This window comes from Catenulispora sp. EB89, assembly GCF_041261445.1.
Taxonomy (GTDB): Bacteria; Actinomycetota; Actinomycetes; order Streptomycetales; family Catenulisporaceae; genus Catenulispora.
The window spans coordinates 115,064-298,169 of the sequence record NZ_JBGCCU010000013.1 but is presented as its reverse complement, the minus strand read 5'-3'; the positions used below and the strand labels follow the sequence as shown (position 1 = coordinate 298,169).

Below are 183,106 nucleotides of genomic sequence, written 5' to 3'. Positions count from 1 at the left end.
GCCGACGCCGCACCCGCTCATGCCGCGCCTCGCCGCCGACGCCGCGCAGCCCCGACCGCCGACGCCGCGCCGCCCGCGCCGCGCCACCCGCACCACTCATGCCGCGCCGCTCGTGCCGCACCGCACCACTCATGCCGCGCCGCTCGTGCCGCACCGCGCCGCTCGTGCCGCGCCGCGCCGCTCGTGCCGCGCCGCGCCGCTCGTGCCGCGCCGTGCTGCTCATGCCGCGCCGCTCATGCCGCGCCGCACCGCTCACCCCCGAGCCTCGGCGTCCAGCACCGTCCGAATCAGCGCCGCGCGACTCGACACCCCCAGCTTCCGATAGATCTGCCCGAGGTGGGCGTCGACTGTCCGCCTGCTCAGGAACAGCCGCTCGGCGATCTGCACGCTCGTGACTCCCGTGCTCGCCAGCGCCGCGATCTCGCGCTCGCGCGTGGTGAGTGCCGCGAGGGCGTCGGTTGCCTCGCGCTGGACGCTGCGCTCGGCGGCCTTCTCGGCGAGCCGGGTCCGCTGCTTCGTTGTCTCGTCGACCAGTAGTGTCGCCTCGCACTGCTCGGCCAGGGTCGTCGCGCGGTCGAGCCAGTCCCGGGCCTGCCGGTGGTGTCCGAGTGCCGCCGCGAGGGTGGCCGCCTCCGACAGGGTGCGGCAGACCTCGATGCGCTCGCCGCTTGCGGCGAAGCCGTCGATGGCCTGTTGGGCGCTGGCGAGGGCGGCTTTGAGGTCGTCGCGCAGCCACTGGGCCCGCATGCGTGCGCGGGAGGCGAAGGCGCGGGTGCTCGCCGAGGGGAGTTGTTCGAGGGAGGCCTCGGCCAGTGCGGCCCAGCGGTCGGCTGCCAGTGGGTCCTTCTCGCGCAGTGCTATTTCGGACAGGGTGTCGCAGGAGCGCGTTCGGCGGGCGGCTATCAGGTTGGGGAGGTCCGGGCCGCCTGCCGCCTCCAGTAGGAGTCGGCCGGCGCGGGGCGCGTCTCCTGAGAACAGGACGATCTCGGCCCGGCGGCAGCGGACCACGACCGCCCATACCGTCGTGCGGGTCTCGGTCCACGCCGCGGCCCGGTCGGCCCAGGCCAGGGCCTGCCGCTGCGCGTCGTCCTCGTTCGTCCACACCAGGGCCGAGGCGCGGATGATCGCCAGGATCGCCTTGGTCGCCGGGTTCTCGGCGTTCTCGACGTACAGGTCCGCCTCGTCGAGGGTGGCCAGGGCCCGTTTCACGCTGCCGGCTCGGGCCTGGGTGTCCGCCAGCGTCTTCAGGATCATCGGCAGGATGTACGTCTGCCCGCTGCTCCGCGACAGTGCCGCGCCGCGGATCAGGTGGCGCTCGCCGTCGGCCAGCCGGGACAGCATCGTCTCGCTGAAACCGAGTTGGTAGACGGCCTCCAGGTTCCGTAGCAGCGCGGCGTCGGAGGCGGCGTCGACGAGTTCGGCGGCTTGCGTGATCGCCACTTCGGCCGCGTCGAGTTCGTCCGAGGACAGCAGCGCCAGCGCCGCCTGGGCACGTGCCAGGGCCTCGCCGACGATGTCGTGGACGCCGTGCGCCAGGGTGGCGGCGGCCTCGGCATGATGCCGGGCCCGCACGTAGTCGGCCTGGTCCAGGGCGTTGTCGGCCTGCATGCTGTGCAGCGCGGCGGCGGCCGAGTCGTCGTCCGGTACGGACGCCAGGCCCGAGCGCAGGATCGCGGCGGATTCCGACAGCTGCCCGAGTTGGCGTTCGAGGCGGCCGGCGACGGCCACCGCGGTCACGTCGCCGGTCGGGTTGCCGACGATCGCGGGCAGTGTGTGCAGCAGGCTGCGGCCTTGGGACGCCTGTCCGGTCAACAGTTGTGCGCGGGCTAGAAGGACCTGCGCCTCGCGCTGCTCCGGAGAGTTCTCCTGGAGCTGGGGGAGCGCCGCTTGCAGGTACCGTGCCGCGTCGGCGGGAGCCGTGTGGATGGTCAGGCGCGCCGCGGCCAGCAGCGTGGCCGTGTGTTCCGGGCGGCTGGGGTCGGCCGCGCGGGTCAGGTGGTAGGCACGCCGGGCGATCGGCGCGGCCTGGCCGGCCAGCACGCTTTCGGCGCGCAGGTGGATGGTGATGCGCGAGCCGGGGTCGATCCGTCGGTACACGACTTCGCTCACGGCCGGATGGCGGATGGCGAACCGTGCGATCGTGCCGGTCGGCCGCACGATGTCCAGCCGGGTCAGCGAGTCCAGCGCGTCCAGGGCCTCGGTGGCCGACAGCCCGGCGACCGCCGCGATCAGCTGCGGATGGGCCGGTTCGCCGAGCACGGCCAGGGTCTGCAATGTGGTCAGCGCGGTGTGGTCCAGCTCGGCGAGTTCGCCGACGACCGCGCGGGCGGCGTCCGCGTGCGGGTCGCCGTCGGCGCTCAGGATCCTGAGGTACTGCGGGTTGCCGCCGGACGCCTCGTGGACGGCGGCGAGGTTCGGCAGGTCGCCGACGAGCGCTCGCGCCTCGTCCCGGGAGAGCGGGCCGAGTTCCCACACGTCGAGCAGGTCCGCGGCCACGGCGCGGGATATGGCGGCCGCCACCGCGGGGGCGAGCTGGCGGCGGCGGTAGGCCAGCAGCAACAGCATCGGGGCGTCGGTCGCCGCCCGGATGAGGCGTTCCAGGGCCGGCAGGTCGTCGGAGGCTATGCGGTGCAGCTCGTCCGCGACGGCGACGATGGGGCTGCCCGACGGCGTGCCGGACTCGCCGGGCGTACCGCCCGCACCGCTCGGGCCGCTCGCACGGCCCGGGCCGCCCGGGCCGCTCGGGCCGCCTGCACCGCTCGCCCCGCCCGGGCCACTCGCCCCGCACGCACCCACGGCCGCGATGACGTCCCCGAAAGCCGGCCCCACCACCTGGATCCCGACCGCCCGGGCCCGCGCCGCCAGGTGCGTGACCAGCATGCTCTTCCCGATCCCCGGCTCCCCGGCCACGGCGATCGCCCGCCCCCGCCCCGCCTGCAGCCGCATCAGGGCACTGTCCAGCGCACTGACTTCGGCGGCCCGGCCGATCACCTGCCGTGGGCGGTCGGCGGCGCCGCGTTCTGGGGCTGTCGCCATGTTGCCTCCTGGAGCGATCCGCGGCGAATCCATACCAGCGATCCGTCGGTCACCATATGTCAGCAGTCTTAGTGAAACGGCTGGCTCGGGAGTCGGGTTCACCAGCATGTGACCCATATAGTCCGGGGCCCGCCGGGGACGATATCAGTGCCCTTCGCATAACTACCTACACCCGGGCTACGGTGATGTCCCGTATTTGTACCGATGCGCTGTCGGCCAATAACGCATTCACTTGGTGTGCGCGGTCGAGGCCACCTCAGGCGACGGCCCGGTGTACTACTCAGAATCAGCCACTGGATGTGCTCCATACCCCCACACCACGCTCGGTGCCTGAGAGGGCGGATTGTCACCATCAGCCCTCTGAAGTCCGTCGGTGCCCGCCTGTCCGGACCCGAGGAGTCTGACATGCCCGTGTATGAAGACGCCGACACATCCACATTCGCCGCGCCGACGACCTTCGTGGCGGCCGGGTGATCATGACTGCCGCCACCGACGCCGCGCAGGCCCGGTGGTTCCGCGACCAGAACCGGCGCGCGGGCGGGATCAGGCTGTTCTGCCTGCCGCCGGCAGGGGCCGGCGCCTCCACCTTCCGCGGCTGGCCGGAGCTGATCGGGCCCGGGATCCAGGTGACCGCGATCCAGCTCCCGGGCCGTGAGGACCGCATCCGGGAGCCCGCGTACGACCGCCTGGACGGGCTGCTCGACGAGCTCGTGCCGGTGCTGGCCGGTGCCCTGGACGGGCCGTACGCGTTGTTCGGGCACAGCATGGGCGCCCTGATCGCCTACGAGGCGGCGCGCCGCCTGGTCGCCCTGGGCGCCCCGCCTCCGGTCCACCTGTTCGCCTCGGCCCACGGCGCACCGCACGCGCCGTACCGGCGCAGCTATGTCAGCAGCCTGCCGGAGCCGGAGTTCAAGCGTGCCATGTTGTCCCTGAACGGGATCCCGAAGGCGGCGGTCCAGGAAGCGGCGTTCCTCAGCCTGCTGTTACCGACCCTGCGGGCCGACTTCCAGCTGTGCGAGACCTACGAATACGCCGACAGCGCCCCGCTGCCGTGCCGGCTGACCGCTCTGGTCGGCGCCGACGACGACGTCCCCCCGATGGACCTGGCGCTGTGGCGGGAGCTGAACACCGGGCCGTTCCGGATCCGGGTGATCGACGGCGACGTCACGTTCGTCGTGAAGCACCGGCGGCAGGTCGCCGAGGTGGTCCGGGCGGGGCTGGCGGGCGAGTTCTGACGGGTTGCTTCTGACCGGCGGCTTCCGGCGGCTTCTGACGGCTTCTGACGGCGCGGGCCGTCCGTATCGGCCCCTTGCCGTTCCGAACACGAACGCCGCATTATGGGGGCGGGCCCGCCGACGCCAGTGTCGGACGGCCCGAGGGGACCGGCGCACCGACGAGTTCGAGCGGACCGCTACCCGGCAGCCCACACCAAGGATGTGCCGATGTCCTCCGTTCCACAGCAATCCGGCGTGCTCGCTCCCAGGCTCGACCTCGGCGGCACGACCCCGTACGACGACTACATCCGGGCCTCCGTCCTGTCCGGCCTCCAGCAGACCCGCACCGAGGACCCCGGCGAGATGGCGTTCATCGTCACCAGCCAGGTCATGGAGCTCTGGTTCACGCTCCTGGTCCACGAGTGGCAGACCGCCTCGGCGGCCCTGCGCGACGACGACGTCCCCACCGCACTGGCGGCGCTGCGCCGCAGCCTGGACGAACTGGCGGCGCTGAACGCCTCCTGGCAACCCCTGTCCCAGCTCACCCCGACGCAGTTCAACGCCTACCGTCCGGCGCTCGGCGACGGCTCGGGCTTCCAGTCCGCGATGTACCGGCGCCTGGAGTTCCTGCTCGGCGAGCGATCGTCCTCGATGCTGGTCCCGCACACCGGCACCCCGCAGATGCACGCCGAACTCCAGAAGGCGCTGCACGAGCCGAGCCTCTACGACGAGGTCCTGCACCTCCTGCACCGCCGCGGCCACCCGATCCCGCAGGCGGTGCTGGACCGCGACCTCACCCGCCGCTACGAGGGCGACCAGGCCGTCGAGCAGGTCTGGGCCGAGATCTACGCCGCGCCCGACCGCGAGCCGGACCTGGTGCACCTCGGCGAAGCGCTCACCGACGTCGCCGAGGCGATGTGGCGCTGGCGCGGCGACCACCTGATGGCGACCCGGCGGGCCATGGGGGCCAAGGTCGGGACCGGCGGCTCGGCCGGCGTCGCGTGGCTGGCCAAGCGCGCTGAGACGCTGGTCTTCCCCGAGTTGTGGACGGCCCGCAGCAGGGTGTGAGCTTGCGCGCTGTTGGGGCGCATGCCGCGATTCACGGCCGGAAGCGCAGCGTGAGCACGAGCCCGCCCTCGTCGCGAGGGCGGGCGGTCAGCTCCGCGCTGTGGGCCACGGCGATCGAGCGTGCGATCGACAGGCCCAGGCCGTGCCCGGTGGCCGCGGTGCGGTCGGGGCCGTGTCGCCGGAACGGCTCGAACAGGTCGGGGATCTTCTCGGACGACACCTGCGGGCCGGTGTTGGTGACGGTCAGCGTCGAGTCGGCGGCGTCGAGGCGGACGTCGACCCGGCCGCCGGGGTGGTTGTACTGGACCGCGTTCCGCGTCAGGTTCGTCAGCAGCTGGCGCAGCAGCACCGGGTCGCCGTGCACGACCGGCGGCGGGGAGACGTCCGCGTCGACCTTGGCGCACACATCGACCTCGACGTGCACGTCGTTCGTCGTCGCCAGCGGCGCCAGATCGCCCGCCACGACCCGGGCCACCGCCGCGAGGTCCACCGGCTCGGTCGTCTCCAGCCCGCGATCGCTGCGCGCCAGCAGCAACAGGGCATTGATAAGCCGCTCCGCCTCGTGGTTGGCGGCGAGCATGTCGTCGCGCACCTCGGCGAGCTCGTCGGGCAGCGGATCGGCGAACCCCACCTGGAGGCACGTGCGCTGGACCGTGAGCGGCGTCTTGAGTTCGTGCGAGGCGTTGGCGACGAAGCGGCGCTGGCTCTCGAAGGCCTTCTCCAGCCGGTCGAGCATGGTGTCGAAGGTGTCGGCGAGCCGATGCAGCTCGTCGTCGGGCCCGGTGAGCGACAGCCGCCGGTCCAGGTTCTGCTCGCTCATCTGCCGCGCCGCCGCCGTGATCGTGGCGACCGGACGCAGCGCCCGGCCGGCCATCCGCCAGCCGAGCAGCCCGGCGACCACCGCCATCACCACGAGGCCGATCCCCGACCAGAACACCATCTCGCGCAGGGCGGTGTCCTGGACGGCTCGCACGGTCTGGTCGATCTTCTGGATCAGCGCCGCGCTGGTGGTCCCCGGCGGCGTCGCGTGGCTCGGCTGGGCCAGCCCGCCGGGAGAGGTGGGGGAGAACGGCGCCGTGCCGTAGTCCGGCGCGTTGACGTAGGTGATCTCCATCCCCTGGACGTGTTGCACCGTGCCATGCCGCGCCAACACCACGACGAACGTGAGCAGGGCGCTCCCGACCAGCAGGAAGAGCCCGGCGAAGGACGTGGCCAGGCGCACGCGGAAGGGCATGCGGCTGATCAGGGTTCGAGGGTTGAGGGGCACCTTGAAGCGCACCTTGAAGTGCATCTTGAAGCGCTCGTCGCGGCGCACGGCTCGGGGACTCGGAAGACTCAATCGCACAGCCGATAGCCACCCTGCCGATCAGCGACGATCACACCGGGATCGCCGAGCTTCCCCCGCAGCCGACTGACGGTGACCCGCACCGCACCGGTCCGCGGATCGAGGTACTCGTCCCAGACCGTCCGCACCAGTTCGTCATGCTGCACAGCGGCCCCGCGCGCCGCCAACAGCAGCCGCAGCACCGCGAACTCCTTCGGCGTCAGCTCCAGCTGCCGCCCCTCCACCGACACTTCGTGCCGCGTGTCGTCCAGGGTGATGCTTCCGGACCGCAGCACCGTGGCCGCCGGCCGATGCGCGCGGCGGCTCAACGCCCGCACCCGCGCGACCAGCTCGCCGAAGTCGAACGGCTTGGCCAGATAGTCGTCCGCGCCGAGCGTGGTGAGGCCGTAGACCTTGTCGGACAGCGTGCCGGCCGCGGTCAGCATCAGGATCTGTGGCGGGTCGCTCAGCTCGCGCAGCCGCCGGCACACCTCGTCGCCGCTGAGCACCGGCAGGTCGCGGTCCAGGATCAGCACGTCGTACGCGGTCAGCAGGCACATCCGCTCGGCCTCGTCGCCGGCGAGCGCGATGTCCACGGCCATCGCCTCGCGGCGCAGCCCGGTGGCGATCGTGCGCGCCAGGACGCGGTGGTCCTCGGCCACCAGGACTCTCATGGCTCCATAGAACCATGATCATGATGACAGCCGGATAAGAATGTCATGGCGCGTTCGGCCAGGTAGAGGCGCTACGAGGCACTATGCGGCGCCACGAGGTCGGAACAGCGCCGATTCTTATGTCCCTGTAACAGGTTTACTCAGCCGTACGCGGCGCGCTGCTTGCATCAGCCCATGAACTTCGTCAAGCGAGCCGGCATGAGCCTGGTCGTCAGAGCCTCCAGGACCGTCGCCCTGCTGGCGATCTTCGCCGTCATCTGCACCCTGCTCCTCGGCGGCTTCCTGTTGCGCAGCGGTGCCGCTCGGCAGGAGGCGGCCGCGCAGCGCGACATCGGCGTCGACGTGACCGTCCGCAAGCCCGCCGGATTCACGCCGGAGCTGGCCGACCGGCTCGGCGCGTCCGAAGTCGTGCACCGCTACAACCCGGAGGACGCCGTCCAGGCCGGCGCGCGCAACATCACGCCGCTGAACTCCGGGCCCCTTCCCGTCAACGGCATCCGGGACCTGGGCCTGCTCCTCCCCTTCTCCTACGGATCGATGAAGATCCTCCAGGGGCAGGGAATCCGCCCCGAGGACGCAGGCCGCGACGTCGCAGTGATCGAACATCGCCTGGCCGACAAGGACCACCTGGCGATCGGCGGCACCGTTCAGCTGCGTTCCGCGGACGGCACGCGCACGGTGCCGGTCACCGTCGTCGGCGTCTTCCAGGACCCCACGCCGGACCCGGTGGTGCCGTCGCCGAAGCAGGAACTGCCCGGCAACGCGGTGTACGTGCCGCTGGCCACCGCGCAGAAGCTCAGCGCCGCACCGTTGACCGTGACCGAGGCGGTCTACCGGATCGGCTCGCCCGACCAGGCCGAGCAGCTGAACGCGGACGCCGGCCGACTGTTGGGCGCCGGCACCTTCAGCATGCAGGTCAACGACAAGGCCTACCGCGACCAGGTTCGCCCGATCCAGCGCGTCGGCGCCTTCGCGGGTCTCATCGTCTGGGTGATCGCGGTGGCCGGGGCGCTGGTCCTCGGCCTGATCGTCATGCTCCAGATCCGCGAGCGGCGCGCCGAACTCGGGGTGCTGCTGTCGATGGGCGAGAAGAAGTGGAAGCTCATCGGCCAGCACGTCGTGGAGATGACGGCCGTCGTGCTGCCCGCCGTGGCGCTCGCCGCGCTGGCCGGCGTGCTCGCCGGGCCGTCCGTGGGGAAGGCGCTGCTCGATCAGCACACCGGTAGCGCCGGGTCCTCGGTGCGGGTCGAGCCGGCCGCCGTCGCCGAGGTCGCCGCGCTGGGCCTCGGCATCTGCCTGGTCTCCACCGTCATCCCGGGCATCGGGATCCTCCGCCTGCATCCCCGTTCCATCCTCACCGACATCGAATAGCGAACATCGAACTGCGAACCGGGAGAACCGACGTCCCATGAACTTCGTCAAACGTGCCGCGCTCAGCCTGTGGGCCCGCAAGAGCCGCACGCTGATCACCCTGGCCACCTTCCTCGCCATCTCCGTGATGGTGCTGGCCGGCGTCCTGATCGACCACGCCACGGCCCGGGCCGAGCAGGGCGTGAAGCGCTCCGTGGGGGCCGAGGTCGACCTCGCCATGGACCTGAGCAAGCTGGGCTCCGGCGGCGGATCCCTTCAGGCGCCCCAGATCGACGCGGCGACCGTCGACAAGATCGGTACTCTGCCCCAGGTACAGAAGTACACCTACTCGACGTCGGATCGCGCGTTCCTGGCCGGTGGCGCGACCTTGGCCGACGGCGGGCCTCCGGCTCCCATGGGACCCGGCGGGACCGTCTATCAGGCCGTCCTGAACAGCTCCGTGCTGTCTGACTTCCGCAGCGGCATGTTCACGCTCTTGTCCGGTGCGCACATCACGCCCGCCGACAAGGACAAGAAGCAGGTCCTGATCGAGGAGCGGCTCGCGGCGAAGAACCATCTCAAGGTCGGCGACAAGCTCACGCTGACCGGCAACGACGAGAAGACCACGGCCACGTTCACCGTCGGCGGGATCTACCGCGATCCGCGCGCGGCGAGTGAGACAGACCCCGACTACTTCATCAGCTGGGCGAACATGATCTACGGGACGTTCGGCGGCCTCGCCGCGCTCGACGCCGGGAGCGGCGGGCCGCCGCAGGTGAGCACGGCGACCTTCATCCTGAACGACGCTGACACGCAGAACGCGTTCGAGAACTCGGCCAAGCAGGTCGCCGGCTCCGCTCTCGACGTCTTCAAGCTGGACGTCAATTCCAAGGCCATCCAGCAGATGACGGGCCCGCTGGGCAGCATCCGGACGACCGCGACGCTGGCCATGTGGCTGATGGGCATCGCCGGGGCGGCGGTGCTGGCGCTGGTCGCGAACCTCGCCGTCAAGCAGCGCCGCAAGGAGTACGGCGTGCTGCTGGCGATGGGGGAGAAGAAGACCAAGCTCATCTGGCAGCAGGTGCTGGAGATCGCCGCGGTCGCGCTCCTCGCCGTCGGTCTCAGTGCCCTGATCGCGCCGAGTCTGACGCAGCGTGCGGGCCAGTGGCTGCTGGGCCGCGACGCGTCCCAGGCGAAGCAGAAGATCGACGCGTGGAAGCCGCCGCCGCCCGGCAGCACCGGGCTCGGCGAGGGCATCGACCCGAACGCCAGACCGGTCCAGAACGCCGATCCCATCGACAAGATCACGGTGGCCCTCGACCCGGCGGACCTCATCGCGGTCGGCGGCGTCGGGCTGGGGATCGGGCTGCTGGCCACCGCGATCCCGGCGGCCTCCGTCCTGCGCCTCAGTCCCCGCACCATCCTCACGAAGGGCAAGTGAAACCGCCATGACCGAAACCGCTGTGAGCGCCGTCAGCACCCCGACGCCGGTCCTGCGCCTGGTGGGCGTCAGCCACACCTACGCCGACCAGCGCCGCCGGAGCGCGGTCCTGAACGGGATCAGCTACTCCTTCGAGCGTGGCACGTTCTACACGATCCTGGGGCCGTCCGGCAGCGGCAAGACGACGCTGCTCAGCCTGGCCAGCGGCCTGGACACGCCGACCAAGGGCACCATCAGCTTCGACGGCCGGGATCTGTTGGAACTCGGTCTGGGCCGCTACCGCAACCGGCACGCCGCCACCGTGTTCCAGCAGTACAACCTGCTCACGTACATGACCGCGCTGCAGAACGTCACCGCCGCCATGGAGATCACCGGCGTGAAGCCCGCCTCGGGCAGTCGCCGGTCCCGGGCGCTGGAGCTGTTGGAGCGCATCGGGCTGGACAAGGCGACGGCCACGCGCAACGTCCTGCGGCTGTCCGGCGGCCAGCAACAGCGGGTCGCCATCGCCCGGGCGCTGGCCTGTGACGTCGACATCCTCTTCGCGGACGAGCCCACCGGAAACCTCGACGAGGACACCGCTCAGGGCATCATCGACACCTTCCGCGAGCTGGCCCACGAGCAGGGCAAGTGCGTGGTCGTGGTGACGCACTCGCAGCACCTCGCGGGGCAGTCCGACCGGATCCTGGTGCTGCGCAAGGGCAAGCTCTCGGAGCAGGCGAAGGCCCGATGAGCCGCCGACGGCGCCGGACGTGGCGACGGACGGTGACGTCAACGTTTTACGACCGTGACTGGCTAGCATGGCTGAGGGGTCAGTGATCAGAGGAAGGACCTATCAGGTGGAAACGCGAGTCCTGGGCCGCACCGGCCGGCAGGTCGGAGTCATCGGTCTCGGCGCCTGGCAGCTGGGCGCGGACTGGGGTGAGGTGGCCGAGGACGACGCGCTGGCCACGCTCGCCGCGGCGGTGGACGGCGGGGTGTCCTTCCTGGACACCGCCGACGTCTACGGCGACGGCCGCAGCGAGCAGCTGATCGGCACGTTCCTCAGGACGCGGTCGGGCGAGGACATCACGGTCGCCACGAAGATGGGGCGCCGGGTGCCGCAGGTGCCGGAGGCCTACACGCTGGAGAACTTCCGTGCCTGGAACGACCGGTCCCGGAAGAACCTCGGCGTCGACACCCTCGACCTGGTGCAGCTGCACTGCCCGCCGACGGCCGTGTACTCCAGCGACGAGGTCTTCGACGCGCTGGACACGCTGGTCGCGGAGAAGCGGATCGCCGCGTACGGCGTGAGCGTCGAGACGCGCGCGGAGGCGCTGACGGCGATCGCGCGGCCGGGCGTGGCGAGCGTGCAGATCATCCTGAACATGCTGCGGCTGGGGCCGCTCGCGGACGTGCTGCCCGCCGCGCGGGAGGCCGGTGTGGGCATCATCGCCCGCGTGCCGCTGGCGAGCGGGCTGCTGTCCGGGAAGTACGACGAGCACACCACGTTCGCCGAGAACGACCACCGGAACTACAACCGGCACGGCGAGGCCTTCGACGTCGGGGAGACGTTCTCAGGGGTCGACTTCGCGACCGGGCTGGAGGCGGTGCGGCGGCTGGCTCCGCTGGTGCCGGCGGGGGTCGCGATGGCGCAGTTCGCGCTGCGGTGGATCGTGGACCAGCCGGGGGTGAGCGTGGTCATTCCGGGCGCTCGCAATCCGAAGCAGGCGGCTGGGAACGCTGCCGCAGCGGAGCTGGCACCGTTGACGGAGACGCAGCTCGCGGCGGTGCAGGAGGTCTACGACGAGCTGATCGCGCCGCAGGTCGGGCAGCGGTGGTGAGCTGAGGAGAGCTTGGGTTCAGCGGCGTCGGTAGTGGTGGCTGGTCGGGCCACCACTACCGACGCTCGTCTTTTCAGCCGCTTGTCACCCGCTTCTCACCCGCCGAGCGAGCTCACCATGTTCATGATGGTCTCGATCTGCGCGCCGCCGTGGATCGGGTAGTTGGTCGCGCCGAGGTAGCCCCACCAGTCCCAGCATCCGTAGGGGTTGGTCGCGCCGGTGGTGGCCTGCGGGTAGAGGACGATCATGGTGTTCGTGTCGGCGTACTGGTCGAGATTCGCTCGGTCGACGAAGGCGGTGCCGACGGTGTCGTAGCCCTGATCGCAGCCGTGCAGGGCGACCAGGAGGCGGCAGGCGGAGCTGGCGGTGCACGACTTGGGGACGTAGGCGAAGCCGGATCCCGACATGTCCAAGGCTGAGGCCGAACCGCCGATGGCGTAGGCGTTCTGGTCGAAGCGGGTCAGGGTTCCGGTCAGCGGGCCGGTGTTCTCGGCGTGGACGGGACCGAGCAGGGCGGTCAGGAGGTCGTGCTCGGGATCGGTGCCGCAGTTGTTCAGGTACGGGGAGGCGGTGGCTCCGCACGCTTCGGTGCCGTAGGGCGTCACCCAGGCGTGGCCGGCGCCGTTGCCGGTGACGGAGGTGACGTGCGCGCCGAAGTCGGACCAGAAGGCCGCGCCGTCTCGGCTCACCGACGCGGCGATAGCAGTGTCCTGCGAGCCGTGGTACACCCACACCGGGAGCCCGGAAAGGTTCTCGATCGGGTCGATCCACCCGTAGGCGGACCACAGCGAGGCATCGGACTCCAGCGCACCGAGGTAGTCCGGGTAGGTGTTGGCCGCGCAGCCGTACAGCGCCTCGGCGGCGTTGTTCTGCGCGCAGTAGTAGGGCCCGGCGCCGAAGACCGCGGTGCCGCGAATCCGGCTGGAGTAGGCCACCTGCAACTGTCCGGCCATGTAGCCGCCGGCGGAGATCCCGGCGACGTAGACCCCTGAGATCTGGTAGCCGCTCAGGCTGCCGGCCGTCGGGCTCACGGTGTAGGGCCCGCCGCTCGCCGAGGCCTCGGTACCCGGCACGGCCATCGCCGCGAAGAGTGTCAGGGCGCACATCGCGGCCCAGCGCCCGGTGCGTCGCAGGCTGCGCAGTCGTCGCATCGCTGGCTCCCCTTTGCCTTGCCTCGCCGATGTTTCGGGGAACGTAGCTCAGGCGGGGAGGGTCGGCTATGTGAGTGGGCGCCATAACGCCGTCGGTTGGTGTGGGGCGAGGTCCTGTCCGTCAAGGTGTTCCCGGGTAGAGGTGATGACAGCGGGTTGGCGGGGCCGGGGCTTGTGTGACCGCGCGGAAGGGACTCGATCATGGACGAGGAGCAGGACCTGCGTCGTGCTGCGGAGGCCGGGGACGCAATCGCGATGGTGAACCTCGGCCGAGCGCTGGAGTTGCGCAGTGATCCGGAAGAGGCGGAACGGTGGTACCGGCGGGTCGTCGACGATGCGGGGGCGTATCCCGTGGCGCGGGCTCATGCGGCGCACCGGATCGCGGGGTTTGCGGAGCAGCGTGGGGATGTCGGGGAAACGGATGCGTGGCTGCGGCAGACCGTCGGGATTATCACAGAAGCCGATTACGATCCGACGTTGCCAAGGCTTTTGAGCAGTGCACTGATAAAGCTTGCGGAGATGAACGCCGATGCCGGCAATGCGGAGTACGCCGAGCAGTTGTACCGAGCGGCCGCAGAGAGCACTGAAGAGGCCGATGCCTATCATGCGTTAGGCAAGTTCCTCAGAGGGCGTGGCGATTCCACCGAGGCGACGGGCTGGTACCGCAAAGGCGCCGAGAAGGGCCACATGAACTCCATGCTGGAGTTGACGGACCTGGCCTTCGAACGGGGAGATGAGGCCGAGGTGCGGTATTGGACTATGGAGTCCTTCAGCGCATCCGGCGCGATGAAGTACAAGCCGGAAGAGGACTCGGATCCCGATGTGCTGGAGGACCACGCCTGCCGTCTGACTTCTCTTTATGAGATCAGCGGACACCGCCCGACCCTCGACGAGGCGCTTGTTCAGTTTCGCGCCAGCCTCGCTCTCACCCCCGAAGGCGATCCCACCCACGCTGGTCGCCTGGCCAACCTGGGTAGCGCGTTGCACACGCTGTTCGAGCGCACCGGGGAGTGGGACGTGTTGGTCGAGTCAGTGTCCCTTGGGCGCGCCGCGGTGGCGACCGCGCTCGAGGATGATCCCGACCGTGCCATGTATCTGGGCAACCTCGGACTCGAGCTGCGTGAGATGTTCAATCGCACCGGGCAGCTGGAGTGGCTGGTAGAGGCGGTGAAGGTCGGGCGTGCGGCGGTCGCTACTTCTAGGGACGACGCAGGCCGCGCCGCAGACCAACTCAACCTCGCGGTCTCGCTGTGTGCACTGTTCGCCCGAACCGGTCGGCAGGAGGCCTTGCTCGAAGCCATCGAGTTCGCGCGGGCCGCGGTGGCCGCCACCAACGATGACCACAGGCGCGGCACAGTCTTGAGCACCCTCGGAACCGCCTTGCTGCTGCGCTATCAGAACAGCGGGGATGAAGCGGTGCTGGCCGAGGCGACGGAGGTGGCACGCCAGGCCGTGGCAGCCACCCCCTCAGGGCATACGGAGCTGTCCAAGTATCTCAGTGCTCTTGGACTGGTGTTGCGGACAACGTTCCAGCACACCGGTCAGCTCGCTGCGCTGGTCGAAGCCGTGGAGGTGGAGCGCCGCGCGCTGGATGCCCTGCCTGAGGGAAGTCCCAACCGCGCGGGCCACCACAACGAACTCGGAATCAACCTGATGCTGTTGGCCGAGCGCACCAACGACATCGACACACTGGTCGAAGCGGTGAACCGGGCCCGTGCCGCTGCGGGTGACGCGTCGGCCGACGACTCTTCGCGGGCAATCTATCTGAGCAACCTCGGGAACGTGCTCAGAGAAGTGTTCGATCGCAGTGATCGCCTCGAATACCTGGTTGAGGCGGTGTCGGTGACTCGTGCGGCCGTGGAGGCCACTCCGGTGGACGATCCAGATCGTGCCGTGGCAGCAAGCAACCTGGGAGGCAAGCTTCGTCTTCTGGCCGAGCGCACCAACCGGCAGGATGCGGCGTCCGAAGCCGTCGAGATCGCCCGTGAGGCCGTGAACGCCACGCCGGCCGGGCATCCGGCCCGCTCCCGTCGTCTGAACCTGCTCGGTGAGGCGCTGGAAGTCTTGTCCGAGCTCCGAGGACAGCCTCATCCGTCGGCAGAGGCCCGACGCGCCTTCCGCGAGGCCGCGGCGCACGAGGCCGGCGAGACCTCGTCGCGCATCATCGCGTTCCGCCACCTCGCGCGGTCGGCCGCCCGCGTCGGGGATGCGCAGGACGGTCTGGCCTGCATTGAAGCAGCCATCGAACTCGTCGACCTGCTCGCGCCGGCGCGGCTGGCCCGCGCGGACCGCGAACACCACCTCGGCGAGGTGTCGGAGCTGGCGAGCGAGGCCGCGGCCGCCGCGCTCGACGCCGGACGGCCGGAGCGTGCGGTCGAACTCCTTGAGCGCACGCGCGGAGTGCTCGCCGCCGACTCCCTCGGGCTGCGCGGCGACGATCTGACCCGCTTGCGCGAGCAGTATCCCGAGCTGGCCGATCGGCTCGATCAGACGCGCCAGCGCATCGATGCGCTCGACCGGCTCCAGTCGGCGTCCGAGATGAATGCTGGCGCGAGCGGTCCTCCCGTGTCCGTCACCGAATCCGACCGGCAGCTGGCCGCGCAACGGACCGAGGCGCACGGCGCCTGGCAGTCGCTGCTGGACGCGATCCGCGCGCTGCCCGGGTTCGCCGAATTCTTCCGCGCCCCGACCATCGCCACCCTGGTCCGGCACGCGCACGCCGGCCCCGTCGTCTACGTCAGCGTCAGCACCACCCGCGCCGACGCGCTGATCCTCACCGAGGGCCCCGATCCGGTCGTGGTGGTGCCGCTGCCCGGGGTCACCCGCGACGCGGTCAGCGAGCGTCTTGTGCGGCTGACGCAGGCGGGCGGCGTCATCGCGGTCCGCGACCTCGCACCGGCCTCGGGGCCGGTAGATGTGCAGGGCGAGATCCTGGCGGTCCTGGCGTGGCTCTGGGACGCGGTCGCCCTGCCGGTGCTGGCGCGCCTGGGCTACACCGAACCGCCTGCTGATGGTGCGGACCTACCGCGGGTCTGGTGGTGTCCCGTCGGCGCGATGACGTTCCTGCCGCTGCACGCCGCAGGCCGGCACGTCACGACTCGTCACGTCACGACCGGCAGCGCCGACGGACCGGCAGCGGCCCCGTCCGCCGTCCTCGACCTCGTGGTGTCGTCGTACACATCGACCGTGCGCGCCTTGCCACGCAAGGGGGATCCGCAGCCGCGGACCGCCCCGTCGAGCACCTTGGTCGTCTCGGTTCCGGACCTCCCCGGCGCGGAGCTGCCCGGGGTGGTGGCGGAGACCGACGCCATCAGGGCTCTGGCTCCGCAGGCGCGCGTTCTGCGACAGCCGACGCGCGAAGGCGTCCTGGACGCCTTGCCCAGCCACCGCATCGTGCACTTCGCCTGCCACGGCTACTTCGACGCCGCCAGCCCCGCTCGCAGCAGCCTGATCCTGACCGACCACGAGACCGCGCCGCTCACCCTCGCCGACATCCGCGACCTGCGCATCGACGCGGAGCTGGCCTACCTCTCCGCCTGCGACACCGCGACCTCCACATGGCGGCTGGCCAACGAGTCGCTGCACATCACCGGGGCCTTCCACCTGGCCGGCTACCGCAACGTCGTCGGCACCCTCTGGCCCATCGACGACGGCACCGCTTCCTGGATCGCGGCGGACTTCTACCGCCACCTCACCGACGGCGGCACGATCCCGCCCGACACCGCACGGATCGCGCAAGCCCTGCATCACGCGGTCAATCAGGTGCGCGCGCGGTGTCCCGACGTGCCGAGCCTGTGGGCCGCGTACACCCATACCGGCGCCTGAATCACTCGACCTCGGCAAGGATCGCGGCGAGCGTCTTCACCGCCGAATCAGCATCCTGTCCCTCGGCGTGCACGGTCACCGTGCCGCCGATGGTGGCGCCCAGGCTCATCACGGCCAGGACGCCGGTGGGGTTGACCGACTTGCCGCCGTACTCGATGCGGATGGTGCTGGCGAACTTCGCCGCCTCCTGGGCCAGGCGGCCGGCGGGGCGGGCGTGCAGGGTCGCGGGGAGGGTCACCGCTGCCGACGCGCCTTGGGGGTGCTCGGGCTCCGCAGCTGCGTCAGCTGCGGCTGCGGGCGCTGCCGCGGGCTCGAAGCTCTCCACCTTCATGATCCCGCGCGCCTGTCGCGCCGCCTCGGCGACCGCCGACAGGTCGGCACCGGCTGCGGCCGTGACAGCGGCTGCTACCGCGCCCTCCACGAACGGGGCGTCCACCAGCAGGACGTCGGTGCGCGGGTGGTCCTCCAGCACCGCCAGCGTGGTGAGGACCGAGCTGCCCAGGTCCGGCAGCACGATCACGCCCGCTCCGCGGTCGGCCTCGGCGATGGCGGCCACGATCCGGTCGTAGCTGGTGCCGAGTCCGCCGTCCTCGGTGCCCCCGGCCACCGCCACCGGGACCCGGTCCGAGCCGATCTGGGCCAGCAGGTCGCGCAGGCCCGAGGCCAGTTCGGCGCTGTGCGAAACGAGTACGATGCCGATGGACTGGTTCATAAACAGTGATGCTAAATCTCGGAACGCTATTCAGCAATACTGAATTCACCTCCGAACGTTGGCAAGACCGAAGGCGAGGATCGGCACATGGTGCAGTCGGTGCAGCGTGCGGTGCGCGTCCTGCGGGAGCTCGCCGCCGGCGGCCCGCGCCTGGGCGTGACCGAGCTGGCCGAGCGGGTCGGCGTCGCCAAGCCCACCGTGCACGCGCTGCTCCGCACGCTGGAGGGCGAGGGCCTGGTGGTCCAGGACTCCGAGACCGGCCGCTACCAGCTCGGCCCCGGCCTGTTGCTGCTGGGCAACGCCTACCTGGACACGCAGGAGTTGCGTGCGCGGTCGCTGAGTTGGGCCGACACGCTGGCCACCCGAGCAGATGAGGCCGTGTGGGTGACGGTGCTGACCGGGGACCACGTCTTCGTCGTGCACCACGCGTTCCGGCCCGAAGGCGTCGTGCAGATCCTCGAAGTGGGCGCCAGCATCCCCTGGAGCACCTGCGCGCTGGGCAAGGTCACCGTCGCGTTCCTGCCGCCGGACCAGCGCAAGGCCCTGCTGGACGGTGAGCTGCCGGCGCTGACCGGCTCCAGCATCACCGATCCGGACGTGCTGTCCCGGCAGCTCGACGAGGTCGGGCGGACCGGTCACGCGCTGGAGAACCAGGAATCCGCGCTCGGCGACGCCGGGATCGCCGCGCCGGTCTTCGACCGCAACGGCGTGGCCGGGGCGATCGGGATCGTCGGCCCGGTCGAGCGGGTCCTGGACGACAGTGCGCGGCAGGACCACATCGTCGCCGTTCGGGAGATCGCGCGGCAGATCTCGCGGGAGCTCGGCGCCGGCCGCGGGAGCGCCCGGGTCGCCCGGCCCTGATCAGGCCGCACGGTGCCGGGACCGGCCGCGCGCGACGTCTTGACAGCACAGACCGCGCGCGTTAGCTTCCGAACATCGTTCAGTGATGACGAACACAAGTCGGCCATGTGAATTTCCGCTCGCGACGAGATTCGGGTCTTCGCCAGAGCGGAATTACTCGCAGGTATGGCGCGCGGTCGCCCTCCGCTTCGTCCGTCGCAGTGCCTTCTGAAGGAGTCCCGGCATGAAGAAGCTGATCAACAGCCCAGATACCGTCCTCAGCGACGCGCTCGCCGGGATCGCGGCAGCCCACCCCGCACTGATCGTCGACCCCCAGGCCCGCATCATCACCCGCGCCGGCGGGCCTTCGGTCGGCCGGGTCGCGCTCATCTCCGGCGGCGGCTCCGGACACGAACCCCTGCACGGCGGCTTCGTCGGCACCGGAATGCTGCACGCCGCCTGCCCCGGGGAAGTGTTCACCTCGCCGGTCCCGGACCAGATGGTCGCGGCCGCGCAGGCCGTGGACGGCGGCGCCGGCGTGGTGTTCATCGTGAAGAACTACACCGGCGACGTGCTGAACTTCGAGATGGCCGCGGACCTCGTCGGCGACGACGGCATCGAGGTGGCCACCGTCCTGGTCGACGACGACGTCGCGGTCAAGGACTCCACCTGGACCGCCGGCCGGCGCGGGACCGGCGCGACGGTGTTCGTCGAGAAGATCGCCGGGGCGATCGCCGAACAGGGCGCCGACCTGGCGGAGGTCGCCGAGGTCGGACGGCGGGTGAACGCCGCCTCGCGCAGCTTCGCCGTCGCGCTGACCGCCTGCACCCCGCCGGCCGCCGGCAAGCCCGGCTTCGACCTGGCCGAGGACGAGATGGAGGTCGGCGTCGGCATCCACGGCGAGCCCGGCCGCAGCCGCGAGAAGCTGGAGCCGGCCTCGGCGATCGTGGACCGGTGCCTGGACGCCGTCTTCGCCGACCAGCCGCTGGCCGCCGGCGACGAGACCATCGTCATGGTCAACGGCCTCGGCGGCACGCCGCTGATCGAGCTGTACATCGCCTACGCCGAGGTCGCGAAGTACTTCGCCGAGCGCGGCGTGCGCATCGCGCGCAATCTGGTCGGGAACTACATAACCAGCCTGGAGATGGCAGGCGTTTCTGTGACGGTGTGCAAGGCCGACGAACAGATGCTTGCCTTGTGGGACGCACCGGTGAACACCCCGGCGCTGCGCTGGGGCGCCTGAGCGCCATCCACGGACCAACGAAGGAGTCGACCGGTGGACATCCACCAGACCAGGACCTGGGTCCAGGCCATAGCCGCGGCGATGGACCGGAACAAGGACCACCTGACACAGCTGGACTCGGCCATCGGCGACGCCGACCACGGCGTGAACATGCAGCGCGGCTTCACCGCCGTCCGGGCCGCCCTGGACGGCCTGCAGGCGGCCAGCGTTGGCGAAGTGCTCGTCAAGACCGGGACCACGCTGATCTCCAGCGTCGGCGGCGCCGCCGGACCGCTCTACGGCACGTTCTTCCGCGCCACCGGCAAGGCGCTGACCGGGCCGACCGCCGACGCCGAGCAGCTGGCCGCGGCCTTCGACGCGGGACTCGCGGGCGTGCAGAAGCTCGGTGCCGCGGTGCCCGGCGACAAGACCATGGTCGACGCCCTGGTGCCGGCGCTGGCCGCGTTCGGCGAGTCGGCGCGCGCCGGGGAGGGCGAGGCCGTCGCGGCGGAGAAGGCCGCGGTCGCCGCCGAGACCGGCGCCCAGGACACCACGCCCTTGCAGGCCCGCAAGGGCCGCGCCTCCTATCTCGGCGCGCGCAGCATCGGGCACCAGGATCCCGGCGCGACGTCCACCGCGCTCGTCTTCCGGGCCCTGGCGGAGGTGCTGAAGTCGTGACCCGGGCGAGGTTCGTCGGGCAGTCGGCGTCCTCCGGCACGGCTCTGGGTCTGCTGCACCACACGGAGCTGCCGCCGGCCGTCGTTTCGGCGCCGCGCCCTCCGGGTCAGGATCCTGTCGCCGAGGTCACCGACGCGTTCGACGCCGTCGCCGAGGAGCTGGCCGAACTCTCGCGGACGCTCCGGGACTCCGGGCAGACCGACCTGGCCGACATCGTCGAGGTCGACGGGTACATCGCGCAGGACCTGGAGTTGCGCGGCGCGGCGTTGCAGCACGCGCGCGCCGAGCAGTCTCCCGCGCAGGCCGTCGTCCAAGCCGTCGACGAGTACGCCGCGCTGCTCGCCGCCCTGGACGACCCGACGCTGGCCGAACGCGCCGCCGACGTGCGCCAGGTCGGCCGCCGCGTGCTGGCGCACCTGGCCGGCGTCACGTCCGCCGCGCCCGACGGCCCGGTGGTGCTGGTCGCGCACGAGCTCGGCGCCGCGGACCTGCTGGAGCACGGCGACCTGGTCGTCGCCGCCGTCTCCGTGATCGGCGGCCCCAACTCCCACGCCTCGATCATCGCGCGCTCGCTGGGGATCCCGCTGATCCTCAGCGTCAGCCCGGCGGTGCTGGACCAGCCCGACGGCGCCGAGGTGTTGATCGACACGGACCGCTCGACGATCACGGTGGATCCCGATCCGGCGGAGCGGGAGGCGGCCTTCGCGGTGATCGACGCCGTGCACCGGCGTCGCGAGATCCTGGCCGCCGAGCGGGACCTCCCGTCGCAGACCCTTGACGGGCATCCGGTCGCGCTGCGGGCCAACGTCGCCAGTTCCGTCGAGGCCAAGGCGGCGAACGCCGCGCACGCCGACGGCGTGGGCCTGCTGCGTACCGAGATGCCGTTCCTGGACGCGCGGAAGTGGCCGACGGAGGATCAGCATGCTGCGGTCCTGACCCCGGTCCTGGGCAAGCTGGCCGGACAGCCGGTGACCGTGCGCACGCTGGACTTCGCGGACGACAAGTTCCCGCCGTTCCTCGCCGACCAGGCCGTCGACGGACACCTGGGCCGCGGCCTGCCGCACATGCTCGCCGACCCGCTGGCGTTCACGCATCAGTTCCGGGCCATCCTCCGGGCCGGAGCGGCCTGCGACCTGCGCATCATGATTCCGATGGTGGCCACGGTCGAGGAATTGGCGGCGTGCGCGCAGATCCTCGACGCGGTCGCGGCCGATGTCGGAGCGGCGCCGCCGCCGATCGGCGCGATGATCGAGCTGCCCGAGGCGGTCGACCTCGCGGACGCGCTGGCCGAGCAGGCGGCGTTCTTCTCCATCGGAAGCAACGACCTGACCAGCCAGATCCTGCGGCTGGACCGGCGTGACCCGGCGGTGTCGCCGGTGCTGGCGGCTCATCCCAAGGTGCTGCAGGCCATCGCGCGCACCGTGCAGGCCGCGCATCGGCGCGGCCTGAAGGTCTCCGTGTGCGGCGATGCCGGGGCCCATCCGCTCGTCATCCCGTTGCTGATCGGTCTGGGCGTCGACGTGCTGTCGGTCGCTCCCGCCGCGCTGGACGAGACGCGGGTGCGGATCCGTCGTCTGGACGCGCGGGTGTGCGCCGAGGTCGCTGCCGAGGCGCTGGCCTGCGAGACGCTGGAGAGCGTGCAGGGCATCGTGCGCCGGCGGTGCTGGCCGGCCATGCCCTGACGCCGGAACGATCGAGCGGCAGCACTGGCGGCACCGGCAGCACGGCAGCACCGGCAGCACTATCGAGCAGCACACGGGAGGACTACTGATGGCGTCGAAGCACCCTGATCCCGATCTCGCGCGGACCGCGGCCTTCGGGCTCGGCCTGGCGGCGGTCGGACGCCCGGGGTACATCAACCTGGGCCGCGGCGAGGACCTGCCCGCCGACCGCACGGTCGAGGCGATGCGCTCCCGCGCGCACGAGGTGCTGGACGCGGCCTACGCGGCCGGGATCCGCTATTTCGACGCCGCTCGCTCCTACGGCCGGGCCGAGGAGTTCCTGGCCGAATGGCTGCGTCTGCACCCTGATATCGACGACGTCGCCGTCGGCAGCAAGTGGGGCTACACCTACACCGCCGACTGGCGGGTCGACGCTCCGGTGCACGAGGTCAAGGACCACAGCATCGCGGTGTTCACCCGGCAGATCGGCGAGACGCGGGCCCTGTTGGGGGACCGGCTGAACTTGTACCAGATCCACTCGCTCACGCCGGAGAGCCCGGCCCTGACCGATCAGGGGCTGCACCGCAGGCTGGCCGCGCTGGCCGCTCAGGGCGTGCGGATCGGGGTGTCGACGAGCGGGCCGCAGCAGGCCGACGCCATTCGCGCGGCGCTGGGGATCACGGTCGGCGGCAGTCGGCTGTTCGAGTCCGTGCAGTCCACCTACAACCTGCTGGAGACCTCCGCCGGCCCGGCTCTGGCCGAGGCCCACGAGGCCGGCTGGACCGTCATCATCAAGGAGGCGCTGGCGAACGGCCGCCTCACCGACGCCCACCTGGCCGAGCAGGACCAGGACGACTCGGTGGCGTCCGAGATCGCGGCGAAGGCGGGTGTCGGCGTCGATGCGGTGGCGCTGGCCGCGGTCGCGGCTGAGCCGTGGGTCGACATCGTGTTGTCGGGTGCCGCGACCGTGGCGCAGTTGGCGAGCAACGTGGCTGCGGCGCAGGTCCGGTTGGAGACCGACCAACGCGAGCAGCTGGCCGCGTTGGCCATGCCCGCGCAGGAGTACTGGACGCAGCGGTCCCGGATGGCTTGGGCGTAGGCGCGATCAGGTCACCAGGGCTGCGGCACGTCGTCCTCCGGCGTGCTGGTGCCGAGGAGCTTCGCCTTGGCGATGCCGAACTCCTCGGCGGTCAGCATGCCTTGCGTGTGCAGGGCGGCCAATTTCTGGAGCTGTTCTACGAGCCCTGATGTGTCCGGTGCCGCCGGAGCCCAGTCGTCCGGCGGCGCTGACGCCGGTGCGGGCATCTGTACGGCGTCCACGGCGGCGCGTGCCGTGACCAGCAAGTCCCGGAACGCCGCCGCGTCCTGCTTCGTGCATCCGTTGACCGTGAACGGGTCTTTGCCCTTGCGGGGCGTCCCGCCGCCGGCGACCACCACGGTCACCGCGGCGAGGACCATCCCGTTCTTCACGTTCACCCCCGCGACCGCGCCGAGCGGGATCTGGGCCTCGCCTCGGCCCGCGTTCGAAAGCCAGGTGTGCGTGATCGTCACGTTCCGGCCGTCGAAGGTGATCGAGCCGTCCGAGCCCTCGATGCGCGTCGAGCCCGGCGGCAGCGGATCCTTCTTGCCCATGATGTTCCCCCTCCACCTCTGGTGGTGGGGACGTTACAGGGTCTTGCGCTCCGCGGCCGAGCGTCGGGCCAGTTCCAGCACTTCGAGCGCGGCCAGCGAGTCGCGGGGGTCGACCGGGGCCGGTGCGCCGTCGCGCAGCGCTGAGACGACGCCGGCGTAGAAGGCCGGGTAGTCGCCGGGCAGCGACGGGTACCGGTGCGCCTCCTCGGTCGTGCCGAGCAGGCCCCACTCGTCCTCCGCCGGTTCGCCCCAGCCGGGGCCGGGGCGCTCGCCGGCGCGCAGTGCCGCCTCCTGGGGGTCCAGGCCCTGGACGGTGTAAGCGCTCTGATCCCCGAGGATGCGCAGGCGCGGGCCGGGCTGGGCGCACACGGCGCTCATCCACAGGTGCGAGTGGACGCCGTTCTCGTGGGTCAGGGCGATGAAGGCGTCGTCGTCGACGGCCGCGCCGGCGCGGCGGGTGTCGACCTCGGCGTAGACGTGTGCGGCCGGGCCGAACAGGTGCAGCGCCTGGTCGACCAGGTGGCTGCCGAGGTCGTTGAGGACGCCGCCGGCCTTGGCCGGGTCCGCGGACTCACGCCAGCCGGTGGCGACCTGCGGGCGCCAGCGCTCGAAGCGCGACTCGTAGCGGTGGACGGTGCCCAGCTTGCCGTCCGCGATCAGGTGCTTCGCGGTGCGGAAATCGCTGTCCCAGCGCCGGTTCTGGAAGACGGTCAGCATCAGGCCGCGCGCCTCGGCGAGCTCGATCAGGGCGCGGGCCTCGGCGGCGGTGGGAGCCAGCGGCTTGTCGACGACGACCGGCAGGCCGGCGTCCAGCGCGGCGCGGGCGGAGGGGCTGTGCGTGTCGTTGGGGGAGGCGACGACGACCAGGTCGAGCTTCGAAGGATCGGCGAGGAGTTCGTCGACACTGGCGACGGCCTGCGCCTCCGGGAAGTCGCGGCTCAGCTGCTCGCGCCGTTCGGGATTGGCGGTTACTGCGTACTGCAGCGTCAGGCCGGGCGTGGTGGCGATGAGGGGGGCGTGGAAGGCGCGCCCGGCCAGGCCGTAGCCGATCAGGCCGACGCGCAGGGGAGTCTCGGCAGCGCTCATGGGGTGAGTTAAGCAACACTGTTGGCAAAGTGCAAAACGGGGTCGCACAATGGGACGCATGGACAGACGGCAGGCCGGGACCAACCTCGCGGGGTTGCGCGATCACAACACCGCGCTGGTGCTGCGCCTACTGCGCGCTGCTGCCGCCCGGGAGGAAGACGAAGGCCTGACCGGCAGCAGCCGCGTCCAACTCGCCGCCGAGACCGGCCTCACGCCCCAGGCGATCAGCAAGATCACCGCTCGGCTGCTGGACGAGGGCATGATCGTGGAGACCGGCCGCGCCGAGTCCACCGGCGGCAAACCGCGCACGTTGCTGGCCGTGCGTCCCGAGGCCGCGTACACCGTCGGCGTCGAGCTGGACCGCCGGCACAGCACGATCCTGCTCGTGGACCTGGCCGGACAGCGGCGGCGACGGGAGTCCCTGATGTTCGGCCTGGCGAGCGGGAAACCCGAGCGGGTGGCCGCCGGACTCGCCGAGCGGGTGCAGGACCTCATCCGCGCGGCTCCGGGCGGCGGGCGCGTGCTCGGCGTCGGCATCGGTTGTCGCGGGCCGCTGGACTACGAAACCGGGGTGTTGCACCGTCCCGCCGGACTGCCCGGCTGGGACGGGTATCCGTTGTGCGACGTCATCACCGGGTTGCTGGATCTGCCGGCCGCGGCGTCGCCGACGGTGCTGCTCGACAAGGACACCAACACCGCCGCGCTGGCCGCACCCGCTCCCGGGCCGGCCAACACCGCATATCTGCACCTCGCCGACGGACTCGGCGCCGGATTGCAGTTGAACGGCGCCATCTACCGGGGGACGCGGACCAACGCCGGGGAGTTCGGGCACCAGGTGATCCAGCCCTACGGTCCGGTCTGCACCTGCGGCGCCCGCGGTTGCCTGGAGGCGTTGTGTCTGGCCGCACTCGCCGACGGCGATCCGGACACCGCCGCGCGCTGGCTCGGTCTCGGTGCGGCGAACCTCGTCCGGTTGCTCGACATCGACCGGATTCTCCTTGGCGGGCACCAGATTTTTGCCGCGCCGGAGGTCTATCTGAAGGCGGTCGCCGAGCAGATCGCCGAACATCTGCCTGATCCCGCGTGGCAGGGCGTGCAGGTGGCGCTGACTCCCGCCGGGGCCGACGCGGTCGCGGTCGGCGCCGCGCGGCTCGCGCTGGACACGGCTCTGGAGGCGCCGGCAAACTGATCAGCCCCCTGTCACGGTGACAGGAGGCTGATGCGGGTGAAGCCGTGGTGGTGAACGGCCGCGAAGCCGGCGTGCGCGCCGCGGTCCGAGTCCTCAGCGGACCACCTCGAAGACGTTCTTCTGGATGCCGTTGCTGTAGACCTCGCTGTCGACCAGCTTCAGCTTCTGGGCGTTCTTGTCGGTGCTGCTGAACAGGCGCTGGCCGGCGCCGAGCAGCAGCGGGAAGACCAGCAGGTTGTACTGGTCGATCAGACCGGCGTCGGACAGCGCGTGGTTGAGCTCGACGCTGCCGTGGACGATGATCGGGCCGCCCTCGGTCTGCTTCAGCGCGGCGACCTCGTCGAGCGAGCGCAGGATGGTGGTCGGGCCCCAGTCGTCGACCAGGTCGTCCTCGGTCAGGGTGGTCGAGACGACGTACTTCGGCAGGTCCTTGTAGTGCGCGAAATCGCTCATGCCCGGCCACACCGGGCTGAAGAGCTCGTAGCTGTTCCGGCCCATGAGGATCGCGGTGGACTCCATCTGCTCGGAGCCCTTCATGGCGTAGGCCTCGGGGACGAAGTCGACCTGCTTGAAGGTCCAGCCGGCGTTCCGGTAGTCGCTTTGGCCGCCGGGGTCCTCCACGACGCCGTCGAGGGAGATGAAGGCGGTGCTGATCAGGGTACGCATGTCAGGCTCCTTGGATAGTGTCGGACAGCCACTGCTGCCAGGTCTTCTCGGCTTCGGCCGGATCGCCGGCCGGGGCGAACAGGTGGTGGAACATCACGGCCACGCCCGAGCCGTGGTGGAAGGTGTAGAGCCCGTCGGCGCTGCGGAGCGCGAAGCGCTCGCTGTCGGCCCAGACGACTTCGCCGTCGAGGACCGGGTCGCCGTCCGGGCCGCCGTGCGCCCGGGCCCCGGCGGTGATCGGGACGGTCAGCGAGAGCGCGTCGGCGAGCCGCGCCTGAACCTGCTCGGGCGTGCGGTCGGCGGCCGGCGCCATGCCGAAGACCGGGGCCGCGATACGGCCGGGGAAGTGCGCCAGGTACTCGTGCAGGGTGTGGAGGTGGAAGGGCCAGCCGCTGCGCAGGGCGTCGTACTCGTCCTGCCAGTCGTCGCCGAGCAGGCCGCTGTGCACGACGCGCAGCACGGTGCTGCCGCCTTCCCGGCCCTCGATCAGGTACTCGAAGGCCATGAACCGGCCGTCGGCGCCGGGGGAGGTGCGCAGGGCCAGGCGGCTGCCGGGGTCGTAGGCGGTGACCACGGACTCCTCGCGGTGGCCGCCGGTGTCCATCGAGGCGGTGCCGCCTTCGCGGGCCTCGATCTCGTTGCGGCCCATGAACCAGGAGTCGACTCCCGGTCCGGTGGCGATCGCCTCCCAGACCTGCTCGGGGGTGGCCGGCAGGGTGGTTTCGAGGGCGATCTCGAAGGGGTGGGTCATCGCGGATCCTCCTGTCCTGCTTCAGGTCCTGCTTCAGAGTCGGGTAGTTGCGGGTTCTCGGCAGCCGGCTGTGGTCCGTGCGGGGTGGCGTCGGCGCTGCCTTCGGGGTCGTCCGGTCCGTCGGGCCGGGCCGTCGGGATCGGATGCAGTCCGACGACCAGGCGGTGATCCCGGCCGTGCGGGGCGTGCTCGTCGTGGTAGCGGCTGACGAGGCTGGTCACGGCCTGCGTCAGCTCCTCGGCGAACGCCGCGCGGTCGGCCGCTGAGGCGAAGCGCACCTGCGCGTCCACCGCGAACGTGGCGACCGGCTTCCCGGCCCGCGCCGAGCCGGTGAGCAGCGTGCCGACCTCCTGGATCAGGCGCGAGCCCAACGCCAGCAGCCAGCGTGCGGACAGCCGGTCCGGCGCCCGGTCGGGATCCGGGCTGACGGCGGCCAGCGTCACCGGGGAGATGACGTACGAGGCCGCGGTGGCGCCGTACACGCGCTCGGTGACGTTGCCCTTGCGGCGCTCTTCGACGAGCTCGACCAGGCCGTGTCGTTCGAGCTCCTTGAGGTGGTAGTTGATCTTCTGCCGGGGCAGTCCCAGCCGGCCCGCCAGCATGGCGGCCGACCCCGGCTCGGCCAGGGCGGCCAGGATCCGGGACCGGATCGGGTCCAGGGAGGCCTCGGCTGCGGCGGGTTCCTCGATAACGGCTACGTCGAGCATGGGTCCAGCATGTAGCCGACAAGAGTTTTTGTCAAGACAAGAAAAGTTGTCGGTGGGGATCGAGAAGCCTGTCGGCGGTACCGTGCTGCCATGCCCTTCACGATGAGCAACGGCGTCCGGCTGGCTTATGACGAAGCGGGCTCCGGCCCGGCGGTGGTGCTGACCCACGGCGGCCTGGGCGATCGCCGCATGTGGGACCACCAGTTCCAGGCGCTGGCCGAGCGCTGCCGCGTGGTGCGCTACGACATGCGCGGGCTCGGCGAGTCGGACGACGCGGCCGGCGAATTCGCACGCTGCGACGACCTGCTCGGCCTGCTGGACGCGCTCGGCATCGAGCAGGCCGTGCTCGTCGGTAACTCGATCGGCGGCGCGCACTCGATCGAGGCCGCGTTGTCGGCGCCCGAGCGCGTGCGCGGGCTGGCGCTGATCTGCTCGGGGCTCACCGAGTACGACTGGCCGGCGGAGATGACCTCGGAGATCGGGCACCTCATCACGCAGGCTGTCCCGGCCGAGCGCATGGCGCGGTACTGGGAGCGCACCGCCGACCGCGTCGACCCGGCCGACGTCGCGGCGGTCGCCGAGGTGAACGTCCGGTACATGGTCGCCGGGCCCAAGCGCGATCTGGAGGATGTCGCCCCGGAAGTCAGGGCACTGGCACTGGAGATGTGCGGCAACAACTTCCTGCGCGAGTGGAGCGTCCCCTTGTACCAGGAGCGCTTTCTGCAGCCGCCGATCATCGACCGGCTGCGCGACATCGCGGTGCCGACCCTGATCGTGAACGGGATCCACGACCCCTCGGCCATCCAGGAGATCGCCGATCTGCTGGCGCTGCGGGTCCCCGGCGCCGAGCGCATCGACCTGGACGCGGGGCACCTGCCGCCGATCGAGCGGCCCGAGGAGACGACGCGCGCGCTGCTGGAGTTCGTCACGCGGCTTTCGTAGATGGAGCGCATCATCGGTACGCTCCAGATGCAGATCACGTCGTGTGCCGGGAGGTCGGATGAGCATGCCCGACACGGCCGTGCTGTGGCCGCTGGTCGGGCGTGAGCTGGAACTGGCTTCCTTCGACGCGGTCTGGGCCGCGCGGCGCTGTCAGGGCGTGGTGATCCACGGGCCGGCCGGGATCGGGAAGACGCGGCTGGCGCGGGAGTGCCTGCCGCGGGCGGTGCGGGCCGGGTTCGAGGCCGGGCAGGCCACCGCCTCGGTGCCGGCGGCCGCGGTGCCGCTCGGGGCCATCGCGCATCTGATTCCGCCGGGGCTGGATCTGGTGGATCCGGTGCGGGGTTTCGCGGCGGTGGCCCGGGCGTTGTCGGGGCCGGGCGGCCGGCGCCGGTGGGTGCTGCTCGTCGACGATCTGCAGTGGCTCGACGCGGCCTCGGCGGTGTTGCTGCGGCAGCTGATGGACGCCGGGGTCGTGCGGCTGATCGGTACGGTGCGCAGCGGCGAGCCGGTCGGCGACGCGGTCGGGGCGCTGTGCGGCGGCGACGCCGTCCACCGCGTCGACCTGGAGCCGTTCGACGTCCGGGCCACCGAGCAGGCGTTGCAGGCCGCACTCGGCGGGCCGGTGGTGCGGCGTACGGTCGAGGACCTGCACGAGGCCTCCGGCGGCAACATCCTCTTCCTCCGGGAGCTGGTGCTCGGCGCGCTCGCCGCCGGGACGCTGGCCCACGACGGCGAGATCTGGGAGCAGAGCGGCCGGCTCGCCGCCGGCACGCGCCGGCTGTCGGAGATGATCGACGCACGGCTGTCCGCCGCCCCGGACCGCGCACGGCCCGCGCTGGAGCTGCTGGCGCTGTGCGAACCGGTGCCGCTCGCCGACGTCCTCGCCACCACCGATCTCGACACGCTCACCGCGCTGGAGGAATCCGGGCTGGTGCGCGTCATCGCCTGCCGTCGCCGGACGACCGTCGCGCTCGCGCATCCCCTGTACGGCGAGGCGCTGCGGCGCCGCATCCCCTCGCTCCGCCGCACCAAACTGCTCCTGGACCAGGTCGACCGCACCAAGGCGGCCGGCGCGCGGCGTGCCGACGACACCCGGCGGATGGCCGCCTGGCAGCTGGCCGCCACCGGCACCGCCGATCCGGCGCTGCTCGTCGAAGCCGCCGCGCTGGCCCGCTACGCCCACGACTACGCGCAGGCGAAGACCCTGCTGGAAGCGCTGCCCGAGGACGATCAGACCACTGCGACACGGCTGGCGCTCGGCGAGGCGCTGTTCGAACTCGGCGCCCCGGTCGGCGCCGAAGCCGTGCTGGCAGCGGCCGACGCCGGGGCACGCGGGGACCAGGAGAAGCTGTCCGTCGCGGTGGTCCGCTCCTGGAACCTCTTCTGGGGCGCGGGGCGGACGCCGGAAGCGCTCGCGCTGATCGCCGACGCCGACGCGGGCCTGGCCGGCGCGGAGGGTCGCAGGATGCTGCGGTACCACGCGGCGTCGATCCGGATCTCCGACGGCGACCCCTCGGCGCTCGGGCTGCTCGACGACATGGGAGACGAGGCCGGGGACGCCCCCGACCCGACCGGCTGGCTGACGGCGGCGATGATGAAGTCGATGGCGCTGACCATGCGCGGGCGTGCGACGGACGGCGTCGCATGGGCCGAGCAGGCCTACCGGGCCCATCTGGCCATCGCCGATCGGGCGCTGTACCCGCACCCGGCGGCGCAGCTCATATCGCTGTCCGTGGTGCTGCGGGACGCCGGGCGCTTCACCGAGGCGCGGGCGAACGGGGAGCGGGCCCACGCCGAGCTCGCGACGTCGGCCACGCAGCTGACGCGGACGTGGATCGCGTTCAGCCGCGGGCAGGTCGAGCTGTCGTGCGGACACCCGGCCAGCGCGCGGCGCTGGTTCGCCGAGGCGGTGCGGCGGGCGCGGTCGCAGGGGCAGATCAGGCCCCTGAACCCGGGGCTCAACGGGCTGGCGATCGCGGCGGCGCAGCTGGGCGACGTCGCCGCCGCCGAGCAGGCCGTCGACCGTGCGCGGCAGTATCCGCCGTTCGGACTGAACGCGGAGTTCGGCGCTTTGGCCGAGGCCTGGTTGCGGGTCGCGCGCGGGGACCTGGGCGGTGCGCGCGAAGTGCTTCGCGAGGGGGCGGAGCGGTCGCGGGCCGCCGGGCACGTCAGCATGGAGGTGTGGCTGCTGACGGATCTGGTCCGGATCGGCGGCGCGTCGGCTGCTCTCGGGCGGCTGGCCGAGGTGGCCGAGACGGCGCAGGGGGACCTGGTGCCGGCGGTGCTGGATCTGGCGCGGGCGCTCGCGGAGGACGATCCGGAGCGGTTGTCGGCTGTGGCGCAGACGATGGCGGGCATGGGGGCCGATCTGTACGCGGCCGAGGCGGCGAGTGCCGCGGCTGCGGCGTTCCGCCGGGTCGGGCGGCCGCGGCGGGCTCCGGTGGCGGCGCGGCTGGCGGCGGAGCTGGCGGCGTTGTGCGAAGGGGTGCGGACGCCGCTGGCGGTGGCGGAGGCGGCGGCGCCTTTGACCGCGCGGCAGCGGGACATCGCGGCGCTGGCTGCGGCGGGGGTGGCGAGTAAGGACATTGCGGCGCGGTTGCAGCTGTCGGTGCGGACGGTGGAGAACCATCTGCAGAACGCGTATTCGCGGCTGGGCGTGACGACGCGGGCCGAGTTGGCTGACGCGCTGGGTGTTTAGGGCGTGTAGGGCTTGCGCTTTGTTGAGTACTGATTACTCAAGTGTGGTGATCGGCGCGGTGGTCGAGTGGGTCCGAAGGAGGTGACCTTTATGGCCACGAAGAAGGACATCGTCTGGAGCTGACGACGCGCGTGGCGTCCGTCTTCGCTGGGCCGCGGTGCTTCTCGGCGCGCCGCGGCCCAGCTTTTCCGTGTGCTCAGTAGCCCGGCTGCTGCGGGTATTGCTGGTAGGACTGTTGTTGCTGCTGCTGTTGCTGCTGGACGGCGAGGATCGCGGCGACCTGCTGGGCCTGCTTCGTCGGCATCATGGTCGCGACCATCGAGCCGTCGGCGAAGTGGAGTTCGGCACGCGGGGTGCGGCCGTGGAGCGCGGCGTCCTTGGTGCCTTCGGTGCGCACGCCCGCGATGGCGGTGCGCGGCACGGCGTGGACCAGGCGCATCGAGCTGCCGCCGGCGCGTCCGGCGCGGAAGACGAGGTAACGCCGGTCGGTGAGAACGCCCCAGGAACCCGGACCATAGTCCTCGCGGGTGGCGCGCGCGTACCGGATGAACCAGCCGGCCGTGCTGTCCCACCCGCCGAGGAAGACAGGGCCGGCGAGCTTGCGGTTGAGGGCCTCGGTGCCCTTCTCAGCCAGGCGCTCATTCATCGCGTCGAGCGGGTTGAGGGCCCACTTCAGACCCTTGTTGATCTTCTTGTCGACCCGGTTGACGCCGCCGAGCACCCGGTGCTGGCCCTCGATGGCGATCATCAGCTCGCGCGGGGTTTCGGGGATGGTGTCGTCGAGCTTGAGGATGAAGCCGTAGTAGACGGTCTCACCGGGCTCGAGGAACGGCGCCGCGCCCTCGACGAGGCGGTCGCGGGGCGGGACCAGGTTCGGCGGGGGCGGGAAGCTGGCGGTCGGGAGCTGGGGCTGGGGGATGTAGGCGGGTGGCGCCTGGTAAGGGGCGGGCTGCTGCTGCCAGGCCGGGTTCGGGGCGGCGGGAGGTGCTTGCGGCGCGGGTTGCTGCCAGGCGTTCGGCGAGGCGGGAGGCGCCGGGTACCGCGGCGCGGGTGCGGCGGGAGGTGCCGGATATTGCGGTGTGGCGGCGGGCTGCTGCCAGGCCGGGTTCGGGGCGGCGGGAGGTGCTTGCGGCGCAGGCTGCTGCCAGGCGCTTGGCGCGGCGGGCGGTGCCGGATACTGCCCGGCGGCTGGCTGTTGCCAGGGGTTCGGTGCGGCTGGCGGTGCCGGGTACTGCGGCGCGGGTTGTTGCCAGGCGTTCGGAGCAGCGGGAGGCGCCGGATATTGCGGTGCGGCAGGCTGCTGCCAGGCGTTTGGCGCGGCAGGAGGCGCAGGATATTGCGGTGCGGGCGGCGTCGGCGGATAAGGCTGCTGATTCCCCTGCTGATTCCCGGCCTGGTACTGGTTCACCGGATGCGCGGGATAGGGCGGCGCCTCGTTCTGCGGCTGCCACTGCGGTGCGGGTGCGGGCTGGCCGTACTGCGGCTCGGGTTGGTTCATGCGTCCCCCATGGCTACGGATACCGGTGGCCGGCTCGTGCCCGCGCGAGTGTCGGCCTGCTGTCGGTGTTGCGTGCCAAGGGTAGAGCGCGTCGCTGGGGACCGGTCACTCGCTCTGACCGAATGCCCTGATCTCCTCGATCTGCTCCCGTGTCAGGTGCGTCGGGGTCTCGCCGCGTTCGAGCTTCGCGGCCTGTACTCGGCGCCGGATGTCTTCGACGATCTCGGGGTTGGCCAGCGTCGTGGTGTCGCCGACGTCTGTGAAGTTGGAGATCGCCGCCAGGACGTAGCGTGCGATCCTGCCTGAGCGACTCATCGGCAGGGCGGCGACGATCCACACGCGGCTGATCTCGCGTTCGATTGCGCGGGCGTCGCTTCCGGGGCTCAGTACCACGTACACCTCGGCCGAGCGTCCGCGAAGTGCGTCGTGCACTGGCACGGCCGCAGCCTCCGCGACCCCGGCCACCGCCAGCGCCGCCGACTCCAGTTGGTCGGGCTCCTCGGGTTGTTCGGGGGAGGCGGCGCTCGTCGCAGGGTCCTTCTTCGTCCACGCGCGCACGCGCACCCGTGCGCGCGGCGCGGGACGGACCGCCCCCGCGGCCCGTCCCGGGGTCCGCAGTCCGCGCCCGGCCGCGCGACCGCTCATCGCGGCCAGGTGGGCAGCACCGTCTTGCCGTGTGTGGCGTTCACCACCGCGGCGGACGACGCGTACCAGGCGACCGCCGCCGTGACGATGCCGAACCAGCCGCCGACCTTGGTCATCGCGTCCGGTGCCGGGTCGTTCATGAACGCGCCGATCGCCAGGAACAGGAAGGTGAGGGTCAGCAGCACGAACACGCCGAGCACCGCGAGGTTCGTCTTCAGTGCCGCGAGCGTCATGTACGCGGTGAAGATGCACCATGCCAGCAGGTACAGCCCGATCGCCTGGTGGATGTCGCCGGCGTTGGCGGGTGTCAGCTTGACCAGCGCCCAGTAACTGAGCCAGAACGCGCCGAAGGAGGCGAACGCGGTCGCACCGAAGGTGTTGCCGCGCTTGAACTCCCACATGCCGGCCAGAAGCTGTGCGGTACCGCCGTAGAACAGCGCCAGCGCCAGGACGACGTTGACCGCGCCGCTCTCCTTGATGATGTTCGCGTTCACGAAACTGAGCACGAACGTGGTCATGGCGAAGCCGGCGAGTCCGAGAGGGGCAGGATCGGCGACGCTGAAACCGGAGGACGCCGGGGGTGTCGGCGTCGGTGGTGTCGGGGGCGCCGCCCGGCCAGTGGAGGTCGTCTCGCTCATTTCGCGACTCCTTCCCGCGGAGGAAAGGGCAGACATTTCCGCTCACATCAGGATAGAACGGTTGCGCAAGAAAGAGTAGAGCGGAGCGCCGTCGCAGGGGCTGGAGAGGCTGATATGGCACTGAGCCACGACCGAGTGGCCGAACGGTCCAGGAAGCACATGGCGAAAGTTAGTACCTCTCACTCTTCCTATTGACTCTCACGCTCATGGTGTTATAGCTTCTAACTACAGCGACATCAGCTAACTGACGTGCTGACGCAGCCGCCGACCGAGGGAGCCACGCCATGACCGCCGCCGAAACGATCGCCGACACCATCGCCGAGACCGCTGCTGATGCCGGTGCTGACAGCAGCCGCACCCGCCGCCGTCCCGCCCGCCTGCGCACCGCGCTGCTCGCCCTCCCGCTGGCCGCCACCGCACTGCTCGGCGGCCTGGCGGCGCCAGCCGAGGCCGCGGCAGCCCAGAGCGCGGCAGCCCAGAGCGCGACAGCCCAGGCCGCGACAGCCCAGAGCGCCACAGCCCAAACCGCCACCACGCAGCGCCCCCTGACCTGCCAAGGCCAGGGCATCGACCCGACCGCCCAGCTGCACTACCAGACCCAGATCTTCATCAAGGCGCCGCTGAGCACCGTCTGGCGCGTCCACACCGACGTCGCGGCGTGGCCGCAGTGGCAGCGCGCGGTCAGCAGCATGAAGCCCCTGACCCGCGGCCCGCTGCACCCGGGCTCCCAGTTCCGTTGGACCACGCCGGCCCCGGCCACCGCCTCCACGCCCGCCACGACGCTGGTCGTCACCTCCACGGTGCAGAACGTCCGGCCGGGCCAGTGCATCCGGTGGATGGGCCCGGCGATCGGCGACGGGCTGCGCATCGACCGCGGCACGCACGTCTGGAACTTCATCAAGGTCCCCGGCGGCGTGATCGTGCGGACCGAGGAGAGCTGGACCGGCGCGCAGATCGAGGCCGATCCGGCTACCGCGATCCGTTACCTGGCGCCGGGCCTGGACGAGTGGCTGGCCGACCTCAAGGCCCGCGCTGAGGCCCAGACCTGCGAGCACTGAACGCCAGAGGCCGCCGAAGCCGAGTCGGGCCCCGGGGGACCCCCCGCGGCCGCCACCGGCGGCGAGAAGACACCCCGACCCCCCCCCGCGCGGCGGGCCCCCCGCCCCCGCGCGGGCGCCCCCGGGGGCGGCCCCCCGCCGCCGGGGGGGGCCCGGGCCGCCGGCGGGGGGGTGCACCCCCCCCACAGCCCCGGGCCCCCCCCACCCCCCGCGGCCGCCTCGCCGGGGGCGGCCGGCGGCCCCCCCCCGCGCCCCGACTCGGCATTCTTCATCAAGCGCCTACAGCAACTCGGGCTGCTCCCACGCCTCGCCCAGCACGTGCTCGGCTAGGAACGCCCGCACCGTCTCGTACCAGAGCTTTGATTCCTGCGGCCGCATGATCCAGTGGTTCTCGTCGGGGAAGTACAGCAGCTTCGCCTCCTTGCCCCGCCGCTGCAGGTCCTGCCACTGCCACAGCGCGTTCGCCACCGGCACCCGGTAGTCGTTGTTGCCGTGGGTGATCAGGATCGGCGAGCTGACGTTGTCCGCGTACAGATGCGGCGACCAGCGCAGGCTGTGCTCCGGCCGCAGCATGACGTCGCCGTACGCCTGCCGGAAGAACCACGGGACGTCGGAGACCGTGCGCAGCTGCGCGTTCCAGACGCCGGCGTGCGAGATCAGGGCCTTGAAACGGTCGGTCTGCGTCGCGATCCAGTTCGTCAGGTAGCCGCCGAACGAGGCGCCCATGGCCGCCGTGCGCGTGCCGTCGATGTCCGGCCGCTCCAGGACCGCGTCGGTGGCGGCCATGATGTCGTGGAACGGGTTTCCGCTGCCCTCGCCCTTGCCGCGGTTGATGAAGGCCTGGCCGTAGCCGGTGGACAGCGAGTAGTCCGGCAGCAGGACGGCGTAGCCGCGCTGCACCATCACCCACGGATTGGCCCGCCAGCTCCATGAGTTGCTGCTCATCAGCGGGCCGCCGTGGATCCACACGATCAGCGGCGACGGGCCGTCGGCGTGGTCCGGCAGGACCAGGCGGGAGTGGATGACGGTGCCGTCCTCGGCGGTCGCCGTCACCTCCTCGACCCGGCCCGGCACCTGCACGGTGTCCCCGGGTGCCGACAGCGGGAACGGCTGCTGGTCCACGGCGGACGTGTCCAGGCGGACCGGGCGCGGGGTGGCGTCGGTGGCGCTGCGGATCGCGAACAGGGTGCGGCCGTCCGGGGTGACGCGCAGGCTGCCGTACGCGGCACGGTCGCCGGTGAGCCGGGTGACCTCGCCGGTCGCCACGTCCACCTTGAACACCGGCGAGCGGCCCAGTTGGTCCGCGGTGAAGTAGAGGGCTGATGAGTCCGGCGCCCACAGCAGGCCCTGCGGCCACAGGTCCAGGTCCTCGGTGAGCGGCTTGCCCGCGTCGGCGGTGCCGGAGACCCCCGCGATCCCCGCGATCCCCGCGACCCCTGTGCCCTCCACGATGCCCTCGGCGCCCCCGACCAGCGGCTTGAGGTAGATGGTCGGCTTGCCGGTCGCGTCGAAGGTGTCGGCCGGCGCGCGCAGGTACGCGACGGTGGCGCCGTCCGGGGAGATGGCCGGGTTGCTGTGTTCGTGCCCTGCGTCGCCCGCGAACACCGTCGTCGTCGAGGTGGCGACGTCGAGCAGCCGGAGTTCGGCGACGTGCTCGCCGGCCGGGAGCGTCGCCAGGATGCCGTAGACGATCTTCGATCCGTCGGCGGTCACCGCGAACGAGTCCACGACCGGCCCGAGGTCCCCGGTCACGGCGCGGAGCTCCACTCTTCCGTCCGGGCCGGGGGCGTCGGCGACGAAGAACCGGGTGCCGTCCGGGCCCAGCTGCGAGTCCCACTCCCGGATCCGCGCCGCGGTGTGCAGGATCGCGGTGACGTTCGCGTCCTTGCGGGCCTTGCGGCGGGCCGCGTCGTCGGCGAGGTCCTTGGCCTCCGGCATGACCCGCGCGGTGAGCACGATGCGCCCGGTCTCCCGCGCGACCGCGACACCGCCGATTCCGGCCGGCGGTGCGGCCAGCAGCCGGGCCTCGCCGCCGCGCGCCGGGAGTAGCCACAGGCCTTGGCCGTCGCCGGAGTCGTCGCCGTCCTTCGCGTCCGGGTCGGCGCGTTTGGCGGCGAACAGGAGCGAGCCGTCGGGGAGGAAGGCCGGGGACGACTCGCCGGCCGCCGAGCGGGTGAGGCGGAACGGGGCGCCGCCGTCGCGGTCGACGTCCCAGATCGAGGAGACGTACTTCTTGCCGTCCGGGGAAAGGTTCTGCACACCGACCACGAGCCGGTTGCCGTCCGGGGCCAGCGCCAGGCCGCTGACCCGGGGGATCTCGATGAACTTCGCGAGGTTTTCGAAGGGGTTCTCGTCGTCGGCCCTCTGCGTGGCTTCGGGTTCCGGGGTGTGCTCAGTCATTCCCGTCACAGTAGTTCGGTAAGGGGGTCTGGGCATTCGGCATTGTTACTCTGCGGCGCATGAGACCTACCGCGCTGCTGCGTGCGAGTGAAGACGGCGACACCGAGCTGGTGCGCAGACTGCTGCGGGAACACGCGGACATCGATGTCGACATGCGGCATCGCGGATCGGGGAGGACCCCGCTCCTCGAAGCGATCGTCGGCGGGCATCCCGACACGGTCGCGGTGCTGATCGCCGCGCGCGCCGACGTCGGAGTGCGGGACACGGCCGTGGGGTACACGGCGTTGGCCTGGGCTGCGTACAACGACCTCGGGTCGGTGGTGCGGCTGCTGGTCGAGCACGGTGCCGGGCTGGACGACCGGAGCGGCTCGTACGAAGAGACGCCGCTCATGGTCGCCGCGCGGGAGGGGCACGTGGCGACCGTCCGGGTGCTGCTGGAGCTTGGCGCGCAGGTTGATCTCGTGGACAGCCTCGGCATGACCGCGCTTTCGACGCGGCGCCTGGGGAACAACGGCGAGATCGAGTCGGAGGAAGTCCGCGCTTTGTTGCTCGCAGCCGGTGCGACGACCGCCGCTCCGATTGCGGAACCTCTGGTGTTGCCCTGGCCGGCCGTTGTTCCGGGCGAGCCCGGGTATGCCGATCCTGTCGCTGTCGTCCGGGGCTTCATCGTCGAGCTGGGGCAGTGGGAGCGGGACGCGCTCGCCGAGAACACCGCGGATGCCGTGGCGGTATCTCGCACCCTGGCTCAGCTGTTCCAGCAGCGCGACGAGCTCGCGGCGATCTACCTCACCGACCGGGTTCGGACCTACCGGTCCCACGCGATCGGCACGCCGCTCGACTTCGACGAGCGCGAGACCCTGCACACGGTCGAGTATCCGAAGCCTGCGAAATGTGAACTGCTTGTTCGCGATCCCGTCGATCATCCGCTGCGTTCGGAGCGGATCTACACCGCCGTCAAGAAGCGCGGCGAATGGCGGCTCGACTCGGTGAAGAGCCGTCCGCTGGGAACCGCCACGTGGGGGCGGCGGCTGCTCTGAGGCGGTCGCGGCGGCTGCGGCGTGGCGGCGCCGTCGCTTGGCGATCGCGCGGTGAACTGCTTGTTTCCAGGTCTGTACACCGGTATTACCGATTGGTAACTTACTCCGAGTCAGGTCTGTGACCCACTTCACCCGCCAAGGAGTGCCATGCGCAGAAGACCAGTCAGGCGTTTCGCCGCCGCCACCGCCGTGGTGGCCCTCGCCGCGGCCGGGATCGGTACCGCCACGGCCACGGCGTCCTCGGCCGCCGCGTCCGACCCGTTCTACAGCTACAGCGGTTCGGCGCCGTTGGCGTCGTACGCTCCGGGCACCGTCCTGGACACGCGGACGTTGCAGTACCACGTGGTCGGCATCCCGACGCCGGTCACCGCGATCCAGATCCTGTTCCGCACCACCGACGCGCAGGGCCGGCCGAGCGCCGGGGTGACGTCGGTGATCCGGAGCATCACCGGGGACAGCGGCAAAGCCGTGTCGTACCAGTCGTTCTACGACTCGCTGAACCCCGCGGACAGTCCGTCGCGGGCCATCGCCGGCGACCTGACGCTCGGCGGGGTCATCCCCAACGCCGAGGCGCTGTTCGTCGCGCCGCTGGTGCTCCAGGGCTACAACGTCGTCATCCCGGACACCGAGGGCCAGACCGCCGACTTCGCCGCCGGACCGGAGTACGGCACCACGACGCTGGACTCGATCCGCGCGGCCGAGAGCAGCGCGGCCGGGACCGGGATGAACGGGAGCACCAAGTTCGGGCTGGAGGGCTACTCCGGCGGCGCCATCGCGACCGGCTGGGCCGCTGCGCTCGCTCCGTCCTACGCGCCCGAGGTCAACCAGAACCTGGTCGGGTTCGCGGAGGGCGGCCTGCTGGTCGACCCGGCACACAACCTGAAGTACGTCGCGGGCTCGCTGGTGTGGTCCGGCGTCATCCCGATGGCGATCATCGGCGTCGCGCGCTCGTACGGGATCGACTTCAGCAAGTACCTGACGCCGTACGGGATGCAGGTCTACAACCAGCTGCAGCAGGGCTCGATCGTGAACGCGCTCGGACGCTACCCGGGGCTGACCTGGCAGCAGATGGCCAAGCCGCAGTACGCGAACCCGGACTCGGTGCCGGAGTTCGTGGCCGCGGTGAACAAGATCAACCTCGGCTCCGTCGGCACCCCGACCATCCCGGGCTACATCGCGCAGGGCGACGGCGGCGTGCTGGAGGGCACGTTCTCGAACCCGCAGGGCATCGGCACCGGCGACGGCGTGATGGTCGCCGGCGACGTGCGGGCGCTGGCGCGCCAGTACTGCGCGACCGGCGACGGCTCGATCAAGTACGACCAGTTCGACCTGCTGAGCCACACCGGCACGGCCGTGCCGTGGGCGCCGCTGGCGCTGGGGTGGCTGGACGACCGCTTCGCGGGCCGGACGGCGCCTTCGGACTGCGGGTGGATCGGCGCGGGGAACTCGTTGACGCCGGAGCAGACGGTCCCGGCTTCTTGAGCGGTGGCGGACTGTCGGTGAGGTTGCGTTCCGCGAGCTGGTGAGTTCGCGGGACGCAACCGCTCAAGCAGCGCAAGCGCCCCTCAGGAACCGCCCTGATTCAGCCCCGCCAAATACTGGTTGTAAGCGGTCAGCTCGGCGTCGTTGTCCCGGTCCGCAGCCCGGTCCTGCCGCACCGCCGCCCGCGTGTCGGCCCGCCGCCACTGCATGAACAGCACCAGCAGCACCAGCACGCTCGGGATCTCCGAGAACGCCCACGCGATCGCGCCCGCCGCGTGTTCGTCGGACAGCGGCGTGCCGGACCAGGTGGCCGGGTGGTGGGTGAACACCGTCGTGGTCAGCGAGCTCTCCATCATCACCGCGATGCCGAAGAACGCGTGGAACGGCATGCCGCCGAACAGCTCCAGGATGCCCAGCACCGGGTTCGGCCGGCGCGGGCCGGGGTCGACGCCGAGGATCGGGTAGAAGAACAGCAGTCCGACGCCGAGGAAGTGGACCAGCATCAGGTCGTGGGTCCACCAGGTGCTCATCAGCGTCGTGAACAGCGATGTGAAGTAGAGGCCGTAGAGGCTTCCGACGAACAGCGGCAGCGTGAACCACGGTGCCGTGATCACCTTCGCCGCGCGCGAGTGCAGGACGTGCACCAGCACCTCGCGGGCGCCGAGGCGGCCGTGGGGGGCGGCGGGCAGGGTGCGCAGGGCGAGCGTGATCGGGGCTCCGAGCAGGAGCAGGACCGGGCTCACCATCGACAGCACCATGTGCTGCACCATGTGGATGCTCATCAGCTGCATGCCGTAGCCGCCGATGCCGGTCGCCGTCACCTCGATGATGGTGGCGATGCCGAGCAGGAACGCCACTGTGCGGCCCGGCGGCCAGCGGTCGCCGCGCCGGTGCAGGCGCCACACCCCGAGCACGTACAGCAACCCCAGCAGCAGGCACGCGGCGGGCAGCACCGGGATCGGCTGCGGATGCCACGCCAGCAGTCTGCTCAGCGTGACCGGAGCCTCGGGCATCCAGCCGGGGCCGCTCATCCCGTCGCCCATGGGCGTGCTCCTTGTGCTCCTCGTGACTGGCCGGTGACCGGGGAGTGGCGGCGGTTCGGTCGTCGGCGGCCCGGTTCGGCCCCATGGTCCCACACCCCGGATCGATCTCTGCGGGCGGTGTTGTCCAGGGCTGCGGCGGTTGTCACAGAAGCACGCCATAAAAGGGCACTGTTCCGCCTCGCCGCGCCGGTTCGGCCGGCGCCCGGCGGGGCACTGGAGACGGTGTGGGGATCCGGTGCGATGATGTGTGCGCCATGGAGCTCCGGAGTCTCGCCCCGAACGCGCGGGCCGTCGTTTTCGCGACGGTCTGCACCTTTTTGGCGGTGGCGGCACACCGGTTGATGTCGGCGACGGGCATCCCGTTCGCCGCCGAGGCTTTCGGCGCGGTGGCGGTGTTCTGCTTCGCACGGATCGCCGCGGCGGTCGGGGAGCGCGGGCTGGCCTCGATCGGGCTGCTGGTCGGCGGCTCGCAGATCGGGCTGCACCTGCTGTTCCAGGCGGTGCAGGACTCGGCCGGTCACGCGGCGTCGGTGGCGGCGATGACGTCGGTGACGTCGGTGGCGGCGCCGGGATCGATGCCCGGCGTGGGTGATATGCCGGGAATGGTTGACGCGGTTTCGCGCGTATCGGCACACGGATCGATGCCCGGCATGACTTCCGGGATGACGTCCGGCATGACCTCCGGCATGACGATCGCCCACATCCTTGCCGCCGCGGTCACCGCCTGGTGGCTCCGTCGCGGTGAGGCCGCGCTGTTCGCGGTCGTCGAAGATGCCCGTGCGGTCGTGGGCGCGTCGTGGCGGATGGTGGCGTGCTGGCTGCTCGGGACGCGGCCGGTTCCCTCGGCGCCGCGAGCGATGCGGGCTGTCGGCCTCGACGTCCGACGTCCGGCCGTGGCGCGGGCGTTGCAGTTCACGGTGATCAGGAGAGGCCCGCCGACGGCGGTCTGTCAGTAGCCCTCACTCGCACGAGCGGGTGATATCGGCGTGCCGCGACGGCCCGCCGACGTTCTGACCTTCCTTTCCCGTCATCACCTGGAGACCTCACCATGTCCAAGCTCCTTCGCGGATCGGCGCTGGCCGGCGCCGTCCTCACCGTGCTGGCGATCGCCGGCCCGGCCTCCGCGCACGTCACCATCGGCCCCAACACCTCCCCCAAGGGCGGCAGCGACGTCGAGCTGACCTTCCGCGTCCCCAACGAGGAGGCGCAGGCGAACACCACGCAGGTCGAGGTCGACTTCCCGACCGACAAGCCGATCACCGGCGTGCTGCCCGAGCCGACGCCGGGCTGGACCGTCAAGGTCGACAACCTCACCCTGACCACCCCGATCAAGACCGACGACGGCACCGTCACCCAGGTCGTGCAGCGGATCACCTGGAGCGGCGGCCAGCTCGCCCCGGGGCAGTACCAGGGCTTCCGGGTGATGCTCGGCAGCCTGCCGGACAACGCGGACAGCCTGACGTTCAAGGCCCTGCAGACCTACTCCAACGGCGACGTCGTCCGCTGGATCGACGTCCAGCAGCCCGGCCAGCCCGAGCCCGACCACCCGGCGCCGGTGCTGACCCTGACCGCGGCCGTGCCCGACGGGGGCTCGTCGGCGCCGTCCTCGCCGAGTTCGCAGACGACCGCGAGCGCCACGGTGTCCGCGCCGTCGTCCTCGACCGGCACGACCACGACCGCCGCCGCCAAGACCAGCGACTCCACGGCCCGCGGCTTGGGCATCGCCGGCATCGTGGTCGGGGTGCTGGGCCTGGGGGCGGGCGCGTTCGGGATCAGCGCGGCTCGGCGTAAGGGAGCCGGGACGACCGAATGATGCGTCGTCTCGCGTATGTGGCCGCGTTGGTCCTCACGGTGCTCGTCGCCGTGGCGCCCAACGCGTCCGCGCACGCCACCGTGGTGTCGACGTCTCCGGGGGACGGACAGGTGGTCGCCGCCGCGCCGGGCACGGTTTCGGTGCGCTTCGACGAGGCGGTCCAGATGCAGTTCGGGGCGCTGCGGGTGTTCTCGCCGTCCGGGGCCCGCGTGGACGAGGGCAGCCCGACGCATCCGGCGGGGCAGTCGGACACCGTCGAGGTGGCGCTGAGCTCGAACCTGGGCCGGGGCACCTACACCGTGGCCTGGCACGTGATCTCGGCGGACTCGCATCCGGTGTCCGGCGCGTTCACGTTCAGCGTCGGGGCCTCCTCGGCGACCTCGGTGTCCCAGGACACGCTGAACGCCGCCGGGAGCAGGACGGTCGGCGTCCTGTACGGCATCGCCCGAGGCGTCGCCTTCGGCGGCTTCGCGCTGGTGGTCGGGGCGACCGGGTTCCTGCTCTGCTGCTGGCCTGCGGGAGCCGGCTCGCGGCGGGTCCAGACCATGATCGGCGCGGGCTGGGCGGCCCTGGTGGTCGCCACCGTCGCCGTGCTCGGGTTGCAGGGTCCTTATGACGGCGGGTTCGGGCTGGGCCGGGTCTTCGACACGGCCGTGCTGCGGACCACCATCGGGACCCGGCTCGGCACGGCGCTGGCGGTCCGGCTGGTGCTGCTCGGCGCGGTCGGCACCGCTTTGGCGACGCTGCTGCCCAAGATCGAGCAGGCGTCGGTCAGGGTGCGGATCGCGGCTGCCGCCGTCGGCGCGGCCTTGGCGGCCGGGCTGGCCGCGACGTGGGCCGCAGCGGATCACGCCGGCGTCGGCTCGCAGGTCGCGCTGGCGCTGCCGCTCGACATCCTGCACGTGACGGCGATGGGGATCTGGCTCGGTGGTCTGGTCGTGGTGGTCACCGCGCTGCTGCGTCCGGGAGGTTCGGGCGGTCCCGACGTCGCCGTGATGGCCGGGGCCGTGCGGCGGTTCTCGGCCATCGCGCTGTGCTGCATCGGGGTGCTGGTCGCCACCGGCACGTATCAGGCGTGGCGCCAGGTCGGGACGTTGGGAGCGCTGACCGGCACGGTTTACGGCAGGCTGCTGCTGATCAAGCTGCTTGGCGTCGGATTGCTGATCGCCCTGGGCTACCTGGCCCGGGTGTGGATCGCGCACTACCTGGCCGGCGCGGCGCGTCCCGATGAGGTGGCGATCCGCCAGCTGCGTCGCTCGACCGGTCTGGAGGTCGTGCTCGCCGCCGGGGTGCTGGGCATCACGGCGATGCTGGTGAACGCTCCGCCGGCCCGCACCGCGTTCGAGGCGCCGGTCTCGACGACCGTCGCCTTCGACACCGGCGGGACCAACGGCAAGGGCAGCGTGCAGATTTTCGTCTCGCCGGCGAAGGCGGGCACCGATCTCGTGCACATCGAGGTGGTCAATCCGGCCGGGGAACCGGAGGTCGTACCGGAGCTGACGGCGACCATGTCGCTGCCCGCGCGGCAGCTCGGGCCGTTGCCGTTGGGGCTGAGCGGCGGCGGGACGTCGCACTACTACGGGAACGCGACGATTCCGCTGGCGGGGAAGTGGCAGTTGGCGGTGACGGTGCGGACCAGCGATATCGACGAGACGACGGTGACGGTTCCGGTCACCATCCGCTGAGATCGCTGAAACGCCGAGTGCTCGGCGGCGGTGGCCGGGTGTCAGCTTCCTGCGACGCCCACCATCGCCGCCATCGCCACGGTCATCAGCAGCGCGCCGAGATGCGGCACCGTGACCAGCATCTGTGGGGCCCAGGCGGTGGTGCCGGTGCCAGTGCCGGTGCCAGCACCGACGGTGGCGCCGTGCCGGTGGCGCGCGTCGATCAGCCGTCGGCCGTGCACGAGCGCGCACGCCGCGAGCACCGCCGCGACGCCGAGCGGGACCCACGCCGGCGGATGCGTGGGGTCGGCGAGCATGTAGGCCATCGCGCCCAAACCGGCGGCGATCGCCGCGTTCTGGCAGCGGTGCTGCGCGGCGCTCCGCCGAAGCGTGAGTGTGGTGCGGCCGAGGTAGGCGACGGCCAGGACGGCGTAGCCCGCGGCGGCGGCGTGCAACGTCCCGACCGAGACCCCCGGGAACACCATGAGCGTCATGCCGACACCCATCACCGCGTGTCCGGCGTCCGTCGGCCGATCCGCGTCGGGCAGCCGCGTCGGCGACAGCAGGCGCAGTAGGTGCACGACCGTCGCGCTCCAGAACAGGGCGATCTCGGCCAGCGCCAGCAACGCCGACCCGCCACCGGTGCCCGAGCCCATGTCCATACCCGGCATCCCCCACCGCCGCCTTCCACGCGCGCCGCAGAAATGACGGTTCCCATTCGACCGCCGACCGCCGACAACCCCTGGCCCGAGACTTCGCCACCCAGAGCCTTCCCGGGCGGCGCCGGGATAGTCCCTGGCGAATGCGGCGAAAACGGTGAATGCGTCGCGATCGGCGGGCAAAGCGGGGGCATTGCCGAGCATGGCAGGGCCCGGAACGTCCGACTTGACGATCCGGGCCCGCTTTTTGCGCGCAGCCGCCCTATCCGGTCGTGATCATGCGCGTTCAGCTCTTGCCGTCGACCCGCGCGGCGATCTTGGTGGCCAGGTCCACGAACCAGGCCTTGTCCGCCTGGGTGAAGGCGTGCTGGTTCTGAGCCGAGGCAGACACGTCCACTCGCATGATGTCGTCGCCGAACCGGATGAAGATCGTCACGCGGTCCTGGCCGTACCAGTTCTCGATGAACGCGTCGTCGCCGGTCCCGGCGGGCACCGGCGACATGGTGTCGAGGCTGAAGCGGTAGGCGGCCGTGTCGCAGCCGCCGGTGCCGTGCTGGCGCAGGTCGTCCATCCAGTGCGGGCCTGAGCCGGCGGCCATGATGTCCACCGAGGCGGTCGCGTCGGCCTGGATGCCGCTGGGTGTGGTTCCGGTGAAGCTGTCGATCGGCTGCTTGGTGGCCACGGTGTGCTGTTCGTAGACGCAGCCGTTCTCCACCGTCAGCGCGGCGGTCGAGCCGTGGGATCCCGCCGGGTCGGCCTTCCAGCCCGGGCCGAAGCTGAACGGCTGGAGCGGGGTGTTCGACGGGGCGGTGACCGGCTCCGGTGTCAGGGGCGGCGTCAGGCCGGCGTCGGAGAGCGCGGCCACCAGCTTGTCGGGGGCGACCGGGTTCCCTGAGAGGAGGCGCCGGGGATCGGGCTGGGGCGGCGCCATCGGCTCTCCGGCGGTCGGCACCTGCGGGATGTCGGCGTAGTTGTGCCACTCCAGCACCACTTCGCCGCCGGTGCCGGGGAACCTGCGGGCGACGTCGGTGACGACGTAGGGGCCGTAGGACTTGGTCGCACTGAGCAGGGTGGATCCGTCGGGCAGCGTTGATTTCGTGCACGGGCCCCACTGGGCCGTGTCCATCCAGCCGTTGGCCGAGGTCTTGACGGGGTGGAGCAGATCCGTGTTGGTGTCGCCGTCCGTGATGCAGGTCGCCTTGCCCACCGGGTTTTCGCCGGCGGCGTCCACATACGACACGAGCAGTGTGCCGGTCGGGGCCGTCGCCTTGGCGGACTGCAGTGCCGACGCCGGCAACCCGCTCTCCGTCCACAGGACGGTGGCGTTCAGGCTGGCCATGTCCTGCGCCATCGGGTCGGTGTCCGGCACCAGCCGGACGCGGTCGCCGATCGGCGCCGTCCTGGCGATGTGTCCGAGGGCGGGATCCAGCGTGCTCAGCAGCCGCATGGTGTCGCGCGCCGTCGTGGTCGAGACCGCGATGTAGTAGTTGTTGAAGAAGCCGCCGGCGTTGCCCTTGCCGTCCTTGGTGGAGAAGCCGCTGAAGTCCGCGTAGTCGAGGACCTTGGCAGGGTCCGCGACCGCCTTCGCGGCCACGGTCTTCGTCGGGGGCGCGACGCTGGTGCCGGGAGCCGGCTCGGGCGCCTTGCGGTCCACGCCGCCGGCCACGCCGATCCCGACGGCGGCCACCACGGCGGCGGTGGCGAGCACGCTGCCGGACGCCGCCAGGGCCCTGACGCGGTTCCGGCGCTGTCCGGTGCGCATCATCTCGGCGTGGTCGGCGATCCAGGCCGGCTCCTCGCCCTGCCGCGAACGCTCGAACAGCTCGCGGGCCCATTCCTGGTCGGTGTTCATGAGCACCCCTTGATCGCTGTGACGTCGTCGAAGACCGGGGAGTCGGAGGTTCTGAGATCACCGACCACCGCGCGCAGCGCCGCCAAGCCGCGTGCGGTCTGGCTCTTCACCGTGCCGGTGGAGCAGCCGAGCACGCGGGCCGTCTCCTCGACGTCCAGGTCTTCCCAGTAGCGCAGCACCAGCACGGCCCGCTGGCCCGGCGAGATCCGCCGCAGCGCACCGACCAGCAGGTCGCGGTCGTCCGACGGGACGGCGGAGACGTCCGGGACGTCCGGCGGGGCGGAGGTCGGCCACTCCCGGCGGAACCAGCCGCGCCGTTTCTCGTCGATGCAGGTGTGAAGCAGGGTCTTGCGGAGGTAGGCGTCCAGGTTGTCGCCGCGGTTGACCTTGCCCCACGCGCAGTAGAGCTTGACGAACGTCGTCTGGACCAGGTCCTCGGCCTGGTGCCAGTCGCCGCACATCAGGTATGCCGTGCGTCTGAGCGCGTGCGAGCGCCCGGCCACCAGCTCGCCGAACTCCTTCTCGTCGGGTCCGCGCATCCGTCCGCCCCTCATCCCGTTGGTGTGCTGCGGGTCGTGCCGTGGTCGTGCTGTGGTGGTGCCGTGTTCTGACCAACCACTCCACGGATTCCGGGGCTGTCCGGTTGTCGCCGGGGCCGAAGATCTTCTATCGGCGGCGCAGATACTCGTCGATCACCGCTTGCACGGCTTCGCGGGCCCGGTCGTAGCTGACGCCGCGGTCCGCGAGCAGTTGCGCGGCGGGGTCGTTGGGCGTGTGGGCGAGGGCGAGCAGGAGGTGTTCGGTGCCGATGTAGTTGTGGTTCAGCTTCAGGGCCTGGACGAGCGCGGTCTCCAGGAGTCGGCGTGCCGGAGCGCCGAGGGGGGTCGAGACCAGGCGCGGGGGTGCGGCCGCAGGCGTTCCTTCCAGGGCATGGCGAATTCCGCCTGTGTCGACCTCCAGCCGCTCCAACGCTTGGACCGCCAGGGTGTCGTCATCGTCGAGCATCGCGAGCAGCACGTGTCCGGGTTCGACGACGCCGCTCCCGAGCCGGGCGGCGTGCTGTTCGGCGCGGACGAGGACGGCCCGGGTGCGGTCGGTGAGGCGGTCCAGGGCGCCGGTCGCGATGAGGTCGCCGACGGTCAGCTGGAAGCGCGCCGGGGCGTACCGCTGCTGTGCCGCCTGTCGGCTGATGCCCAGGTGGCCGCCGATGTCGGCCCAGGAGTTCCCGCGCGCGCGGGCCTGCTCGACGTAGTAGCCGACCAGGCGGGCGCCGAGGGCGGCGAGCTCGTCGGCGATCTCCTCGGCGGCGGCGAGGCGGGGCAGGTCGCCGGGCTCGCTGTCGGCAGCGGTGCGGGCGTCCAGCTCGGCGATCAGGGAGGAGAGGTCGGGCAGCTCGGGCACCCGGCCTATTCTTGCAGTCAACCGTTTGCTTGACGAGTCGGCAAGTGTCAACTAAAACATTGACACATGAACGTGACGCATTTGGCCGAAGCCCTCGACGTCCTCGTCCCGGAGATCCTCACGCTGTGCAAGGCCCCTGGCATGTCCATCGCCCTCGGGATGGACGGCGAGGTCGTCTGGGCGAAGGGGTACGGGTACGCCGACCTGGCCACCGGCCGTCCGATGACGCCCACGACCGTCGGCCCGACCGGGTCCGACGCGAAGCCGTACACCGCGACCGCGGTCCTGCAACTCGTCGACCAAGGTTTGATCGGCCTGGACGATCCGGTCAACGACCACCTCGGCGGGCTGCGCGTCACCAACCCGCACGGGCAGCGCGAGATAACCCTGCGGGATCTGCTGACCCACCGCAGCGGGCTCGGCTCGGATCTCGGGTTCTGCGACCTGGTGCCGCCGATGGCGTTGGGGGACCTGCTTGCGAAGATCCTCGCCGAGGGGCGGACCGATGCCTACCAGGGCAGTCTGCTGCCGTTGTGGGTGACGCCGGTTGGCACGCACTACCAGTACAGCAATGTCGGGATCGGGCTGGTCGGGTACCTGGTCGAGCGGCTGAACCCGGAGGGCGTCTCGTTCTCCGAGTGGGTGCGGCGGCATCTGTTCACGCCGCTGGGCATGACCTCGACCTGCTTCCCGCCGGCCCAGCACGCTGAGCACGTGCCTGCTGACTTGCTCGCTCGGCGCTCGACCGGGTACGCCACGCTCGACGGCTTCCAGTTCCGGCTGCCGCAGATCCATGCCGGCGTCTATCCGGCGGGGACCGCGTTGACGACGCCGTCCGATCACGCGCGGTTCTTGCTGGCGATGGCCGGTGGGGGCCGGCTTGGCGACGTCAGGATCCTGAGGCCGGAGACCGCGATCGCGATGGTGAGTCCGCAGGCTGGTCGTGGTCCTGATCCTGACAGCGCGGTCGGGTTCGTGTGGAACGTCTTCCAGCACGGGAGTCCTGGCTATCACGTCGGTCATGGCGGTGAGTACATGTGGGGATGGAACCAGGTCTCGCGGTTCTGGCCGGAGCGGCGGATCGCGGTGACGGCTTCGGTCAACCAGTGGGATCTCGGCGATCAGGGGTCGTCGGAGCGCCCGAGTCATCTGGCCGGGCGGTTGATGTTGGGGGCGGTCAGCGCGTGGGTGGAGGGTGCGGATCCTCGGCCGCTGCGTGGTACTGCCGCTGCGCGGAGCTATGTCGCCGGGCTGCTCGTCGGCGATCGGCTCACGACGCGGATCGGTGTCCGTGTCGCGCCGGCGGACCTTGATGTCCGGGCTGTTGCTGAGGGCGTCATCGTCTCCGAGGGCACGCCGTGGGATCCGGAGGCGTTCGGCGCGGCGGTGCGGGACGTGGCCGCGACCGACGGGACGATCTCCGGGTTGCTGAAGCTGACCCGGCGGCAGATGCCGAGACATCATCTGGACTTGGTGCAGCGGCAACTCGGCGTTCCGTTCCTGGGGAGCGCCGCTGCGGGTAAATAGGCTGATAGACGCGTGATGACGAGGTTCGAAGGTGCGCCCGGCTAGGCTCGGGTGTCACTGGCGAACGGAAGCGGGGCCCGATGGACAGTCTTGCCACGAGGATCGGCGATCTCGTCGAGGGCGGTGTCGGGCGGCGGGTGTTCCCCGGCGCGGTGTGGGCCGTCGGCGGCCCGGACGGGGTGCTGGCGCAGGGGGCGGCGGGGCTGCTGGACCCGGCGGACCCGGCGCGGCCGATGCGGGCGGACACGTTGTTCGACCTGGCGAGCCTGACGAAGGTGATCGCGGGGTGGGCGGCCGTCGGGACGCTCTGGGAGAACGAGCAGATCGACCTCGACGACCCGCTGGCCAAGCACCTGCCGGACGCGGCCGGGTTCCCGCTCGGAGCCGTCACGATCCGCCAGTTCCTGACGCACACCTCCGGCGTCCCGCTGCGCGCGAACCTGCGCGCGTCCTACGGCACGGACCCGGAGGCGGTGCGCCTCGGCGTGCTGCGCGAGGCGATGCGCCGCCCGGCCGGCGAGGCCGTGGAATACACGGACCGGTCGGCACTGATCCTGGGATTCCTGGTCGAGCAGCTGACGGACCGGCGCCTGGACGAGGTCGCCCGCGACGCGGTGTGGACACCGCTCGGCATGTCGGCGACGCGCTACGGCCCGCTCCCGGACAAGCTGGTTCAGCAGTGCGCACCGACGGAGTTCGACGAGGAGGCCGGCGCGCACGTCCGCGGCTCGGTACACGACTTCTCAGGGCGACTGCTCGGAGTGTGCGGCATTTCAGGGACCTTCTCGGACGCCACGGATCTGGGCCGCTTCCTGCAGTACCTGCTCAACCCCGGGGCATCCGCTGGCCCGGTCGGCTTCGGCCCCCGCTGGACCCGCGAATCGCTCCGCCTGCACACCGGCACCCTGGACCCGGCACGCGGCCTGTTCTGGCAGCCCTCCCCGAAGACCGCGACCGGCGAGGAGGACGTCTGGCTGCACTACGGCTTCACCGGCACCGGGATGTGGGTCTCGCGGGAGCGCCAGCGCTGGGCGGTGCTGCTGACGAACAAGGTGTTCTACAGCCGCGATCGCGGGACGATCGCCGAGGTGCGGAACGAGTTCCGGCGGCTGGTGTTCAGCGGGAGCTGAAGGGATGCTCGCGCGGCCAGCAAGCCAGCAAGCCAGCAAGCCAGCAAGCCAGCAAGCCAGCAAGCCAGCAAGCCAGCAAGCCAGCAAGCCAGCAAGCCAGCAAGCCAGCAAGCCCGCAAGCCAGCGGCAGCTAGCAGCAGTTCCTGGCCAGACGACCGAAGCTCAAGCAGCCCTGCCCCGCCCCGCACCTCACAAAGCCGTCGCCCCCGGCACCACCAGCCCGGTCTCGTAGGCCGTCACCACCAGCTGCGCCCGGTCCCGCGCCCCGAGCTTGGTCAGCAGCCTGCTGACGTGCGTCTTCGCGGTCAGCGGCGAGAGGTGCAGAGTGGCGGCGATCTCGTCGTTGGACAGGCCGGTGCCGACCAGGGTCAGGACCTCGCGTTCGCGCTGCGTGATCGCGGACAGGGGGTCGGTGGTCGGTGCGGGGCGAGTGCGGGGGCGGCTCACCACGTCCGCTATCAGGCGGCGGGTGACGCTGGGGGACAGGAGGGCGTCGCCTCGGGCCACGATGCGGATCGCCTGGAGGAGTTCGCCGGGGTCGGTGTCCTTGAGGAGGAAGCCGGAGGCGCCGGCGCGGAGGGCGTCGTAGACGTACTCGTCGGCTTCGAAGGTGGTGAGGATCAGGACTTTGATGCCGGCCAGGTCCTCGTCGGCGCTGATGCGGCGGGTCGCCTCCAGGCCGTCGACGCCGGGCATGCGGATGTCCATCAGCACGACGTCCGCGCGGGTCTCGGCGGCCAGCCGTACGGCCTGCGCGCCGTCCGTGGCCTCGGCTGCGACCTCCATGTCGGCGGCCGAGTCGATCAGCATCCGCAGGCCCACGCGGATCAGCGCCTGGTCGTCGGCCAGCAGCACGCGGATCATGCGGTCTCCTTCCCCAGGGGGAGCCGGGCCCGGACCAGGAAGCCGCCGGCCGGCCCCGGGTGGGCCTGCAACGTGCCGCCGGTGGCGAGGGCGCGCTCGCGCATGCCGATCAGGCCGTGGCCGCTGCCGTGGAGGGTCTCGCTGCCGGTGTTTTCGGCGCCGACGCCGTCGTCGGTGACGCGGACGTCCAACTCCTCGTCACCGTAACGGATCCGCACCGTCGCAGTCGCCGGCCCGGCGTGCCGCAGCGTGTTGGTCAGCGACTCCTGCACGATGCGATACGCGGCCAGCTCCACGGCGGCCGGCAGCCGGCGGCGCTCGCCGGTGATCTCGACGCTGACCGGGAGCCCCGACGCACGCACCGTGTCCAGCAGCGCCGGCAGGCCGTCGAGGTCGGGCGTCGGAGCGGTCGGCGCCGAGGACTCCGCGTCGTCGACCTGGCGCAGCACGGCCAGGATCGCCCGCAGCTCGCGCAGCCCGTTCTTGCTCGCGTCGCGGATCGTACCGAGCGCGGCGGCGACCGGCTCGGGAAGGTCGGGGGAGTCGCGGGAGACGTGGACCGCCACCCCGGCCTGGAGGTTGATCGTCGACATCGTGTGCGCGACCACGTCGTGCAGTTCCCGCGCTATGCGCAGGCGCTCGGCGTCGACGCGGCGTCGCGCCTCGTCCTCGCGGCCGCGCTCGGCGTCCTCGGCACGCTGCCGGATCGCGTCCACATACGCACGCTGATTCGCCACCGCGAGCCCGGCGAAGAACGCCAGCGCCACCTCGCCGGGAATGAGGACGAACGACCCGCCGATCGCCCCGAACGGATTGTGTGCCGCGGTGGCGACCGCCAGCGTGGTGAAGGTGACGCCGGTCGCGATCAGCGCCGTACGCACCGCGCGGACGCTGCCGCCCGGCGTCGTGGGCCGCCACGCGGTCACCACGACGGTGTAGAGCGCGCACATCGGATTGAGCAGCGCGGCGCCGTTCTCGTAGCCGAACGCCGTGTAAGTCAGGGTGCAGACGAGCGTCACGGTCAAAGCGGCGACCGGTCGGCGATAGCGCCAGAACAGCGCTACAGAGCCGGCGGCGACCAGCAAGTAGGCGGGCCACGGAGCGACGGCCGACGCCGGGAAGGGGTCGTGGCTCGGGTGCGACTCGCCGATCGAGCCCAGCACGGTGAGCATGAGCAGGACGGCCACGTAGAGCAGGTCCGCGAAGAGCGGGAACCGCCGTCGTTGCAGCGTCACATAGACGAACATGGCCACGGCCGCAGCATAGGCGCCGGTCGGCGCCGTGACATCGGCTTGCGGGAGGTCTGGGACGTACTGCTGGGGCAGTACGCGCCCGGCTGTACACATCCTGTGGAGGACCCCGGATACCGCGCTGGCCGACTACGGATTCGCATCTCCGGCCGGACGTTTCCGAACCCGCCGGGAGCCAGACTCCGGAAGCGGAAACCGATGGCGCCCCGCGCCTGATCCGAGGAGTCAAGAGGAGTCGAGATGCCCGGCATCACCAAGCTCGTCCTGCGTCACAAGCTGGTCGTGGCCCTGTGCTGGCTGGCGATGGCCGTCGCCGGCTTCGCCACCCTGGGCTCGACCGTGAACCGGCTGACGACCGACTTCGCGCTGCCCGGGCAGCCCGGATACGTCGCCGACCAGAAGATCAGTGCCCTGTATCACGACGGCGGCGACACGCTGCCGACGCTGCTGACCGTGACCGCACCACCTGAGCTAGGGACAAGCGCGGTATCCCAACAGGCGCACCAGATCTTCGCCGCGGCGGCCGCTGCCGTCCCCAACACCCGGCTCGCGGACGCGCAGACCACCGGCGACCCGAAGTTCACCACCACCGACGGCCGGACCACCTTCGCGTTCCTGTTCGCGCCGCCGGAGAAGGGGTTCGGCACCGATACGACGACGCCCCGGCTCAAGGTGGCCGCGGCAGGCGCCGCCCCGGCGGGCTGGCAGATCGGCGTGACCGGGGCCAACCAGCTGGCGTCGGGCAACGGGTCCAGCAAGGGCAACGGCGTGCTGGTCGAGGTGCTGCTGGGCTCGCTCGGCGCGCTGGCGGTGCTGGCGTACGTGTTCGGCAGTCTGCTGGCCTTCCTGCCGCTGCTGATGGCCGGCGTGGCGATCCCGAGCACCTTCCTGCTGATCAACGGCCTGAGCCGGATCACCTCGGTGAGCTCGCTGGTGGAGTTCCTGGTCGCGCTGATCGGACTCGGCGTGGCGATCGACTACTCGCTGCTGGTCGTGACGCGCTGGCGGGAGGAGCGGGATAACGGCGCCGACAACGACAGCGCGGTCGAGCGCGCGATGCAGCACGCGGGGCGCGCGGTGGTGTTCTCCGGGCTGACGGTGGCGGTCAGCCTGCTGGCGATGCTGGTCGTGCCGGTCCCGGTGCTGCGGAACATGGCCGTCGCGGGGTTCTTCATCCCGCTGGTGTCGATCGGGGTGGCGGTGACGCTGCTGCCGGTGCTGCTGGCCGCCGCCGGATCGCGCATCGACCGGCCGCGCTGGCGCCGCGAGACGCACGCGAGCCGGCCGTGGAGCGCGTGGGCGCGGTTCGTGCTGCGGCATCGCAAGACTGCCGCGGTGGTCGGCGCCGGGGTGCTGGTGGCGCTGGTCGTCCCGCTGACGTCGATGCGGTTGGGCGAGCCGCCGTCGGCCGCGTCGGCGCAGCGCGGTGCGGCGCACGACGTGCTCGTGCGGCTGACCGACGGCGGGGTGCCGTCCGGGGCGCTGGCGCCGATCGAGGTGCTGACCACGCCGGACGCCGCCGCGCCGGTGGCCGCGCGGATGGCTTCGGTGCCCGGCGTGTACACGGCGTACGCGGCCTCCTCGTTCCGGGCCGGCGGGACCGCGATCGTGGACGTGGTGACCGGGCACGAGCCGTCGACGACCGCGGGCAACGCCGAGATCTCGGCGGTCCAGGACGCGGCGCGGACGCTGCCCGGCGTGCTCGGTGTCGGCGGCTCCGGCCCGACGCAGAACGACTTCATCCACGCGGTCTACGGCAGCTTCCCGTTGATGCTCACGGTGATCTCGCTGCTGACCCTGGTGCTGCTCACCCGCGCGTTCCGGTCGCTGGTGCTGGCGGCGAAGGCGGTGCTGTTCAACCTGCTGTCGGTCGGCGCGGCCTACGGCGTGATGGTGCTGGTCTGGCAGGACGGCCGCGGCAGCCGCGCGCTGTGGGGCGTCCCGGCGACCGGCTCGGTCACGGTGTGGGTGCCGATCATGGTGTTCGCGTTCCTGTTCGGGCTGTCGATGGACTACGAGGTCTTCATCCTCACCCGCATGCGCGAGGAGTACGACGCCACCGGCGACACCGACCGCGCGGTGGTCACCGGAATCGGCCGGACCGGACGGCTGGTGACGAGCGCGGCGCTGATCCTGTTCCTGTCGTTCCTGTCGATGTCGACGACCCCGACGGTGGACGTGAAGGTGCTGGCGACCGGCCTCGGCGCGGGCATCCTGCTGGACGCCGTGGTCGTGCGGGCACTGCTGGTCCCGGCCCTGGTCGGGGTCCTGGGCCGGTGGAACTGGTGGCTGCCGGGCTGGGCCGCGCCGCTGCTGCGGGTCGAGCCGTCGCCGGTGGGACCGGCGGAGCGGGAGCGGGAGCGGTCCGGGGCGGGAGCGGCGGCCGCCGGCTGAGCACGCGCCGCCGGGTTGGGGCCGGGACTGGGGTCGGCGTCACGTCACGCCGGCCCCAGCAGCGCGCCGCCTTCCCCGCTGACGTCCGTGGTCTCGGTCAGGAACGTCTCCTCGACGCCGAGGATGTACGGCATCAGCTCGGCGAGCAGCGGCGCGAGGTGTTCGCCGTCGCGGACGCCGCCGATCCGGTCGGAGTCGGGGGACCACTCGATGCGCAGGACGTAGGTGTCCGGGGTGGCGATGGAGCGGGAGAGCTCGTAGGTGAGGCACTGCTGGTTGTGGCGCAGCAGGTCGGTGAGGCTGGCGAAGGCGGCCTCGAAAGGCTCGGCGCCGTCCGGCGGGATGTGGATGCGGACCGTTTCGATGTACATGCGCTGGCTCCCGTGCCTGAGTGCGGCGGGGTGGCCCCGGTGCGAGGCGCCGGGGCCGCCCCGCCGCGTGTCGATCAAGCCTCGATCAAGCCTACAGAGGCCGCACGTTGTAGTTCGCGGCGAAGAGGTTCGCGGGATCGTACTGGCGCTTTACCGCCGCGAGCCGCTTGTGGGTGTCGGTGGGGTAGGCGGCTTTCACGTCGGAGTCGGCGGCGGTGGTGTTGAAGTTCGAGTACGTACCGCTGACGTGCGGCGCCAGCCGTTCCCAGACGGCGTCCAGGGCCGGCAGCGCCGCCTCGATCGCCGGGGCCGGGCCGATCGCGGCGGTGCCGATCATCAGCTCCGCGCGGCGGTGCGCGAAGGCGGTGGCGTCCTCGGGCACCCGGGCGAACGCGCCGCCGACGCTGCGGATGGTGAGGAACGGCGCGCGGGCGGTGGCCCCGACCTCGGTCATGATGCGCAGTGCGGCGTCCACGCCGGCGCGTTCGACGAAGGCGTTCCGGGTGTGGAAGCGGATTCCCGGCGGCGGGGCCTGTCCTTCTTCAAGCGTGTCCGCGTACGCCTTGAGGGTGACGTCGTCGTCGAGCACCGTGCCGAGCGCCCGGATCGGGGCGAGGGCGGCGTCCGCCTCGTCCTCGAAGTCCCCGTCGTAGGCCACGAAGATCTCCACCGGGGCGTCGGGGCCGCCGGCGAAGGGGTTGGCGAAGGCGGCGACCGCGGTCAGCGCCTCGGGGGCGGTGCGCATGTACTCGGCCCAGCCGGGGATCACCTTCGCGGCCTCCGCGCCCGGGAAGGTGATGCGTCCGTGGAAGACGTCAGTGGTCGGATGCGCCGCGAACTCGAAGGCGGTCACGATCCCGAAGTTCCCGCCGCCGCCCCGGACGGCCCAGAACAGCTCGGGGTTCTCGTCCTCGTCGGCGGCCACCACCGCGCCGTCGGCCGTCACCACCTCGACCCGCACCAGGCTGTCCAGCGCCAGGCCGTACTTGCGGACCTTCCAGCCGATGCCCCCGGACAGCGTCAGCCCGCCGACGCCGACGCCCTTGGTGTCGCCGGAGGAAATCGCGAGTCCGTGCGGCGCCAGGGCCGTCGCGACCTGACCCCACGTCGCGCCGCCGCCGATGCGGACGACGTGCCAGCCGCCGTCGACGATCTCCACGCCGGCCAGCGCGCCCAGGTCGATCACGACGCCGCCGTCGTTGGTGCCGAAGCCGGAGAAGGAGTGGCCGCCGCCCCGGACGGCCAGCGGGAGGCCGGACGCGGCGGCGTACTTCACGGCCGCCTGGACGCCGCCGACGCTGCTCGGCCGGAGGATGACGGCCGGGGCACGGGTGGCCAGGAGGGTGTCGGCGCGCCCGGCGTATTCGGGGTGTCCGGATTCGATGATGTCGCCGCTGAAGTCGCGGCTGAGGGTGGTCAGCGTCGTGGTCATGCCCGCCTCCAGCGGTGCTCGTGTTCGTGTCTCGTTCTGAGGTCGAACACGAGACGCCGGAGGTCGACAGGGTGTGACGCTGTGGTGGTGTGACCTGGCTCACAGGTCGTGCCGGGGGTCGGGGTCGGCTCGGGGTCAGATGCAGTGCGGGGAGCCGGAATCCCAGGCGGAGGTTCCGTAGGCGTTCACGGCACGTACCACGAAGCAGGCCTGCGCCGAGGGGTCGCTGTAGGGGACGGCCTGGAAGCTGTTCCCGGTCACCGAGTCGATCTCGTCGGTCTTCGTGTGCCCGTTGCTGTCGATGAAGGTGTAGTGGACGTCGTAACTGGTCGCGGTACTCACGGGGGACCAGTGGAAGGTCACTTGGTAGTCGTTGTCGCTGGAATCGGCCCAGCCGATCGAGTCCGCCGCGTTGGTCGGGGCCGACGGCGCGGTGTCGCGCGGCGGCGGGGGCGGGTTCGAGGTCGGCGGCTTGGCGGGTTGCGAGGTGGTGTGCGGGGGTGGGGCGGTGGTGCTGTGGGTGGCCGCGGTGGTGCTGAGGGCGGTGGATGCGTCAGTGGTGGTCGACGGCGGGTTCTGGCTGCTGGAGCCGGGGCCGCTGGGGGTCGGGTTCTTGCTGCTGGACGATCCTGCGGGGGCGGCGGCGTGGCTGGAGGAGGAAGTGGAGGTGGTCGCGCCGGTGGATCCGTAGGGCGAATCAGAGGACATGGATGTGCCGGTGCGACCGCTGGTCGAGGCATTCGCGCCGGACTTGGTCGTGGGATCGCCGAGAACGACCGCGAGGACGACGACCAGGGCAACGGCTGCTGCCGCCGCCGCCATGTGGAGGTAGCGGCGACGGCTGGAGGCGGCCGGCCGGGGTTCGGCCGGTTCGGCTACCGCGATGCCCGCCGGCATCCCCTGGTCCTGCGAAGGCTTGGCGCCCAGCGGTTCGGCCGCTTCGGCTGCCGCGATGCCCGCCGGAATGTCTGGGTCCTGTGAAGGCTCGGCATCCAGGGGTTCTGTGGCGGGAGCATCCGCGGGCTCGTCCGGCGCCGGCAAGAACCGCGTCGCCAACGCCGCCAGCTCCTCCCGCAGCTCCGCCGCCGTCGGCCGATCCCCGGGCTCCTTCGCGAGGCACGTCATGATCAGTGCCCTGATCACCTCGTCCGCGACCCCGTCGAGGTCCGGCTCCTCGTGCGCGATCCGGTACGCCAGTGTCGTCGGGTCCCCCTCGCCGAAGGGGTGGCGGCCGGTGAGTGCGAAGGCGAGCACGCCGCCCAGGGAGAAGACGTCCGCCGGTGGTCCGACCTACTTCTTGCCGCGGATCTGCTCCGGGGCCATGTACGGGGGAGTGCCGACCACGATGCCGGAGCGGGTGATCGTGCTGGCTGCCGAGTCGCGGGCGATGCCGAAGTCGATGAGGTGCGGGCCGCTCTCGGCGATCAGGACGTTGGCCGGTTTCACGTCGCGGTGCACGACGCCGGCCGCGTGGATCGTGGTCAGCGCCTCGGCCAGGCCGGCGGCCGTCTGCTGGGCGTCGGACGCGGTGAGCGGGCCCTGCTTGGCGACCTTGTCGCTCAGCGCCGGGCCGTCGATGTACTCGGTCGCGAGCCAGGGGTGCGGGGTGTCGATCTCGGCGGCGACGATGTCCGCGATGAACCGGCCGCGGACCTTGGCGGTCGCGGTGGCCTCGCGGGTGAAGCGTTTGCGGAATTCCTCGTCGCGCAGGAGTTCGGCGTTGACCACCTTCACCGCGGCCTTGGTGCCGCCCTCGCCGATGCCCAGATAGACGCGGCCCATTCCGCCGACGCCCAACAGCCCGATGATCTCGTACGGGCCGATCTGTCTGGGATCAGTGTCCTGTAGAGGCTCCATCCCCGTGTCCCCTCAAGCGCTTGTCTTGTCACCCGGCGCGGTCGCACCTTAACAGACAGCGTCGTTCGCTTGAGGGTTCGAACTGGGGTTATGGGAATCAGGGGCCTTCGAAAGACCTGCTCAGTCCAGCTCGATGGTGAAGTCCCACACCGCGACCACGTGCCCGTCCTCGCGCAGCGTGATCTGTGCCGCGCCGGAGGCGAACGTGCCGCGCACGACCAGATCCGCCGTGCCGCCGGCGGTCGCGGAGGCCTGAGCCGGTCCGACGGCCGTCAGCTTGATGTCCGTGCCGTGGTCGTCGCGCGAGGACAGGTCGGCGGTGGCGGCCTTCAGCGTTCCGGTGTTGGCCGCCAGGCGCAGCGTGATGGTGCCGGCGACCTGCGTGGGCATCGTCGCCGGGAGCGGCGTCGGCAGGTCCTCGGTGGGGCCGAGCGCGGTGATCACGCCGGTGCCGGCGGGCAGCGTGACGGCCACCGGGGAGCCGACCGCGACCAGCTGCGGGTGCGACTCGTCGGCCGACGGCGTCAGCTGGGTCTTCGGGGCGCTGGGGATCGGGACCGCGCCGAGCTTGTTGACGACGTCCTGCGCCGAGGAGTCCGATGAGCCCGATCCGCTGGAGCAGCCGGCGGCGAGCAGCGCGACCGCGACGGCGGCCAGGACGGCGGTCAGGGCGATGGCCGGCGCGATGGCGAGGCGGCGCACGCCGGACCGGCCGGAGCCGGTCCGGCGCGGGGCCGCGGTCTGCGGGGTGTTCACGGGAGGTACCCGATCACCTTTCGTGGAGAAGGCCTTCGGCTCCTCCGGCGGGCGCCGAGCCCGCCGGAGGAGGAACAGGGTGTCAGCGCGCGTAGACGCTGCCGGCCGGGATCTCCGGGCGGCCGACGTCGCTCACGCCGGCCACCGCCGGGTACGTGATCGAGCCGGACGGGGCCGGAGGCAGGGCGCGCCCGGACGGGTTGTTGTAGACGTCGCCGCCGAACGGGCGCAGGCCGTCGGCCGCGGCGTAGCCGAGGTGGCCCTTGCCGTCGGTGCCGCCGTGCCGCACGCCGAACAGGTCCTCCATGCTGCGCAGCCAGCTGTAGTGGTTGTACGGCTGGGCGCTCACCGAACCCGGCTTGATGAAGCGGGAGATCATCACCGCGCCGGTGATGCCGCCGCCGGGCGTGGTGTCCTGGCCGAAGGCCTGGTCGCCGGGCTGCGCGGTGTTCGGTCCGGGCAGCTCGTTGCAGCACGCGACCACCGACTGCGCGGTGTCGGTCGGGGTGTTCAGGCCCGAGTCGGCCGGGTTGCCCGTGTAGTCGCCGATGGAGTTCCCGTACATCTTGTAGGGCGGGAACGCCTCGTCGAAGACGATCTGGATCAGGCCGTCCTTCTGGAACGCCGGGGAGGCCATGATCTCGGGGATCGTCTTCTCCAGGAACAGGTCCGAGGCGTACAGGCCGCCCTGGTGGTTGTTCGGGTCGCCGGAGAGGTTGTCGCCCTTGCAGGTCGCGTCGTGCGCGTCCGAGCAGTTGTCCGGGGAGATCCAGGAGAACGCCGGGGTGGTCTTGATGGACGCCAGGTCCTGCGCCAGGCTGTTCTCGGCCGGGTGGCCGGGAGCGGCGGCCAGGCCGTCCAGCGGCACGACGTTCTTGCAGTCGTGGGAGTTGTCGGTCAGCGAGTGGAACCACGGCGCCGGGTTGTGCTTGGGCACGTACTGGTCGGCCGCGGTCGCGCCGCCCGGGTCCGGGACGCCGGCGCCCGACGGGCTGCCCGGGGCGCCGCACGCGTAGGCGTTCTCGCGGCTCGGGGTGTTGCCCATGTCCTGGGCGTAGACCTTCCACGGCACGTGCTTGTCGTCGAGCTGGTTGAACAGCGTCTTGACCGACGACGGATACACGCAGCCGGAGGTCGCGTTCACCTGGCCGTCCGCCGCGCGGGTGCCGGGCGAGACGTCCTTGTAGGTCGGGCAGTCGTTCTGGTTGTCCGGCGCCGGGGCCTGACCGGACACCAGGCTGACGTAGTTGTCCAGGCTGTAGTGGCCGGTGCCGTAGTACTGCGTCAGCAGCTCGCCGTAGGAAGGCAGCGTCTTCCACAGGTAGCTGTTCTGGTTCAGGCCGGAGAAGGTGGCCTCGTAGGACTTGTTCTCCAGGATGATCGTCCAGACGTGGCCGATCTTCGGCGTCTTGCCGTGGTCCGAATCGGCCTGCGCGGTGCCACTGGTGGTCACCACCATCGCGGCGGTGGCGCCGAGTGCCAGCAGGCCGGCGGCAACCTGTTTTCTCATGTGACGCAGCGTTCTTGGGCGTCGCCCGGGAAGTCTCATGCGGTCCCCTCGGTACCGTCCGTCCCGCGCCCGGATCGGCGCGGATGCCATGCGGAGCCAACACCCCGGAGTCGGACTGGGCCGGTGAGGGAGCTGGCCTGAGGTTTTCGGCAAGGTGAACATCGCCTCGTGCATGGTATTCGAGCCCTGGTGAAGGCGGTAGTCCAAACGTGCGAATCGGGCGATTCCTCGACATCTGCGGGCCGCGCCGGGTTATGCTCCGTCCTGTCGGATTAAGGACGCTGAGAGGCGTGGGCACGCGTTGGGTGGTCCTTTGACACGATGGGTCCGGGCAGGCGGCGTGGGCACGCGCCGGCCGGCCGACACCGGGCGCGCCCTTTTCCTGCTGGTGCTGCCCGGGATCTGGGTCGCGGCGGTGCTGGTCATGCAGGTCCTGCTCCCGGCCCGGATCCAGCTCGCGCCGCTGCTGGCCGCCGCCCCCGCCCCCGCGATCGCCTGCGCCGGCACCGGCCGCCGGCAGTGCGTCTGGCTGGCGGGCCTGTGCGCGTTCGTGGCTCTGCTGCCGGTGACCCCGGGCAACGGCTCCGGCGGCGAGGCGCAACGGATCGGCACGTTCGCGGCGATCCTGACCGTCGTGGCCGTCAGCTACGTGATCTCGGTGCGGCGGCAGCGGATGATAGGCGAACTGAACCAGGTGCGGGCGGTCGCCGAGGTGGCGCAGCGGGTGCTGCTGCGGCCGCCGCGACCGGCGGTCGGCGACGTGCTGGTGGCCGCGCGCAGCGCCTCGGCCTCGGCCGGCGCCTCGGTCGGCGGGGACTTCTACGACATCGTCGACACCCCGTACGGCGTGCGCGCGATCATCGGGGACGTCCGGGGCAGCGGCCTCGGCGCGGTCGAGGTGGCGGCGGTGCTGCTGGGCTCGTTCCGCGAGGCCGCGTACGACGAACCGGACCTGCGCGATCTGGTGCGCCGATTAGAGGTGAGCCTGCGGCGCTTCCTCGGCGACGCGGACGCCGCCGCGGCGCACGTCCCGCTCGCCGACGGCGCCCGGCTGTGGGAGACCTCGAACTCGCTCGCGGTCGCGCCGCCCCGCACGGTGGTGGACGTGCGCGAGGAGTTCGCCAGCGTCGCGGTGGTCTCGATCCGCCCCGACGGCCGGCTGGAGCACGTGAGCTGCGGCCACGCCCCGCCGCTGATGGTGCGCTGCGGGGCGGTGTCCACGGTGCAGGGCCAGTCGGTGGGGCTGCCGCTGGGACTCAGCACCCTGGCACCGGGTGCGGACGGCCGGGCGCGCTTGGTGGTGACGCCGTTCGACAGCGGCGATTCGTTGTTGCTCTACACCGACGGCGTCACGGATTCCGGCGGGCCGGATGTGGAACCGCTGCCGCTGACGCAGATCCTCGAGGATTTGGCGGACGCCGGGCCGGAGTACGTGTTGTCGGCGATCGAGGCCGAGGTGACGGTGCGGGCTCGCGGGGCACGGGCTCGGGATCTGGCGATGTTGTTGGTGCACCGGCCTTGAGGGTTTGAGGTCTACTCCTCCGCGGTCAGCGCCGAGTAGCCCGGAGCCCGCAGCCCATCCAAGAAGAGCTGCAAATACCGCCGCGAACTCCGCCGCACCGTGACATACCCCGGCAGCGGCCGCGTCAGCTGCGCGACGGCCACGATGATGTCGGCCAGATCGACGTCCGGCCGCAGCATCCCCGCCCGCCGCGCTCGCGCGAGCATCGTCTCGACCAGTTCGTTCAGCCGGGCTTCCAGTGCCTTGACGTCCGGGTCGCCCGGGTCGTAGGCCCCGTCGAGCATCATGCACATCGCCCCGATGCGTTCGTCGGCGGCGGCGAGGACGAAGCGGCTCAGCGCGTCGAAGGGGTCGTCGCCCAGGGCCAGCGCGGACTCGGCGCGGTCGGCGGTGCGCTTCAGAACGCTGCGGACCACCGCGAGCACCAGGGCGTCGCGGTCCGGGAAGTGGCGGTAGACGGTCGCGTTGCCGATGCCGGCGCGGCGCGCCACCTCGTCGATCGGGACCTGCCAGCCGACCTCGGTGAACAGGTCGCGGGCGGCGGCGACGATGCGTTCGCGGTTGCGCAGGGCGTCGACGCGGGGTGCTCGGGCGCGCGGTGCGCGGCGTGGGGTGGCGGCCACGACGTCCACGGGTTCCTCCTGGGCGGTCGGGCTGAGTGGCTGGGCTGAGTGGTCGACGTGAGTGGTCGGATCCTGGTGGGAGATTGGAGCCGCCGCGCACGGGACACGGAGGGGGTGCGTACCCGGGCGCGGCGGCCGTTTTCCAAGGATCTACCTGCGGAGGGATCCTCGTTGGGGACCAGGTCCCCTGTGCAGGGTAACGCATCTTCCGGGGAAATGTTCCCCGGAAAATACGATACTTAGCGTTGCTTATTATGCGCCGGGAGGGGGTGCCGATCTGTACCCCTGGGGGTATGCTCCGCGGCGATGATCCCCGATCCGGCGCCTCGCGCCGGGAAGGAGCGCCGAGGTGCAGGTCGAGCCTGAGACCGTTTCCGACGTGACCAAGCGGCTGCGCCGCGCCGAGGGCCAGATCCGCGGCGTCATCGCGATGCTGGAGTCCGGCCGGGACTGCTCGGAGATCGTGACCCAGCTCGCCGCCGTGTCCCGGGCGCTGGACCGGGCCGGCTTCAAGGTGATCGCCGGCGGATTGCAGCAGTGCCTGGAGACCGCCGACGGCGAGGAGCGCGCGGCCAACGTGGCGCAGATGGAGAAGCTGTTCCTGTCGCTGGCTTAGCAAACGACCATCGCGCCGAGCCGCCGATCCCCGTAGGCTCAGTGCGTGACCGAGCCAGGACGGGTGATCGGGGGACGCTACCGACTGGTGGATCGGTTGGGTTCCGGAGCGTTCGGACAAGTGTGGCGCGCCTACGACATGCACCTCGGGGTGGACGTCGCGGTGAAGCAGGTCCTGCTCCCGATGGAGGGCAAGGGCCCGCAGGCCGCCGAACGCGTCGCGCGCGCCGCCCGCGAGGCCCGCAACACCGCGCGGTTGCGCGACTGCCCCAACATCGTGACCGTGCACGACGTCCACATCGAGAACGGCGCGCCGTGGATCGTCATGCAGCTGGTGAAGGGCGAGAGCCTGGCCGAGCGCCTGGTGCGGCACGGCCCGCTCACCGAGAACGACGCCGTGGCCCTGGCCCGGGACCTGCTGCGCGCACTGGCCGCCGCGCACGCCGCCGGGATCGTGCACCGGGACGTGAAGCCCGGCAACGTCCTGCTGGCCTCCGACGGCACCGCGCTGCTCGCGGACTTCGGCATCGCCGTCCGCTTCGACGACCAGCGTGTAACCCGGACCGGCACCTTCATCGGCTCGCCCGGCTACGTCGCGCCCGAGCGCGTGATCTCCCAGGACGCCGGCGCGATCGGCGACCTGTTCTCCCTCGGGGCCACGCTTTACGAGGCGGTGGAAGGCGTTCCGGCGTTCCGGGCCGACATCATCGGCTCCGTGGTGGCCGGGCAGCCGGCGCCGCTGCGCCGGGGCGGCCGGCTGACCCCGCTGATCACCCGGCTGCTGGACAAGGACCCCTCGACCCGGCCGGACGTCGCCGCGGCGCTCGCGCTGGTCGGCGACTGGACGCCGCCGCCGACCGTCGAGGCGTCCGGCTCGCTGGTGTCCTCGCTGGCGCAGGACGTGCAGCTCGGCGTGGAGTGGGTCGAGCACTTCGCGTTCGTCAACGAGCGCCTGCGCAACGACGACGTCGCGGCCAGCCGCGGCGCGCGCACGGCCAACGCCTCGGAGGCGATCCGCGGCATCCGGACCGAGATCGGGGTCAACCAGAACGAGTTCCTGGCGGCCGGCCGGCGCGAGGTGCACGCCGTGGTCCGGGTCAGCACCGCGGACTCCGGGGCCGGGGCTCCGACGCGCGCCCACGCCGCGGCCGCGGCACGGCGTGCCGACCGCAGCTACTCCTCGAAGCCGGCGGCGGTGGCCAGCGCCGACGGGCCGCCGTCGGTGGTCTTCATCGCCGACTGCTCGCGCTCGCTGGCCGAGCCGGGGCGGTTGGCGGGCGTCAAGGCCGCGCTGCGCGCCGGGATCGACGAGCTGCCCGACGGCGCGCGGTTCGCGGTGATCGCCGGGCGCGCCGACAGCCAGGCCGTGTACCCCGAGGACGGCGGCACCGAGGCGGTGACCGCGGCCTCGCGCGCGGCGGCGAAGGCGGCGGTGGACCGGCTCACGGCGTACGGGGGCCGCGAGATCGGGCTCTGGCTCAGCCGCGCGGCCCGCATGTTCGCGCTCGGGTCCGGGCCGGTGCGGCACGCGATCCTCATCGTGAACGGCCGGGACGAAGGGTTGCATCCGTCGCGGTTGGCGATGACCGCGCGCGCCTGCACCGGGCTGTTCACGGCCGACTGCCTGGGTCTGGGCGACGACTGGGACGTCCACGAGATGCGCCTGGTCTCCGAGCAGCTGTCCGGCACGATGGCGTTGGTGGCCGAGCCCGAGGCGCTGCCGTCGGCGGTGCGCGACGCGACGGTCGGGGCCGCGGCGAAGCGGGTCGCAGACGTCGAACTCAGCCTCTGGACGCCGAGCGGAGCCGTGATCCGCTACGTGAAGCAGGTCGATCCGGTGCTGCGCGACCTGACGGACAACCGGATCCCCGGCGACGCGGTCCGCACGGTCGGCTTCCCGACCGGGGCGTGGGGCGAGGAGACGCGGGAGTTCCACATCTGCGTCGAGGTCGCGCCCGGCGAGCTCGGGCAGGAGAAGCTGGCCGCGCGCGTGCAGCTCACGGCGCGCGGGCCGGAGGCCGTGGAGGTGCTCGGCGAGGGCAAGATCCGCGCGGTGTGGGTCGACGACGAGACGCTGGTGATGCGCGTCGTGTCGAAGGTCGGCCCCTACAGCGGGCAGCCGGGCCAGTCCGGGCAGCAGGCCGAGGCCGATCTGTGGGTGGACCCGGAGATCGGGGACCTGGAGCGCGAACTGGCGGGTCTGGCCGACGAGCTGTCGCAGGCCGAGGCCGAACTCGCGGAGGTCCGCAACCTGCTCGCGGTGTTCGGCCGTGCGCACGCGCGCATGTTCGCGCCGCTGCTGGCCGAACTCGACGAGATCGAGGCCCGCATCGCCGAGGTGCACGCGGCGCGCAGCGGCCGCGCGGACGACCAGCGCGACGCCGAGACGGCGCGCGAGCGCGCGCAGCAGTCGGCCCGCCAGGCCGACGAGGAGAAGGTCCGCGCCACCCGCGCCGACCCCCCGCGCCCGGCCCCGACCGGCGAAGCCAAGCGCATGTACCGCAAACTCGCCCGCCGCTGCCACCCCGACCTGTCCGACGACGAGGCCGACCGCCAGCGCCGCGAGGTCTTCATGGCGCGCGTGAACGACGCCTACACCCGCGGCGACATCGGCCTGCTGGCGCAGCTGTCGCGCGAGTGGGACGCGGAGGGGCCGGACGGCACCACCGCGCCGCCGAAGGACCCGGGCGAGCGCCGGAAGCTGAAGGACCACCTGCTGCAGGCGCTGTCGTCGGTGCACAACCGGCTGGACCGCATCCGCGACGAGCTGACGTCCGCGCGCGAGTCGGAGCTGGGCCGCATCGTGTTCGCGCCGGGGCAGGACGCCGGCATGCCGGCCGCGATGCGGCGGCTGGACTCGATGGCGGACAAGCTGAAGGCGCTCGTCGACGAGCGCCGCCGGGTGCTGGACGGGCTGCTGGACAGTGCCGGGGTGGGGGATGAGGGCGGGCGGTAGGCGGTAGGCGGTCGGCGGTCGGCGGTCGGCGGTCGGCGGGAACGCCGGGCCTGGCGACGCATGGCGAACTGGTCTGCCGGGTATCGCCTGACGCCTGAGCGTGATTATCGATCTCTGTTATCAGGAAGCAGAGACGATGGGTATGATCCGCGCCAAGCGATCAACACCGCCGATGGCCGGGTCCGGCCGGGATGGGGAGGCGACATGTCCGACGAGGCGAAGTGGACGACGCCGGAAGTGGACACCGAAGTCGCCACGCCGGCGCGCATGTACGACTACTACTTGGGTGGCAAGGACAACTTCGCCGCCGACCGCGAGGCCGCCGAGAAGGTCCTGAAGAACATGCCGAAGGTGCGGGCCTTCGCGCGCGCCAACCGGGCCTTCCTCGGGCGTGCGGTGCGGGGGATCGCGGCCGAGGGGGTTTCGCAGTTCCTGGACGTCGGCATCGGGTTGCCGGGGCCCGGTGGGACGGTCGCGTCCGCGCTGGCGGCCCGGCCGGACGCCCGCATCGTCGGCGTCGACAACGACCCGATCGTCCTGGCCCACGCGCGTGCCAGGCCGGTGGACGCCGGGATCGGGGCCGCGACGATCGTCAAGGGCGATCTGCGCGATCCGGCCGCGATACTGGCCGACCCGCAGGTGCGCGGGGTGCTCGACTTCGAGCAGCCGATCGGCGTGCTGCTGATCGCGGTGCTGCACTTCGTGAGCGACGACGAGGACCCGTACGGCATCGTCAGCACCCTGATGGACGCGGTCCCGGCCGGCAGCTTCCTGGCCCTGACGCACGTGACCGGCGACTTCGACCAGGAGCGCCTGGCGGTGTCGGCGCAGGCGTACGAGAAGTCGACGGCGAAGCTGACCGTCCGCAGCGCCAAGGAGACCGCCGCGTTCTTCGACGGCCTGGACCTGCTCGACCCCGGCGTCGTGCTGCTGCCCCGGTGGCGCCCGGACGGTCCGGTGCCGAGGGACGCCGACGACATCTGGATGTACGGGGCACTCGGGCGCAAGAAGTAGAGCCGAGGTTACCCGCCGGTTGCTTGAGAGCCCCGCGTTGACCAAGGTGGAGGCATCTTTCCCGGAACGGAGCCAGCATGACCGAGCCCGCCAGAGCAGCCGCTGCCGACCTTTTGCGTGGGCTGGAGGATGTCCTCCCAGGACTGCGCGACCTCTACAAGGATCTCCATGAGCATCCCGAGCTCTCCTTTCAGGAGGTCCGGACAGCGGGCATCGTCGTGGAGCGGCTGCGCGCGGCGGGGTGGGACGTCACCGAAGGGCTCGGCGGCACGGAGAAGATCGCCGGTACCGGCGTCGTGGGCGTGCTCCACGGTGGCCTGAGCGATGGCCTGAACGGCTCAGCCGAAGCCCCGGTGATCCTGCTCCGCGCCGACATGGACGCCCTCCCGGTCCGCGAGGAGACCGGCCTCCCCTACGCCTCCACCGTCACCGCCACCGATCTCGACGGCACCGAGGTCCCGGTGATGCACGCCTGCGGCCACGACGTCCACGTCACCTGCCTGCTCGGCGTCACCGACCTGCTGGCCGCCAACCGCGCGTCCTGGGGCGGCACGGTGGTGGCCGTCTTCCAGCCGGCCGAGGAGGTCGGCGGCGCGCCGAAGATGATCGAGGACGGCTTCCCCGACCGCTTCCCCCGCCCCGAGATCTGCCTCGGGCAGCACGTCGGCCCGGCGCCGGCCGGGCTGGTCGGCACTCGCCCCGGCCCGGTGATGAGCTCCTGCGACACGCTGCGCGTCAAGATCTTCGGGCGTGGCGGGCACGGGTCGATGCCCGAGGCGACCATCGACCCGGTGGTCATCGCCGCCGCGATCGTCATGCGGTTGCAGACGATCGTGTCCCGCGAGATCGCGGCGAGCCGGTCGGCCGTGGTCACCGTCGGCTCCATCCACGCCGGCACCCGCGGCAACGTCATCCCGGACGACGCCGAGCTCGCCGTCACCGTCCGCACCACCACGCCGGCGGTGCGGGAGAAGGTGCTGGCCGCGATCACGCGCGTGGTGAACGCCGAGGCCGCCGCCTCCGGGGCGGAGCGGATGCCGGAGATCACGCCGCTGGACGAGCTGCCGCTGCTGGTGAACGACCAGGCGGCGACCGACGTGGTGCTCGACGCGTTCCGCACGCTGCTCGGCCCGGACCGGGTGTTCGTGCTGCCGAGCACGCTGACCGGCAGCGAGGACTTCGGGCACTTCGGCGCCACGCTCGGCGTCCCGTCCGTGTTCTGGCACTTCGGCGGCCTGGACCTCGCCGACTTCACCGAGCAGGACATCCTGTCCCTGTTGGAGGACGGGGTGCCGGCCACGCTGCCCAGCAACCACTCCCCGAAGTTCGCCCCGGCGATCGACCCGACGCTGGAGGTCGGGGTGCGGCTGATGGTGGCCGCCGCGAGCGCGTGGCTGGCGGGCACGCCGGCGGCAGAATAGGCGTTAGGCCTGTTAGGCCAGTGGAACTGGGCCTTCTGAAAGGGAGCGCTGCATGGGTGTCGGTGGATGGCTGCGCAAGAGTACGGACCGGTTCCTGAGCCGGTTCGAGGATCCGCTGGAGCAGTTCGAACTGGCCCGGCGGCGGCAGCTGGATCTGCTGGGCGACCTGGAGCACCGGCTTCTGCTGGTGCAGCCCGGCTCCCTGGAGGAGACGAACTTGCTCAAGGCCAAGTCCGATCTGGAGGGGCGGATCTCGGAGTTCCAGGGCATCATCGCGCGGCTGAAGGCTTCGCAGTCCGCCGGGGCCTCGGCCTCGGCGGCGGACCGGCTGGAGGAGGAGATGGCGCGGCTGGCGGAGGACGCCCGGCGCTGGGGCTGAGCACCGCCGACCCCTGAATACAGGGGTAAAGCTGGGGTTGATGGAAATGCCGTCAAAGGCCTGAGGTGTTAGGTTTCCCCTCATGCAGGCATCAGCGCAAATCGGCGTCACCGGACTCGCCGTCATGGGCCGCAACCTGGCGCGGAACTTCGCCCGGCACGGCTACACCGTCGCCCTTCACAACCGTACGGCCACTCGTACCCACGCTCTCGTCGAGGAGTTCGGGAGCGAGGGGACGTTCGTCCCGACTTCAGACCCCGAGGAGTTCGTCGCGGCGCTCGAGAAACCCCGGCGCCTGATGATCATGGTGAAGGCCGGGGAGGCCACCGACGCCGTGATCGACGAGTTCGCCCCGCTGCTGGAGCCCGGCGACATGATCATCGACGGCGGCAACGCGCACTTCCTGGACACCCGGCGCCGCGAGAAGGCGCTGCGCGAGCAGGGCATCCACTTCGTCGGCTCCGGCGTCTCCGGCGGCGAGGAGGGTGCGCTGCACGGCCCCTCGGTCATGCCCGGCGGCTCCGCGGAGTCCTACGCCGTGCTCGGGCCGATGCTGGAGGCGATCAGCGCCAAGGTGGACGGCGAGCCGTGCTGCACGCACATCGGCACCGACGGCGCCGGGCACTTCGTGAAGATGGTGCACAACGGCATCGAGTACGCCGACATGCAGCTCATCGCCGAGGCCTACGACCTGCTGCGGCACGTCGCGGACTACACCCCGGCGCAGATCGCGGACGTCTTCCGGGTCTGGAACAAGGGCCGGCTGAACTCCTACCTGATCGAGATCACGGCCGAGATCCTGGCGCACACCGACGCCGGGACCGACAAGCCGTTCGTGGACATCGTGCGCGACGCCGCCGAGCAGAAGGGCACCGGCCGCTGGACCGTGCAGACCGCGCTGGACCTCGGCTCGCCGGTGACCGCGATCGCGCAGGCCACGTTCGCCCGCGTGGCCTCCAGCCGGACCGCGCTGCGCGAGGCGTACCGGCAGCTGCCCGGCGGCACCGAGCACCCGCTGCGGCCGCACGAGGCCGAGCGCTACGTCGCCACCGTCGAGCACGCGCTCTACGCGTCCAAGGTCATCGCCTACGACCAGGGCTGGACGATGATCAAGGACGCCGCCGAGGAGTTCGGCTGGGACATCGACCTGGGGAGCGTCGCGGCGATCTGGCGCGGCGGCTGCATCATCCGCGCGGCGTTCCTGGACCGGATCCGGGCCGCGTACACCACCGACGCGTCGCTGCCGAGCCTGCTGTCCGAGCCGGAGTTCGCCGACGAGATCTCCAAGGCCCAGGTGCCGTGGCGGGAGGTCATCGCCGCGGCGACGCGCCGCGGGATCCCGGTCCCGGCGTTCTCGGCGGCGCTGGCGTACTACGACACGCTGCGCGCCGAGCGGCTGCCGGCGGCTTTGATCCAGGGGCAGCGGGACTTCTTCGGGGCGCACACGTACCACCGGACCGATCGCGACGGCGCGTTCCACACGCTGTGGGCGGAGCCGGGGCGGCCTGAGGTCGAGGCCTGATTCGTTCGCATCGCGGCGTGCGGTGAGCTCCGGCTTGCCGCACGCCGCTTCGCTTTGCTGCACACGGTTTCGCGCTGTCGCACGCCGTTTCCCGCTGTCTCGCGCCGTTTCCCGGTGCCTTACGCGGTTTCCGGCCAGTTCCGCAGAGCCATGTCCAACGCCTCGAACGCGGCGTTCCAGGAGGCGTCGGCGGTGCGCGGGTTGTGGAGGTAGGAGCCGGCCGCCTCCAGCGTGACGAACCCCAGGATCGTGGCGCCGAGCAGCCGGACCGCGTCGGTCTCCGCCGGTTCGCCCAGGGCGTAGCCGCGGAGCAGCGCGCGGGTCAGGTCGGAGTGCCGGCGCGCGGCGTCGGCGGCGGGGGAGTCGACGGGCAGGGGCATCCGCGCGGCGGCGAACCGGCCGGGGCACTCCTTGGCGTAGTCGCGGTAGGCGGCGGCGAAGGCCATCAGCGCCTCCCGGCCCGAACGGCCCGCCAGCGCCTCGGAGAGCCGGTCGGCGAGCTCGGTCAGCGCCCGGCCCGCGACCCGGACCCGCAGGTCGTTGGCGTTGCGGATGTGCGAGTACAGGCTCGGTTCGCGCACCCCGAACCGGCGCGCCACCACCCCGATGGTGACGTTCTCGAAGCCGATCTCGTCGGCCAGCTCGGCGGCCGCGGTCACGAGGACGTCGGGGGACAGTCCGGCGCGCGCCATCTATCTCCTTGGTTAATTAACGATTTGCCTAACCCACTTAGGCAAGCTTACCGTACCGGACATGGAACCGATCACCGAGCGCGAGATCCGCACCAGCTTCGTCAACTGCTCCAAGGGCGAGGCCCAGCGGCTCGGGCTGCCCGCCGACTTCGCCGACAAGCCGTGGGCCGACCTGGACTTCCTGGGCTGGCGCGATCCCGGCGCCCCCGAGCGCGCCTACCTGGTGGTCCAGCACGAGGGCCGCACGGTCGGCATCTCGCTGCGCGCCTCCGGCGGCTCGGCCCGCGGCTTCAGCGCCCGCAGCATGTGCTCGATCTGCCTGACCACCCGCACCGGCGGCGGCGTGGTGCTGATGACCGCGCGGCGGATCGGCGAGTCCGGCCGCAACGGGAACTCGGTCGGCCAGTATCTGTGCTCTGATCTGCAGTGTTCGTTGTTCGTACGCGGGATCAAGGGCTCCGCGAACGGCCACGACCTGGACGAGACGGTGGACGTGGACAGCCGGATCGCCCGCGCCGACGACAATCTGCGCGCGTTCCTGAAGCGGATCTTCACGGAGTAGCCGGTGATCGGCCCCGCAAGGCGCACGCAATCCCGGCGCAACCGCCCCGATCTACCGTCGGAGCAGGCTGACGTCCTACCACGCGGCCTTTTTCGCGAACCGGCGCCGGTTTCCCCCACCGGCGTCGGTTCGACCTCGGCGGTACGCGGACGGTCAGACCATCGCCTCGATCAGGCGGCGGCTGACGATCAGCGCTTGGTAGAGCCCCTGTTCCGGTGAGGTGCCGGAGGCCTGGTGCAGGACGACGCCCAGGACGAGGTGGTCCTCGCCGTCGATGGTGCGGTGCGCGGCCCACATCAGGGCGCCGCCGGCCGGGGTGCTGGAGCCGGTCTTGCCGCCGACCACGCCGTCGGAGCCGAGCAGCGAGTCGGTGTTGGGCAGGACCGTCGGGTCGTCCGGGACCTGGGTCGAGGGCTCGCCGGTCAGGGTGACCAGGGTGGGGTCGGTCAGCGCGCTCTCGGCGAGCAGCAGCTGGTCGGCGGCGGTGCTGCGGGTGGTGGCGTCCAGGCCGCTGGGGTCGGTGTACGTGGTGTTCCTCATGCCCAGCTCGGCCGCCGCGTTGTTCATCCGGTCCACGAAGGCCGTCTGGTCGCCGGCGTCCCAGCGGGCCAGCAGCCGGGCGACGTTGTTCGCCGACGGGACGAGCATCAGCTCCAGCAGGGACCGCTCGCTGAGCCGCTGGCCGGCGCGCACCGGCGCCGAGCTCTCGTCACGCGAGTAGGACTCCGTCTCCGCCTGCTGGTCGACGGTGATGTCCGGCCCGTTCTGGCCGTCGGCCAGCGGATGGTCCTTGAGGATGACGTAGGCGGTCATCACCTTGGCCACGCTCGCGATCGGCACGGGGGTCTGGTCCCCGCAGGTGCCGAGGTCCCCGATGCCCTGCGCCCACAGCGCGGTCTCGCCGTCCTGCGGCCACGGCAGGGAGATGGCCAGGGTGCGGTAGGCCGGGGCGACGATCTTGAGGTCGGGTTGCGGAGGCGAGTTGCCACGGGTGGCGTAGACGGCCGCGATCGTGCCGCCGCCGAGCGCCAGCACGGTGCCGGCGGCGATGGCGGCGGTGCGCAGACGCCGCCGGGGCCGGGGCTTCTCGGCGGACGGTGGCGGTGGCGGTTCGTCGGCTGACTTCTCGGCGGGCTTCTCTGCGGGCTTCTCTGTGGCTTCCGCAGCGCGCTGCGCGGGCGGCTTCTCTAATCGGCCAGGCGCAGCCTCGGATCCCGGCGCCGACTCCACCGCTGGCGCCGCCGCCTCGGACCGCTCGGACTCCGGCTCGGTCGCCGGGATCTCAGAGCGCTCCGATGCCGCCTGCTCTTCCAGTTCTGGATTGGGCACCCATCGAAGCTAGCGGAGCCCCCGCGTCGAACGCGATCTCGAACCGAAGGTTGTGACAGAACCGCGGGACATCACTCAGGTCCGGCTAGGCCAGGAAGGTCGTCAGCACCGCCGCCGCGGCCCGCAGTTCAGCCGCCTTGTCCGCGTGGCCCGAGCCCTCGTAGACCTCAGCGGCGTGCTCGCGTTCGGCGATCTCCGCGCGCACGATCGCCGCGACGTCCGCCTCGCTCAGCTCGCGGCGCGCCGCCTCGGCCGCGCCGATCCCGACCGCGCTGGCCTCGATGGCCCCGGCGGCCGGCACCACGGCCACGTCCACGGCTTCGGCGTTCTCGATCGCGGCGAGCGTGGCGCGCAGCGTGGAGGCGGTGGCACGGTCGCGGGCCTTCATCGCGGCCGGAAGGGCGGCACGGAGGCGGTCACGCAGGGAACTCGGGTCGGTCATGGAATGACCGTAGGTGTGCCAGCCTCCGGTGATCAAACGCTTATACCGAACCATTCGGCCAAGGTGGCCACCGTGCGCTTGGAGTCGGTGTGGTGCAGCCCGACGATGCCGAGCCGTGCGGCGCCCTGCAGGTTGTGCTCCAGGTCGTCGATCATCACGCAGTCCGACGGCTCGACCCCCAGCCGCGTGCACGCGATCTCGTAGATCGCCCGCGACGGCTTGCGCACCCCCACCTCGCCGGAGATCACCGACGTGTCGGCCAGCTCCGCCAGGTCGTACCCGGCATAGGCGTCGTCGCCCAGCGAGTTGGAGACGATCGCCACCGGCACGCCGGCGGCCCGCAGCGCACGTATCGCGGCGACCATCTCCGCGTCCGGCTTCAGCAGCGCCTGGAACGAGTCGACGAACCCGGGCGCCGGCACGACGATCCCGCGCGGCGCCAACAGCTCGGCGATCCCGCGCTCGAACTCCGCCTGGTCGATCCGGCCGCATTCGTGCTCCACCAGCAGCGCGCCGGCGGCCGGCTCGCTCCGGAAGAGCGTCCCGAACAACGTCGGATCACCGGACACCGACACCGAATACGTTTCGAAGGCCTCGAAGATGCTCGACGTCAGCACTCCGCCGAAGTCGGTGAGGACGGCGCGGGGGGTGGTGCTCATGCCGACTCCAAGGGCGCGAACCGCGGCGGACGACGCTCCAGGTAACTGTGCACGCCCTCGGCGGCGTCGGGGTGGCGGAACGACTCGTGCATCAGCTTGTCCGCCACCGCGATCGCGGTCGGCAGGTCCGAATCCATCGCCTGGTACACCTGCTGCTTCATCAACGCCATGGACCGCGGCGAGCAGTTCTCGGCGAGGTCCGCCGCGTAGGCCAGAGTCTCGGCGACCAGGGACTCGGCGGGTAGGAGCCTGTCGACCAGGCCCATGGCGCGCGCCTCGTCGCCGAGCACCACCCGCGCCGACATCAGCAGGTCCAGCGCCCGGCTCTGTCCGACCAGGCGCGGCAGCAGCCAGGCGATCCCGTACTCGGCGATCAGGCCGCGCCGCGCGAAGGCCGTCGTGAACTTGGCTTCGTGCGTCGTGAAGCGCAGATCGCAGTACAGCGCCTGCACGAGTCCGAGCCCGGCCGCCGGTCCGTTGATCGCTGCGATCAGGGGTTTGCGAAAGGACAGTGGCCGCTCGCGGGGCCGGCGCTCGGCCTGCGCCTGGGCCTGCGTGATGGCGTCCGGATCGACCGTGCCGAGCTGCGACAGGTCCTCCATGTCGGCCCCGGCGCAGAACCCGCGTCCCGCGCCGGTGACCACCACGACCCGCACGTCGTCGTCGGCCTCCGCCTCGTCGAGCAGCGCGAAGTACCGCTCCTCCAGCGGGATGTTCCAGGCGTTCAGGCGCTCCGGCCGGTTGAGGGTGAGCAGCAGGACCGCGCCGTGCCGCTCGGCCAGGACCAGCTCGGGTGCCTCAGTGCTTTGCGTCATTGCTGCCTCTGCCTTCTTCTCAACAGGCCGGATCGGTCGGGCGTCTCAGTCCTTCGGCCCGCCGGCCGCGTAGATCACCTGGCCGGAGACGAACCCGGCGTCCTCGCGCACCAGGAACGAGGCCACGGCCGCGATGTCCTCGGGCTTGCCGGAGCGGCCGACCGGGATCTGGCTGATCGCGACCTCGCGGAAGACGTCGAAGTCGACGCCCATCCGAGCCGCGGTGGCCTTGGTCATGTCGGTCTCGATGAAGCCCGGCGCGATGGCGTTGGCGGTGACGCCGAACTTGCCGAGCTCGATCGCCAGCGTCTTGGTGAAGCCCTGCATGCCGGCCTTCGCCGCGGCGTAGTTCGCCTGGCCCCGGTTGCCCAGCGCCGAGGTGCTGGACAGGTTCACGATCCGGCCGAACCCGGCGTCCACCATGTGCTTCTGGGCGGCCCGCGACATCAGGAACGCGCCGCGCAGGTGGACGTTCATCACCGCGTCCCAGTCCCCGACGGTCATCTTGAACAGCAGGTTGTCGCGCAGGATCCCGGCGTTGTTGACCAGGATCGTGGGCGCGCCGAGCTCGGCGGCGATCCGGGTGACCGCCGCGGCCACCTGCTCCTCGTCGGACACGTCGCAGCCCACGGCCAGCGCCCTGCCGCCGGCCTTGGTGATCGCCGCGACGGTGTCCGCGCACGCGGTCTCGTCCAGGTCGACGACGGCGACCGCGTGCCCGTCGGCGGCCAGCCGGGCGGCCACGGCCGCGCCGATGCCGCGGGCGGCTCCGGTGACGATCGCGGTGCGCGGGGTGTCGTGCGGGGCGGCGGTGGTCTGGTCGGTCATGGCAGAGTCCTCAGCGCTTCGGTGATCAGGGCGTCGATCATGTCGGTGGTCGGGGCGGACGAGGAGGCGCGGTTGCGCGGCTCGTCCAGGACGCGCCGCAGCACGCCCTCGGCGATGATGGCGATCTTCCACAGGCCCAGCGCGTGCCAGAAGCCGAGCGCGGAGCCGTCCCGGCCGCTGGCGTCGAGGTAGGCCGCGGCCAGCTCGTCGCGGCTCGGGAAGCCGGGCATCATCGAGTGGCTGAGCAGGCCCGCGCCGGCCTCGCCGGCCGCCGGCCAGTAGGCCAGCAGCGTGCCGACGTCGGCCAGCGGGTCGCCGAGCGTGCACAGCTCCCAGTCCAGGACCGCGGTGACCGCGCCGTCCCGGGGCGAGACGATCACGTTGCGCAGGTGGAAGTCGCCGTGCACGAGGGTGAGCTCGCGCTGCTCGGGGATCGCCGCGGCCAGCCGGGCGGTCAGCGTGTCCAGGTCGGCGGACTCGCGGGTCTTCGAGTGCTGCCACTGCGTCGTCCAGCGCTTCAGCTGGCGCTCGGCGTAGGGCTTGTGGCTGGCCAGGTCGACCAGTCCGGTCTTGTCCAGGTCGACGGCGTGCACCGGCGCCAGGGCGCGGGCGATCGACAGGCCGACCGCGTGCCGGGTCGGCTCGTCGACTCCGGCGACGGTCTTCTCCCGGTCCAGGACCAGGCCGTCGACGAACTCCATCAGGACCATCGGGACGCCGTCCGCGTCCCACACGCCGAACACCTGCGGGACGGGCACGTCAGAGTCCTGCAACGCGGTCAGGATGCGCGCCTCGCGGGCCACGTCGTGCGCCGAGGCCAGCAGGTGGCCCAGCGGCGGGCGGCGCAGGATCCAGCGGCGCCCGGAACTGTCGGTGACCGCGTAGGTCAGGTTCGACTGCCCGACGCCGACCCGGGTCAGCGACAGCGGGAGCTCGTGGTCGATCCCTGATTCGCGCAGCCAGCCGGAGACCAGCCCTGGCAGCTCCTCTGGTGCGGGACCGGCCGATGCCTCAGACACCGGCCTGCCCCAGCAGCGCGCCGCCGTCGATGACCAGCGTCTCGCCGGTGATCCAGGCCGCGGCGTCGGAGGCCAGGAAGGCGACCGCCGAGGACACGTCCTCCGGCTCGCCGATGCGGCCCAGCGGGTAGGAGCCGGCGACCTCCTCTTCGCGCTCGAACAGGGCCGCGGCCAGCTTGGTGCGGACCACCGCCGGCGCTACGCCGTTGACCCGCACCTTCGGCGCCAGCTCCAGCGCAAGCTGCTTGGTGACGTGGATCAGCGCGGCCTTGCTGGCGTTGTAGACGCCGAGGTTCGGCGCGACGTGGATGCCGCCGATCGAGGCGGTGTTCACCACCGAGCCGCCGTGCTCGCCCATCCACGCCTTCACCGCCAGCGAGGTCCACAGGATCGGGCCCCACAGGTTGGTGTCGAGCGTCTTGGCGAAGCGGCTCTTCTCGATGTCGATCAGCGGGCCGTACGCCGGGTTGGTGCCGGCGTTGTTGACCAGGATGTCCAGGCTGCCGAAGCGCTCGATGGCGAACGCCACGCAGGCGCGGGCCGCGTCCTCGTCGGTGGCGTGCGCCTGGAAGCCGACCGCGGTGCCGGGTCCTTCGACCTGCTTGGCGGCTTCCTCGGCGTTCTCCTTGGTGCGCGAGGTGAGGACGACGTTCGCGCCGCCGGCGGCCAGCGTCTGCGCGATCGCCAGGCCGATGCCGCGCGAAGCGCCGGTGACGATGGCCGTGCGGCCGTTCAGCGAGGGGATGAGGGGGCTGGTCATGAGCTGAGGGGACTCCTGTATATCAGTGCTTGTACACAGATTGGTGCTAGAACACAGATCAGTGCTAGAACACAGATCAGTGCTTGTACTTGGCGAGTTCGATCCGGGCGATGGAGCGCTTGTGGACCTCGTCCGGTCCGTCGGCCAGCCGCAGCGTCCGCAGGTGGGCCCAGGCCCAGGCCAGCGGGAAGTCGTCGGTGACCCCGGCGCCGCCGTGCACCTGGATCGCGCGGTCGATGATGCGCAGCGCCATCTCCGGGGCCGCGACCTTGATGGCGGCGATCTCGGTGCGCGCGGCCTTGTTGCCGACCGTGTCCATCATCCAGGCGGCCTTCAGCGTCAGCAGCCGCGTCTGCTCGATGTCGATCCGGGACTCGGCGATCCAGTCCTGGATGTTGGCGCGCTCGGCGAGCGGCCGGCCGAAGGTGACGCGCTCGGAGGCGCGGCGGCACATCAGTTCCAGCGCGCGCTCGGCCATGCCGATGGTGCGCATGCAGTGGTGGATCCGGCCCGGGCCCAGGCGCGCCTGGCTGATCGCGAAGCCCTCGCCCTCGCCCTTGAGCAGGTCCTCGGCCGGGACGAAGACGTCCTCGAAGGTGATCTCGGCGTGCCCCTCGCGGTCCTGGTAGCCGAAGACCGGCAGCGAGCGCACGATCGTGACGCCCGGCGCGTCCAGCGGCACCACCATCATCGACTGCTGGCGGTGCGGCTCGGCCTCCGGGTCGGTCTTGCCCATGACGATCAGCACGCGGCAGTTCTGGTGCATGGCGTTGGACGTGAACCACTTGCGGCCGTTGAGCACGTAGCCGCCGCGCGCGTCGTCGCGGACCATGAGCATCTCGATGTTGGTCGCGTCCGAGGAGGCCACGGCCGGCTCGGTCATCGCGAACCCGGACCGGATCTCGCCGTCCAGCAGCGGCTTGAGCCACTTCTCCTTGTGCGCCTCGGACCCGAAGAGCGTGAGCACTTCCATGTTGCCGGTGTCGGGGGCGGCGCAGTTGGTGGCCTCCGGCGCGAGGTGGCTGCGGCCCATGATCTCGGCCAGCGGCGCGTACTCGAAGTTGGTGAGCCCGGGGCCCCATTCGGGGTGCGGGTGGAAGAGGTTCCACAACCCGCGCTTCCGGGCCTCGGTCTTCAGCTCCTCGATGACCGCGGGCTGGTGATGAGGGTCCCCGGAGGCGCGCATCTGCTCCTCGTAGACCTCTTCGGCGGGGTAGATCTGCTCGTCCATGAAGGCGAGGAGATCGTCCTGGTAGCGCTTCGCGCGGTCGGAGACAACGAACATGATTCCGGTATAGTTGAGGTCGGCGTCAAGTTCAAGTAGGGAGACGGCGTTTCGGCATGGTGAAGTCTGAGGTTCGCGTCACACCGCGCAGCGCACGCGGGATCCGCACGCGGAACGCACTGGTCGCGGCCGCGCGCGTGGTGTTCGAGCGCGACGGATACCTGGACGCCCGGCTGGCCGACATCTCGGCCGAAGCCGGCGTCGCCTCCGGCTCGCTGTACACCTACTTCGAGGGCAAAGAGGAGATCTTCCAGGCGGTCGCCGAGCAGGTGACCGAGGAGATGGTGCACCCGCACCTGCGCGCCCGGACCGGTGTCACGGACCCGCGCGAGCTGATCGACCTCGCCAATCGCGAGTACCTGCGCGCGTACAAGAAGAACGCCAAGCTGATGGGCCTGTTCGAGCAGGTGTCGCACATCGACGAGGAGTTCCGCGCGGTGCGGATCGAGCGCGCGAACGCCTTCGTGCAGCGCAACGCGAAGATGATCCGGACGTTGCAGGACGCCGGGGCCGCCGATCCGGAGCTGGATCCGCTGCTGACGGCGCACGCGCTGTCGGGGATGGTGTCGCGGATGGCCTTCGTGGCGTACGTGCAGAAGGTGCCGATGCCGTTCGAGAAGTTGGTGGAGACGCTGAACCGGATCTGGATCAAGGCGCTGAGCCTGCCGGCTGTGGGCGGCTCTATGAACGGCTCTGTGGGCGGCTCCGAATAGGCTCCGGGCCCATGGGCTACAACACCGACTTCCGGGGCGCGGTCGCGGTCGTGCCGCCGCTGAACCGGCATGAGATCGCGTATCTCCGGCGTTTCGCGGGCACCCGGCGCATGGACCGGGATCTCGGACCGTACTACTGCGGTACGGGATTTAGGGGCCAGGATGAGGAACCGGACATCCGCGACTACAACAAGCCGGGGTTCGAGCAGCCCGGGCTGTGGTGCAAGTGGGAGCCGACGGACGACGGCGGCCGGATCCAGTGGAACCAGATCGAGAAGTTCTATGACGGCGAGCTGTGGATGGCGTACCTGGTGAGGAACTTCCTCATGCCGGACGCGCTCCTTGCCGAAGAGCTGAAGTCCCGTGTCGAAGGCCGCTACTACGCGCCGGAGTTCGCCCACTTCACGTTTGACCACCTGGTGAACGGAGTCATCGACGCGGAGGGCGAGGAGGAGGACGACGTCTGGCAGCTCATCGTCACCGACAACGTGGTCACCACGCGCGCCGACGGCGAGGAGTCCGCTCCGATCACGGACACCGCGTGGGGCGTTTACCTGCGAGCGGAGGCCGAGCTCACCGCTTCCGATGAGCTCTGACCTGCCCTCGTCGTCAACCGCCGGGCGCGCTCAGCTCGCCGGCAGGTCCACCAACTCCGCGAGGCGCCGCCGGTGCCGCGAAGGAGCGCCGAGCGCGAGCGACGTGCTCTTCGCGCGCTTCAGATACAGGTGCGCGGGGTGCTCCCAGGTGAAGCCGATGCCGCCGTGCATCTGCACGCACTCCTCGGCGGCCTGAACCGCGACCGCCGAACAGTGCGCCTGCGCCACGGCGACCGCGATCGCCTGCTCCTCGCCGGTGGCCGACACCGCGTGGCGCGCGACTGCGCGGGCCTGCGCGATCTGTACCCACAGCTGCGCCAGCCGGTGCTTGAGGCCTTGGTAGGACCCGACCGCGCGGCCGAACTGGTGCCGCGTCTTCACGTACTCGACCGTGGTTGCCAGGCAGCGCTCGGCCAGCCCCAACTGCTCGGAGGCGAGGATCGCCGCCGCGCTGAGCAGCGCGCTCTGGAGCGCGCCGTAGCGCGTCGTCAGCAGCATGGCGGGGGTGTCGTCGTACTCGATGTCGCACAGGACGCGCGTCATGTCGAGCGACGTCACCGCCGTGCGCTTCGCGTCCGAGGCCTGCACGACGTAGATCGAGCCGTCGGCCGGGACCAGCAGGACATCGGCCGGCAGCGCGTCCGCGACGCTCGTGACCCGACCGGTGACGCGGGCCTCGTGCGGATCCTCGCGGGGCGGCCAGGGCGTGACCGAGACCCGGCCCTTGTACGTCGTGTCCGGCGAGCGCGTGAACGGGATCGCGACGGCGACCGTCTGCTCGCCCGCGGCGATCCGGCGGAGCAGTTCGTCGGCCGCGGCGGCGGTGCCGTTGCCGGCGTCGTGGACGGCCAGCAGCAGCGCGGTGGCGGTCAGGTTGCCCAGGAACGGGACCGGCGCGACCGCCTTGCCCAGCTCCTCGGCGACCACCGCGGCCTCGCGCAGCGAAGCGCCGGCGCCGCCGAGCGATTCGGGGATCAGCAGTCCCGCCGCGCCGATCCCGGTGCCGAGCGCCTTCCACAGCTCCGCGTCGTAGGGCTCGGCCGACTCGGTCCGGGCCAGCACCGAGGCCCACGGCGCGCGGTCGGCGAGCAGGTCGGCGACGGCGGTGCGCAGCTCTTCTTCGGGCTCTGAGTAGAGCAGTTCCTCGCTCACCGGGGGAGGTCCTTCCACGCGACGTCCTTGTCCGCCCGGATCTCGCCGGGCAGGCCCAGGACGCGTTCGGCGATGATGTTCAGCAGGATCTCCGAGGTGCCGCCCTCGATCGAGTTGCCCTTGGCCCGCAGGTAGCGGTAGCCGGGGGAGCGGCCGACGAAGTCGACGGTGTCGGGCCGGCGCATGGTCCAGTCGTCGTAGCGCAGGCCCTCCTCGCCGAGCAGTTCCAGCTCCAGGCCGGAGATCTGCTGGTTGAGCGTGGCGAAGGCGTACTTCGCCGCCGAGCCCTCGGGGCCGGGCTGGCCGGCCGCGAGCTGCGCGGACAGGCGCATCGCGGTCAGGCGCGCGGCTTCGGCGGCGACCCAGAGGATCATCAGCCGGTCGTGCAGCGCGGCGTCGCGGACCCCGGGATTGTCGCGCCAGCGCTGGGCCAGCACGCCGATCATCCCCGACTCGCGCGGCGAGGACCCGCCGCCGATCGCCACGCGCTCGTTCATCAGCGTGGTCTGCGCGACCTTCCAGCCTTCGCCGACCGCGCCGAGGCGCTGGCTGTCGGGGATGCGGACGTCGGTGAGGAAGACCTCGTTGAACTCGGCCTCGCCGGTGAGCTGCCGCAGCGGCCGTACCTCGACGCCGGGGGCGGTCATGTCCAGGACGAAATAGGTCATGCCCTGGTGCTTGGGGACGTCCGGATCGGTGCGGGTGACCAGGATTGCCCAGCGCGCCTCGTGCGCCATGGACGTCCAGACCTTCTGGCCGTTGACGATCCAGTCGGCGCTGTCGCCTTCGCCTTCGCTGTCGCGGACGGCGCGGGTGGCCAGCGCGGCGAGGTCGGATCCGGCGCCGGGCTCGGAGAAGAGCTGGCACCAGACCTCCTCCCCGCACCACAGCGGCCGCAGCCAGCGCTGCTTCTGCTCGTCGCTGCCGAAGGCGAGGATGGTCGGCGCGGCCATCCCCAACCCGATGCCGATACGCCGGGGGTCGTTGTCGGGCGCGCCGGCCGCAGCGAACGCCTTCTCGGCGACCGGCTGCAGGTCACGCGGCAGCCCCAGCCCGCCGAGGCCTTCGGGATAGTGGAGCCAGGCCAGCCCGGCGTCGAAGCGGGCTCGGAGGAAGTCCTGTTTGCTGGTGGTGCGGGGATCATGGGCGGCCAGGAAGTCCTGGACGCGGTTCTCGAGGTCGTGCTGGGTGATCAATGGCGGCACCCTTGCTTTCCAACCGGTCGGTAACTGTCCGCTCAGTATTCTCCCGGCGAGGGTGGTGTCAACAGGGGTGATCGAATTCAGCACTCATGATCGGCCCACCACGCCTTCGCCGCGGCGAGGAGATGACGGCGGACTTCGGCCACGTGCGGGTTGGCCGAACCGCCGGGCCGGCGCACCAGGTAGGCGGTGTTCAGGGGCGCTTCGTCGGGCTCGTGGAGCAGGATCAGGGCTCCGCTGTCGAGTTCGGCGCGGCAGAGGTACTTCGGGAGGACTGTCCAGCCGGCGCCCGCCACCACGGCGGTGCGGATCCCGCGCAAGTCAGGGATCGTGGTGAGCTGCGTCGGGGCGGTCAGGCGCTGGTTGAAGACGTAGCGCCAGTAGCGGCGGACTATCGGGAGGTCGGCGTCGTACGCGATGAGGGGGACGTCGGCCAGTGCTGCCGGAAGGGTTGCGTCCTTCAGTCTTTCGGCCCACAGCGGCGCCGCCACGAGCACGAACTCCTCGTCGGCGAAGGGCTCTGAGACCAGGCCCCGGGAGTTCGGACGGCGGGTGGAGATCACCAGGTCGTGGCGGCCGGCGCGGAGCTCGTCGAGCAGGTCGTCGGTGAGGCCGGTGGTGACCCGGAGCTGGACGCCGGCGGCGATCAGCGGGGCGACCAGCCCCATGCCGACCGCGCCCAGGAACTCCGCGGGGCCGGCGAGGTGGACCGGCTCGGTGGCCGGGGTGTCGGCGTCGTCGCTGAGGCCGGACAGCCGGTCCAGCGGCGAGGCGACCTGCGCGGCGAGGTCGTCGGCGTAGGGGAGCGGGGCGACGCCGCGGGCCCGGCGCTCGAACAGTTCGCGGCCCAGCCGGGTCTCCAGCGCGCGGATCTGTGTGGTGACCGTCGACTGGGACAGGCCGAGCAGGTGCGCCGCGGCGGTGAAGGAACCGGAGCGGTGCACCGCGAGGAAGGTGCGCAGTTGGTTGAGGTCCAGTGGTTCGGCCATGCGCCGAGGCTACCGCGATCCATCGGAAAATCGATAGTCGCTATCGGAGTGCCCATTGGTCTCGATAGGTTCATGAGGTTTACCGTCTTGGCATGGCAAAGATCCTGATGGTTCTGACCGGTGCCGACTCCTGGACGCTGAAGGACGGCACGAAGCACCCGACCGGCTTCTGGGCCGAGGAGGCCGTGGTGCCCTACCAGGCGCTGAAGGCGGCCGGGCACGAAGTGACGGTCGCGACGCCCGGCGGCGTGGTCCCCACCGCGGACGCCGGCAGCCTGTCCGCGCAGTTCACCGGCGGCGAGGACGGCGCGCAGCAGATGGCCGACGCCGTCGCGGCGATGACCGAGCTCCGCAGCCCGGTGGCGCTGGCCGACGTCTCGGTCGACGACTACGACGCGGTGTTCTACCCCGGCGGCCACGGCCCGATGGAGGACCTGGCCGAGGACGCCGACTCCGGCCGCGTCCTGAGCACCGCCCTGGCCTCCGGCAAGCCGCTCGCGGTGGTCTGCCACGGCCCGGCGGCCCTGCTCGCCGCGCACACGCCGGACGGCACCTCGGCGTTCGCCGGCTACTGCGTCGCCGCGTTCACGAACGAGGAGGAGGTCCAGGGCGGCCTCGCCGACAAGGCGAAGTGGCTGCTGGAGGACCGCCTGGTCGCCGACGGCGTGGTGGTCGACAAGGCCGCGCCGTGGACGCCGCACGTGGTCGTGGACCGGAACCTGATCACCGGGCAGAACCCGATGTCCTCCGCGCCGCTGGCGGCCGAGCTGCTGAAGGCGCTCGGCTGAGCTTGCCCGTGAGCTCGCGCCGGTCGTCCCGGCGTCCGGCGCTGCCGAGCAGTGGCAGCGCCGGTGCCCGTCGGCGACGATGAGCAGACCGGACCCAACCGCTCGCGCTCATCATCTTGTATCCCCCACCCCTCACTCTCCTGGAGCAACCCGTGTCCGTCACCAGCCGTGAATGGCAGCTGATCGCCCGCCCCGTCGGCGAGCCGAAAGCCTCCGACTTCCGTCTCCTGCAGGCCGAGGTCGCCGATCCCGGGCCGGGGCAGATCCTGGTGCGGAACACGTTCCTGTCCGTCGACCCCTACATGCGCGGCCGGATGAACGACGTCCCGTCCTACATCCCGCCGTTCCAGCTCAACGAGCCGATGACCGGCGGCGCGGTCGGCGTCGTGGTGGCGGCCGGGGACGGCTCGGCGGTGCCGGTCGGCGCGACGGTCTCGCACTTCGAGGGCTGGCGCGAGTACGCGCTGCTGGACGCGTCCAAGGTGCAGCAGCTCGACGTCTCGGTGGCCCCGGCGCAGGCCTACCTCGGCGTGCTCGGCATCACCGGTCTGACCGCGTACGTCGGCCTCACCGAGATCGCGCCGGTGAAGGAGGGCGACGTCGTCTTCGTTTCCGGCGCCGCCGGGGCCGTCGGTTCCGTCGCCGGGCAGATCGCCAAGAAGCTCGGGGCGTCGAAGGTCATCGGCTCGGCCGGCGGCCCGGAGAAGGTGCGCCGGCTCAAGGACGACTTCGGGTACGACGTCGCGATCGACTACCGCGAGGGAGACCTGCGCAAGCAGCTGAAGGAGGCCGCGCCGGAGGGCATCGACGTGTACTTCGACAACGTCGGCGGCGACACCCTCGACGCGGCGCTGACCCGGATGAACCTGTTCGGGCGCATCGCGCTGTGCGGCGCGATCTCGGTGTACAACGCGGAGTCCACGCCGCCCGGGCCGAGCCACCTGACCAACGCCATCGGCAAGAGCCTGACGCTGCGCGGCTTCACCATCGGGCACCACATGAAGGCGTTCCCGGAGTACATCGGCAAGGCCGCCGGGTGGCTCGCGGAGCGGTCGCTGCACGTCGACGAGACCGTCGTCGACGGCATCGACAACGGTTTGAACGCCTTCTTCGGGGTCATGAGCGGGGCCAACACCGGGAAGATGCTGGTGCGGCTGACCGAGGACTGAGGGTTTCTGGTCCGAACGGTCGTCTCGACCTCCCGCACCGCGCCCGGGTGGGATAGGGAGGACGCATGCGAATCGTGATTGCGGGCGGCCACGGACAGATCGCTCTGTTGCTGGAGGCGCGGCTGAGTGTTGACGGGCACACCGTGCAGGGGCTGCTGCGCCGCCCCGACGGTGCCGACGATCTGGTGGCCGCCGGGGCCGAGCCGGTCGTGTTCGATCTGGAGAGCGCCACCGCCGAGTCGTTGGCCGAGGTCATCCGCGGCGCCGACGCCGTGGTGTTCGCGGCCGGCGCCGGCGCCGGGAGCTCGGCCGAGCGGAAGTACACCGTCGACCTCGGGGGCTCGGTGCTGCTGGCCGACGCCGCCGAGCTGGCCGGGGTGCGGCGCTTCGTGCAGATCTCCTCGATGGGCGCCGGGGCGCCCGCGGCGCCCGGCTCCGACGCGACCTGGGTGGCCTACATCGACGCGAAAACCAAGGCCGAAGACGATCTCCGGCGCCGCGACCTGGACTGGACCATCATCCGACCCGGCGGCCTGGTGAACACGCCGGGCCTGGGACTGGTGCACCTCGTCCCGCACACCGGTCGCGGCACGGTCCCGCGCGTCGACGTCGCGAACGTCCTCGCCGAGGTCATCGAACAGCACGCGGCCGTCCACCAGACCCTCGAACTGGTGTCCGGGTCCACCCCGATTTTTCAAGCCGTCGAAGCCTGGAAGGGATGAAGAAATGCAATACATCACTTTGAATGACGGCGCGCGCATCCCGCAGTTGGGTTTCGGCGTCTGGCAGGTGCCCGACGCCGGGGCGCAGGCCGCGGTCGCGACCGCGCTCGAGGTCGGCTACCGGCACCTGGACACCGCGGCCGCCTACGAGAACGAAGCCGGTGTGAGCCGCGGTATCCGGGATTCCGGCGTCCCGCGCGAGGACATCTTCCTCACCACCAAACTCTGGAACGGCGACCACGGCTACGACGCCGCGCTGCGCGCCTTCGACCAGAGCCTGGAGCGCCTCGGCACCGACTACGTGGACCTGTATTTGATTCACTGGCCGGTGCCCGAACAGGATTTGTATATCGAGACCTGGCGCGCCCTGGAGAAAATCAATTCCGACGGCCGGGCCCGCAGCATCGGTGTCTGCAACTTCACCGCCGAGACGCTGGAGCGCCTGGTCGAGGAGTCGTCCAAGATCCCGGCGATCAACCAGATCGAGCTGCACCCCTACTTCCCGCAGCCGGCGATGCGCCAGCTGGACGAGAAGCTGGGCATCGTCACCGAGGACTGGAGCCCGCTCGGCCAGGGCGGCGACCTGCTCAAGGAGCCGGTGCTGGCGCGGATCGCCGAGGCGCACGGCAAGAGCGCCGCGCAGGTCGTGCTGCGCTGGCACCTGCAGCTCGGCGACGTGGTGATCCCCAAGTCGGTCACGCCGTCGCGGATCAAGGAGAACTTCGAGGTCTTCGACTTCGAGCTCACCGAGGCCGAGATGGACGAGATCACGATGCTGCGGCGGGACGACGGCCGGATCGGGCCGGATCCGGCGCATTTCAACTACGTGGGGTAGGCGCGCGGGTGTGGTTCGTCGGCCCTCCTGCTGCGCGGGGAGGGCCGACGAGGTGGTCGTGCCGTGGTCGTGCCGTAGTCGTGCCGTGTCAGTCGGCTGTCAGTACGGCGCGCAGTTCGCGCGTCTTCGCGTGCCAGGGGCTGTCGGATCCGTCGACCCCGCTCCATTCGTCGCCGAGCTCGCTGTCGTCGGCCATGGTGCGGTCGATCGCCGCGATCGCCAGCGGCAACAGGTCGGGGGTGAGGGGCGGGAGCGGCTGCTTCGGGCCGTAGGCGGCTGCTACGAAGCGCGCGCCGCCGTCCGACAGTTCGCGGGCTACCAGCGCGGCCGCGGCTATCGCGTACGCGCCGACGTCCCCTTCCAGATATCCGTCGCATTCCGCGGCTTCGCGAAGCGCCTCGCGGATGGCGGCGGCGCGGTCTTCCTGCGGGAGGTCGTCGAGGCGGCCGGAGAAGTCGGCGGCGTCGTCGTTGTCGAACGGTCCGGCGTCCCAGAAACCCATGGTGGCGGCCTCAGCTCTCGATGTCTTTGTCTTCGGTGACTTCTTCGTCGAACTTTTTTTCGTCGAGCTCTTCGTCGTCCTCGCCGGTGTAGGCGTTCAGCGCCTCGCGGGAGCGGGCCAGGACGCTGATCCACGCGCCGTCGGCGGCGTGCGCGAGGAGGTCGTCGCCGACGTAGTACGTGGTCTTGTACCAGTCGGGCTGGATGCGCGGGAGGGCCGTGAGGCCGTCTTCGTCGGCGGCTTCGGGGCCGAGCTGGCCCCAGCACTTCTCCATGCTGTCGACCTCCGTGAGGACCGTCTCGGACATCAGGGCTTCGACGAGGGCCAGCGAGAGCCTGTCCGTCCAGGGCAGCCACTCCTCCTCGGTCTTGTCGAGGAGGTCGGCGCGGTAGTAGGTCGGCGGGTCGTCCTGGCCGAGGTCTTCGATGAGGACGCCCCACGAGCAGACGCCCTGGTTCTCGTCGCGGAAGACCAGGGCGCCTTCGTACGTCTCCAGGTCTTCCGGCGCGCTCAGCGGGTCCTGGTTGCGGGTCAGGTCGTCGCGGCGGCCGAAGCGCTTGAGACCCTCGCGCAGCGCGGCCGGCAGCGGGAGGCCGAGAGCGGCCGCGGCGGCGTCGAGATCGGCGTCGGCGTATCCGTCACCGTCGGCGAGGGGGCGCTCGGACCAGTCGGCGGCAAGGACCTCGGCTACGCGCCAGGCGGCGGCGCGGTCGCCGGGGGCGGCCACGGCGGGGGCGGCCACGGCGGCGTGGAGGGCCGCGGATATGCGGGCGGCGGCGCTTTCGGGGGCCGCTTGCGCATCGATGTCGGTCATGGGGCCACACCGTAGCGGCGGCCACCGTCAACGTGCGCGACCATGGCTTATATGAAGAACGACGGACTCGCGGTCGCGGTGATCGGCCTGGGCGGCATCGCCCGGGGCGCGTACCTGCCGGTACTGGGCACGCGCGCGGACCTGCGGCTCCGGCTGATGACGCGCGACCGGTCCCGCTTGGACGCACTCGGGGCGGCGTACCACGTACCGCCGGAGTGCCGGTTCACGGAGTTGGAGGTGCTGCTCGCCGATCCGCCACAGGCGGCGTTCGTGCACGTCGCGACGGTCGCGCACGCGGAGGTCGTGACCCGCCTGCTGGACGCCGGCGTCCCGACGTACGTCGACAAACCGCTGGCCGACACGCTCGCCGCCTCGCGCGCCCTGATCGCGCACGCGGAGCGCACCGGCACCCCGCTGATGGTCGGCTTCAACCGGCGCCACGCACCGGCCTACGTCGAGGCGGCCCGCTCCCCCCGCGAGACGGTGATCCTGCAGAAGAACGAGGCCGACGCACCGGGGGCGGTCCGCGACGTCGTGTTCGACGACTTCATCCACGTGGTGGACACCCTCCGCTTCCTGGCCCCGGGCGACGTCTCGGACGTGACGGTCTCCGGCCGCGTCGAGGACGGAATGCTGGAACACGCCGCGCTGACCCTGTCCGGCCCCGGCTTCACCTGCTTCGGCGCGATGAACCGCCGCGCGGGCGCAAAGGCGGAGCGCCTCCAGTTGATCGGCGACGGCCACCACCGCGACATCCACGACCTGGTCGAGGCCCCGACCGGCTGGGCCCCGGTGGGACGCGTGAAGGGCATCGAGCAGATATGCGAGCACTTCCTCGCAGCGGTACGCGGCGAGACGCAGTACCCGGACCTCCAGGACGCGCTGGCCACGCACGAGCTATGCGAGCAGGTGGTGGAGCGCCTGGCCGAGCGACCCGCCGAGCGGCTGGATGGGTGACGCCGGCTGCGTCGGCGGGGGCCGCGGCGGGAAGGCAGGTAGCTGATGAGCGACCAGGGCGAGGCGGGTGCGGGCGGCGGGGCGGCTGGGGATGACGGCCGCGCTGGTGCTGGTGCTGGCGGTGCTGGTCGCGATAGGAGGGGCGGGCTCGAGCCGACCGGCGAGTCGGGCGAGCAAGGTGGCGGTGGCGGTGGCGGTGCTGGTCGCGGGGAGAGCGGCGGACTCGGGCGCGGCGAGCTGGAGGGCTCGGGCGGCGGGCTGGGAGAGCAAGGCAGCGTTGGCGGTGCTGGTCAAAGCGGGAGGGGCGAACTCGGGCCGACTGGCGAGCGCGGGGAGCCAGAAGGTTCGGGCGAGCCGAGCGGCGGGGGTGCTCGTGCTGGCGGTGCTGGCGCCGGCGGGTTCGGGCGGTTCGACGAATGCGGCGATTCAGAGGGCTCGGGCGAGCCGGGCGGCGATGGCGGTCGTGCTGCCGCGGGCGGTGCTGGTCGCGGGGAGAGCGGCGGGCTCGGGCGCGGCGGGCTGAGCAACCGGGTCGCGCGCATCGCCGCAGCTGTCCTCGGCCCGGTGCTCCTCACCGCCGCGTACTTCACCGTGCCCTTTGACCCGATCGGACCCAAGCACCGGGTGCTGGCCTGGCTGATCCTTGCGGGCCTGCTCGCGCTGCTGGCCGTCGGGATGGTGGTCACCACCAATCGGGCGCTGACCGACCGGGTCGGCCGTTATCGGCATCCGGGTGTCGGCATCGTGTTGCTGTCGTGGGCTGCGATCCTGGTCTTCGCGGCCAGTTACTGGGCGATGGCCGCGCGGCACGGCCAGTTCGTCGGGCTCGTCACGCGCCTGGATGCGCTCTACTTCACCGGGATCACGATGGCGACCGTCGGGTATGGCGACATTCATCCGAGTGGGCAGTTGGCGCGGGGGGTGGTGCTGGTGCAGCTCGTCTACACGTTCGCGTTCCTGGTCGGCGGGGTTGCGGCGGTGCGGACGCGGGCGCGGGCCAAGCTGGTGCGCCGGACGGGTGGGTAGGGCCGATGCTCAACTGGCTCAGCAATCTGCCGCCCGCGCTCATCTATGTCGTCGTCGCGCTGCTGGTCTTCGCCGAGGACGCGCTGTTCGTCGGCTTCGTGCTGCCGGGGGAGACCGCGGCGGTGATCGGCGGGGTGCTGGCGAACCGCGGGACGGTCAACATCTGGCTGCTGGCGTTCCTGGTGGTCTGCGCGGCAATCGCCGGTGACAGCGTCGGGTACGAGGTGGGGCGCCATTTCGGCGAGCGCCTGCTGAACACGCGGCCGTTGCGGCGCCACAAGGTCAAGATCGACAAGGCGCGTGCCCTGATTCGGCGGCGAGGGCCGGAGGCGGTCTTCCTCGGGCGGTTCGTGTCCTTCTTCCGGGCGCTGATGCCGCCGTTGGCGGCGATGTCGCGCATCCCGTATCGGAAGTTCCTGCTCTTCAATGCGCTCGGCGGGATTGTGTGGGGCGTCGGCTTCACTCTGTTGGGCTACTTCGCCGGCGCCGCCTATTCGCGGGTCGAGCACGTTGTGGGGCGGATCCTCGCCGGCGTGGTGGCGGTGATCATCATCATTGGGCTGATCATGTGGCGGGTTCGGCGCGGCCGGGTCGAGCGCGCCGAGGAGGAGGCGGGGGACGCTGGGGGCGCGGGCCACGCCGCGGAAGTCGGCGAGGGTGCCGGGGCCGGCGGGGACGGCGGCGCCGAGACCCCGGCCGCCCCCGACGGCGCCGAAGGTCCAACCGCCCCCGGCGGCGACGTCACCCGCTGACCAGCTCCCCGTCCCGCGCCACGACCCGCCCGCCGCGTACCACGATCTCGCGCGCCGGCACGTCCACCACCACCTGCGCCAGGCACTCGCCCCGCACCAGGAAGAAGTCCGCGGGCGAGCCGACACTCAGGTCGCTGACCGGCAGCCCGAGCAGCTCGGCCCCGTACTCCGCGGCGGCGTGGAACCCGAGTTCGAGGTCTTCGTCGACCCGGGCCCGCATCGAGCGCGCCATCAGATGCGCACGGTCCAGCATGTCCGCGTTTCCGAACGGCGACCACGAATCCCGCACCCCGTCCGAACCCAGCCCCACGTTCACGCCGAGCTCCCGCAGCCGCCGCACCGGCAGCGTCCGGCCCGCCGGCGCGACCGTCGTCAGCCCGATCCCGGCCTCGGCCAGCTCCGCCGCACGCCGGTCCAGGTCGCCGTCCGGCAGGCCGACCAGCGCGAACGCGTGGCTGACCGTCACCCGGCCGCCCAGCGACAGCGCCCGGGTGCGCGCGACCACGGCGTCGAAGACGTCCAGGCCGTCCGGCCCGGTGTCGTGCAGGTGCAGGTCCACGCCGACGCCGTACCGGTCCGCCAGTCCGAACATCAGGTCGAGCTGGCCGGCCAGGTCGTGGTCGAACGCGATCGGGTCGATGCCGCCGATGAAGTCGGCCAGGCCGGCGCGCGCGGCCTCGGTCATGAGCTCGGCGGTGCCGCGCGCGACGTGCACGCCGTGCTGGGGGAACGCGACGGTCTGCACGTCCACGATCCCGCGCAGCTTCTCCCGCGCCTCGACCACACCCTCCAGCCCGGCCAGGCCGAAGGCCGGGGCGACGTCGGCGTGCGCGCGCATCGCCCGCGTGCCCTGCGCGGCGGCGTGCGCCATCAGCCGCCGGGCCCGCTCGCCGACCGGGGTCGGCAGGGCGCGGAACAGCTCCGCGTCCGCCTGTCCGAGCTCGGCGATCCCCATCGCCCGCCTGCGCGACACCCACGGCTCGCCCCACGCGGTCTTGTCCGGGTGGATGTGCGCGTCGACCATGGTCGGCAGCGCGATCCGGTGGGCGCCGTTGACGACCTGCGCGCCGGGCGTGGCCGGGGCCGCGGTGCCCGACGGCGCGTGCCGGGCGACGACGCCGTCGGCGACGACCAGGTCTATCGGCGCGCCGCCGAAGGGGCGGATCCCGGTGAAGACGGTGGTCGGGGAGGACATGGGTCTCCTTCTGGGGGTTGTGTTCGAGCATTGACGCTTTCCTGCTTGGCGACGGTCCTACCTGGTGACGGCGTCGGCCCCGGCCTGAGCGTACGCCTCGTCCATCGCACCACTCGGCGCCCCGGCCACGCCGACGCCCGCGATCGGGGCGTTGGCGTTGTCCACGGGCACACCGCCGGCCAGGAAGAGGGTGCCGGGGATGTCCTTCAGGGTCGGGTTCTGCTGCAGGTTGCCGACCAGGACCGAGGTCTTGGCGTTCCAGGACACGGCGGTGAAGGCCTTCTCCTCGGCGGACGAGAACGACTGCGGGCCGGCGCCGTCGCCGCGCAGCTGGACGATGACGTTGCCGTCGCGGTCCACCACGGCGACCGAGACGTGCTGGCCGGCCTTGGCGGCGGCGTCGAGGGCGGCCTGCGCCGCCTTGGACGCGGAGGCGACGGAGAGGTGCTGGGTGGTGATGACGCCCTTGGCCTCGGCGGCTGCGGGTGCGGCGGGCTTGGCCGCCGGCTTGGCGTCGGCGTTGGCGGAGAGCGCGCCGAAGGTGGCGGCGCCGACGACGGCCAGGCCGGCGGCTCCGGTGACGATGCGGGCCCGGGTGGAGAAGGTGGTCATGATCGCTCCTGAGGTTCGATTGCTTGCCTTCGATCTTGCTGCCGGGATCCGGAGCGCGGATCGACACGACGGCTCGACCTGGCGCGCCGGGTGGCCGACCACCTTGTCATCCGATCGGTCGATGCCGGGATGATCGGGGCAGGTCAGGATGGATATGACGAGATCAAGAGCCGGTCGACGCGAAGGGAGCGCAGGGATGAGCCAGCACCGCTCGGCGCCCGATCGCGGTGCCGACCCGGATCGGGATGCAGCCGCCGACCCGCACCGCGGCCCCGATCGTGCCGCGACCTATAACCGCGATGCCGCCGCTCACCGCAACGCCGACCGTCGCCAAGCCGCCGGCCGAGTGCCCGACTTCGACCCGCATCGCGACGCCGGCTCCGACCACGACACCACCTGGTACCGGAGCGCCGACTCTCACCAAGTCGGCGACTCGCAGCGCACCACTGATCGTGCTGTGGGCCCCGATCGCGACACGGCCGCCGACCCGCCCCGCGTCGCCGACCGCGCTGGCAATCGTGCCGCGACCCCCGCCCGCGATGCCCGTTGGCTCGCGGCCGTCATGCATTCCGCCTTCTTCCTCCTCCTGGTCGCGTCGGCTGTCCGCTTCCTGCAGCACCATCGTGGCGAGCTGCGGGCGCCGTGGGTCATCGCGTTGTCTGGGGCGTTGGCGGTGGTCTATGGCGCCGGGTTGGTGGTGGGTATCACCGGGGAGCCGGATGTGGGGCGGCCGACGCGGGCGCACCTGGTGTGGCTTGGTGCGGCGACTGCGGTGTGGGCGGTGCTCGTGCTGCTCGCGCCGAGTTTTGCGTGGTGTGCGGTGCCGCTGTTCGTCACCGGGTTGCGGACGTTGCCGACGTGGCCGGCGCTGGCGTTGGTGGCTGGTGTCACGGTGCTGGTGGTGGTGTCGCAGAATCGGCTGGCGTCGGGTTTTGATCCGACGCTGACCATGGTTCCTGTGGCCGTTGCGGCGGTCAGTGCCGCGGTCATCACGCATATGCGGCGGCAGGCTGTGCGGCTGCGCGAGTCGCAGCGGCGGGCCGGGGTGCTGGATGAGCGGCAGCGGCTGTCGATGGAGATCCACGATGCGCTCGCGCAGGGGCTGTCGAGTCAGGCGATGCTGTTGCAGGCGGCCGAGCGTACGTGGGCGGTCGATCCCGGGGCGGCGCAGGAGTACGTCCGAACCGCCTCGCGCATCGGCGGGCGGAATCTCGCTGAGGCGCGGCGCCTGGTGCAGGATCTGGCGCCGTCGGATCTGGCCGGGGTGACGGTGGAGGCCGCGTTGCGGGCCGTGGCCGAGCGGCAGCCGTCGCCGCCGACCGTGTTCGCGGTGGACGGGGCGTCGCGCGTGCTGCCAGAGCGCGTGCAGTCGACGCTGGTGCGGATCGCGCAGGGGGCGTTGGCGAACGTGGCGGAGCACGCGGGGGCTGAGCGGGCCGCGGTCACTCTTACTTATATGGAGGACCGGGTGTTGCTCGACATCGCCGATGACGGGAAGGGGTTCGATCCCTCGACTAATCGGGCCGGTGACTCGCCGAGCGGTGCCAGCAACCGCGCCACGCACAGCGGTCGTGGGCACGGCCTGGCCGCGATGCGGGCCCGAACCGCCCAGCTCGGCGGCACGTTGACGGTCGAATCAGCACCCGGCCAGGGCACCGTCATCTCCGTCGCACTTCCCGTGGAGCCACAGCCATGACCAGGGTCCTCATCTGCGACGACCACGCGGTGGTGCGTGCCGGGCTGCGCGCGCTGTTGGCCGGCCTGGACGACATCGAGGTGGTCGGCGAGGCGGCCGGCGGCGAGGAAGCGGTGGTCACCGCGGCGTCGCTGCGTCCGGACGTCGTGCTGATGGACCTGCAACTCGGCGACGGCATCGACGGCGTGGAGGCCACTCGCCGCATCCGCACGTCGAATCCGACCCCTGATACGCCCCGCATCCTGGTCCTCACCACCTTCGACACCGACGCCGACATCACGCGTGCCGTCGAAGCCGGCGCCACCGGCTACCTCCTGAAAGCCGAGCCGCCGGACGAGCTCTACGCTGCTATCCGAGCCGCCGCCGCAGGCCGCACCGCGCTGTCGCCGCCGGTCGCCAGCCGCATGCTGGCGCGGATGCGCTCGCCGCGACCGTCGCTCACCGACCGGGAGAAGGACATCCTCGCGCAGCTCGCGCAGGGGCTCGGCAACCGCGACATCGCGAAGACGCTGTTCATCAGCGAAGCCACGGTGAAGACCCACCTCGGCCGGATCTACGACAAGCTCGGGGTGGACACGCGCGCTGGAGCTGTAGCGGTGGCGAAGGAGCAGCGATTGTTGGGGTGAGGGAGTCAGTCCGCGACTGCGAGAAGAAGCCGAGCCCGTTCTGAGACCTCTGCGATACGCGCCGCAACGCCGCCGCCGTCACTACCGTCGCCGCCGTCACCTTCGACGCCCACGGCCAGCAGACTCGCCAGTACACGATGTGCCACGCAGGTCCGGAACGTCGCCACATCAGACGCCGCGATCGCAGCACGGGCCAGGCTTTCGACCGCCGCCGCGGGCGCCGTGCCGATCACCGACGCGAGCAGGCTCGTCAGGTCGATGGTGCGGGTACCCCGGCCGAACCCCTCCAGATCGACGACGGCCGACAGCGCGCCGTTCCGGCTGAGCAGGTTGGCGATGGTGAAGTCGCCGTGGACGAACTCCGTGCTGGGCAGCGCCGGGACCGGATGCGGCACGAGCGCGAGGGCTTGGGCGGCGAGGCCGGACAGGCTCGGATGGAATTCGTGCTCTGTGATTCCCCCGTTGAGGAACAGAGTGATCATCGCCGACCAGTCCCGTTCGGGGCGGGGCCGAACGTCGGCGTGCAGCTCGATGGCCGCTACCGCCTGGGCTAGGACGTCGGCGTCCGGGCCAGCAGCATCGGAGCCGACCTCGAAGCCGGTCACAAGGAAGTGGCGTTCCTCGTCCAGCGCGCCATGGGCGAGGACCGGCGGCGTCGGATAACCGGCGGCGCGCAGCGCGGCGACTGTGGATTCCAACGCGGCGAGCTGCGGACCCCACCACGTGCCGTGCTTGATCTTCACCACGGCACGGTCGTCGCCGGAACCGAGAAGCTGGACGCTGTCGGAGCGCCCGCCGACGAGGCGGCCGAGCACGTTCCAGGCGCGGCCGGTGGCGCGGTTGACCGTGCGGAGGTCGTCAGAGGTCAGTCCCGCCGGCTGCTGCCGCATGGCGTCGTTCTCTGATACGTGCAGCAACCGGTATCCCTGCTTCGACGCGGCACGCCGGGCCGGGAAGCCGGTGTCGTTGAGCCACGAGTGCAGGGCGTCGGCGCCCATCGACTGCTTGATGACGAGGTAGGCGTCGCCGCCGTGGGACAGGCGCCGCAGCCAGCCGTCGAGGAGCTCGTGCATCGACGAGCGGCCGATCTTGATCGGCGGGTGCGAGTAGATGCGGTCGAAGCGGAGCGCGGCGGGCACGGCCTCGGGCTCGGCGACGACGACGTTGTGCGCGCCGGCCGACGCGGCGTTGCGCGCGGTCAGGGCCAGCGCGCGCCGGTTGACGTCCACCGCCCACAACCCGGCGTCGGGCTGGCGCATCCCCATCGACACGGCGATCGGGCCGTACCCGCACCCCAGGTCGACGACCCCGGTGCACGGCGCGGGGATCGGCGCGTTGCGGATCAGGACGCTCGTGCCCCGGTCGACGCGCTGCGCGCCGAACACGCCCTCCGCGCTGACCAGCGGTATCGGCTGCTCGCGACCCGGGACGTCGAGGCTCACGACGCGCTCGCGCGCGGGACCGTCGGGCTCGGCACGCCAGTACTCACCACCCATGGCGCGAGTCTCGCAGGCGGAGAGGGCCGCGGCATCTCATTAAGCCAACCGGGGACAGAAGTGTTCGGGGTCTCGGCAACGCAGGCCCTTGATACGCGGGGACGCGCCACAACACGGGTTTTACGCGCGGCTGCGGTTCGGCGTGGGGCGGCCGGCGAAGGGGGAGAAGGTGAGCCGGTTCGTGCTCGGCAGGTTGGCTCGCCCCGACCTGTCCGTCCGGTTGCCGGACGCCGAATTCGCGTGGCGCCGCGCGATCCGGTCGGCGGCGGCTGGTAGAAAGGCTCGCATCGAAGCCAGCCACCGGGAGGGGTCCACGTGATCGACAGCGAGTGCGCCGCGCTGGTGCGGTGGGGCGGGCTGCCCGTCCGGACCGTGCCCGGCGAGGGCTTCGAGGAGATGGCCGACTGGCCGGGCGAGGTTGAGATCCCGGCCGAGCCCGCGGCGTCGGCGTGGCGTGTCGCGGTCGCCGGGTTCGACAGCATCGCCTACACCGAGCTCTTCGACGCGTTCCTGCGCGGCGTCGACACCGCCGGGATCAGCGCGTTCGTCATCGGCAGCTGGGTCACCAGCGACGAGATGGAGCTCACCTCGGCTGACGCGTTCGCGCCGCTGATCGCCGCCGCCGACCGGTTTGCGAACCTGCGGCACCTGTTCGTCGGGGACATCGAGTCCTGGCAGTGGGAGATCTCCTGGATCCACCAGGCCGACCTGACGCCGCTGCTGCGTGCCTTCCCGAACCTGGCGACGTTCGGCGTCCGGGGCAGCGAGAACCTGGGGTGGGAGCGGCGTGCCTACCCGGAACTCAGGGAGCTGACGTTCCAGAGCGGCGGCCTGCCGCCTGAGGTGGTGCGCGCGGTCGCCAGCTCGGAGTTCCCGCGGCTGACCGACCTGGAGCTGTACCTCGGCACCGAGAACTACTTCGGCGGCTCCGAGGCCCACGACCTCGACGACCTTCTGGCCGGTACCGGCTTTCCCGAGCTCCGCTACCTCGGCCTGCGGAACGCCGAGAACGCCGACGAGATCGCCGCTGCTGTCGCGCACGCCCCGATCGTGGCCCGCCTGGAGGTCCTGGACCTCTCGCTGGGCGCCCTCGGCGACGAGGGCGCGGCCGCGCTGCTGGCTGGGCAGCCGCTGACCCACCTGAAGAAGCTGGACCTGCACCACCACTTCATCTCCGAGCCGATGCAGGAGCGGTTGCGCGAGGCGCTGCCCGGGGTGGAGGTGGACCTGTCGGATCCGCAGGAACCGGACGACTGGGACGACGAGGTGGAGCACCGGTTCGTCTCCGTGGCCGAGTAGCCGGACGTGGGATCCGCTTGGCGGATCGAGCGCCGCGGCGACGATGACGGCGCGCCGCCGCTCGAGTTCGAGGAGGCCTTCGGGCGCTTCCTCGACACAGTCGACACGACACAGGTGACAGAGCTGGTCTTCGGCCGCTGGTGTGACGAAGCCTTCGAGGACGCGTTCGCCGACGACCACCACCCGGCCCGGTCACTCGTCGCCGCGGCGGACCGGTTCCCGGCGCTGCGCAAGGTGTTCTTCGGCGGCATCGCCGGCGACGACGCCAAGGACATCGCCGAAGACATCGTGTACATCGAGCACGGCGACCTCACGTCGGTCCTGCAAGCGTTCCCGCAGCTGGCAGAGCTCTGGGTCCGCGGGACGCCGGACCTGGCGCAGAAGCCGTCCCGGTACTTCGAGCCGCTGCGGCACACCAGCCTGCGTCGGCTGGTACTCCAGTCCGGCGGGCTCCATCCCGACGTGATCCGGGCGATCAGCGCCTGCGACTTCCCGGAGCTGCGGCACCTGGAGCTGTACCTGGGACACCCCGACTGGTGCGGCTGGACGAAGCCGGAAGACCTCGCCTGGCTCCTGGCCGGAGAGGCTTTCCCGAAACTGGACCATCTGGGTCTGCGCAACGCGCTGATCCAGGACGAGATCGCGGCGGCCGTCGCGCACGCCCCGGTGGTGGCCGGGCTGCGGGTGCTGGACCTGTCGTTGGGCGCGCTCGGAGACGACGGCGCGGTGGCGTTGCTGAACGGTCGGCCGCTGGGGCACCTCAGCGTGCTGGACCTGCACCACCACTACGTCTCCGAGCCGGTGCAAGATCGGCTGCGCGCGGCGTGGCCGGGAGTGGACGTCGACCTGTCCGGGTGCCGGACGGTCGACGAATCGGGCCGCAGGTACGTGGGAATCGGAGCGTGAGCATGTCGTTCGTAGAGTATCTGGACGAGTTCGGCGGGCTGCCGGTCGTTGCGTTCGCACCGCATCCGGACGCGCCGGCGCCGCAGGACGAGGCGAAGTCGGCGTGGCGGATCGACTGCTACTACGACGACGAGTTCGGGGACTGGGACTCGGACTGGTTCGCCTTCGAGGAGATCTGGGAGCGGTTCCTGGCCCGGGCCGACACGTCCAAGGTGACGGCGCTGACCATCGGGATGTGGGCCGAATACCTCGACGCGGAGGCCTACTACCCGGTGGCCGAGATCCTGGCGGCGAGCGCCGGACGGCTCCCGGCGCTGCGCTCGCTGTTCCTCGGCGACATCTTCGAAGGCGGCGACGGCGGTTCGGACACCGCGTACATCGATCACCGCGACCTCACCCCGATCCTGCGCGCGTATCCGGCGCTGGAGGAGTTGTGGGTGCGGGGCCGGCCGCACGGGGACTTCGCGCCGCATTTCGAGCCGCTGAGTCACAGCTCTCTGCGCCGGTTGGTCTTCGAGTCCGGTGGCCTGCCGGTGGCGGCGATGCGTGCGGTCGGCGAGTGCGATTTCCCGGCGTTGCAGCACCTGGAGTTCTACTTCGGGGAGCCCAACTACGGCGGCGACGCGACTCCCGCGGACGTCGAATGGCTGCTCGGCGGCGGGCGCTTCCCGAATCTGACGCATCTGGGCCTTCGGGACTCGGTGTTCCAGGACGCGATCGCGGCCGAGGTGGCTCACGCGCCGATCGTCTCCCGGCTGAAGACGCTGGACCTGTCCCTGGGCATGTTGGGCGACGAGGGCGCGGCGGCGCTGCTCGCCGGTCAGCCGCTGGGGCACCTCGAGAAGCTGGACCTGCACCACCATTTCGTCTCCGAGGCGATGCAAGACCGGCTGCGGACCGCGTGGCCGGGGGTCGACGTCGACCTTTCCGATGCCCTGACCGACCACACAGGACACCGCTACATAGCGGTGGCGGAGTGATCATGGCCTTCTACCACCACCTGACCGAGTTCGCCGGCCGGCCGGTCGTCGACTTCCCCGCCGACCCCGCGCTGCCGACGCCGGCCGCGGCCGCCGATCCCGGCGGCGTGGCCTGGCGCCTGGACTGCAACAAGGACGGCGAGTACTTCGACCGGGACTTCCCCGAACTGCTCGCGGCGTTCCTGGACCGGGTGCCGAGCACCGGGGTCGAGGCGCTGGTCACCGGCCAGTGGCTGGAGTGGGGCGAGGACGACTGCACGGTCGCCGACGACCTGGTCGCGGTCGCCGGCCGGCTGCCGGGGCTGCGGGCGCTCTTCGTCAACGACCTGGTCGACGAGCAGAGCCAGCCCTCGTGGATCTACGTGCCGGACCTCGGCCCGGTGCTGGAGGCGTACCCGAACCTGGCCGAACTCTGGGTCCGCGGGACGCCGGAGGGCCGGGCGCGGGCCGAAGGCCCCGATCCGCTGATCGCGCCGCTGAAGCACTCGGGCCTGCGCACTCTGGTGCTCCAGTCCGGCGGTCTACCCGGGAGCACGATCCGCGCCCTGGCCGAATGCGACCTCCCCGAGCTGACGCACCTGGAGATTTACCTCGGCGACCCGCTCTACGGCGGCGACGCGACCCTCGACGACCTCGCCCCACTGCTCGAAGCTGGCCGCTTCCCCCGCCTGCGGCACCTGGGTCTGCGGAACGCGCTGATCCAGGACGACATCGCCGCCGCGGTGGCGCGGGCGCCGGTCGTGGCGCAGCTGGAGTCGCTGGATCTGTCGCTCGGCACGCTTGGCGACGCGGGCGCGGCGGCGCTGCTCGCCGGACAGCCGCTGGGGCACCTGCGGCGGCTGGACCTCAGCCACCACTACATCTCGCCGGGGATGCGGACGCGGGTGGGGCGGGCGTGGCCGGGGGTGGAGGTCGACCTGTCGGACGCGCAGGGGTCGGGCCGGCGCGATCGGTATATCGCGGTGGCGGAATGACGGGGTCGGGGCTGGGTTCGAGGCTTGGGTCGGGTTCGCCGACGGTCTCGCACGGTTCGCGCGGCTCCGGCGGCGTGGCCGGCCCGCACAGCCCGGCGCTCCCGTTGCGCTTCGCGGTCGTCGGCAATCCGGACAACCGCCGCGTGACGCTCTTCACGGAAGCCGTTCGCGCGGAGGGCTTGCCCGAGCCGCGCATCGTGCCGTGGCTCGACGTGCTGCGCGGCGAAGCCTCCTTCCGCCCCGGCGAGCTGGTCCGCGTCGACTCCCCGGGCGAGGACGCCGAGGTGACCCGGTTGCTGCGCGGCTCTGACCAACCGGTCGACATGTACCGCGCCGAGGGCACGCGTGAGTGGTATCAGGGTTTTACTACAGCCCTGGCGAAGCTGGAGCACAGTATCGACGACGCCGGCGCCGCGCGACTCTTCACCGCGCAGGGCGTCGCGACAGCCTTCGACAAGCAGGCCACACACACCCTCCTGGCCGACGCCGGCGTCGCCGTACCACCCGCCGCCGCGACCGACGGTTCGGAGTCGGCGTTCATCAAGATCCGGCACGGTTCCTCGGCATCCGGCGTCGTGGCGCTGACCGTGCGCGGTCCGAGGCGCCGCTCCGTGACCTCGGCCGAGCTGGTGCGCACCGCCACCGGTGTCGAGCTCTACAACTCGCTGAAGGTCCGCACCTACCTTCGGGACGCGGACATCGACGACGTCCTCGCCGCCCTGGCCCCCGACGGCCTGCACGCCGAGCGCTGGGTCCGCAAGGTGAGCATCGGCGGCTGGGACTGTGACCTGCGCGTCGTCACCGTCGGCGGCCGGGCCACGCACGCGGTCGTCCGCACCAGCGCCTCCCCGATGACCAACCTGCACCTCGGCGGCCGGCGCGGCGACCTGGCGGCGTTCCAGGCCCTGGTCGGGGAGAAGCGCTGGCCGGCGATCCTCGACCTCGCGGAGTCGGCGGCGGCCTGCTTCCCCGGCGTGCACTGCCTCGGGATCGACGTGCTCCCGGGCGCCGACGGGCTCGACTTCATCGGCGAGGTCAACGCCTACGGCGACCTGCTGCCGAACCTCATGGGACTTCCGGGCACCTCCGGGGAAGGCGTCGGCACGTACGGCGCCCAAGTACGTTCACTGATAGGCCGCACAACGCTATGACCCTGAACATGAACGCCGTCGTCGGAACCCACGACCTCCTGTTCGTCACCCTCGACACCCTGCGCCACGACGTCGCCGCCGAAGAACTCGCCGCCGGCCGGCTGCCGAACCTGGCGCGCGTGCTCCCGCAAGGCTGGGAGCGACGGCACACGCCGGGCTCGTTCACCTTCGCCGCGCACTCCGCGTTCTTCGCCGGCTTCCTCCCGACGCCCGAAGCGCCGGGCCGCCATCCGCGCCTGTTCGCCGCGCGCTTCGGCGGCAGCGAGACCACGGCTTCGGACACCTGGGTCTTCGACGAGCCGGATCTGGTGGCCGGGCTGCGCAAGGCCGGGTACCGCACGGTCTGCGTCGGCGGAGTGGGCTTCTTCAACCCGGAGAGCCGGCTCGGGCAGGTGCTGCCGGGCTACTTCGACGAGGCGCACTGGTCGGCGGCGACCGGCGTGACCGATCCGGACTCGTTCGGGAACCAGGTCGAGGTCGCGGCGCGGGTGGTCGCGGCGCAGCCGGACGACCAGCCGCTGTTCCTGTTCGTGAACGTCCCGGCGCTGCACCAGCCGAACTGGTTCTACCTCGACGGAGCGACCAGGGAATCCGGCGACACCCGAGCTTCGCACGCAGCGGCTTTGCGTTACATAGACACGCGGATCGGCCGGCTGTTCACCCTGATGGCAGCACGCCGCCCCTGCTTCACCATCGTCTGCTCCGACCACGGCACCGCCTACGGCGAGGACGGCCACGTCGGGCACCGCATCGGCCACGACGTCGTCTGGACCGTGCCCTACGCCGATTTCGTGCTGCCGAAGGGATATGTGGGCTGATGCTGGACCGTCCCTACGAGTCGTACGTGTACGCCTATCCGCACAAGACCGCGTATCGGCCGCTCGCGCCGAGGCCGCTGCTGTCCGACGTCTGGCGGGACGAGGCGCGCGACGCGTTGTCCTTTTATACGCACGTCCCGTTCTGCGAAGTCCGCTGCGGTTTCTGCAACCTGTTCACCCGGACCGGCGCGCCCGAAACGCTGACCACGGCGTACCTGGACGCCCTGGAACGCCAGGCGATCGCGGTCCGCGCGGCGCTGGACGAATCCGGTCCCGCGCCCCGCTTCGCCAACGCGGCGATCGGCGGCGGCACTCCGACGTATCTGAACCCTGACGAGCTCTCGCGGCTGTTCGATATCGCCGAGAAGGTGATGGGAGTCGGCCTCGGGGCCGTTCCGCTGTCGGTCGAGGCCTCGCCGTCCACCGCCACCCCGGACCGGCTGACGGTGCTCGCCGAGCGCGGGACCACGCGGCTCAGCCTCGGCGTGCAGAGCTTCGACGACGTCGAGGCCCGCTCGGCGGTGCGTCCGCAGAAGGCGGCCGACGTCTTCGCCGCCCTGGACGCCGTCCGAGCCGCGGACATCCCGGTCCTGAACATCGACCTGATCTACGGCATCGACGGCCAGACGCGCGAATCCTGGCGGGCTTCGCTTCAGACGGCGCTGCGCTGGACGCCGGAGGAGATCTACCTCTACCCGCTCTACGTCAGGCCACTGACAGGCCTCGGTCGGATGAACGCGGGTGCGGACGCGACGTGGGACGCGCAGCGGTTGGATCTCTATCGCTGTGGCCGTGACCTCCTGCTGGAGAGCGGTTATGAGCAGGTGTCCATGCGGATGTTCCGCCGCCTGGACGCGCCGGTCGTCGAAGGCGGCGAGGACTACGCGTGCCAGACGGACGGGATGATCGGGCTGGGCTGTGGCGCCCGGTCGTACACCGGTTCGCTGCACTACTCGTTCGACTACGCGGTGTCGGCGTCAGAGGTGCGCGGGATCATCGACGAGTACGTCGCCGCCGCCGACTTCAGCCGCGCGCAGGTCGGTTACCGGCTCGACGAGGAGGAGCGGGCTCGCAGGTTCCTGATCCAGTCACTGCTCCAAGCCGACGGCATGGCGTGCGGCGACGCGGACGAGCATTTCGGCGCGGAGCTGGAGCTGCTGATTGCCCGCGGCTTCCTGGAGCCCGCGGCGGACGGTCGGCTGCGGCTCAGCGCCGAGGGCCTGGCCTGGTCGGATTCCGTCGGGCCGATGTTCTTCTCCGAGCCGGTGCGCGAGGCGATGCGCGCCTATGAGCTGAAGTAGGGCCCTGATGGAACTGTCGATTCTCTATCGCGGCCCGCTGGCCAGCTGCGACTACGACTGCGGCTACTGCCCCTTCGCCAAGCGCCGCGATTCGCCGGAGACGCTGCGCGCCGACCGCGCGGCGTTGGAGCGGTTCGTGGCGTGGGCGGGTGCGCAGACCGAGGACAGAATCAACGTCCTGTTCACGCCGTGGGGCGAAGGGCTGACGCGGAGCTGGTACCGGCACGCCCTGGTCGAGCTCAGCCGTCTCGGGCACGTCGGCGAAGTGGCGATCCAGACCAATCTGAGCTCGCGGACGGAGTGGACCGCCGACGCCGATCCGGAGTCGCTGGCGCTGTGGTGCACGTACCACCCGGACCAGGTCCCGTACGAGCGGTTCCTCGCGCGCTGCCGTGAGCTGCGGGCCGGCGGCGTGCGGTTCAGCGTGGGGATCGTCGGTCTGCCGGAGCACTTGGCGGCGGCTCGGCGTCTGCGCGCTGACCTGCCGGAGGACGTGTATCTGTGGGTCAACGCGGCCGAAGGCCACACCTACACCGATGATGAGGCCGAGCCCTGGGCCGAGATAGACCCGTTGTTCCCCGTCTCCCGCTTCCCGCATCCCTCGCAAGGGCACGCGTGCCGCGCGGGGGAGTCGGTCATCTCCGTCAACGGCGACGGCGAGGTCTACCGCTGCCACTTCGTGTCGCGGACCGATCCCACGGAGCGGCTCGGGAACCTGTACGACGACTCGTATCGCAAGGCTCTGGGTCCGCGACTCTGTCCCCTGACACAGTGCGACTGCCACATCGGCTATGTGCACATGCCGGAACTCGGTCTTTACAACACGTTCGCCGGCGGGGTCCTGTCCCGGATCCCCGCCGGTGCCGGTGCCGGTGCCGGTGTCGGTGTCTCGTCGGTCACGTTTGTCGGAGCGGTTGGTACTCGTCCTCGGTGAGGCCGAAGGTCCAGGCGACGCCGGCCTTGGCGGTACGGGTGTCCGGCGGCACACGCAGGAAGTAGACGTTGAAGGTGCCGTCCGGCTCCGGCGAGGAGTTCACCACTTCGACCATGACGATGGCCTCGTCGGAGCCCATCTCGACGCGCCAGAGCTTGCCGGCTTCGTCCTCCTGCAGCGGCGTCGCGCCGGACTCCTTCAGGAAGCGCTCGGGCGTGTAGTGCTCGACCATCATCCGGCGCAGCTCGGCGTTCTCCTCCGCGCGGATCGACTCCGGCGTGGTGGCGGCCAGGCGCTGCCCGAACTCCGGGGTCAGCGGGGTGCCGCGCCAGGAGTGCAGGGCGAAGCCGTCGGAGTAGGCCAGCGCCGGGCCGTCGCCGTGGTGCAGGCGGTCCTGGTCGTCCAGGCGCAGGGCCAGGGGGCGCTCGGTGAGGACGACGGCGTTCTCGAACGGCCACCACCAGCCCGCCGAGCGGGCCATCCGGCCCAGGTCCTCGGCCATGCCCGCGGCCTCGTAGAGCGGGAGCCAGGCGGCGTCGAACGGGCCGTGGACCGCGTGGGTCAGGGCGACGCGCAGGGCCGCGCGCTCCGCCGTGTTCTCGGCGTCGACGTGCTCCTCGACGCCGGCGGCGATGCGCGTGATCAGGGTGCTCATCAGCGGGGCGAGCTCGCCGCAGGCGGCCTGCCAGACCCGGCCGAACTCGCGCGGGCCGAGGCGTTCGGCGAGCTGCGCCCGGCCCCGCGCCCAGATCAGGTCCCTGACCCGGTCGCGCGCCGGGGCGCCGAGGCGGTCGGCCTGCTCGACGACCAGCCGCGCGGCCTCCAGCGGCGAGCGGCACCAGATGATCTCCGGCGGCGCGGCGTCGGGCCGCGCGTCGACGTAGAGCTTGCGAACGGTCTGCTCGGCGACCTCTCGGTCCACGCTCTCGGTGGACAGGGCGATCGCGCGCCAGGTCTCGTGCGTGGCGGCGGCGACCGCGACGATCGCGTCGGCGGTCAGGTCGGGCCGCGGGGCCTCGGTGGTCGCAGGGCTCTGCATCAGTCCGCCACCACCCGGAACGAGCGCAGGGCGCGCGGCTCGTACTCCCGCTGGCGCACCACCTTGAACCAGCCCTCGGGCAGCGGGATGGTGCCGTGCTCCTCGTGCACGACCTTGCCGCCGAGCGGCAGGAACACGAAGGCCGGCTCGCTCTCGCTGGGGGCCGGGTAGAAATCGCCCTCGTCGCGGGTGGCGACCAGCGCGTGCGCGTGGCCGGTGCTCTCCCCGAGCGCCAGGACCATCGACTCGCGCGGGCGGCGGTGCTTCGGTCCGGCGGTGCGGACGTCCTCCGGTACGGCGTTCTCCGTGACCGGCACGATGAGCACGTCTCCTTGGCGGTACACGGCCCCTCCTTCTCCCGTGGCTCCAGTGGCAACGGGCTTCACGCTAGAGGGAGGTACCGACAGGGGAGGGCTTCGCGAGAGCGCCGGGCAGGCCCCGTGAGGCCCCCGCGCGGCGTCCGAAATATCACCGGACGCCCATCTCATGCCCATCACGGCGTTGCCGAAAGGTTACCCGCCCGGGCGCCCGGACCCCTTCCGTCGCGACAATATTTAGTTTACTTTACTGACGAACTCGCACGGCGCTTCACCCCCGCTTCACCCCCGCACCATCCAGGCCCCACCCGCAAGGCATGAACATCCCCGTCGAGGAGGACGCTTGCTTCCGCCCGTTGTGCTGGGAATCGACTTCGGCGGCACCAAGACCGCGATGGCGGTCGCCGAGCCCACGCCCGGCCCCCGCCTCGGGGCGTCCACCGTCCCGACCCACGCCGCCGACGGCGGCCGGGTCTCGCTCGGCCGGGGCCTGCGGGCCGCGCGGGCGCTGCTGGAACGGGTCGCGCCCGGGCGTGAGCCGCTCGCGGTCGGCGTGTCGACGATCGGGATCCCCAGGGAGTCCGGGGTCGACCTGGCGCCGAACATCCCCGGCTGGGCCGACCTGGCGCTGGCCAAGGAGATCCAGGCGGCCTTCCCGGCCTCCGAGATCCGGGTCGAGACCGACGTCAAGGCCGCCACCCGCGTCGAGGCCGTCGAAGGCGCGCTGAGGGATGCCGACCCCGGCCTGTACCTGAACCTGGGTACCGGCCTGGCCGTCGGCATCGTCACCAAGGGCCAGGTCATCGCCGGGCGCAACGGCGCCGCCGGGGAGATCGGCTACAACCTGCGCGCGCTCGCCGACGTCGGGCTGGCCGCCGGGCAGCGCTCGATCCTGGAGGACCGGGTGAGCGGCATCGCGCTGCTGGCCCGGGCCCGGGAGATCCAGCCGGACGCCACCGGCGCGAAGGACCTGTTCGCCGCGGCGAGCCAGGACCCGCGGGCCGCCGAGATCCTCCGGGAGTTCACCGAGGAGCTGGCGTTCCACCTGGTGAACCTGGCCATCGCCGTGGACCCGGCGCGCATCGCGGTCGGCGGCGGGATGGTCCGCTCCTGGCCGGTGCTGTACGCCCCGCTGCGCCGCGCGCTGGACGCCGCGGTGCCCTTCCCGCCGGAGCTGGTGCAGGCCGCGTTCCCGTTCGACGCGCCGCTGGCCGGCGCCCTGACCCTGGCCCGGGTCGCGGCCCGGGAGGCGGTCCCGGTCGTCGCCGACCTCGCGGCCGAAACCTCCACGACCTCAAAAGCCCCCTGATGACATCCGTCTGCTCCCTCTGTGACGATCAGGGACTTCGCTCCACCGGCACCACCGCACGACGCACCACCGGCACCACCGCACCACAACCGACAAAAGCAAGGCACCACACCGAGAAACCAACCACGGGCGCCATATCCCGCGACAGGAAAGGAACCCCAGCATGAGGCGCAGCAAGTCGTCACTGCTAGCGGTCGCCGTCTCCATAGGCCTGGCGGCCTCCGCGTGCTCCAGCACCAAGCACACCACGGACTCCAGCGGGGGCTCGTCCACGGCGTCCTCCGCCGGCGGCTCGTCCACGGGGGCCCAGACCTACAAGCAGGGCGGGACGCTCACCATCTCCAACGAGCAGGGCCAGACCTGGCCGTGTTCGTTCAACCCGTACAACTCGACGTTCAACCTGGAATCCCTCGGCTTCATCTACGAGCCGCTCATCTACACCAACATCCTGCAGGACGCCAAGGAGACGCCCATGCTGGCGTCCAGCTACCAGTGGAACGCGGACAAGACGAAGATCACCTTCACCATCCGGGACGGGGTGAAGTGGAGCGACGGCCAGCCGCTGACCGCCGACGACGTGGCGTACACGTACAACCTGATGAAGCAGACCCCGGCGCTGGACAACTACTCGCTGTGGTCCGCGGCCGGCCTGACCGACGTCACCGCCACCGGCAACCAGGTCTCGATGACCTTCAAGCAGAACGCGCAGGTGTACTTCTACACCTTCGCCACGCTGGTCGGGATCATCCCCAAGCACATCTGGTCCACCGGCGACGCCGCGGCGCACCCGGACACCTGGACCGACCCGAACCCGATCGGCTCGGGCCCGTACACGGTCAAGTGCACCCCCAACAACATGGAGTACACGGCCAACCCGAACTTCTGGCAGCCCGGCAAGCCCTACGTGTCCAAGCTGGAGTACCCGGCCTACCTGGACAACGGACCGGCGAACCAGGACCTGGCCAGCGGCAAGGCGCAGTGGGGCTCGCAGTTCATCACCGGCATCAAGTCCTTCTACCTGAGCAAGTCCTCGGACAACCACACCTGGTCCCCGCCGGTGCTCAACGTGGCGGTCATCCCGAACCTGGACCCCTCGCACAAGGCCACCAGCCAGCTGGGCGTCCGCCAGGCCATCGCCTACGCGATCGACAAGGCCAAGGTCTCGGCGATCGGTGAGGACGGCCAGCAGCCGCCCGGGAACCAGACCGGCGTGGTCACGCCGACCTTCGACAAGTACAACGACGCCGCGGCCATCGCCGCGGCCGGGTTCGACAAGCCGGACATGACGAAGGCCGCGCAGGCTCTGGCCACCGCCGGGTACAGCCCGAGCAACCCGCTGAACCTGACGATCATCTCGATCCAGGGCTACACCGACTGGGACGCCTCGATCGCGATCATCAAGGACGAGCTCAAGCCGCTGGGCATCAACATCACCGAGAGCTCGCTGACCAACCAGACGTACTACGACAAGCTCTACAAGGGCGACTTCGACCTGGCTTACGGCTCCCAGCCGTCCGCCGGCCCGTCCCCCTACACCGAGCTGCGCGCGTGGCTGCACTCGGCCAACACCGCGCCGATCGGCCAGAGCGCCTCGGCGGGCAACTTCGAGCGCTACAAGAACAGCGCGGTCGACAGCCTGCTCGACCAGTACGCCACCGCGAGCTCCGCGGACCAGCAGGTCTCGGTGATCAAGCAGGTGACCACGCACGTGCTCCAGGACCTGCCGTTCATCCCGGTGACCGAGTCCGCGGACTGGTTCCAGTACAACACCAAGAACTTCGGTGGCTGGCCGACCGCTGACAACCCGTACGCGCAGCCCGCGGCGTACAACTACCCGGACAACGAGCAGGTGCTGCTGCACCTGTACTACAAGCCGGCCCAGTAACCGCTAACCGCGAGACCGCCCCGCGCTCAGCGGGGACCGCAGGCGGCGTCCGGAACCGTACCCCCGGACGCCGCAGCTTCCCGCCCCCGCAACTCGCGTAAACAGCAAATCAACGAAAGGACAGAGGGTTGAGATATCTTCTGCGCCGAGTAGGGTTCTTCCTTCTCACCCTCTGGGCCGCCCTCACGCTGAACTTCTTCCTGCCGCACTTCATGCCCGGCAGCCCCATCAACACCCTGCGAGCCCAGACCAAGGGCCGGGTCTCCGACGCCCAGCTGACGGAGATCCTGACCTCGTTCGGCTACAAGCCGCACGAGAACATCGTCCAGCAGTACTTCAACTACCTGGGCAACATGGTCACCGGCAACTGGGGCGTGTCCCTGGGCAGCTCGCTGGGCACGCCGGTGTCGAAGCTGATCGGTGAGGCGCTGCCCTGGACGCTGGGCCTGGTCGGCATCACCACGGTGCTGGCGTTCCTGCTCGGCTCGCTGGTCGGCACCATCGCCGCGTGGCGCCGCGGCGGCGTCGTGGACTCGGTGCTGCCCTCGGTCTTCGTGGTCACCAGCGCGCTGCCGTACTTCGTCGTCGGGCTGTTCCTGATCCTGTTCCTGACCGTCGACAACACCTGGCTGCCGTCCTCCGGCAACTACGACACGTCGATCGTCCCGGGCTTCTCGCCCGGCTTCATCGGCAGCGTCCTGAAGTACGCGGCGCTGCCCGCGCTGACCCTGCTGATCACCTCGATCGGCGGCTGGGTGCTGACCATGCGGAACAACATGATCACCACGCTGGCCGAGGACTACATCCGGATGGGCCGGGCCAAGGGCCTGTCGGACCGCAAGGTGATGCTGAACTACGCCGCGCGCAACGCTTTCCTGCCGAACCTGTCCGGCTTCGCGATGTCGATCGGCTTCGTGCTCACCGGCGCGATCCTGGTCGAGAAGATCTTCAACTACCCGGGTCTGGGCTACCAGCTCTACAACGCCGTCCAGAGCATCGACTACCCGATGATGCAGACCCTGTTCATGTTGTTCACGGTGGCGGTGCTCGGCGCCCTGTTGATCTGCGACCTGGTCACCGTGTGGCTGGACCCGCGTACCCGGGCGAAGGGGTGAGGAGCGTATGACGACCCTGACATCAGCGGACTCCGCGGCCGGCCCCGAGGCCCCGGTCGGTCCGCCGACCGCCGGCCGGCGCCGTTCGCGCGCCAGCGTCTGGCGCGCGTTCCTGAGCAACCGCAAGGCCAACGTCGGCTTCGGCATGTTCTTCGTGCTCCTGGTGATGGCGGTCTTCCCGTCGCTGTTCACCTCGGTGTCCGACCCGACCGCGCCGGCCAGGTTCACGCCGCGGCTGACGCCGTCCGGCGCGCACTGGTTCGGCACCACCTCGCTCGGCCAGGACATCTGGGCGCTGTTCGTCTACGGCGCCCGCGAACCCCTGATCATCGCGGTCGTGGCCGGCGGTCTTGCGACCATCGTCTCGGTGCTGGTCGGCGTGTCCGCGGCCTACCTCGGCGGCATCCCCGACGACGTGATCTCCTTCATCACCAACGTGGTGCTGGTCATCCCGACCTTCCCGCTGGTGATCGTGCTCTCCGCCTACGCCGGGAAGCCGACCCTGACGATCATGGTCGCGGTCCTGGTCGTCACCGGCTGGTCCTACGGCGCCAACCAGATGCGCGCCCAGGCCCTGTCGCTGCGCAACCGGGACTTCCTGGAGTCGGCACGGGTGCGCGGCGAGCGCCGCTCCTACATCATCGTCTTCGAGATGCTGCCGACGATGATCTCGCTGATCATCGCCAACTTCCTCGGCGCCGCCCTGTACTCGGTGCTCGCCGCCGCCGGCCTGCAGTTCCTGGGCCTGGGCGACCCGAACTCCGACAGCTGGGGCACGATGCTCTACTGGGCCGACTCACAGTCCGCGCTGGAGTCGGGCACCGCGTGGTGGGCCATCCTGCCGGCCATCGGCATCGCCGTCCTCGGCGTCGCCTTCGCCCTGATGAACTACGCCTTCGACGAGATCAGCAACCCGGCCCTGCGCCCCGTGCGCAGGCAGCGGGTCAAGAAGCTGGGGACGCGGCGTCGCCCCACGCGGACCCCCGCGACCCTCGGCGGAGGTGCTGGAAATGAGTGAGCCGATGCTGGAACAGATGAGTGTGCTGGATTCCGACCGGGACGCCCTGCTCCGGGTCACGGACCTGAGGGTGGAGTACGCCACGTCGAGCGGCCCGGTCGAGGCCGTGGCCGGCGTGAGTCTGAGCCTGGCCAAGGGCGAGTTCCTGGGCGTGGTCGGCGAGTCCGGCTGCGGGAAGTCCACGATGCTGTTCGCCATCGCCCAACTGCTCAACCCGCCGGCCTCGGTGGCCGGCGGAGAGGTGTGGTTCAAGGGCGAGAACCTGGTCGCGATGACCGCCAAGTCGCTGAACACCCTGCGCTGGCGCGACTTCTCGGTCGTGATGCAGAGCGCGATGAACGCGCTGAACCCGGTGCACAGCATCGGCCGGCAGTTCAAGGACGCGATCAAGGCGCACGCCAAGTGGTCGGACACCCAGATCCGGGTCCGCTCGGCCGAGGTGCTGGAGCTGGTCGGCATCGACCCGGTGCACCTGAAGTCGTTCCCGCACCAGCTCTCCGGCGGCATGCGGCAGCGCGCGATGATCGCGATGGCGCTGCTGTTCACGCCGGACCTGATCGTCATGGACGAGCCGACCTCCGCGCTGGACGTGGTGGCGCAGCGCTCGCTGATGGCGCAGATCAAGGAGCTGCAGAAGCAGCTGGGCTTCGCGGTGATCTTCGTGACCCACGACATGTCGCTGGTCAGCCACTTCTCCGACCGGCTGATGGTGATGTACGCGGGGCAGGTCGTGGAGCTCGGCGACACCCGCGCGGTCTTCGACCAGTCGGCGCACCCCTACAGCAAGGGGCTGCTGGACGCGTTCCCGTCGATCCGCGGCGAGAAGAAGCGCCTGACCGGCATCCCGGGCGCGCCGCCGAACCTGGCGAAGCCGCCGTCCGGCTGCCGGTTCCACCCGCGCTGCCCGGTGGCGATGGACCGTTGCAAGGTGGACGAGCCGGAGCTGTACACCGTCGGGCCCGCGCAGGCACGGTGCCTGCTGCACGAGCCGGCGGCCGTGAGCGTGGAGGTCGAGTCGTGAGCGAGAACACCAGCGCGAACCCGAGCGGGGACTGGGGCAAGGACTCGGGCAAGAACCTGGGCGGGACCACCACTCTGCTGCAGACGGTGGACCTGACGCGCCACTTCCGGATCGGCGGCGGCTTCTCCCGCAACAACCTCCACGCCGTCGACCAGGTGAACCTGACCATCAACCGGCGCGAGATCGTGGCGCTGGTCGGGGAGTCCGGCAGCGGCAAGTCGACCATCGCGCGGCTGCTCGCGCAGGTCTACAAGCCGACCTCCGGCGAGATCCTGTTCGAGGGCAAGCCGCTGAGCTCGATGCACGGCCGCAAGGCGCAGCTGGGCTACCGCAGCGACGTGCCGATGGTGTTCCAGGACCCCTTCGCCTCGCTGAACCCGGCCTACCGCGTCTCCCACGGCATCACCCGCGGCCTGAAGCTGCACCGGCCCGACCTGTCGGCGTCGCAGCGCGACGACGAAGCCGAGCGCGTGGTCGAGGCGGTCGGGCTGAACCCGGCCGCGGAGATCCTGCAGCGGTACCCGTACGAGCTGTCCGGCGGCCAGCGCCAGCGCATCGGTTTCGCCCAGGCGCTGGCCTACCGACCGAAGCTGATCCTGGCCGACGAGCCGGTGTCGATGCTGGACGTCTCGATCCGCATCGGGCTGCTGAACGTGATGGCGGACCTGCGCGAGACCGAGGGCGTGTCGTTCCTGTACATCACGCACGACATCGCCAGCGCCCGCTACGTCAGCGACCGCGTGATGGTGATGTACGGCGGCCACATCGTGGAGGCCGGCCCGACCGAGTCGCTGCTCCAGGAGCCCAAGCACCCCTACACGCAGCTGCTCCTGTCGGCCGTGCCGGACCCCCGCGCGCCGCTGTCGGTGGACATGGAGACCGCGAAGGCCGAACCGCCGAAGGTGATCAACCCCAAGCCCGGCTGCCGCTTCCGCGACCGGTGCCCGCTGGCGGAGCCCATCTGCCACGAGAAGACACCGACGCTGGTGGAACTCGCACCGAACCACGAGGCCGCGTGCCACGTGGCGCAGCGCGCGACGGCGGGGGTCGCCGCCGGGTAGACCGGCCGGCGCGCCGTCGCGGGGTGACCCCGGCTGTACGGGCTCTTGTGGGGAGAGGCTGTGCGGCCGGGGTTTTGGTGTGGGGGGTGCGATTTTCTGGTTGCGCTGGCGGCTGGCGGTGGTGCTGGGCACGACCGCGAGGGGGTCCGAGACACTGCGCACACCTGCGGGTGGTGACGTGGCGCGCCCGAGATGCGGGAATCCTTCCCACAGGTGGGGTTGTCCCGGATCCCTCGTCGCTGTCGGCGGTGCTTGCACAACCATCCCGGACTGGCGGGGTCAAGCCGGACGAAACTCGACCACAGCAGCGTGTGATGCGGCTTTACCCCGCCAGGCCGGGATGGTTCCCTTTAGGGCGACGTCAGCGACGAGGGATCCGGGACTCGGCGACCAACATTCGGACCGCCGCCGAGGCGGGGGGTTGGGGATCCCTCAGAGTCTCGAGTGCCCCCGCCGGAGGCGCCTGCTTTTGACTTTCAGGCACCCACCACGCCCGACGATCGCCGCCTACGCAACGCATGCGCAGTGACTCGGACCCGCGCGCGGTCGTGCACACGAACAACCGCCAGCCGCCGGCGCAACCTGCGGCGCACCACCGAACTGCGTCCCCCTGCGAGGTCACCAAACCTTAGGCGAAGCCGTAAAAAGCTCTTAAAAACCCACCAACAAACCGCACCCGCCACACCCACGACACCCCAGCCACCCGCGGCGGCCGCCGATCCCCTAAGCCTCCGCCACCCCCGCCGCCGGCACCACTTCCTGAACCCCCTGCCACGCCTCGAAAACCAGCCCCCGCACCGTTCGCACGCCCGAGGCCAGCGCCCCCTCCAGCACCGCGTTCGCGCCGAGGACCGACGCGGCCAGTTCGGGCACCAGCGGCGTCATCTTGCCCAGCGTCTCGCGCAGCGGGTCCAGCAGCAGGTCGGCGCTGTCGCCGATGCCGCCGCCGAGGACGACCAGTTCCGGGTCGATGACCGCGGCGATCGAGGCGACGGCGTGCGCCAGGCGTTCGGCCTCGCGGCGGACGACCTCCAGGGCAGTCGTGCTGCCGGCGCGGGCGGCCAGGAACACGTCCTTCGCCGAGGCGACGTCGGCCATGCCGAGTTCCCGGGCGATCGCGACCACCGAGTCGGCGGCCGCGGCGTCCTCCAGCAGGCCGCGGGTGCGGGCGCGGTCCTCGTCGTAGGGGCCGTAGGGCAGGTAGCCGACCTCGCCGGCGGCTCCGTGCGCGCCGGGGAACAGCTTGCCGTCCACCACGATGCCGGAGCCGAGGCCGGTGCCGATGTGGAGGTAGACGAACAGGCGGCGGTCGCGGCCGGCGCCCGCCGCGTGTTCGCCGAGCGCCGCGAGGTTGGCGTCGTTCAGCAGCTCCAGGGCGGTGCCCAGGCTGGCCGCGAGGCGGTCGGTCACCTCGCGGCGGCCCCAGCCCGGCAGGTTCACCGCGTAGCGGAGCTCGTTGGTCGCGGTGTCGATGACGCCGGGGCTGCCGACCACGGCGTGCAGCACGTGCGACCACTGGACGCCGGCCTCCTCGGCGGCGTGCCGGGCCTGCTCCACGATCGCGTCGACGATGCCGTCGGCGTCGGCGGCGGTGTTCGGGCGGTCGCTGCGGCCGACCACGGTGCCGTCCAGATCGGCCAGGCCGACCCGGATCCAGCTGCGGCCGACGTCCACCCCGATGGCGTAGCCGGCGGTCGGGTCGGCCTCGTACAGGACCGGCGAGCGCCCGCGTCCGGCGACCGCCTGCTTGCCGATCTCGCGGACCAGGCCGCCGTGCTCCAGCCGGCCCAGCGCGGTGGACACCGTGGGCTTGGACAGCCCGGTGAGCCGGGCCAGCTCCGCGCGGGAGGTGGCGCCGTCGGCGCGCAGGCGGTCGAGCAGGAGCCGCTCGTTGTTCGTGCGCAGAACGCTGCGGTTCCAGGCGGACTCCACGTCTGGCGGGCTCCTTCTTCGCGTCGCGCCTCGGTGGGGGCGAGGACCGGGTTCCGGGTCGGGCTGTGGGACGGGCTGGGTCGGGCTGTCGGGTCAGGCTGGGTCGGGCTGTTGGGTCGGGCTGCGGGTCGGGATCCGAGCTCCGGGTTCACGATCCGGGTCGGGATCCGAGGCCGGCTCAGGCGAACCCGAGTCGACATTAGTCCCCTCATCCCCTGTCAGTGTCCGCCGCTACCGTCGGATCATGACCTCCACCGCCCAAATATACGGGTATGTCCGCCCGTCCAGCCTGGCCCCGTCGGGCCTGCTGGACCTGCAGACCTCCGGCGGTACCACCACCGCGGGCCCCGCCGCGCACCCGCGCTTCTTCTCCGGCTTCCTCGGCGAGGCCGAGCCCGCCGCCGCCGCGCTGCTCGGCGTGGCCAATGTCGCGCAGGCCCGCTACTGGCGTCCGAACCTCGCCGCGCTGCGTGATCCGGTGGTCACGTGCAACGGCGACCGGCTCCGCTTCGAGTCGTTCTCCGGCTGCTGCGGCGTCTACGCCCGGCTGGACGTCCTCGACGAGGGCATGGACGGCCTGGCCCTGGACCGCGGCACCACCAACGTGGACGTCAACAACGACCTGCGGCTGGCGCTGACCCGGGTCCGCGGCGGCGACCCGCTCAAGCTGGAGGTCGGCCCGGAAGGGCTGGAGGCCACCACCTTCGACGGCACCGTGGTCGAGCGCAAGGTCCCGCTGCCGGCGCGCTGGCTGCGCGGCTTCGCGGAGGTGCAGGCCGTCACCTCCGGCTATGACCTGCGCGCCGAACTCGCCGCCGCCGACGCCGCCCGCTTCCTGCGCGGCCTGCCGACCGCGCCGCGCGGCGTGCAGTGGCTGGTCCCGGCGGGCCGCACGCTGCGCCTGGCGGCCTCGCCCGGCCCCGGCGCGATCTGCGTCGCCGGGCCGCAGCGGCTCAAGGAACTGCTTCCGCTGCTGCGCTTCGGCGGCAAGCTCCGGGTCTACGGCCCGAACGTGGCGCGCGGCGCCCATCCGGCGGCCTCGGTCTGGCAGCTCGACCTGCCCGGGATGCGGCTGGTGCTGACGCTTTCGCCGGAGATCACCCGGGGCTTCTCCGGGGAGGGCGCGGTGCTCTCGGCGCTGGCCGGCGACGACGTGATCGACGACGCCGAGGCGGTCGCCGCGCTGCTGGCCTTCGACGCGCGGATCGAGCCGGACGTGCTGGCCGAGCAGACCGGGCTCCCGGTGGCGCGGGTGCGCGCGGCGCTGACGCAGCTGGGGACGGCCGGGCGGGTCGGGTACGACCACGCGGACGCGGCGTACTTCCACCGCGAGCTGCCTTATGACGCCGAGCGTGCGGCCAAGCAGAACCCGCGGCTGCGTGCGGCTCGGGACCTGCTGGACGCCGGGGCGGTGAGGTGGGACGGGGACATCGCGACCGTGAAGGTCGAGGACCATGCGCAGCGGGTGCGGCTGGCGGGTGATGGTGCGTTGTCGTGTACGTGCCTTTGGTATGCGAAGTACCAGGGCGGGCGCGGGCCGTGCAAGCACATCCTGGCGGCGGATGCCTATCGGCGTGGTGAGCGCGGGCTGACGGACGGCGCGGATGCGGATTCGGACTCGTACTCGTACTCGGACGTGAACGACGATGCGGCGGTGTCGGCGCGATGATCTGGAAGAGAGGTGCTGCGAAGGATGCGGCCGACGCGGCGGAAGTCGCTGCGATCGCGGTTGCCGCGGCGGCTGCGAGCTCGGCGCCGGGTACGGCGTCTTCTCCGGCCGCCGCGCCCGCGATCGCCGCCTTCACCTTGCGGCTGGCCGGCGGCGATGCCGCCTCCGTGGCGACCTTCTTCCAAGGCATGTCGGAGAAGGAGCGTCGCACCTTCGGCAAACCTCTGAGGGAGTTCCTGCGGACCGTCCGCTGGGGCTCTTCCCCGAGAGACGAAGACTGGCGCACCTTCATGGAGCGCAGGAAACGTGCCGAGCGGACCGTCACCCCGGCGGCGTTGGCGGTCTTCGCCAGCGCGTCCGCGACGGCGAAGTTTCTGCGTGGCGTGCAGCGCACAGACCTTTTCGACCCCCGCGAGGCCGACGCCATCCGGCGGGTTCTGGTCGAGCGTTCTCCGGACTGGCTGGCCGAGCTGCCCGCCGCGCTGCTCGCCGAGCTCGCGCCGGAGCGTGCCTATCGGCTGGTGCGGGTGGTCGCGGCGGTGGCCGGGGTGGTGCCGGAGGCGACGCCCGCGTTCGTGCGGGCCTGGGGTTCGGAGTACAACGGGGGCCGGAACGACGAGCAGCTCAAGGCGGAGGTCCTGGCGGATCTGCGGCTCGGCGAGCTGCTGCCGCTGCTCTTCGACGACGACGAGAACGACGAGCTGTTCCAGTCGTGGTCCGCTTTCCGGGTCGTGGCCGTCACGGCGGTGCAGCGCGGGCAGGTGTCTCGTGCCGCGGTGCTGGACGGCAGCGTGCGGCGGCTGCTGCGGGGCGGGCGGCCGGGGGCGATGCAGGACCACCTGGTGTTCTGGAACGGGCTGGAGGCCACCGACGACGAGGTCGTCGAGCGCGTGTCGAGCTGTATCAGCCTGCTGTCTTCGCAGAGCGGGACGGTCGCGCGGACGTTCCTGGCCGCGCTGCGGAAGGTTTCCGACGCCGGGCTGCTCGACGTCGAGCTCGCTGTCGAGGCGGCGTCGATCGCGGTGACGCGGTCGGAGAAGAACGTGGTCAAGACCACGCTGAGCTGGCTGGACGCGTTGCTCGTGGCGCATCCGGATCGGGCCGGGCAGCTCGCGGAAGCGATCGGGACGGCATTCGGCGCGCAGGGTGCTGATTTGCAGGAGCGCGCGGTGAAGCTGGCGGGGAAGCACGCGAAGAAGCTGGGGGAGGACGAGCGCGGGCGGTTGGTCGCCGAGGCGCAGGTCTATCTCGCTCCGGATCTGGTCGCGACGCTCGCCGGGCTGCTCGGGGTGTCACAGGACTCGTCGACGGAAGGCTTCGGTTTTGGCGTCGGCGTCGGTGTCGGTGTCGGCTTCGGCGCGGGCCAGGCCGGGGCCGACTATCCCGAGATCGCGCCGTACGTGCCGCGTCCGCTGCTGCCGCCGATCGGCTCGCCGGCCGAGCTGGCCGAGGTGGTCGCGTCGTTGATGCACGCCGATCCGGTCGAGGCGATGGTCTTCGAGCGGGTGCTGGAGGCGGTCGTGGAGTTCGAGCGGACGGATTCGGCCGGGCTGCGGGTGGCGCTGGCGCCGGTCGTCGAGCGGTGGTCTTCGGGGCGGGTCTGGACGCCTTCCCTGGGGGCGCTGACCCCGCGCGATGCTCTCCGCATGCTGGTCGCGGCAGGTGCCGGTGTCGAGGAGGAAGCGCGGCGGCTACCCCACCGCGCGTCGGTGAAGCAGCTGTGGTCGCGGGCGCGGAAGTCGAGCCGGAACTGGTACCACCGGAGGCGCACGACGCCCGCCGACTTCCTGATCCTGCGCGCCGCCGAGATCCATGCGGCGCTGGGGATGGCCGACATGCCGCCGTTGGTGTCGATGCCGACGTCCCCGTCCGGCGGCATCGAGCCGGACGTGCTGGCGGCGCGGCTGCGGCAGTGCGAGGCGCAGGGCTGGGTGCCGCTGGCGGCGGACTTCCACCAGGCGCTGCTTCGGCTGCCGGCCGAATGCGGGGGCGTGGATGTCAGCGGACTGACATCGAAGGCGGGTCGGCGCTTCGCGGCGTGGGTGGCGGGGGAGCGGATCGTGCTGCCGGCGGGCGAGCTGCCGGAACCGGAGGCGCGAGAAGCCGGCCGCAACCTGCCAAACGCCGAGATCGCGCGGCGCGTCGCACGGGGCCACGCCATCGCGCCGGAGTCGCTGCTGGACCTGGCGCCGGGGGTCTGGCGCGAGCCGGAGCGCTGCTGGGACCAATCGGACTGGATGACGTGCTGGCCCGCGATCGTCCCCTCGCGCCCCGACCTGGCCGCCCTGGCGATGCTCGACGGCGTCGACTGGGGCACGGCCCCGCCGTCGCCGGAGTCGGCGGTGGTCCTCGCCGAGCAGGACGCGCCCCAGCACGACACGCACAAGCTGATCGCCCACCGCCTGGTGAACGACGACGCGCGCCTGCGCGCCTCCGGCGTCGACGCGGCACTGGTACTGGCCGCGCGCAAGCTGCTGGACCCGACGGCGCTCGGAGCCGCGCTGGCGGCGGAGCTGCGGGCATCCCCGGCCTCGGGCATACGGCGCTCGGTGCCCGCGCTGCGCGACCTCGCGAACGGCGGCGCGGCCCCGGCGACCTGGGAGGCGATCGCACTGGCGCTGCCGAAGGTACTGCCGCCGGCGGTGCCGAAGACGCTGTCAGGCACGGCGGACCTGCTGGTACTGGCGACGGAGCTGGCCGGAGCGCAGCCGGCGGGGCGGACGCCGATCGCGGAGGTCAGCGCGCTGGCGCAGAAGAAGAGCGGCGGCGCGGTGGGCAATGCGGCGCGGCGGTTGGAGGCGGTGCTGGGGGTGCGGTGAGGGGGGTACGGCGAGCTGGCGCGGTTGCTTCGGGCTTCGGTGCGGGGCGGCAAGGCGACGGGCAGGCGGCGGCGCGCTTTGGGCTTCGGTGCGGTGCGGCCACGGCCGGGCGGGTGCTGTGGGCTGGTGGGGTAAGGCTGGGCCGGGCGGCGGCGTGGTTCGGGTTTCGGTGCCGGGCGACCGGGGCTGGCGGATCGGCGTGGTGCGGTAAGGGAGAGCGGCGGGCGGCGGCGTGCTTCGGGCTTTGGCGCGGCGCGATCGTGGCTTGCGGGCCAGCGCGGTGGGCTGCGAGCGGTGTGGACCCGCCAGTGCGGAGCGGCCGCGGCGGGCCGGTGCGGCTGCGGGGCCGATGACATTTCGGGGCCGAGCTGCCGTGGATTGGTGGGTGGTGTTGGTGGCGGGGCTTCGGCTGGCAGTGGTTGTGGCGACCCGCGTGCGGGCTGTGGTGTTTCGCGTCGAATAAGGGCCCTGTGCCGGGAACCGGCTGCGCGCCGCTCGCGTCCAATCGGCATGGAGATGCGCAAGTACTTGTGTGCTGTCGCACTGATCATCAGCGTGGCGGGGTGTCAGGGCTCCACGAAGGCTGGTGGGGCGAGTCCTTCGGTGCCGTTGTTGCCGGGTGCGGGGGTAGTGACGCGGGTTGCGGAGATCAGCTACGCCGGTGGGTTCGCTGTGCGGAGTGCGTTGGCTGCTCCGGCGGTTGCCGTCTACTCGGATGGGACTGTCGTCTTCAACGCGCAGAAGCGCCTTATGCTCACGCCTGGGGCGCTCGACTACCTGGTTCAGGCAGTGCAGCAGGATCTCAAGGGGCAGCCGTCCACCAAGGTCCTGGTGCCGAAGGGTGGCCATGCGATTCCTGATGGCGCGACTACGGTGCTCGGTGTCTACCAGCCCGGTGGGGTGTATCAGACTGTGGATGCGCTTGAGCTCGGGGCGAGCAACGGGTCGCAGTACCCCGCGCCGGTGGCCGACGCCTTCGGCAAGCTCCAGGCGCTCACTTCCGACGCCACCACGCCTTACACCGCCGCCAAGGTGCGTTACGCGATGCAGTGCCCGTCGGGTGCGAGCGGGTCGGTGCAGCCGTGGCCTGCGGGGCTGCCGCAGCCGGCGGCGGGAGCGGGTACGGCCAACTGCGCGGAGGTGCACACGGCCGACGGCGCCGCCGCGACCGCCGTGCGAGCCGCGTGCGTCGGAACTAACACGCCGTCCGGGCGGCCGCAGCCGGCGGCGACCGTGTACCGGTCGGACAAGGGCCCGCGAATCTGCCAGTGGCGTTACGCGCTGCCGGACGAGACGTCCTGAGCCCAAGCCGCCCGCAGCGGCTCGCTCACCCACCCCGCAACCAGAATCAGGCCACTGTCGCGATGCACCGCGTAGTACGCGAACGGCCGGTCGAAGGCGACCGCCACGTGCCGCACCTGGTAGCGCTGCCTGGGCATCGCGGCGCCCATCATCCCGATCGCCGTCACCGCCGCCGCCCGGAAGCCGGTCGCGCTGAACTCCGCGACGGCGTCCTGCACCGCCTGGTTCACGAACAGCGGGTAGTCGCTGACGCCGGGGAAGTGTCCGTGCGAGTCGTCCGTCGCCCGCTGAAGCCCGAACAGCGCCGCGTGGTCCAGCAGGTCGTGCCGGGCTTCGACGCGGAACGGAACCGTCGTCACCTCCAGGCTGTCCTGCTGCCGGGTGGACTCCACCACCTCCACCCGAACCCCTGGTCCGGCGTCGCCGACGGGTAGGTCGGAGCCCCGCGTCATGGGGTGACGCGGGGAACCGGCCAAGTCGCTCCCGACCGCCAGTACGTCCGACGGCGAGCCGTCCGCCGGGCCCAGGACGAGGTGCACGTCCACGTCCTCGTTGCTCTCGACCCTCAGCGTCGTCACCGGGCCGATCGGCGTGTCGGCGATGCCCAGCAGGTCGAGATCCGGGGTGCCGCGCCGCAGGGCCGGGATGTCGCCTCCGGCATCGGCCCACGGTCCGGTCGATTCAGTGACGCTTTTGGTGAACGTCTCGCGCCAAGTGAGCGTGACCAGCAAGGCGCTCGCCAGAACGAGCATCGTGTCCGGCTTCACCTCGATCGGCATCCGAGGGATCAGCCCCTCGGTGCGGTCCGAAGCCCAGGCATCCAGCCGCCGCTGGTCGTCGCCCGGCACGCCGGTCAACGCGCCGTGGACGTCGCCCGGCAGCCGCCCGAGCCAATCCCGCGCCACCTGTACCTCACCACGCGTCCACAACCCGAGCGCGGTACGGATCGCAGGCGTGTGCCCGACCAAAGCCAGCAGCTCGCGCGCCGCATGCGCAGCCTCCTGCGCCGGAACGCCGAGCGCCGCAGACAGCTCCCGGCCCGTCTCCTCATCAGCGCCGTCGGCGAGGAAGGCCAGCAGCGGCCAGACCCCGACCGCCGACAGCACACCGGCATCGGCACCCACCGCCGCCAGCCACCGCTTCGTCAGGGCATTGACGTTCTCGACCGCCACCTGTGCCTCCCGAGACCCGCTCACTTGACCCCCACCCACTCCGGCAGTGCCTCGCACCGCTTCAGCCACTCCTCCGGGATCCCGGCCACGCCGACCCGCGCGGCCACGATGCCGCCGACGATCGCGCACGTCGTGTCGATGTCCCCGCCGACGGAGGCGGTGTCCCAGAAGGCGTTCTCGAAGTCGTTCAGGTGCTTGGCGGCGATCCACAGGCAGAAGGGCACCGTGTCCGGCGCCGAGATGAAGCGGCCGTTGCCCAGGGACGCGGCGGCGCTGCGCGGGTCGGTCAGGGGCAGCAGCGTCATCGCCGTGCCGATGCCGTCGCGGACCAGGCCCGGCGGTGTGCGTTCGGCGATCTCGTCGAGGAATTTGTAGCCAGTCAGCGTCGTGTCGGCGGCCAGTGCGGCGGCGACCGCGATCGCCACGGCGCCCGCCGAGCCCTCCGGGTGCGTGTGCGTCACCTCCGCCGAGGCCGTCGCCTCGGCGACGACGCGGTCCAGGTCGGCGGAGCCGTACCAGGCGCCGAGCGGGGCCACGCGCATCGCGGCGCCGTTGCCCCACGAGCCCTTGCCGTCGAACATGCCCTCGGCCTGTTCGCGCCAGTCGGCGCCCTCCTGGCGGATCAGCCGGAGCATGCGGTTGACGCCGGCGCCGTAGCCGCGGTCGAAGTCGTGGTGCGCGGCGAAGGAGCGGGCCAGGGCGTCCTGGTCGGCGTGGCCGTGGTCGCGCAGGACCGCCAGGACCGAGCAGGCCATCTCGGTGTCGTCGGTCCAGTACCAGGGGTCCGGCGGGAGGCGGCGGTCGGTGAGGAGGGGCTGGTTCAGCGGGATGAAGTAGCAGGCGCCGACGGCGTCGCCCACGGCCAGGCCGCGGAGCGACGCGACGGCGCGGGGAAGCGAGCGGTCGTCGGTCATGTTTCACTTCTTACCGCATGGCATACCACTAACTCACATTGCTGGGGTTGGGCTGCCGCGCCGCCCTCGAGCCGGTCCCGCAGCGGGTGCCGCAGCCGATCTTTCAGCGGGTCCCGCGGCGAGTCCCGCGGCCGCTTGCCAAAGCCGTTCCCACCCGCGATTACCCACTCGTCTTTGTCGGCGGCGTCTGCGATGATCTGCGGTGGGAAGGAAACAAGTGCTCAAGCTCATCACCCCTTACAAGCCGATTCTGGCCATGCCCGGGACCCGGGCGCTGTTCGTCGTCGCCTTCGTGGCGCGGTTGCCGCTGACCGCCAAGGCCATGGCGCTGACTCTGCATGTCGTGCTGGACCAGGGCGGCAGTTACGCCGCGGCCGGTCTGGCGAGCATGACCATGACCATCGGCATGGGGGTCGGGTCGCCGCTGCTGGGACGGATGGTGGACCGGCGCGGGCTCAAGCCGGTGCTGCTGCTGACCGGGGTGTCGGAGGCGACGTACTGGGTGACGGCGCCGTTCCTTTCCTACCCGGTGCTGCTGGGGACCACGTTCGTGCTCGGCGGCGTGCTCGGCGTGCCGGTGTTCTCGGTCATCCGGCAGGCGGTGGCCGCGCGGGTGCCGGACTCGATGCGGCGGCAGGCTTTCGCGCTGGACTCGATGATCGTGGAGCTGGTCTTCATGGTAGGGCCGGCGCTGGCGATCGCGGCGATCACGTCGATGCACACCGCGACCGTGACGATGGCGGTCATCGGGGTGCTGACGGTCGGGTCGGTGGTGACGCTGTGGGTGCTGAACCCGCCGATCGGGCACCGGGCGGACGGCGCCGGGGACGGCGCGCCGCCGGAGAAGGTGCCGCTGAGCACGTGGGTGCGGCCGGCGTTCGTGCTGGTCCTGGCCACCGGTATGGCGGCGAACCTGGTGCTGGCCGGGACGGACATCTCGATCACCGCGCTGCTGCGGCAGCAGAACGCGGTCAGCATGGCCGGCGTGTGCATCTTCGCGTGGTGCCTGCTGTCGCTGATCGGCGGCTTCTGGCACGGCTCGACCGAGCGGCCGTGGCGGCTGCCGGTGCTGATGCTGCTGCTGGGCGCGGGGACGATCCCGGTCGGCTTCGTCGGCCAGTTCGGCTGGTGGTGGCTGGCGCTGATCCTGCTGCCGGCCGGCTTCATGTGCGCGCCGACGCTGGCCTCCACGGCCGAGGCGGTCGCCGCCGCGGTGCCGGCCTCGGCGCGCGGGCAGGCGATGGGGTTGCAGGGCTCTGCGATGACGCTCGGCGGCGCGATAGGCGCGCCGCTGGCCGGGACGGTCGTGGACGCCTCGTCGCCGCCGTGGGCGTTCGCCACGACCGGGGCGATCGGGGTGGTGCTGGCCGCCGGGATGCTGGGATACCAGCGGTTCTCGGGGGTCGCGGTGGAGCGGGCGGTGCCGGTGGCGGGGGCAGCGGCTTCTGTGCCTGTGCCCGTGAATGCGGGTGCTGCGAGGGACACCGAGGCCGCCGTGCTGGAGCCGGCGGCCTGCTAGCGCCGGGCCGAAGTCAGCCAAGCCAGCAGGCCAGCCAGCAAACTGGCCGGCAAGCGAAGCGAGACTCGGCCGCCGCCCGACATGCGGCGGTCGGCGGCCGGTCGGCACTCCGAGCGTTGTCAGGCCCGCTTCGGCGTCGTCACCACGACCAACTCGGTCCCGTCCTCCGAAAGCGTCAGCTCCGCGGTCAGCGAAGCCAGCTCCCCGAGTCGGTGCAGGTGCGTGCCGCCGCACGCGATCTCGACCGTCCGCTCCGGCAGCTCGCAGACCCACTGTCGGCGGGCGGTCAGCTCCGGGCCGGGGGTGTCGATGCGCACCGTCGCGTCCTGGGCCAGCCATTCGGCCAGGCGCGCGTTGACCTTTTCGGTCACCTCCGGCAGTGCCTCGCGGAGTCCTTCGGGGTCGAAGCCCTTCTTGCGCAGGGACTTGCCGAGGCGGTAGCGGTCGGTGCTGGCGTCCAGGCCGATGCGGGAGGTGTCCATCGCGAGGCTGTCGAAGTCCGGGTGGTCCAGGCCGTCGGTGCGGGCCTCCTTGCGCCAGCGGTCGGCCAGGGCCTCGTTCAGGGCCAGGGCCATCAGGTGGCAGCCGGTGTGGGAGGCGGACAGGGCCGCGCGGCGCGCCTCGTCCACGCGCAGTTCGACCGGCGTGCCCGGGGCCGGCGCGGCGCTGGAGCCCGAACCAGAGCCCTCCAGCACGTGCACCGCCAGCCACTGCCACGTCTCGTCGCCGCGCCGCACCGGGATGTCGGTGCCGACCGCGAACTCGCCGTCCGGGCCCACGCCGCCGGTGAGGCAGTCCGCCACCGCGTGCTCCACCCCGCCGGCGCTCAGGACGCCGGTGTCGCCGGGCTGGTCCGGCCAGCTGTGGTCCAGCGGGTGGAACGGGGTGGTGTCGACGATCACGCCGACGCCCTCCGCCAGCGGGTGCACGGCCAGGACGGTCGCGGTCCCGGACGTCGCGCCGGCGGGGAAGGTGACGAGGGTGGTGTTCAGCTCTGCCATGGCGCCATCGTCTCATCGGCCGCGCGGCGGGGGAGAATAGGCGCATGCGAGCGGTGGTCCAGAGGGTGAGCGAGGCGTCGGTGACCGTGGCCGGCCAGGTCGTCGGTGCGATCGAGGGTCCCGGCCTGGCCGTGCTGGTCGGGGTCACGCATGACGACACCGCCGCCAAGGCCGCGCAGCTGGCGCGCAAACTGTGGAGCCTGCGCCTGTTCGAGGGGCCGGACGGCGAGCCCGGCACCGAGCGGTCCTGCTCCGACTTCGGCGGGCCGCTGCTCGTGATCAGCCAGTTCACGCTCTATGGCGACGCGCGCAAGGGCCGCCGCCCCACCTGGGGCGCCGCCGCGCCCGGACCGGTGGCCGAGCCGCTTGTCGAGGCGGTGGTCGCGGAGCTGCGCGGGCTCGGCGCGAAGGTCGAGACCGGCCGGTTCGGCGCGGACATGAAAGTGGCGCTTGTCAACGACGGGCCGTTCACGGTGCTGGTCGAGGTCTGACCCGCGGCCCGGCGCACGGGGCGCGTAAACGGCTCGCGCGCCGGTGTATGCGGTGACATAGGGTCGAGCCTGTGACGTCCATCAATGAAATCGCCGAAGACTACGTCGCCCGCTACGTCGAACTGGACCCGCAGTTCGCGACCGAACTCGGAGTGGCGGGGCACGACCACGAGCTGACCGACATCTCCCTGGACGGGTTCGCCGAGCGCAACACGCTGACGGCGTCCACCCTCGCGGCGATCCGGGCCCTGGAGCCCGCGGACGAGAACGAACGCGTGGCCAAGGAGGCCATGGAGGAGCGCCTGGCGCTGGCCGTCGAACGGTACGAGGCCGGCGACGACACCTCCGAGCTGAACGTGCTCGCCAGCCCCTTCCAGTCAGTGCGCGCGGTGTTCGACCAGATGAGCACCGAGGGCGAGGAGAACCACGCGAACATCGCCCGGCGCCTGGCGGCCGTGCCGGCCGCGATGGAGCAGCTGAAGGTGACGCTGGCGGACGCCGCGGCGCAGGGCCGCACCGCCGCGCGGCGCCAGGTGCTGGCCTGCGCGAAGCAGGCGAAGGACTGGAACGGCGAGCTCGGCGGCGGCAACTTCTGGACCGGCCTGGTCGAGCGCACCGGTGCCGCCGGCGCGGTTCGCGGCGACCTGGACCGCGGCGCCAAGGCGGCCACCGCCGCCACCGCCGACTTCGGGCGGTTCCTCACCGAGCAGCTGCTGGCCTCCGCCCCGGAGAAGGACGCGGTCGGCCGCGAGCGCTACCAGCGTGCCTCCCGCGAGTTCCTCGGCGACGTCATCGACCTGGAGGACTCCTACCGCTGGGGCCTGGACGAGGTGGCCCGGCTGCGTGCGGAGATGAACGAGACCGCGGCGCGCATCGTGCCCGGCGGCTCGCTGAAGGACGCGCTGGCCGCGCTGGACGCCGATCCCTCCCGGCAGGTCACCGGCGCGGACAACTTCCGGGCCTGGATGCAGGAGAAGTCCGACGCCGCCGTCGAGGCGCTGGCCGACGTCCACTTCGACATCCCCGAGCCGGTGCGCCGCCTGGAGTGCATGATCGCCCCGACCCACGACGGCGTCATGTACTACACGCCGCCGTCGGAGGACTTCGTGCGCCCGGGCCGCATGTGGTGGTCGGTGCCCGAGGGTCAGACCGAGTTCTCCACCTGGCGCGAGACCACGACGGTCTACCACGAGGGCGTCCCCGGCCATCACCTGCAGCTGGCGCAGACCGCCTACCGCAAGGACCTGCTGAACCGCTGGCAGCGCTCGGTGTGCTGGGTCTCCGGCCACGGCGAGGGCTGGGCGCTGTACGCCGAGCGGCTGATGGACGACCTCGGCTTCCTGGCCGACCCGGCCGACAAGCTGGGCATGCTCGACGGCCAGATGATGCGCGCCGTGCGCGTGGTCGTGGACCTGGGCATGCACCTGGAGTTCGAGATCCCGGCCGGGACCGACTTCGGCAACGGCGTGGACCACGGCGGCGAGCGCTGGACCCCGGAGCTCGGCTGGGAGTACATGACGGCGAACGTCAACACCACCGAGGCGCAGCTCGCCTTCGAGCTGGACCGCTACCTCGGCTGGCCGGGGCAGGCGCCGGCGTACAAGCTCGGCGAGCGGATCTGGCTCCAGTCGCGGGACGACGCCAAGGCGCGCAAGGGCGGGGACTTCGACCTGAAGGCGTTCCACCGGCAGGCGCTCGACCTCGGCTCGATCGGGCTCAAGCCGCTGCGCGAGGCGCTTGAGCGGTTGTAGGCACGCGGTCTCAGAGCCCGGACCCGCGAGGGCCGGGCTCTTTTTCTTCGCGCAGTACTGTGCAATGTGTAGTACTGTGGTCCGCACAGGAGGGGCGATGGATTCCACACAATTGCTCAAAGGCGTCCTGGACTCCGCGGTCCTCGCGGTCCTGGTCGACGAGGACGGCTACGGCTACGACATCGTGCGTCGGCTGCGCGTCGCGGGGTTCGAGGACATCGGCGACGCGTCCGTCTACGGGACGCTGCGGCGCTTGTACGCCAACGGTTATCTGACGAGCTACGTGGTGCCCTCCGAATCGGGGCCGCACCGGAAGTACTACGGGGTCAACGCCAGTGGGCGGGCGCAGCTGAAGGAGTCCGCCGCGACGTGGCGGGTGTTCGCCGGGTCCATGGACCGGCTGCTCGGAGCGGAGAGGGGAGATCGGGCATGAGTTCCCAGGAGTTCGAGGGCGTGGACGGCGACGGCCCCGGTGGAGTCGGCGGAGTCGGCGGGCTCGGTGGTGCCGGCGGCCTCGGCGGCCTCGGCGGCGACAGTCCCGGCGGTGATGCCGGCGGGAGCGGCGACGAGGTGGCGGGCTACGCGGCCGAGGTGCGGGCGCAGTTCACCGATCTGCCGGACGACGAGAGCGCCGACCTCTTGGAAGACCTCGAGGACCACCTGCGGGAGGTCGCGGCCGAGGACGCCGGGACCCTGCGGGAGCGGCTCGGCGCGCCGGCGGAGTATGCCAGGGAGCTGCGACAGGCGGCGGGACTGCCGGGGCCGGGGGAGGGGAGCGGCTCGGGCGGTCCGCGCGGTTCAGGTGCGGGTTCGAGGCCGCGGCGCCCGCTGCGGTCGAGGCTGCGGCAGGCGATGGCGGACGCGGAGCAGCGCGCGCGCAGGTATCGGGCGGGGCGCGAGGTGCTGGACTTCCTGCCCTCGCTGCGTCCCGCGTGGTGGGTGCTGCGCGCCTGGGTGGCCGTGCGGCTTCTGGAGGCGATGACGACGACTGCGCATCCCTGGCACGAAATCACGATCATCCCGCAGGTCGGGAACAGTACGTTCGTCGGGTTGCTCGCGTTGCTCGTCGCGATCCCGGCGTCGGTCTACGCGGCCCGCCAGACCGTTCCGGACGGATGGCGGCGGCGGGCCATGGGCGCCGGGGAGGGCATCCTCGTCCTGTTCACGGTCGGGATGGCGTTGTCGGCGATCGGCAACCAGGGCGACCGCGGCGACATGGGGTCGGGCGTCTCGTACGTCCAGCAGTCCCAGTCCGGACTGGTCGAGGACGGCAAGCCGATCTCGAACCTGTACGTCTACGACCAGAGCGGCAAGCAGCTCAACGGCGTCTTCGTCTACGACCAGGACGGCATGCCGGTGGAGCCGGCACCGTTCGCGGTCGAGTCGTACATCGACGGTGACGCGTGGCTGGACGGGAACGGGACGGCGATCACCAACCTCTTCCCGCGCCACCTGCTGCAACAGCGGTGGGGCGGCGACGGCAACTCCGTGCACCTCGTCGCGGTCCCGCCGCCGGTGGTGGACATTCCGCAGGGCGTGCACCGCGAACCGGGGCCGGACGATCCTCAGCAGGGTTCTGCGACACCTTCGACGACGCCGACCGGCTCGACACCGTCTGGACCGCCCGCGACCTCAACTTCCGCAAGTCCGTCGGGGTCGGCGTCTCCTGGCGCCACCGGAGCGCAGACGACGTCCGCGCTCCCGACAACCCCGACACCGAGCGGGACGAAGGGCTAGTACTCGGCAAACGGCCGCTACCGTGGGGCCGTGACAAAACCGCCCTCGCGCGTCCTCGTCGTCGACGACAGCGACACTGTCAGGACTCTGATCCGCATCAACCTGGAGCTGGAGGGCTTCGAGGTGCAGGAGGCGGAGTCGGGCGCGCGGTGCCTGGAACTGGTGCCGGGCACCGACGTGGTCACCCTGGACCTGCTGCTGCCCGACCCCGGGCCCGGCGGTCTGGACGTGCTGCGACGGCTCAAGTGCGACCCCGCGCTGGGCCGTCCGCGCGTGGTGGTGGTGACCGCCGCGGCGCTGCCGGAGGACCGGCGGCGCGGGGAGTCGGCCGGCGCGGACGCCTACATCACCAAGCCCTTCGAGCCGGTGGACCTGGTGGACGCGGTGCGGGCGCTGGCCCTGCCCGGCGGCACCTGAATCGGCACCTGACCCGGCCGCTGACCGGCACCTGACCCGCCGGCTGACAATGTGTCGGCGCCGAAACTCACGCGGGGCGTCGTATCCCGTCCCGTAATCTAGGACGGGTGACTCCCGAGCAGCTTTCCCAGGCCGTCCTCGACACCGTCAACGCCGCCGTCGCCGACGGTGCGCTGACCCTCTCCGCGGTCGCTGGGTTGTGGCCCATGCCGAACGTGACCGTCGAGCGACCGAAGAACCGCGACCACGGCGACTACGCCACCAACGTCGCCCTCCAGCTGACCAAGGCCGCCGGCATGCCGCCGCGGGCCCTGGCCGAGCTGCTCGCGGAGCGCTTGCGCACGGTCGAGGGCATCGCCGGCGTCGACGTCGCCGGGCCCGGGTTCCTCAACCTGAAGCTGGCCGCCGGCGCGGCCGGCGAGCTCGCCAAGAGCATCGTCGAGCAGGGTGCGGAGTACGGCCGGAGCGAGACGTACGCCGCCCAGATCGTCAACCTGGAGTTCGTCTCGGCCAACCCGACCGGGCCGCTGCACCTGGGCCACACCCGGTGGGCCGCGGTCGGCGACGCGCTGGGCCGGCTGCTGGAGGCCGCCGGCGCCGACGTCACGCGCGAGTTCTACATCAACGACGCCGGCAACCAGATGAACAACTTCGGCATGTCGCTCGCGCTGCGGGCGAACGGCCAGGAGGTGCCGTCGGGGCAGGGACTGTATGAGGGTGCGTACATCAAGGATCTGGCTCAGGCCATCCTGGAGGAGCATCCGGTCCTGGCCCAGCTGCCCGAAGAGGCACAGGTCGAAGCCTTCCGCACGGCCGGGTACAAGCTCCAGCTCCGGCTCCAGCAGGAGTCGCTGGAGAAGTTCCGCACGCACTTCGACGTCTGGTTCTCCGAGAGGACGCTGCACGAGTCCGGCGCGGTCGAGGGCGTCGCCGACCGGCTGGCCGAGCAGGGGCACGTCTTCGAGCAGGACGGCGCGATCTGGTTGCGGACCACCGATTTCGGCGACGACAAGGACCGGGTCATCGTCCGCTCCAACGGCGAGCGCACCTATTTCTCCGCGGACTGCGCCTACTACCTGAACAAGCGGGACCGCGGCTACTCGCCGTGCATCTACATGCTCGGCGCGGACCACCACGGCTACGTCGGCCGGCTCAAGGCGATGGCCGCGTGCTCCGGGGACGACCCGGAGAAGGACATCGAGGTCCTGATCGGCCAGTTCGTGAAGATGGTGAAGGACGGCGAAGAGGTCAAGCTCTCCAAGCGGACCGGGAACATCGTCACGCTGGATGACGTGATCGACCTGATCGGCGTGGACGCGGCGCGGTACGCGCTGGCGCGCTCCAGCGTGGACAACGAGCTGGTGCTGGACGTCGACCTGCTCACGACGAACGCGCCTGAGAACCCGGTCTGGTATGTCCAGTACGCGCATGCGCGGATGGCCTCGGTCAAGCGCAACGCCGCCGATCTGGGCTTCGACAAGGGCACCGTCGAGGACTTCAAGCCGGAGCTGCTCACGCATCCGCGTGAGGAGGAACTGCTCGCGGCGCTGGCGGAGTTCCCGCGCGTTGTGGCGCAGGCCGCGGGACTGCGCAAGGTTCACCAGGTCGCGCACTACCTGGAGGACATGGCGAAGAAGTACCACGGCTTCTACACCGACTGCCGGATCCTGCCGATGGGCGACGACAAGCCGACCGACCTCAACCGGGCGCGGATGTGGCTGGCCGAGGCTACCCAAACCGTCCTGCGCAACGGCCTGGACCTGCTCGGTGTCTCGGCACCTGAGCGCATGTGACAAATCGGACCTGAAGTAAGGAACACTCTCGGTCCATGAGCAGAAGCGCGCACCCCGCCGGGCCCCGCTACGCCGACGTCCTCCCCGAGGGCGGCCACGGCGCCGCCCCGGCGGACCTGAACCGGCTGGACCGGAAGATCTGGCCCGGCGGGGCGGCGCGCGACGCCGGCTCCGGCGCGCTGACGTTCGCCGGCGCCGACATCCGCGAGCTGGCGCGCGAGTTCGGCACGCCGGCGTACCTGGTCGACGAGGACGACTGGCGCCGCCGGGCCCGCGAGTGGGTCGAGGCGTTCGGCGCGGACGCCGACGTCTTCTACGCGGGCAAGTCCTTCCTCTCCGTCGCGATCGCCAAGTGGGCCGCCGAAGAGGGGCTGCATCTGGACGTCTGCTCCGGCGGCGAACTCGCGGTCGCGCTGCGCGCCGGCTTCCCCGCGCACCGCCTCGGCTTCCACGGCAACAACAAGTCCGTCGCCGAGCTGGAGCGTGCGGTGGACGCCGGGGTCGGCCGGATCATCGTCGACTCGCACGACGAGATAGAGCGGCTGGCCGCCATCGCCGCGGACCGCGGCGTCCGGCAGCGCGTCATGCTGCGCGTGACCGCCGGCGTCGAGGCGCACACCCACGAGTTCATCGCCACCGCGCACGAGGACCAGAAGTTCGGCTTCTCGCTGGCCGGCGGCGCGGCGGCCGAGGCCGTGGCGCGCATCCTGAAGCACGCCGACCACCTGGAGCTGACCGGTCTGCACTCGCACATCGGCAGCCAGATCTTCGACACCGCCGGCTTCGAGGTCGCCGCGCACCGGCTCACCGAGGCGCTGGCCGCCATCAAGCGCGAGCACGGCATCGAGCTGCCCGAGCTCGACCTCGGCGGCGGCCTGGGCATCGCCTACACCGAGGCCGACGACCCGGCGCCGGTGGCCGAGATCGCGCGGCGGCTCAAGGAGATCGTGGCGCGCGAGTGCGACGCCGCAGGGCTCGCGCATCCCCGGTTGTCCGTCGAGCCGGGCCGCGCCATCGCCGGTCCGCCCGGGATCACGCTCTACGAAGTCGGCACGGTCAAGCCGCTGCCCGGGCTGCGGACGTACGTCTCGGTGGACGGCGGGATGTCTGACAACATCCGCACCGCGCTCTACGACGCCGAGTACACGGTCGCGCTGGTCAACCGGGCCAGCCGGGCCGAGGCCGCGCTGACCCGCGTGGTCGGCAAGCACTGCGAGTCCGGCGACATCGTCGTGCGCGACGCCTGGCTGCCCGGCGACACCGCCCCCGGCGACCTGCTGGCGATCGCCGCGACCGGTGCCTACTGCCGGTCGATGGCCAGCAACTACAACCACGTGTTGAAGCCGCCGGTGATCGCGGTGAAGGACGGCGCGGCGCGCGTCATCGTGCGGCGCGAGACCGAGGACGACCTCTTGGGCCTTGACCTCGGCTGACGACCGTCCGGGGTCCCACATCCCGGACGACGGGTTGTCGAGGGATGGGATTCGGCAAGACTGGCAGGACTGACTGTGCCGCGCCCGCTGATGTGTGACGGCACCGACCGAGGCGATGGGGTTTGCGATGCGTACTGAGCCGCTGAAGGTGGCACTGCTGGGCTGTGGAGTAGTCGGCTCGGAAGTCGCGCGCCTGATGACGGCCAACGCCGCCGACCTGGCCGCGCGGGTCGGCGCCCCGCTGGAGCTGGTCGGGATCGCCGTGCGCCGGCCGAACCGGCAGCGCGAGGTGCCCGGGGTCGACCCGAAACTGTTCACCACGGACGCCGAGGCCCTGGTCAAACGGGACGACGTGGACCTGGTCATCGAGGTCATCGGCGGGATCGAGCCGTCCCGGGCGCTGATCCTGGCCGCGCTGGAGTCGGGAAAGTCTGTGGTGTCCGCCAACAAGGCGCTGCTCGCCGAGGACGGCTCGACGCTGTACCAGGCTGCTGAGAAACACGGCGCGGACCTGTACTACGAGGCCGCGGTGGCCGGCGCGATCCCGCTGGTCCGGCCGCTGCGCGAGTCGTTGGTCGGGGACCGGGTGCACCGCGTCCTGGGCATCGTGAACGGCACCACCAACTTCATCCTGGACCGGATGGACACCACCGGCGCCGGCTTCGCCGAGGCGCTGGAGGAGGCCACCGCGCTGGGCTACGCCGAGGCCGACCCGACCGCCGACGTCGAGGGCTTCGACGCCGCGGCCAAGGCCGCGATCCTGGCCGGGCTCGCCTTCCACACCCGGGTCACCGCCTCCGACGTGCACCGCGAGGGCATCACCGAGGTCACCTCCGCCGACATCGCCTCGGCCCGGGCGATGAACTCGGTGGTGAAGCTGCTGGCCATCTGCGAGGTGGACGCGGAGGCCGGCAAGGTCTCGGCGCGGGTGCACCCGGCGATGATCCCGCGCAGCCATCCGCTGGCCGGAGTGCGCGAGGCGTACAACGCGGTGTTCATCGAGTCCGAGGCGGCCGGACAGCTGATGTTCTACGGGCCCGGCGCCGGCGGCGCCCCGACCGCGTCGGCGGTGCTCGGCGACCTGGTGGCGATCGCGCGGAACAAGGTGACCGGATCGCGCGGGCCTGGGGAGTCGGCGTACGCCGGGCTCACGGTCCGGCCGGTCGGCGAGGCGCGGACCCGCTACCACATCAGCCTCGACGTGGACGACAAGCCGGGCGTCCTGTCGGCGGTGGCCGGTATCTTCGCAGAACAGGACGTATCGATCGCCACCGTGCGGCAGTCCGGCCGCGGGCTGGACGCGCAACTGGTGATCGTGACGCACCTGGCCCCGGACGCGGCCCTGACCGCGACCGTGGCCCGGCTGCGGGCGCTCGACTTCGTGCGTGACGTGTCCAGCGTCATGCGCGTGGAATCCGAATAATCCCTCCCCGTGAAATAGAGGAGCTGGCGGACATGGTTTGGCGAGGCGTCATCGAGGAGTACCGACAGTGGCTGCCGGTCGACGCCGGCACGCTCGTCATCACGCTGGGCGAGGGCGGCACGCCGCTGCTGCCGGCCCCGCGCCTGTCCGCGCTCACCGGCTGCGAGGTGTTCGTCAAGGTCGAGGGCATGAACCCGACCGGTTCCTTCAAGGACCGCGGCATGACCACCGCGATCTCGCTGGCCAAGCAGGCCGGGGCCGAGGCGGTGGTGTGCGCCTCGACCGGCAACACCAGCTCCTCGGCGGCCGCCTACGCGGTGCGCGGCGGGCTCAAGCCGGTGGTGCTGGTGCCGGCCGGCAAGATCGCGCTGGGCAAGCTGGCCCAGGCGCTGGCGCACGGCGCGACCCAGCTGCCGGTCGAGGGCAACTTCGACGACTGTCTCCGGCTGGCCCGCGAACTGGCCGCCAAGTACCCGGTCGCGCTGGTGAACTCGGTGAACCCGGTCCGGCTGCAGGGCCAGAAGACCGCCGCCTTCGAGGTCGTCGACGTGCTCGGCGACGCCCCTGACATCCACGCGCTGCCGGTCGGCAACGCCGGGAATATCTCCGCCTACTGGCTCGGTTATCAGGAGTACGCGAAGGAAGGTCAGGCCTCGCGCACTCCCCGGATGTTCGGCTTCCAAGCCGCCGGCGCAGCCCCGCTCGTGCACGGCGCGCCGGTCGAGTTCCCGGACACCATCGCCTCTGCGATCCGCATCGGCAACCCCGCGTCCTGGGACCTGGCGGTCGCCGCGCGCGAGGACTCCACCGGGGTCATCGAAGCGGTGACCGACGAGGAGATCCTGGCCGCGCACCGCGTGCTGTCGGCCGAGGAAGGCGTCTTCGTCGAGCCGGCGTCCGCCGCCGGTGTCGCCGGAATCCTCAAGATGGCCCGTGCGGGCCGGCTCGAGGCCGGCAAGCGGATCGTCGTCACGGTCACCGGACACGGCCTGAAGGACCCGGAGTGGGCGGTCAAGGCCGCCCCGCCGCTGCCCGCGGCCGTGCCCGCCGACGTGACGGCGGTGGCCGAGGCTCTCAGCCTCGCCTAAGGAATGTTCTGATACAGCTGAGCCTTCGATCTCTCAGCACGAACGGAGCACAATGCCGAGCCCTGTCTTCCGAGCCGCCCCGGTGCGCGTCCGCGTACCGGCCACCAGCGCGAACCTCGGACCCGGCTTCGACTCCCTGGGCCTGGCGCTCGGGCTGTACGACGAGGTGATGGTCCGGATAGCCGACTCCGGGCTGCGGGTGGACGTCGCCGGAGAGGGCGCCGACACGGTCGCCCGCGACGAGGGCCACCTCGTGGTGCGCGCCATGCGCGCCGCGTTCGACCGGCTCGGGGCCCGGCCGCCGGGCCTGGAGCTGGTCTGCGCCAACCGGATCCCGCACGCCCGGGGCCTGGGCTCCTCGGCGGCGGCGATCTGCGCCGGCATCGTCGCCGCGCGCGCCCTGACCGTCGGGGCGACGCTGTCCGACGAGGAGGTGCTCCAGCTGGCCACCGAGCTGGAGGGGCACCCCGACAACGTGGCGGCCTGCCTGCGCGGCGGCTTCACCATCGCCTGGTTGGACCAGGCGGGTGAAATCTCCGACGCTTCCGCGGCCGCCGCGCGGGCGCTGCGGGTGGACCCGGCGCCGGCCGTGCGGGCCGTCGCCTTCGTCCCGGACGAGGGCCTGTCGACCGAGGTCGCGCGGGGTCTGCTGCCCAAGCTCGTGCCGCACGCGGACGCCGCGCGGACGGCCGGCCGGGCCGCGCTGCTCACCGCCGCGCTCACCGCGGGCCGCGCCGACCTGCTGCTGGCCGCCACGCAGGACCATCTGCACCAGGGCTACCGCGCACCGGCGATGCCCGCTTCGGCGGAGCTGATCGCCGAGCTGCGCGCGGCCGGACACGCCGCGGTGGTCTCCGGGGCCGGCCCGACCGTTCTGGTTCTGACGACGGAAGACCAGGTCCAGGCGGTGATCGCGGCCGGCGGCAAGGCCGCGCCGGCCGGCTGGCAGGCCTTCGGCCTCGCCGTCGACCTCGCCGGTGCGGTATCCTTGACTTCGACCGAAGGCGCGGGGCGGGGAATGGATTCCGACAAGGGTTCAAACCCACGCCACGGGGGACTGTGATTCATAAGAGCAGCGCCCGCGTATGGTTTTCCTTGGGACGGCGCATCAATCCCTCGGCGTCCCGTTGACCACCACGAGGTGTTACTCTCCTGTCGAGCACCTACGTCTCCACTGGTGAGCGACAGCGCGACTCCCCTCCCTTGACGGGCACGACCGTCGTCGGCGGCGATTCGCGCGAGTGCGGTCTAGGTATCCCCGCGTGAAAGCTTCCGCGACTGACCTGTGTCGAACCTGTTCACACACCAGTCGCACGTGCGGGCACCTGCATCGCGGCTTTGGTTCTAAATTCAACACTGCTCAACACAACCAGCACCTGTCCCCGGCTCGCGGCGGAGTTCTCGCCCCGGAACCGGCGACCAGGAAGGATCGCTTCGTGAGCGACACCACGACTGAATCCCCCGCCACCGCCCCCGCCGGGCGTGCCGGCAAGGGGCTGTCCTCGATGCTGCTCCCCGAGCTTCAGGCTTACGCCGTGAGCTTGGGGATCACCGGTACCGCGCGGATGCGCAAGGGCCAGCTCGTCGAGGCAATTCAGGAGAAGAACGGCGGTGCCGGCAAGACCGAGCCCGCCGCCGCGGCTGCCCCCGCGCGGACCACCGCGCGCCGCACCCGCACCACCGCGGCCGCCGCCGAGAAGGCCCCCGCCGCGGAGCAGACCTCTGAGGTCCGCGCCGACATCCCCGAACAGCCGCAGCGCGAGCGGGTCGAGAAGGCCCCGGTCGAGACGGCGGCCCGGGCCGAGCGCACCGAGCGTGCCGACCGCACCGACCGCACCGACCGTACCGACCGCACTGAGCGGACCGACCGCGCCGCCAAGGCCGCCGAGAGCGCCGTGGCCACCGCGGAGGGTCAGGCCCCTGCGAGCGCCGGCACGGCCACCGCGACCGCGACCGCCGAGGCCGGCCCGGGTGCCGGCGACGGCGCCGGCGGCGACCAGCAGCGCAACCGGCGCGACCGGAACAACAACCGCCGGGACCGCGACCGCGGCCGTGGCGAGGGCTCCGGCGAGCGCTCCGGTGAGCGTCAGCAGGGCCAGGGTCAGGGCCAGGGCCAGGCCTCGGGCAACCAGAGCCAGGGCCAGAGCCAGGGCCAGAGCCAGAACCAGAACTCCGGCGGCGGCGGAGACGACTTCGACGACCGTCGCGGCGGCAACCGCCGGACCCGGGACCGCAACCGCAACCGCGAGGACCGGCAGCAGAACCGCCGCAACCGCGGCAACCGCAACGAGAGCGGCGGCGACGTCGACACCACGATCACCGACGACGACGTCCTGATCCCGGTCGGCGGCATCGTCGACATCCTGGACAACTACGCCTTCGTGCGGACCTCGGGCTACCTGCCCGGCCCGGACGACGTCTACGTCTCGCTGGCCATGGTCCGCAAGAACGGCCTGCGCAAGGGCGACGCCGTCACCGGCGTCATCCGCGCCCCGCAGGAGGGCGAGCGCCGCGAGAAGTTCAACGCCCTGGTGCGGCTGGACTCGATCAACGGCCTGGAGCCGGCCGCCTCCCGCCAGCGTCCGGAGTTCAACAAGCTCACGCCGCTGTACCCGCAGGACCGGCTCCGTCTGGAGACCGAGCCGCACATCCTGACCACGCGCATCATCGACATGATCGCGCCGATCGGCAAGGGCCAGCGCGGTCTGATCGTGGCCCCGCCGAAGACCGGCAAGACCATGATCATGCAGGCCATCGCCAACGCGATCACCCAGAACAACCCCGAGTGCCACCTGATGGTGGTGCTGGTGGACGAGCGGCCCGAAGAGGTCACCGACATGCAGCGCTCGGTGAAGGGCGAGGTCATCGCCTCGACCTTCGACCGGCCCGCCGACGACCACACCACGGTCGCCGAACTCGCCATCGAGCGCGCCAAGCGCCTGGTGGAGCTCGGCCACGACGTGATCATCCTGCTGGACTCGATCACCCGCCTGGGCCGCGCCTACAACACCAGCGCCCCGGCCTCCGGCCGCATCCTCACCGGCGGTATGGACAGCCAGGCGATGTACCCGCCGAAGAAGTTCTTCGGCGCGGCGCGCAACATCGAGAACGGCGGCTCGCTCACCATCCTGGCCACCGCCCTGGTGGAGACCGGCTCCCGCCTCGACGAGGTGATCTTCGAGGAGTTCAAGGGCACCGGCAACATGGAGCTGCGGCTGGACCGCAAGCTGGCCGACAAGCGCATCTTCCCGGCGGTCGACGTCGACCCGTCGAGCACCCGCAAGGAGGAGCTGCTGCTCGGCGCCGAGGAGCTCAGCATCGTCTGGAAGCTCCGCCGCGTCCTGCACGCGCTGGACCAGCAGCAGGCGATGGAGCTGCTGCTGGACCGGATGAAGAAGACCAAGTCGAACGCCGAGTTCCTGATGACCATCCAGAAGACCGCGGTGGGTCCGCAGGAGTAACGGTTTCAATCAGAAGTAAGTAAGGTGGCCGGGGTGACGATCACCCCGGCCACTCACCCGTACGGCCCTCATCCGTCCCAGATAGCCGACCTGTTCGTCCCCGAAGGCGCCGGCCCGTTCCCCGTCGTGGTCCTGATCCACGGCGGCTTCTGGCGGACCCCCTTCGACCGCGAACTGATGGAGCCGCTGGCCGAGGACCTGGCCGAGCGCGGGTTCGCCGCCTGGAACGTCGACTACCGCCGGGTCGGCGACGGTGGCGGCGGCGACGCCTGGCGCGTCACCCTGGACGACGTCGCGGCCTCGCTGGACCAGCTGGGTGCGCTGTCGGCGCAGTTCCCGCTGGACACCGACCGGACCGCGCTGGTCGGCCACTCGGCCGGCGGGCACCTGGCGCTGTGGCTGTCCTCGGAGTTCCAGGTCGCGGCCGCGGTCGCGCAGGCCGGCGTGTCGAACCTGTACGACGCCGCCAACGAGCGCCTGGGTGTCGGCTCCCCGCGCGAAGGCCTCGGCGTGCTGGACGTCCCGGCGACCGTGGAGTTCCTGGGCGGCACCCCCGACGAGGTGCCGGACCGCTACGCGGCCACCTCGCCCTCGGCGCTGCTGCCGCTGGAGACCCCGATCCTGCTGGTGCACGGCGACGAGGACGACCGGGTGCCGCTGTCCCAGTCCCGGAACTTCGCCGACGCCGCCCGGGAGGCCGGGGACGAGGTCGAGCTCGCCGAGTTCGCTCAGATGGGGCACTTCGAAGTGCTCGACCCGAAGCACGAGAGCTGGGGCCGGACCCTGGCGTTCCTGGAGCGCGTGCTCGGCCGGGTGGAATAAGCACCCCCCGCCTGCCGTTAGGATGGTTCGTCGGTCCCGGTTCACCCCAATCCCATGGAGACCCGGCGGCCCATCGACCTCAAGGAGCTCCAAATGAAGCCTGACATCCACCCGAGCTACCAGGTCACGACCGTGACCTGCGGCTGTGGCGCGACTTTCCAGACGCGCAGCACCGCCCCGAACGGCGTGATCCACGCCGAGGTGTGCTCGCAGTGCCACCCGTTCTACACCGGCAAGCAGAAGATCCTCGACACCGGCGGCCGCGTGGCGCGCTTCGAGGCTCGTTTCGGCAAGAAGGACGCCAGCAAGTAGCGCGTGCGGCGGCGTCGGTGCCGTGGACCCCTCGGGTCCCGGTCCGGCGCCGCCGTCGTTGTTTTTGTGTGGGCGGTTCGCTTCTAGTGAGGACGTGACATGTTCGAGGTCATCGACGACCTGCTCGCCGAGTACGCCGAGCTGGGGACGAGGCTGGCGGACCCGTCTGTCCACGCCGACCAGGACGTCGCGCGCAAGCTCGGCAAGCGCTACGCCGAGCTCGGTCCGATCGCCGAGACCTACCGGGAGTACCAGACGGTCGGCGAGGACATCTCCACCGCCGAGGAGCTGGCCACCGAGGACCCCGCCTTCGGCGAGGAGATCCCGGCGATGCAGGAGCGCCGCACCGAGCTGGAGGAGCGGCTGCAGAAGCTGCTGATCCCGCGCGACCCGATGGACGAGAAGAACGTCATCCTGGAGATCAAGGGCGGCGAGGGCGGGCAGGAGTCCATGCTCTTCGCCGGCGACCTGCTGCGGATGTACATGCGCTTCGCCGAGCGCCAGCACTGGAAGACCGAGATCCTGGAGTCGACCGAGTCCGACCTCGGCGGCTACAAGGACGTGCAGGTCGCGGTCAAGGGCCGGGTCAACGAGGCCGGCGAGGGCGTCTGGGCGCGGCTGAAGTACGAGGGCGGCGTGCACCGCGTGCAGCGCGTGCCGGTGACCGAGTCGCAGGGCCGGATCCACACCTCGGCGGCCGGCGTGCTGGTGCTGCCCGAGGCCGAGGACGTCGAGGTCGAGATCAACCCCAACGACCTGCGGATCGACGTCTTCCGCTCCTCCGGGCCCGGCGGGCAGTCGGTCAACACCACCGACTCGGCGGTGCGCATCACGCACCTGCCGACCGGCGTGGTGGTGAGCTGCCAGAACGAGAAGTCGCAGCTGCAGAACAAGGAGTCCGCGATGCGGATCCTGCGGGCCCGGCTGCTGGCAGTCGCCCAGGAGGAGGCCGACAAGGAGGCCTCGGACGCGCGCAAGTCGCAGATCCGGACCATGGACCGCTCCGAGCGGATCCGCACCTACAACTTCCCGGAGAACCGCATCAGCGACCACCGGGTCGGCTACAAGTCGTACAACCTGGACCAGGTGCTCGACGGCGATCTGGACGCGGTCATCCAGGCCTGCGTCGACGCGGACACCGCCGCGAAGCTCGCGGCCGGGGGGAACTGAGGCGGCGGGAGACCGGTGAGCGATTCCACTCCGGTGACAAGCGATTCCACTCCGGTGGCACAGGATGCGGCCGGCGGCGGGAACGGCGCTGCGGGCGGCTCTACGGGCGGCTCCGCGGGCGGCGCGGCGGGCGGCGCGCCCGCCGAGGCCAAGGGCTCGTCGCTGCTGCGCGCCGAGATCGCGCAGGCGTCCCTGCGGCTGGCCGAGGCCGGCGTCGGGTCGCCCCGGCACGACGCCGAGGAACTGGCGGCGTGGGTGCACGGCGTGCGCCGGACCGAGCTGCACCGCGTTCCCGACCACGACTTCGACGCGCGGTACTGGGAGGTCATCGCCCGCCGCGCGAACCGTGAACCGCTGCAGCACATCACCGGCGCCGCGTACTTCCGCTACCTGGAGCTCGCGGTCGGCCCGGGGGTCTTCGTCCCGCGGCCGGAGACCGAGGTGATGGTCGGCTGGGCCATCGACAAGCTGCGCGCGCTGGACGTCGCGGAGCCGCTGATCGTCGACCTCTGCACGGGATCCGGCGCCATCGCGCTGTCGATAGCGCAGGAAGTCCCGCGCGCCCGCGTGCACGCCGTGGAGCTCTCCGACGACGCCTACACCTGGGCCGCGCGCAACATCGCGGCGTCGGAGGCCGGGGAGCGCGTGACGCTGCACCTGGCGGACGCGGTGACGGCGCTGCCGGAGCTGGACGGCCGGGTGGACGTGGTGGTGTCGAATCCGCCGTACATCCCGCTGACCGAGTGGGAGTACGTCGCACCCGAAGCCCGCGACCACGATCCGGAGCTGGCGCTGTTCTCCGGGCCCGACGGCCTGGACCTGATCAGGGGCCTGGAGCGCACCGCGCAGCGGCTGCTGAAGCCCGGCGGCTGGGCCGCTTTCGAGCATTCGGACAAGCAGGGCGGCGAGGTGCAGCGCATCTTCCTGGAGGAGCGCGGCTGGGCCGAGGCGTCGGATCACCGGGACCTGACGAACCGGCCGCGGTTCGTGACGGCTCGTAAGGGCTGAGGGCGGGGCTGAGGGCGGGGCTGAGGGCAGGGCTGAGGGCGGCGCTGGGCGCGAGGCCGGCGGCGGGGCCGGGCACAAGGCCGGGCATGAGGCCGCGGGCCGGGTCGGGGGCGCTCGCGGAGCGTTCCGACCGCGCACCCCGCGCACTGCGGAACGGCCAGTAGACTCACGCCCCATGAGCCGCCGTTTCGACTGCACCGACCCCGAGCAGCGCAAGACCGGACTGCGGGAGGCGGCCAGCGCCGTCCGGCGCGGGGAGCTGGTCGTGCTGCCGACCGACACGCTGTACGGCATCGGCGCGGACGCGTTCACCAACTGGGCCGTCCGCGCGATGCTGGAGGCCAAGGGCCGAGGGCCGGCGATGCCGAGCCCGGTGCTGGTCCCCTCCCCGGCGACCCTGCACGGCCTGGTGGCCGGCATGCCCTCGGTCGGCTGGGAACTGGTCGACGCCTTCTGGCCCGGCGGCCTGACCCTCGTGGCGATGCACCAGCCGACCCTCACCTGGGACCTCGGCGAGACCCGGGGCACGGTCGCGGTCCGCATGCCCCTGCACCCGGTGGCGATCGAGCTCCTGACCGAGACCGGCCCGATGGCGGTCTCCAGCGCCAACAAGTCCGGCATGGCACCCGCCCGCACCGCGATCGACGCCCAGGACCAACTCGGCGACGCGGTCTCGGTGTACCTCGACGCGGGCCGCGTCGGCGACGAAGGCGGCGCCAGCTCCATCGTGGACGTCACCGGCACCGCGCCGGTGTTGCTGCGCGAGGGCACCCTCACCTTCGACCAACTCCTCGAAGTCGCCCCGACGCTCACCCGCGCCGAGTAACCTGCGGCCGGTCGACCAGTCCGACGGCCGAAGGCGCTGGGAGGAGCAGGGTGGGGAATCAGGGAACGGTCAGCGGCGGGGCCGACGGGGCCGAGGACGAGATAGGCGGCGCGGCGAGGGATGCCGCCACTGCCGCCCCGACAGCCGCCGCCGACTCCGGAGCCGCCGGCGATGCTCGGATGACCGCCGCGCCGGCCGCCGATGCCGGTGCTGAGCCCGCTGCTGCCGGTGCCCGGATGACTGATCAGGCGAGCGGGCCTGCTGAGCCGGCCGAGCACCAACTCGCCGAGCACCAACTCGCCGAGCGCCAACCCGCCGAGCGCCAACCCGGCGAGCACCAAGCCGCCGAGCGCCAACCCGGCGAGCACCAACCCGCCGAGCGCCAACCCGGCGAGCACCAACCCGCCGAGTACCAAGCCGCCGAGCGCCAACTCGCCGAGCGCCAACTCGCCGAGCGCCAACCCGGCGAGTACCAAGCCGCCGAGCGCCAACCCGGCGAGCACCAAGCCGCCGAGGATCCGCCCGCCATCTGCATCCCCCGCCAGCGCCGCCCCCTCCGCGACGCTGTCAACCCGGCCCGCGCGGTCAGCGCCCTCCGCCGCCACCACCCGGTCACCCTCGTCCTGATCGCGGCGACCACCCTCGCCTACGCGGCCCTGGCCTTTCAGCGCCGCTGGATCGCCGACGACGGCATGATCGCGGTCCGCACCGTGCGCCAGATCCTCGCCGGCAACGGCCCGCTCTACTCGCCGTATGAGCGTGCCGAGACGGACACCTCGACCCTCTGGACCGTGCTGCTCACCATCGGCGGCGGCCTCAGCGGGGTCGACGTCGCGCGCGTCGCCGTCTACACCGGCTTGCTGTGTGCCGTCGGGGGAGTGCTCGCGGCGCTGTTCGCCACCGCGCGCTTCCATGCGCGCCTCAGTGGGAAGTCGCGGCAGCTGCTCGTTCCGGGCGGTGCGTTGGTGCTCCTCGGCGTCTCGCCGTTCTGGGACTACGCGACCTCCGGGCTGGAGACCGGCCTCGAGATCCTGTGGCTGGGCCTGTGCTGGCTGGTGTTGGTCGTCTGGTGCGCGGAGTCGCCCGACACGAAGCGGCAGTGCGCCGTGGCGTTCCTGATAGGCCTGGCACCGCTGGTGCGCCCCGAATTCGGGCTCATGGAAGCGGTCTTCGGTGTCGCGGCGTGGTTCCTCATACGGCCCGGAAAGCGGCGCACCCTTCTGCTTTTCGTTACGGCGCAAGCCCTGCCGCTGATTACAGAGATCCTGCGCGCGGGCTACTACGGCGAACTCGTCCCGCTCCCGGCGCTCGCGAAGTCCGCCAGCGGCTCGCAATGGAACCGTGGCTGGCGCTATGTCGAGGAAACGCTAAAGGGTTACTTCCTCTGGATTCCGTTGGCGATCCTGCTTATAGCCGCCACCGCTCATCTCATGAAGAAGAGCGCACTGAAGACCCGCACCACCACAATCCTGCTGGCGACACCGGTCGTCGCCGGTCTGCTGCTCGGCCTTTATGTCATCAAGGTCGGCGGTGACTTCATGCACGCGCGCATGGTTCTCCCCGTTCTCTTCCTCCTCGTCCTGCCGGTGCTGCTGGTCCCCGTGAACGCGGTCCTGGTCCCGGCCGTCACGGCGACCGCGGTCTGGGCCGCCTACTGCGGCTCCACCTACTCCGTCCACTTCTACGACCAGAAGCACGCCGTCGCCGAGGACGAGCGCCTCGGCTACCAGCAGTGGACCGGACGGCCCAATCCCGACACCTCGGCGGCATACACCGCCAAGGAACTGGGCATCGGCGAGTCGATTGCGTCCTGGACCGCGCACGGCGACCGGGTCCTGACGTCGGAGGGCGGGGTGGACATCCCGCTCAATCCGGACCTGCCGTTCCCCTTCGCCGTGGCCGCCGGGCGGCTCGGGGCGGCCGGCGCCGAGACACCGCTGCGGGACGAGGTCGTCGACACGCTCGGGCTGGCGAACCCGCTCGGCGCGCATCTGACGGTCACCGCGCCCGGCCGGCCCGGTCACGAGAAGGAGCTGCCGTGGGCCTGGATCCTCGCCGACTACGGCGATCCGGCGGTCGTCGACCACCAGGCGGTGGTCGGCGGGGTGCCCCCCGAACAGGTCAGTGCCGCGCGGCACGCCATGAGCTGCGGCGCGCTGAAGGAGCTGCTGGATTCGACCAGACAGCCCATGACCCTCGGCCGCTTCTGGAGCAACCTCACCGGCTCGCCGGGCCGGACGGCCCTGGTCGTCCCGGCCGATCCGTTCGCGGCGGAAAAGAAGTTCTGCGGATGACCCTTCCTGTTCCACAGTTGTGACGCACCGCCTGCCGGTAGTCGGCGTAGGGTTGTCTCGCAACACCGCTCACACCCATCACGGGGCGACTTACGGGGCGACCGTCTCCCGTCCCTGACTGTCCTTGTCCGGCCCAGCAGTACAGAGAGAAGCGGAGAGGATCCCTGTGGCGGAGTGCCTGCTTGCCATGACGGTGGCACTGGCGGTGACCCTCCTCCTCGGTGGCCCGATCCGGTCGTTGGCCGTCCGGCTGGGGCTGGTGCCGGTCATCCGCGAGCGGGACGTGCACGAGACCCCGAAGCCGCGGGTCGGCGGTCTGGCGATGTTCATCGGGCTGGCCGCGGCGCTGACCGTGGCCGGGCACTTCCCGATGCTCAAGCGCGACGTCTACATGGAGACCAACACCATTCAGGCCCTGTTGTGGGGCGCGTTCCTGGTGGTGGTGCTGGGCCTGGTGGACGACAAGTTCGAGCTGGACCCGCTGACCAAGTTCGCCGGTCAGATCTTCGCCGCCTCGGTGATGGTGGTGAAGGGCATCCAGATCAGCTGGCTGGTGATCCCCGGCATCGGCATCGTCGCGGTGGACCCGACGCTGTCCATCGTGCTGTCGGTGTTCCTGGTGCTGGTGCTGATGAACGCGGTGAACTTCGTCGACGGCCTGGACGGCCTGGCCGCCGGCATCACCGCGATCGCGGGCCTGTCGTCGTTCGCCTACTGCTACCGGCTGGCCATCAGCTACAAGCTCACCGGCGCCACCGCCCCGGCGCTGATCGCGATCGTCACCGTCGGGATCTGCCTGGGCTTCCTGGCCCACAACTGGCACCCGGCCCGGATGTTCATGGGCGACACCGGCTCGATGCTGCTGGGCATGCTGCTGGCCGCCACCTCGATCACCGTCATGGGCGGCATCGACCCCTACCAGCTCGGCGAGCAGGTCGGCGTCGCGGTCAACCAGACCAGCTCGGTGCACAAGCTGGTCCCGGCCTACCTGCCGCTGATCATGCCGATCTCGGTCACCCTGCTGCCGATCGCCGACATGGTGATGGCGGTCGTGCGGCGCACCAAGGCCGGGATGTCGCCGCTGGCCGCGGACAAGGGCCACCTGCACCACCGGATGCTGCAGATCGGCCACTCCAAGCGCCGCGCCGTGCTCATCATGTACTTCTGGTCGGCACTGGTGGCCTTCGTGACCGTGCTGTTCGCGGTCACGCCGTCCCGGCAGCCGGTCGTCTACATCGCCATCGGCATGACGCTGGTGGGGCTGGTGATGCTGCTGGGACCGCGGCTCGGCGACCACCGCGAGCGGCTGCGGAAGAAGGCCCTGCGGGTCGGCGCCTCGCCCACGGCGCGGCACCGCGCGGGCGCGGGCGGTAACAGTGCGCCGGTGTCGGGGGGCGCGGCCGGGCAGGCCGTCAACGCCCCCGCCAACCCGTACGCCGACCCGCACACCAACCCGCACACCACCGCGACCGTCAACGGCACCGTCAACGGCACGGTCACCGCCGCGGTCGAGGGCATCGCCTCGCAGGGCCCGGCGATCGCCGAGGCGGGCCCGAGCATCCCCGCCATAGCGACGTCGTCCGAGAACGGCAACCAGCACCGCACTCTGTCACGTTGATCACACCTGGCGTTCGCGGCGTGTCCACCGGGCATACGTTCTCCCAGCTGAAGAAGTACGCACTCTGACGGAGCCGGACCGGAAAAACACAGGTCGAGGCCGCACCGAAAACCGGTTCGTGCGTAGAACGCGAGCTTGTGATAGCTTTCACGAACAAGGGGATGAGGGGTTGTGAGAAGACCGAACCGCCCCCGTAACCTGAAACCGACACGACGCGGTGCCGGACCCCGGCAGCGCGCGACCTACAAGACTTCTTGAGGGAAGCCATGCAGGCCATTGACGCCCGATTGTTGCGCGGAGCAGCGGTACCGACCGCTGTCGCCGGCGCGATCGCCGTCGTGCTCTGCACCGTGCTGGTCGGCAGCAAGGGTCTGATCGGAGCGCTGCTCGGCAGCGTGATCGTGCTGGCCTTCTTCTCGGTGACGATCATCGTCATCAGCAAGGTCGCCCAGAAGCAGCCGGAGATGCTGCTCGGGTACGCGATGCTCACCTACCTCGGCAAGGTCGTCTTCCTGGCCGTGCTGATGATCGCGTTCAAGCACACCACGCTGTTCCACTTCCGGTCCTTCGGGTTCACCATTCTGGGTCTGACCCTGGTGTGGCTTGCCGCCGAGACCCGCGCGGTGCTGAAGACGAAGATCTTCTACGCGGACCCGTCCGCGATCCCGGACTCGCTCAAGCCCGCGGCGCCCAAGCGCCCCGAGAGCACCGCCGAGTCCGAACCGTCGCCTGTCGGCGGCCGGTAAGCACAATGACCGCCCATAAACCGGCCCGTCGGCCGGAGCTGACACCTATCCTGCCCACGGTTCGGAATCGAACGGGGCTGTGTCGCGAGCCGCACCTCAGGCCTCGCCTGCACTCTGTCCGGACCCGCACCTGGTCCGATAACGAGTTCCTAACGCATTCCAGCGTGCCGCTCACGCCTTCTCAGCTGGGTTTCAGGGAAGGTCATCTCTCCTGCTATCGTCCGAGGCGGCATGAGCAGCATGAGCAGTACACACAAGACGAAAACCCCCACCGGGAAGCCGGAGAAGAAGGTCGATCCGGCCTCCATCACGGGCTACCTGTTGGCGGGCATGGTCGTCTACGGCGGCCTCGGCTGGCTGATCGACAAGTGGGCCGGTACCTCCGACGTGTTCACACCGATCGGGGTGATCTTCGGGCTCGCCGCGGGCCTGTTCCTCACCTTCCGGCAGGTGTCGGTGTTGGAGAGGCAGGAACGCGAGGCGCTGCTCCGCAAGCGGCGCGCCCTGGCCGGCACCGAGGACCCGCCGGAGCGGCACGACGCGCACGACCCGCAGGACCAGAACGACCCGCACGACCGATAGCCACGACACATCCAGTGCCGATCGCGCGCCCGGGGGCGACCCGGACGCGCCGACACCTGAAGGTTGCCGTCACGATGAGCCAGTCTGGATACACACGATGAGCCTTAGCCTTGCCGCTGGCGTGGGCGCGCTGCGCACGGACAGCAGCTGTCACCTGTTCGGGAGCAACGGCTGTGGCTTCAGCCACGATGCCCCCGGGTCGGAGGACTTCGACTTCTCCAACCGCCCGTGGTTCCACATCGGGTCCTACGGCGTCACCAAGCCGGTGGTTCTGGTGGTCCTGATCGCGGTCGTGATGATCGCGTTCTTCTGGGCGGCCTTCAACAAGCCGAAGATGGTGCCGCGCGGCATCCAGAACATCGGCGAGGTCGCCTACCTGTTCGTCCGCGACCGCATGGCGCGCGACTCCATGGGCAAGCAGGGCGACAAGTACGTGCCGTTCCTGTTCTCGCTGTTCTTCTTCGTCTGGCTGATGAACGTCATGTCGTTCGTCCCGGGCATCCAGTTCCCGGTGAGCTCGGTCTACGCGTTCCCGCTGGCGCTGGCGATCATGGTCTGGCTGACCTACATGTACGCCGGCTTCCGGCGGCACGGCCTGGGCTACTTCCGGGTCCTCGGCGTCCCGAGCGGGGTGCCGCTGGGCATCCTGGTCATCCTGACCCCGATCGAGCTGCTGTCGAACATCTTCATCCGGCCGTTCACCCTGGGCATCCGGCTGTTCGCGAACATGTTCGCCGGCCACCTGCTGGTCGCGACGTTCGCCGCCGGCGCCTGGTACATGTTCAGCGTCAAGGGGATCATCTTCTCCGGCGCGTCGTTCACCATGGCCATCGTGATGACCGCCTTCGAGCTGTTCATCCAGGCCCTGCAGGCCTACATCTTCGTGATGCTGACCGCGAGCTACCTCGCCGGCGCACTCGAGGAAGCGCACTAGTACCACACAGGTACTACGCATACGGGCGCTCCCTTGGTTCCCTCGGGGAGCGCGGTGCAAGACCACAACTCAAGATCCCGCATCACCTATAAGCGACCGGTTGGCACAGTGCCCGCCGGCCAACCAGAAGGAAAACGAGAGACATGAGCGCTGCTCTGACCACCCTCGCCGCGGACTCGACCACCACCATCAAGGGCCTGGGCTACATCGGGTACGGTCTGTCGGCCATCGGCCCGGGTATCGGCGTCGGCCTGATCTTCGGCAACGGCGTGCAGGCCATGGCCCGCCAGCCCGAGGCCGCCGGCATGATCCGCACCAACATGTTCATCGGCTTCGCGCTGACCGAGGCGCTGGCCCTGCTGGGCTTCATCGCCCCGTTCGTGCTGAACAAGTAGAGCGCCGTCCCGAGCCCCTACGGACCTAGGGAAGGTAGGAAATGACTAGTCCCACGGTTCTCGCTGACTTCAACCCGATTGTGCCCAAGGGCGACGAGCTCGTCATCGGCAGCATCGCGTTCCTGATCATCTTCGTGATCTTCTGGAAGAAGCTTCTTCCGAGCATCAAGAAGACTCTGGATGAGCGTACCGACGCCATCGAGGGCGGCATGCAGCGTGCCGAGGAGGCCCAGGCGGCCGCCGCGGCGCTGCAGGAGGAGTACCAGCGCAACCTGACCGAGGCGCGCCACGAGGCGGCCAAGATCACCCAGCACGCCCGCGAACAGGGCGCTGAGATCGTGGCGCAGATGCGGGCCGACGGTACCGAGCAGCGCGACAACCTGGTCGCCGGCGGGCGAGCCCAGCTCGACGCCGACGCCGCGGCGACCCGCGCCGCGCTCAAGGGCGACCTGGGCACGCTGGCCATCCAGCTGGCGAGCAAGATCGTCGGCGAGTCGCTGGAGGACGAGGCCCGTCAGCGCGGCACCGTCGACCGGTTCCTGGCCGAGCTCGAAGCCAAGGCCGATGCCCAGGCCACCGCGAAGGCGGGTGCCTGATGCAGGGCGCCAGCCGCGACGCGTTCGCGGCCGGGGCCGATCGGCTCGACGCGCTGACCGGCACGCCCGGCGCTGACGTCACCGGCATCGCCGACGACCTGTCGGCCGTGGCGGTGGCCTTCGGCAGGGACGCCTCGCTGCGCCGCATGCTCACCGACCCGGCCCGGCCGGCGGCGCTGCGCGCGGACATCGTGACCTCGCTGCTGGCCGGCAAGATCAGCGCCGACGCCGCCGCCCTGGTGGCGGGCCTGGTGCGGTCCCGCTGGAGCGCCCCGCGCGACCTGGCCGACGCGGTCGCGGACCTGGCGGTCCGCGCCGACCTGGCGGTCGCCGAGCGCGACGGGAAGCTGGACGAGGTCGAGGACGAGCTGTTCCGGCTCGGCCGGCTGCTGGACTCCAACGGCGACCTGGCGCTGGCCCTGGCCGACGGCCGGGTGCCGGCGGACAAGCGGGTCGCGCTGGTGGACGGGCTGCTGGCGGGCAAGGTGGACCCGACCACCTACCGCCTGGTGGGCCGGCTGGTGGCCAACCCGCGCGGCCGGTCGATCAGCGCCGGCCTGACCGAGATCGGCAAGGAGGCGGCCGCGCGCCGCGAGCGGCTGATCGCCTACGTGACCGCGGCCGTCCCGATGACCGAGCAGCAGCGCGACCGCCTCGGGGCGGTGCTCAAGCGCATGTACGGGAAGCAGGTCCACCTCAACGTGGATCTGGACCCCGAGGTGCTCGGCGGGCTGTCGGTGCGGATCGGCGACGAGGTCATCGACGGCACCGTGGCGACCCGGCTGGCCCGGGCCCAGCGGCAGCTGGCCGGCTGAGCGCGAGCCGACACGGCGGCGCTCGGCGTCAAGGCTTAGCGTCGTACAAGAAGACACAGAGCAGTACCCACACGAAACGACCTGCGGGTGGTGGCGGCGGGCGGAACTCCGGCACACGGTGCCGGGCCCGCCGTTGCCCGGCCCGGATGAATCTAGGAGAGCAGGAATACTCATGACGGAGCTCACGATCCGTCCGGAGGAGATCCGGGACGCGTTGGAGCGCTTTGTCGACTCCTACAAGGCGCCCGAGGCGTCTAAGGACGAAGTCGGCACGGTGACCGAGATCGGTGACGGCATCGCCAAGGTCGAGGGCCTGCCCTCGGCCATGACCAACGAGCTGCTGAAGTTCGAGGACGGCACCCTGGGCATCGCCCTGAACCTGGACGTCCGCGAGATCGGCGTCGTGGTCCTGGGCGACTACGAAGGTATCGAGGAGGGGCAGCGGGTCGCCCGTACCGGCGAGATCCTGTCCACCCCGGTCGGTGACAAGTTCATGGGCCGGGTGGTGAACCCGTTGGGTGAGCCGATCGACGGTCTGGGTCCGATCGAGGCTGAGGGCACGCGGATCCTGGAGCTGCAGGCGCCTGGTGTCATGGCTCGGCAGTCGGTGAAGGAGCCGTTGCAGACCGGTATCAAGGCCATCGACTCGATGACCCCGATCGGTCGTGGCCAGCGTCAGCTGATCATCGGTGACCGGCAGACCGGCAAGACCGCGGTGGCTGTGGACACGATCATCAACCAGAAGCAGAACTGGGCGTCGGGCGATCCGAAGAAGCAGGTCCGCTGCATCTATGTGGCCATCGGGCAGAAGGGTTCCACCATCGCGGCCGTGAAGGGCGCGTTGGAGGAGGCCGGTGCGATGGAGTACACGACGATCGTGGCTTCTCCGGCTTCGGACCCGGCGGGTTTCAAGTACCTGGCGCCGTACACCGGTTCGGCCATCGGCCAGCACTGGATGTATGACGGCAAGCACGTCCTGATCGTTTTCGACGACCTGACCAAGCAGGCTGAGGCCTACCGGTCGATGTCGCTGCTGCTGCGTCGTCCGCCGGGGCGCGAGGCCTACCCGGGTGACGTGTTCTATCTGCACTCGCGTCTGCTGGAGCGTTGCGCGAAGCTGTCCGATGACATGGGTGCCGGTTCCATGACCGGTCTGCCGGTGATCGAGACCAAGGCGAACGACATCTCGGCGTTCATTCCGACCAACGTCATCTCGATCACCGACGGTCAGTGCTTCTTCGAGACCGACTTGTTCAACTCCGGTGTGCGTCCGGCGATCAACGTGGGTACCTCGGTGTCCCGGGTCGGTGGTTCGGCGCAGGTGCGGGCGATGCGTTCGGTGTCCGGTTCGCTGCGTGTGGATCTGGCGCAGTTCCGTGACCTGGAGGCGTTCGCTGCTTTCGCCTCGGACCTGGACGACGCCTCCAAGGCCCAGCTGTCCCGCGGCCAGCGGATGGTCGAGCTGCTCAAGCAGGGCCAGTACGAGCCGTATCCGGTGGAGGAGCAGGTGGCCTCGATCTGGATCGGCACCTCGGGCTCCATCGACGACGTGCCGGTGGCCGATGTGCGCCGCTTCGAGAAGGAGTTCATCTCCTTCCTGAAGACCGACCACGCCGGCGTGCTGGCCACGATCCGCGAGACCGGTCAGCTCTCCGACGACACCGTGACGGCGTTCAAGGACGGCGTCGCGCAGTTCAAGCGCGGCTTCGAGCTCGGCGACGGCACACTGCTGGCCGACCAGGGCAAGGCCGACGCGATGGACGAGGACAACGTCGGCCAGGCCACGATCACCAAGCACAAGGCCTCCTGATCGTGACCGAGACTCTCGTGCACGACCGGATTCGGGAAGGGGTGAACTGACATGGCAGGCCAGCTCCGGGTATACCGGCGCCGGATCGCCTCGGTGAAGGCGACCAAGCAGATCACCCGGGCCCAGGAACTGATCGCCACCGCCCGCATCGTGAAGGCGCAGCAGAAGGTCGCCGCCTCCACGCCGTACGCGGAGGAGATCACGCGCGCCGTCTCGGCGGTCGCCTCGCGCTCCAACGCCGCGCACGCGCTGACCACCGAGCGCGAGCCGAAGGCCGGCATCCGGCCCAAGGCCGCCGTCCTGGTGGTCACCAGCGACCGCGGGTTCTGCGGCGGCTACAACACCAACGTCCTGAAGGAAGCCGAGCAGCTGATGCAGTTGCTGCGCGAGCAGGGCAAGGAGCCGGTCCGCTACGTGGTGGGCCGCAAGGGCGTGTCGTACAACTCCTTCCGCGAGCGGTCGATGGCCGGCACGTGGGTCGGGTTCTCCGACAACCCCGCGTACACCGACGCCCGCGCGGTCGCCGACGAGGTGATCGCGGCGTTCGTCGCCGAGGACGGGATAGACGAGATCCACCTGGTCTCGACCCGGTTCATCTCGATGCTGTCGCAGCAGCCGACCACGGTGCGGATCCTGCCGCTGCAGTACGAGGAGACCACCGAGCCCCCGGCCGGCGGGGTGTTCCCGCTGTACGAGTTCGAGCCGTCCCCGGAGCGGGTGCTGGACGCGCTGCTGCCGCAGTACGTGCGGGCGCGGGTCTACAACGCCATGCTCCAGTCGGCCGCCTCCGAGCACGCGGCCCGGCGCCGCGCGATGAAGTCCGCGACCGACAACGCCTCGGACCTCATCGACAACCTCACCCGGCTGGCGAACGCGGCCCGGCAGGCCGACATCACCCAGGAAATCAGCGAAATCGTGGGCGGCGCGAACGCGCTGGCCGACGCGAATGTGGGAAGTGACTGAAATGACTGCGACCACAGAGACCGCGACGAAGGCCGTCGGCCGCGTCGCGCGCATCATCGGCCCGGTCGTCGACGTGGAGTTCCCCGTCGACGGCATGCCCGAACTGCAGAACGCCCTCACCATCGACTACCCGTTCCTCGGTGAGACCCGCCGGCTGACCCTCGAGGTCGCCCAGCACATCGGCGACGGCATGGTCCGCGCCATCGCGCTGAAGCCGACCGACGGCCTGGTCCGCGGCGCCGAGGTGGTCAACACCGACGGCCCGATCACCGTCCCGGTGGGCGACGTCACCAAGGGCCACGTCTTCGACGTGACCGGCGAGGTGCTGAACCTCAAGGAGGGCGAGGAGTTCCACGCCGAGACGCGCTGGGGCATCCACCGCAAGGCGCCGTCCTTCGACCAGCTGGACTCCAAGACCGAGATGTTCACCACCGGCATCAAGGTCGTCGACCTGCTGACGCCCTACGTGAACGGCGGCAAGATCGGCCTGTTCGGCGGCGCCGGCGTCGGCAAGACGGTGCTGATCCAGGAGCTGATCTACCGCGTCGCGGAGAACTTCGGCGGCGTGTCGGTGTTCGCCGGCGTCGGCGAGCGCACGCGTGAGGGCAACGACCTGATCGCGGAGATGACCGAGACCGGCGTCATCGAGAAGACCGCGCTGGTCTACGGCCAGATGGACGAGCCCCCGGGCACCCGTCTGCGCGTCGCCCTGTCCGCCCTGACGATGGCGGAGTACTTCCGCGACGTGCAGAAGCAGGACGTGCTGCTGTTCATCGACAACATCTTCCGGTTCACCCAGGCCGGTTCCGAGGTGTCGACCCTGCTCGGCCGCATGCCCTCCGCGGTGGGCTACCAGCCGACCCTGGCCGACGAGATGGGCCAGCTGCAGGAGCGCATCACCTCGACCAAGGGCCACTCGATCACCTCGGTCCAGGCGATCTACGTCCCCGCGGACGACATCACCGACCCGGCCCCGCACACCACCTTCACCCACCTGGACGCGACGACGGTGCTCAGCCGTCCGATCACCCAGAAGGGCATCTACCCCGCGGTGGACCCGCTGGACTCCACCTCGCGCATCCTGGACCCGCGGTACATCTCCGCGGCCCACTACGAGTGCGCGACGCGGATCAAGGCGATCCTGCAGAAGTACAAGGACCTGCAGGACATCATCGCGATCCTCGGCATCGACGAGCTCTCCGAGGAAGACAAGATCACCGTGCAGCGCGCGCGGCGCATCGAGCGCTTCCTGTCGCAGAACACCTTCGTGGCGAAGATCTTCACCGGCATCGACGGCTCGTTCGTCCCGCTGGACGAGACCATCGCGGCCTTCACCGCGATCGCCGACGGCAAGTACGACCACGTGCCGGAGCAGGCGTTCTTCATGTGCGGCGGCATCGAGGACCTGGAGAAGAAGGCCAAGGAGCTGGAGCGGGCATGAGCGAGTCGCACGCCGGCGCCCGCCGGTTGAACGTCTCGTTGGTGGCGGCCGACCGCAAGGTGTGGCAGGGCACGGCCGACATGGTCATCGCCCGCACCACCGAGGGCGACACCGGCGTGCTGCCGGGCCACCAGCCCATCCTGTCCATCCTGGCCCCCTCCGTGGTGACGATCCGCGGCACCGAGGAGGGCACCATGGAGGTCGTCGTCTCCGGCGGCTTCCTGTCGGTGGCGCGCGACGACGTGTCGGTCCTGGCCGAGAGCGTCCTGCTCCCGTCCGAGATCGACCTGGCGAGCGCCCGCGACCTGGCGGCCACGGCCCGCGCGGCCGAGGACGCGGCAGGCGACGACACCGCGGCCCGCGAGCAGGCCCAGGCCGAACTGCGCTTCGCCGAAGCCCAACTCCGGGTCCTCGGCGACGCCTCTGTCGGCGCGGGCACGGCACACTAAGGGCCCTGAGGTACACGTAGATGCAGCCGGGACTCGACAGTGAGGAGCTTTCGTAGATGCTCAGCGCTGTCGAGGTCCTGGCTGTCTGCTTTGTGGTGCTCTGTCTGTCCGTGGCCTTCATCCCGATGCGCCGCCACCTGATCCGCCGCGGCGGCGGCGCGTTCGACTGCGCGGTCCGCTTCGGCCCGATCCCCGAGGCCGGCGACGCCTCCGGCTGGTCCTTCGCAGTAGGCCGCTACCGCGACCTCACGGTGGACCTCTACCGCGTCTTCAGCTACTCCCCCCGCCCCCGCACGAGCCTGGCTCGGCGGGGGTTCGACGTCGTGGGCCGCCGCGACGCGGCGGGGGAGGAGACCCGGACACTGCTGCCGGGGTGGGCGGTGCTGGAGTGCTCGGCCGCCGGGGCGGTGGTGGAGCTGGCGATGTCGACGGAGTCGATGATGGCCTTCCTGACGTGGGTGGAGGCGGCGCCTCCGGGGTGGGACACCTCGCGGGTGAGTTGATCCACACCTGCCAAGCACCGCCCCCGGCGACGCACTACCGTGGGTCCCATGGTGAACCTGACCCGCATCTACACCCGCACCGGCGACGACGGCACGACCGCCCTCGGCGACCTGAGCCGGGTCCGCAAGACCGACGCGCGCCTGGCGGCCTACGCCGACGTCGACGAGGCCAACGCGGCCGTCGGGCTGGCGGTGGCCTTCGCGAACAACGATCTGGGCATGCTGCACGACGGGATCAGGACCCTGCTGCTGCGGGTGCAGAACGAGCTCTTCGACCTCGGCGCCGACCTCAGCACCCCGCCGGCGGAGAACCCGGAGTTCCCGCCGCTGCGCATCGAGCCGGAGTACGTCGAGCGCCTGGAGGCGGCGTGCGACGAGTGGAACGAGACGCTGACCAAGCTCCGCTCCTTCATCCTCAACGGCGGCACCGTGGTCGCGGCGCAGCTGCACGTCGCGCGCACCGTCGTGCGCCGCGCCGAGCGGAGCGCCTGGGCGGCGGTCGAGGAGTACGGGGACGCCATCAACCCGCTGGCCGTGAAGTACTTGAACCGGCTGTCGGACCTGCTGTTCATCCTGGCCCGGGTGGCGAACACCGACTCGCACGGCGGTGACGGCGACGTGCTGTGGGTGCCGGGCGGCGAGCGGTAGCCGCTGCGGGGCTGGGGCTGAGGCTGGCGAGGCCTAGGCCTAGGGCGCTTCTTTCGGATCGGTGGGTCGTTGGTCCGGTAGTGGGATTGAGTGATGCGCATTGGGCAGCACCGGACCAGGCTGCCCTAGGCAGACACGCCCGACCAGTCAGGTTCCTGGAAAGGCGTGTACACGCGGCTGCCTGGCGGACCGCGCCTCGTCAGAACACCTGGATGCCGGCAGCGGAGTTGGACAGCCACTGCGACCACGACAGCGTGTAGTCGGCGTAGCCGTTGGACTGGCTCACCTTGTCGCTGGTGCCCTTGACCGTCACCGGGTCCCCGACCTGGACGATGTTCCACAGCACTGCCGCGTTGGCTTCCGAGAGGTGAATGCAGCCGTGTGAGACGTTCGCCTTGCCCAGCGAATCGTCCCACCACGCTGAGTGGATGAAGGTGCCGCTGTCGGTGAGTTGCAGGTCATGGTACGTCTGAAGGTCGTACCAGCCGGGCCCGCCCTTGGTGCACTGGAGGCCGATGGCGCACGAGGTCATCTCGATGTGCGGGACCATGTCCATGATGGCCATCGTGCCGCCGTAGGTGGCATCACCCGGCTTGCCCGTGCCGCTGGCCAACTTCTTGATCAACGTGCCGTTCTCGTAGACGCTCATCATGTGCGTTGTCGCATCGACGACGATCTCGTGGTCGTCGCCGATGGAGAAGTCCAGCTTGCGGTCGGTCGAACCGAACTGGACGGTGACCTTGGTGCCGGCCGGCCAGAAGCCCTGCGGGCGGAAGTCGACGGTGTTCGAGTCGAGCCAGGACCAGGCGCCGTCGACGTGCGGCGTCGTCGTGACCTTCATCGTCTTCTCGATCGCGGCGCGGTTCGTCGACGACACCGTGGAGGCGAAGTTGACGCGGATCGGCATCGCGACGCCGACCTTGGATCCGTTACTCGGAGTCACCGAGGATATGGAAGGGAGCGTGCCCGTTCCGGTCGACTGGTTCGGGGTCGTGGTCGGCCCGGCCGACGTGCTCGGCTTCGAAGCCGCGGTGCTCGGCCCACCGGTGGTCGCGGACACAGACGTCGGTGCGGCCGATGATGTGGTGGTCGTCGCCGAGGACGCCGCTGTCGAAGTCTCCGGAGCGGACGACGATGGACCGGGCCCGGCGCTGTGGTTGACAGCTGTGCTCGCGCATCCGGTCAGCAGCAGCAGCGATCCGGCGACCGCCGCCCCAGCGAACTTGTTCCCCACCGCAGTTCCCCCTTTGGATGACCCACACGACCCACACAGTGTTCCCGCTCTGACGACGCCCGGGCCGCGGCTCTGGTTGCCAGGGCGATCGAAAATTCTCAAGGCGACGGCCGAATCAGCTCAGGTGGCGACAGACAGCCGACCGTCGGCGCCCCCCGCGTAATGCGCCAGCCGGTCCGGCAGCATCGGCTCAATCCGCGCCCATTGCGCGTCACTCAATCTCACTACCGGAGCCAACGCACACTGATCCGAAAGAAACGGCCTAGGTCTGGCGGGGCTTGTACCGGGCCTGCCAGCCCTCAGAACGAGCTCGGGAACCCCGGACCGCCACCGACACCCGCGGCCGCGCCGGGATCGGCAGGCGGCGTCCCAGACCCGTTGCCGCTGCTGCTCGATGTCGGGGCCGGAACCGGCGCAGAGGCGGCGCTCGAAGCACCCGAACCGCTGGCCGGCAACGCCGATGGCGCAGTCGTAGGCCGCGCCGTCTGCGTCGGAGGCGCCGTGCTTGAAGGCCCCACATCCCAGGGCCCCGCGCTCGGCGCCGTACTTGTCCCTGCCGTAGGCGCAGGGGTAGGCGTCCCCCGCACCACCGGCCCACCGTGAGCCGGCACCGTCACCCACCCGCTCGCGCTACTCCGCCACAGCCCCATCGCTCCGGTGAGCTGATAGTCGCCGGCGCTCCAAGCCTTCGGCGGCGTCAGCGCGACGTTGTTCGCGTCGCGCACCTGGATCGTGTCCGCGTACTGCCCCTTCACCAACCGGTGCGTCCGCGGGAACACCGCGACCCCGTCGTCGGTCTTCTGCGGGATCAGATCTCCGCCGGTCTTCGCGTACAGCACCGTCTTCGTCTGCGGCGCCCCCAGCACCACCAGCCGGTTGCTCTGCGGCAGGAACACCGACAGTTCGGCGATCTGCTGCGCGTCGTCGGTGTCGTCGCTCGATCCCGGCCGCGCGTGCGCGAACGTCACCGGGGCCGCGTACACCGACATGCTTGACGACTCGCCCGACGCCCCGCTCGCCGAGCCGCCCGCCGCTCTCTCCGTAAGCGTGTAGTCCCCGACCAGCAGCTGCGCCTGCGACGGCACTCCGTCCGCCCCGGTCGTCCATCCCTGCATCACGTAGAGCCAGGTCTTGTATGCGGGCTGCGGCACCACCTTCGCCGTCGCGCCGTGCCCGGCCGTGGTGGGCGCCGTCGTCGTGTCCTCGTCCACCTGCGACCACAGCGGCGCCACGGTCGCGGTCGTCGCGGCCTTGGTGCCCGGCGCCGCCGAGCGTCCGGCCTGGTCCTGCAAGTACGACTTCGCCACCTCCACCGCCTGCGCCGGCAGCGGCGTGCCGCGGCTCGGCCAGGGCAGCGCGTTCGCGGGCAGGGCCGGCGTCGCCGCCATCACCTTGTCGTCCTGCAGCGCGGTCGGCATCGGGTACGCGCTGGTCAGGTCCTCGATCGCGGCCGGCGGCGGCGCGGCCGACGCGTCGCCGCCGCGCACTCCCAGCTCCGAGGCGATCGACGGCCCGAGGAGCGCCGCCACCACCAGCACCGCCGTCGCCGAACCGGCCCGCAGGACGCGCCGCCGCCGACGGATCCGGGTGGCCCGCGCCATCACCCGGGGGAGGATGTCGTTGCGCGGAGCCGAGGCGAACTCGTCGGCGATCAGGCTCAACGCGTAGTGCAGATCCGGGGACGCCTGCCTGGCCGGATCGGACGGTTGCGCGCTGGGGCTGGGGCTGGAGCTGGGGCCGGATGCGGGCTTGGCAGCGTCCGACGCCTCCGGTGCCGCCCCCGAGGCGTTCGCCGAAGCGTCCCCCGAAGCCCTCGAAGCGCCCCCCGGAACCGCTCCGGAGCCACCCCCCGAACTCTCCTCCGGCAAGGCCGAAGCACCGCCGATCGGCTGATCACGGTCAGGCTGCGCGTTGTCCCAGGTGTCCATGGCGACTACGAAGACGCGAATCGAAAGCCGCAGGTTGCCTGCCGGTCACCCGGAGGCGGTAGCGGAGTGTGCCAGGATGGCCGGTCGTGGAGCGTTTCAAAGTTGCCGGAGGGGCCCGCCTGGCGGGTGAGGTCGCGGTGTGCGGCGCGAAGAACAGCGCGCTGAAGCTGATGGCCGTCGCCCTGCTGGCCGAGGGCCGGACCGAGCTGCGGGGCGTCCCGCGCATTCTGGACGTCGAGCTGATGGCCGAGCTGCTGCGGCGGCTGGGCTGCGACGTGAAACTGGACTGGGAGCCCGGTCCGGAGCGGGAGGACGGGCCGCAGAAGGGCTCGACCATCGTCATCGACGTGCCCGCCGATCCGCGCACCGAGGCCGACTACGACCTGGTGCGCCGGCTGCGCGCGTCGATCTGCGTGCTGGGCCCGCTGCTGGCGCGGCAGGGCGAGGCCAAGGTGTCCTACCCCGGCGGCGACGCCATCGGCTCGCGCGGGCTGGACATGCACATCGACGGCCTGGAGCGGCTCGGCGCCGACATCTCCCAGGAGCACGGCTTCCTGGTCGCCTCGGCGCCCAAGGGCCTGACCGGCGCGAGCATCCTGCTCGACTTCCCGAGCGTCGGCGCCACCGAGAACATCCTGATGGCCGCCGTGCTGGCCCGCGGGACCACGGTCATCGACAACGCTGCGCGCGAGCCGGAGATCGTCGACATCTGCTCGCTGCTGGCCTCGATGGGCGCCAAGATCGACGGCGCCGGGAGCTCCACGCTGGTCATCGAGGGCGTGGACACGCTGACCCCGGCGCCGTCGCCGCACCTGGTGGTGGCCGACCGCATCGTGGCCGGGATGTTCGCGGTCGCGGCCACCATGACCCGCGGCGACGTGCGGGTCGACGGCGGCAACGCGGCGCACCTGGAGATCGCCCTGGACAAGCTGACGCAGGCCGGCGCGACGGTCGTTCCGGACGAGACCGGCTTCCGGGTGTCCATGGACCGGCGCCCGAAGGCCGTCGACATCATCACCCTGCCCTACCCGGGCTTCGCCACCGACCTGCAGCCGCTGTTCGCCGCGATGAACTCGATCGCCGAGGGCACCTCGATGGTCACCGAGAACCTGTTCGACGCGCGCTTCGTGTTCCTCCAGGAGCTGGCGCGCCTCGGCGCCTCGGTCCGCACCGAGGGACACCACGCGATCATCCGCGGCGTCGAGCGGCTGTCCGGGGCGCCGGTGCGGGCCACCGACATCCGGGCCGGGGCCGGACTGGTGCTGGCCGGGCTGGTCGCCGACGGGCACACCACGGTGTCCGACGTGCGGCACATCGACCGCGGGTACCAGGGCCTGGTGACGCAGCTGCGCTCGCTCGGGGCGCAGATCGAGCGCGAGCCGGACCCCGACCCGTACCCGTGATGAGCAGGCGCCGCCGGCCACCGCAGGCCGGCGCCGCCACCCGTGACGAGCGTTACGCTGCCGTCCGCGCCGAGCTTGGGCGACCCCGCGTTATCTTTTTGGACGTCCAAGCAAATCACCCCTTGTGAAGCATGAGGTAGCGCAGTGTCGAAGAAGCTGGCCGTCATCGGCGCCGGTCTGATGGGTTCGGGGATCGCGCAGGTGGCCGCGGCCGCCGGGTACGAGGTGGCGGTCCGCGACGTGACCGACGCCGCCCTCAAGCGCGGCGTCGACGGCATCCGCGCCTCGCTGGAGAAGTTCGCTTCCAAGGGCCGCTACACCGCCGACGAGGTGGAGGCCGCGATGGGCCGCATCACCACGACCACCGACCTGGCCGAGGCGGTCGCCGACGCCGACGTGATCGTCGAGGCGGTGTTCGAGAACATCGAGGTCAAGCAGGAGATCTTCCGCGAGCTGGACAAGCTGGCCAAGCCCGGCGCGGTCCTGGCCACCAACACCTCGGCGATCCCGATCACCCAGATCGCCGCGGTCACCTCCCGCCCCCAGGACGTGGTCGGCACCCACTTCTTCTCCCCGGTCCCGATGATGCAGCTGTGCGAGCTGGTCCGCGGCTACAAGACCTCCGACGAGACCCTGGCCCGGGCCCGCGCCTTCGCCGAGGAGGTCGGCAAGACCTGCATCGTGGTGAACCGCGACGTCGCCGGCTTCGTCACCACCCGCCTGATCGCCGCGCTGGTGGTCGAGGCGGTCAAGCTGTACGAGTCGGGCGTGGCCACCGCCGAGGACATCGACACCGCCTGCAAGCTCGGTTTCGGCCACGCCATGGGCCCGCTGGCCACCACCGACCTGACCGGCGTGGACATCCTGCGCAACGCGACGCAGAACATCTACACCGAGACCCAGGACGAGAAGTTCAGCCCGCCGGAGCTCCTGAACCGGATGGTGACCGCCGGGGACCTCGGGCGGAAGTCGGGCAAGGGCTTCTACAGCTACTGATACGCGCTGTACCGCGGCCGCCGATGGAACGAAAATCGGCGGCCGCCACAGCTGTTTCCTGCCAGGATCGCGATCATGACGCTTTCGTTCGCCGAGAAGCCGGTCCTGGCCGGCGACCGGGTCACCCTCCGCCCCGTGACCGCCGAGGACGCCCCCGGCCTCCTGGAACTCCTGGCCGATCCGGAGAGCACCCGCCTGACCGCCACCCGCGCCGACCTCGACCCCGAAGCCGCCCGGCGCTGGTACGCCACCCGCGCCGACCACGCCGACCGTCTGGACCTGGCCATCGTCGAAAACGAGACGGGCACGTACGTCGGCGAGGTGGTCCTGAACGACCTGCACGCCGAGAACCGCTCCTGCGGCTTCCGAATCTCACTGGTCGGCGCGCGAGTCTTCGGACGTGGATACGGGACCGAGGCGACGCGGCTGGTGCTACGGCACGCGTTCGAGACCGTTGGGATCCACCGGGTCGAGCTGGACGTCTACGCCTTCAACCCGCGCGCCCGGCACGTCTACGAGAAGGTCGGCTTCATCCTGGAGGGGACCAAGCGCGAGGCGCTGCTCTGGGACGGCGAGTGGATCGACGCCGCCGTGATGGCGATGCTGGAGAGTGACTGGCGCGCCGCGCGCTAGAGCCAGTCGCAGCACCACCTCGCACCCCGCACCACCCCGCACCCTCATCAATGGGCTCCGCCCCCGCACCACAGCACCTCGCACCACCGTCGGGCCGCGCCGCGCCAGAACCAAGCCGCATCCCGCGCCCTGCCCTCGCACCACCGGGCTGGGCCGCGCCAGAACCCAAGCCGCGCCGCGCGCCAAACCAAGCCGCACCAGACCGCATCGCGCGCTAGAAGCAGCCGCACCAGCCCGCATCAAGCCGCCGCAGCCGCCGCACCACCGGTCGCCAGCACCGCCTTCTGGTCCAGCCGCCGCAGGCTGGCCGCTCGCTGCACCACCCCGAGCCCGGTCACCGCCGCGCCGAGGCCGAGCCATCCGACGGGCCCGGCGGCCAGTACGACTGTGGACAGTGCCACCGGCCCCGCGGAGCGCTCGATCGCCTGCGCCATCCCCGCCACGCCCAAGTACGAGGCCTGAGCGTCCGCTGGTGCCAGCGACACTGCCAGTTCCCAGGACACCAGCGAGCGCACCAGTTCCGCCGCCGTGACCACCACCGCGGCCAGCAACAGCGTCACCGTCGCGACGACCGCGCCGCCGTGGCTGGATCCGGCGATCAGCGCGCAGCCCGCCAGCAGCGCCACGCCGTACCAGCACGCCGCACGCGCCGCAGCCCGGGCGCCGGCCACCCGGGACGAGACCGGCATCTGGAGGAACACGCACATCAGGGTGTTGATCACCATGACCGCTGGGATCACCGCGTGCGGGGCGTCGGTGCGGGTCACGGCCCACAGCGGGACGCCGACCATCAGGATCGCGTCGTCCAGGTTGAGGAAGACGTCGAGCAGGACGAACAGCAGGTAGCCCGGGTCGCGCCACGGATTGCGGCCGCGCGGCTTCGGGTTCTTCGCGCCGTCGCCAGCGGCAGCGGCAACATGGCTCGGCTCCCGCCGCTTAGTCCGCATCACCAGCGCCGCCACCGCCAGGTACGAAAGCCCGTTCCCGACCACGACGGCCTCGTACACCCCGCTGGTCCCCACCGCCACCGCGATCGCCGAGAGTCCCGCGCCGAGTGCGTACGCGGCGTTCATCACCACCCGCGACAGCGCCCGGTACGTCGCGCGCTGCTCGCCGGCGGCTTGGCCGGCGAACACGATCTCCATGGTCTTCGACCCGCGGTCGCACAGCGTCGTCGCGGTCGTGACCGCCAGCAGCGGTGCGAAGCCGTGGCACAGCGGCACCGCGCACAGCGTCAGGACCCTGATCAGGTGGCACGCCACCAGGATCGTGCGCACCGGGTACCGCTCGGCCAGCGCTCCGGCGACCGGCGCGCCGGCGATGCCGACCAGGCCGGCGATGCCCAGCAGGGCGCCGATCCGGCCCGCGCTCAGGTGGGACACGACGCTGAAATACAGCACCAGCGCCGAGGACCACACGCCGTTTCCGACCCGGTCCAGGAACAGTGCCGCGAGCATCCGCCGGGCGTCGCTTCCGCCAGGCGGGTTACGCAGCTGGGCGATGGTCCCGGCGCGCTTCGGAGCGTCCTCGGCGGTCGTGGCGGCATCGTCCCGGCGCCCCGTGCCGTCGGCCCCGATGCCACTGCCCGCCGATTGGCTCCTGCCCCACCGCATGTCCCACCCCTAGTGTCAGCCCTGCAGGTCCCTGTGGAGTGTGACGCAGGATGTCGCTCGATGTCAAGAAGCTTGATGTCGAGATACTAGCGGCTGTGCGAACCCGGGCCCCGGTGTGCGCAAGGTCACCGGTGACACTCCGGTTACCCGTCAGTAGGCTCCGGTCCAAGGCGCCGACCTCTCCCCGGGCGGCGACACCATCCATTTGGGAGCCCCCGTGACCGAGCGCGACAGCTCTTCTGGTCGACACGAATCCTCCGGGCATGACGGATCTGTCGAGCGAGACCGTCCCTGGGTGATGCGGACCTACGCCGGCCACTCGACTCCGGCCGAGTCCAACGCCCTGTATCGCAGGAACCTGGCCAAGGGCCAGACCGGTCTGTCGGTCGCGTTCGACCTGCCCACCCAGACCGGCTACGACCCGGACTCGGTGCTGGCCCGCGGCGAGGTCGGCAAGGTCGGCGTTCCGGTCTCGCACCTGGGGGACATGCGCGCGCTGTTCGACGGCATCCCGCTGGAGCGGATGAACACCTCGATGACCATCAACGCCCCGGCCATGTGGCTGCTGGCGCTGTACCAGGTCGCCGCCGAGGAACAGGGTGCCGACATCGCCGCGCTGTCCGGCACCACGCAGAACGACATCGTCAAGGAGTACCTGTCGCGCGGGACCTACATCTTCCCGCCCGGCCCCTCGCTGCGGCTGATCACCGACACCATCGCCTACACCGTGGCGAACCTGCCCAAGTGGAACCCGATCAACATCTGCTCCTACCACCTGCAGGAGGCCGGCGCGCAGCCGGTGCAGGAGGTCGCCTACGCGCTGTCCACGGCGATCGCCGTGCTCGACGGCGTGCGCGACTCCGGGCAGGTGGCGCCGGAGGACTTCGGCCAGGTGGTCGGCCGTATCTCGTTCTTCGTCAACGCCGGCGTGCGCTTCGTCGAGGAGATGTGCAAGCTGCGCGCCTTCGCAGGGCTCTGGGACCGCGTCACGCGCGAGCGCTACGGCGTCACGGACGAGAAGCTGCGCCGCTTCCGCTACGGCGTCCAGGTCAACTCGCTGGGCCTGACCGAGGCGCAGCCGGAGAACAACGTGCAGCGGATCCTGTTGGAGATGCTGGCCGTGACGCTCTCCAAGGACGCGCGGGCGCGCGCCGTGCAGCTGCCGGCCTGGAACGAGGCGCTCGGCCTGCCGCGGCCCTGGGACCAGCAGTGGTCGCTGCGCATGCAGCAGGTGCTGGCCTACGAGTCGGACCTGCTGGAGTACCCCGACCTGTTCGCCGGCTCGAAGGTGGTCGAGGCCAAGACCGACGAGATCGCCGAGGCGGCCTGGGCCGAGATCGAGCGGATCGAGGAGCTCGGCGGCGTCGTGGCGGCCGTGGAGTCCGGCTATCTGAAGGCGCAGCTGGTCGGGGCGCACGCCGAGCGGCGCGCGAAGATCGAGTCCGGTGAGATGGTCGTGGTGGGCGTGAACAAGTTCACCGAGACCGAGCCGAACCCGCTGACCGCCGACCTGGACGCGGCCATCCAGACCGTGGACCCGGCGGTCGAGCAGCACGCCGTGGCGGCGCTGAAGGAGTGGAAGGCGCAGCGGGACGGCGCGGCGGTGGATGCCGCACTGGCCCGGCTGCGCCAGGAGGCCGCGACGGACGTGAACCTGATGGACGCGACGCTCGAGTGTGTGCGCGCCGGGGTCACCACGGGGGAGTGGACCGGCGTGCTGCGCGAGGTCTTCGGCGAGTTCCGGGCGCCTACCGGCGTCTCGGGTTCCGTGGGGACGGCGATCCCGTCCGAGGAACTGGTGGTGCTGCGCGCCGAGGTGGATCAGGCCTCTGCCGAGCTCGGCCGCAGGCTGCGGCTGCTGGTCGGCAAGCCGGGCCTGGACGGCCACTCCAACGGGGCCGAGCAGATCGCGGTACGCGCCCGCGACGCCGGCTTCGAGGTCGTCTACCAGGGGATCCGGCTGACGCCCGCGCAGATCGCGGCGGCGGCGGTGGCCGAGGACGTGCACTGTGTCGGGCTCTCGGTGCTGTCCGGCTCGCATCTGCAACTGGTGCCGGAGGTGCTGACCGAACTGCGGGCGGCCGGAGCCGGTTCGGTGCCGGTGGTGGTCGGCGGCATCATTCCCGACGCCGACGCGCGGGCGCTGCGCGAGGCCGGCGTCGCGGCGGTGTTCACGCCCAAGGATTTCGGGATCACACAGATCCTGCACACCATCGTCGAAGAGATCCGGCGTGCCGGATCGGTCGCGGTCTGAGCGGACTCCCTCACCGCCGGACGCGAATCGGCGCCCTTCCTAGGGGATATCCCCACTGGAAGGGCGCCGATTTGTTTGAACGCTTATTCGAACCCGGATTCACTCGAGGAATCAGGCGTCGGCCGCGGCGGCTTCCTTCTCCGCGATGGCGTCCGGGTGGTGCTCGCCGGCGAATTCGCGGCCCAGCACCTCGTGCGCCGCGCGCAGGTGGTCCAGGCCGGTCTCGCCGTGCTCGGCGGCGTGGCCGTCGAGGGCGTTCAGGATGCGCTCCACGGGCTCGTGGTGGCCTTCCAGGCGCTGCTCGGCGTAGTAGGCGATACCCAGCTTCATGAACAGCTTCGCGCCGTGCCGGTGGGCGCTCCACTCCTCGGCTTCCGTCACCGCGCCCTCGAAGCTCTTCTCAGTGATCTCGAGGCACTTGGCTATGAAACTCATCGGTCTGCGACTCCTCGCGTCGAAACGGCGCCCATCGACACTATCGACGAGGCGTATGCGTGCTCCCCTACACGCCCCTGCCGTGACGGACAGAGTGCGGGTTAGCAGCGTATCGAGCTGAATGATAGCGGCAACTGCGAGAACGGGTTACGGCGATGTGCGTATGCGGGACTAGTACTGCGATAGGGGAAGCACTCAGGGTCGGTTCATGACCCGCCTGCCCCGAAAGGGGTCATAGCGGCGTTGAGGATCGTCGGCGTTGATAGGCTCCGATCCCATGCGCATCGTCATCGCCCACTGCACCGTCGACTACGCCGGACGGCTTTCCTCGCACCTCCCGGAGGCCAAGCGGCTGCTGATGGTGAAGAACGACGGCAGCGTCTCGATCCACGCCGACGACCGCGCGTACAAGCCGCTCAACTGGATGTCGCCGCCCTGCGTGCTCAAGGAGTCCGAGGGCGACGAGGACGGCCGCATCGTCTGGACCGTCACCAACAAGGCCGGTGAGCGCCTGGTGATCACGCTGCGCGACGTCGAGCTCGACGCCAGCCACGACCTCGGCGTGGACCCCGGGCTGCAGAAGGACGGCGTCGAGGCGCACCTGCAGGAGCTGCTCGCCGAGCAGATCGAGACCCTGGGCACCGGCTGGACGCTGGTCCGCCGCGAGTACCCGACGGCCATCGGGCCGGTGGACATCATGGCGCGGGACTCCGACGGGGCGCACGTCGCGGTGGAGATCAAGCGGCGCGGCGAGATCGACGGCGTGGAGCAGCTGACGCGGTACCTGGAGCTGCTGAACCGCGACCCGCTGCTGGCGCCGGTGCGCGGGGTGTTCGCCGCGCAGGAGATCAAGCCGCAGGCGCGGGTGCTGGCGGCGGACCGCGGCATCGAGTGCGCGGTGCTGGACTACGAGGTGCTGCGGGGGATGGACGACCCGAGCTCCCGGTTGTTCTGAGGTCTCGCGCGGCTTCCAGCGTTCTCGTCTTCCCACCGTCCCAAATTCGCCCCGGACCCTTGGCTGCGGCCGAGCGGGTGAATCAGGATGTTGCCCCTACGGGAAACGACACGGTGGGAGCGAGAATGCAACTCAGCAGAAGGTCACTGCTCGCGGGGACGGCGGCCGTGGCGGCGGCGCCGGCCGCGCTGTGGCTGGCCGAGGGGTCGGCTCAGGCGGCGGCGAGCTATGACGTCGCGGTGTGCGAGCAGTACCGGAACCAGATCCAGATCTACTCCTCGGCGGCCGGCTGGGGCGCGCCTCACTGGGTGTGGTCGCCCGGCGGGGGCGGCTGGGCCAACCTGTCGGACGTGAAGTTCCGCAGCACGGCGAAGTTCGGCGAGGTGGCGCTGGTCGCGGCCTCCGGCGGGAACGTCGGGATCGTGCGCAAGAACGCCTCGGGGACGCAGGGGACCGGAAGCCTGTTGTGGGAAGCGTCGCCGGGGTCCAACCCGCACGCGATCGAGCGGATCCCCGACGTCGGCGCGGTGGTCGCGGCGTCCTCCGGCGGGTACCTGCACGTCTACGGCCCGAGCTCGGTCAACGACCCGAGCACGCTGCGGCTGGTGCAGACCATCGACTTCCCGGGTGCGCACGGGCTCTGGTACGACGACGTGCACCAGCGGTTCTGGGCCGTCGGGCAAGGAAAGGCGACGTCGTACGCGGTCAGCGGCAGCTATCGGAACACGCGGCTGGTCGGCGGGGTCACCGTGTCGATCGGCGCGGGGAACCTGGGGCACAGCTTGGACGCCTCGTACAAGGACAGCGGCATCCTGCTGGTCTCCCACAGCACCGCAGTGGTCGCGATCAACAAGACGACGCACGCGGTGAGCACTGTGCACGCCAACCACGCGGTGAAGTCGTTCAGCCAGCACTCCTCGGGGGAGGCGTTCTGGGTGCAGAGCACGGGGAAGACGTATCACGGGGACAGCCGGAACTGGGTGAACCCGGATGTGCAGTTCTTCAACGCCTCCGGCGCGCGGTCGTTCACGCGCGGGCTGTCATATGGGGCGGAGTTCTACAAGGCTCGGCTGCACGCGGTCGGCTACCACTGACGGACGTTGACGGACGCTGACCGGCACTGACCGGCACCGGTGGGCGCCGGCGAGCGCTGACGGGTGCGGAAACCGGGGAACCCCGACGGCCGGGAGCGCGGAGACACGGCGCGCGCCCCCGGCGTCGGGCACTTTCCGTCCACATCACGGCCACACCACCTCTGGGCAGGGAGAGGCGGGAGATGTTGGACATCGGTCGTGTGCTGATGCCGTTTTGAAAGCCCTTAGCTCCGACAGGTTAGAAGACCTCTGGGATGGGCCATGCCTCTAGGTGTATCCCCTACCGGGAGGAGTCCCCTGATATGTCCCTCGATGTTTCCCCGGATTTGCTTGACGCCGCGGAGCGCGGCGAGGTGTCGGACGAGCAGTTCGCCGAGTGCGTGCGGGACTCGCTGCCGTTCGCGTGGCGGATGGTCAGTGACTTGTCGACCCGGCTGCACGTGGACGGCGCGGGCGACGTCGGCTTCGTCGACAACACCACGCCGCCGCCGGACGAGCAGGCCCGGGGGCAGCTGCTGCGCGCGCTGGCCAGCGACGCCATCCGCGGCTGCCTGGAGCGGCACTTCGGGGTCCGGCTGGCGTTCCAGAACTGCCACCGCGTCGCGGTGTTCCCGGCCGGGACGGCCAAGGACACCGAGGTGTACAGCAGGTTCACGTCGGTTCGTGCTCAGCTTCTGAACCAGTCGCCGTTGCTGCGCGACTGCTGAGCCGCGGGTCCCCGGAGCTGGTGGGGACGGTTCGGGTGCGGATGAGCCGTACTGATCACGGGCTGGTGCGGGCTCCCGAATCGAGGCCGGAGGACTTGCGAACGGCCGGTGGCGTCCCAGGGGGCAGGGGACGCCACCGGCTTTGCTGCGTAGGCGCGCTCAGGCCGCGCGCAACAGTGGCAGCACCGACTCACCCAGTGCCTTGATATTCCCCAGCGTGTGCTCAGGCCCGCCACCCTCGACGAACAGCAGGAAGTGCTCGATCCCCGTGGCCTGCCGCGCCTCCAGAATGCGCTCGGCGCAGTACGACGCCGGTCCGACCGGATGGATCCTCGTCAGAAACCCGGCGTAGTCGTCCGCATCGCGCGTCGGCGGCGTCGTTCCGTCGAACCGCACATAGCCCGCCAGCCCCGGCCGCAGCCACGGCGGCATCGTCTGTCGCAGAAACCTGATTCCCGTTTCCCGTGAATCCGCGACCTGTGCGACGACCGCCGAAGCATGAGGCGCCGCAGCTCCATACGCCTGGACCATCGCCGCCTTCTCCGCGTCATCGGCGTGCATTCCGAGCAGCATGGGTAATCGGTGGTCGGCCGCCATGCCGACGGTCTCAGGGGACGTACACGCCACCAGCATCGGCGGCCGACCGCGCGGCACCACCGGGACCTCCCGGAACCGGTGGAACTCGCCGTCGTACGAAACAGTGCCCTGCGAACCCCATGCGCACAGCAGGTCCAGCGCCTCGGCGAACGACCGGCGGGACAGCCCCTCCAGGCCCGTCCCGAACACCTCCAGGTCCACCCACGGCCCGCCGCGCCCCACGCCCAGCGTGAAGCGGCCGCCGGTGAGCACGTCCAGCATCGCCGCCTGCTCGGCCACCGCGACCGGGTGCGCCGTGCTCAGCACTGTCACGGCGGTGCCGATGCCGATGCTCCGGGTGCGTCCGGCCAGCAGAGCGGCGAAAGTGAGAGCTGAAGGGCAGGTGCCGTACGGCATGAAGTGGTGCTCGGCCATGAAGACGTCGTCGAAGCCGGCGTCCTCGGCGGCGACGCCGTAGTCCAGTGCGGTGCGCAGCGTCTGCTCCGGCGAGATGCCCGGAAAGCCCGCTGCCAACAGAAAAACACCGATGCGCATGGGTACCAGTGTGTAACCCATGTGGGGACTCTCACAGGCAAGAAGGTGCTGTCAGAACAGGGGTGTCGCGTAGATACTGGCCAGTAACCGCAGACTCCATCCCTCTAGTAGCTGCGAGTCACCGAAACTCAAGGAGACGGATACCCATGCCCCGCGAGTTCACCACCATAGGCGTCGTCGGCCTGGGCACGATGGGCGCCGGCATCGCCGAAGTCATGGCCCGCAACGGGATCAAGGTCATCGGGGTCGAGGTCGACGACGCCGGGCTGGCCCGGGGCCGGGGCCACCTGCAGGCCTCCGTGGCGCGCGCGGTCAAGCGCGGCAAGCTGACCGACGCCGAGGCCGCGGAGCTCCAGGACCGCGTCACGTTCAGCACCAGCCTGGACGACCTGGCCGCCGCCGAGCTGGTCGTCGAGGCGGTGCCGGAGGACCTGCAGCTCAAGCGCTCGGTCTTCCAGCGGCTGGACGCCATCTGTCCGCCGGAGACCGTGCTGGCCACCAACACCTCGGCGCTGTCCGTGACCGAGATCTCGGTGGCGACCGCGCGCCCCTCGCGCGTGGTCGGCGTGCACTTCTTCAACCCGGCCACGGTCATGAAGCTGGCCGAGGTGGTGCGCACCGTGGTCACCGACCCGGAGGTGGTCGAGGACGTCGAGGCGCTGGTGCGCCGGCTCGGCAAGGACGACGTCACCTGCGGCGACCGGGCCGGCTTCATCGCCAACGCGCTGCTGTTCGGCTACCTGAACCACGCGGTGGCGATGTACGAGCAGAAGTACGCCACCCGCGAGGACATCGACACCGCGATGAAGCTCGGCTGCGGCCTGCCGATGGGCCCGCTGGCGCTGCTGGACCTGATCGGGATCGACACCGCCTACGAGATCCTGGACACGATGTACCGGCAGTCGCGCGACCGGCTGCACGCCCCGGCGCCGATCCTGAAGCAGATGGCGACCGCCGGGCTGCTCGGCCGCAAGACCGGCCGCGGGTTCTACACGTATGAGAGCTCTGACTCGCCCGTCGTGGTCGACGACGAGCAGACCCCCGGCGCCGGCGGGCTGGGCCGGCACGGCGACCAGGTCCGCGAGGTGCGGCGGATCGGCGTCGTCGGCTCCGGCACGATGGCCAACGGCATCGCGGAAGTCTGCGTCAAGGCCGGCTACGACACCGTGCTGGTCGCCAGGTCCTCGGCCAAGGTGGACGCCGCGCGGGCCGCGATCACGCGCTCGCTGGAGAAGGCCGTGCAGCGCGGCAAGCTCGCCGAGGCCGACCGGGACGCCGCGCTGGCCCGGCTGCACGGCACCGTCGACCTGGCCGACCTCGCCGACTGCGACCTGGTCGTCGAGGCGGTCGTGGAGGACGTCGAGGTCAAGCGCGCGCTGTTCGCGAACTTCGACGAGCTCTGCAAGCCCGGCGCGATCCTGGCCACCACGACCTCCTCGCTGCCGGTCATCGAGTGCGCGATGGCCACGCAGCGCCCGGCCGACGTGGTCGGCGTGCACTTCTTCAACCCGGCGCCGGTGATGAAGCTGGTCGAGGTGGTGCGCACGGTGAAGACCGCGGACGACGTGGTCGCCACCGTCCACGCGGTGTGCGGGAAGCTCGGCAAGGTCGCGGTGGACTGCGGCGACCGCGCGGGCTTCATCGTGAACGCGCTGCTGTTCCCGTACCTGAACGACGCGGTGAAGATGCTGGAGGCGCACTACGCCACCGCCGACGACATCGACACCGCGATGAAGCGCGGATGCGGGTACCCGATGGGGCCGTTCGAACTGCTGGACGTCGTCGGCCTGGACGTGTCGCTGGCCATCCAGCGCGTGCTCTACCTGGAGTTCCGCGAGCCCGGGTTCGCCCCGGCGCCGCTGCTGGAACACCTGGTGACCGCGGGATACCTGGGACGCAAGGCAGGACGTGGGTTCCGGGACTACAGCTCCCGCTGACCCGGCCGGCGCCGAATATTCGGTTGACAGGGGACCCGCACGGCCGAACGCGGCGCGCGCTCTGACTACCCTTGGAGGCATGAGCCCGCGCCGCCGCCCGCCCCGCCGCTCCGACGTCCCCGACGACGAGCAGGACGGCGCGTCCGCCCGGATGGCCTCGCGGGTCCTGGGCTACGACCGGATCGAGCCCGGTCCCGACGGCCGCGACTGGGCCGTGCGCGGGATCCCGGGGCAGGCGGCGCAGAAGGTGTACCGGTGCCCCGGCTGCGACCAGGAGATCCGGGCCGGGGTGCCGCACGTCGTGGCCTGGCCGAAGGACCTCGGCCAGGGCATCCACGACCGGCGGCACTGGCACACGCCGTGCTGGAACGCGCGCGGGCGGCGGCGCGCCAGGTAGCGCCGGCCGGAAAGCGCCGGGCCGGAAAGCGCGGTGCGCGGCGCACGGCCGCCGGCGGGTCAGACTGCGCCGGTCGGACTGCGTCGGGCCCGACGGCGCCGGGCCGGAAAGCACGGCGCGCGGCCGCAGCTCGGTCGGACTGCGCCGGGCCGGACAGCGCCGGGCTCGACGGCGCCGGGCTCGACGGCGCCGGGCTCGACGGCGCCGGGTCGGAAAGCGTGGCGCCGCCACCGTCCGAGGTAACGCTTCGACAAAGTCAGGGCGCGGACACGCCGTACCCTTGGCGCCGGGCGCGCCGACCCGCGATCATTTCCGCCATGGACCGCACATTCGAGGAACTCATCGCGGAGGCCGACGCGGTCGACGTCAGCGGCTGGGACTTCTCCTGGCTCGACGGCCGCGCCACCGAGGAGCGCCCGCCCTGGGGCTACCAGCGGCAGATGGGTGAGCGCATCGGCCGCGCGCACCTGCACCTGGACATCCAGACCGGCGGCGGCGAGGTGCTGGCCGGGGTGCCGCAGCGCGCGTCCGGCGCCACCGTCGCCACCGAGGGCTGGCCGCCGAACATCGCGGTCGCGCAGGCGAACCTGCGGGCCAAGGGCGTGGTCATCGTCGCCGACGAGGACGAGCCGCCGCTGCCGTTCGCCGACGGCAGCTTCGACCTGGTCACCAGCCGGCACCCGGTGATGGCGCACTGGCGGGAGATCGCCCGCGTGCTGGCCCCCGGCGGCACCTACTTCTCGCAGCACATCGGCCCGGACAGCGGCCACGAGGTCTACGAGTGGTTCCTGGGTCCCAAGCCCACCGGCAGGAGCTTCCGGGAGCCGGAGGCGGCGCGCCAGGAGGTGGCCAAGAACGGGCTCGAACTCGTGAGCCTGCAGGAGGCCGAGTTGAAGATGGAGTTCTTCGACGTCGGGGCGATGGTCTACTTCCTGCGCAAGGTGATCTGGTTCGTGCCGGACTTCACGGTCGAGAAGTACCGCGACGACCTGGCGCGCCTGCACGAGCACATCGAGCGCGAGGGGTCGTTCGTGGGGTACTCGCGGCGGTTCCTGATCGAGGCGCGCAAGCCCGAGGCCTGAGATCCCCTATAGTCCCCGGCATGACCGCACTCACGGGGGCCTCACGAGTCTTCTCCCGGTCGGATCTGATCCTGTTCGGCCTGACCGGGCTCGCGGTTCTGGGCTCGGCACTCGTGACGTCCGGCTCGCTGGCCCCGTTCCTGATCACGGCGGTCGCCGTCACGCTGGTGGCGGCGATGGTCGGGCGCGCCGTGGACCACCTGGCCGACCGGCTCGGGGCCGGGGCGGTCGGGGTGTTGCAGGGGGCGCTGGGGAACCTGCCGGAGCTGTTCGTGTCCGTGTTCGCGCTGCGCGCCGGGCTGACCACGGTGGTGAGCTCGGCCATCATCGGCTCGATCATGGCGAACCTGCTGCTGGTCCTGGGGCTCTCGTTCGTGGTCGGCAGCGCGCGGCACGGCGTCCTGCGGTTCTCGATCCAGCGGGCCCGGCTCATCATGGGTCTGATGATCCTGTCGGTGGCCTCGATGCTGATCCCCAGCCTCGCCGCCTACATCCACTCCCCGGCCGCCGGCCACGAGGTCGCGCTGGCCCGGGTCACGGCGGTGGTGCTGCTGGCGGTCTTCGCGCTGTCGATCCCGGTGAGCCTGCGGCGCGATCTGGAGCCGACCGCCGCCGAGGAGGCCGCGGAGGTGAAGCAGGAGATCGACGCGGACAACCCGTGGCCGCTCTGGCTGGCGATCGGGGTTCTGGTCGTGGCGGCCATGGGTGCCGCCTACGTCTCGGACCAGTTCGTCAATGCCCTGACGCCCGCGATGCACTCCCTGCACATCTCGCAGGCCTTCTCCGGCCTGGTGATCGTGGCGCTGGCCGGCAACGCCGTGGAGAACGCGGTCGGGGTGAAGCTGGCGTGGCAGAACCGCACCGACCACGCGTTGTCGGTGGTGCTGAACAGCCCGCTGCAGATCGCTCTGGTGCTCGCGCCGGCGCTGGTGCTGCTGTCGCCGGTGATCGGCGGCCCGGCGTTCACGCTGGTCTTCAACCCGATGCTGGTCACGACGGTCGGGATCGCGACGGTGGCGGTGCTCTACCTGATCTCGGACGGGGAGTCCGACTGGCTGGAGGGCTCCGCGATGATCGGGCTCTACGTGCTGATCGCGACGGCGTTCTGGTGGGGGTAGGTGCTCGCCTCACTTCGCGCAAGGCGAGCACCTAGCCCCGGAACGCTAAGCGTCGCGCCGTTTGAGCATCCACTCGGCGGCGACCAACAACAGTGCCGTCCACAGCGCGAAGACTCCGTAGCCCTGCCAGGCGGACAGCAGATCCTTCGGTCCCGGTGCCGACTGGGCGACCAGGTGCCCGGCCTCGGTCGGCAGGTACGCGTGGATGTGCTTGCCCACCGAGCCCGGCAGGAGCTGCGCCAGCGGCGCCAGCACCAGGACGAAGGCGATGACGCCGGTGATGGCGCCCGCGGTGTGCCGGATCAGGGCGCCGATCGCCATCGCGAACAGGCCGAGCATGGTCAGGTAGAGACCGGCTCCGACCAGGGCGCGCAGGACGCCCTTGTCGCCCAGGCTCACGGGGACCTTGCTGTGCAGGATCGGGGCCGCGATGAAGAACGCCCCGAAGGAGACGATCTCGGTGACCACGAAGGCCACCACGGCGAAGACCACCGACTTGGCCGCGAGCATCGGGGTGCGTCTCGGGACCGCGAGCAGGGAGGCCCGGATCATGCCGGTGGAGTACTCCGACGTGATCACCATGACGCCCAGGACGCAGATCGCCAGCTGGCCCAGGAAGAAGCCGGCGCCGAGGATGTTGCCGGTCGGGTCGCGTATCCATGCGGCCTGCTGGTCGGGGTCCGCCTTGGCCCAGCTGTTCACTGTCAACGCCGTGATGAGCGCGGACAGGCCGAGCGCCAGGATCACGAAGGCGAGCAGCGACCAGACTGTCGAGCGCACGCTGCGGAACTTCGTCCATTCCATCGCCAACAGGCGCGGGAACGCGGCGCCCGCGCCGCGGCCCTCGTTCGCGGAGACCGATCCGGTCGGGCGGCTCGGGCCGCCCGGGCGGCCCGGGCCGCTCGGGGTGGTGGCGTCGGTGGTCGGGGCGGTCATTCGGCGACCTCGCTCTCGGAGACCGGCGCGGTCTGGGCGACCGAGGCGACCGGGGGAGTGTCCTGGGTCTGTGCCGGGATCGCGCCAGGGCCCTGATCCGAGCCCTGATCCGGACCCACGTGGTACTCGACCGCGCCGCGTGTCAGTTCCATGAACGCCTCCTCCAGCGAGGCCCGTTGCGGGGTGAGTTCGTGCAGGACGACGCGCGCCGCGGCCGCCTTCTCGCCGATCTCGGCGGCCTCCATGCCGCGGACGATCAGGGCGCCGTCGTCGGCGGTGGTCACCGTGACCGCACCCTCGCCTTCGCCCTCTGCGGAGCCGTCGCCGAGCGCCGGGACGGCGGCCCGCTCCAGTTCCTTGGCCAGCTGCGCCGGCTGCGGGGTGCGGACCAGGACCGAGCGCTCGGAGGAGCGCGCGATGAACGCGTCCACCGACTCGTCCGCGATCAGCTTGCCGCGCCCGATCACCACCAGGTGGTCGGCGGTCTGCGCCATCTCGCTCATCAGGTGCGAGGAGACGAAGATGGTCTTGCCGGCGGCGGCCAGCGACTTCATCAGGTTCCTGATCCAGAGCACGCCCTCCGGGTCCAGCCCGTTGACCGGCTCGTCCAGGATCAGCACCTGCGGGTCGCCGAGCAGCGCGGCCGCGATGCCGAGGCGCTGGCCCATGCCCAGCGAGAAGCCCCCGGCCCGCTTGCGCGCCACCTCGGTCAGCCCGACCAGGGCCAGCGCCTCGTCCACGCGCTTGCGCGGCAGGCCCTGGCTCTGCGCCAGGCACCACAGGTGGTTGTAGGCGGAGCGGCCGGTGTGGACGGCGCGCGCCTCCAGCAGTGCGCCCACCTTGCGCAGCGGTTCGCGCAGGTCCGTGTACGGGACCCCGTCGATGGTGGCGGTGCCCGACTGCGGGCGGTCCAAGCCCAGGATCAGTCGCATCGTGGTGGACTTGCCGGCCCCGTTCGGGCCCAGGAAGCCCGTGATGTGGCCCGGTTCCACGGCGAACGTCAAGTGGTCCACGGCGATCTTGTCGCCGTACCGCTTGGACAGGTCGTGCACTTCGATCACGGCGGCCCCCTCAGACAGCACGAGACGGAGCCAGTGTGCCCTGGCTCCGTGTCGAAGCTTACGGAAAAGGCGTGGAAAAGCAGCGTCTAAGCGTCCTTGCTCCGCATCACGATCGCGCCACCGATCAGCGCGACGGCCGCATAGACGGCGAACACCCCGAATCCGGCCCAGGGCGAGAGCATGTCGGTCTGCGGCTTGGTCGTGATGATCTGCAGCCCGGCGTTGAACGGGATCCACTTGCCGATGTCGTGCCGCCAGGTTCCCGGCAGGAACTGCACCAGGATGAACAGGACGAACAGCAGCCCGACGCCGGTGGTGATGGCGCCGGCCGTGTGCCGCAGCAGGGCGCCGAGGCCGAAGGCCAGCAGAGCCGTGACGGTCATGTACAGGCCGCCGCCGATCACCGCGCGCAGCACGCCGTGGTCGGACAGGCTGAGGGTGATGTGGTGCCCGGAGTAGATCGCCGAGGCGATGAAGAACGACGCGAACGAGCAGATCAGCCCGATCACCAGGGCCACGAACGCGACGATGGCGGCCTTGGACCAGAACACCGTGGCACGCCGCGGCTGGCTGGTCAGCGAGGTGCGGATCATGCCGGTGCTGTACTCGGCGGTGATCGCCATCGCCCCGAACACCACGATCACCAGCTGCCCGAAGAACAGGCCGGACATCGAGTTCGCGGTGAAGTCGTCGTCCGGGGACGGGTGGCTGGAGGAGCCCATGGCGATCAGCGACCCGAGGCCGATGGTGATGACCGCGGTGATCAGCAGCGTCCAGAAGGTGGAGCGGACGGTGCGGATCTTCGTCCACTCCGAGCGCAGGGCGGCGCCGAACGTGGCCTTCGCCTGCGGGAAGGGGTCGGGGCCGGCGAAGGCCGGCTGCTGGTTCGGCTGGTTCGGCTGGTTCGGGGCGAAGCCGGGCTGGCCCTGCGGGGCGTACTGGTTCGGCGGGCCGGGCTGACCCGGCTGACCGAGCTGGCCCGGCTGACCCGCTTGGCCCGGGGCGCCGTACTGGCCGCCGAAGTTCGGGTCCTGCGGTACCTGCTGGCCCGGCGCGGCGTACCCGGGATGCTGCGGCTGCCCGATCTGCGAGGGGGTGCTCATCTCAACGGGCTCCGATCATCTGGCCGGGGGCGGCGTACGGGTTCTGCGGTCCGCCTGGCGCGCCGGGTCCGCCGGGCGCACCAGGACCGCCGGGGCCCTGCTGTCCGACGCTGACCGCGCGGTACTCCACGTCGTCCTTGGTCATCTCCATGAAGGCCTCTTCCAGCGAGGCCTGGTGCGGCGCGAGCTCGTGCACCCGGATCTGGTTGTCGTAGGCCAGGTCGCCGATCTGCTGCGGGCTGGCGCCGCGCACCGTGATCAGGCCGCTGGCGTCGTTGGTCACCCGCGCGCCGTTGCCCGCCAGCAGCTGCATCAGCTTCATCGGGTCCGGGGTGCGCACCGTGACGGTCTGCTCGGAGTTGCGCTCGATGAACTCCTTCACCGAGCAGTCCGCCTGCAGCTTGCCGCGGCCGATCACGATCAGGTGGTCGGCGGTGTGCTCCATCTCGGACATCAGGTGCGAGGAGACGAAGACCGTGCGGCCCTCGGAGGCCAGCTTGCGCATGAACTCGCGGATCCAGCGGATGCCGTCCGGGTCCAGGCCGTTGACCGGCTCGTCGAACATCAGCACCCGGGGGTCGCCGAGCAGGGCGGCGGCGATGCCCAGCCGCTGGCCCATGCCCAGGGAGAAGCCGCCGGAGCGCTTCTTGGCGACCTCGCGCAGGCCGGTGAGCTCCAACACCTCGTCGACCCGGCGGGCCGGCAGGTGGTTGGACTGCGCCAGGCACAGCAGGTGGTTGTAGGCGGTGCGGCCGCCGTGGATGGCCTTGGCGTCCAGCAATGCGCCGACCTCGCGCATCGGGGCCACGGCCTTGACGTAGGGGCGGCCGTTGACGGTGACCGTGCCGGACGACGGCGCGTCCAGGCCCAGGATCATCCGCATGGTCGTCGACTTTCCGGCGCCGTTCGGACCGAGGAAGCCGGTCACCACCCCCGGACGCACGGTGAACGTCAAGCCGTCTACGGCTTTCTTGTCGCCGTACTGCTTGGTGAGCCCTGTAGCTTCGATCATGTCCCCGACCGTATCGGGGTTGAGGCGGGCCCGTCGTCGGCCTTAGGTCTTTCGTTGCCGGGTCCGGTATTAGCCCTTAGTAGGGGGAGGTACCGTGGATCACGATGAGCACCGAGATCCGCGCCACCACGATCCTGCCGGCCGAGCGCCGTCCGGTGACCCTGACCACCGCCGACGGCCTGGAGCTGATCGGCGAGCTGGCGCTGCCTCCGGGAGGCCGCACGCCGGCCGGCACCCTGGTCACGCTGCACCCGCTGCCGACGCACGGCGGCTTCATGGACAGCCACGTCTACCGCAAGGCGGCCTGGCGGCTGCCGGCGCTGGCGGACCTGGCGGTGCTGCGGTTCAACACCCGCGGCACGGTCTCGCCGGCCGGCCGGAGCCAGGGCGAGTTCGACGAGGCGGTGGGGGAGCGGTTCGACGTCCAGGCCGCGATCGAGTTCGCGGACTTCGAGGACCTGCCGAACCGGTGGCTGGTCGGCTGGTCGTTCGGGACCGATCTGGCCCTGATGTACGGCGACGACCCGACGATCGACGGCTTGATCCTGCTCTCGCCGCCGCTGCGCTATTCGCGGCCGGAGGACCTGGACCGGTGGGCCGCTTCCGGGAAGCCGGTCGTGGTGCTGGTGCCGGAGTTCGACGACTACCTGCGGCCCGATGAGGCTCGTGAGCGGTTCGCACGCATTCCGCAGGCCGAGGTCATCGGTGTGGACGGCGCGAAGCACCTGTGGGTGGGGGAGAAGTACGTCCAGCGCGTGCACAACGAGATCGTGAAGCGGGTCAATCCGGCGGCGTATCCGTTGGCGACGACGTGGGACGGGGAGTTCGAGACGTTCGCCGAG

At 71.1% G+C, this 183,106-nt stretch carries 166 protein-coding genes (1 of these 166 only partly in view); 105 read left to right on the top strand and 61 right to left on the bottom strand.

Annotation, left to right across the window (positions count from 1 at the left end; translation table 11 throughout):
- Positions 1-223 (bottom strand): hypothetical protein (locus ABH920_RS27200; RefSeq protein ID WP_370351966.1); only part of this gene is annotated, 223 nt, incomplete at its 3' end.
- Between the two features lie 29 nt (positions 224-252).
- Positions 253-3,036, bottom strand: coding sequence for a LuxR C-terminal-related transcriptional regulator (locus ABH920_RS27195; RefSeq protein ID WP_370351965.1), 2,784 nt, complete (start codon positions 3,034-3,036; stop codon positions 253-255).
- 476 nt (positions 3,037-3,512) lie between these two features.
- Here ABH920_RS27195 and ABH920_RS27190 point away from each other — a divergent pair, with 476 nt between their 5' ends.
- Complete coding sequence (locus ABH920_RS27190) at positions 3,513-4,271, top strand: thioesterase II family protein (RefSeq protein WP_370351964.1); 759 nt, start codon at positions 3,513-3,515, stop codon at positions 4,269-4,271.
- Positions 4,272-4,478: 207 nt separating this feature from the next.
- A complete protein-coding gene (locus ABH920_RS27185) occupies positions 4,479-5,318 on the top strand; it encodes a tryptophan 2,3-dioxygenase (RefSeq protein WP_370351963.1) in 840 nt (279 codons plus the stop codon).
- Positions 5,319-5,349: 31 nt separating this feature from the next.
- On the opposite strand, the gene ABH920_RS27180 is transcribed toward ABH920_RS27185, so the two are convergent.
- On the bottom strand, positions 5,350-6,657 hold the full coding sequence (locus ABH920_RS27180; protein ID WP_370351962.1) for a sensor histidine kinase: 1,308 nt from the start codon (positions 6,655-6,657) through the stop codon (positions 5,350-5,352).
- Positions 6,654-7,316: a response regulator transcription factor gene (locus tag ABH920_RS27175; protein ID WP_370351961.1), complete on the bottom strand. Its 663-nt coding sequence runs from the start codon at positions 7,314-7,316 to the stop codon at positions 6,654-6,656. Before ABH920_RS27175 ends, ABH920_RS27180 begins: the two co-directional genes overlap by 4 nt.
- Positions 7,317-7,490: 174 nt before the next feature.
- Here ABH920_RS27175 and ABH920_RS27170 point away from each other — a divergent pair, with 174 nt between their 5' ends.
- The 4 genes from ABH920_RS27170 (at position 7,491) to ABH920_RS27155 (ending at position 11,927) form a co-directional block, all read left to right on the top strand.
- Positions 7,491-8,687: an ABC transporter permease gene (locus ABH920_RS27170; RefSeq protein ID WP_370351960.1), complete on the top strand. Its 1,197-nt coding sequence runs from the start codon at positions 7,491-7,493 to the stop codon at positions 8,685-8,687.
- Positions 8,688-8,724: 37 nt separating this feature from the next.
- Positions 8,725-10,107, top strand: a complete 1,383-nt coding sequence (locus tag ABH920_RS27165; RefSeq protein WP_370351959.1) for an ABC transporter permease — start codon at positions 8,725-8,727, stop codon at positions 10,105-10,107.
- 7 nt (positions 10,108-10,114) lie between these two features.
- On the top strand, positions 10,115-10,837 hold the full coding sequence (locus tag ABH920_RS27160; RefSeq protein ID WP_370351958.1) for an ABC transporter ATP-binding protein: 723 nt from the start codon (positions 10,115-10,117) through the stop codon (positions 10,835-10,837).
- Between the two features lie 106 nt (positions 10,838-10,943).
- Positions 10,944-11,927, top strand: a complete 984-nt coding sequence (locus ABH920_RS27155) for an aldo/keto reductase (RefSeq protein ID WP_370351957.1) — start codon at positions 10,944-10,946, stop codon at positions 11,925-11,927.
- 95 nt (positions 11,928-12,022) lie between these two features.
- On the opposite strand, the gene ABH920_RS27150 is transcribed toward ABH920_RS27155, so the two are convergent.
- Positions 12,023-13,078, bottom strand: coding sequence for a PHB depolymerase family esterase (locus ABH920_RS27150; RefSeq protein WP_370351956.1), 1,056 nt, complete (start codon positions 13,076-13,078; stop codon positions 12,023-12,025).
- A gap of 201 nt (positions 13,079-13,279) precedes the next feature.
- Here ABH920_RS27150 and ABH920_RS27145 point away from each other — a divergent pair, with 201 nt between their 5' ends.
- Positions 13,280-16,903: a CHAT domain-containing protein gene (locus tag ABH920_RS27145; protein WP_370351955.1), complete on the top strand. Its 3,624-nt coding sequence runs from the start codon at positions 13,280-13,282 to the stop codon at positions 16,901-16,903.
- Between the two features lies 1 nt (position 16,904).
- Here the strand turns inward: ABH920_RS27145 and dhaM are convergent, their stop codons facing one another.
- The gene (gene dhaM / locus ABH920_RS27140; protein ID WP_370351954.1) at positions 16,905-17,615 is read right to left on the bottom strand and encodes a dihydroxyacetone kinase phosphoryl donor subunit DhaM; all 711 of its coding nucleotides are present in this window, start codon (positions 17,613-17,615) and stop codon (positions 16,905-16,907) included.
- Between the two features lie 87 nt (positions 17,616-17,702).
- On the opposite strand from dhaM, the gene ABH920_RS27135 reads away from it, so the two are divergent.
- From ABH920_RS27135 to ABH920_RS27115, 5 genes are all read left to right on the top strand, one after another.
- Positions 17,703-18,476 carry an IclR family transcriptional regulator gene (locus ABH920_RS27135; RefSeq protein ID WP_370351953.1) on the top strand — a complete coding sequence of 258 codons (774 nt, stop codon included), beginning with the start codon at positions 17,703-17,705 and terminating at the stop codon, positions 18,474-18,476.
- Positions 18,477-18,699: 223 nt separating this feature from the next.
- Positions 18,700-19,698 (top strand): dihydroxyacetone kinase subunit DhaK, encoded by a 999-nt coding sequence (gene dhaK / locus ABH920_RS27130; protein WP_370351952.1) that lies wholly within the window; start codon positions 18,700-18,702, stop codon positions 19,696-19,698.
- Between the two features lie 33 nt (positions 19,699-19,731).
- Positions 19,732-20,355 carry a dihydroxyacetone kinase subunit DhaL gene (dhaL, locus tag ABH920_RS27125; protein WP_370351951.1) on the top strand — a complete coding sequence of 208 codons (624 nt, stop codon included), beginning with the start codon at positions 19,732-19,734 and terminating at the stop codon, positions 20,353-20,355.
- On the top strand, positions 20,352-22,037 hold the full coding sequence (locus ABH920_RS27120) for a phosphoenolpyruvate--protein phosphotransferase (RefSeq protein ID WP_370351950.1): 1,686 nt from the start codon (positions 20,352-20,354) through the stop codon (positions 22,035-22,037). The genes dhaL and ABH920_RS27120 overlap by 4 nt, the downstream gene beginning before the upstream one ends.
- A gap of 88 nt (positions 22,038-22,125) precedes the next feature.
- Positions 22,126-23,115 carry an aldo/keto reductase gene (locus tag ABH920_RS27115; protein WP_370351949.1) on the top strand — a complete coding sequence of 330 codons (990 nt, stop codon included), beginning with the start codon at positions 22,126-22,128 and terminating at the stop codon, positions 23,113-23,115.
- Positions 23,116-23,126: 11 nt separating this feature from the next.
- Here the strand turns inward: ABH920_RS27115 and ABH920_RS27110 are convergent, their stop codons facing one another.
- Together ABH920_RS27110 and ABH920_RS27105 are read right to left on the bottom strand one after the other, a co-directional pair.
- The gene (locus ABH920_RS27110; protein WP_370351948.1) at positions 23,127-23,648 is read right to left on the bottom strand and encodes an SHOCT domain-containing protein; all 522 of its coding nucleotides are present in this window, start codon (positions 23,646-23,648) and stop codon (positions 23,127-23,129) included.
- 33 nt (positions 23,649-23,681) lie between these two features.
- Positions 23,682-24,734 (bottom strand): Gfo/Idh/MocA family oxidoreductase, encoded by a 1,053-nt coding sequence (locus tag ABH920_RS27105; protein WP_370351946.1) that lies wholly within the window; start codon positions 24,732-24,734, stop codon positions 23,682-23,684.
- A gap of 58 nt (positions 24,735-24,792) precedes the next feature.
- Between ABH920_RS27105 and ABH920_RS27100 the strand changes: the two genes are divergently transcribed.
- A complete protein-coding gene (locus ABH920_RS27100) occupies positions 24,793-25,923 on the top strand; it encodes an ROK family protein (RefSeq protein ID WP_370351945.1) in 1,131 nt (376 codons plus the stop codon).
- A gap of 93 nt (positions 25,924-26,016) precedes the next feature.
- Here ABH920_RS27100 and ABH920_RS27095 read toward each other — a convergent pair whose 3' ends face one another.
- The 3 genes from ABH920_RS27095 to ABH920_RS27085 are packed head-to-tail and all read right to left on the bottom strand — an operon-like array spanning position 26,017 to position 28,047.
- Positions 26,017-26,589, bottom strand: a complete 573-nt coding sequence (locus ABH920_RS27095) for a dihydrofolate reductase family protein (RefSeq protein ID WP_370351944.1) — start codon at positions 26,587-26,589, stop codon at positions 26,017-26,019.
- Between the two features lies 1 nt (position 26,590).
- Complete coding sequence (locus ABH920_RS27090) at positions 26,591-27,340, bottom strand: SRPBCC domain-containing protein (protein ID WP_370351943.1); 750 nt, start codon at positions 27,338-27,340, stop codon at positions 26,591-26,593.
- Positions 27,337-28,047 (bottom strand): ArsR/SmtB family transcription factor, encoded by a 711-nt coding sequence (locus ABH920_RS27085; RefSeq protein WP_370351942.1) that lies wholly within the window; start codon positions 28,045-28,047, stop codon positions 27,337-27,339. The genes ABH920_RS27090 and ABH920_RS27085 overlap by 4 nt, the downstream gene beginning before the upstream one ends.
- Positions 28,048-28,137: 90 nt before the next feature.
- Between ABH920_RS27085 and ABH920_RS27080 the strand changes: the two genes are divergently transcribed.
- Positions 28,138-28,989, top strand: coding sequence for an alpha/beta fold hydrolase (locus ABH920_RS27080; RefSeq protein ID WP_370351941.1), 852 nt, complete (start codon positions 28,138-28,140; stop codon positions 28,987-28,989).
- 58 nt (positions 28,990-29,047) lie between these two features.
- Positions 29,048-31,687: an AAA family ATPase gene (locus tag ABH920_RS27075; protein ID WP_370351940.1), complete on the top strand. Its 2,640-nt coding sequence runs from the start codon at positions 29,048-29,050 to the stop codon at positions 31,685-31,687.
- 196 nt (positions 31,688-31,883) lie between these two features.
- Here ABH920_RS27075 and ABH920_RS27070 read toward each other — a convergent pair whose 3' ends face one another.
- The 3 genes from ABH920_RS27070 to ABH920_RS27060 all read right to left on the bottom strand — a co-directional run bounded on the left by ABH920_RS27070 (position 31,884) and on the right by ABH920_RS27060 (position 34,468).
- Positions 31,884-33,185 carry a hypothetical protein gene (locus ABH920_RS27070; RefSeq protein WP_370351938.1) on the bottom strand — a complete coding sequence of 434 codons (1,302 nt, stop codon included), beginning with the start codon at positions 33,183-33,185 and terminating at the stop codon, positions 31,884-31,886.
- A gap of 105 nt (positions 33,186-33,290) precedes the next feature.
- Positions 33,291-33,830, bottom strand: coding sequence for a hypothetical protein (locus ABH920_RS27065; RefSeq protein WP_370351937.1), 540 nt, complete (start codon positions 33,828-33,830; stop codon positions 33,291-33,293).
- Positions 33,827-34,468 (bottom strand): acetate uptake transporter, encoded by a 642-nt coding sequence (locus tag ABH920_RS27060; protein WP_370351936.1) that lies wholly within the window; start codon positions 34,466-34,468, stop codon positions 33,827-33,829. The genes ABH920_RS27065 and ABH920_RS27060 overlap by 4 nt, the downstream gene beginning before the upstream one ends.
- A gap of 284 nt (positions 34,469-34,752) precedes the next feature.
- On the opposite strand from ABH920_RS27060, the gene ABH920_RS27055 reads away from it, so the two are divergent.
- The gene (locus ABH920_RS27055; protein ID WP_370351935.1) at positions 34,753-35,526 is read left to right on the top strand and encodes an SRPBCC family protein; all 774 of its coding nucleotides are present in this window, start codon (positions 34,753-34,755) and stop codon (positions 35,524-35,526) included.
- A 279-nt stretch (positions 35,527-35,805) separates the two neighbouring features.
- Here ABH920_RS27055 and ABH920_RS27050 read toward each other — a convergent pair whose 3' ends face one another.
- A complete protein-coding gene (locus ABH920_RS27050) occupies positions 35,806-37,926 on the bottom strand; it encodes a prolyl oligopeptidase family serine peptidase (RefSeq protein WP_370351934.1) in 2,121 nt (706 codons plus the stop codon).
- Between the two features lie 59 nt (positions 37,927-37,985).
- Between ABH920_RS27050 and ABH920_RS27045 the strand changes: the two genes are divergently transcribed.
- Both ABH920_RS27045 and ABH920_RS27040 read left to right on the top strand, forming a co-directional pair.
- Positions 37,986-38,963, top strand: a complete 978-nt coding sequence (locus tag ABH920_RS27045) for an ankyrin repeat domain-containing protein (RefSeq protein ID WP_370351933.1) — start codon at positions 37,986-37,988, stop codon at positions 38,961-38,963.
- A gap of 147 nt (positions 38,964-39,110) precedes the next feature.
- Positions 39,111-40,445: a lipase family protein gene (locus tag ABH920_RS27040; protein ID WP_370351932.1), complete on the top strand. Its 1,335-nt coding sequence runs from the start codon at positions 39,111-39,113 to the stop codon at positions 40,443-40,445.
- A gap of 83 nt (positions 40,446-40,528) precedes the next feature.
- Here the strand turns inward: ABH920_RS27040 and ABH920_RS27035 are convergent, their stop codons facing one another.
- Positions 40,529-41,488, bottom strand: a complete 960-nt coding sequence (locus tag ABH920_RS27035; RefSeq protein ID WP_370351931.1) for a cytochrome c oxidase assembly protein — start codon at positions 41,486-41,488, stop codon at positions 40,529-40,531.
- A 254-nt stretch (positions 41,489-41,742) separates the two neighbouring features.
- Between ABH920_RS27035 and ABH920_RS27030 the strand changes: the two genes are divergently transcribed.
- The 3 genes from ABH920_RS27030 to ABH920_RS27020 all read left to right on the top strand — a co-directional run bounded on the left by ABH920_RS27030 (position 41,743) and on the right by ABH920_RS27020 (position 44,986).
- Complete coding sequence (locus ABH920_RS27030) at positions 41,743-42,444, top strand: hypothetical protein (RefSeq protein ID WP_370351930.1); 702 nt, start codon at positions 41,743-41,745, stop codon at positions 42,442-42,444.
- A gap of 92 nt (positions 42,445-42,536) precedes the next feature.
- Positions 42,537-43,301, top strand: a complete 765-nt coding sequence (locus tag ABH920_RS27025; protein WP_370351929.1) for a YcnI family protein — start codon at positions 42,537-42,539, stop codon at positions 43,299-43,301.
- Positions 43,298-44,986, top strand: a complete 1,689-nt coding sequence (locus tag ABH920_RS27020; protein WP_370351928.1) for a copper resistance CopC/CopD family protein — start codon at positions 43,298-43,300, stop codon at positions 44,984-44,986. Before ABH920_RS27025 ends, ABH920_RS27020 begins: the two co-directional genes overlap by 4 nt.
- Positions 44,987-45,027: 41 nt before the next feature.
- Here ABH920_RS27020 and ABH920_RS27015 read toward each other — a convergent pair whose 3' ends face one another.
- From ABH920_RS27015 to ABH920_RS27000, 4 genes are all read right to left on the bottom strand, one after another.
- Positions 45,028-45,627 carry a DUF5134 domain-containing protein gene (locus tag ABH920_RS27015; protein WP_370351927.1) on the bottom strand — a complete coding sequence of 200 codons (600 nt, stop codon included), beginning with the start codon at positions 45,625-45,627 and terminating at the stop codon, positions 45,028-45,030.
- A gap of 283 nt (positions 45,628-45,910) precedes the next feature.
- A complete protein-coding gene (locus ABH920_RS27010; RefSeq protein WP_370351926.1) occupies positions 45,911-47,476 on the bottom strand; it encodes a hypothetical protein in 1,566 nt (521 codons plus the stop codon).
- Positions 47,473-48,015: a SigE family RNA polymerase sigma factor gene (locus ABH920_RS27005; protein ID WP_370351925.1), complete on the bottom strand. Its 543-nt coding sequence runs from the start codon at positions 48,013-48,015 to the stop codon at positions 47,473-47,475. The genes ABH920_RS27010 and ABH920_RS27005 overlap by 4 nt, the downstream gene beginning before the upstream one ends.
- Positions 48,016-48,142: 127 nt before the next feature.
- Positions 48,143-48,877, bottom strand: coding sequence for a Clp protease N-terminal domain-containing protein (locus ABH920_RS27000; RefSeq protein WP_370351924.1), 735 nt, complete (start codon positions 48,875-48,877; stop codon positions 48,143-48,145).
- A gap of 66 nt (positions 48,878-48,943) precedes the next feature.
- Between ABH920_RS27000 and ABH920_RS26995 the strand changes: the two genes are divergently transcribed.
- Together ABH920_RS26995 and ABH920_RS26990 are read left to right on the top strand one after the other, a co-directional pair.
- On the top strand, positions 48,944-50,404 hold the full coding sequence (locus ABH920_RS26995) for a serine hydrolase domain-containing protein (RefSeq protein ID WP_370351923.1): 1,461 nt from the start codon (positions 48,944-48,946) through the stop codon (positions 50,402-50,404).
- 80 nt (positions 50,405-50,484) lie between these two features.
- The gene (locus ABH920_RS26990) at positions 50,485-51,534 is read left to right on the top strand and encodes a serine hydrolase domain-containing protein (RefSeq protein ID WP_370351922.1); all 1,050 of its coding nucleotides are present in this window, start codon (positions 50,485-50,487) and stop codon (positions 51,532-51,534) included.
- A gap of 189 nt (positions 51,535-51,723) precedes the next feature.
- Here the strand turns inward: ABH920_RS26990 and ABH920_RS26985 are convergent, their stop codons facing one another.
- Both ABH920_RS26985 and ABH920_RS26980 read right to left on the bottom strand, forming a co-directional pair.
- The gene (locus tag ABH920_RS26985) at positions 51,724-52,398 is read right to left on the bottom strand and encodes a response regulator (protein ID WP_370351921.1); all 675 of its coding nucleotides are present in this window, start codon (positions 52,396-52,398) and stop codon (positions 51,724-51,726) included.
- Positions 52,395-53,645, bottom strand: coding sequence for a sensor histidine kinase (locus ABH920_RS26980; RefSeq protein ID WP_370351977.1), 1,251 nt, complete (start codon positions 53,643-53,645; stop codon positions 52,395-52,397). Before ABH920_RS26980 ends, ABH920_RS26985 begins: the two co-directional genes overlap by 4 nt.
- Positions 53,646-53,888: 243 nt before the next feature.
- Between ABH920_RS26980 and ABH920_RS26975 the strand changes: the two genes are divergently transcribed.
- A complete protein-coding gene (locus tag ABH920_RS26975; protein ID WP_370351920.1) occupies positions 53,889-56,042 on the top strand; it encodes an MMPL family transporter in 2,154 nt (717 codons plus the stop codon).
- Positions 56,043-56,086: 44 nt separating this feature from the next.
- Here ABH920_RS26975 and ABH920_RS26970 read toward each other — a convergent pair whose 3' ends face one another.
- The 6 genes from ABH920_RS26970 to ABH920_RS26945 form a co-directional block, all read right to left on the bottom strand.
- Complete coding sequence (locus ABH920_RS26970) at positions 56,087-56,413, bottom strand: putative quinol monooxygenase (RefSeq protein ID WP_370351919.1); 327 nt, start codon at positions 56,411-56,413, stop codon at positions 56,087-56,089.
- A 91-nt stretch (positions 56,414-56,504) separates the two neighbouring features.
- Complete coding sequence (locus ABH920_RS26965) at positions 56,505-57,845, bottom strand: FAD-binding oxidoreductase (RefSeq protein ID WP_370351918.1); 1,341 nt, start codon at positions 57,843-57,845, stop codon at positions 56,505-56,507.
- Between the two features lie 135 nt (positions 57,846-57,980).
- Complete coding sequence (locus ABH920_RS26960; protein WP_370351917.1) at positions 57,981-59,099, bottom strand: hypothetical protein; 1,119 nt, start codon at positions 59,097-59,099, stop codon at positions 57,981-57,983.
- A gap of 36 nt (positions 59,100-59,135) precedes the next feature.
- A complete protein-coding gene (locus ABH920_RS26955) occupies positions 59,136-59,702 on the bottom strand; it encodes a serine/threonine-protein kinase (RefSeq protein ID WP_370351916.1) in 567 nt (188 codons plus the stop codon).
- Between the two features lie 120 nt (positions 59,703-59,822).
- Positions 59,823-60,458: a hypothetical protein gene (locus ABH920_RS26950; RefSeq protein ID WP_370351915.1), complete on the bottom strand. Its 636-nt coding sequence runs from the start codon at positions 60,456-60,458 to the stop codon at positions 59,823-59,825.
- Between the two features lie 82 nt (positions 60,459-60,540).
- Entirely contained in the window at positions 60,541-61,968 is a 1,428-nt protein-coding gene (locus ABH920_RS26945; protein ID WP_370351914.1) for an alkaline phosphatase family protein, read from the bottom strand.
- A gap of 340 nt (positions 61,969-62,308) precedes the next feature.
- On the opposite strand from ABH920_RS26945, the gene ABH920_RS26940 reads away from it, so the two are divergent.
- On the top strand, positions 62,309-63,490 hold the full coding sequence (locus ABH920_RS26940) for a PP2C family protein-serine/threonine phosphatase (protein WP_370351913.1): 1,182 nt from the start codon (positions 62,309-62,311) through the stop codon (positions 63,488-63,490).
- A gap of 11 nt (positions 63,491-63,501) precedes the next feature.
- On the opposite strand, the gene ABH920_RS26935 is transcribed toward ABH920_RS26940, so the two are convergent.
- On the bottom strand, positions 63,502-64,122 hold the full coding sequence (locus tag ABH920_RS26935) for a TetR/AcrR family transcriptional regulator (RefSeq protein ID WP_370351912.1): 621 nt from the start codon (positions 64,120-64,122) through the stop codon (positions 63,502-63,504).
- Positions 64,123-64,462: 340 nt separating this feature from the next.
- Here ABH920_RS26935 and ABH920_RS26930 point away from each other — a divergent pair, with 340 nt between their 5' ends.
- From ABH920_RS26930 to gndA, 6 genes are all read left to right on the top strand, one after another.
- Positions 64,463-64,729 carry a metal-sensitive transcriptional regulator gene (locus ABH920_RS26930; RefSeq protein ID WP_370351911.1) on the top strand — a complete coding sequence of 89 codons (267 nt, stop codon included), beginning with the start codon at positions 64,463-64,465 and terminating at the stop codon, positions 64,727-64,729.
- A gap of 45 nt (positions 64,730-64,774) precedes the next feature.
- Positions 64,775-67,684: a protein kinase gene (locus tag ABH920_RS26925; protein WP_370351910.1), complete on the top strand. Its 2,910-nt coding sequence runs from the start codon at positions 64,775-64,777 to the stop codon at positions 67,682-67,684.
- Positions 67,685-67,888: 204 nt separating this feature from the next.
- Positions 67,889-68,698 carry an SAM-dependent methyltransferase gene (locus ABH920_RS26920; RefSeq protein WP_370351909.1) on the top strand — a complete coding sequence of 270 codons (810 nt, stop codon included), beginning with the start codon at positions 67,889-67,891 and terminating at the stop codon, positions 68,696-68,698.
- Positions 68,699-68,775: 77 nt separating this feature from the next.
- On the top strand, positions 68,776-70,119 hold the full coding sequence (locus ABH920_RS26915) for an amidohydrolase (RefSeq protein ID WP_370351908.1): 1,344 nt from the start codon (positions 68,776-68,778) through the stop codon (positions 70,117-70,119).
- A gap of 52 nt (positions 70,120-70,171) precedes the next feature.
- Positions 70,172-70,498 carry a hypothetical protein gene (locus ABH920_RS26910; RefSeq protein ID WP_370351907.1) on the top strand — a complete coding sequence of 109 codons (327 nt, stop codon included), beginning with the start codon at positions 70,172-70,174 and terminating at the stop codon, positions 70,496-70,498.
- An 82-nt stretch (positions 70,499-70,580) separates the two neighbouring features.
- Positions 70,581-72,020, top strand: coding sequence for an NADP-dependent phosphogluconate dehydrogenase (gndA, locus tag ABH920_RS26905; RefSeq protein WP_370351906.1), 1,440 nt, complete (start codon positions 70,581-70,583; stop codon positions 72,018-72,020).
- Between the two features lie 119 nt (positions 72,021-72,139).
- On the opposite strand, the gene ABH920_RS26900 is transcribed toward gndA, so the two are convergent.
- Positions 72,140-72,712, bottom strand: coding sequence for a TetR/AcrR family transcriptional regulator (locus tag ABH920_RS26900; RefSeq protein ID WP_370351905.1), 573 nt, complete (start codon positions 72,710-72,712; stop codon positions 72,140-72,142).
- A 61-nt stretch (positions 72,713-72,773) separates the two neighbouring features.
- Here ABH920_RS26900 and ABH920_RS26895 point away from each other — a divergent pair, with 61 nt between their 5' ends.
- A complete protein-coding gene (locus ABH920_RS26895) occupies positions 72,774-73,274 on the top strand; it encodes an FBP domain-containing protein (RefSeq protein ID WP_370351904.1) in 501 nt (166 codons plus the stop codon).
- Between the two features lie 153 nt (positions 73,275-73,427).
- On the opposite strand, the gene ABH920_RS26890 is transcribed toward ABH920_RS26895, so the two are convergent.
- The 8 genes from ABH920_RS26890 to ABH920_RS26855 form a co-directional block, all read right to left on the bottom strand.
- Positions 73,428-74,603 carry a serine hydrolase gene (locus ABH920_RS26890; protein WP_370351903.1) on the bottom strand — a complete coding sequence of 392 codons (1,176 nt, stop codon included), beginning with the start codon at positions 74,601-74,603 and terminating at the stop codon, positions 73,428-73,430.
- 85 nt (positions 74,604-74,688) lie between these two features.
- Positions 74,689-75,045 carry a hypothetical protein gene (locus ABH920_RS26885; RefSeq protein WP_370351902.1) on the bottom strand — a complete coding sequence of 119 codons (357 nt, stop codon included), beginning with the start codon at positions 75,043-75,045 and terminating at the stop codon, positions 74,689-74,691.
- 32 nt (positions 75,046-75,077) lie between these two features.
- Entirely contained in the window at positions 75,078-75,704 is a 627-nt protein-coding gene (locus tag ABH920_RS26880) for an HAD family hydrolase (protein ID WP_370351901.1), read from the bottom strand.
- Positions 75,701-76,519, bottom strand: coding sequence for an enoyl-CoA hydratase (locus ABH920_RS26875; RefSeq protein ID WP_370351900.1), 819 nt, complete (start codon positions 76,517-76,519; stop codon positions 75,701-75,703). Before ABH920_RS26875 ends, ABH920_RS26880 begins: the two co-directional genes overlap by 4 nt.
- A 45-nt stretch (positions 76,520-76,564) precedes the next feature.
- A complete protein-coding gene (gene fabG / locus ABH920_RS26870) occupies positions 76,565-77,347 on the bottom strand; it encodes a 3-oxoacyl-ACP reductase FabG (RefSeq protein WP_370351899.1) in 783 nt (260 codons plus the stop codon).
- Entirely contained in the window at positions 77,344-78,366 is a 1,023-nt protein-coding gene (locus tag ABH920_RS26865) for a phosphotransferase family protein (protein ID WP_370351898.1), read from the bottom strand. Before ABH920_RS26865 ends, fabG begins: the two co-directional genes overlap by 4 nt.
- On the bottom strand, positions 78,359-79,126 hold the full coding sequence (locus tag ABH920_RS26860) for an SDR family oxidoreductase (RefSeq protein WP_370351897.1): 768 nt from the start codon (positions 79,124-79,126) through the stop codon (positions 78,359-78,361). The genes ABH920_RS26865 and ABH920_RS26860 overlap by 8 nt, the downstream gene beginning before the upstream one ends.
- 76 nt (positions 79,127-79,202) lie before the next feature.
- Positions 79,203-80,411 (bottom strand): acyl-CoA dehydrogenase family protein, encoded by a 1,209-nt coding sequence (locus ABH920_RS26855; protein ID WP_370351896.1) that lies wholly within the window; start codon positions 80,409-80,411, stop codon positions 79,203-79,205.
- 56 nt (positions 80,412-80,467) lie between these two features.
- Between ABH920_RS26855 and ABH920_RS26850 the strand changes: the two genes are divergently transcribed.
- Positions 80,468-81,124 carry a TetR/AcrR family transcriptional regulator gene (locus ABH920_RS26850; protein ID WP_370351895.1) on the top strand — a complete coding sequence of 219 codons (657 nt, stop codon included), beginning with the start codon at positions 80,468-80,470 and terminating at the stop codon, positions 81,122-81,124.
- An 11-nt stretch (positions 81,125-81,135) separates the two neighbouring features.
- The gene (locus ABH920_RS26845; RefSeq protein ID WP_370351894.1) at positions 81,136-81,720 is read left to right on the top strand and encodes a hypothetical protein; all 585 of its coding nucleotides are present in this window, start codon (positions 81,136-81,138) and stop codon (positions 81,718-81,720) included.
- 30 nt (positions 81,721-81,750) lie between these two features.
- Here the strand turns inward: ABH920_RS26845 and ABH920_RS26840 are convergent, their stop codons facing one another.
- The 3 genes from ABH920_RS26840 to ABH920_RS26830 all read right to left on the bottom strand — a co-directional run bounded on the left by ABH920_RS26840 (position 81,751) and on the right by ABH920_RS26830 (position 85,063).
- Positions 81,751-82,890 (bottom strand): acyl-CoA dehydrogenase family protein, encoded by a 1,140-nt coding sequence (locus tag ABH920_RS26840; RefSeq protein ID WP_370351893.1) that lies wholly within the window; start codon positions 82,888-82,890, stop codon positions 81,751-81,753.
- Positions 82,869-84,077, bottom strand: a complete 1,209-nt coding sequence (locus tag ABH920_RS26835) for an acyl-CoA dehydrogenase family protein (RefSeq protein ID WP_370351892.1) — start codon at positions 84,075-84,077, stop codon at positions 82,869-82,871. Before ABH920_RS26835 ends, ABH920_RS26840 begins: the two co-directional genes overlap by 22 nt.
- A gap of 77 nt (positions 84,078-84,154) precedes the next feature.
- On the bottom strand, positions 84,155-85,063 hold the full coding sequence (locus tag ABH920_RS26830) for a LysR family transcriptional regulator (protein WP_370351891.1): 909 nt from the start codon (positions 85,061-85,063) through the stop codon (positions 84,155-84,157).
- Between the two features lie 92 nt (positions 85,064-85,155).
- Here ABH920_RS26830 and ABH920_RS26825 point away from each other — a divergent pair, with 92 nt between their 5' ends.
- From ABH920_RS26825 to ABH920_RS26810, 4 genes are all read left to right on the top strand, one after another.
- The gene (locus ABH920_RS26825) at positions 85,156-85,851 is read left to right on the top strand and encodes a type 1 glutamine amidotransferase domain-containing protein (RefSeq protein WP_370351890.1); all 696 of its coding nucleotides are present in this window, start codon (positions 85,156-85,158) and stop codon (positions 85,849-85,851) included.
- 152 nt (positions 85,852-86,003) lie between these two features.
- Positions 86,004-87,020 carry an NADP-dependent oxidoreductase gene (locus ABH920_RS26820; protein WP_370351889.1) on the top strand — a complete coding sequence of 339 codons (1,017 nt, stop codon included), beginning with the start codon at positions 86,004-86,006 and terminating at the stop codon, positions 87,018-87,020.
- 65 nt (positions 87,021-87,085) lie between these two features.
- The gene (locus ABH920_RS26815) at positions 87,086-87,742 is read left to right on the top strand and encodes an SDR family oxidoreductase (protein WP_370351888.1); all 657 of its coding nucleotides are present in this window, start codon (positions 87,086-87,088) and stop codon (positions 87,740-87,742) included.
- A gap of 4 nt (positions 87,743-87,746) precedes the next feature.
- Entirely contained in the window at positions 87,747-88,577 is an 831-nt protein-coding gene (locus ABH920_RS26810) for an aldo/keto reductase (RefSeq protein WP_370351887.1), read from the top strand.
- Between the two features lie 88 nt (positions 88,578-88,665).
- Here the strand turns inward: ABH920_RS26810 and ABH920_RS26805 are convergent, their stop codons facing one another.
- Together ABH920_RS26805 and ABH920_RS26800 are read right to left on the bottom strand one after the other, a co-directional pair.
- A complete protein-coding gene (locus tag ABH920_RS26805; protein ID WP_370351886.1) occupies positions 88,666-89,079 on the bottom strand; it encodes a DUF4259 domain-containing protein in 414 nt (137 codons plus the stop codon).
- Positions 89,080-89,089: 10 nt separating this feature from the next.
- Complete coding sequence (locus tag ABH920_RS26800) at positions 89,090-89,893, bottom strand: SMI1/KNR4 family protein (protein WP_370351885.1); 804 nt, start codon at positions 89,891-89,893, stop codon at positions 89,090-89,092.
- A gap of 51 nt (positions 89,894-89,944) precedes the next feature.
- Here ABH920_RS26800 and ABH920_RS26795 point away from each other — a divergent pair, with 51 nt between their 5' ends.
- From ABH920_RS26795 to ABH920_RS26780, 4 genes are all read left to right on the top strand, one after another.
- The gene (locus tag ABH920_RS26795) at positions 89,945-90,850 is read left to right on the top strand and encodes a Gfo/Idh/MocA family protein (protein WP_370351884.1); all 906 of its coding nucleotides are present in this window, start codon (positions 89,945-89,947) and stop codon (positions 90,848-90,850) included.
- 91 nt (positions 90,851-90,941) lie between these two features.
- Entirely contained in the window at positions 90,942-91,373 is a 432-nt protein-coding gene (locus ABH920_RS26790) for a hypothetical protein (protein ID WP_370351883.1), read from the top strand.
- Between the two features lie 41 nt (positions 91,374-91,414).
- Positions 91,415-91,876, top strand: coding sequence for a potassium channel family protein (locus tag ABH920_RS26785; protein WP_370351882.1), 462 nt, complete (start codon positions 91,415-91,417; stop codon positions 91,874-91,876).
- Between the two features lie 5 nt (positions 91,877-91,881).
- A complete protein-coding gene (locus tag ABH920_RS26780; protein ID WP_370351881.1) occupies positions 91,882-92,628 on the top strand; it encodes a DedA family protein in 747 nt (248 codons plus the stop codon).
- Here the strand turns inward: ABH920_RS26780 and ABH920_RS26775 are convergent.
- Both ABH920_RS26775 and ABH920_RS26770 read right to left on the bottom strand, forming a co-directional pair.
- A complete protein-coding gene (locus ABH920_RS26775) occupies positions 92,618-93,823 on the bottom strand; it encodes an amidohydrolase (protein WP_370351880.1) in 1,206 nt (401 codons plus the stop codon). The genes ABH920_RS26780 and ABH920_RS26775 overlap by 11 nt on opposite strands.
- 57 nt (positions 93,824-93,880) lie before the next feature.
- The gene (locus ABH920_RS26770) at positions 93,881-94,435 is read right to left on the bottom strand and encodes a heme-binding protein (protein ID WP_370351879.1); all 555 of its coding nucleotides are present in this window, start codon (positions 94,433-94,435) and stop codon (positions 93,881-93,883) included.
- A gap of 196 nt (positions 94,436-94,631) precedes the next feature.
- On the opposite strand from ABH920_RS26770, the gene ABH920_RS26765 reads away from it, so the two are divergent.
- Together ABH920_RS26765 and ABH920_RS26760 are read left to right on the top strand one after the other, a co-directional pair.
- Entirely contained in the window at positions 94,632-96,131 is a 1,500-nt protein-coding gene (locus ABH920_RS26765) for a sensor histidine kinase (protein ID WP_370351878.1), read from the top strand.
- On the top strand, positions 96,128-96,757 hold the full coding sequence (locus ABH920_RS26760; protein WP_370351877.1) for a response regulator: 630 nt from the start codon (positions 96,128-96,130) through the stop codon (positions 96,755-96,757). The genes ABH920_RS26765 and ABH920_RS26760 overlap by 4 nt, the downstream gene beginning before the upstream one ends.
- A gap of 5 nt (positions 96,758-96,762) precedes the next feature.
- On the opposite strand, the gene ABH920_RS26755 is transcribed toward ABH920_RS26760, so the two are convergent.
- Positions 96,763-98,253: a methyltransferase gene (locus tag ABH920_RS26755; RefSeq protein WP_370351876.1), complete on the bottom strand. Its 1,491-nt coding sequence runs from the start codon at positions 98,251-98,253 to the stop codon at positions 96,763-96,765.
- A 396-nt stretch (positions 98,254-98,649) separates the two neighbouring features.
- Between ABH920_RS26755 and ABH920_RS26750 the strand changes: the two genes are divergently transcribed.
- From ABH920_RS26750 to ABH920_RS26715, 8 genes are read left to right on the top strand one after another with little or no spacing between them, the layout of a single operon-like run.
- Positions 98,650-99,552, top strand: a complete 903-nt coding sequence (locus tag ABH920_RS26750) for an STM4015 family protein (RefSeq protein ID WP_370351976.1) — start codon at positions 98,650-98,652, stop codon at positions 99,550-99,552.
- Positions 99,553-99,558: 6 nt separating this feature from the next.
- Complete coding sequence (locus ABH920_RS26745; protein WP_370351875.1) at positions 99,559-100,458, top strand: STM4015 family protein; 900 nt, start codon at positions 99,559-99,561, stop codon at positions 100,456-100,458.
- Between the two features lie 2 nt (positions 100,459-100,460).
- The gene (locus tag ABH920_RS26740; protein ID WP_370351874.1) at positions 100,461-101,438 is read left to right on the top strand and encodes an STM4015 family protein; all 978 of its coding nucleotides are present in this window, start codon (positions 100,461-100,463) and stop codon (positions 101,436-101,438) included.
- A 2-nt stretch (positions 101,439-101,440) separates the two neighbouring features.
- Positions 101,441-102,412 carry an STM4015 family protein gene (locus tag ABH920_RS26735; RefSeq protein ID WP_370351873.1) on the top strand — a complete coding sequence of 324 codons (972 nt, stop codon included), beginning with the start codon at positions 101,441-101,443 and terminating at the stop codon, positions 102,410-102,412.
- Positions 102,409-103,563, top strand: a complete 1,155-nt coding sequence (locus tag ABH920_RS26730) for an STM4014 family protein (protein ID WP_370351872.1) — start codon at positions 102,409-102,411, stop codon at positions 103,561-103,563. Before ABH920_RS26735 ends, ABH920_RS26730 begins: the two co-directional genes overlap by 4 nt.
- Before the next feature lie 8 nt (positions 103,564-103,571).
- Positions 103,572-104,381 carry an STM4013/SEN3800 family hydrolase gene (locus tag ABH920_RS26725; RefSeq protein ID WP_370351871.1) on the top strand — a complete coding sequence of 270 codons (810 nt, stop codon included), beginning with the start codon at positions 103,572-103,574 and terminating at the stop codon, positions 104,379-104,381.
- Positions 104,381-105,682: an STM4012 family radical SAM protein gene (locus tag ABH920_RS26720; RefSeq protein WP_370351870.1), complete on the top strand. Its 1,302-nt coding sequence runs from the start codon at positions 104,381-104,383 to the stop codon at positions 105,680-105,682. Before ABH920_RS26725 ends, ABH920_RS26720 begins: the two co-directional genes overlap by 1 nt.
- Positions 105,683-105,689: 7 nt before the next feature.
- Positions 105,690-106,616 carry an STM4011 family radical SAM protein gene (locus ABH920_RS26715; RefSeq protein ID WP_370351869.1) on the top strand — a complete coding sequence of 309 codons (927 nt, stop codon included), beginning with the start codon at positions 105,690-105,692 and terminating at the stop codon, positions 106,614-106,616.
- On the opposite strand, the gene ABH920_RS26710 is transcribed toward ABH920_RS26715, so the two are convergent.
- A complete protein-coding gene (locus ABH920_RS26710; protein WP_370351868.1) occupies positions 106,579-107,655 on the bottom strand; it encodes a DUF6745 domain-containing protein in 1,077 nt (358 codons plus the stop codon). The genes ABH920_RS26715 and ABH920_RS26710 overlap by 38 nt on opposite strands.
- Positions 107,655-107,999: a hypothetical protein gene (locus ABH920_RS26705; protein ID WP_370351867.1), complete on the bottom strand. Its 345-nt coding sequence runs from the start codon at positions 107,997-107,999 to the stop codon at positions 107,655-107,657. The genes ABH920_RS26710 and ABH920_RS26705 overlap by 1 nt, the downstream gene beginning before the upstream one ends.
- Before the next feature lie 316 nt (positions 108,000-108,315).
- On the opposite strand from ABH920_RS26705, the gene ABH920_RS26700 reads away from it, so the two are divergent.
- From ABH920_RS26700 to ABH920_RS26675, 6 genes are all read left to right on the top strand, one after another.
- Entirely contained in the window at positions 108,316-109,281 is a 966-nt protein-coding gene (locus tag ABH920_RS26700) for an ROK family protein (RefSeq protein ID WP_370351866.1), read from the top strand.
- 163 nt (positions 109,282-109,444) lie between these two features.
- A complete protein-coding gene (locus ABH920_RS26695; protein ID WP_370351865.1) occupies positions 109,445-111,166 on the top strand; it encodes an ABC transporter substrate-binding protein in 1,722 nt (573 codons plus the stop codon).
- Positions 111,167-111,294: 128 nt separating this feature from the next.
- The gene (locus tag ABH920_RS26690; RefSeq protein WP_370351864.1) at positions 111,295-112,281 is read left to right on the top strand and encodes an ABC transporter permease; all 987 of its coding nucleotides are present in this window, start codon (positions 111,295-111,297) and stop codon (positions 112,279-112,281) included.
- 7 nt (positions 112,282-112,288) lie between these two features.
- On the top strand, positions 112,289-113,299 hold the full coding sequence (locus tag ABH920_RS26685) for an ABC transporter permease (RefSeq protein WP_370351863.1): 1,011 nt from the start codon (positions 112,289-112,291) through the stop codon (positions 113,297-113,299).
- Positions 113,292-114,320 (top strand): ABC transporter ATP-binding protein, encoded by a 1,029-nt coding sequence (locus tag ABH920_RS26680; RefSeq protein ID WP_370351862.1) that lies wholly within the window; start codon positions 113,292-113,294, stop codon positions 114,318-114,320. Before ABH920_RS26685 ends, ABH920_RS26680 begins: the two co-directional genes overlap by 8 nt.
- A complete protein-coding gene (locus ABH920_RS26675; RefSeq protein WP_370351861.1) occupies positions 114,317-115,381 on the top strand; it encodes an ABC transporter ATP-binding protein in 1,065 nt (354 codons plus the stop codon). Before ABH920_RS26680 ends, ABH920_RS26675 begins: the two co-directional genes overlap by 4 nt.
- A gap of 723 nt (positions 115,382-116,104) precedes the next feature.
- On the opposite strand, the gene ABH920_RS26670 is transcribed toward ABH920_RS26675, so the two are convergent.
- Positions 116,105-117,313, bottom strand: a complete 1,209-nt coding sequence (locus ABH920_RS26670; RefSeq protein ID WP_370351860.1) for an ROK family protein — start codon at positions 117,311-117,313, stop codon at positions 116,105-116,107.
- A gap of 244 nt (positions 117,314-117,557) precedes the next feature.
- On the opposite strand from ABH920_RS26670, the gene ABH920_RS26665 reads away from it, so the two are divergent.
- The 3 genes from ABH920_RS26665 to ABH920_RS26655 all read left to right on the top strand — a co-directional run bounded on the left by ABH920_RS26665 (position 117,558) and on the right by ABH920_RS26655 (position 123,103).
- Positions 117,558-118,982, top strand: coding sequence for an SWIM zinc finger family protein (locus tag ABH920_RS26665; RefSeq protein WP_370351859.1), 1,425 nt, complete (start codon positions 117,558-117,560; stop codon positions 118,980-118,982).
- The gene (locus ABH920_RS26660) at positions 118,979-121,801 is read left to right on the top strand and encodes a DUF6493 family protein (RefSeq protein ID WP_370351858.1); all 2,823 of its coding nucleotides are present in this window, start codon (positions 118,979-118,981) and stop codon (positions 121,799-121,801) included. Before ABH920_RS26665 ends, ABH920_RS26660 begins: the two co-directional genes overlap by 4 nt.
- A 750-nt stretch (positions 121,802-122,551) precedes the next feature.
- Positions 122,552-123,103: a hypothetical protein gene (locus ABH920_RS26655; RefSeq protein ID WP_370351857.1), complete on the top strand. Its 552-nt coding sequence runs from the start codon at positions 122,552-122,554 to the stop codon at positions 123,101-123,103.
- On the opposite strand, the gene ABH920_RS26650 is transcribed toward ABH920_RS26655, so the two are convergent.
- Positions 123,076-124,275, bottom strand: coding sequence for a serpin family protein (locus ABH920_RS26650; protein WP_370351856.1), 1,200 nt, complete (start codon positions 124,273-124,275; stop codon positions 123,076-123,078). The two genes, ABH920_RS26655 and ABH920_RS26650, sit on opposite strands and share 28 nt — an antisense overlap.
- 20 nt (positions 124,276-124,295) lie before the next feature.
- A complete protein-coding gene (locus tag ABH920_RS26645) occupies positions 124,296-125,189 on the bottom strand; it encodes an ADP-ribosylglycohydrolase family protein (RefSeq protein WP_370351855.1) in 894 nt (297 codons plus the stop codon).
- 217 nt (positions 125,190-125,406) lie between these two features.
- On the opposite strand from ABH920_RS26645, the gene ABH920_RS26640 reads away from it, so the two are divergent.
- The gene (locus tag ABH920_RS26640; protein WP_370351854.1) at positions 125,407-126,708 is read left to right on the top strand and encodes an MFS transporter; all 1,302 of its coding nucleotides are present in this window, start codon (positions 125,407-125,409) and stop codon (positions 126,706-126,708) included.
- Between the two features lie 119 nt (positions 126,709-126,827).
- Here the strand turns inward: ABH920_RS26640 and ABH920_RS26635 are convergent, their stop codons facing one another.
- On the bottom strand, positions 126,828-127,709 hold the full coding sequence (locus ABH920_RS26635) for a metal-dependent hydrolase (protein ID WP_370351853.1): 882 nt from the start codon (positions 127,707-127,709) through the stop codon (positions 126,828-126,830).
- A gap of 44 nt (positions 127,710-127,753) precedes the next feature.
- Here ABH920_RS26635 and dtd point away from each other — a divergent pair, with 44 nt between their 5' ends.
- From dtd to ABH920_RS26485, 30 genes are all read left to right on the top strand, one after another.
- Positions 127,754-128,200, top strand: a complete 447-nt coding sequence (gene dtd, locus ABH920_RS26630) for a D-aminoacyl-tRNA deacylase (RefSeq protein WP_370351852.1) — start codon at positions 127,754-127,756, stop codon at positions 128,198-128,200.
- A 71-nt stretch (positions 128,201-128,271) separates the two neighbouring features.
- On the top strand, positions 128,272-129,951 hold the full coding sequence (locus ABH920_RS26625) for a DUF885 domain-containing protein (RefSeq protein ID WP_370351851.1): 1,680 nt from the start codon (positions 128,272-128,274) through the stop codon (positions 129,949-129,951).
- A 97-nt stretch (positions 129,952-130,048) separates the two neighbouring features.
- The gene (locus ABH920_RS26620; RefSeq protein ID WP_194909372.1) at positions 130,049-130,384 is read left to right on the top strand and encodes a PadR family transcriptional regulator; all 336 of its coding nucleotides are present in this window, start codon (positions 130,049-130,051) and stop codon (positions 130,382-130,384) included.
- A complete protein-coding gene (locus ABH920_RS26615) occupies positions 130,381-131,688 on the top strand; it encodes a hypothetical protein (RefSeq protein ID WP_370351850.1) in 1,308 nt (435 codons plus the stop codon). The genes ABH920_RS26620 and ABH920_RS26615 overlap by 4 nt, the downstream gene beginning before the upstream one ends.
- A 30-nt stretch (positions 131,689-131,718) precedes the next feature.
- Positions 131,719-132,105 carry a PleD family two-component system response regulator gene (locus ABH920_RS26610; RefSeq protein ID WP_370351849.1) on the top strand — a complete coding sequence of 129 codons (387 nt, stop codon included), beginning with the start codon at positions 131,719-131,721 and terminating at the stop codon, positions 132,103-132,105.
- Between the two features lie 107 nt (positions 132,106-132,212).
- Complete coding sequence (gene argS / locus ABH920_RS26605) at positions 132,213-133,898, top strand: arginine--tRNA ligase (protein WP_370351848.1); 1,686 nt, start codon at positions 132,213-132,215, stop codon at positions 133,896-133,898.
- 35 nt (positions 133,899-133,933) lie between these two features.
- Positions 133,934-135,331 carry a diaminopimelate decarboxylase gene (gene lysA / locus ABH920_RS26600; RefSeq protein ID WP_370351847.1) on the top strand — a complete coding sequence of 466 codons (1,398 nt, stop codon included), beginning with the start codon at positions 133,934-133,936 and terminating at the stop codon, positions 135,329-135,331.
- A gap of 127 nt (positions 135,332-135,458) precedes the next feature.
- Positions 135,459-136,754: a homoserine dehydrogenase gene (locus tag ABH920_RS26595; protein ID WP_370351846.1), complete on the top strand. Its 1,296-nt coding sequence runs from the start codon at positions 135,459-135,461 to the stop codon at positions 136,752-136,754.
- A gap of 32 nt (positions 136,755-136,786) precedes the next feature.
- A complete protein-coding gene (gene thrC / locus ABH920_RS26590) occupies positions 136,787-137,842 on the top strand; it encodes a threonine synthase (RefSeq protein WP_370351845.1) in 1,056 nt (351 codons plus the stop codon).
- 52 nt (positions 137,843-137,894) lie between these two features.
- On the top strand, positions 137,895-138,905 hold the full coding sequence (gene thrB / locus ABH920_RS26585) for a homoserine kinase (RefSeq protein ID WP_370351844.1): 1,011 nt from the start codon (positions 137,895-137,897) through the stop codon (positions 138,903-138,905).
- Between the two features lie 373 nt (positions 138,906-139,278).
- Positions 139,279-141,303, top strand: a complete 2,025-nt coding sequence (gene rho / locus ABH920_RS26580) for a transcription termination factor Rho (RefSeq protein WP_370351843.1) — start codon at positions 139,279-139,281, stop codon at positions 141,301-141,303.
- 33 nt (positions 141,304-141,336) lie between these two features.
- Entirely contained in the window at positions 141,337-142,125 is a 789-nt protein-coding gene (locus ABH920_RS26575) for an alpha/beta hydrolase family protein (RefSeq protein WP_370351842.1), read from the top strand.
- Between the two features lie 93 nt (positions 142,126-142,218).
- A complete protein-coding gene (gene rpmE / locus ABH920_RS26570) occupies positions 142,219-142,437 on the top strand; it encodes a 50S ribosomal protein L31 (protein ID WP_194909381.1) in 219 nt (72 codons plus the stop codon).
- Between the two features lie 99 nt (positions 142,438-142,536).
- Complete coding sequence (gene prfA, locus ABH920_RS26565) at positions 142,537-143,607, top strand: peptide chain release factor 1 (protein ID WP_370351841.1); 1,071 nt, start codon at positions 142,537-142,539, stop codon at positions 143,605-143,607.
- 162 nt (positions 143,608-143,769) lie between these two features.
- Positions 143,770-144,615, top strand: coding sequence for a peptide chain release factor N(5)-glutamine methyltransferase (gene prmC / locus ABH920_RS26560; RefSeq protein ID WP_370351975.1), 846 nt, complete (start codon positions 143,770-143,772; stop codon positions 144,613-144,615).
- Between the two features lie 175 nt (positions 144,616-144,790).
- The gene (locus tag ABH920_RS26555) at positions 144,791-145,441 is read left to right on the top strand and encodes an L-threonylcarbamoyladenylate synthase (RefSeq protein ID WP_370351840.1); all 651 of its coding nucleotides are present in this window, start codon (positions 144,791-144,793) and stop codon (positions 145,439-145,441) included.
- A gap of 50 nt (positions 145,442-145,491) precedes the next feature.
- Positions 145,492-147,735 (top strand): hypothetical protein, encoded by a 2,244-nt coding sequence (locus ABH920_RS26550; RefSeq protein WP_370351839.1) that lies wholly within the window; start codon positions 145,492-145,494, stop codon positions 147,733-147,735.
- Positions 147,736-147,922: 187 nt separating this feature from the next.
- Positions 147,923-149,353, top strand: coding sequence for an MraY family glycosyltransferase (locus ABH920_RS26545; RefSeq protein WP_370351838.1), 1,431 nt, complete (start codon positions 147,923-147,925; stop codon positions 149,351-149,353).
- Positions 149,354-149,619: 266 nt separating this feature from the next.
- Positions 149,620-150,099, top strand: coding sequence for a hypothetical protein (locus tag ABH920_RS26540; RefSeq protein WP_370351837.1), 480 nt, complete (start codon positions 149,620-149,622; stop codon positions 150,097-150,099).
- 231 nt (positions 150,100-150,330) lie between these two features.
- Positions 150,331-150,681 (top strand): AtpZ/AtpI family protein, encoded by a 351-nt coding sequence (locus ABH920_RS26535; protein ID WP_370351836.1) that lies wholly within the window; start codon positions 150,331-150,333, stop codon positions 150,679-150,681.
- A 97-nt stretch (positions 150,682-150,778) separates the two neighbouring features.
- Positions 150,779-151,615, top strand: coding sequence for a F0F1 ATP synthase subunit A (gene atpB / locus ABH920_RS26530; protein WP_370351835.1), 837 nt, complete (start codon positions 150,779-150,781; stop codon positions 151,613-151,615).
- 143 nt (positions 151,616-151,758) lie between these two features.
- On the top strand, positions 151,759-152,010 hold the full coding sequence (gene atpE / locus ABH920_RS26525) for an ATP synthase F0 subunit C (protein WP_370351834.1): 252 nt from the start codon (positions 151,759-151,761) through the stop codon (positions 152,008-152,010).
- Positions 152,011-152,051: 41 nt separating this feature from the next.
- Positions 152,052-152,606 (top strand): F0F1 ATP synthase subunit B, encoded by a 555-nt coding sequence (locus ABH920_RS26520; RefSeq protein ID WP_370351833.1) that lies wholly within the window; start codon positions 152,052-152,054, stop codon positions 152,604-152,606.
- Positions 152,606-153,421: a F0F1 ATP synthase subunit delta gene (locus ABH920_RS26515; protein WP_370351832.1), complete on the top strand. Its 816-nt coding sequence runs from the start codon at positions 152,606-152,608 to the stop codon at positions 153,419-153,421. Before ABH920_RS26520 ends, ABH920_RS26515 begins: the two co-directional genes overlap by 1 nt.
- A gap of 172 nt (positions 153,422-153,593) precedes the next feature.
- Positions 153,594-155,231, top strand: a complete 1,638-nt coding sequence (atpA, locus tag ABH920_RS26510) for a F0F1 ATP synthase subunit alpha (protein WP_370351831.1) — start codon at positions 153,594-153,596, stop codon at positions 155,229-155,231.
- Positions 155,232-155,282: 51 nt separating this feature from the next.
- A complete protein-coding gene (locus tag ABH920_RS26505) occupies positions 155,283-156,194 on the top strand; it encodes a F0F1 ATP synthase subunit gamma (RefSeq protein WP_370351830.1) in 912 nt (303 codons plus the stop codon).
- Between the two features lies 1 nt (position 156,195).
- On the top strand, positions 156,196-157,635 hold the full coding sequence (atpD, locus tag ABH920_RS26500) for a F0F1 ATP synthase subunit beta (RefSeq protein ID WP_370351829.1): 1,440 nt from the start codon (positions 156,196-156,198) through the stop codon (positions 157,633-157,635).
- Positions 157,632-158,084, top strand: a complete 453-nt coding sequence (locus tag ABH920_RS26495) for a F0F1 ATP synthase subunit epsilon (protein ID WP_370351828.1) — start codon at positions 157,632-157,634, stop codon at positions 158,082-158,084. Before atpD ends, ABH920_RS26495 begins: the two co-directional genes overlap by 4 nt.
- 56 nt (positions 158,085-158,140) lie before the next feature.
- Complete coding sequence (locus ABH920_RS26490) at positions 158,141-158,587, top strand: DUF2550 domain-containing protein (RefSeq protein WP_370351827.1); 447 nt, start codon at positions 158,141-158,143, stop codon at positions 158,585-158,587.
- Positions 158,588-158,635: 48 nt separating this feature from the next.
- Entirely contained in the window at positions 158,636-159,235 is a 600-nt protein-coding gene (locus ABH920_RS26485; RefSeq protein ID WP_370351826.1) for a cob(I)yrinic acid a,c-diamide adenosyltransferase, read from the top strand.
- A 199-nt stretch (positions 159,236-159,434) separates the two neighbouring features.
- On the opposite strand, the gene ABH920_RS26480 is transcribed toward ABH920_RS26485, so the two are convergent.
- Entirely contained in the window at positions 159,435-160,178 is a 744-nt protein-coding gene (locus ABH920_RS26480) for a L,D-transpeptidase (RefSeq protein WP_370351825.1), read from the bottom strand.
- Here ABH920_RS26480 and ABH920_RS26475 point away from each other — a divergent pair.
- Complete coding sequence (locus ABH920_RS26475) at positions 160,066-160,632, top strand: hypothetical protein (RefSeq protein ID WP_370351978.1); 567 nt, start codon at positions 160,066-160,068, stop codon at positions 160,630-160,632. The two genes, ABH920_RS26480 and ABH920_RS26475, sit on opposite strands and share 113 nt — an antisense overlap.
- Before the next feature lie 136 nt (positions 160,633-160,768).
- On the opposite strand, the gene ABH920_RS26470 is transcribed toward ABH920_RS26475, so the two are convergent.
- Positions 160,769-162,397, bottom strand: a complete 1,629-nt coding sequence (locus tag ABH920_RS26470; RefSeq protein WP_370351824.1) for a hypothetical protein — start codon at positions 162,395-162,397, stop codon at positions 160,769-160,771.
- Between the two features lie 86 nt (positions 162,398-162,483).
- On the opposite strand from ABH920_RS26470, the gene murA reads away from it, so the two are divergent.
- From murA to ABH920_RS26455, 3 genes are all read left to right on the top strand, one after another.
- A complete protein-coding gene (murA, locus tag ABH920_RS26465; RefSeq protein WP_370351823.1) occupies positions 162,484-163,800 on the top strand; it encodes a UDP-N-acetylglucosamine 1-carboxyvinyltransferase in 1,317 nt (438 codons plus the stop codon).
- A 144-nt stretch (positions 163,801-163,944) separates the two neighbouring features.
- Entirely contained in the window at positions 163,945-164,796 is an 852-nt protein-coding gene (locus ABH920_RS26460; protein ID WP_370351822.1) for a 3-hydroxyacyl-CoA dehydrogenase family protein, read from the top strand.
- A gap of 75 nt (positions 164,797-164,871) precedes the next feature.
- On the top strand, positions 164,872-165,429 hold the full coding sequence (locus tag ABH920_RS26455; RefSeq protein ID WP_370351821.1) for a GNAT family N-acetyltransferase: 558 nt from the start codon (positions 164,872-164,874) through the stop codon (positions 165,427-165,429).
- A gap of 239 nt (positions 165,430-165,668) precedes the next feature.
- Here the strand turns inward: ABH920_RS26455 and ABH920_RS26450 are convergent, their stop codons facing one another.
- On the bottom strand, positions 165,669-167,042 hold the full coding sequence (locus ABH920_RS26450; RefSeq protein WP_370351820.1) for an MFS transporter: 1,374 nt from the start codon (positions 167,040-167,042) through the stop codon (positions 165,669-165,671).
- Positions 167,043-167,340: 298 nt separating this feature from the next.
- On the opposite strand from ABH920_RS26450, the gene ABH920_RS26445 reads away from it, so the two are divergent.
- Positions 167,341-169,296, top strand: coding sequence for a protein meaA (locus tag ABH920_RS26445; protein WP_370351974.1), 1,956 nt, complete (start codon positions 167,341-167,343; stop codon positions 169,294-169,296).
- Between the two features lie 111 nt (positions 169,297-169,407).
- Here the strand turns inward: ABH920_RS26445 and ABH920_RS26440 are convergent, their stop codons facing one another.
- Positions 169,408-169,731, bottom strand: a complete 324-nt coding sequence (locus ABH920_RS26440) for a hypothetical protein (RefSeq protein WP_370351819.1) — start codon at positions 169,729-169,731, stop codon at positions 169,408-169,410.
- A gap of 277 nt (positions 169,732-170,008) precedes the next feature.
- Between ABH920_RS26440 and nucS the strand changes: the two genes are divergently transcribed.
- The 3 genes from nucS to ABH920_RS26425 all read left to right on the top strand — a co-directional run bounded on the left by nucS (position 170,009) and on the right by ABH920_RS26425 (position 172,487).
- Positions 170,009-170,686, top strand: coding sequence for an endonuclease NucS (gene nucS / locus ABH920_RS26435; protein WP_194916373.1), 678 nt, complete (start codon positions 170,009-170,011; stop codon positions 170,684-170,686).
- 125 nt (positions 170,687-170,811) lie between these two features.
- Entirely contained in the window at positions 170,812-171,780 is a 969-nt protein-coding gene (locus ABH920_RS26430) for a hypothetical protein (RefSeq protein WP_370351818.1), read from the top strand.
- 302 nt (positions 171,781-172,082) lie between these two features.
- Positions 172,083-172,487 (top strand): SCO5389 family protein, encoded by a 405-nt coding sequence (locus ABH920_RS26425; protein ID WP_370351817.1) that lies wholly within the window; start codon positions 172,083-172,085, stop codon positions 172,485-172,487.
- A gap of 159 nt (positions 172,488-172,646) precedes the next feature.
- Here ABH920_RS26425 and ABH920_RS26420 read toward each other — a convergent pair whose 3' ends face one another.
- Positions 172,647-173,618, bottom strand: a complete 972-nt coding sequence (locus ABH920_RS26420; protein WP_370351816.1) for an LLM class flavin-dependent oxidoreductase — start codon at positions 173,616-173,618, stop codon at positions 172,647-172,649.
- A gap of 146 nt (positions 173,619-173,764) precedes the next feature.
- On the opposite strand from ABH920_RS26420, the gene ABH920_RS26415 reads away from it, so the two are divergent.
- From ABH920_RS26415 to cax, 4 genes are all read left to right on the top strand, one after another.
- Positions 173,765-175,555, top strand: a complete 1,791-nt coding sequence (locus ABH920_RS26415; protein ID WP_370351815.1) for a 3-hydroxyacyl-CoA dehydrogenase family protein — start codon at positions 173,765-173,767, stop codon at positions 175,553-175,555.
- Between the two features lie 79 nt (positions 175,556-175,634).
- A complete protein-coding gene (locus ABH920_RS26410) occupies positions 175,635-175,952 on the top strand; it encodes a hypothetical protein (protein WP_370351814.1) in 318 nt (105 codons plus the stop codon).
- A 317-nt stretch (positions 175,953-176,269) separates the two neighbouring features.
- On the top strand, positions 176,270-177,034 hold the full coding sequence (locus tag ABH920_RS26405) for a class I SAM-dependent methyltransferase (RefSeq protein WP_370351813.1): 765 nt from the start codon (positions 176,270-176,272) through the stop codon (positions 177,032-177,034).
- Between the two features lie 20 nt (positions 177,035-177,054).
- Complete coding sequence (cax, locus tag ABH920_RS26400; RefSeq protein ID WP_370351812.1) at positions 177,055-178,152, top strand: calcium/proton exchanger; 1,098 nt, start codon at positions 177,055-177,057, stop codon at positions 178,150-178,152.
- A 45-nt stretch (positions 178,153-178,197) separates the two neighbouring features.
- On the opposite strand, the gene ABH920_RS26395 is transcribed toward cax, so the two are convergent.
- The 4 genes from ABH920_RS26395 to ABH920_RS26380 form a co-directional block, all read right to left on the bottom strand.
- Positions 178,198-179,088 carry an ABC transporter permease gene (locus ABH920_RS26395; RefSeq protein WP_370351811.1) on the bottom strand — a complete coding sequence of 297 codons (891 nt, stop codon included), beginning with the start codon at positions 179,086-179,088 and terminating at the stop codon, positions 178,198-178,200.
- Positions 179,085-180,149 carry an ABC transporter ATP-binding protein gene (locus ABH920_RS26390; RefSeq protein WP_370351810.1) on the bottom strand — a complete coding sequence of 355 codons (1,065 nt, stop codon included), beginning with the start codon at positions 180,147-180,149 and terminating at the stop codon, positions 179,085-179,087. Before ABH920_RS26390 ends, ABH920_RS26395 begins: the two co-directional genes overlap by 4 nt.
- 86 nt (positions 180,150-180,235) lie before the next feature.
- Positions 180,236-181,252: an ABC transporter permease gene (locus tag ABH920_RS26385; RefSeq protein ID WP_370351809.1), complete on the bottom strand. Its 1,017-nt coding sequence runs from the start codon at positions 181,250-181,252 to the stop codon at positions 180,236-180,238.
- Between the two features lies 1 nt (position 181,253).
- A complete protein-coding gene (locus tag ABH920_RS26380; RefSeq protein ID WP_370351808.1) occupies positions 181,254-182,264 on the bottom strand; it encodes an ABC transporter ATP-binding protein in 1,011 nt (336 codons plus the stop codon).
- Positions 182,265-182,368: 104 nt separating this feature from the next.
- Here ABH920_RS26380 and ABH920_RS26375 point away from each other — a divergent pair, with 104 nt between their 5' ends.
- Positions 182,369-183,106: the 5' portion of an alpha/beta hydrolase gene (locus ABH920_RS26375; RefSeq protein ID WP_370351807.1), read on the top strand. Its footprint extends 3 nt past the window's final position; only the first 738 of its 741 coding nucleotides appear in the window; its start codon is at positions 182,369-182,371; its stop codon lies off the right edge, out of view.

Coding starts and splice junctions, on each gene's coding strand:
- ABH920_RS27195 (WP_370351965.1), bottom strand. CDS start 3,036: ATGGCGACAGCCCCAGAACGCGGCGCCGCCGACCGCCCACGGCAGGTG.
- ABH920_RS27190 (WP_370351964.1), top strand. CDS start 3,513: ATGACTGCCGCCACCGACGCCGCGCAGGCCCGGTGGTTCCGCGACCAG.
- ABH920_RS27185 (WP_370351963.1), top strand. CDS start 4,479: ATGTCCTCCGTTCCACAGCAATCCGGCGTGCTCGCTCCCAGGCTCGAC.
- ABH920_RS27175 (WP_370351961.1), bottom strand. CDS start 7,316: ATGAGAGTCCTGGTGGCCGAGGACCACCGCGTCCTGGCGCGCACGATC.
- ABH920_RS27170 (WP_370351960.1), top strand. CDS start 7,491: ATGAACTTCGTCAAGCGAGCCGGCATGAGCCTGGTCGTCAGAGCCTCC.
- ABH920_RS27165 (WP_370351959.1), top strand. CDS start 8,725: ATGAACTTCGTCAAACGTGCCGCGCTCAGCCTGTGGGCCCGCAAGAGC.
- ABH920_RS27160 (WP_370351958.1), top strand. CDS start 10,115: ATGACCGAAACCGCTGTGAGCGCCGTCAGCACCCCGACGCCGGTCCTG.
- ABH920_RS27150 (WP_370351956.1), bottom strand. CDS start 13,078: ATGCGACGACTGCGCAGCCTGCGACGCACCGGGCGCTGGGCCGCGATG.
- ABH920_RS27145 (WP_370351955.1), top strand. CDS start 13,280: ATGGACGAGGAGCAGGACCTGCGTCGTGCTGCGGAGGCCGGGGACGCA.
- dhaM (WP_370351954.1), bottom strand. CDS start 17,615: ATGAACCAGTCCATCGGCATCGTACTCGTTTCGCACAGCGCCGAACTG.
- ABH920_RS27135 (WP_370351953.1), top strand. CDS start 17,703: ATGGTGCAGTCGGTGCAGCGTGCGGTGCGCGTCCTGCGGGAGCTCGCC.
- dhaK (WP_370351952.1), top strand. CDS start 18,700: ATGAAGAAGCTGATCAACAGCCCAGATACCGTCCTCAGCGACGCGCTC.
- ABH920_RS27115 (WP_370351949.1), top strand. CDS start 22,126: ATGGCGTCGAAGCACCCTGATCCCGATCTCGCGCGGACCGCGGCCTTC.
- ABH920_RS27110 (WP_370351948.1), bottom strand. CDS start 23,648: ATGGGCAAGAAGGATCCGCTGCCGCCGGGCTCGACGCGCATCGAGGGC.
- ABH920_RS27105 (WP_370351946.1), bottom strand. CDS start 24,734: ATGAGCGCTGCCGAGACTCCCCTGCGCGTCGGCCTGATCGGCTACGGC.
- ABH920_RS27100 (WP_370351945.1), top strand. CDS start 24,793: ATGGACAGACGGCAGGCCGGGACCAACCTCGCGGGGTTGCGCGATCAC.
- ABH920_RS27095 (WP_370351944.1), bottom strand. CDS start 26,589: ATGCGTACCCTGATCAGCACCGCCTTCATCTCCCTCGACGGCGTCGTG.
- ABH920_RS27090 (WP_370351943.1), bottom strand. CDS start 27,340: ATGACCCACCCCTTCGAGATCGCCCTCGAAACCACCCTGCCGGCCACC.
- ABH920_RS27085 (WP_370351942.1), bottom strand. CDS start 28,047: ATGCTCGACGTAGCCGTTATCGAGGAACCCGCCGCAGCCGAGGCCTCC.
- ABH920_RS27080 (WP_370351941.1), top strand. CDS start 28,138: ATGCCCTTCACGATGAGCAACGGCGTCCGGCTGGCTTATGACGAAGCG.
- ABH920_RS27075 (WP_370351940.1), top strand. CDS start 29,048: ATGAGCATGCCCGACACGGCCGTGCTGTGGCCGCTGGTCGGGCGTGAG.
- ABH920_RS27070 (WP_370351938.1), bottom strand. CDS start 33,185: ATGAACCAACCCGAGCCGCAGTACGGCCAGCCCGCACCCGCACCGCAG.
- ABH920_RS27065 (WP_370351937.1), bottom strand. CDS start 33,830: ATGAGCGGTCGCGCGGCCGGGCGCGGACTGCGGACCCCGGGACGGGCC.
- ABH920_RS27060 (WP_370351936.1), bottom strand. CDS start 34,468: ATGAGCGAGACGACCTCCACTGGCCGGGCGGCGCCCCCGACACCACCG.
- ABH920_RS27055 (WP_370351935.1), top strand. CDS start 34,753: ATGACCGCCGCCGAAACGATCGCCGACACCATCGCCGAGACCGCTGCT.
- ABH920_RS27050 (WP_370351934.1), bottom strand. CDS start 37,926: ATGACTGAGCACACCCCGGAACCCGAAGCCACGCAGAGGGCCGACGAC.
- ABH920_RS27045 (WP_370351933.1), top strand. CDS start 37,986: ATGAGACCTACCGCGCTGCTGCGTGCGAGTGAAGACGGCGACACCGAG.
- ABH920_RS27040 (WP_370351932.1), top strand. CDS start 39,111: ATGCGCAGAAGACCAGTCAGGCGTTTCGCCGCCGCCACCGCCGTGGTG.
- ABH920_RS27035 (WP_370351931.1), bottom strand. CDS start 41,488: ATGGGCGACGGGATGAGCGGCCCCGGCTGGATGCCCGAGGCTCCGGTC.
- ABH920_RS27030 (WP_370351930.1), top strand. CDS start 41,743: ATGGAGCTCCGGAGTCTCGCCCCGAACGCGCGGGCCGTCGTTTTCGCG.
- ABH920_RS27025 (WP_370351929.1), top strand. CDS start 42,537: ATGTCCAAGCTCCTTCGCGGATCGGCGCTGGCCGGCGCCGTCCTCACC.
- ABH920_RS27020 (WP_370351928.1), top strand. CDS start 43,298: ATGATGCGTCGTCTCGCGTATGTGGCCGCGTTGGTCCTCACGGTGCTC.
- ABH920_RS27015 (WP_370351927.1), bottom strand. CDS start 45,627: ATGGACATGGGCTCGGGCACCGGTGGCGGGTCGGCGTTGCTGGCGCTG.
- ABH920_RS27010 (WP_370351926.1), bottom strand. CDS start 47,476: ATGAACACCGACCAGGAATGGGCCCGCGAGCTGTTCGAGCGTTCGCGG.
- ABH920_RS27005 (WP_370351925.1), bottom strand. CDS start 48,015: ATGCGCGGACCCGACGAGAAGGAGTTCGGCGAGCTGGTGGCCGGGCGC.
- ABH920_RS26995 (WP_370351923.1), top strand. CDS start 48,944: ATGAACGTGACGCATTTGGCCGAAGCCCTCGACGTCCTCGTCCCGGAG.
- ABH920_RS26990 (WP_370351922.1), top strand. CDS start 50,485: ATGGACAGTCTTGCCACGAGGATCGGCGATCTCGTCGAGGGCGGTGTC.
- ABH920_RS26985 (WP_370351921.1), bottom strand. CDS start 52,398: ATGATCCGCGTGCTGCTGGCCGACGACCAGGCGCTGATCCGCGTGGGC.
- ABH920_RS26980 (WP_370351977.1), bottom strand. CDS start 53,645: ATGTTCGTCTATGTGACGCTGCAACGACGGCGGTTCCCGCTCTTCGCG.
- ABH920_RS26975 (WP_370351920.1), top strand. CDS start 53,889: ATGCCCGGCATCACCAAGCTCGTCCTGCGTCACAAGCTGGTCGTGGCC.
- ABH920_RS26970 (WP_370351919.1), bottom strand. CDS start 56,413: ATGTACATCGAAACGGTCCGCATCCACATCCCGCCGGACGGCGCCGAG.
- ABH920_RS26965 (WP_370351918.1), bottom strand. CDS start 57,845: ATGACCACGACGCTGACCACCCTCAGCCGCGACTTCAGCGGCGACATC.
- ABH920_RS26955 (WP_370351916.1), bottom strand. CDS start 59,702: ATGGAGCCTCTACAGGACACTGATCCCAGACAGATCGGCCCGTACGAG.
- ABH920_RS26945 (WP_370351914.1), bottom strand. CDS start 61,968: ATGAGAAAACAGGTTGCCGCCGGCCTGCTGGCACTCGGCGCCACCGCC.
- ABH920_RS26920 (WP_370351909.1), top strand. CDS start 67,889: ATGTCCGACGAGGCGAAGTGGACGACGCCGGAAGTGGACACCGAAGTC.
- ABH920_RS26915 (WP_370351908.1), top strand. CDS start 68,776: ATGACCGAGCCCGCCAGAGCAGCCGCTGCCGACCTTTTGCGTGGGCTG.
- ABH920_RS26910 (WP_370351907.1), top strand. CDS start 70,172: ATGGGTGTCGGTGGATGGCTGCGCAAGAGTACGGACCGGTTCCTGAGC.
- gndA (WP_370351906.1), top strand. CDS start 70,581: ATGCAGGCATCAGCGCAAATCGGCGTCACCGGACTCGCCGTCATGGGC.
- ABH920_RS26900 (WP_370351905.1), bottom strand. CDS start 72,712: ATGGCGCGCGCCGGACTGTCCCCCGACGTCCTCGTGACCGCGGCCGCC.
- ABH920_RS26895 (WP_370351904.1), top strand. CDS start 72,774: ATGGAACCGATCACCGAGCGCGAGATCCGCACCAGCTTCGTCAACTGC.
- ABH920_RS26885 (WP_370351902.1), bottom strand. CDS start 75,045: ATGACCGACCCGAGTTCCCTGCGTGACCGCCTCCGTGCCGCCCTTCCG.
- ABH920_RS26880 (WP_370351901.1), bottom strand. CDS start 75,704: ATGAGCACCACCCCCCGCGCCGTCCTCACCGACTTCGGCGGAGTGCTG.
- ABH920_RS26875 (WP_370351900.1), bottom strand. CDS start 76,519: ATGACGCAAAGCACTGAGGCACCCGAGCTGGTCCTGGCCGAGCGGCAC.
- fabG (WP_370351899.1), bottom strand. CDS start 77,347: ATGACCGACCAGACCACCGCCGCCCCGCACGACACCCCGCGCACCGCG.
- ABH920_RS26860 (WP_370351897.1), bottom strand. CDS start 79,126: ATGACCAGCCCCCTCATCCCCTCGCTGAACGGCCGCACGGCCATCGTC.
- ABH920_RS26855 (WP_370351896.1), bottom strand. CDS start 80,411: ATGTTCGTTGTCTCCGACCGCGCGAAGCGCTACCAGGACGATCTCCTC.
- ABH920_RS26850 (WP_370351895.1), top strand. CDS start 80,468: ATGGTGAAGTCTGAGGTTCGCGTCACACCGCGCAGCGCACGCGGGATC.
- ABH920_RS26845 (WP_370351894.1), top strand. CDS start 81,136: ATGGGCTACAACACCGACTTCCGGGGCGCGGTCGCGGTCGTGCCGCCG.
- ABH920_RS26830 (WP_370351891.1), bottom strand. CDS start 85,063: ATGGCCGAACCACTGGACCTCAACCAACTGCGCACCTTCCTCGCGGTG.
- ABH920_RS26825 (WP_370351890.1), top strand. CDS start 85,156: ATGGCAAAGATCCTGATGGTTCTGACCGGTGCCGACTCCTGGACGCTG.
- ABH920_RS26815 (WP_370351888.1), top strand. CDS start 87,086: ATGCGAATCGTGATTGCGGGCGGCCACGGACAGATCGCTCTGTTGCTG.
- ABH920_RS26810 (WP_370351887.1), top strand. CDS start 87,747: ATGCAATACATCACTTTGAATGACGGCGCGCGCATCCCGCAGTTGGGT.
- ABH920_RS26805 (WP_370351886.1), bottom strand. CDS start 89,079: ATGGGTTTCTGGGACGCCGGACCGTTCGACAACGACGACGCCGCCGAC.
- ABH920_RS26800 (WP_370351885.1), bottom strand. CDS start 89,893: ATGACCGACATCGATGCGCAAGCGGCCCCCGAAAGCGCCGCCGCCCGC.
- ABH920_RS26795 (WP_370351884.1), top strand. CDS start 89,945: ATGAAGAACGACGGACTCGCGGTCGCGGTGATCGGCCTGGGCGGCATC.
- ABH920_RS26790 (WP_370351883.1), top strand. CDS start 90,942: ATGACGGCCGCGCTGGTGCTGGTGCTGGCGGTGCTGGTCGCGATAGGA.
- ABH920_RS26780 (WP_370351881.1), top strand. CDS start 91,882: ATGCTCAACTGGCTCAGCAATCTGCCGCCCGCGCTCATCTATGTCGTC.
- ABH920_RS26775 (WP_370351880.1), bottom strand. CDS start 93,823: ATGTCCTCCCCGACCACCGTCTTCACCGGGATCCGCCCCTTCGGCGGC.
- ABH920_RS26770 (WP_370351879.1), bottom strand. CDS start 94,435: ATGACCACCTTCTCCACCCGGGCCCGCATCGTCACCGGAGCCGCCGGC.
- ABH920_RS26765 (WP_370351878.1), top strand. CDS start 94,632: ATGAGCCAGCACCGCTCGGCGCCCGATCGCGGTGCCGACCCGGATCGG.
- ABH920_RS26760 (WP_370351877.1), top strand. CDS start 96,128: ATGACCAGGGTCCTCATCTGCGACGACCACGCGGTGGTGCGTGCCGGG.
- ABH920_RS26755 (WP_370351876.1), bottom strand. CDS start 98,253: ATGGGTGGTGAGTACTGGCGTGCCGAGCCCGACGGTCCCGCGCGCGAG.
- ABH920_RS26750 (WP_370351976.1), top strand. CDS start 98,650: ATGGCCGACTGGCCGGGCGAGGTTGAGATCCCGGCCGAGCCCGCGGCG.
- ABH920_RS26740 (WP_370351874.1), top strand. CDS start 100,461: ATGTCGTTCGTAGAGTATCTGGACGAGTTCGGCGGGCTGCCGGTCGTT.
- ABH920_RS26735 (WP_370351873.1), top strand. CDS start 101,441: ATGGCCTTCTACCACCACCTGACCGAGTTCGCCGGCCGGCCGGTCGTC.
- ABH920_RS26730 (WP_370351872.1), top strand. CDS start 102,409: ATGACGGGGTCGGGGCTGGGTTCGAGGCTTGGGTCGGGTTCGCCGACG.
- ABH920_RS26725 (WP_370351871.1), top strand. CDS start 103,572: ATGAACGCCGTCGTCGGAACCCACGACCTCCTGTTCGTCACCCTCGAC.
- ABH920_RS26720 (WP_370351870.1), top strand. CDS start 104,381: ATGCTGGACCGTCCCTACGAGTCGTACGTGTACGCCTATCCGCACAAG.
- ABH920_RS26715 (WP_370351869.1), top strand. CDS start 105,690: ATGGAACTGTCGATTCTCTATCGCGGCCCGCTGGCCAGCTGCGACTAC.
- ABH920_RS26710 (WP_370351868.1), bottom strand. CDS start 107,655: ATGCAGAGCCCTGCGACCACCGAGGCCCCGCGGCCCGACCTGACCGCC.
- ABH920_RS26695 (WP_370351865.1), top strand. CDS start 109,445: ATGAGGCGCAGCAAGTCGTCACTGCTAGCGGTCGCCGTCTCCATAGGC.
- ABH920_RS26685 (WP_370351863.1), top strand. CDS start 112,289: ATGACGACCCTGACATCAGCGGACTCCGCGGCCGGCCCCGAGGCCCCG.
- ABH920_RS26680 (WP_370351862.1), top strand. CDS start 113,292: ATGAGTGAGCCGATGCTGGAACAGATGAGTGTGCTGGATTCCGACCGG.
- ABH920_RS26665 (WP_370351859.1), top strand. CDS start 117,558: ATGACCTCCACCGCCCAAATATACGGGTATGTCCGCCCGTCCAGCCTG.
- ABH920_RS26660 (WP_370351858.1), top strand. CDS start 118,979: ATGATCTGGAAGAGAGGTGCTGCGAAGGATGCGGCCGACGCGGCGGAA.
- ABH920_RS26655 (WP_370351857.1), top strand. CDS start 122,552: ATGCTCACGCCTGGGGCGCTCGACTACCTGGTTCAGGCAGTGCAGCAG.
- ABH920_RS26645 (WP_370351855.1), bottom strand. CDS start 125,189: ATGACCGACGACCGCTCGCTTCCCCGCGCCGTCGCGTCGCTCCGCGGC.
- ABH920_RS26635 (WP_370351853.1), bottom strand. CDS start 127,709: ATGGCAGAGCTGAACACCACCCTCGTCACCTTCCCCGCCGGCGCGACG.
- dtd (WP_370351852.1), top strand. CDS start 127,754: ATGCGAGCGGTGGTCCAGAGGGTGAGCGAGGCGTCGGTGACCGTGGCC.
- ABH920_RS26620 (WP_194909372.1), top strand. CDS start 130,049: ATGGATTCCACACAATTGCTCAAAGGCGTCCTGGACTCCGCGGTCCTC.
- ABH920_RS26615 (WP_370351850.1), top strand. CDS start 130,381: ATGAGTTCCCAGGAGTTCGAGGGCGTGGACGGCGACGGCCCCGGTGGA.
- lysA (WP_370351847.1), top strand. CDS start 133,934: ATGAGCAGAAGCGCGCACCCCGCCGGGCCCCGCTACGCCGACGTCCTC.
- ABH920_RS26595 (WP_370351846.1), top strand. CDS start 135,459: ATGCGTACTGAGCCGCTGAAGGTGGCACTGCTGGGCTGTGGAGTAGTC.
- thrC (WP_370351845.1), top strand. CDS start 136,787: ATGGTTTGGCGAGGCGTCATCGAGGAGTACCGACAGTGGCTGCCGGTC.
- thrB (WP_370351844.1), top strand. CDS start 137,895: ATGCCGAGCCCTGTCTTCCGAGCCGCCCCGGTGCGCGTCCGCGTACCG.
- rpmE (WP_194909381.1), top strand. CDS start 142,219: ATGAAGCCTGACATCCACCCGAGCTACCAGGTCACGACCGTGACCTGC.
- prfA (WP_370351841.1), top strand. CDS start 142,537: ATGTTCGAGGTCATCGACGACCTGCTCGCCGAGTACGCCGAGCTGGGG.
- ABH920_RS26555 (WP_370351840.1), top strand. CDS start 144,791: ATGAGCCGCCGTTTCGACTGCACCGACCCCGAGCAGCGCAAGACCGGA.
- ABH920_RS26545 (WP_370351838.1), top strand. CDS start 147,923: ATGACGGTGGCACTGGCGGTGACCCTCCTCCTCGGTGGCCCGATCCGG.
- ABH920_RS26540 (WP_370351837.1), top strand. CDS start 149,620: ATGCAGGCCATTGACGCCCGATTGTTGCGCGGAGCAGCGGTACCGACC.
- ABH920_RS26535 (WP_370351836.1), top strand. CDS start 150,331: ATGAGCAGCATGAGCAGTACACACAAGACGAAAACCCCCACCGGGAAG.
- atpB (WP_370351835.1), top strand. CDS start 150,779: ATGAGCCTTAGCCTTGCCGCTGGCGTGGGCGCGCTGCGCACGGACAGC.
- atpE (WP_370351834.1), top strand. CDS start 151,759: ATGAGCGCTGCTCTGACCACCCTCGCCGCGGACTCGACCACCACCATC.
- ABH920_RS26520 (WP_370351833.1), top strand. CDS start 152,052: ATGACTAGTCCCACGGTTCTCGCTGACTTCAACCCGATTGTGCCCAAG.
- ABH920_RS26515 (WP_370351832.1), top strand. CDS start 152,606: ATGCAGGGCGCCAGCCGCGACGCGTTCGCGGCCGGGGCCGATCGGCTC.
- atpA (WP_370351831.1), top strand. CDS start 153,594: ATGACGGAGCTCACGATCCGTCCGGAGGAGATCCGGGACGCGTTGGAG.
- ABH920_RS26505 (WP_370351830.1), top strand. CDS start 155,283: ATGGCAGGCCAGCTCCGGGTATACCGGCGCCGGATCGCCTCGGTGAAG.
- atpD (WP_370351829.1), top strand. CDS start 156,196: ATGACTGCGACCACAGAGACCGCGACGAAGGCCGTCGGCCGCGTCGCG.
- ABH920_RS26495 (WP_370351828.1), top strand. CDS start 157,632: ATGAGCGAGTCGCACGCCGGCGCCCGCCGGTTGAACGTCTCGTTGGTG.
- ABH920_RS26490 (WP_370351827.1), top strand. CDS start 158,141: ATGCTCAGCGCTGTCGAGGTCCTGGCTGTCTGCTTTGTGGTGCTCTGT.
- ABH920_RS26485 (WP_370351826.1), top strand. CDS start 158,636: ATGGTGAACCTGACCCGCATCTACACCCGCACCGGCGACGACGGCACG.
- ABH920_RS26470 (WP_370351824.1), bottom strand. CDS start 162,397: ATGGACACCTGGGACAACGCGCAGCCTGACCGTGATCAGCCGATCGGC.
- ABH920_RS26455 (WP_370351821.1), top strand. CDS start 164,872: ATGACGCTTTCGTTCGCCGAGAAGCCGGTCCTGGCCGGCGACCGGGTC.
- ABH920_RS26450 (WP_370351820.1), bottom strand. CDS start 167,042: ATGCGGTGGGGCAGGAGCCAATCGGCGGGCAGTGGCATCGGGGCCGAC.
- ABH920_RS26445 (WP_370351974.1), top strand. CDS start 167,341: ATGCGGACCTACGCCGGCCACTCGACTCCGGCCGAGTCCAACGCCCTG.
- ABH920_RS26440 (WP_370351819.1), bottom strand. CDS start 169,731: ATGAGTTTCATAGCCAAGTGCCTCGAGATCACTGAGAAGAGCTTCGAG.
- nucS (WP_194916373.1), top strand. CDS start 170,009: ATGCGCATCGTCATCGCCCACTGCACCGTCGACTACGCCGGACGGCTT.
- ABH920_RS26430 (WP_370351818.1), top strand. CDS start 170,812: ATGCAACTCAGCAGAAGGTCACTGCTCGCGGGGACGGCGGCCGTGGCG.
- ABH920_RS26425 (WP_370351817.1), top strand. CDS start 172,083: ATGTCCCTCGATGTTTCCCCGGATTTGCTTGACGCCGCGGAGCGCGGC.
- ABH920_RS26420 (WP_370351816.1), bottom strand. CDS start 173,618: ATGCGCATCGGTGTTTTTCTGTTGGCAGCGGGCTTTCCGGGCATCTCG.
- ABH920_RS26415 (WP_370351815.1), top strand. CDS start 173,765: ATGCCCCGCGAGTTCACCACCATAGGCGTCGTCGGCCTGGGCACGATG.
- ABH920_RS26410 (WP_370351814.1), top strand. CDS start 175,635: ATGAGCCCGCGCCGCCGCCCGCCCCGCCGCTCCGACGTCCCCGACGAC.
- ABH920_RS26405 (WP_370351813.1), top strand. CDS start 176,270: ATGGACCGCACATTCGAGGAACTCATCGCGGAGGCCGACGCGGTCGAC.
- cax (WP_370351812.1), top strand. CDS start 177,055: ATGACCGCACTCACGGGGGCCTCACGAGTCTTCTCCCGGTCGGATCTG.
- ABH920_RS26395 (WP_370351811.1), bottom strand. CDS start 179,088: ATGACCGCCCCGACCACCGACGCCACCACCCCGAGCGGCCCGGGCCGC.
- ABH920_RS26385 (WP_370351809.1), bottom strand. CDS start 181,252: ATGAGCACCCCCTCGCAGATCGGGCAGCCGCAGCATCCCGGGTACGCC.
- ABH920_RS26380 (WP_370351808.1), bottom strand. CDS start 182,264: ATGATCGAAGCTACAGGGCTCACCAAGCAGTACGGCGACAAGAAAGCC.